This is a genomic window from Aeromonas sp. R7-2, from assembly GCF_040908105.1.
Classification (GTDB): domain Bacteria; phylum Pseudomonadota; class Gammaproteobacteria; order Enterobacterales; family Aeromonadaceae; genus Aeromonas; species Aeromonas caviae.
Window position 1 is genome coordinate 57,672 of record NZ_JBFODC010000012.1, and the last position, 223,987, is coordinate 281,658.

197 protein-coding genes, 5 tRNA genes, 2 other RNA genes, 1 pseudogene and 1 riboswitch (1 of these 206 running past the window's edge) are annotated in these 223,987 nt (G+C 61.2%); of the genes and pseudogenes, 121 read left to right on the top strand and 84 right to left on the bottom strand.

The features are described from left to right. On the bottom strand, nt 1-118 hold the 5' end (the start) of the coding sequence (locus tag AB5Y47_RS01660; RefSeq protein ID WP_041201640.1) for a helix-turn-helix transcriptional regulator. The gene continues 821 nt to the left of window position 1, outside the view; the window shows 118 of its 939 coding nt (coding positions 1-118); its start codon is at nt 116-118; its stop codon lies off the left edge, out of view. Between the two features lie 130 nt (nt 119-248). Between AB5Y47_RS01660 and AB5Y47_RS01665 the strand changes: the two genes are divergently transcribed. The 3 genes from AB5Y47_RS01665 to AB5Y47_RS01675 all read left to right on the top strand — a co-directional run bounded on the left by AB5Y47_RS01665 (nt 249) and on the right by AB5Y47_RS01675 (nt 3,946). Further along, on the top strand, nt 249-2,405 hold the full coding sequence (locus AB5Y47_RS01665; RefSeq protein ID WP_139737026.1) for a TonB-dependent siderophore receptor: 2,157 nt from the start codon (nt 249-251) through the stop codon (nt 2,403-2,405). A gap of 97 nt (nt 2,406-2,502) precedes the next feature. Beyond that, nucleotides 2,503-3,549 (top strand): alpha/beta hydrolase, encoded by a 1,047-nt coding sequence (locus AB5Y47_RS01670; RefSeq protein WP_368219685.1) that lies wholly within the window; start codon nt 2,503-2,505, stop codon nt 3,547-3,549. Nucleotides 3,550-3,712: 163 nt separating this feature from the next. Further along, the gene (locus tag AB5Y47_RS01675; protein ID WP_102983837.1) at nt 3,713-3,946 is read left to right on the top strand and encodes a DUF6719 family protein; all 234 of its coding nucleotides are present in this window, start codon (nt 3,713-3,715) and stop codon (nt 3,944-3,946) included. 104 nt (nt 3,947-4,050) lie between these two features. Here AB5Y47_RS01675 and prpF read toward each other — a convergent pair whose 3' ends face one another. The 4 genes from prpF to prpB all read right to left on the bottom strand — a co-directional run bounded on the left by prpF (nt 4,051) and on the right by prpB (nt 10,147). Continuing rightward, the gene (prpF, locus tag AB5Y47_RS01680) at nt 4,051-5,250 is read right to left on the bottom strand and encodes a 2-methylaconitate cis-trans isomerase PrpF (protein WP_368219687.1); all 1,200 of its coding nucleotides are present in this window, start codon (nt 5,248-5,250) and stop codon (nt 4,051-4,053) included. A 157-nt stretch (nt 5,251-5,407) separates the two neighbouring features. Further along, on the bottom strand, nt 5,408-8,026 hold the full coding sequence (gene acnD, locus AB5Y47_RS01685; protein ID WP_368219690.1) for a Fe/S-dependent 2-methylisocitrate dehydratase AcnD: 2,619 nt from the start codon (nt 8,024-8,026) through the stop codon (nt 5,408-5,410). Beyond that, nucleotides 8,026-9,183, bottom strand: a complete 1,158-nt coding sequence (gene prpC, locus AB5Y47_RS01690; protein WP_216944382.1) for a 2-methylcitrate synthase — start codon at nt 9,181-9,183, stop codon at nt 8,026-8,028. The genes acnD and prpC overlap by 1 nt, the downstream gene beginning before the upstream one ends. Nucleotides 9,184-9,247: 64 nt before the next feature. Then, nucleotides 9,248-10,147 carry a methylisocitrate lyase gene (prpB, locus tag AB5Y47_RS01695; RefSeq protein ID WP_319884685.1) on the bottom strand — a complete coding sequence of 300 codons (900 nt, stop codon included), beginning with the start codon at nt 10,145-10,147 and terminating at the stop codon, nt 9,248-9,250. A 382-nt stretch (nt 10,148-10,529) separates the two neighbouring features. Here prpB and AB5Y47_RS01700 point away from each other — a divergent pair, with 382 nt between their 5' ends. Further along, nucleotides 10,530-12,083: a methyl-accepting chemotaxis protein gene (locus AB5Y47_RS01700; RefSeq protein WP_368219693.1), complete on the top strand. Its 1,554-nt coding sequence runs from the start codon at nt 10,530-10,532 to the stop codon at nt 12,081-12,083. A 102-nt stretch (nt 12,084-12,185) separates the two neighbouring features. On the opposite strand, the gene AB5Y47_RS01705 is transcribed toward AB5Y47_RS01700, so the two are convergent. Next, nucleotides 12,186-13,778: a GGDEF domain-containing protein gene (locus AB5Y47_RS01705; RefSeq protein WP_039038778.1), complete on the bottom strand. Its 1,593-nt coding sequence runs from the start codon at nt 13,776-13,778 to the stop codon at nt 12,186-12,188. A gap of 88 nt (nt 13,779-13,866) precedes the next feature. Here AB5Y47_RS01705 and AB5Y47_RS01710 point away from each other — a divergent pair, with 88 nt between their 5' ends. From AB5Y47_RS01710 to AB5Y47_RS01740, 7 genes are all read left to right on the top strand, one after another. After that, complete coding sequence (locus tag AB5Y47_RS01710) at nt 13,867-14,511, top strand: TIGR01621 family pseudouridine synthase (protein ID WP_029314720.1); 645 nt, start codon at nt 13,867-13,869, stop codon at nt 14,509-14,511. Then, nucleotides 14,508-15,161 (top strand): HAD family hydrolase, encoded by a 654-nt coding sequence (locus AB5Y47_RS01715; protein WP_368219695.1) that lies wholly within the window; start codon nt 14,508-14,510, stop codon nt 15,159-15,161. The genes AB5Y47_RS01710 and AB5Y47_RS01715 overlap by 4 nt, the downstream gene beginning before the upstream one ends. Before the next feature lie 239 nt (nt 15,162-15,400). Continuing rightward, nucleotides 15,401-16,555, top strand: coding sequence for a 4-hydroxyphenylpyruvate dioxygenase (gene hppD, locus AB5Y47_RS01720; RefSeq protein ID WP_041214989.1), 1,155 nt, complete (start codon nt 15,401-15,403; stop codon nt 16,553-16,555). Next, entirely contained in the window at nt 16,548-17,696 is a 1,149-nt protein-coding gene (locus tag AB5Y47_RS01725; RefSeq protein WP_368219696.1) for a homogentisate 1,2-dioxygenase, read from the top strand. The genes hppD and AB5Y47_RS01725 overlap by 8 nt, the downstream gene beginning before the upstream one ends. 10 nt (nt 17,697-17,706) lie before the next feature. Then, nucleotides 17,707-18,705, top strand: a complete 999-nt coding sequence (locus AB5Y47_RS01730) for a fumarylacetoacetate hydrolase family protein (RefSeq protein ID WP_161653692.1) — start codon at nt 17,707-17,709, stop codon at nt 18,703-18,705. Between the two features lie 69 nt (nt 18,706-18,774). Continuing rightward, nucleotides 18,775-19,413, top strand: coding sequence for a maleylacetoacetate isomerase (gene maiA, locus AB5Y47_RS01735; RefSeq protein WP_201890112.1), 639 nt, complete (start codon nt 18,775-18,777; stop codon nt 19,411-19,413). A 41-nt stretch (nt 19,414-19,454) separates the two neighbouring features. Then, nucleotides 19,455-19,583 carry a hypothetical protein gene (locus tag AB5Y47_RS01740; RefSeq protein ID WP_267970196.1) on the top strand — a complete coding sequence of 43 codons (129 nt, stop codon included), beginning with the start codon at nt 19,455-19,457 and terminating at the stop codon, nt 19,581-19,583. Between the two features lie 56 nt (nt 19,584-19,639). Here the strand turns inward: AB5Y47_RS01740 and AB5Y47_RS01745 are convergent, their stop codons facing one another. The 4 genes from AB5Y47_RS01745 to AB5Y47_RS01760 all read right to left on the bottom strand — a co-directional run bounded on the left by AB5Y47_RS01745 (nt 19,640) and on the right by AB5Y47_RS01760 (nt 23,793). Beyond that, entirely contained in the window at nt 19,640-20,449 is an 810-nt protein-coding gene (locus AB5Y47_RS01745) for an NYN domain-containing protein (RefSeq protein WP_139744624.1), read from the bottom strand. Nucleotides 20,450-20,662: 213 nt separating this feature from the next. After that, nucleotides 20,663-22,327, bottom strand: coding sequence for an asparagine synthase B (gene asnB / locus AB5Y47_RS01750; RefSeq protein ID WP_010675117.1), 1,665 nt, complete (start codon nt 22,325-22,327; stop codon nt 20,663-20,665). 206 nt (nt 22,328-22,533) lie between these two features. Then, nucleotides 22,534-22,902 (bottom strand): cupin domain-containing protein, encoded by a 369-nt coding sequence (locus AB5Y47_RS01755; RefSeq protein WP_039038770.1) that lies wholly within the window; start codon nt 22,900-22,902, stop codon nt 22,534-22,536. A 141-nt stretch (nt 22,903-23,043) separates the two neighbouring features. Next, nucleotides 23,044-23,793, bottom strand: coding sequence for an HAD-IIA family hydrolase (locus tag AB5Y47_RS01760; RefSeq protein ID WP_010675115.1), 750 nt, complete (start codon nt 23,791-23,793; stop codon nt 23,044-23,046). Between the two features lie 201 nt (nt 23,794-23,994). Here AB5Y47_RS01760 and AB5Y47_RS01765 point away from each other — a divergent pair, with 201 nt between their 5' ends. Continuing rightward, nucleotides 23,995-25,014, top strand: a complete 1,020-nt coding sequence (locus AB5Y47_RS01765; RefSeq protein WP_309563540.1) for an adenosine deaminase — start codon at nt 23,995-23,997, stop codon at nt 25,012-25,014. A gap of 74 nt (nt 25,015-25,088) precedes the next feature. Here AB5Y47_RS01765 and AB5Y47_RS01770 read toward each other — a convergent pair whose 3' ends face one another. From AB5Y47_RS01770 to AB5Y47_RS01790, 5 genes are all read right to left on the bottom strand, one after another. After that, a complete protein-coding gene (locus AB5Y47_RS01770) occupies nt 25,089-26,075 on the bottom strand; it encodes a zinc-binding dehydrogenase (protein ID WP_368219699.1) in 987 nt (328 codons plus the stop codon). Nucleotides 26,076-26,218: 143 nt separating this feature from the next. Then, nucleotides 26,219-27,328, bottom strand: a complete 1,110-nt coding sequence (locus AB5Y47_RS01775; RefSeq protein ID WP_368219701.1) for an alkene reductase — start codon at nt 27,326-27,328, stop codon at nt 26,219-26,221. Nucleotides 27,329-27,503: 175 nt separating this feature from the next. Next, the gene (locus AB5Y47_RS01780; protein WP_045524375.1) at nt 27,504-29,045 is read right to left on the bottom strand and encodes a TerC family protein; all 1,542 of its coding nucleotides are present in this window, start codon (nt 29,043-29,045) and stop codon (nt 27,504-27,506) included. A gap of 638 nt (nt 29,046-29,683) precedes the next feature. Then, entirely contained in the window at nt 29,684-30,211 is a 528-nt protein-coding gene (locus tag AB5Y47_RS01785) for a hypothetical protein (RefSeq protein ID WP_041201638.1), read from the bottom strand. A gap of 346 nt (nt 30,212-30,557) precedes the next feature. Further along, nucleotides 30,558-31,484 carry a cation diffusion facilitator family transporter gene (locus tag AB5Y47_RS01790; RefSeq protein WP_010675108.1) on the bottom strand — a complete coding sequence of 309 codons (927 nt, stop codon included), beginning with the start codon at nt 31,482-31,484 and terminating at the stop codon, nt 30,558-30,560. Between the two features lie 169 nt (nt 31,485-31,653). On the opposite strand from AB5Y47_RS01790, the gene AB5Y47_RS01795 reads away from it, so the two are divergent. The 8 genes from AB5Y47_RS01795 to AB5Y47_RS01830 all read left to right on the top strand — a co-directional run bounded on the left by AB5Y47_RS01795 (nt 31,654) and on the right by AB5Y47_RS01830 (nt 43,007). Beyond that, nucleotides 31,654-34,710 carry an FAD-binding and (Fe-S)-binding domain-containing protein gene (locus AB5Y47_RS01795; RefSeq protein ID WP_069651417.1) on the top strand — a complete coding sequence of 1,019 codons (3,057 nt, stop codon included), beginning with the start codon at nt 31,654-31,656 and terminating at the stop codon, nt 34,708-34,710. Further along, entirely contained in the window at nt 34,710-35,198 is a 489-nt protein-coding gene (locus tag AB5Y47_RS01800) for a hypothetical protein (protein WP_069651416.1), read from the top strand. Before AB5Y47_RS01795 ends, AB5Y47_RS01800 begins: the two co-directional genes overlap by 1 nt. Before the next feature lie 126 nt (nt 35,199-35,324). Beyond that, nucleotides 35,325-35,786: a hotdog fold thioesterase gene (locus AB5Y47_RS01805; protein ID WP_052816363.1), complete on the top strand. Its 462-nt coding sequence runs from the start codon at nt 35,325-35,327 to the stop codon at nt 35,784-35,786. 180 nt (nt 35,787-35,966) lie between these two features. Further along, complete coding sequence (locus AB5Y47_RS01810; protein WP_029314717.1) at nt 35,967-37,865, top strand: DEAD/DEAH box helicase; 1,899 nt, start codon at nt 35,967-35,969, stop codon at nt 37,863-37,865. A 329-nt stretch (nt 37,866-38,194) separates the two neighbouring features. Then, a complete protein-coding gene (locus tag AB5Y47_RS01815; RefSeq protein ID WP_010675103.1) occupies nt 38,195-38,677 on the top strand; it encodes a molybdopterin-binding oxidoreductase in 483 nt (160 codons plus the stop codon). Nucleotide 38,678: 1 nt separating this feature from the next. Then, the gene (locus AB5Y47_RS01820) at nt 38,679-40,595 is read left to right on the top strand and encodes a putative bifunctional diguanylate cyclase/phosphodiesterase (RefSeq protein ID WP_368219703.1); all 1,917 of its coding nucleotides are present in this window, start codon (nt 38,679-38,681) and stop codon (nt 40,593-40,595) included. A gap of 208 nt (nt 40,596-40,803) precedes the next feature. After that, nucleotides 40,804-41,709: a LysR family transcriptional regulator gene (locus tag AB5Y47_RS01825; protein WP_368219705.1), complete on the top strand. Its 906-nt coding sequence runs from the start codon at nt 40,804-40,806 to the stop codon at nt 41,707-41,709. Between the two features lie 104 nt (nt 41,710-41,813). Continuing rightward, the gene (locus AB5Y47_RS01830) at nt 41,814-43,007 is read left to right on the top strand and encodes an MFS transporter (RefSeq protein ID WP_319921602.1); all 1,194 of its coding nucleotides are present in this window, start codon (nt 41,814-41,816) and stop codon (nt 43,005-43,007) included. A gap of 63 nt (nt 43,008-43,070) precedes the next feature. Here the strand turns inward: AB5Y47_RS01830 and AB5Y47_RS01835 are convergent, their stop codons facing one another. Further along, nucleotides 43,071-44,393 carry a Na+/H+ antiporter family protein gene (locus AB5Y47_RS01835; RefSeq protein ID WP_368219707.1) on the bottom strand — a complete coding sequence of 441 codons (1,323 nt, stop codon included), beginning with the start codon at nt 44,391-44,393 and terminating at the stop codon, nt 43,071-43,073. A 226-nt stretch (nt 44,394-44,619) separates the two neighbouring features. Beyond that, entirely contained in the window at nt 44,620-45,282 is a 663-nt protein-coding gene (gene rnt, locus AB5Y47_RS01840) for a ribonuclease T (RefSeq protein WP_010675098.1), read from the bottom strand. 145 nt (nt 45,283-45,427) lie between these two features. Here rnt and AB5Y47_RS01845 point away from each other — a divergent pair, with 145 nt between their 5' ends. Beyond that, nucleotides 45,428-47,401 (top strand): methyl-accepting chemotaxis protein, encoded by a 1,974-nt coding sequence (locus AB5Y47_RS01845; protein ID WP_368219709.1) that lies wholly within the window; start codon nt 45,428-45,430, stop codon nt 47,399-47,401. A gap of 68 nt (nt 47,402-47,469) precedes the next feature. Beyond that, entirely contained in the window at nt 47,470-48,345 is an 876-nt protein-coding gene (locus AB5Y47_RS01850; protein ID WP_039038755.1) for an OmpA family protein, read from the top strand. 100 nt (nt 48,346-48,445) lie between these two features. On the opposite strand, the gene suhB is transcribed toward AB5Y47_RS01850, so the two are convergent. After that, nucleotides 48,446-49,249, bottom strand: a complete 804-nt coding sequence (gene suhB, locus AB5Y47_RS01855; protein ID WP_039038754.1) for an inositol-1-monophosphatase — start codon at nt 49,247-49,249, stop codon at nt 48,446-48,448. A gap of 200 nt (nt 49,250-49,449) precedes the next feature. Here suhB and AB5Y47_RS01860 point away from each other — a divergent pair, with 200 nt between their 5' ends. From AB5Y47_RS01860 to emrD, 8 genes are all read left to right on the top strand, one after another. Then, the gene (locus AB5Y47_RS01860) at nt 49,450-49,905 is read left to right on the top strand and encodes a hypothetical protein (RefSeq protein WP_103858437.1); all 456 of its coding nucleotides are present in this window, start codon (nt 49,450-49,452) and stop codon (nt 49,903-49,905) included. A gap of 120 nt (nt 49,906-50,025) precedes the next feature. Beyond that, on the top strand, nt 50,026-50,634 hold the full coding sequence (locus AB5Y47_RS01865) for a glutathione S-transferase family protein (protein WP_052816369.1): 609 nt from the start codon (nt 50,026-50,028) through the stop codon (nt 50,632-50,634). A 31-nt stretch (nt 50,635-50,665) separates the two neighbouring features. Next, a complete protein-coding gene (locus AB5Y47_RS01870; protein ID WP_052816370.1) occupies nt 50,666-51,328 on the top strand; it encodes a glutathione S-transferase family protein in 663 nt (220 codons plus the stop codon). Between the two features lie 195 nt (nt 51,329-51,523). Continuing rightward, nucleotides 51,524-53,050 (top strand): ABC transporter substrate-binding protein, encoded by a 1,527-nt coding sequence (locus AB5Y47_RS01875; RefSeq protein WP_368219711.1) that lies wholly within the window; start codon nt 51,524-51,526, stop codon nt 53,048-53,050. Continuing rightward, nucleotides 53,047-54,009 carry an ABC transporter permease gene (locus AB5Y47_RS01880; protein ID WP_039038749.1) on the top strand — a complete coding sequence of 321 codons (963 nt, stop codon included), beginning with the start codon at nt 53,047-53,049 and terminating at the stop codon, nt 54,007-54,009. The genes AB5Y47_RS01875 and AB5Y47_RS01880 overlap by 4 nt, the downstream gene beginning before the upstream one ends. A gap of 2 nt (nt 54,010-54,011) precedes the next feature. Then, the gene (locus AB5Y47_RS01885; RefSeq protein WP_010675089.1) at nt 54,012-54,818 is read left to right on the top strand and encodes an ABC transporter permease; all 807 of its coding nucleotides are present in this window, start codon (nt 54,012-54,014) and stop codon (nt 54,816-54,818) included. Further along, the gene (locus AB5Y47_RS01890; RefSeq protein ID WP_368219712.1) at nt 54,815-56,245 is read left to right on the top strand and encodes an ABC transporter ATP-binding protein; all 1,431 of its coding nucleotides are present in this window, start codon (nt 54,815-54,817) and stop codon (nt 56,243-56,245) included. The genes AB5Y47_RS01885 and AB5Y47_RS01890 overlap by 4 nt, the downstream gene beginning before the upstream one ends. A gap of 271 nt (nt 56,246-56,516) precedes the next feature. Next, the gene (gene emrD / locus AB5Y47_RS01895) at nt 56,517-57,716 is read left to right on the top strand and encodes a multidrug efflux MFS transporter EmrD (protein ID WP_010675087.1); all 1,200 of its coding nucleotides are present in this window, start codon (nt 56,517-56,519) and stop codon (nt 57,714-57,716) included. Between the two features lie 133 nt (nt 57,717-57,849). Here emrD and ssrS read toward each other — a convergent pair. Continuing rightward, nucleotides 57,850-58,032: non-coding RNA, 6S RNA (ssrS, locus tag AB5Y47_RS01900), on the bottom strand. Nucleotides 58,033-58,048: 16 nt separating this feature from the next. Further along, entirely contained in the window at nt 58,049-58,381 is a 333-nt protein-coding gene (zapA, locus tag AB5Y47_RS01905) for a cell division protein ZapA (protein WP_010675086.1), read from the bottom strand. Between the two features lie 173 nt (nt 58,382-58,554). On the opposite strand from zapA, the gene AB5Y47_RS01910 reads away from it, so the two are divergent. The 20 genes from AB5Y47_RS01910 (at nt 58,555) to AB5Y47_RS02005 (ending at nt 85,993) form a co-directional block, all read left to right on the top strand. Next, nucleotides 58,555-59,124 carry a UPF0149 family protein gene (locus tag AB5Y47_RS01910; protein WP_200163623.1) on the top strand — a complete coding sequence of 190 codons (570 nt, stop codon included), beginning with the start codon at nt 58,555-58,557 and terminating at the stop codon, nt 59,122-59,124. 187 nt (nt 59,125-59,311) lie between these two features. Next, complete coding sequence (ubiH, locus tag AB5Y47_RS01915) at nt 59,312-60,535, top strand: 2-octaprenyl-6-methoxyphenyl hydroxylase (RefSeq protein WP_069651409.1); 1,224 nt, start codon at nt 59,312-59,314, stop codon at nt 60,533-60,535. Between the two features lie 100 nt (nt 60,536-60,635). After that, on the top strand, nt 60,636-61,856 hold the full coding sequence (locus AB5Y47_RS01920; protein WP_010675083.1) for an FAD-dependent 2-octaprenylphenol hydroxylase: 1,221 nt from the start codon (nt 60,636-60,638) through the stop codon (nt 61,854-61,856). Nucleotides 61,857-62,237: 381 nt separating this feature from the next. After that, on the top strand, nt 62,238-63,335 hold the full coding sequence (gcvT, locus tag AB5Y47_RS01925) for a glycine cleavage system aminomethyltransferase GcvT (protein ID WP_010675082.1): 1,098 nt from the start codon (nt 62,238-62,240) through the stop codon (nt 63,333-63,335). Between the two features lie 76 nt (nt 63,336-63,411). After that, nucleotides 63,412-63,801 carry a glycine cleavage system protein GcvH gene (gene gcvH, locus AB5Y47_RS01930; RefSeq protein WP_010675081.1) on the top strand — a complete coding sequence of 130 codons (390 nt, stop codon included), beginning with the start codon at nt 63,412-63,414 and terminating at the stop codon, nt 63,799-63,801. A gap of 232 nt (nt 63,802-64,033) precedes the next feature. Continuing rightward, on the top strand, nt 64,034-66,910 hold the full coding sequence (gene gcvP, locus AB5Y47_RS01935) for an aminomethyl-transferring glycine dehydrogenase (protein ID WP_319863073.1): 2,877 nt from the start codon (nt 64,034-64,036) through the stop codon (nt 66,908-66,910). A gap of 550 nt (nt 66,911-67,460) precedes the next feature. Then, nucleotides 67,461-68,984 carry a type I restriction-modification system subunit M gene (locus AB5Y47_RS01940; protein WP_368219714.1) on the top strand — a complete coding sequence of 508 codons (1,524 nt, stop codon included), beginning with the start codon at nt 67,461-67,463 and terminating at the stop codon, nt 68,982-68,984. Further along, on the top strand, nt 68,974-70,245 hold the full coding sequence (locus AB5Y47_RS01945) for a restriction endonuclease subunit S (protein WP_368219716.1): 1,272 nt from the start codon (nt 68,974-68,976) through the stop codon (nt 70,243-70,245). Before AB5Y47_RS01940 ends, AB5Y47_RS01945 begins: the two co-directional genes overlap by 11 nt. Beyond that, the gene (locus AB5Y47_RS01950) at nt 70,242-70,943 is read left to right on the top strand and encodes a UPF0149 family protein (RefSeq protein ID WP_368219718.1); all 702 of its coding nucleotides are present in this window, start codon (nt 70,242-70,244) and stop codon (nt 70,941-70,943) included. Before AB5Y47_RS01945 ends, AB5Y47_RS01950 begins: the two co-directional genes overlap by 4 nt. Nucleotides 70,944-71,060: 117 nt before the next feature. Beyond that, a complete protein-coding gene (locus AB5Y47_RS01955; RefSeq protein ID WP_368219719.1) occupies nt 71,061-72,590 on the top strand; it encodes an AAA family ATPase in 1,530 nt (509 codons plus the stop codon). Continuing rightward, a complete protein-coding gene (locus AB5Y47_RS01960; protein ID WP_368219720.1) occupies nt 72,581-74,074 on the top strand; it encodes a VWA domain-containing protein in 1,494 nt (497 codons plus the stop codon). The genes AB5Y47_RS01955 and AB5Y47_RS01960 overlap by 10 nt, the downstream gene beginning before the upstream one ends. Beyond that, a complete protein-coding gene (locus AB5Y47_RS01965; RefSeq protein ID WP_368219722.1) occupies nt 74,071-77,364 on the top strand; it encodes a type I restriction endonuclease subunit R in 3,294 nt (1,097 codons plus the stop codon). The genes AB5Y47_RS01960 and AB5Y47_RS01965 overlap by 4 nt, the downstream gene beginning before the upstream one ends. 4 nt (nt 77,365-77,368) lie before the next feature. Beyond that, complete coding sequence (locus AB5Y47_RS01970) at nt 77,369-78,142, top strand: M48 family metallopeptidase (protein WP_368219723.1); 774 nt, start codon at nt 77,369-77,371, stop codon at nt 78,140-78,142. Between the two features lie 440 nt (nt 78,143-78,582). Beyond that, nucleotides 78,583-79,455, top strand: a complete 873-nt coding sequence (locus tag AB5Y47_RS01975; protein WP_042082322.1) for a TnsA endonuclease N-terminal domain-containing protein — start codon at nt 78,583-78,585, stop codon at nt 79,453-79,455. Then, complete coding sequence (locus AB5Y47_RS01980; RefSeq protein WP_043154897.1) at nt 79,445-81,601, top strand: hypothetical protein; 2,157 nt, start codon at nt 79,445-79,447, stop codon at nt 81,599-81,601. The genes AB5Y47_RS01975 and AB5Y47_RS01980 overlap by 11 nt, the downstream gene beginning before the upstream one ends. Before the next feature lie 2 nt (nt 81,602-81,603). Next, nucleotides 81,604-83,043: an AAA family ATPase gene (locus tag AB5Y47_RS01985; RefSeq protein ID WP_042082326.1), complete on the top strand. Its 1,440-nt coding sequence runs from the start codon at nt 81,604-81,606 to the stop codon at nt 83,041-83,043. Further along, entirely contained in the window at nt 83,040-83,999 is a 960-nt protein-coding gene (locus AB5Y47_RS01990) for a TniQ family protein (protein ID WP_080768656.1), read from the top strand. Before AB5Y47_RS01985 ends, AB5Y47_RS01990 begins: the two co-directional genes overlap by 4 nt. A gap of 15 nt (nt 84,000-84,014) precedes the next feature. After that, nucleotides 84,015-84,530, top strand: coding sequence for a TniQ family protein (locus tag AB5Y47_RS01995; protein ID WP_368219779.1), 516 nt, complete (start codon nt 84,015-84,017; stop codon nt 84,528-84,530). After that, entirely contained in the window at nt 84,482-85,633 is a 1,152-nt protein-coding gene (locus AB5Y47_RS02000; protein WP_368219725.1) for a TnsD family Tn7-like transposition protein, read from the top strand. The genes AB5Y47_RS01995 and AB5Y47_RS02000 overlap by 49 nt, the downstream gene beginning before the upstream one ends. Nucleotides 85,634-85,693: 60 nt before the next feature. After that, nucleotides 85,694-85,993: a hypothetical protein gene (locus AB5Y47_RS02005; RefSeq protein WP_024941359.1), complete on the top strand. Its 300-nt coding sequence runs from the start codon at nt 85,694-85,696 to the stop codon at nt 85,991-85,993. A 148-nt stretch (nt 85,994-86,141) separates the two neighbouring features. Here AB5Y47_RS02005 and AB5Y47_RS02010 read toward each other — a convergent pair whose 3' ends face one another. Together AB5Y47_RS02010 and AB5Y47_RS02015 are read right to left on the bottom strand one after the other, a co-directional pair. Beyond that, nucleotides 86,142-86,639: an antitoxin Xre/MbcA/ParS toxin-binding domain-containing protein gene (locus AB5Y47_RS02010; RefSeq protein WP_320615031.1), complete on the bottom strand. Its 498-nt coding sequence runs from the start codon at nt 86,637-86,639 to the stop codon at nt 86,142-86,144. Between the two features lie 541 nt (nt 86,640-87,180). Further along, a complete protein-coding gene (locus AB5Y47_RS02015) occupies nt 87,181-87,426 on the bottom strand; it encodes an IS1 family transposase (RefSeq protein ID WP_181269005.1) in 246 nt (81 codons plus the stop codon). A gap of 183 nt (nt 87,427-87,609) precedes the next feature. Between AB5Y47_RS02015 and AB5Y47_RS02020 the strand changes: the two genes are divergently transcribed. From AB5Y47_RS02020 to AB5Y47_RS02030, 3 genes are all read left to right on the top strand, one after another. Next, nucleotides 87,610-88,362, top strand: a complete 753-nt coding sequence (locus tag AB5Y47_RS02020) for a hypothetical protein (RefSeq protein ID WP_263086052.1) — start codon at nt 87,610-87,612, stop codon at nt 88,360-88,362. Between the two features lie 156 nt (nt 88,363-88,518). Further along, nucleotides 88,519-88,797 carry a hypothetical protein gene (locus AB5Y47_RS02025; RefSeq protein WP_263086053.1) on the top strand — a complete coding sequence of 93 codons (279 nt, stop codon included), beginning with the start codon at nt 88,519-88,521 and terminating at the stop codon, nt 88,795-88,797. A gap of 335 nt (nt 88,798-89,132) precedes the next feature. Next, entirely contained in the window at nt 89,133-89,531 is a 399-nt protein-coding gene (locus tag AB5Y47_RS02030; protein ID WP_045524404.1) for a glyoxalase/bleomycin resistance/dioxygenase family protein, read from the top strand. A 117-nt stretch (nt 89,532-89,648) separates the two neighbouring features. Here the strand turns inward: AB5Y47_RS02030 and AB5Y47_RS02035 are convergent, their stop codons facing one another. Next, nucleotides 89,649-90,134, bottom strand: coding sequence for a VOC family protein (locus AB5Y47_RS02035; RefSeq protein ID WP_368219727.1), 486 nt, complete (start codon nt 90,132-90,134; stop codon nt 89,649-89,651). Between the two features lie 228 nt (nt 90,135-90,362). On the opposite strand from AB5Y47_RS02035, the gene AB5Y47_RS02040 reads away from it, so the two are divergent. After that, nucleotides 90,363-91,112 (top strand): class I SAM-dependent methyltransferase, encoded by a 750-nt coding sequence (locus AB5Y47_RS02040; RefSeq protein WP_010675078.1) that lies wholly within the window; start codon nt 90,363-90,365, stop codon nt 91,110-91,112. A gap of 124 nt (nt 91,113-91,236) precedes the next feature. On the opposite strand, the gene AB5Y47_RS02045 is transcribed toward AB5Y47_RS02040, so the two are convergent. Beyond that, on the bottom strand, nt 91,237-91,482 hold the full coding sequence (locus AB5Y47_RS02045) for a hypothetical protein (RefSeq protein ID WP_041215012.1): 246 nt from the start codon (nt 91,480-91,482) through the stop codon (nt 91,237-91,239). A gap of 116 nt (nt 91,483-91,598) precedes the next feature. Between AB5Y47_RS02045 and AB5Y47_RS02050 the strand changes: the two genes are divergently transcribed. After that, nucleotides 91,599-92,918: an MFS transporter gene (locus tag AB5Y47_RS02050; RefSeq protein WP_143237664.1), complete on the top strand. Its 1,320-nt coding sequence runs from the start codon at nt 91,599-91,601 to the stop codon at nt 92,916-92,918. A 71-nt stretch (nt 92,919-92,989) separates the two neighbouring features. Here the strand turns inward: AB5Y47_RS02050 and ahpF are convergent, their stop codons facing one another. The 3 genes from ahpF to AB5Y47_RS02065 all read right to left on the bottom strand — a co-directional run bounded on the left by ahpF (nt 92,990) and on the right by AB5Y47_RS02065 (nt 96,361). After that, nucleotides 92,990-94,576: an alkyl hydroperoxide reductase subunit F gene (ahpF, locus tag AB5Y47_RS02055; protein WP_039038739.1), complete on the bottom strand. Its 1,587-nt coding sequence runs from the start codon at nt 94,574-94,576 to the stop codon at nt 92,990-92,992. Nucleotides 94,577-94,718: 142 nt separating this feature from the next. Next, nucleotides 94,719-95,285 carry an alkyl hydroperoxide reductase subunit C gene (ahpC, locus tag AB5Y47_RS02060; RefSeq protein ID WP_010675074.1) on the bottom strand — a complete coding sequence of 189 codons (567 nt, stop codon included), beginning with the start codon at nt 95,283-95,285 and terminating at the stop codon, nt 94,719-94,721. Nucleotides 95,286-95,914: 629 nt separating this feature from the next. Then, nucleotides 95,915-96,361 (bottom strand): CBS domain-containing protein, encoded by a 447-nt coding sequence (locus tag AB5Y47_RS02065; RefSeq protein WP_010675073.1) that lies wholly within the window; start codon nt 96,359-96,361, stop codon nt 95,915-95,917. Between the two features lie 211 nt (nt 96,362-96,572). Between AB5Y47_RS02065 and queA the strand changes: the two genes are divergently transcribed. From queA to nlpI, 7 genes are all read left to right on the top strand, one after another. Further along, entirely contained in the window at nt 96,573-97,640 is a 1,068-nt protein-coding gene (queA, locus tag AB5Y47_RS02070) for a tRNA preQ1(34) S-adenosylmethionine ribosyltransferase-isomerase QueA (protein WP_010675072.1), read from the top strand. A gap of 118 nt (nt 97,641-97,758) precedes the next feature. Continuing rightward, nucleotides 97,759-98,895, top strand: a complete 1,137-nt coding sequence (gene tgt, locus AB5Y47_RS02075) for a tRNA guanosine(34) transglycosylase Tgt (protein ID WP_010675071.1) — start codon at nt 97,759-97,761, stop codon at nt 98,893-98,895. A gap of 50 nt (nt 98,896-98,945) precedes the next feature. Beyond that, entirely contained in the window at nt 98,946-99,281 is a 336-nt protein-coding gene (gene yajC, locus AB5Y47_RS02080; protein WP_010675070.1) for a preprotein translocase subunit YajC, read from the top strand. An 18-nt stretch (nt 99,282-99,299) separates the two neighbouring features. Further along, on the top strand, nt 99,300-101,153 hold the full coding sequence (secD, locus tag AB5Y47_RS02085; protein WP_029314697.1) for a protein translocase subunit SecD: 1,854 nt from the start codon (nt 99,300-99,302) through the stop codon (nt 101,151-101,153). Between the two features lie 9 nt (nt 101,154-101,162). Beyond that, on the top strand, nt 101,163-102,110 hold the full coding sequence (gene secF / locus AB5Y47_RS02090; protein WP_010675068.1) for a protein translocase subunit SecF: 948 nt from the start codon (nt 101,163-101,165) through the stop codon (nt 102,108-102,110). Between the two features lie 100 nt (nt 102,111-102,210). Further along, nucleotides 102,211-102,579 carry a rhodanese-like domain-containing protein gene (locus AB5Y47_RS02095; protein WP_010675067.1) on the top strand — a complete coding sequence of 123 codons (369 nt, stop codon included), beginning with the start codon at nt 102,211-102,213 and terminating at the stop codon, nt 102,577-102,579. A gap of 90 nt (nt 102,580-102,669) precedes the next feature. Further along, entirely contained in the window at nt 102,670-103,602 is a 933-nt protein-coding gene (nlpI, locus tag AB5Y47_RS02100) for a lipoprotein NlpI (protein WP_280520777.1), read from the top strand. 75 nt (nt 103,603-103,677) lie between these two features. On the opposite strand, the gene AB5Y47_RS02105 is transcribed toward nlpI, so the two are convergent. Together AB5Y47_RS02105 and AB5Y47_RS02110 are read right to left on the bottom strand one after the other, a co-directional pair. After that, complete coding sequence (locus tag AB5Y47_RS02105) at nt 103,678-104,550, bottom strand: U32 family peptidase (protein WP_010675065.1); 873 nt, start codon at nt 104,548-104,550, stop codon at nt 103,678-103,680. A gap of 12 nt (nt 104,551-104,562) precedes the next feature. Beyond that, complete coding sequence (locus tag AB5Y47_RS02110; RefSeq protein ID WP_128271750.1) at nt 104,563-105,558, bottom strand: peptidase U32 family protein; 996 nt, start codon at nt 105,556-105,558, stop codon at nt 104,563-104,565. Nucleotides 105,559-105,746: 188 nt separating this feature from the next. On the opposite strand from AB5Y47_RS02110, the gene AB5Y47_RS02115 reads away from it, so the two are divergent. The 21 genes from AB5Y47_RS02115 (at nt 105,747) to AB5Y47_RS02215 (ending at nt 125,492) form a co-directional block, all read left to right on the top strand. Next, nucleotides 105,747-106,259 carry an SCP2 domain-containing protein gene (locus tag AB5Y47_RS02115; RefSeq protein ID WP_029314693.1) on the top strand — a complete coding sequence of 171 codons (513 nt, stop codon included), beginning with the start codon at nt 105,747-105,749 and terminating at the stop codon, nt 106,257-106,259. 190 nt (nt 106,260-106,449) lie between these two features. After that, nucleotides 106,450-107,184, top strand: coding sequence for a tRNA (cytosine(32)/uridine(32)-2'-O)-methyltransferase TrmJ (gene trmJ / locus AB5Y47_RS02120; protein ID WP_010675062.1), 735 nt, complete (start codon nt 106,450-106,452; stop codon nt 107,182-107,184). A gap of 93 nt (nt 107,185-107,277) precedes the next feature. Beyond that, nucleotides 107,278-107,781: a Fe-S cluster assembly transcriptional regulator IscR gene (gene iscR, locus AB5Y47_RS02125; protein WP_025327241.1), complete on the top strand. Its 504-nt coding sequence runs from the start codon at nt 107,278-107,280 to the stop codon at nt 107,779-107,781. A gap of 52 nt (nt 107,782-107,833) precedes the next feature. Further along, on the top strand, nt 107,834-109,048 hold the full coding sequence (locus AB5Y47_RS02130; RefSeq protein ID WP_010675060.1) for an IscS subfamily cysteine desulfurase: 1,215 nt from the start codon (nt 107,834-107,836) through the stop codon (nt 109,046-109,048). Between the two features lie 54 nt (nt 109,049-109,102). After that, on the top strand, nt 109,103-109,486 hold the full coding sequence (gene iscU, locus AB5Y47_RS02135; protein WP_010675059.1) for a Fe-S cluster assembly scaffold IscU: 384 nt from the start codon (nt 109,103-109,105) through the stop codon (nt 109,484-109,486). 15 nt (nt 109,487-109,501) lie between these two features. Then, nucleotides 109,502-109,825 carry an iron-sulfur cluster assembly protein IscA gene (iscA, locus tag AB5Y47_RS02140; RefSeq protein ID WP_010675058.1) on the top strand — a complete coding sequence of 108 codons (324 nt, stop codon included), beginning with the start codon at nt 109,502-109,504 and terminating at the stop codon, nt 109,823-109,825. Nucleotides 109,826-110,015: 190 nt separating this feature from the next. After that, nucleotides 110,016-110,534 carry a co-chaperone HscB gene (gene hscB, locus AB5Y47_RS02145; RefSeq protein WP_010675057.1) on the top strand — a complete coding sequence of 173 codons (519 nt, stop codon included), beginning with the start codon at nt 110,016-110,018 and terminating at the stop codon, nt 110,532-110,534. Nucleotides 110,535-110,562: 28 nt separating this feature from the next. Beyond that, nucleotides 110,563-112,410 carry a Fe-S protein assembly chaperone HscA gene (hscA, locus tag AB5Y47_RS02150; protein ID WP_010675056.1) on the top strand — a complete coding sequence of 616 codons (1,848 nt, stop codon included), beginning with the start codon at nt 110,563-110,565 and terminating at the stop codon, nt 112,408-112,410. Between the two features lies 1 nt (nt 112,411). Further along, the gene (fdx, locus tag AB5Y47_RS02155; RefSeq protein WP_005299781.1) at nt 112,412-112,750 is read left to right on the top strand and encodes an ISC system 2Fe-2S type ferredoxin; all 339 of its coding nucleotides are present in this window, start codon (nt 112,412-112,414) and stop codon (nt 112,748-112,750) included. Nucleotides 112,751-112,907: 157 nt separating this feature from the next. Continuing rightward, nucleotides 112,908-114,209 (top strand): aminopeptidase PepB, encoded by a 1,302-nt coding sequence (gene pepB / locus AB5Y47_RS02160; RefSeq protein ID WP_368219729.1) that lies wholly within the window; start codon nt 112,908-112,910, stop codon nt 114,207-114,209. Beyond that, nucleotides 114,206-115,489 (top strand): aminopeptidase PepB, encoded by a 1,284-nt coding sequence (pepB, locus tag AB5Y47_RS02165; protein ID WP_041213015.1) that lies wholly within the window; start codon nt 114,206-114,208, stop codon nt 115,487-115,489. The genes pepB (AB5Y47_RS02160) and pepB (AB5Y47_RS02165) overlap by 4 nt, the downstream gene beginning before the upstream one ends. A gap of 277 nt (nt 115,490-115,766) precedes the next feature. Next, on the top strand, nt 115,767-116,195 hold the full coding sequence (gene ndk, locus AB5Y47_RS02170) for a nucleoside-diphosphate kinase (RefSeq protein ID WP_368219731.1): 429 nt from the start codon (nt 115,767-115,769) through the stop codon (nt 116,193-116,195). Nucleotides 116,196-116,362: 167 nt separating this feature from the next. Beyond that, nucleotides 116,363-117,466, top strand: coding sequence for a bifunctional tRNA (adenosine(37)-C2)-methyltransferase TrmG/ribosomal RNA large subunit methyltransferase RlmN (locus AB5Y47_RS02175; RefSeq protein WP_010675052.1), 1,104 nt, complete (start codon nt 116,363-116,365; stop codon nt 117,464-117,466). Between the two features lie 11 nt (nt 117,467-117,477). Beyond that, on the top strand, nt 117,478-118,269 hold the full coding sequence (tapF, locus tag AB5Y47_RS02180) for a PilW family type IVa pilus biogenesis/stability lipoprotein TapF (protein ID WP_080560523.1): 792 nt from the start codon (nt 117,478-117,480) through the stop codon (nt 118,267-118,269). Continuing rightward, entirely contained in the window at nt 118,259-119,179 is a 921-nt protein-coding gene (locus tag AB5Y47_RS02185; RefSeq protein WP_368219733.1) for a RodZ domain-containing protein, read from the top strand. Before tapF ends, AB5Y47_RS02185 begins: the two co-directional genes overlap by 11 nt. A 10-nt stretch (nt 119,180-119,189) precedes the next feature. Next, nucleotides 119,190-120,320 carry a flavodoxin-dependent (E)-4-hydroxy-3-methylbut-2-enyl-diphosphate synthase gene (gene ispG / locus AB5Y47_RS02190; protein ID WP_010675049.1) on the top strand — a complete coding sequence of 377 codons (1,131 nt, stop codon included), beginning with the start codon at nt 119,190-119,192 and terminating at the stop codon, nt 120,318-120,320. Between the two features lie 138 nt (nt 120,321-120,458). Then, the gene (gene hisS, locus AB5Y47_RS02195; protein ID WP_039038721.1) at nt 120,459-121,736 is read left to right on the top strand and encodes a histidine--tRNA ligase; all 1,278 of its coding nucleotides are present in this window, start codon (nt 120,459-120,461) and stop codon (nt 121,734-121,736) included. 3 nt (nt 121,737-121,739) lie between these two features. Continuing rightward, nucleotides 121,740-122,390, top strand: coding sequence for a tetratricopeptide repeat protein (locus AB5Y47_RS02200; RefSeq protein ID WP_103242994.1), 651 nt, complete (start codon nt 121,740-121,742; stop codon nt 122,388-122,390). Then, the gene (gene bamB, locus AB5Y47_RS02205) at nt 122,383-123,567 is read left to right on the top strand and encodes an outer membrane protein assembly factor BamB (RefSeq protein WP_029314685.1); all 1,185 of its coding nucleotides are present in this window, start codon (nt 122,383-122,385) and stop codon (nt 123,565-123,567) included. Before AB5Y47_RS02200 ends, bamB begins: the two co-directional genes overlap by 8 nt. Before the next feature lie 74 nt (nt 123,568-123,641). Beyond that, nucleotides 123,642-125,138, top strand: a complete 1,497-nt coding sequence (gene der, locus AB5Y47_RS02210; RefSeq protein ID WP_368219735.1) for a ribosome biogenesis GTPase Der — start codon at nt 123,642-123,644, stop codon at nt 125,136-125,138. Between the two features lie 123 nt (nt 125,139-125,261). Then, complete coding sequence (locus tag AB5Y47_RS02215; protein ID WP_010675044.1) at nt 125,262-125,492, top strand: zinc ribbon domain-containing protein; 231 nt, start codon at nt 125,262-125,264, stop codon at nt 125,490-125,492. Between the two features lie 322 nt (nt 125,493-125,814). Here AB5Y47_RS02215 and mltF read toward each other — a convergent pair whose 3' ends face one another. Then, the gene (mltF, locus tag AB5Y47_RS02220; RefSeq protein ID WP_319891492.1) at nt 125,815-127,308 is read right to left on the bottom strand and encodes a membrane-bound lytic murein transglycosylase MltF; all 1,494 of its coding nucleotides are present in this window, start codon (nt 127,306-127,308) and stop codon (nt 125,815-125,817) included. Between the two features lie 149 nt (nt 127,309-127,457). Between mltF and purL the strand changes: the two genes are divergently transcribed. Next, a complete protein-coding gene (gene purL / locus AB5Y47_RS02225) occupies nt 127,458-131,351 on the top strand; it encodes a phosphoribosylformylglycinamidine synthase (protein WP_368219736.1) in 3,894 nt (1,297 codons plus the stop codon). 267 nt (nt 131,352-131,618) lie between these two features. On the opposite strand, the gene nuoN is transcribed toward purL, so the two are convergent. The 21 genes from nuoN to mepA form a co-directional block, all read right to left on the bottom strand. Next, on the bottom strand, nt 131,619-133,082 hold the full coding sequence (gene nuoN, locus AB5Y47_RS02230; RefSeq protein WP_010675039.1) for an NADH-quinone oxidoreductase subunit NuoN: 1,464 nt from the start codon (nt 133,080-133,082) through the stop codon (nt 131,619-131,621). Between the two features lie 43 nt (nt 133,083-133,125). Continuing rightward, nucleotides 133,126-134,643: an NADH-quinone oxidoreductase subunit M gene (gene nuoM, locus AB5Y47_RS02235; protein ID WP_219603701.1), complete on the bottom strand. Its 1,518-nt coding sequence runs from the start codon at nt 134,641-134,643 to the stop codon at nt 133,126-133,128. 69 nt (nt 134,644-134,712) lie between these two features. Beyond that, nucleotides 134,713-136,560 (bottom strand): NADH-quinone oxidoreductase subunit L, encoded by a 1,848-nt coding sequence (gene nuoL / locus AB5Y47_RS02240; RefSeq protein WP_239053701.1) that lies wholly within the window; start codon nt 136,558-136,560, stop codon nt 134,713-134,715. Next, nucleotides 136,557-136,865 carry an NADH-quinone oxidoreductase subunit NuoK gene (gene nuoK, locus AB5Y47_RS02245; protein ID WP_010675036.1) on the bottom strand — a complete coding sequence of 103 codons (309 nt, stop codon included), beginning with the start codon at nt 136,863-136,865 and terminating at the stop codon, nt 136,557-136,559. Before nuoK ends, nuoL begins: the two co-directional genes overlap by 4 nt. 79 nt (nt 136,866-136,944) lie before the next feature. Then, a complete protein-coding gene (gene nuoJ, locus AB5Y47_RS02250; RefSeq protein ID WP_010675035.1) occupies nt 136,945-137,484 on the bottom strand; it encodes an NADH-quinone oxidoreductase subunit J in 540 nt (179 codons plus the stop codon). A gap of 9 nt (nt 137,485-137,493) precedes the next feature. Next, nucleotides 137,494-138,036 carry an NADH-quinone oxidoreductase subunit NuoI gene (gene nuoI, locus AB5Y47_RS02255; RefSeq protein ID WP_010675034.1) on the bottom strand — a complete coding sequence of 181 codons (543 nt, stop codon included), beginning with the start codon at nt 138,034-138,036 and terminating at the stop codon, nt 137,494-137,496. 90 nt (nt 138,037-138,126) lie between these two features. Further along, the gene (gene nuoH, locus AB5Y47_RS02260; RefSeq protein WP_010675033.1) at nt 138,127-139,092 is read right to left on the bottom strand and encodes an NADH-quinone oxidoreductase subunit NuoH; all 966 of its coding nucleotides are present in this window, start codon (nt 139,090-139,092) and stop codon (nt 138,127-138,129) included. Next, the gene (gene nuoG, locus AB5Y47_RS02265; RefSeq protein WP_368219739.1) at nt 139,089-141,818 is read right to left on the bottom strand and encodes an NADH-quinone oxidoreductase subunit NuoG; all 2,730 of its coding nucleotides are present in this window, start codon (nt 141,816-141,818) and stop codon (nt 139,089-139,091) included. The genes nuoH and nuoG overlap by 4 nt, the downstream gene beginning before the upstream one ends. Before the next feature lie 57 nt (nt 141,819-141,875). Next, complete coding sequence (nuoF, locus tag AB5Y47_RS02270) at nt 141,876-143,261, bottom strand: NADH-quinone oxidoreductase subunit NuoF (protein ID WP_368219741.1); 1,386 nt, start codon at nt 143,259-143,261, stop codon at nt 141,876-141,878. Continuing rightward, complete coding sequence (gene nuoE / locus AB5Y47_RS02275; protein WP_010675030.1) at nt 143,258-143,797, bottom strand: NADH-quinone oxidoreductase subunit NuoE; 540 nt, start codon at nt 143,795-143,797, stop codon at nt 143,258-143,260. Before nuoE ends, nuoF begins: the two co-directional genes overlap by 4 nt. 72 nt (nt 143,798-143,869) lie before the next feature. After that, complete coding sequence (gene nuoC, locus AB5Y47_RS02280; RefSeq protein WP_341769819.1) at nt 143,870-145,639, bottom strand: NADH-quinone oxidoreductase subunit C/D; 1,770 nt, start codon at nt 145,637-145,639, stop codon at nt 143,870-143,872. Nucleotides 145,640-145,677: 38 nt separating this feature from the next. Beyond that, nucleotides 145,678-146,352: an NADH-quinone oxidoreductase subunit B family protein gene (locus AB5Y47_RS02285; RefSeq protein WP_010675028.1), complete on the bottom strand. Its 675-nt coding sequence runs from the start codon at nt 146,350-146,352 to the stop codon at nt 145,678-145,680. A gap of 29 nt (nt 146,353-146,381) precedes the next feature. Beyond that, nucleotides 146,382-146,786 carry an NADH-quinone oxidoreductase subunit A gene (locus AB5Y47_RS02290; protein WP_010675027.1) on the bottom strand — a complete coding sequence of 135 codons (405 nt, stop codon included), beginning with the start codon at nt 146,784-146,786 and terminating at the stop codon, nt 146,382-146,384. 256 nt (nt 146,787-147,042) lie between these two features. Further along, nucleotides 147,043-147,918, bottom strand: coding sequence for a flagellar motor protein MotB (locus AB5Y47_RS02295; protein ID WP_010675026.1), 876 nt, complete (start codon nt 147,916-147,918; stop codon nt 147,043-147,045). Beyond that, entirely contained in the window at nt 147,896-148,654 is a 759-nt protein-coding gene (locus AB5Y47_RS02300) for a flagellar motor protein (protein ID WP_029314677.1), read from the bottom strand. The genes AB5Y47_RS02295 and AB5Y47_RS02300 overlap by 23 nt, the downstream gene beginning before the upstream one ends. Nucleotides 148,655-149,309: 655 nt before the next feature. After that, a non-coding RNA gene (locus tag AB5Y47_RS02305) (RtT sRNA) lies at nt 149,310-149,438 on the bottom strand. Nucleotides 149,439-149,493: 55 nt separating this feature from the next. Next, nucleotides 149,494-149,581 (bottom strand) — tRNA-Ser (locus AB5Y47_RS02310). Between the two features lie 177 nt (nt 149,582-149,758). Continuing rightward, the gene (locus AB5Y47_RS02315; protein WP_010675024.1) at nt 149,759-150,376 is read right to left on the bottom strand and encodes a TPM domain-containing protein; all 618 of its coding nucleotides are present in this window, start codon (nt 150,374-150,376) and stop codon (nt 149,759-149,761) included. 22 nt (nt 150,377-150,398) lie between these two features. Beyond that, nucleotides 150,399-151,133, bottom strand: coding sequence for a YgcG family protein (locus AB5Y47_RS02320; RefSeq protein ID WP_043154789.1), 735 nt, complete (start codon nt 151,131-151,133; stop codon nt 150,399-150,401). After that, on the bottom strand, nt 151,130-151,735 hold the full coding sequence (locus AB5Y47_RS02325; protein WP_010675022.1) for a LemA family protein: 606 nt from the start codon (nt 151,733-151,735) through the stop codon (nt 151,130-151,132). The genes AB5Y47_RS02320 and AB5Y47_RS02325 overlap by 4 nt, the downstream gene beginning before the upstream one ends. A 42-nt stretch (nt 151,736-151,777) precedes the next feature. Next, on the bottom strand, nt 151,778-152,521 hold the full coding sequence (gene mepA / locus AB5Y47_RS02330) for a penicillin-insensitive murein endopeptidase (protein ID WP_069785143.1): 744 nt from the start codon (nt 152,519-152,521) through the stop codon (nt 151,778-151,780). A 174-nt stretch (nt 152,522-152,695) separates the two neighbouring features. On the opposite strand from mepA, the gene AB5Y47_RS02335 reads away from it, so the two are divergent. Beyond that, on the top strand, nt 152,696-153,238 hold the full coding sequence (locus AB5Y47_RS02335) for a hypothetical protein (RefSeq protein ID WP_010675020.1): 543 nt from the start codon (nt 152,696-152,698) through the stop codon (nt 153,236-153,238). 212 nt (nt 153,239-153,450) lie between these two features. Continuing rightward, entirely contained in the window at nt 153,451-153,729 is a 279-nt protein-coding gene (locus AB5Y47_RS02340) for an RNA-binding protein (RefSeq protein WP_029314670.1), read from the top strand. A gap of 69 nt (nt 153,730-153,798) precedes the next feature. Here the strand turns inward: AB5Y47_RS02340 and AB5Y47_RS02345 are convergent, their stop codons facing one another. Next, on the bottom strand, nt 153,799-154,698 hold the full coding sequence (locus AB5Y47_RS02345) for an aldo/keto reductase family oxidoreductase (RefSeq protein WP_010675018.1): 900 nt from the start codon (nt 154,696-154,698) through the stop codon (nt 153,799-153,801). Between the two features lie 165 nt (nt 154,699-154,863). Here AB5Y47_RS02345 and AB5Y47_RS02350 point away from each other — a divergent pair, with 165 nt between their 5' ends. The 3 genes from AB5Y47_RS02350 (at nt 154,864) to ltaE (ending at nt 157,157) form a co-directional block, all read left to right on the top strand. Continuing rightward, nucleotides 154,864-155,271 carry a transcriptional regulator gene (locus tag AB5Y47_RS02350; RefSeq protein ID WP_039038703.1) on the top strand — a complete coding sequence of 136 codons (408 nt, stop codon included), beginning with the start codon at nt 154,864-154,866 and terminating at the stop codon, nt 155,269-155,271. A gap of 75 nt (nt 155,272-155,346) precedes the next feature. Next, nucleotides 155,347-156,054, top strand: a complete 708-nt coding sequence (locus tag AB5Y47_RS02355) for a short-chain dehydrogenase (protein WP_368219743.1) — start codon at nt 155,347-155,349, stop codon at nt 156,052-156,054. Between the two features lie 86 nt (nt 156,055-156,140). Next, nucleotides 156,141-157,157: a low-specificity L-threonine aldolase gene (gene ltaE, locus AB5Y47_RS02360; protein ID WP_319860042.1), complete on the top strand. Its 1,017-nt coding sequence runs from the start codon at nt 156,141-156,143 to the stop codon at nt 157,155-157,157. 63 nt (nt 157,158-157,220) lie between these two features. Here the strand turns inward: ltaE and AB5Y47_RS02365 are convergent, their stop codons facing one another. The 4 genes from AB5Y47_RS02365 to AB5Y47_RS02380 form a co-directional block, all read right to left on the bottom strand. Next, on the bottom strand, nt 157,221-157,652 hold the full coding sequence (locus AB5Y47_RS02365) for a PAS domain-containing protein (protein ID WP_069651378.1): 432 nt from the start codon (nt 157,650-157,652) through the stop codon (nt 157,221-157,223). A gap of 32 nt (nt 157,653-157,684) precedes the next feature. Continuing rightward, complete coding sequence (locus AB5Y47_RS02370) at nt 157,685-158,707, bottom strand: response regulator (protein WP_368219744.1); 1,023 nt, start codon at nt 158,705-158,707, stop codon at nt 157,685-157,687. 46 nt (nt 158,708-158,753) lie between these two features. After that, a complete protein-coding gene (locus AB5Y47_RS02375; protein ID WP_319907911.1) occupies nt 158,754-159,698 on the bottom strand; it encodes a LysR family transcriptional regulator in 945 nt (314 codons plus the stop codon). Nucleotides 159,699-159,781: 83 nt separating this feature from the next. Then, complete coding sequence (locus AB5Y47_RS02380) at nt 159,782-160,504, bottom strand: DUF2982 domain-containing protein (protein WP_275058586.1); 723 nt, start codon at nt 160,502-160,504, stop codon at nt 159,782-159,784. A 148-nt stretch (nt 160,505-160,652) separates the two neighbouring features. Between AB5Y47_RS02380 and AB5Y47_RS02385 the strand changes: the two genes are divergently transcribed. The 5 genes from AB5Y47_RS02385 to AB5Y47_RS02405 all read left to right on the top strand — a co-directional run bounded on the left by AB5Y47_RS02385 (nt 160,653) and on the right by AB5Y47_RS02405 (nt 166,569). Next, the gene (locus AB5Y47_RS02385; protein WP_029314665.1) at nt 160,653-162,593 is read left to right on the top strand and encodes a bifunctional diguanylate cyclase/phosphodiesterase; all 1,941 of its coding nucleotides are present in this window, start codon (nt 160,653-160,655) and stop codon (nt 162,591-162,593) included. A gap of 154 nt (nt 162,594-162,747) precedes the next feature. Next, the gene (locus AB5Y47_RS02390) at nt 162,748-164,310 is read left to right on the top strand and encodes an AbgT family transporter (protein WP_010675009.1); all 1,563 of its coding nucleotides are present in this window, start codon (nt 162,748-162,750) and stop codon (nt 164,308-164,310) included. 67 nt (nt 164,311-164,377) lie between these two features. Continuing rightward, a complete protein-coding gene (gene nfsA / locus AB5Y47_RS02395) occupies nt 164,378-165,103 on the top strand; it encodes an oxygen-insensitive NADPH nitroreductase (protein WP_368219746.1) in 726 nt (241 codons plus the stop codon). Nucleotides 165,104-165,256: 153 nt separating this feature from the next. Further along, nucleotides 165,257-166,021 (top strand): hypothetical protein, encoded by a 765-nt coding sequence (locus AB5Y47_RS02400; RefSeq protein ID WP_010675007.1) that lies wholly within the window; start codon nt 165,257-165,259, stop codon nt 166,019-166,021. Continuing rightward, the gene (locus AB5Y47_RS02405) at nt 166,015-166,569 is read left to right on the top strand and encodes a VOC family protein (RefSeq protein ID WP_368219748.1); all 555 of its coding nucleotides are present in this window, start codon (nt 166,015-166,017) and stop codon (nt 166,567-166,569) included. The genes AB5Y47_RS02400 and AB5Y47_RS02405 overlap by 7 nt, the downstream gene beginning before the upstream one ends. On the opposite strand, the gene AB5Y47_RS02410 is transcribed toward AB5Y47_RS02405, so the two are convergent. Further along, nucleotides 166,554-167,807, bottom strand: a complete 1,254-nt coding sequence (locus AB5Y47_RS02410) for an MFS transporter (RefSeq protein WP_368219750.1) — start codon at nt 167,805-167,807, stop codon at nt 166,554-166,556. The genes AB5Y47_RS02405 and AB5Y47_RS02410 overlap by 16 nt on opposite strands. Nucleotides 167,808-167,900: 93 nt before the next feature. Here AB5Y47_RS02410 and AB5Y47_RS02415 point away from each other — a divergent pair, with 93 nt between their 5' ends. Then, complete coding sequence (locus AB5Y47_RS02415) at nt 167,901-168,803, top strand: LysR family transcriptional regulator (protein WP_010675004.1); 903 nt, start codon at nt 167,901-167,903, stop codon at nt 168,801-168,803. A gap of 66 nt (nt 168,804-168,869) precedes the next feature. Here AB5Y47_RS02415 and ribA read toward each other — a convergent pair whose 3' ends face one another. Then, a complete protein-coding gene (gene ribA / locus AB5Y47_RS02420; RefSeq protein ID WP_010675003.1) occupies nt 168,870-169,463 on the bottom strand; it encodes a GTP cyclohydrolase II in 594 nt (197 codons plus the stop codon). A gap of 263 nt (nt 169,464-169,726) precedes the next feature. Here ribA and cmk point away from each other — a divergent pair, with 263 nt between their 5' ends. From cmk to pyrF, 6 genes are all read left to right on the top strand, one after another. Further along, a complete protein-coding gene (gene cmk, locus AB5Y47_RS02425; RefSeq protein WP_010675002.1) occupies nt 169,727-170,419 on the top strand; it encodes a (d)CMP kinase in 693 nt (230 codons plus the stop codon). A 93-nt stretch (nt 170,420-170,512) separates the two neighbouring features. After that, on the top strand, nt 170,513-172,183 hold the full coding sequence (gene rpsA / locus AB5Y47_RS02430; protein WP_010675001.1) for a 30S ribosomal protein S1: 1,671 nt from the start codon (nt 170,513-170,515) through the stop codon (nt 172,181-172,183). A gap of 92 nt (nt 172,184-172,275) precedes the next feature. Continuing rightward, complete coding sequence (gene ihfB, locus AB5Y47_RS02435; protein ID WP_005299934.1) at nt 172,276-172,560, top strand: integration host factor subunit beta; 285 nt, start codon at nt 172,276-172,278, stop codon at nt 172,558-172,560. Nucleotides 172,561-172,716: 156 nt separating this feature from the next. Further along, nucleotides 172,717-173,001, top strand: a complete 285-nt coding sequence (locus AB5Y47_RS02440) for a LapA family protein (RefSeq protein WP_010675000.1) — start codon at nt 172,717-172,719, stop codon at nt 172,999-173,001. Nucleotides 173,002-173,010: 9 nt separating this feature from the next. Beyond that, the gene (gene lapB / locus AB5Y47_RS02445; RefSeq protein WP_010674999.1) at nt 173,011-174,177 is read left to right on the top strand and encodes a lipopolysaccharide assembly protein LapB; all 1,167 of its coding nucleotides are present in this window, start codon (nt 173,011-173,013) and stop codon (nt 174,175-174,177) included. Nucleotides 174,178-174,298: 121 nt separating this feature from the next. Continuing rightward, nucleotides 174,299-174,997: an orotidine-5'-phosphate decarboxylase gene (gene pyrF, locus AB5Y47_RS02450; RefSeq protein WP_010674998.1), complete on the top strand. Its 699-nt coding sequence runs from the start codon at nt 174,299-174,301 to the stop codon at nt 174,995-174,997. An 86-nt stretch (nt 174,998-175,083) separates the two neighbouring features. Here the strand turns inward: pyrF and rrtA are convergent, their stop codons facing one another. Then, entirely contained in the window at nt 175,084-175,662 is a 579-nt protein-coding gene (rrtA, locus tag AB5Y47_RS02455; protein ID WP_223915160.1) for a rhombosortase, read from the bottom strand. Between rrtA and AB5Y47_RS02460 the strand changes: the two genes are divergently transcribed. From AB5Y47_RS02460 to AB5Y47_RS02480, 5 genes are all read left to right on the top strand, one after another. After that, nucleotides 175,628-176,281, top strand: a complete 654-nt coding sequence (locus AB5Y47_RS02460) for a tRNA-uridine aminocarboxypropyltransferase (RefSeq protein WP_174722086.1) — start codon at nt 175,628-175,630, stop codon at nt 176,279-176,281. The genes rrtA and AB5Y47_RS02460 overlap by 35 nt on opposite strands. Nucleotides 176,282-176,303: 22 nt before the next feature. After that, nucleotides 176,304-177,011: a 7-cyano-7-deazaguanine synthase QueC gene (queC, locus tag AB5Y47_RS02465; protein ID WP_277855966.1), complete on the top strand. Its 708-nt coding sequence runs from the start codon at nt 176,304-176,306 to the stop codon at nt 177,009-177,011. Between the two features lie 61 nt (nt 177,012-177,072). Next, nucleotides 177,073-177,744, top strand: coding sequence for a 7-carboxy-7-deazaguanine synthase QueE (gene queE, locus AB5Y47_RS02470; RefSeq protein WP_010674994.1), 672 nt, complete (start codon nt 177,073-177,075; stop codon nt 177,742-177,744). A gap of 1 nt (nt 177,745) precedes the next feature. Then, on the top strand, nt 177,746-177,976 hold the full coding sequence (locus tag AB5Y47_RS02475) for a DUF3820 family protein (RefSeq protein WP_039038687.1): 231 nt from the start codon (nt 177,746-177,748) through the stop codon (nt 177,974-177,976). After that, a complete protein-coding gene (locus AB5Y47_RS02480) occupies nt 177,973-178,536 on the top strand; it encodes a cob(I)yrinic acid a,c-diamide adenosyltransferase (protein WP_041211547.1) in 564 nt (187 codons plus the stop codon). The genes AB5Y47_RS02475 and AB5Y47_RS02480 overlap by 4 nt, the downstream gene beginning before the upstream one ends. Before the next feature lie 77 nt (nt 178,537-178,613). Here AB5Y47_RS02480 and AB5Y47_RS02485 read toward each other — a convergent pair whose 3' ends face one another. Continuing rightward, a complete protein-coding gene (locus AB5Y47_RS02485) occupies nt 178,614-179,012 on the bottom strand; it encodes an H-NS family nucleoid-associated regulatory protein (RefSeq protein WP_041215041.1) in 399 nt (132 codons plus the stop codon). Between the two features lie 317 nt (nt 179,013-179,329). After that, nucleotides 179,330-179,501, top strand: a riboswitch (Lysine riboswitch). A gap of 87 nt (nt 179,502-179,588) precedes the next feature. Here AB5Y47_RS02485 and AB5Y47_RS02490 point away from each other — a divergent pair. Continuing rightward, nucleotides 179,589-181,169, top strand: coding sequence for a Na+/H+ antiporter NhaC family protein (locus AB5Y47_RS02490; protein ID WP_041211545.1), 1,581 nt, complete (start codon nt 179,589-179,591; stop codon nt 181,167-181,169). An 85-nt stretch (nt 181,170-181,254) separates the two neighbouring features. Continuing rightward, a complete protein-coding gene (locus AB5Y47_RS02495) occupies nt 181,255-181,836 on the top strand; it encodes a thymidine kinase (protein WP_010674989.1) in 582 nt (193 codons plus the stop codon). A gap of 70 nt (nt 181,837-181,906) precedes the next feature. On the opposite strand, the gene AB5Y47_RS02500 is transcribed toward AB5Y47_RS02495, so the two are convergent. After that, the gene (locus AB5Y47_RS02500; protein ID WP_368219752.1) at nt 181,907-183,244 is read right to left on the bottom strand and encodes a flavohemoglobin expression-modulating QEGLA motif protein; all 1,338 of its coding nucleotides are present in this window, start codon (nt 183,242-183,244) and stop codon (nt 181,907-181,909) included. Nucleotides 183,245-183,399: 155 nt separating this feature from the next. On the opposite strand from AB5Y47_RS02500, the gene AB5Y47_RS02505 reads away from it, so the two are divergent. Continuing rightward, nucleotides 183,400-183,855 carry a YbjN domain-containing protein gene (locus AB5Y47_RS02505; protein ID WP_160839247.1) on the top strand — a complete coding sequence of 152 codons (456 nt, stop codon included), beginning with the start codon at nt 183,400-183,402 and terminating at the stop codon, nt 183,853-183,855. Between the two features lie 247 nt (nt 183,856-184,102). Beyond that, a tRNA-Ser gene (locus AB5Y47_RS02510) sits at nt 184,103-184,190 on the top strand. A gap of 216 nt (nt 184,191-184,406) precedes the next feature. Here AB5Y47_RS02510 and AB5Y47_RS02515 read toward each other — a convergent pair. Then, entirely contained in the window at nt 184,407-184,922 is a 516-nt protein-coding gene (locus tag AB5Y47_RS02515; RefSeq protein WP_368219754.1) for a phosphoribosyltransferase, read from the bottom strand. A gap of 596 nt (nt 184,923-185,518) precedes the next feature. Between AB5Y47_RS02515 and AB5Y47_RS02520 the strand changes: the two genes are divergently transcribed. The 3 genes and pseudogenes from AB5Y47_RS02520 (at nt 185,519) to AB5Y47_RS02530 (ending at nt 186,955) form a co-directional block, all read left to right on the top strand. After that, nucleotides 185,519-185,911: a hypothetical protein gene (locus AB5Y47_RS02520; protein WP_368219755.1), complete on the top strand. Its 393-nt coding sequence runs from the start codon at nt 185,519-185,521 to the stop codon at nt 185,909-185,911. 9 nt (nt 185,912-185,920) lie between these two features. Next, nucleotides 185,921-186,034: pseudogene (locus tag AB5Y47_RS02525) on the top strand (HAD hydrolase family protein); the annotation flags it as partial. 156 nt (nt 186,035-186,190) lie between these two features. Further along, nucleotides 186,191-186,955, top strand: a complete 765-nt coding sequence (locus AB5Y47_RS02530; RefSeq protein ID WP_368219782.1) for a DeoR/GlpR family DNA-binding transcription regulator — start codon at nt 186,191-186,193, stop codon at nt 186,953-186,955. A 100-nt stretch (nt 186,956-187,055) separates the two neighbouring features. Here the strand turns inward: AB5Y47_RS02530 and katG are convergent, their stop codons facing one another. From katG to AB5Y47_RS02550, 4 genes are all read right to left on the bottom strand, one after another. Next, complete coding sequence (gene katG / locus AB5Y47_RS02535; protein WP_368219756.1) at nt 187,056-189,230, bottom strand: catalase/peroxidase HPI; 2,175 nt, start codon at nt 189,228-189,230, stop codon at nt 187,056-187,058. 520 nt (nt 189,231-189,750) lie between these two features. Next, a tRNA-His gene (locus AB5Y47_RS02540) sits at nt 189,751-189,826 on the bottom strand. Nucleotides 189,827-189,872: 46 nt separating this feature from the next. Beyond that, nucleotides 189,873-189,949, bottom strand: a tRNA-Arg gene (locus AB5Y47_RS02545). A gap of 36 nt (nt 189,950-189,985) precedes the next feature. After that, nucleotides 189,986-190,062: transfer RNA gene (locus AB5Y47_RS02550), tRNA-Pro, on the bottom strand. 203 nt (nt 190,063-190,265) lie between these two features. Here AB5Y47_RS02550 and folD point away from each other — a divergent pair. After that, the gene (gene folD / locus AB5Y47_RS02555) at nt 190,266-191,123 is read left to right on the top strand and encodes a bifunctional methylenetetrahydrofolate dehydrogenase/methenyltetrahydrofolate cyclohydrolase FolD (protein WP_010674955.1); all 858 of its coding nucleotides are present in this window, start codon (nt 190,266-190,268) and stop codon (nt 191,121-191,123) included. Between the two features lie 84 nt (nt 191,124-191,207). Here the strand turns inward: folD and AB5Y47_RS02560 are convergent, their stop codons facing one another. From AB5Y47_RS02560 to AB5Y47_RS02570, 3 genes are all read right to left on the bottom strand, one after another. Further along, nucleotides 191,208-192,371, bottom strand: coding sequence for a PLP-dependent aspartate aminotransferase family protein (locus AB5Y47_RS02560; protein WP_039041267.1), 1,164 nt, complete (start codon nt 192,369-192,371; stop codon nt 191,208-191,210). A gap of 93 nt (nt 192,372-192,464) precedes the next feature. Further along, nucleotides 192,465-193,487: an isopenicillin N synthase family oxygenase gene (locus AB5Y47_RS02565; protein WP_139737991.1), complete on the bottom strand. Its 1,023-nt coding sequence runs from the start codon at nt 193,485-193,487 to the stop codon at nt 192,465-192,467. Between the two features lie 347 nt (nt 193,488-193,834). Then, nucleotides 193,835-194,473, bottom strand: coding sequence for an NAD(P)-dependent oxidoreductase (locus AB5Y47_RS02570; RefSeq protein ID WP_128274060.1), 639 nt, complete (start codon nt 194,471-194,473; stop codon nt 193,835-193,837). A 100-nt stretch (nt 194,474-194,573) separates the two neighbouring features. Here AB5Y47_RS02570 and AB5Y47_RS02575 point away from each other — a divergent pair, with 100 nt between their 5' ends. Together AB5Y47_RS02575 and AB5Y47_RS02580 are read left to right on the top strand one after the other, a co-directional pair. Beyond that, a complete protein-coding gene (locus AB5Y47_RS02575) occupies nt 194,574-195,473 on the top strand; it encodes a LysR family transcriptional regulator (protein ID WP_319860033.1) in 900 nt (299 codons plus the stop codon). 116 nt (nt 195,474-195,589) lie between these two features. Next, nucleotides 195,590-196,489 (top strand): AraC family transcriptional regulator, encoded by a 900-nt coding sequence (locus tag AB5Y47_RS02580; RefSeq protein ID WP_202015025.1) that lies wholly within the window; start codon nt 195,590-195,592, stop codon nt 196,487-196,489. Here AB5Y47_RS02580 and AB5Y47_RS02585 read toward each other — a convergent pair. Continuing rightward, nucleotides 196,486-198,054 (bottom strand): EAL domain-containing protein, encoded by a 1,569-nt coding sequence (locus tag AB5Y47_RS02585; protein ID WP_368219757.1) that lies wholly within the window; start codon nt 198,052-198,054, stop codon nt 196,486-196,488. The two genes, AB5Y47_RS02580 and AB5Y47_RS02585, sit on opposite strands and share 4 nt — an antisense overlap. Beyond that, complete coding sequence (locus AB5Y47_RS02590; RefSeq protein WP_368219759.1) at nt 198,044-198,697, bottom strand: GGDEF domain-containing protein; 654 nt, start codon at nt 198,695-198,697, stop codon at nt 198,044-198,046. The genes AB5Y47_RS02585 and AB5Y47_RS02590 overlap by 11 nt, the downstream gene beginning before the upstream one ends. A gap of 426 nt (nt 198,698-199,123) precedes the next feature. Between AB5Y47_RS02590 and AB5Y47_RS02595 the strand changes: the two genes are divergently transcribed. Further along, nucleotides 199,124-201,268 carry a TonB-dependent siderophore receptor gene (locus AB5Y47_RS02595; protein ID WP_045524500.1) on the top strand — a complete coding sequence of 715 codons (2,145 nt, stop codon included), beginning with the start codon at nt 199,124-199,126 and terminating at the stop codon, nt 201,266-201,268. Nucleotides 201,269-201,306: 38 nt separating this feature from the next. After that, a complete protein-coding gene (locus AB5Y47_RS02600; protein WP_199766830.1) occupies nt 201,307-202,119 on the top strand; it encodes a siderophore ferric iron reductase in 813 nt (270 codons plus the stop codon). A 73-nt stretch (nt 202,120-202,192) separates the two neighbouring features. Here AB5Y47_RS02600 and AB5Y47_RS02605 read toward each other — a convergent pair whose 3' ends face one another. Beyond that, nucleotides 202,193-203,128 carry a LysR substrate-binding domain-containing protein gene (locus tag AB5Y47_RS02605; RefSeq protein ID WP_039041273.1) on the bottom strand — a complete coding sequence of 312 codons (936 nt, stop codon included), beginning with the start codon at nt 203,126-203,128 and terminating at the stop codon, nt 202,193-202,195. Nucleotides 203,129-203,289: 161 nt separating this feature from the next. Between AB5Y47_RS02605 and metE the strand changes: the two genes are divergently transcribed. Next, on the top strand, nt 203,290-205,554 hold the full coding sequence (gene metE, locus AB5Y47_RS02610) for a 5-methyltetrahydropteroyltriglutamate--homocysteine S-methyltransferase (protein ID WP_368219761.1): 2,265 nt from the start codon (nt 203,290-203,292) through the stop codon (nt 205,552-205,554). Between the two features lie 94 nt (nt 205,555-205,648). Here the strand turns inward: metE and AB5Y47_RS02615 are convergent, their stop codons facing one another. After that, a complete protein-coding gene (locus tag AB5Y47_RS02615) occupies nt 205,649-206,761 on the bottom strand; it encodes a glycosyltransferase family 9 protein (RefSeq protein ID WP_368219763.1) in 1,113 nt (370 codons plus the stop codon). A 176-nt stretch (nt 206,762-206,937) separates the two neighbouring features. Between AB5Y47_RS02615 and AB5Y47_RS02620 the strand changes: the two genes are divergently transcribed. Further along, the gene (locus tag AB5Y47_RS02620) at nt 206,938-208,062 is read left to right on the top strand and encodes an HPP family protein (protein WP_368219765.1); all 1,125 of its coding nucleotides are present in this window, start codon (nt 206,938-206,940) and stop codon (nt 208,060-208,062) included. Nucleotides 208,063-208,139: 77 nt separating this feature from the next. Here AB5Y47_RS02620 and AB5Y47_RS02625 read toward each other — a convergent pair whose 3' ends face one another. From AB5Y47_RS02625 to nrfA, 11 genes are all read right to left on the bottom strand, one after another. Beyond that, nucleotides 208,140-209,393: a D-amino acid dehydrogenase gene (locus AB5Y47_RS02625; RefSeq protein WP_368219767.1), complete on the bottom strand. Its 1,254-nt coding sequence runs from the start codon at nt 209,391-209,393 to the stop codon at nt 208,140-208,142. A gap of 153 nt (nt 209,394-209,546) precedes the next feature. Beyond that, the gene (locus AB5Y47_RS02630; RefSeq protein WP_368219768.1) at nt 209,547-211,067 is read right to left on the bottom strand and encodes a cryptochrome/photolyase family protein; all 1,521 of its coding nucleotides are present in this window, start codon (nt 211,065-211,067) and stop codon (nt 209,547-209,549) included. Next, the gene (locus AB5Y47_RS02635; protein WP_080944260.1) at nt 211,067-211,207 is read right to left on the bottom strand and encodes a DUF2256 domain-containing protein; all 141 of its coding nucleotides are present in this window, start codon (nt 211,205-211,207) and stop codon (nt 211,067-211,069) included. Before AB5Y47_RS02635 ends, AB5Y47_RS02630 begins: the two co-directional genes overlap by 1 nt. A gap of 161 nt (nt 211,208-211,368) precedes the next feature. Then, nucleotides 211,369-212,289 carry a serine hydrolase gene (locus AB5Y47_RS02640; RefSeq protein ID WP_029314613.1) on the bottom strand — a complete coding sequence of 307 codons (921 nt, stop codon included), beginning with the start codon at nt 212,287-212,289 and terminating at the stop codon, nt 211,369-211,371. A gap of 350 nt (nt 212,290-212,639) precedes the next feature. Continuing rightward, nucleotides 212,640-213,830, bottom strand: a complete 1,191-nt coding sequence (gene nrfF / locus AB5Y47_RS02645) for a heme lyase NrfEFG subunit NrfF (protein ID WP_216987305.1) — start codon at nt 213,828-213,830, stop codon at nt 212,640-212,642. After that, nucleotides 213,827-214,414 (bottom strand): DsbE family thiol:disulfide interchange protein, encoded by a 588-nt coding sequence (locus tag AB5Y47_RS02650; protein ID WP_216987306.1) that lies wholly within the window; start codon nt 214,412-214,414, stop codon nt 213,827-213,829. The genes nrfF and AB5Y47_RS02650 overlap by 4 nt, the downstream gene beginning before the upstream one ends. Next, complete coding sequence (nrfE, locus tag AB5Y47_RS02655; RefSeq protein ID WP_368219770.1) at nt 214,411-216,372, bottom strand: heme lyase NrfEFG subunit NrfE; 1,962 nt, start codon at nt 216,370-216,372, stop codon at nt 214,411-214,413. Before nrfE ends, AB5Y47_RS02650 begins: the two co-directional genes overlap by 4 nt. Nucleotides 216,373-216,546: 174 nt before the next feature. Beyond that, nucleotides 216,547-217,500, bottom strand: a complete 954-nt coding sequence (gene nrfD, locus AB5Y47_RS02660) for a cytochrome c nitrite reductase subunit NrfD (protein ID WP_052815439.1) — start codon at nt 217,498-217,500, stop codon at nt 216,547-216,549. 87 nt (nt 217,501-217,587) lie between these two features. Next, nucleotides 217,588-218,268 (bottom strand): 4Fe-4S dicluster domain-containing protein, encoded by a 681-nt coding sequence (locus AB5Y47_RS02665; RefSeq protein ID WP_103243039.1) that lies wholly within the window; start codon nt 218,266-218,268, stop codon nt 217,588-217,590. Then, the gene (gene nrfB, locus AB5Y47_RS02670) at nt 218,265-218,858 is read right to left on the bottom strand and encodes a cytochrome c nitrite reductase pentaheme subunit (RefSeq protein ID WP_319896093.1); all 594 of its coding nucleotides are present in this window, start codon (nt 218,856-218,858) and stop codon (nt 218,265-218,267) included. The genes AB5Y47_RS02665 and nrfB overlap by 4 nt, the downstream gene beginning before the upstream one ends. 51 nt (nt 218,859-218,909) lie before the next feature. Next, nucleotides 218,910-220,352: an ammonia-forming nitrite reductase cytochrome c552 subunit gene (gene nrfA / locus AB5Y47_RS02675; RefSeq protein ID WP_368219773.1), complete on the bottom strand. Its 1,443-nt coding sequence runs from the start codon at nt 220,350-220,352 to the stop codon at nt 218,910-218,912. Between the two features lie 738 nt (nt 220,353-221,090). Here nrfA and AB5Y47_RS02680 point away from each other — a divergent pair. Continuing rightward, nucleotides 221,091-223,987, top strand: a 2,897-nt coding sequence (locus AB5Y47_RS02680; protein WP_368219775.1) for a retention module-containing protein, incomplete at its 3' end; no start/stop codon positions are given.

The following is a 223,987-nucleotide window of genomic DNA, read 5'->3' on the forward strand; positions in this document are numbered from 1 at the left end:
TGTGAACGATGTCCTTGTTGTGAAAGCGAAGACCCTCCTGGATCACCAGGTTCTCCACCCTGCCGGTGAAGCGCCCCCGTTGGCGTGCGCTGGTGTCCCTTGCCACTGTGTCAGTCATGTGCAATTTGACCATGTCGAAGAGTGAAATGACCACACCGCAAAACTGCGGCGGAAGATGGAGTGATATATTAGCCCCCGGAAAATCAAATGAAAATGATTATCATCTCTATCTTGGGGTCACTCTTACTATGGTTGTCTTGAAGGATAAAGCGCGAAGCCCGCTGGCTCTGGCCATCTCTGCCGCTCTGGCCGTCACCGTTGCCGCCCCAGCAGGGGCACACACACCGGACATCAAGCCGGACGAAACCCTGGTCGTCTATGGCAATCCACTCTACGGGATGTCGCCGTCGGAGGAGACGGGAGGCTATGGGGTCGACTCGGCCACCGTCGGTACCAAGACGCCGGCGGCCCTCAAAGACATCCCCCAGTCGATCACCGTGTTGACCAACGACTACATCGAGGAGCGCAACTTCGTGGCGGTGGACGATCTGGCCAAGTTCACGCCGGGTCTGCGCACCCTGGTCAACGACAGCGGTCGCTCCTCCATCTTCTCCCGTGGCTATGAGTACGACGAAGTGAACCTCAACGGCCTGCCATCGCCCATGCAGAGCAAGTACGGCACCCTGCCGTCGCTGGCGGCGGTGGATCGGGTGGAGATCATGCGGGGCCCCTCCGGCCTCTTCAACAGCACCAGCGAGCTGGGGGGCGTGATCAACATGGTGCTCAAGCGTCCGACCGACGCCTTCAAGGGCTCGGTCACGGCGCGCTATGGTAGCTGGGACAGGCATTACCTGGAGGCGGACATGGGGGGCGCACTCAACGACGAGGGTTCCCTGCGCGGCCGCGTCGTGGTGGCCAACGCCGACATCAAGAACCAGGTGGACTACAACAACAACGACAACGGTACCTACTACGGCACCCTGGAGTTCGATCTCTCGGATCGCACCCGCCTCTCCGTCTACGCCCTGCACCAGACCAAGGACATCCTGCCCACCAACGGCCTGCCGGCGTACAAGGACGGCTCCCTGCTCGACATCGGCCGCAGCACCTACCTGGGGTCGGCTGAAGACTTCTTCGACGCCGACACCACGGATGTGGGGGCCTCGCTGCAACACGCCTTTGCCAACGGCGGGGTGGGTCAGGTCTCGGCCCGCTACATGGATCACGACATGCGGCTGGAGCAGACCTTCACCAACGGCCCCGTGGACGTGGCGGGCAACACCGGGCTGATGTTCAACGGCCAGGGGAACCAGCAGAAGAACATGGCCTTCGATGCCAACTACAGTCAGATGTTCGATCTGTTGGGGCACAAGAGCGAGTTTGTGCTGGGCTCCGACTACAAGCGCTACGAGTCGGACATTCAGACCTACACCAACCGCAACCTCGGCAAGATCAATGTGTTCGATTTCGACCCGACCCGGGTCGCCAAGCCGGACTACAGCTACACCAAGAATGACCATGAGGAGCAGTCGGAGCTCGGTCTGTATGGCAAGGTGACCTGGCGGCTGATGGAGCCGCTGGCGGTGATCACCGGGGCCCGCGTCTCCTGGTACGATCTGGATGCCGTCAGCACGACCCTGAGTTCCGGAGCCCAGAGCGGCGAGTCCAGTGAGTTCAACGGCAAGCTCACCCCCTACGCGGGGGCCGTCTATGACCTGAGCGACGCACACGCCTGGTATGCCAGCTACTCCAAGGTGTTCAAGCCCCAGACCAGCCAGGACGAGAGCGGCAACCTGCTCAAGCCCCGGGAGGGCAGCCAGTGGGAAACCGGCATCAAGTCCTCGCTGCGTGACGGCCTGCTCAACACCCGGGCGACCCTCTTCCTGATGAAGGACGACAACATCGCGGCCCAGGCCTACGACGATCAGGGCATTGCCATCACCAACACCTACTGGGCTACCGGCAAGGTGGAGACGCAAGGGGTGGAGCTGGAGGCGAGCGGCTATCTCAGCCAGAACTGGATGGTGATGGCCGGCTATACCTTCACCGACATCGAGGAGAAGGCCGGGGATCACAACCCGAAATTCGACACCATCCCCCGTCACACCCTCTCGCTCTGGACCGACTACCACCTGGCCGACTGGGTGCAGGGGCTGCACCTCGGGGCAGGAATGACGGCGGTGAGCGACTACGGCTTCAACCAGAAGGGGGTCGAGACCCATCAGGGGGGCTATGCCCTGTTCGATGCGGCGGTGCGTTACGAGATCAACGACAGAATGCAGGCGACCCTGAACCTCTACAACCTGCTCGACCGGGAGTACTTCTACCGGGTCGGCTCCACCAGCACCTTCAACATGTACGGCGAGCCGGCGAACCTGATGGCAGGCTTCACCTACAAGCTGTAACGACCGACGACAGCAGGGCCTGCGGGCCCTGTTGTCGTCTCTGTGCGCCGCCCTACGGGGGATCCCCAAGGCTGGCGACACAATCCTGGTTCATCTCATGACAAGACTCATCACCCTGCTGCTCACCATGATCACACTCTCTTCTGCCCAGGCAGACATGCGCCACTACGCCCAGCGCTTCACCCACCATTCGGCCCTGCTGGGGGAGACGCGGCAATACAGCGTCTCCCTGCCCCAGGAATATGAACGCGAGCCCGGGGCTCGGTTCCCCGTGCTCTATCTGCTCGACGGGGAGAAGAGCCTGCTGGAGGTTGTCGGCATCACCCGGGCCCTGCGGGCCGGGCTCAATCCGGCGATTCCCCCCCTCATCATCGTCGCGGTCCACAACACCGACCGGATGCGGGATTACACCCCGAGCCACACCATGACCTTGCCCAATGGGGCACCGGCGGGGCCCGGCTATGCCGTGACGGGGGGCGGGCCCCGGTTCCTGCGCTATCTGAGTGAGGAGCTGCGCCCCCTCATCGAGGAGAGGTTTCGGACCCGGGCGCCGGCCCTGCTGGTGGGCCACTCCCTCGGCGGCCTGCTGGCGCTCGATGCACAGGCGCAAGATAGCGGCCAGTTCCAGGGAGTGATCGCCATCGACGCCAGCCTCTGGTTCGATTACCCCCGCAATTACGAGCGCATCGCGTCGGAATTGACCGGGCCGCTCAAGCACGCCTCCTCGCTGTTCATGGCGGTGGCCAACAACCCCTTCACCCCGGGATTCGGGCGTTCGGCGTTTCACCGGGATCGCCTGCAGCAGTTTGCGCGGCAGGTAGTGGGGGCACCCGGCGCAAACCTGCACGTCACCAGCCGCTACTTCGAGGAGGAGGATCACCACAGCGTCTACCACCCCGCCGTCTATCAGGGACTCCAGTGGCTGTTTCAGGGCTACCGGATGGATCTGGCGCCCGGGCACTTCAGCCGACAGGGGGTGATCGCCCGCTTTGATGCCTTGAACCGCCACCTCGGCAGCGCACTGCGCCCGGAGCTGGGGAGCCTGCGGGACATCAGGGAGAAGGCCGCGCGCTGGCCGCAGATGGCGATCCCCGTGGACGAGGCCGATGCCCTGCTGACCCACTACTACGGGTCGAAGCCGTGAAAAGCCGATATTTTTGCCTGTGTCTGGAATCGTCACAACGGCGCCGGAGACGGGTGTCGGTCCGGCGCCATCCCTGGGTAGACTGCCGAAACGAGGGGCGCCGGGTCGGTGCCCCGACAGAGGCAGGGAGTGAGCGATGGCGGTTGCAGGAAAGAGGGGAGGCATGCTGGCTCTGTGGTGCGGCGCACTCCTGATGTCGGGGTGCAGTGGGTTTGCGCCTGCGCCCATTCCCGTCACCTATCTGAGTCAGGATCCGCCCCCAGGCAGGCTGCCCCTTGGGGAGACCGCCTATGTGGATGACGGTCGCTGCCCACCAGGGCAGGTCAAGCGGCTCATCGGCGGGGACGCGAAGCACAATGTGCCAAGAAAGGTGGAGTGTGTGGCAAGACCGCAATGATGATGTGATTTTCACAGCCTGAAACATCCAAAAAAGAGCCCTGAGGCAGTCGCCTTGGGGCTCTTTTCGTCTGGCTGGCCTGGTCGGTGTGATGCCGCAGCGGGCTAGAAGGCATCTCCAGGGACCCGCACCCAGCCTTCCATCAGGATGCGGGCGGAGCGGGACATCACCGCCTTGGTGACCGTCCACTGTCCCGCGACCTGCTCTGCCTGGGCACCGACTCTCAGGGTGCCGGAGGGGTGACCAAAGCGCACCGCTTCGCGCTCGCCGCCCCCGGCGGCCAGATTGACGAGGGTGCCGGGAATGGCCGCCGCCGTGCCGATGGCCACGGCGCAGGTGCCCATCATGGCGTGGTGCAGCTTGCCCATGGAGAGGGCCCGCACCAGCAGATCGATCTCGCCGGCAATAATCTCCTTGCCGCTGGCGGTGCGGTAATCCTTGGCGGGTGCGACGAAGGCAATTTTCGGGGTGTGCTGGCGAGTGGCCGCCTCTTCGGGGCGCTTGATGAGCCCCATGCGCAGGGCACCGGCAACCCGGATCGCCTCGAAACGGGCGAGCGCTTGCGGATCTGTGTTGATCGCCTCGCGCAGCTCGGTGCCCTCATAACCGATCTCCTCGGCGTTGACGAACACCGTGGGGATGCCGGCGCTGATCAGGGTGGCTTTCAGTACGCCGCTCTTTACAACAGAATCCGGCACCTCCAGATCGTCCACCAGATTGCCGGTGGGGAAGAGGGCGCCGCCGTCTTCACCCTCGTCGGACGGGTCGAGAAACTCCAGCACGATCTCGGCGGCGGGGAAGGTCACCCCGTCCAGCTCGAACGCGCCTGTCTCCTGCACCTGGCCGTTCGTCACCGGCACGTGGGCGATGATGGTCTTGCCGATATTGGCCTGCCAGATCCGCACCTCACAGGTGCCGTGCTCCGGGATGCGGGACGGGTCCACCAAGCCGGCGTGGATGGCGAAGGCGCCGGCGGCGGTGGAGAGGTTGCCGCAGTTACCGCTCCAGTCCACGAACGCCTTGTCGATGGCGACCTGGCCGTAGAGGTAGTCCACGTCGTGATCGGGCTGGCTGCTTTTGGAGAGGATCACGCACTTGGCTGTGGAGGAGGTGGCCCCCCCCATGCCGTCCATGTGGGCGCCGTAGGGGTCGGGGCTGCCGATGACCCGCAGGAAGAAGGCATCCCGTGCCGGGCCCGGCTGCTGGCAGCGCTCGGGCAGGTCAGATAAGCGAAAGAAGACCCCCTTGCTGGTGCCACCGCGAAGGTAGGTGGCCGGGATTTTTACTTGTGGTATGTGGGCCATAGAGAGTGTCCTGAAAAGAGTCATAGATCCTGCTCCCTCTGGGAGAAGGTACCCGAAGGGCGGATGAGGAGACTTTCCCCTCATCCCAACCCTCTCCCAAAGAGAGAGGGTGCTTTATGCCTCCCCCTTTTTCAAAGGGGCGGAGCGGGGTTGAGATTTAGCTCACGGCCTTTTGCGCGGTTGACGCCAGGAAATCCTGGGCGAAGCGTTGCAGCACGCCGCCCGCCTCATAGACCGAGACCTCCTCGGCGGTGTCGAGGCGGCAGGTCATGGGCACCTGGATCACTTCGCCGCTGCGACGGCGGATCACCAGAGTGAGATCGGTGCGCGGCTGGCGTGCTCCCACCACGTCATAGGTCTCGGTGCCATCGAGGCCCAGCGTGAGGCGGGTGGTGCCCGGTTTGAACTCGAGCGGCAGCACCCCCATGCCGATGAGGTTGGTGCGGTGAATGCGCTCGAAGCCTTCCGCCGCGATCACCTCCACCCCGGCAAGGCGCACCCCCTTGGCCGCCCAGTCCCGGGACGAGCCCTGACCGTAGTCGGCACCGGCCACGATGATGAGGGGCTGCTTGCGTGCCATGTAGGTCTCGATGGCTTCCCACATCCGCATTACTTTGCCGTCCGGCTCGACGCGGGCGAGGGACCCCTTCTGCACCACGCCGTTCACCACCGCCATCTCGTTGACCAGCTGGGGGTTGGCGAAGGTGGCGCGCTGGGCGGTCAGATGATCGCCGCGGTGGGTGGCGTAGGAGTTGAAGTCCTCCTCCGGCAGGCCCATCTTCGCCAGGTATTCCCCCGCCGCGCTGCCGGGCAGGATGGCGTTGGAAGGGGAGAGGTGGTCTGTGGTGATGTTGTCCGGCAACAGCGCCAGGGGCCGCATGCCGCGCAGGGTGCGCTCGCCCGCCAGTGCCCCCTCCCAGTAAGGCGGGCGACGGATATAGGTGCTTTGCGCACGCCAGTCGTACAGGGGCGTCACCTTGGGACCCTGATCCTCTTCCTGGGTGAACATGGGGATATAAACCTGGCGGAACTGGGACGGCTTGACCGACGCCTTGACCACGGCGTCGATCTCTTCATCAGACGGCCAGATATCCTTGAGGCGAATCTCCTGACCGTCCACTACCCCCAGCACATCTTTCTCGATGTCGAAGCGGATGGTGCCGGCGATGGCGTAGGCCACCACCAGGGGGGGCGAGGCGAGAAACGCCTGCTTGGCATAGGGATGGATGCGGCCGTCGAAGTTGCGGTTGCCCGAGAGCACCGCCGTGGCGTAGAGGTCCCGCTCGATGATCTCCTGCTGGATGGCGGGATCCAGGGCACCGGACATGCCGTTGCAGGTGGTGCAGGCAAAGGCCACGACGCCGAAGCCGAGCCGCTCAAGTTCCTCGTCCAGTCCCGCCTCTTTCAAGTAGAGGGCGACTGTCTTGGAGCCGGGGGCGAGGGAGGATTTGACCCAGGGCTTGCGCATCAGGCCGAGCCGGTTGGCGTTGCGGGCCAACAGGCCTGCGGCGATCACGTTGCGCGGGTTGCTGGTGTTGGTGCAACTGGTGATGGCGGCGATGATGACGGCGCCATCGGGCAAGAGGCCATCCGCCTCCTGGGCGCGGGCCTTGTCCAAATCCACGGCGATTCCGCGCTCCGCCAGGGCGGAGATCGGCAGGCGACGGTGGGGATTGGAGGGGCCAGCCAGGGTGCGCACCACGGTGGACAAGTCAAAGTGCAGCACCCGCTCGTACTGGGCGCTCGCCAGGGCATCGGCCCAGAGGCCGGCCTCCCTGGCGTAGGTCTCCACCAGTTTCACCTGGTCGTCGTCACGGCCGGTGAGCCGCAAATAGTCGAGGGTCTGCTGGTCGATGAAGAACATGGCCGCGGTGGCGCCGTATTCCGGCGCCATGTTGGAGATGGTGGCGCGATCCCCCAGGGTCAGTGCGGCGGCCCCCTCGCCACGAAACTCCAGGTAGGCGCCGACCACCTTCTGCTGGCGCAGGAATTCGGTGAGCGACAGCACCAGATCGGTGGCGGTGATGCCGGGTTGCGGCTTGCCGGAGAGCTCCACGCCGACGATCGAAGGCAGCCGCATCCAGGAGGCGCGCCCCAGCATCACGTTCTCCGCTTCCAGCCCGCCCACACCCACCGCGATGACGCCGAGGGCATCCACGTGGGGGGTGTGGCTGTCGGTGCCGACGCAGGTATCCGGGTAGGCGAGGCCGCGATCGGCGTGGATGACAGGGGACATCTTCTCCAGGTTGATCTGGTGCATGATGCCGTTGCCCGGCGGGATCACCTCGATGTTCTTGAACGCCTGCTTGGTCCAGTCGATGAAGTGGAAGCGATCCTCGTTGCGCCGATCCTCGATGGCGCGGTTCTTCTCGAATGCCTGGGGGTCAAAGCCGCCACATTCAACGGCCAGGGAATGGTCGACGATGAGCTGCACCGGCACGACCGGGTTCACCTGGGCGGGATCCCCCCCCTGATCGGCGATGGCGTCGCGAAGGCCAGCGAGGTCCACCAGGGCGGTCTGCCCCAGGATGTCGTGGCACACCACCCGTGCCGGGAACCAGGGGAAGTCGCGATCGCGCTTGTTGTGCACTATCTGGCCGAGGCACTCGCCGAGGATGGTCGGATCGCATTTGCGAACCAGGTTCTCGGCGTGGACGCGGGCGGTGTAGGAGAGCCTGTCCCAGGCGCCGGGGGCGATGGCGTTCACCGCCTCCCGGGCGTCGAAGTAGTCAAGCTGTGTGCCGGGCAGGGGCTTGCGATATTGCGTGTTGATCATCACTTGCGCTCCTTGAGCGGCACGAACTGGAGATCCTCCGGGCCGACGTAGTTGGCGCTCGGGCGAATGATCTTGCCGTCGATGCGCTGCTCGATGACGTGGGCCGACCAGCCTGAGGTGCGGGCGATGACGAACAGCGGGGTGAACATGGCGGTGGGCACCCCCATCATGTGGTAGCTGACGGCACTGAACCAGTCGAGGTTCGGGAACATCTTCTTGGCCTTCCACATGGTGGACTCCAGCCGCTCGGCGATGTCGAACATCTTGGTGTTGTGCTGCTCCTGGCTGAGCTCGCGCGCCACCTCCTTGATCACCTTGTTGCGGGGATCTGAGACGGTGTAGACCGGGTGGCCGAAGCCGATGACCACCTCCTTCTTCTCGATGCGGGCGCGAATGTCGGCCTCCGCCTCGTCCGGGTTCTCGTAGCGCTTCTGGATCTCGAAGGCCACCTCGTTGGCGCCCCCGTGCTTGGGCCCGCGCAGGGCACCGATGGCTCCCGTGATGCAGGAGTACATGTCCGAGCCGGTGCCGGCGATGACGCGGCCGGTGAAGGTGGAGGCGTTGAACTCGTGCTCGGCGTAGAGGATGAGAGAGGTGTGCATGGCGCGAACCCAGGAGTCGCGTGGCTTGTGCCCGTGCAGCAGGTGGAGGAAGTGGCCGCCGATGGAGTCGTCGTCGGTCTCCACATGGATGCGTTTACCGTTGTGACTGAAGTGGTACCAGTAGAGCAACACGGAGCCGAGACAGGCCATCAGCTTGTCGGCGATATCCCGGGCGCCCGGGTGGTTGTGATCGTCCTTCTCAGGCGACAGGCACCCCAGCACGGAGACGGCGGTGCGCATCACGTCCATGGGGTGGGCGGAGGGAGGCAACTGCTCCAAGGCGGTCCTCACCCCGGTGGGCAGGCCGCGCAGGGCCTTGAGCTTGGCCTTGTAGGCTGCGAGCTCCGCCACATTGGGCAGATGGCCGTGCACCAGCAGGTGGGCTATCTCTTCAAACTCGCAGCTGGTGGCCACGTCCAGGATGTCGTAGCCACGGTAGTGCAGATCGTTGCCGCTGAGGCCCACGGTGCACAGGGCGGTATTGCCGGCGGCGGTGCCGGAAAGGGCGACGGATTTCTTCGGCTTGAAGCCGGTGGTTTCGGGCAGGGCGCTCATCACATGTTTCCTCATTCAGTCCGTTGATGCGCCAGCCGCCAGCATAAGGCGGCCGGTCGCCGTCTTATTCCTTGGTCGAAAGATCCTGGGTGAACAGCCTGTCCAGGGTCTGCTCGTAGTGGTGGTAACCGAGAAAATCGTAGAGGGACTCCCGGGTCTGCATGGTGTCGACCACGGCGCGCTGGTGGCCGTCGCGGCGAAGCGTCTGATAGACGTTGAGGGCGGCCTGGTTGGCGGCGCGGGCGGCGCTCAGGGGGTAGAGCACCATGTCCACGCCGTGGGCGGCGAGCGCCTCCTTGTCAAACAGCTCGGTCTTGCCGAACTCGGTCATGTTGGCGAGGATCGGCACCCCGGCCGCCTGCCTGAAACGGTCGTACTGCTCGAGCTCGGTGACCGCTTCGGCGAAGATCATGTCGGCGCCCGCCTCCACATAGGCGGCGGCGCGCTCCAGGGCCGAGCCCAGCCCTTCCACCGCCAGGGCGTCGGTGCGGGCCATGATGACGAAACTCTCGTCCTGGCGGGCATCCACCGCCGCCTTGATCCTGTCCACCATCTCGGTGACGCTGACCACGGCCTTGTTGGGCCTGTGGCCGCAACGCTTCTGGGCCACCTGATCTTCCATGTGGACGGCGGCCACCCCGCCGCGCTCGAAGGCGCGGATGGTGCGGGCGATGTTGAAGGCGCCCCCCCAGCCGGTGTCGATGTCCACCAAGAGTGGCACCTGGGTGGCAGCCGTGATGCGTTCGGCATCGATGAGCACGTCATTCATGGAAGTCATGCCGAGGTCCGGCAGGCCATAGGAGGCGTTCGCTACCCCGGCGCCGGAGAGATAGAGGGCCTGGAAGCCGCTGCGCTCTGCCATCAGCGCCATGTAGGCATTGATGGTGCCGACAATCTGCAGGGGCTTTTCGTTGGCCAGGGCCGTGCGAAAACGCTTGCCGGCCGAGGGGGAGAGGTGGGACATGGTGACTCCTTTCATGGGGTGCGTGTCTGCTGGATGTGTAGGGTGAACGGTATCATCTCACACTACGTTTACGTTAACGTCAATTATGCTTAGGTCCAAGGTCGTATCAAGTGTGCTCTCCCCTGACGGCCTCCTGGCAACGCCAGTGCCACAGACTCGTTGGAACCATTTTTTGGTGTGATGCATCGTGTGGGAGAGAGGTGAACCTGGGAAAATGCCGAGTGTTTTTTGGCCAAACCTGGGCTTTTGGGGTCAAAATCTTGCGCGGCGTCAAACAGGATGCAAATTGTGTCTCAGCCATCCTCCCCGACTGGGTCTCTGCGTTGCTTGCCCGTAGGCGTTTGGCTACGCTCAGTGGGTGATCAAACAAGGGGTGTGCGCCATGAAGAAAAGCCAGGTTCATCTCATCGACGAAGAGGTGGATTTTCCTGCCAATGAACAGCTGGTCTCCACTACGGACCTGCAGGGTGTGATCACCTACGCCAATGATCACTTCTGCCGGGTAGCGGGGTACAGCCGGGCCGAGCTCATCGGCCAGCACCACAACATGGTTCGCCACCCGGACATGCCCAAGGCTGCCTTTGCTGACCTCTGGGGCAAGCTCAAGCAGGGCAAACCCTGGCGCGGCATGGTGAAAAACCGCTGCAAGGATGGGCGTTACTATTGGGTGGATGCCTATGTCACCCCTATCTTCGAGCAGGGGCGGATCAATGGCTACCAGTCGGTCCGCAGTCGCGCCGCGCCGGAGATGAAAGCCGTGGCCGGGCGCACCTATGCCAGATTGAAGAGCGTGGAGCGGGGGGAGCGAAAGGGCGGATTGAGCCTGCGCCCGATGCGCCACGGGCTGGCCATCATCGGTGTCTTGCTGATGCTGGCGGGGGGGGGCTATCTGATGGGGCCCTGGGGGCCGTTGTTCACCCTGTTGCCTCTCTTGTGGCTGGCCCTGATCTATCGTGACACCCTCATCACTACCCCCCGTTATCTGCGACAGCTCGCGGACGAATATGACAGCCTGACCCGGCTCATCTATTCGGGGGAGGATGCCAGTGCCATTGCAGACTTCCACATCAAGCTGTTGCAGGCCAGGATCCGCACCGTCCTTGGACGAGTGGACGATGCGACCCTCTCCCTGCAGGATCTCGCGGTGCATCTGAAAACAGCCTCCAGCGAGGCAAGCGCCGACATCGCCGAACAGGATGTCCAGACCCAGCAGGTGGCGACGGCCATCACCGAGATGGCGGCGACAGCCCACGAGATTGCCCGCAATATCCTAGAGACGGACAACCAGATAGCCCAGGCCAAGGCGCACTGCCAACACACCGATCAGCAGCTGGAAGATACCCAGCACAGGGTGACGGAGCTGGCCACCCAGGCAGAGCATGCCTTCACGGCCGCCGTGGCACTGGCGGAGGAGTCGGACCGCATCGGTGTGCTGATGAGCGAGATCCAGGGCATTGCGGATCAGACCAATCTGCTGGCGCTCAACGCCGCCATCGAGGCGGCGCGGGCAGGGGAGCAGGGGCGAGGCTTTGCGGTGGTGGCGGACGAGGTGCGAACCCTCTCCACGCGCACCCACAAGGCGACCGAGCAGATCCAGAGCAGCATAGGCCAGATCCAGCGTACCCTGAACGGCTGGAAGGGAATGATGCAGCAGAACCTGCAACAGACCCAATCCTGCGTGACCCTGACCCGCCAGGGATCAGAGAGCCTGCATCAGGTGCTGGCGGAAATAGAACGGGTGGTGGACCTCTCGGCCCAGATCTCGACGGCGGCAGAGGAGCAGCAGGCGGTGGTGGAGGACATCAGCCGCAACGTCAACGCCATCTCCCAGCACTCCCACACCAACAGCAACAAGATGCAGGACATGGACGCTTCGAGCGACATCCTGCTCACCAAGGCTCGCCAGCTCAAATCCCTGGGGCAGACCTTCGGGTAAGAGCGGTCAGACTCATGCAATGCAGGAAGGCCACCCCTGGGGTGGCCTTCCTGTTTATGGTTTCATGGGGGTATCGGCTCTGTGTGCCGGGAGATGAACCAGTCAGCCGGACTGCTCCGCCAGCGTGATGACGCGGCCACCCTTGTCACAATACATGGCCCTGTCGGCCTGGATGAGCCACTGCTCCGGGCTCCAGTCATGCTGGTAGTGGCTGACGCCGATGCTGATGCCCACCTGCATCGGCTGGTCATTGACCACGAAGGGGGCCTGCATGGCCTGGCGGATCACGGCGGTGACCTCCTCTGCCTGACGGATATCGTAGCCCGGCAGCAGCAGGATGAACTCGTCCCCCGCCAAGCGGGCAAAATAGCACTGGTGGCCGATGGCGTCGTGGATCCGTCGGGCCAGCTGGCAGAGGATGGCATCCCCCTGGCTGTGGCCGAAGTTGTCGTTGATGCGCTTGAAGTCATTGAGATCGCAAAACAGCAGGCAGCCCGGATTGTCGCTTTGCACCTGGTGTTTCAACTGCTCCATCAGGCTCAGGCGATTGGGCAGCCCGGTAAGGGGATCGAGGCGGGCCAGTTGCAGTATCTCCTGCTCTCGCTGCTTGCGCAGGGCCACTTCCTGGTTGAGCCGCTTGTTGCTCATCAGAAGATAGAGGGAGAGCAGCAGGATGAGACCACCAACACCCAGGCTCAGCAGGAACCAGGGACGCCAGAAGATCCACTGTTCTGAGGGAACCTGATAGAGAAAACGGGTCAGGGAGACCGGTTTGGCAAGGAGGCCTATCTCCACCAGCTGCTGCATGATGTGAGCGAAGCGATCCGGATTCATATACCCGATCTCCACATAGAGCGGCTGGATCATCTCCTTGCTCATCTGCAACTCGTATTCCATGTGGGCCTGGCTGCGGTTGACGCCATACTCCGTGCGCAGCAGGGCGATGGCTTCCTCGGGGTGGGTGAGGGCATAGCGCCATCCCTTGAGGCTGGCTGCACGAAAACGTGCCACCCGCTCCGGATTGAGCCGCTCCTGTGCCTGGGTGGTGAAGAGAATGTCGCTGTAGAAATCGATGCCGTAGTTGCGAGGGTTGATGACGGACACCGAGATGCCGCGCTCTTCCAGATAAAAGGGCTCATTGCTCAGATAGGCGTTGAAGATGTCTATCCGGCCGGCGATCAGATCGTCGATGTTGACCGAGGTGGGTACCGGGATGAGCTGGCGCTCGTGAAGCCCCTGATAGTAGAGGGTGGCCAGCAGTTCGGCATCCTGATGACCCGGAAACATCATGATCCGTTTGCCACGCATGTCCGCAACGGTGAGAATGCCGCTGTCGCGGCGTGCCAGGAAGATGGAGGGAGAGTGCTGGTAGACGCTGGCCAGCGCCAGCAGCGGCTTGCCCTGGGCGTAGTGGGTCAGCACCTCGGTGTTGCCGACGCCAAAGTCGGCGCGTCCGGCCAGCACCTCCTGAACCGGACTTATTCCCTTGCCACCTGGCCTTATCTCGACATCCAGACCGGCGTCGGCGTAATACCCCTTGGCCTTGGCCATGTGATAGCCCACAAACTGGGGCTGATGCAGCCAGCGCAACTGCAATACCACCTTCTCCGGCAGATCACGTGTCCGTTCACTGGCCTGGAGGGGCGAGAAGCAAGTGATGCCAAGCAACAACAGCCAAAACAGGCATTTTTTCATTCGTGCGATTCTTGTGCTGAGGGTCCATGAAGATGGCCTGCAGGCCTGCATTCAAGTTGTTAACAAGTAACATTCTAAAGGGTTATACATGTACCGGATACAATTGCAGCACAAAGATTTCATGGTGATCAACAAGCGTCCGGGCATTGGCATGCACGATGATGCCGGCGAGCCGGGTCTCGTCAATCGGGTCAGAATGGATACCGGTCTTGACCTCTATCCGGTCCATCGACTGGACAAGATGACCTCTGGGTTGGTGCTGCTGGCCCGCACCGCCGAAGCGAATCGCGCCCTCAGCATGGCTTTCGCGGCGCGGGAAGTGAGCAAGCAGTATCTGGCCCTCTCCGATCGCAAGCCGAAGAAGAAGCAGGGCTGGGTGAAGGGGGACATGGAGAAAGGGCGAGGCGGCAGCTGGATGCTGAGCCGCACCCAGGATAACCCGGCCATCAGCTGGTTCGACTCCGTTTCGGTGCGCGAGGGGCTGCGCCTTTATCGCATCAAGCCCCGGACCGGCAAGACCCACCAGATCCGGGTGGCCTTGAAGAGCGTGGGAGCCCCCATCCTCGGAGATGAGCGTTACGGCGGCACGGCGGCGGATCGCGGTTATCTGCACGCCTGGCGCCTCGCCTTCACCCTGGCAGGTGAGAGCTTCGATCTCGTTTGTCCGCCCGATGAAGGAGCGCTGTTCCTCCTGCCCGAGTTGCATGCCGCCATCGCAGAGATCACCGAATGAGCGCTGCAACCGCGAGAGTCCCAGCCCGCGGCTGGATCCTGGCCGACTTCGATGACACCCTGGCGCCGGATGACAGCCATGCGGGGTTGCTGCGTTTCATCTTGCGCCGCCGTCTCTGGCCGCTGCTGCTGTGGCCACTGATGGCGTTCGGTGCCGTGATCTATCTGCTGCCAGGTCAGCGCAGTCGCGGCATTGCACTCATCTGGTGGGCCATCACCTTCGGGCTATCCCCCCTGGCCTGGCGCGCCCTGGTACGGCAGTACAGCCTGACCCGGCCCGGCCTGTATCGGGAGGCGCGAGCCCTCCTCACGGGGGAGGGGTACCGCTGCTGGGTCATCTCCGCCAGTCCCCGCGCCCTGGTCCGTGCCCAGCTCCATCGTCAACTGCCAAGGCTCCCTCACCGCATCATCGGCTCGCGGATGGGTTACCGTTTCGGCGGCCTGGTGCCGCGCTTCTATTGCCATGGCAGGCACAAGCTGCTGCCTGAGCTCCTGACCCTGGAGGCCGCACTCACCCTGAGTGACAGCCTGCACGATCTGCCCCTGCTGGCGTTGGGGGTGCAGGCCTGGCTCATCAACCCGCAAAGGACTCGATTGCTAAAGGCGAGGGCGGTGCTGCCCCATATCGAACCCCGTTATTGGTCGCTGTAAGGCAAAGCTGACAGCCTTGCGGGACGCTAACGAGCGCAGTGCAAGGTTGGGGCTTCTATGTCACATTTAATTTACATTTTTTGGCGCGGATCCCCGCCAAACTATCTGAACGCCGCCCCTTCTCATTCCCTGCGCTCGCCACTCTAATGAAACAAGTTGTTAACAATGCCGTGCGGGCTGCCTGTCGAGCCCTTGCGGCGTGAACCGTTTCGTTATCAGTTCATCGCAAGGAGCGCATCATGACCACCCCCTCTTCCCGTACTCACACCATCAACCCCCTTGGCACCGACGGGTTTGAGTTCGTCGAGTACACGGCGCCGGATCTCAAGGGCATTGCGGCCCTCAAGGCGCTGTTCGTCTCACTGGGCTTTGCCGAAGTGGCCAAGCACAGGCACAAGCAGTGCTGGCTCTATCGCCAGGGAGACATCAACTTCGTGGTCAATGCCGAGCCCCACTCCCAGGCGGAGGAGTTTGCGCGGGCCCATGGTCCGAGCGTGTGCGGCATGGCGTTTCGGGTGAGCGATGCCGGCCGTGCCCAGCAGTACGCCATTGGCCAGGGGGCCAAGCCGTTTGTGGGCAAAATCGGCCCCATGGAGCTCAACATCCCCGCCATCTACGGCATCGGCGAGAGTACCCTCTCCTTTGTCGATCGCTATGGCGAGCGGGGCTCCATCTATGACGTGGACTTTATCTTCTACCCCGACTGGCAGGCCCGCATGGCCGAGGTGGACGCGGGGCTCTATGAGATCGACCACCTGACCCACAACGTCCATCGCGGCAACATGAACCTCTGGTCGAATTTCTACGAGCGGATCGGCAACTTCCGGGAAATCCGCTACTTCGACATCGAGGGCAAGCTGACCGGACTGCACTCGCGCGCCATGACGGCCCCTTGCGGCAAAATTCGCATCCCCATCAACGAGTCGGCGGACGACAAGTCCCAGATAGAGGAGTACCTGCGCCAGTACAAGGGGGAGGGGATCCAGCACATCGCGCTCGCCTCTGCCGACATCTATCACACCATCCGCACGCTCAGAGGGCGGGGAACCGGCTTCATGCCGACGCCGGACACCTACTACGAGAAGGTGGACAGCCGGGTCGCGGGTCATCAGGAGGATCTGGCCGCGCTGAAAGAGCTGCGCATCCTCATCGACGGCTCGCCGACGAAGGACGGCATCCTGCTGCAGATCTTCACCGACACCGTCATCGGTCCCGTGTTCTTCGAGATCATCCAGCGCAAGGGCAACGAGGGCTTTGGTGAGGGCAACTTCCAGGCATTGTTCGAATCCATCGAGCTGGATCAGATCCGCCGTGGCGTGCTGGACGGATCCACGCAAGGGGAGGTGAACAGTGCCGCGCAGGGCCAGAAAAACGGAGAACCGAGCGATGCGTAACTGGATAAGCTTCCCCCATCGGGAGGGAACCCACTCCCGCCAGGCCCATGCCGATCTGCCGGAGCAGGCCATCTATGAGCGCGAGCTGGGGCGCTCGGGCTTCTTCGGTCCGGCCACCCACATGCACCACAAGCATGCTCCCACCGACTGGGTCAACTGGGAAGGGCCGCTTCGGCCACGGGCGTTTGACTTGAACGATCTGCAGGAGGAGGTGAGCTCCCTCTCCCCCTGGGTGATGCCGGATATTCTCAGCAACCCCCACTGCCGCTACCGCATCTGGCGCCTGCATGAGCCCATGCCGTTTCTGGTGCGCAACGCCGATGGCGACGAGCTCCTGTTCATTCACGAGGGGAGCGGAGAGTTCTACTGCGACTACGGCCATCTGACCCTGCGGGAGGGGGACTACGTGGTGATCCCCCGTGGCACCATGTGGCGCATCGAGCCCACCGCGCCCCTCTTCATCCTGATGATCGAGGCGACGGAAGACAGTTATCAGCTGCCGGACAAGGGACTGGTGGGCAATCACGCCATCTTCGATCCGGCGGCCCTGGACGTGCCCGCCATCAACGAGCGCTTCCTGGCCCAGCAGGATGAAAACCCCTGGTCGCTGCAGATCAAGCGCCACGATCAGGTCTCGGTCGTCACCTGGCCGTTCAACCCGCTGGATGCACAAGGGTGGCACGGGGACTTGTGCGTGGTGCGCCTCAACTGGCGGGATATCCGCCCGCTGATGAGCCACCGCTACCACCTGCCTCCCTCGGCCCACACCACCTTCGTGGCGAGCCGTTTTGTCATCTGCACCTTCGTGCCGCGTCCCATCGAGAGTGACCCAGGTGCCCTGCGGGTGCCCTTCTACCACAGCAACGACGACTTCGACGAGGTGCTCTTCTACCACGCCGGGGACTTCTTCAGCCGGGACAACATCAAGCGGGGCATGGTCACCTTCCACCCTGCCGGCTTCACCCATGGTCCCCATCCCAAGGCCTTTGCGGCGGGGCTGGCTCATGCCAAGACCTTCACCGACGAGGTGGCGGTGATGCTCGACACCCGTGATGCCCTGGCCGTCGGCCCGATCTGCGAAGGGGTCGAACACCCCGGTTATGTCACCAGCTGGCAGCGTCCAGAGACGCTCGGCAAATAAGGAATTCGATATGAAATTGGCAACCCTGAACAATGGCAAGCGCGACGGCGCTCTGGTGGTGGTGAGCCGCGATCTGGCGCGCGCCGTCCACGTGACGACCATTGCCCCGACCCTGCAGTCGGCCCTCGACCAGTGGGGCGAAGTGGCGCCGCAATTGGCGAACGTCTATCAGCGACTCAACGAGGACGCCTGCCCCGACGCCTTCCCCTTCGATGAGGAGGCGTGCCTCTCCCCGCTGCCCCGCGCCTACCAGTGGATTGACGGCAGTGCCTACGTCAACCACGTGGAGCTGGTGCGCAAGGCGCGCGGCGCCGAGATGCCTGAGAGCTTCTGGCACGATCCCCTGATGTATCAGGGAGGCTCTGACAGCTTCCTGCCGCCCCGTGGCCCCATCGTGATGGGCTCCGAGGAGTGGGGGATCGACTTCGAGTCGGAAGTCGCCGTCATCACCGACGACGTGCCCATGGGTACCCGTTCGCAGGGGGCGGCGAGCCACATCAAGCTCTTGATGCTGGTCAACGACGTGAGCCTGCGCAACCTCATTCCCGGGGAGCTTGCCAAGGGCTTCGGCTTCTTCCAGTCCAAGCCCTCCAGCAGCTTCTCGCCGGTGGCCATCACCCCGGACGAGCTGGGGGATGACTGGCGCGATGGCAAGGTCCACCTGCCCCTGGTGACCCACCTCAACGGCGCCCTGTTCGGGCAGCCCGACGCCGGGGTGGACATGACCTTCACCTTCCATGAGCTGATTGCCCATGCCGCCAAGACAAGGCCGCTCGGGGCGGGTTGCATCATCGGCTCGGGCACCGTCTCCAACTACGACAGAAGCCGGGGATCCTCCTGCCTTGCCGAGCGGCGGATGCTGGAAATTATCGAGTCAGGTCAAGCCACTACACCCTTTCTGCGCTTTGGTGATACAGTGTCCATCGCGATGCAGGATCGCAACGGGATGAGTCTGTTTGGCACCATTTTGCAGCGGGTCACGCAAGCAACGGCCGAGCGGGCGAGCTAGGAGAGCCCGACCCCGGGAGGGGCGGGCGACACGGCAGGTGGCAGACACCTGCCACCACAGGGACACACTATGCTGCAGTTGTTTGGATATTGGCGCTCATCGGCCAGCTTTCGCGTGCGTTTGGTACTGCAACTCAAGGGGCTCGATTATGAGCAGCACCCGGTCAACTTGCGGCAGGGTGAGCAGAAGGAGAAGGCCTACCGCCGGGTCAATCCCCAGGGGCTGGTGCCGTTTCTCGTGGACGATGACGTGCATCTGGGTCAGTCGGTGGCCATCATGGAGTACCTCGACGAGACCTATCCCGCCTACCCCCTGATGCCCTCTGCCCCCATCGAACGTGCCCGGGTGCGCCAGATCGTCAACATGATCGCCTGTGACACCCATCCCCTTAACAACCTGCGCGTGCTGCACTACCTGGAGCAGGAGTTGGGGCAGAGCAAGATGGCGCGGGATGCCTGGTATCGCCACTGGATAGACGAGACCTTCACCGCGCTGGAGCAGCTTCTCATGACCACCGCCGGCATCTATTGCGTGGGCAACGAGGTCACCCTGGCGGACTGCATGCTGGTGCCCCAGGTCTACAACGCGCGCCGCTTTGACATGACCCTGGATGACTACCCCACCATTGCGCGCATCGTCGCCAACTGCGAGCAGTTGCAGGCCTTTATCAAGGCCGCCCCCGCCAATCAGCCGGATGCGCAGGGGTAAGCATTATTTTGCATTCAAACCGACATTAGAAGGAATTAATGATGGGAATTAAACCCGGTCCAAAAAGAAAAAATGAAGATGGGACGCCAGATAAACGGCAACGGGTTACGCCTGAAAAGCAGAAAGAACATCCAGATCTGAAACCTCACAAGCACAAACCGGGTCATTGAAAAAAAGCAGCTTTAATAAGCTGCTTTTTTATCTAGAAATATTACTCCAATATGCTTCACTGCTTTGCACGAAGATATAGAACCTTTAACGTCGAACCTGGGGCCAATCTTTCTTCAGTTAAGAAGAGTTCTGTTTTTGCTTTGACAAGATCTGATAACTTCTTGTAGCCATATAGCCTCGAGTCAAAGTCAGGTTGTAGTTTAGTTAGGTAGCTACCAAAAGTTCCTAATTGTGCCCACCCTGCATCATCACTTGATTGCTCTAATGCGGCCAATAGGAAGTTTGCAGGAAATAGTGGTTTAGTATCTGTGGTATTAGAGGGAGCGGGAGTGTGGGCCAACCTCTGACCACTTTCAACCTTTTTATCGGGCACACTTATCTCGGTTGTGGCTCCTGGACGAAGAAATTCAGTAAATATAAATTTATGACAGGCATTGCGGAAGGCATCTGGTGTCTTTTTCTCACCAAAGCCAAGGACAGTAAGCCCCTCTTCACGCAATCGCATTGCGAGCCCAGTAAAATCAGAGTCACTCGTAATCAGACAAAAGCCATCGAACTTTCGTGTATAGAGCAAATCCATTGCATCAATAATCAGGGTGCTGTCCGTGGCATTTTTACCGGTCGTATATGCGAATTGTTGGATAGGTTTTATGGCATATTGCTGTAGCACCTTTTTCCACGACGCACTTGTTGGCGCAGTGAAGTCACCGTATATACGTTTTACAGTGGCCTCTCCAAACCGTGCAATTTCTGCCAGCAACCCCTCAATAACTGCTGCTTGGGCATTGTCTGCATCAATGAGCACAGCCAAACGTAGGGTTGGTTCTTCAGCTTCAATTTTTGCAACCAGTCGTGGTGATACCAAGGTAGCTCCTATTCTCTGATGATGTCAGCCTATGTGTCATAAACACGTTAATCATCTTACCCAGCCTGAGCAACATCATCCATCACATTAATAGGTAAACGATCAGAGAGAGTTGGTTTTTTTCATTGATGTGTTTTGATTGCGAACTTAGAAAAACAAAAGCCCCTCGAAAGGGGCTTGGTTATCTCGCAGTGAAACTGTCCGCTGGGATTATCAGTAACCCTGCTGGTGGACGTCCATCACGGCGCGACCGGAGGGGTCGGCCATCTCCTTGAACTTGGCATCCCATTCGAGCGCGGTCGGGGTGGAGCAGGCGACCGACTTGCCGTAGGGCACGGTGCGGGCGGCGGACTCCAGCGGGAAGTGCTCGTCAAAGATGGCGCGGTAGTAGTACGCCTCCTTGGTGAGCGGGGTGTTGACGGGGAAGCGGAACGCCGCGGCCTCAAACATCTGATCCGTCACCTCTTCCTCGACCATGGCTTTCAGGCTGTCAATCCACGAATAGCCCACGCCGTCGGAGAACTGCTCCTTCTGGCGCCACGCCACTTCGTGGGGCAGCAGATCCTCGAAGGCTTCGCGCAGGATGTGCTTCTCGATCTTGCCCTTGCCGCACATCTTGTCGGCGGGGTTGAGGCGCATCGCCACGTCCATGAACTCCTTGTCGAGGAAGGGCACGCGGCCTTCCACGCCCCAGGCGGCCATGGACTTGTTGGCCCGCAGGCAGTCATAGAGGTGCAGGGAGGCGAGCTTGCGCACGTTCTCCTCGTGGAACTCACGGGCGTTGGGGGCCTTGTGGAAGTAGAGGTAGCCGCCGAACAGCTCGTCGGAGCCCTCTCCCGACAGCACCATCTTGATGCCCATCGCCTTGATGTAGCGGGCCATCAGATACATGGGCGTGGAGGCGCGGATGGTGGTGACGTCATAGGTCTCGAGGTGATAGATGACGTCCCGCAGGGCATCCAGCCCTTCCTGCACGGTGAAGTGGATCTGGTGGTGGATGGTGCCGAGGTGATCGGCCACCTTGCGGGCGGCAGCGAGATCCGGCGACCCTTCCAGGCCGACGGCGAAGGAGTGCAGCTGGGGCCACCAGGCTTCACTCTTGCCATCGTCTTCCACCCGGCGGGCGGCATAGAGCTTGGTGATGGCGGAGATGACGGACGAATCCAGACCACCGGAGAGCAGCACGCCATAGGGCACGTCGCACATCAGCTGGCGCTTGACCGCCGCTTCCAGGGCCGCTTTGAGCTCGGCCTTGTCGCTGACGTTGTGCTCGACCGGCGCGTATTCCATCCAGTCCCGCTTGTACCACTGTTTGAGCTCGCCATCCTTGCTCCACAGGTAGTGTCCCGGCGGGAAGGTCTCGACGCTCTTGCACACGGGCACCAGGGCCTTCATCTCGGAGGCGACGTAGAAGTTGCCGTGCTCGTCGCGGCCGGTATAGAGGGGGATGATCCCCATGTGGTCGCGACCAATCAGGTAGGCATCCTGCTCGGCGTCATAGAGGATGAAGGCGAAGATGCCGTTCAGATCGTCCAGGAACGCCGGGCCCTTCTCCTTGTAGAGGGCCAGCAGCACTTCACAGTCGGAGTGGGTCTGGAACTGGAAGTCGACCTTGAGGTTCTTCTCCAGCTCCTTGTGGTTGTAGATCTCGCCGTTGACGGCCAATACGTGCGTGCGCTCGGGGTTGTAGAGAGGCTGTGCGCCGTTGCCCGGATCGACGATGGCCAGGCGCTCGTGCACCAGGATGGCCTTGTCGGAGCTGTAGACGCCGGACCAGTCAGGCCCGCGGTGACGCAGTCGCTTGGACATCTCCAGGGCCGATTTGCGCAGGGCAGTGGCGTCGGTCTTGATGTCCAGAATGCCGAAAATAGAACACATTGGCGGTAATCCTCTTGATTTTTATATGAGCCCCCCACGTTTGGGCTCGAAATTCCATTTACATTCCTCGCCAATCACAATGCCTAGCGGAAAACCCTTTTGCAAGCGGGAAAACCGCAGAAAATCATGCCGTAAGCGTCAAGTTGCACCAGGGGATGGCGGCCGTCCGGCCGCCTGAAGAGAGAGGGTCAGGGTTGACGTGCGCGTCAAGTCGCGGCGGGTTCGAAGATCACATAGAGCTTGCGACAAGGGGTGAGGGTCTCCCACTGCCCGACAAAACCGGCGGGAATGACGAACTGATCCCCCGGTTTGAGGTGCAGCCGGCCGCCCTGCTCGTCGTGGATCACCGCCTCCCCTTCCAGCATCTGGCAGTATTCGTGTTCGGTATAGTGAACGGCCCAGCAGCCCGGCTCGCAAGCCCAGAAGCCCACGTGAAACTGCTGGCTCGGGTCGGAGTAGTGGTTCCATGCCGTCTGGCTCGGCGTTCCGGCCCTGATGCGCTCGGGGGCTGGCATCATCGGGGTGGGGGAGACAGTGTGCTTGTCCAGCAGGATCCAGTCGTTCAGGCTCTTCATGGTGCGTCCTTGAGTGGCGAAGGAGCATCCTGCTCCCGTTTAGTTTGTTTAACGATATTGCGCTTACGTTAAACGAAACGGGCCCCCTTTGCCAAGGGGGCCCGTGCAGGCTGAAGGCTACCGGAAGGGCGGCACCCGGGATCAGACGATGTCGATGTCCACCACGGAGTCGAAGATGTGGTTCGGTCGAAACGGCATGCGGTCGATGTCCGCCACCTTGCTCACCCCGGAGAGCACCAGCACCGTCTCGAGACCGGCCTGGAAGCCTGCCAGGATGTCGGTGCGCAGGTTGTCGCCGATGATGATGGTGTCGTCGGAGTGGGCCTCCATCCGGTTGAGGGCCGCGCGAATGATCCAGGCGCTCGGCTTGCCGACATAGAAGGGCTTCTTGCCGGTCATCCGCTCGATGGGGGCACACAGGGCGCCGCAGGCCGGGTACATCAGGGGGCCGTGGGTATCGGGGTTGGTGGCGATGAAGCGGGCCCCCTGATCCACGAACTTGGCGCCCTGCTGCATCATGGTCCAGTTGTAGTTGCGGGTCTCCCCCACCACCACGAAGTCCGGGTCGATATCGGTGATGGTGAAGCCGGCCTTGTAGAGCTCGTGGGTCAGGGCCCCTTCGCCAATCACATAGGCCTTCTTGCCATCCTGGCGCTTGAGAAAGTCGGCGGTGCCCATGGCGGAGGTGTAGAAGCACTCCTCGGGCACCTCTATTCCGGCGGAGCGGAAGCGGTTTTGCAGATCTTTCTGGGTCTGGGCCGGGTAGTTGGTGAGGAACAGGAGCTTGCTGCCCTGCTCCAGCAGGCGGTGGACGAAGCGGTCGGCGCCGGGAATGAGATCGTTGTTGTGCAGGATGACGCCGTCAATGTCACAGATGACGTTTTTCTTCATGAATTCTCCTTGTAGGGCGCAAGAGCGGGGACAGGGCATCCCTCTGTTCGTCTCTTCAATCGGTTATGGTTTTTGTGCCGCCATTATAAGGCCCTTTGATGACAAGTCTCCTCCGGCGGGCCAGATGGGTGCACAATGAAGGCGAAGGGAGGGCGCCGCCCCGGTGGTGTCCGCACGGAGTCTGACGATGGAGCCGTCATCATGGAGCACTTTATTGCCGGCTTGCCCAAGCTGGAACTGCACCTGCATATCGAGGGGACCCTCGAACCCGAGCTGATGTTCGCCCTCGGCCAGCGCAACGGGGTGGCGCTGCCCTGGCCCGATGTCGACAGCCTGCGCGCTGCCTATGAGTTCGACGGCCTGCAATCCTTCCTCGATCTCTACTACCTCGGCGCCAGCGTGCTCATCCACGAACAGGATTTCTTCGACCTCACCTGGGCCTATCTCGAGCGCTGCGTTGCCGATCACGTGGTGCACGTGGAGATCTTTTTCGACCCCCAGACCCACACCGCCCGCGGCGTGCCCTTCGCCACCGTGCTGGGGGGCATCGAGCGGGCGCTGCAGGCTGGCGAAGCAGCCTTTGGCATCAGCTGGCGGCTCATCATGAGCTTCCTGCGCCACCTGAGTGAAGAGGCGGCATTCGCCACCCTGGCAGAGGCCACGCCGCACCTGGCGCGCCTGCACGGGGTCGGCCTCGATTCGGGGGAGCAGGGCAACCCGCCCAGCAAGTTCGCCCGGGTCTTCGCTCGCTGCCGCGAGCTGGGGTTGCCGCTGGTGGCCCACGCGGGGGAGGAGGGGCCGGCTGACTACATCTGGCAGGCGATCCGGGAGCTCGGAGTGCAACGCATCGATCACGGGGTGCGCTGCGTCGAGGATCCCGCGCTGCTGAGCTATCTTGCCGACACCCGGCTGCCCCTCACCGTCTGCCCCCTCTCCAACGTGCGGCTCAGGGTGTTTGACCAGATGGCCCACCACAATGTGCTGAGGCTGCTGGAGCAGGGGCTCTGCGTCACCGTGAACTCCGACGATCCCGCCTATTTCGGGGGATACCTGGGGGCCAACTTCCAGGCCCTGGCCGACGGGCTTGGCGCCAGCCAGGAGCAGTTGTGCCGCCTCAGTCTCAATGCCGTGGAGGCGAGCTGGTTGAGCCTCGCGGACAAGGTGCGTCTGACCCGGGACATTCGCCTCCATGCCGCCCTGCACGGGGTGAGCCTGCACTGAGCAGGCCGCCTTGCACACCTTGAATGGAGGAGGCCCGCCATGGCGGGCCTCTTTGTGCCATCGTTGGGCGGGTATCAACCCACCCTCACCAGATACTTTTCCCCTTGTCCCTCCTGCTTGACGCGGGTGAGCAGGGCGGGCAGGGCGTCGAAGTCGCCCACCACCAGCGGCGGCAGGGTCAGCTCGCCGCTCGCCATCTGCGCCATCATGGCGACACCGGCCGCTACCAGACGGCTCCACTGTTTGTCCGAGCCAAAGGCGTGCTGGGCGCCGAGGGCAATCTCGTGCAACGAGTGGCAATGGCTAAAGGCGGGCAGCGGGTTGCGCGCGATGCGCCCGAGCACCGTCACCATGTGGCCGTAATAGCCAAGGGCAGGCAGCAAGGCTTCTGCCTGCTGGCTGGAGACCAGATCGATGATCCCCTCGAAGGGTTCACCGCCGTTGGCGGCCTGCAACTGGGCCAGCCAGTCGGGATCCCGATAGTCCGCCACCCCCTGCACGCCTAGCTGTTTGAGCCACTGGTGATGGCGCGGGCTGGCGCTGGCAAAGACGCGGGCCCCCTTCTGGAGGGCAAGTTGCACCGCGAAGCGGCCGACACTGCTGCCAGCCCCCGTGATGAGCAGGGCCTCCCCGTGCAGGTGAGGCAGCTTGGCCAGTGCCTGCCAGGCGGTGAGGCCGGGGCAGGGGAGCGCGGCGGCCGCCTCGTCGCTCAGGGCATCGGGCACCGGCATCAGGGCGCGAGCCGGCACCAGGGTGTGGCGGGCAAAGCTGCCGCCGTGGCGCAGGTCGGTGTGATAGGTGACCCGGGTGCCGGGGCGCAGGTGGGTGACGTTGGCCCCCAGCGCCACCAGGGTGCCCATGCCATCGACGCCAGGCACATGGCCTGGCTGCCAGTGGGGATGACCCTGTTCGATGAGTTTCCAGTCCACCGGATTGAAGGCGATGATCCGGTTGGCGACGAGGACCTCGTCGGGGCCGGGGGTGGGGAGCGCTTGCCGGGTGAGGGTGAGCTGGTCCGGTTCGCCGGGGGCGTGCCAGCACCAGGCCTGGGTATGGGTCATGGTGACTCCTTGGATGAGAGGGGTGGGGCTCGGATTGAATCACATGGCGTAACAATGCCTTGAACTGCTGTTGCACTGGCAAGACAACAAGGCGAGCCCCCTGTTGGAGGGCCCGCCCTAGAAGAGGTTCGGCGCCAACCGCCTTATGCCCGCTCTGCCCCATAGACGGGGTAGTCCGTCAGCCCTTTCTCGCCGCCGCCAAACAGGGTGGCGGGATCATGGGGGGCGAACGGATGGCCGTGGCGCAGGCGGTTCGGCAAGTCGGGGTTGGCCACGAAGGGGCGACCGAAGCCAATCATGTCGGCCCAGCCCGCCTCGATGGCGGCGCGGGCGCGTTCCCCATCGTACTTGCCGGCGTAGATGAGGGTGTTGGGGAAGGCGTCGCGCAGCCCCTGCTTGAAGCTCTCCGCCATCAGGGGGGCGTCGTCCCAGTCCGCTTCGGCGACGTGCAGATAGACCACGCCGAGCTGGCCCAGCAGGCGCGCGGCGGCCAGATAGGTCTCCTGGGGGTTGGCATCCACGGTGCCGTTGAGGGTGGTGAGCGGCGCAAGGCGTACCCCGACCCGTTCGGGACCGATCTCGTCACAGACCGCCTCGGTCACCTCTTTGAGGAAACGCAGCCGGTTTTCGAGCGAACCGCCATAGCCGTCGGTGCGGGTATTGGACTCGGAGTCGAGGAACTGGTTGATGAGGTAGCCGTTGGCGGCGTGCAACTCGATGCCGTCAAAGCCCGCTTCCATGGCGTTGCGGGCGGCCCGGCGAAACTGCCCCACCACGGCGTCGATGTCGGCCTGGGTCATGGCGCGCGGGGTGACGGTCTCCACAAACCCCGGGGCATCGCTGCCGTTGTCGACGAATACCTTCACTCCCTTGGCCTGGATGGCGGAGGAGGAGAGGGGCTGGGCGCCGCCGATGTTGTCAGGATGGGTGACCCGGCCCACGTGCCAGAGCTGGGCGAACATAATGCCCCCCTCGGCGTGGACCGCGTCTGTTACCTGCTTCCAGCCTGCCACCTGCTCGGCGCTGTGGATGCCCGGCGTCCAGGCGTAGCCCTTGCCCAGGGGATCTATCTGGGTGCCTTCGCTGATGATGAGGCCGGCCCCGGCACGCTGGGCGTAGTAGGTCGCCATCATGGCGTTGGCCACGTCCCCGGGCTGGCTGGCGCGGGAGCGGGTCATGGGGGGCATGACGATGCGGTTGGCAAGGTGCAGCTGGCCGAGGCGAAGGGGGCAGAACAGGGGATCGTGGTGCATGATGGATTCCTCAATCTTTGGGAGTGAGGTGACTCTAGAGGGGATTGTTATTGTGAAAAAGAGGGGGTATTGCAGAAGAGAATTGCCGTTATCGCAGCAATGGCGCGGGAGGGGCCGGGCTCGGGCCAGAAAAAAGAGGGCCAAAGGCCCTCTTTTGCTGCATTGCCACCGATGATCAGGGGGAGAGTGGGGTGACCCGTACTCGCTCGATGCGCCGCTCGCTCACGGCCATGACCTCGAAGCGGAACTGGCCGAGGTGCAACTGCTGACCGACGTCGGGCAGGCTGCCGAAGTGGGAGAGCAGCATGCCCGCCAGGGTCACGTACTCGTCGCTCTCGCTCACCAGACCGTCGCAGTTCAGGGCCTGCTCCACCTGATGGATGTTGGTGGTGCCGTGGATGAGCCAGTGTTCGCCCTCGCGCACCACATCGGGGGTCTCGTCCTCGTCCGGCAGCTCGCCGACGATGGCCTCCAGCAGATCGTGGTTGGTGACCAGCCCCTGGATGACGCCAAACTCGTCCGCCACCAGGATGAGGCTGCCCCTGGCCTGGCGCAGCTCCGCCAGCAGCCGGATCACGTTGATGGTCTGGGGCACGATGACGGGCTCGTTCTGTCTGGCAAGTGCTGCCAGGGATTGCCCCTCGTTGAGGGCAAACAGCAGATCCCGTGCCTTGACCACCCCGATGATCTCGTCCAGCTCCCCGTCACAGACCGGAAACAGGCTGTGGGGGGCCCGTTGCAGCAGGGCGCGGATCTCGTCCTCGCTGTCGCTCACGTCGATCCACTCCATCTCGGAGCGCGGGGTCATGATGGTGCGAATGGAACGCTCGGCCAGCGACAGCACGCCGCTCACCATGTAACGCTCCTCTTCACCGAAACCGGGGGGCAGGGGCTGAGCCTGCACCTCTTCTTCGTCCTCCTGCGGGTGGGCTGAGCGTTTGTTCCCCCCCATCAGCTTGAAGATGGCGGCGGTGGTGCGCTCGCGCAGGGGCTGGCGCGCCTCATGGCGCAGGGCACTGCGCTGGGCGAGCTGGTTGAAGAACTCGATGAGCACCGAGAAGCCGATGGCCGCGTAGAGGTAGCCCTTCGGAATGTGGAAGCCGAAGCCCTCCGCCACCAGGCTGAAGCCGATCATCAAGAGGAAGCTCAGGCAGAGCACCACCACAGTGGGGTGGGCGTTGACGAAGCGGGTCAGGGGCTTGGAGGCGAGCACCATCACCACCATGGCGATGGTCACGGCCGCCATCATGACGCCGAGGTGATCCACCATGCCGACGGCGGTGATGATGGAGTCCAGGGAGAAGACCGCATCCAGCACCAGGATCTGGGCGATCACCACCCCGAACCCGGCATAGACGCCGGTGCCGCCTTGCTCCTCGGGCTTGGCCTCGAGTCGCTCATGCAGCTCGGAGGTGGCCTTGAACAGCAGGAAGAGGCCGCCTCCCATCAGGATGAGATCCCGACCGGAGAAGGGGTGATCCCAGATGTGCAGCAGAGGAGCCGTGAGGGTGACCAGCCATGACATGATGGTGAGCAGTCCCAGGCGCATCAGCAGGGCCAGGGAGAGACCGATGATGCGCGCCTTGTCCCGCTGGGCGGGGGGCAGTTTTTTCACCAGGATGGCGATGAAGACCAGGTTGTCGATCCCGAGAACGATTTCCAGGATGATCAGGGTAAGCAGACCGACCCAGATTGACGGGTCCAGCAAGAATTCCATGTGATTGACCTCAATGAAGACAGATGCAGTGAATCGTGGTCACGGCGTGGCCGTGGTGACGGAGACGATCGCTTCAGAGGCGTTGGTTGAGCAGGTACAGATAGGCTTTGATGGGAAAAGACGAAGGGCTACTTCGGGGATTGTCCATGATGGGCAATAAAACCTCGGGTCAAAAGTGAGCCCTGATGATAACGACTCGCCGCCATTTGGCAAGGGGGCTGTCAGGGGGACGCGACGAGGGGATTGCCGACGGGGGAGGCAAGGGAAAGGGGCATTGATGCGCAGCCAAGTTTGACTGGAGATAAAAGAGCGACACATTGACACGATCACAAATATAGGTGCTGAACAAGGAAAATAAACGTTCTGATACCAACAACCGGATTCATCAGGCTCATATATATCCATTATTTTTGTAATAATTTGTTTCAGGGGGAAATATTGCGGCTGTGTCATGGGAGAAAGAAGGAATAGAGGGGGTTATGGTGTTTGATATGGAGTTATTATTCTAAATTTAACTTGTTCGCCACCAACTAATTCACATTAATCATATATTCAGCGTATAAAAAGCAAGGAGGCCCAGGCCTCCTCGTTTGCGCTCACACGGGTTGTTTCAGGGGACGTTAACCCTGGTCGTCAGGTCAATTGCCGGTATAGGCCGCGCCCTGAACATGCCCCTTCTTGTCGCTTAGACAGGACCAGGGGGCATCGGCACCCGGCACCTTGATGGTCACGCCCACCCCTGCCTCGGAGTCCATCACATCGGTCACCTGCAACTTGCTCTGGGCCACCTTGGTCTTGGCGGAGACCGCTTGCAGGCAGGCTTTCTCGGCGAGGCTGCCCTTGTGGGCAGGGGCTGAGGCAGTGGCTGCAGCAGGGGCCGCAGAGGAGCCTGGCTGGCAGGTACCCGAGCCTTTCTTGCTGGTGTAGGAGACATCGTACTGGCCCCCGGTGTTGCTGATGGAGAGGGTGACGCCGGCGCCCTTGGCCTCGTAGAACTCCTCGCTGTACTTCTTGAGTTTGGCCTCCTTGCCATTGATATAGACGGGGCCACCTTCATCGCTGTGCATCTGGATTTGACCCGGGCACTCATAATTCAACTGGGGAATGGCGGCGCTCGCCGCACCCGCCATGGCCAGGGTTATGGCAGCGATCAGTACTTTCTTCATGGACATTACCTCAACTGTTTAATGATACGAGATTTATTATTTTATTTTTCCGGTTAACAACAATTCCATTGCCAGGCAGGAAATAGCCTTCATCCCTGATCGGAATAAATAGCGGCGGTACTTTATTTTAGCAACGAATTTTTATTATTTTTCCCTGGGATGAAAGTGAATATTGATCCGGAAGGGGTGGCAAACGTTTTCTCCTGACAGGTTGAACGGGACAGGGGGAAGGCGCGAGGAGTGAGGGGGTAAGCAGGATAGAGGAGGGAACTTGGCGGCGGTTGCGCCGGGAGTCATGACGCGGGGCGACTGGGCCCCGCGTTGCAGCGCAATGACGAGCGCCGGATCAGAGCCAGCGTTTCTCGCGGGTGAAGCAGACCGAGAGCCAAGCGTCTCCCAGGGTGTCGCCGAGGCGGGACCAGAGCTCCTGGCGCAGGGCATCCTGGCGCTCGACGGGCCACTCCTGGCCGGGGGCCACCAGGATGTTGAGCTCGAGATCGAAGCGGCGGCCGCTTTTCGCCAGGTGGCTGTAGCATTCGATGCCATGGCGCTGGCGCAGAGCCTCGATCTCGTGTTCGACTCGCTGCTTGACCTCTCCCTTAGGGGCGATCTTCAGCACCTCCCGCAGGTTGCGACCGAGCACCTTGATGGGAATGAGGGTGGCGCACAGGGCCAGCAGGGAGACCAGCATCGGGTCTATGTAGCGGTTGTAGTGGCCGTAACCCAGGGTATCGAGCCCGATGGCGACCAGAAAGCCGATGAGCAGGGTGGCGCTGAGCAGGGTATCCACCAGCCACTCCTTGGAGTCCACCCGCACCAGCTCGGAGTTGACCCGCTCGGCCACGTCGGCCTCGATGAGATAGAGGATGCTGCAGAAGAAGGTGGAGACGACGGCATAAATGAGGGCGTGGCCGAGATCGATCTCCCGTCCGCCCGCCAGCAGGGAGGTGATGCCGCCATAGAGGGCACCGAGGCAGAGCAGCAGAATGATGGCGCCGTTGATGACGTTGGCGATGGGTTCGAAGTGGGCGTAGCCGTATTGGAAACGGGCGTCGGAGGGGCGGGTAACCAGGTAGGCGGTGATGAGCCCAAGGCCCGTCATGCCCATGCTGAACAGGGTGAAGATGCCGTCCAGCATGATGGCGTTGGAACCGACGAACAGACCATAGCCGATCCCGAAAATGGCAAAGGTGATGCAACCAAACAGCGACAGGGTCAGCGCCTGTTTTTCGGTGCGAATAAGCGTACTGATAACATGGCTGTAGTGAGCCATAAAAGTCCTCCTTTCAAATGGTGAAGATTGCGCGCGCAAGCGGTTTTCTAGCTGATATACTGCCCGCTCACATGTGAGCGGACTGGTTCGGACACCCGCAAAGAGGCAGGTCCGAACGGTCGTTGTCGCCGGAATGCCGGCATCAAGCAAAGGATGGGAACAAGGATTCATGATCCCGAGACTCGATTACCAGGACAGTTTGTCACCTACAACCCTGCAGTTTCTTGAGTTGCTGGCGCGATCAGCATTTCGTGGTGATATCGAAAAGTCTTATGCAAGCCGGTTGGCGATGGCGACGGATAACAGCGTCTATCAGGTCGTACCTCAGGCGGTTCTCTATCCGCGCAGCGCGGATGACATAGCGGTGATGCTCAAGCTGGCCCAGGGGCCCGAGTACGCAACCTTGAGTTTCTTCCCTCGCGGCGGCGGTACCGGCACCAATGGCCAATCCTTGGGCGGCGGCATTATCGTCGATCTCTCGCGCCATATGAACCAGATCATGGAAATTAATCTGGAAGAGGGCTGGGTACGGGCCCAGGCCGGGGTGGTCAAAGACCAGCTCAACGCCTATTTGAAGCCCCACGGCTACTTCTTCTCGCCGGATCTCTCCACCTCCAACCGCGCCACCTTAGGCGGCATGGTCAACACCGACGCCTCGGGGCAGGGGTCGCTGGTGTACGGCAAGACCTCGGATCATGTGCTCGGCCTCAAGGCCGTGCTGGAGAACGGCGATCTCATGGCCACCGAGCCGGTGACCGGCCAGCGTCTGGCGGACAAGCTGGCCCTCGAGACCCGTGAAGGGGAGATCTATCGCACCCTCTATCGCATCGGCCGCGAGCGGCGCGCCGACATCGAAGCCACCTTCCCCAAGCTCAACCGCTTTCTGACCGGTTACGATCTCAAGCACCTCTATCAGCCCGATACCGACACTCTGGATGTGAGCCGGGTGCTGTGCGGCTCGGAAGGCTCCTTGGGCTTCATCACCGAAGCCCGGCTCAACATCACCCCCATCCCGCGCTACCGCACACTCGTCAACGTCAAGTACGACAGCTTCCCCTCCGCGCTCAGAAACGCCCCCTTTATGGTACAGGCCCACGCCCTGTCGGTGGAGACGGTGGACTCCCGGGTGCTGGGACTGGCTCGCGCCGACATCATCTGGCACTCGGTGAAGGATCTCATCCAGGATGTGCCCGGCAAGGATCTGCAGGGGCTCAACATCGTCGAGTTTGCCGACACCGACGAGGATGCGCACAAGGCCAAGGTGGCGGAGCTGTGCCGGCGCATCGACGGCCTGCTGGCGCGTGGTGAAGCCGGGGTCATTGGCTATCAGGTGTGCGACCACCTGCCGAGCATCGAGACCATCTATGGCATGCGCAAGAAGTCGGTGGGGCTGCTCGGCAACGCCGAGGGGCGCAAGAAGCCGGTGGCCTTCACCGAAGACACCGCCGTGCCGCCGGAATCCCTGGCGGACTTCATCATGGAGTTTCGCGCCCTGCTGGACGCTCACGGCCTTGACTACGGCATGTTCGGCCACGTCGATGCCGGGGTGCTGCACGTGCGCCCGGCGCTGGACTTGTGCGATCCCGAGCAGGAGGTGCTGCTGCGGCGCATCTCCGATCAGGTGGTGGCGCTCACCGCCAAATACGGCGGCCTGATGTGGGGGGAGCACGGCAAGGGCTTTCGCTCCGAATACAGCCCCGCCTTCTTCGGCGAGCTGTGGGAAGAGCTGCAACGGGTCAAGGGGGCGTTCGACCCGGCCAACCGCATCAACCCGGGCAAGATCTGCATGCCTTATGGCAGCGGCGCTTCGCTTGTCTCGGTGGACGGGCCCAAGCGCGGCAAGTTCGACCGCCAGATCCCGATTGCCGTGCGCGAGAGCTATACACGGGCGCTGGATTGCAACGGCAACGGTCTGTGTTTCACCTTCGAGACCGACTCCCCCATGTGCCCCTCGGTCAAGATCAGCCGCGACCGCCGTCACTCCCCCAAGGGGCGGGCTGGCCTGATGCGTGAATGGCTGCGCCAGTTGTCGGAGCAGGGCTTCGATCCCCTTGCCGAAGAGGTGGCGCTGCAAAGCGGGGGTCTGCGCTTCAAGCAGATCGTCGACAAGTTCCGCAATACGGTGGCCCGCGCCCGGGGCGAGTATGACTTCTCCCACGAGGTGATGGAGGCGATGGAGGGGTGCCTTGCGTGCAAGGCATGCACCAGCCAGTGCCCCATCAAGGTGGATGTGCCCACCTTCCGCGCCCGCTTCATGCAGCTCTATCACAGCCGATATCTGCGCGGCCCCAAGGATTACTTCGTGGGCACGGTAGAAAGCTATGCGCCCCTGCTGGCCAAGGCCCCCAAGCTGGTCAACTTCTTCCTCGAAAAAGAGTGGGCCCAGAAGGCGACCGAGAAGAGCATCGGCATGGTGGATGTGCCGCTGCTCTCCGTGCCGACCCTGGCCGAGGAGCTGCGGGATCACCGCGCCCGCTATTTCGATCTGCCGGGCCTCGAGGCAATGAGCCCCGAGCAGCGCCAAAAAGTGGTGCTCATCGTGCAGGATCCCTTCACCAGCTACTACGACGCCCCCGTGGTGCGTGACCTGGTGAAGCTGGCCAGCAAGCTGGGTTATCAGCCCTACCTGCTGCCGTTCAAACCCAACGGCAAGCCTCAGCACGTGAAGGGATTCCTGCGCGCCTTCGCCCGCACTGCTGCCAGCAGCGCCCAGTTCCTCAACAAGGTGGCGGCCCTCGGCATCCCCATGGTGGGGGTCGACCCCTCTCTGGTGCTCTGCTACCGGGACGAGTACGTGAAGGCGCTCGGCCCCGCCCGCGGCGATTTCCAGGTGCTGCTGCCCCAGGAGTGGCTGCTCTCCCTGCCTGCCGAGGCGCTGCCGCTGCGGGAAGAGGCTGGCACCGACCCCTGGTATCTGTTTGCCCACTGCACCGAGAAGACCGCCAAGCCCACCACCCACGGTGACTGGAGCACCCTGTTTGGCCGCTTCGGTGCGCGTTTGCAGCCGGTGTCGGTGGGTTGCTGCGGCATGGCGGGCACCTATGGTCACGACGCCAAACAGGTGGAGAACTCCAAGGGGATCTACGGTCTGAGCTGGGCCGAGCCCCTGGCTCACCTGCCGCAAGCCCGTTGTCTGGCCACCGGTTATTCGTGCCGCAGCCAGGTCAAGCGGATGGAGGGGGAGAAGCTCAAGCATCCGCTGCAGGCCCTGCTGGAACTGCTCTGATGCTCCACTTTCCCAAGGGATTCCGGGTGCCAAAGGCCTATCGGCACCCGCATTTTCTGTTGCTCCCTACCACGCCGTCCCAGGCCGTGGTGGAGTTTGTCGCCATCCTGCGCGAGCGGGATCAGCTCCATCAGCTGTTTCGCCCGGACGATGTGTGGCCCTCCGCCAATTTCAGCCTGAGTCAGCACGAGGCCGACTTGGAGTGGCAGCACGCCGAGTTTCTGGCCAAGCGCTCCTTTGCCTATGGCCTCTGGAGCCCGGACAGGGAGCCCCGCTTCTGGGGCGGGGTTTACCTCTATCCGTCGGTGCTGCCGGAGGTGCAGGTGGAGCTCTTCTTCTGGAAGGTGGCCGAGGCGCCGCTCATGGACAGCGAACTCGAAGCCGAACTGCGCGCCTGGCTCGGCAAGGTATGGCGCTGGTCCGAGCCGCGTCTGCCGGGGCGGGACGGCCCCTGGGCCGAGTGGCCAGGGGTGACCTATCCCTGGTGAGGGTCAATCTCGATGCAAGATGCCCCGGCGTGGGCATCTTTTTTTTTGCTCCTTTTTCGCCGACACTGCTGGTTTGCCGCTACAGCGCAGCGATAACCCGTTGATCACGCAAGGAGTCCGCTCACCATGAGTCAAGAAAGCAGCCCCATCTGGCGCAAACCCATGAGCCTAGAGGGGCTCAACGCCAGCTCCCGCAACACCCTGATGGCCCACCTCGACATCGTCTACACCGCCTTTGGCCCCGACTGGCTGGAGGCCACCATGCCGGTGGATCACCGCACCCATCAACCACTCGGCATGCTGCACGGCGGCGCCTCCGTGGTGCTGGCGGAAACGCTGGGATCGCTTGCGGCCAACATGGCGGTGGGGGAGGAGAATTATTGCGTGGGGCTGGAGGTCAATGCCAATCACCTACGGGCCAAGCGGGAAGGGGTGGTGACGGGGCGCTGCGCGCCGCTGCATCTGGGGGCGACGACTCAGGTGTGGCAGATCGAGATGCGCGATGAACGTGGTCGTTTATTGTGCACCAGCCGATTGACCATGGCGGTGCTCAAGCACAAGCGGGACAAGGACTCTGGCGAAGCGTGATCGGCAATAACGCATCATGAGTGAAAAATAAGCAAGCCATAGTCGCGAGATCCCTCTATAATTGCCAACGTCTTGAGACACCTATCACATTTTTCAAGACAGCAGAACAAAGTGGCGCTATAATCGCCGCCTTTTTGCTATTCCGCGGTGTTAGCCGCCTGCCTTAATCTGGAAGAATCTATGTCTGATACCGAACAACTGCCCCTTTTTAGTGAGCTTGGACTGGCCGCGCCTGTATTGAAAGCGCTGCAGGACGTGGGCTATGAGCGCCCGTCTCCCATCCAGGCCGCAGCAATTCCCCACCTGATGGCGGGACACGATCTGCTGGGGCAGGCACAAACCGGTACAGGGAAGACCGCTGCTTTTGCCTTGCCTCTGTTGTCTCGTCTGGAAGCTGGTAACCGCAACACTCAGATCCTGGTGCTGGCCCCGACCCGCGAGCTGGCCCTGCAGGTGGCAGAGGCGTGTCAACGCTATGCCCACCACATGCCCGATTTCCACGTGCTGCCCATCTACGGCGGCGCTTCCTACGAAACCCAGACCCGCGCCCTGCGCCGCGGTGCCCAGGTTGTCGTGGGTACCCCGGGCCGCGTGATGGACCTGATCCGTCGCAAGAACCTGGACCTCTCCGGTCTGAAAGCCCTGGTGCTGGACGAAGCGGACGAAATGCTGCGCATGGGCTTCATCGACGACGTGGACTGGATCATGGATCAGTGCCCGGCCGGTCGTCAGGTTGCCCTGTTCTCCGCCACCATGCCGGAGCAGATCCGTCGCGTGGCCCAGAAGCACCTGAAGCAGCCCAAAGAGATCAAGATCGCCTCCAAGACCGCGACCGCCACCACCATTCGCCAGCGCTACTGGCAGGTGACCGGTCTGCACAAGCTGGACGCCATGACCCGTCTGCTGGAAGTGGAATCCTACGAAGCCCTGCTGGTGTTCGTGCGTACCAAGAACGCCGCCGAAGAGCTGGCAGGCAAGCTGGCCGCCCGTGGTCACGCCTGTGAAGCGCTGCACGGTGACATCCCGCAGAAGCTGCGTGAGCGTACCGTTGACAAGCTGCGTCAGGGCCAGCTGGATATCCTGATCGCCACCGACGTGGTCGCCCGCGGTCTGGACGTTGAGCGCATCACCCACGTAGTGAACTACGACATTCCCTACGACACCGAATCCTACGTTCACCGTATCGGCCGTACCGGCCGTGCCGGTCGCAAGGGTGAAGCCATTCTGTTCGTGGCGCCGCGCGAGCGTCGCATGCTGCGTGCCATCGAGCACGCCACTCGTCAAGCCATCGAGCCGATGAAGATGCCGAGCACCGAGGACATCAACCAGCACCGTCTGGCCAAGTTCAAGGAGCGCATCCGCGAAACCATGATGGGTGAAGAGCTCGAGATCTACCACAACCTGGTGAACGAGCTGATCGAAGAAGATTCTGCCGATCCGCTGGAGCTGGCTGCCGCACTGGCCAAGCTGGTACAGGGCGATCAACCGCTGCTGCTGGATGACTCCATCCCGGATCCGGTGTTCAACGCCGGCAACGATCGCGGTGGCTTCGAGCGTCGTGAGTTCAACGACCGTGGCGGTCGTGACTTCGGTGACCGTGGCGATCGTCCGGCCCGTCGCATGCCGTCCCTCGAACCGCGTCCGCTGAAAGACAACCCGGACGTGGAGATGGAGCGCTACCGCGTCGATGTGGGTGCCCATCACGGCGTCAAGCCGGGCCAGATCGTGGGTGCCATCGCCAACGAAGCGAACATCGAGAGCCGCTTCATCGGCAACATCGACATCGCCGATGACTTCTCCACCGTCGATCTGCCCAAGGGCATGAGCGCCGAGGTGCTGGAAGTGATCAAGAAGGCCCGTGTCTGCCAGCGTCCGCTGCAGATCACCCGTTACACCGAAGTGCCGGCCGGTGGCAACACTGCTCCCCGTCCGCCCCGTGGTGATCGTCCGTTCCGTGGCGACCGTCCTTTCAACAAGGATCGCCGTCCCCAGGGTGACCGTCCCTTCAACAAGGATCGCCGTGAAGGCGGTTTCGACAAGGGTCGCAAATTCGGTGGCAACAAGCGCCGCGACAGCTAAACCCTGACTGCACTGATGAGAAGGCCGCTCCATGGAGCGGCCTTTTTTGTGTCTGTTTTTCAGATGCGTAGCGAAGATTGTCACCTTTTTCCGGCCGTGGTGGGCATCCGGCTTTATGAGGAGCCAGTGAAAAGAAAATGGTGCAATCCATTTGCCTGGGGGTGGCGCCTGGTGTCATTCTTTGGGAAGCGATTGGATACTTTGGGAAGACGCAGAATCGTTGCTGGTTGCAAACGACTGCGACTTTGGTCTGAAGGTGCATTCTGTTGTTTGCATATGAGTCAGCAGAGTGAGATGAATAAATAAACCGTATGACAGAGAGGTGCGTGATGGGCAAGTGGCTTGGCAAGGTGTTGCTGATATCTGGATGGCTCGTGTCGGGTATGGTGTTGGCGGAGGAGCCCTTCTTCAGAATTGCGGGGGCGGGGTGCTGCAATGGCAAGGGGGAGGTGGTGCTGACCCGTACCGAGTTTGAGGCCTTGCCGCAGACGGAGGTTAAGACGGGGACGCCCTGGACCGAGGGGGAGCACCTCTATCGCGGGGTGTTGCTGCGGGACCTGGTCAGGATCTACGGTCTCAAGAGCCAGGAGGTCAAGGCCCTCGCGGTCAATGAATACTGGGCCGCACTGCCGCTGGAAGACGGGGAGAAGTACCCGGTGCTGGTGGCCGAGAAGCAGGATGGCAAGGCTCTGACCCTGCGCAACAAGGGGCCGCTCTGGGTCATTTATCCCCTCACCGACCATCCCGAACTCAACAAGGAGCTCTATCACAGCCGGATGGTGTGGCAGCTGACGGCGCTGGAGAGCAAATAAGATGCTGCGCGGCAAGTTCTTGAGCCTGATCCTGATGGTGACCACCTTTTTGGGGGTGACCCTCTGGTCGGTCTGGAACTATGACCGCGCGTTCAATGCGGTGACGCGTTACACCCAGCTCTCCGCCTGGGCATTGGCCCAGCTCGAGCTGGAGATCCACGCCTTCGAAGAAGGTTTGAAGCTCTATCGTGCTGGTGCCGCCAGCCGGGAGGAGATGAACAAGCGCTTTGACATTGCCTGGAACCGGCTCGATGTCTTCCTGCACGGGGAGGAGGCAAAGTCGGTCAGGGCCCGATTCGGCGCGGACAAGGCGGTCGGCAAGATCCTCGCCCTCTTCGAACGCTATGAGCAGGATGTGGTGCAAGGGGAGCCGGATTCCCCCGCACTCAAGATGTTCACGGCCGCACTCGATGACGAGATGCGCGGGGTGCGGGACGTGATGGTGAAAAACTTCACCGGGCCCTCTGCCATCGCCCAGCGTGAGCTGCTCAACGAATCGAGAACCCAGAACTTCTTCATCCTGGGATTTCTGATGCTGGCGACCATGGTGATGTTGATGGTGCTGTTTCGCGAAGTGCGCCGCCAGCATTTTCTGGCGTGGAACGATCCCCTCACCCGTCTCCCCAACCGGGCGGCGCTCATCAAGCACCTCCAGCAGTGGACCAGCCACCCCGGGCGGCGCAGCAGCATCACCGTCTGCCTCATGGATCTGGGGCATTTCAGGGAGGTCAATGACAGTCTGGGTTACGAAGTGGGGGACGCCTTGCTCAAACGGCTTGCGGAGCGGATCCGCGCCGCCTCTGGCCAGGGGATCTTCGTTGCCCGAACCGGCAGTGACGAGTTCACCCTCATCATCACCGGCACCATGCCCACCTATCTGCGCTTCCCGTTTCTGGAGCAACTGCGCAGCGAGCTGGCGGATCTGGTGTTTGCCGCCGATCCGGCGCACCGGGTGCGGGTCTTCATGGGCACCAGCCAGTACGTGAAACCGGATCATTCACCGGAAGAGATGCTGCTGTTTGCCGATATCGCCCTCGACAGCGCCAAGCGCAAACGGCTGAATCGCAATGTGCTCTTCTCCAGCAGCATGTATCAGCACTATCAGCGCAAACGCCGGCTGTCGACCGAGCTGCGGGAGCTTATCCATTGCCCGCAATGCCCGCAACTGGCCCTTTACTATCAGCCCATCGTGCGCGGCCAGAGTGTGGTGAGGCTGGGGGCCGAGGCGCTGATCCGCTGGCATCATCCGGAATATGGCTTTATTGCCCCCCTCGACATTATCTCGCTGGCAGAAGAGAACGGGTTGGGCGAGGCGCTCGGGGGCTGGATCATCCGGCGCATGCAGCTCGACCTGTCCGGCTTCCCGGAGGAGGTGCTAGCACCGCTCGAGATCTCCATCAACCTCTCCAACTCCATGTTCAACATGGGGTTGGCCAGGGAGATTGAAGAGAAGATGGAATATGGACCGTTGGGGCTGCACCAGTTGATAGTGGAGCTGACCGAAACCATCGCCCTCGATGACATCGCCCTCAGCAAGCAGATCATTCACTCCCTGCGCCAGATAGGGGTGCGGGTGGCCCTCGATGACTTCGGGACCGGCTGGTCCTCGTTCTCTTACCTGCGTGAACTCTATTTCGACAAGCTCAAGATAGACAGATCCTTTATCACCGCGATCGACAGTGACACCCGGCAGGCGCTCTTCGTCGAGACCATCACCACCCTCTCTCATCAGTTGGGGGTGCGTGTCGTGGCAGAAGGGGTGGAAAACAGCGATGAGCTCAAGGCGGTGCTCACCATAGGGGTGGATGAGATCCAGGGTTATTTCTACTCGCGTCCCTTGCCGCTGCCGGAGTTCATGCAGTTCTGTCACCGCTATTTCGCCCACAGCGCCGCCATTCAGGAAGTGGCACTGGGGTAGCCTTGGGGCAATCGAGCCCCTGTAGCCTTGTCTTCGAGTCCCTCTGTTCGATCGTTCCTGGTTGATATTTCATCCCGACACCTTTCTTCCATGGCAGGACCGCCCTTGACGCGGTTTTCTTGTGCCTCCAGCCAGAACGAGGGTGCGAGAGGGCAGGCCCGGTGCTACCTTGTGCCACGAACAGTGCCACAGGGCAGAGGAGCCATAAATGGATCGCTTGGGGGTGATGGAGGTGTTCGTGCTGGCGGTGGAGACCGGCTCGTTTTCGGCGGTGGCCCGCCGACTGGGGATGGGGCAACCCACGGTTTCCAGATTGATTGCCCAGCTTGAGGCGCACCTTGGCAGCCGCCTGTTGCTGCGTTCGACCCGGGGGCTGGCGCCCACCGAGGCCGGAGAGGCCTACTATCTGCGGGCGAGAGAGATCCTGGCCCAGGTCCACGAGGCCGATGCCATGGTGCAGCAATGCCGGGCGGGCCTGAGCGGGCGTCTGCGGGTGAGCGCTCCCGTCACCTTCGCCCGCCTGCATATCATTCCCCATCTTGCCGGTTTTCTGGCGGCTCACCCGGGACTGGATCTGGAGATCCTGCTGGATGACGGCAATGTGGATCTCATTTCGGCGGGCATCGAGGTGGCTCTGCGGATCGGCAAACAGGCCGACTCGTCGCTGGTCGCCCGCTGTCTCGCCCGAAGCGACATGCGGGTGCTGGCGACGCCGGCCTATCTGGCCGCCAAAGGAGAGCCTGAGACCCCTCAGGCCCTGCAACAGCATGACCTGGTGCTTTACAGTCCACGGCCCGGAGTGGGGCAGCAGTGGAGATTTCGCCGTGGCGTCGAGGAGAGGGTGGTTTCCGGAGAAGGCAGGCTGATGGTCTCGGCGGCCGAAGGCATGCGCGCCGCCGTGCTGGCAGGACTGGGGCTCGGTATCGCCTCGGAGTGGATGTTTGCCCCCGAGCTTGCCCGCGGCGAGGTGGTGGCGGTGCTGCCCGAGTGGCAACTGCCCATGCAGGAGCTCTGGACCCTGCTACCGGCAGGTCGCCAGCCTGGTGCCAAGGCGAGCGCCTTTCTGGCATTCGTGACCGGCCTGCCCGGCGTGGGGCATACGCCAGCGGAATAACTGTTATGGTCCCCACCGCTCTACTGGTGGCGACGCTCCCCGGGTAGGCTGTGCGCATGGGGCCCGTATCCTGGCGGGAGCCCTTCTACCACGAGGAGAAGATCATGAGTACATCGCCTTCTGCCGGAGGGGCCGCAACCCCCGGCCCCTCCCTGCTCTTCGCCATGGCCCTGTCATGCGGCCTGGCAGTTGCCAACATCTACTACAACCAGCCCATGCTGGCGGTGATGGCGCAGGACTTTCCCGGGCACTCGGGCATGCCATTGATCGCCATGCTGACCCAGCTCGGCTATGCCATGGGTCTGCTTTTGCTGGTGCCGCTTGGCGATGTGGTCGAGCGCCGCTGGCTCATTCCGGGGCAGTTTGCACTGATCGCGCTGGCTTCCCTGCTGGCGGCCACGGCCACGAGTGCCACCACCTTGATGCTGGCCTCCGTCCTGCTCGGCATCGGGGCCACGGCGGCCCAGCAGATAGTTCCGGTGGCGGCGACCCTGGCAGATCCCGCCCGCCGTGGTGCCGTGGTCGGCAGCGTGATGAGTGGCCTACTGGCCGGGATACTGCTCAGCCGAACGGTCGCCGGCCTGGTCACCGCCTATGGCAGTTGGCGCGCCATGTTCTGGCTGGCCATTCCCCTGGCCCTGTCGGGGGCCCTGCTGATGGCCAGGATGATACCGTCCGGATTGCCGCGCTCTCCCCTCGGTTATGGCCGTCTGCTTCATTCTCTGGTCGGTCTGTGGCGCGAGGAGCCCGCCTTGCGCCGCGCGACCCTGACCCAGGCCTTGCTGTTTGCCTCCTTCAGCGCCTTCTGGACCGTGCTGGCGTTCTACCTGGCCGAACCTGCCTATGGGTTGGGGGCCGACATGGCGGGTCTGTTCGGCGTCATCGGGGTGGCTGGGGTGGTGGCGGCCCCTCTGGCAGGCCGGATGGCGGATCGGTTGGGGGCCAGACCAGTGGTATTGGCCGGTGCCGTGCTGGTGGTGCTTGCCTGGATCTGCTTCGAGCTGTGGCTCTCTCTGGCCGGGCTGGCGTGCGGGGTCATCTTGCTGGATCTCGGAGTGCAGAGCGCACTCATCGCCCATCAGCAGCGCATCTATGGTCTGAGACCTGAGGCCAGGGGGCGCATCAATACCCTCTTCATGACCGGCATGTTCCTGGGGGGAACCCTCGGCTCCAGCCTGGGGATGCTGGTCTGGCAACAGGGACACTGGATCGGGGTGGGAGCAGCCGGCATGGGGTTGGCCCTGGTGGCCTGTCTCTGCGCCCTGGCCGGCAGGCGGGGACTGCAACCGGCCATCTGAGGCATGTGCAAGACAAGAAAGGCGACCCCGGGGTCGCCTTTTGTCTGTCTGCTCGGGATGGACTCAGAGCACCATGGCGGCAATCCAGCCGAAGATCACCAGAGGGATGTTGTAGTGGATGAAGGTTGGCACCACGCTGTCCCAGATGTGGTCGTGCTGACCGTCCGCATTGAGGCCCGATGTGGGGCCGAGCGTCGAGTCGGAGGCGGGGGAACCCGCGTCCCCCAGCGCGCCCGCGGTGCCCACCAGGGCGATGGTCGCCATGGGCGAGAAGCCGAGGTGGATGCACAGGGGCACATAGATGGTGGCGATGATGGGCACGGTGGAGAAGGAGGAGCCGATCCCCATGGTGATGAGCAGGCCCACCAGCAGCATCAGGAAGGCCGCCAGTCCCTTGTGACCGGCCATCATGGTGGAGACGGACTGCACCAGACTCTCCACCCCGTGGGTCTCCTTCATGACGGCGGCGAAGCCTGCGGCCGAGATCATGATGAAGCCGATGAGGGACATCATGCGCACACCCTGGGTGAAGGCATCCTGGCTCTCGCGGAATTTGATGACGCCGCCGCAGGTGAAGATGATGAAGCCTGCGAGCGCCCCCAGCACGATGCTGTTGGTCATCAGTTGCAGGCCGAGTGCCACGGCGATGGCCAGCAGGGCGACCCAGATGTGGTTGAGATTGAGCTCGACCGTCTCGGGTTCGGCGGCCAGGATCTTCTCCAGATCATACTGACGAGGCTTGCGGTAGCTGAAGAAGACGGCGATGAGCAGGCCGAGGAACATGCCGAATACCGGGATGGCCATCGCCAGGGGCAGTTGGCTGAATTCCACCGGTACGCCGTTGTCGACGAGATTCTTGGCCAGGATGTTGTTCAGGAAGATGCCGCCAAAGCCCACCGGCAGCAGCATGTAGGTTGCGGTCAGGCCGAAGGTGATGACGCAGGCCACCTGACGGCGGTCTATCTGCATCTGGGCCATGACATGCAGCAGCGGCGGGATCAGGATGGGAATGAAGGCGATGTGCACCGGGATCAGGTTCTGGGAGGAGATGGAGACCGCGAGCACCGAGGTGAGCAGCAGGCTCTTGACCCAGAGAATGCGGGTGCTGCTGGCATCCTTGCCGAGCTGGTTGATGACCTTGCGGGCCAGCAGATCGGTGATGCCGGAGCGGGAGATGGCCACCGCGAAAGCCCCCAGCATGGCGTAGGAGAGGGCGATTTCTGCACCGCCGCCCAGGCCGCCGGTGAAGGTGCTGAGGGTCTGCTCGAGGGAGAGTCCGCCGAGCAGGCCACCCACGATGGCACTGATGGCGAGGGAGACCACCACATTGATCCGCAGCAGGCTGAGCACCAGCATCAGCGCCACCGCGATAACAACAGGATTCATTTGATTTCCTTATGGATTGTGTTGCTGTCAGTCGTGTGAAAGCCAGCTAGTTTGCGAAAAACAGGCTAAATGTCGAGAAAAAAATCGGCAGATCCCGGCCAAGGGACGCATCTTCTGCTGGAGGTGAACGGGAACCGGGAAAATGGCCCTTCTTCGTTGCCCAGACAGGTCCCCTCATGCAGACAGGCTGCCATGGGCAGCCTGTCTGGGCAGGGGCTGGGAGTGTTCAGCCCTCGTCTTCGGTGTCCGTCGTTTCATCCGGGTTGGCCAGAGGCCAGCCTCCCAGGCTCTTCCAGCGATTGACGATGTGGCAGAAGAGCTCTGTGGTGCGCTCGGTGTCGTAGAGGGCCGAGTGGGCCTCTTTGTTGTCAAAGGGGATATTGGCGCTCTGACAGGCCTTGGCCAGCACCGTCTGCCCCAGGGCAAGACCCGAGAGGGCGGCGGTGTCGAAGGTGGCGAAGGGGTGGAACGGATTGCGCTTGAGGCCGGCCCGCTCGGCGGCGGCCATCACGAAGCCGTGGTCGAAGGTGGCGTTGTGGGCCACTATGATGGCGCGACCACAATCCTGCTCCTTCATGCCCTTGCGCACCCCCTTGAAGATCTCGGTGAGTGCTTCCTTCTCGTCCACCGCGCCCCGCAGCGGGTTGAAGGGGTCGATGCCGGTGAACTCCAGCGCCGCTTTCTCCAGATTGGCGCCCTCAAAGGGCTGGACATGAAAATGGAAGATCTGGTCAGGGACGAGCCAGCCCTGCTCATCCATCTTGAGGGTGTGGGCGGCTATTTCCAGCAGGGCATCGGTCTTGGCATTGAATCCGGCGGTTTCAACATCGATGACGACGGGGTAAAAGCCGCGAAAACGGCCCTTGAGGGTGTGAACGGCGTCGGTCATGGTATCTCGGTCGGCGTGAAAGGAGGCGGCATTATGGCAAAAAAGCGTGCCCTTGTCCCTTATCTGCCGCCATGGGACGGCAAGAGGACCATTTTGAAACACCTGTGCTTATAATGGGCGACGTCAACCATGGAGGGAGAGGACGATGAAGAAGCTGGGATTGGCACACAAGATGATGTTGGTGGTCTGTCTGCCGCTGTTGGCCCTGCTGTTTTTCTCCGGCCGGTACGTCTATGAACGTTATCGGGTCGAACAGGAGATGAGCGGCGCCCTGGTCGCGCTGGCGGTGGTGAAGGAGGCGGCGCAGCTGGCCCATGAGCTGCAACGGGAGCGTGGCATGTCGGCCGGCTTCCTCGGCTCTGGCGGCAACAAGTTTCGCGATGCGCTGCCTGCCCAGCGCAAGGTGGTGGACAGCCTGTTGCAGCGTTTTCATCAGGATCCTGCCTTGCTGGCGCTGACCGAGGTGCAGCAGGGAGTGGCGGGACTCACCGCCATGCGTGAGCGGGTCAGCGCCCTGGGGGTCGAGGTGGCGGAACAGGTCGGCTTCTATACCCGCCTCGTGACCGCCTTGCTGGCGGTAGTGGACAAGATAAGCGTCGACAGCATGGATGCCACCATCGCCCTGCAGACCAATGCCTACGCTGCCTTCCTGCAGAGCAAGGAGCGTGCGGGGCTGGAGCGGGCGACGCTCAGCAACGTCTTTGGCCGTGACAGCTTCACGCCTGCGCTGTTGCAGCAGTTCATCTCCCTGCTGGCGGCCCAGAACACCTATCTCGAACGTTTCCAGGCGGTGGCGAGTCCAGCCCAGCGTCAGTTGCTGAACGACAGCCTCGCCTCACCCGTGGTGGCCAAGGTGGCCGCCATGGAGAAACTGGCCCTGGACAAGGCGGCCAGCGGCGGTTTTGGTGTCGATGCGGAGGCCTGGTTTGCCTTGAGTACCGACAAGATAGGCCTGCTCAAGGAGATAGAAGACAGCCTCTATCAGCAGCTCTTCGAGCGGGTTGAACAGATGCGGGTCGGGAGTGCCAGTGACTTCTGGTGGGGGGCGGCTGGCGTGTTGCTGTGCATCGTCCTGACCACCTTCGTCTGCTGGCGGGTGGTGCGGGATCTGCATCTGGGCTTCATGGCCCTGCACCAGACCTTCAAGCGCCTGGTGCAGGAGAACGACCTGACCGTGCGGGTCGACTGGCGATCCGGGGATGAGCTGGGGGCCCTGGCGCGGGATCTGAACCATTTCCTCGGGCACCTGGAGAGTTTGCTGCTGGCTGTGCGCCACTCCTGTGACGTGCTGATACGCAGCGCCGCCAGCTCGGCCGAGGTCATTGCCGAGGTAAATGCCGGCGTAGTCAGGGGATGCGGGCAGGTGGATCTGGTGGCGACTGCCGCCACCGAGATGGCATCGACTGTCGCGGAAATTGCCCGCAACGCAACCCAGACCTCCCAGGCGACTCAGCAGGCCATCGGCCGGGCGAAGCAGGGTGACAAGGAGGTGGATCAGACCATCCACACCATCCAGCAGGTGGCGGGCACGCTGGTGGATACCCGGCACCTGGTGGACAGCCTGCATCGGGATACCGAGTCGGTGGGGGAGGCCTTGAGCCTCATCAAGCAGATCTCGGACAGAACCAACCTGCTGGCCCTCAATGCCGCCATCGAGGCGGCCCGTGCCGGTGAATCCGGGCGCGGCTTTGCGGTGGTGGCCGACGAAGTGAGAGCGCTTGCCTCCCGTACCCAGCAGGCGGCGGACGACATAGAGCGGATGCTGGGCCGTTTGCGCCAGGGGGCCAACGAGGCGGTGGCTGCCATGCACACGGGGACCGAACAGGCCGGCCTTAGCGTGACGGAGGCCAAGCGGGCGGGGAGCGAGCTGACCGACATCGTCAACGAGGTGCGCAAGGTGAGCGACATGACGGCCCAGGTGGCCACCGCCACCGAGGAGCAGCGTTACGTGACCGACGACATCCAGCAAAACGTGATGACCATCCGTGACGTGTATGAAGCCCATCGCCAGCACTCCCATACCCTGCAACAACACAGTGCCGAACTGGATGCCCTGGCCCGGGATCTGGCGGGACGCATCGCCAGCTTCAAGCTGATGGCCCCTTCTTCCTCCCATTGAGCGTTTTGACCTAAAGCTTGTCCTGCCGCTGCCGATAGATAATTCGAGATAGTGTGGAGGACAAGCCGTTGAATGCTTGGGTGTTGGGGTTGATCAGCATATCAGTGAGTATGCAGTTGCAGGCGGGCGTGACCGAATTTGGCGCCGGTCTGGATCAATCCGTCTGGCGCCTGACCTCTGATACCCAGGTGGAGTGCAGGCTGGAGCATCCTATTCCCCGCTGGGGAACCGGGGCCTTTGTCAGCCGGGCCGGGCGCAAGATCAATCTGGATTTCGAGCTCAAGGGGCAGCGACCCCAGGCGCGTACCCAGACAGTGAGCCTCGGGATCATGCCCCCCAGCTGGCGTCCCGGGGTGGCCGGGCGTCAGATCAGCCAGTTGCAGTTCTATCAGCAGTTTGACGGCCTGGTGGCGGGGCAGACCGCCTGGACCATGCTGGACGAGCTGGAAGGAGGGCGTATGCCTACTTTCCAGTATCGCGACTGGTATCGTCAGGACAGGCCGGTGCGGGTATCGCTCTCGTCGGTCAATTTCAGGGTCAAGTACCAGGCGTTCATGGACTGCCTGAGTGGCTTGCTGCCCTACAGCTTCAACGACATCGCCTTCAGCGTGCTCTCCTATGACAAGAACAGCGATCAGTTGTCACCGGCCTCCAAGCGGCGGCTGGCGATGATCGGTGATTATGTGAAGGCAGACAAGAGCATTGATGTGGTGGTGATCGACGCCTACAGCGACAGCTATGGCGGCCGCTGGCCAAACCAGAAGCTCTCCGAGAAGCGGGCGGATGCCATCAAGCAGGTGTTTGTGGATCTCGGCATCGAGGAGGGCAAGATCTCGGTGGAAGGGCACGGTGAGAAACAGCACGTGGCCTCCAACGAAACGGAAGCTGGCCGAGCCAAGAACCGTCGGGTGGTGATCAACATGGGACGCAACGGCACTATCTGATCCAGTTGAGTCATCGAGAGGGGCGGTATTTTCGCTGTAGTCAGGAATAAAAAATGCCAGTCGGCGAACCGACTGGCATTTTTTTCGCGGGTATCCGGGATTACTTGGCCAGGGATTCCGGCAGGTTTTCACGGATCTTGCCGAGCATCTCTTTCAGCACGCGGGGGTTGGCTACCACGATGTTGCCGGAGTTTTCGTAGTTGTGACCACCGACGAAGTCGGTGACGATGGCGCCGGCTTCTTTGGCCAGCAGCTCACCGGCGGCGGTGTCCCAGGGTTTCAGGCCGATTTCCCAGAAACCGTCGACGCGGCCAGCGGCCACATAGGCGAGATCCAGCGCGGCGGAGCCAGCACGACGAATATCGGCACACTCGATGAACATGCTCTGGAACATCTTCAGGTAGGGTTCGATGTGGTGCTTCTGCTTGAACGGGAACCCGGTGGCCAGGATGGTGCCGGAGAGCTCTTTGGCCTTGCCGACACGGATACGGTAGCCGTTCAGCTGGGCGCCGCTGCCACGGGTGGCAGTGAACAGCTCGTCACGGATGGGATCGTAGACAACGGCTTGTTCGGTCTTGCCCTTGACGCGCAGAGCGATGGAAACGGCAAAGTGCGGAATGCCTTTGACCAGGTTGGTCGTGCCATCCAGTGGGTCGATGATCCATTGGTAGTCCGGATTGGTACCGGCAATCTCGCCAGACTCTTCAGCAACGATGCTGTGCTCTGGGTAAGATTTTTTGATGGTGTGAATGATGGCCGCTTCGGCGTCACGGTCAACGTTGGTCACGAAGTCATTGCTGCCTTTCTGGATAACCTCGATGTTCTCGGGTTGAGAAAAGGCTTTTACTACTACTTGACCGGCGTTGCGCGCAGCGCGCACGGCGATATTCAGCATCGGATGCATAGGTTCACCACTGGATGTTAAAGAACGGGGGATAAAAGGACGCGACATCTTACCAAGATATTCGGGAATAGCAACTGCTATGCCCTCATTCGGTCAGGGGGGGGACTGACAGATCTGACGGCTCCAATAAAGACCTGTAATCAACTAGTCTTATCGCGACAGCCGGATAACAGGCTGTGGTGAGCATAGGGATATGAGCCATGAATCTGTCATTAATCAGTCAGAAACCGTCGTCGCCGACGACTCTGGGTGTGTTGGCCGCACTGCGTGCCGCCAGCGAAGAGAGCGATTATGTCACCGAGGTCCGGGTGGCGCAGCCCCAGCAGTGGCAACCGTCGAAGGACGAAGCGGCGATCCTGCTGCTGGAAGAAGAGGGCGCTGCCTGGCCTGTTCCGCTCTGGCCAGCAGGAGGCAGTGCACTGGGATTGCCGGTGCTTCCCCTGTTGGTGCATCGACAGTATGAACATCCTCCACAGGGGCCGGATGTCCGGGATCCGCATTTTTATTTCGTCTCCAACGGTATTCTGCTGGATGAGGCCGAACTGGCGGATCCTGCCTGCAGCCTGGTGCTGCAAAGCAAGTTTGAATCCTATTTTCCGCTGCTTTCCCGTCTTATCTTGCTGCGCCAGCGCCAACCAGGGGTACTGAGCAGCTAATCATCTCCCCCTCGATGCGGGCTGTTCAAGCGGCACAATATTTGTCATAACTGACCGACATTGTGCCGCTTTGCTATGGCCTGTGCAGCGGCTCACTGTGTGTTCGTCGACGGAGGTGACATGAAGGTTTATGAGCTGAGACGAGCCCCCAATGCCCGTCGGGTCAGAATGTTTCTGGCGGAGAAGGGGATCGAGATGGAATATCAACAGGTCGATCTGGGGGCGGGGGAAAACCTGGCGCCCGCCTTTTTGACCAAGAACCCGGCCGGGCGCATTCCTGTGCTGGAACTCGATGACGGAACCTGTCTGAGTGAAACCCTGGCCATCTGCCGCTATTTTGAAGAGCTCCACCCCGAGCCGAACCTGTTTGGCAGCACCGCGCTGGAGCGCGCCACCATAGAGATGTGGAGTCGCTTCATCGAGTTCAACCTCTGGTTGCCGACCGGTATGGCGTTTCGTCATATCACCGGTTTTTACAAAGACCGGGAGCGGGTCTTCCCCGAATGGGGGGAGGAGTGCAAGCAACAGGCTCAGATCTGGTTTGACAAGCTCGATGCCCGTCTTGCCGAGGTGCCCTATATTGCGGGGGAGCGCTTCACCATCGCCGACATTCTTGCCCTCTGTACCATTGATTTTGGCAAGGTGGTTGGCCTGCGTATCACCCCCGAACAGCCCCGTTTGCAGGACTGGCATGACCGGGTGAGTGCCCGGCCCAGCGCCCAGGCCTGATCCTTTCCCCTGAACGTTCAAGGAGTCCAAGATGATAGAGTTGTACACTGCCGCCACGCCCAACGGGTTCAAGGTGTCGATCGCCCTCGAAGAGCTGGGGCTGCCCTACAAGGTCATTCCCCTTGATTTCGCGACCATGGAGCAGAAGAAGCCCGAGTTCCTGGCCATCAACCCCAATGGCCGCATCCCGGCCATCATCGATCGGGACAATGGTGACTTCGCGGTGTTCGAGTCCGGCGCCATCCTTATCTATCTGGCGGAAAAAACCGGCAAGTTGCTGCCGCAGGATCCCAAGCGCCGCTCCCAGGCCATCCAGTGGCTGATGTTCCAGATGGGAGGCGTCGGTCCCATGATGGGGCAGGCCAACGTCTTCTATCGCTATTTCCCCGAGAAGATCCCGGCCGCCATCGAGCGTTACCAGAAGGAAGGGCGACGCCTGTTCGAGGTGCTCGACGGCCATCTGGCACACCATGAGTATCTGGCAGACGAGTACAGCATCGCCGACATCGCTACCTGGCCCTGGGTGCGCATCCACGACTGGAGTGGTATCTCCATCGAGGGGTTGGTGCATTTGCAGGCATGGATGGCACGCATGGAAGCCAGGCCCGCCTGCCAGAAGGGCATCACCATTCCACCGCGCAATGAGAGCCCCGAGGATCAGGTCAAGCGGGCGCAGCAGATGGTGACTCGCTGACGCCATCATGATGGCCCTGACGGGCCATCTTTTTTATTCCCCTTTGACTCCCCGTTGTTTGACGATCTGCATCGCAGTCGCTTTTTGTCTTTCAAATAAGCCATTTATCAAAAATCAAAAGTCATTCTCCCTGATTAATTGTTATGTTATAACGCAACCTCTTTGGTTGATGAACATGAAGCTTGGATGGAAAGGATGACAAAAAAATGCACCGCAGCCGGGTGGTTCGCCCTGGCTCTGATGGCAGGAACGACTGCAGCCGACGGCAAACCGCTTGCCATGGTGGGGCCCTGGGAGATCCACAGTGTCGACCCCGCCAGCAACGGGGTCTTCTTTACTCGCATGCAGGTGGCGGAGACCCTGGTGGATGTCGATGGGAAAGGCAATCTGCAACCCGGGCTTGCCAGTGAGTGGTCGCGTAGCGATGACGGTCTGCAGTGGCGATTCACGTTGCGTCCCGGGGCCCGTTTTCACGATGGCAGCGAGGTGAGCGCTGAGCAGGCCGCTTTTGCCCTGCAACAGGCCTGGCGCAAGCCCGGCGTGATGACCAGTGCTCCCATTGCGTCCATCGGATCTGGAGATGGCGTCTTGAAGGTCACCCTGAGCGAACCCTTCGCCTCCCTGCCGGCCGTGCTGGCCCACCCCAGCACCCAGATCCTGGCGAAGGCCGCCTACGATGCCAAGGGGGAGGTAACCCAGGTGATAGGCTCTGGCCCCTACCGCATCACCCGCCTGCAACAACCCCAGCGGATAGAGACTGTGCGTTTCGACGGCTGGCAGGGGGCCAGGCCCGCAATCGAGGAGGTCAGCTACCTGACGGTGGGGCGTGCAGAGAGCCGCACCCTGATGGCCGAGAGCGGTCAGGCCGACATCGCCTGGGGGCTGGATCCGGTCAGCATCCGCCGCTTGCAGCAGGCGTCACGGGTCTCCATCGCCTCGGTTACCCTGCCACGGACCATCCAGCTCAAGCTCAATGGCGCCGATCCTCGTCTGAGCGATCCGGTGGTGCGCCGTGCCCTGAGTCTAGCCATCGATCGTCGTGGTATGGCAGCCGCCCTGCTGCGGGATCCCGAGATGGCGGCAACCCAGCTCTTTCCTCCCACTCTGGGGGAGTGGCACCAGCTCGGGTTGACGCCGCTTGCCTATGACGTCAAGGCGGCCCGGGCGGCCTTCGCGGCGGCAGGCTGGCAGCCGGGGGAGGACGGTGTGCTGCGCAAGGGGGAAGAGCGCTTCGCCCTGACCCTACGTACCTTCCCTGACCGTCCGGAGCTGCCGCTCCTCGCCACGGCACTGCAGGCGCAGTGGAAGGCGGTGGGGGTGGCTCTCAAGGTGGCGGTGGGCAACTCGAGCGAGATCCCGGCGGGCCATCAGGACGGCTCCCTCCAGCTTGGTCTCTACGCCCGCAATTATGCCCTGGTACCGGATCCCCTGGTCACTTTGCTGGGGGACTTGGCCCCTGCCGGTGCGGACTGGGGGGTGATGAACTGGCACTCCCCGGCCATGACGCAAACACTGACCCGCCTTGCCACGCAAGCCTTGTCGCCCACAGACGCCGCCGCGGCTCGCCGGGAGATAGCCACAACACTGCAACAGGAGTTGCCGCTCCTGCCCATCGCCTGGTACCGCCAGAGCGCGGCGGTCAGTCGGGGGCTGGAGGGGTTTGAACTCGATCCCCAGGAGCGCAGCTATGGCCTGGACAAGTTGACATGGAGCGCACGATGACAGCGACACCCTTGTCTCGCGTCATGGGGATACTGGGTCAGCGTCTGGTGCAGGCGCTGGTGGTTGCCCTGCTGGTGGCCGGACTCTGTTTTCTGATGGTGCAGTCCCTGCCCGGAGACATCGCCTTTCGCATCGCGGCGGGTCGTTATGGCTATGACTATGTCACCGCCGAGGCGGCCAACGCGGTGCGCAGCGAGCTGGGGCTGGCCGGCTCGGCCCTTGCCCGTTTTGGCGACTGGCTGTGGGCCTTGCTGCAAGGGGATCTCGGCAGCTCTCTGGTGACGGGCGCACCGGTCGCCACCGACGTGGGTCATCACCTGGGCGCCACCCTGACGCTCGCGAGCGCCTCCGTGGTGCTGGCGCTGGTGGTGGCGCTGCCGCTTGGGAGCCTGAGTGCGCTGCGCCCGGGGGGATGGTGTGATCGCCTGACCCTGGGCTGGAGCGTGTTGATGCGTGCGTTGCCCCCCTTCTTGCTCGGCCTGGTGCTCATGGTGATGCTCTCGGTGGAGCTGGGCTGGGTCAGTGCGGCAGGGCACGGGGAGGGGAGCAACCTGCTGCTGCCCGCCCTGACCCTGGGATTGGGGCTCTCCGGCGTGCTCTCCCGGGTGGTGCGTGAAAGCGTGCTCACCGTGGTGCAGTCCGGTTATTACCGATTTGCCCTCACCAAGGGGCTTTCGCCGGCCCGGGTTTTCTGGCGCCACGGTCTGCGCAACACCGGGGTCAGCATCATCGCCTACACCAGCGTGCAGCTGGTGCTGCTCATCGAGGGGGTCGTGGTGGTCGAGAGCCTGTTTGCCTGGCCCGGGATCGGCCATGCGCTGGTGCACGCCATCTTCTGGCGCGACATCCCCATGGTTCAGGGGACAGTGCTGGTGCTGGCGGTGCTCTTCGTGCTGCTCAATACCCTCACCGATCTGCTTTGTCTTGCCATTGACCCCCGTGGTCCCAAGGAGTCCTGATCATGTCGTTGTCTGTCAAAACGGGGCTGGGCCTGCTCCTGCTGGTGGTGCTGTTTGCCCTGCTGGGCCCCGTGCTCTGGCCCGATCCGGCGGCTCAGGATCTGGCACAGTTTCTGGCTGATCCCTCCTGGCAGGAGCCTCTCGGGCGGGATCAGATGGGGCGCAGCCTGATGGCGCGCCTCGCGGCTGCGACCCGGCTCTCCCTGCTGCTGGGACTGCTGTGCGTCATCACGGCGGCGCTGTTGGGGTCATTGCTGGGCTGGCTCTCGGCCTGGCGCGGCGGCTGGGTCGACGGTCTGCTGCGCAGCCTGGCCGACGGCGTGCTGGCCCTGCCAGGCCTGTTGCTGGTGCTGCTCTTCTCCGCCATGGCCCAGGGTGGCTTTGCCATCCTCTATCTCGGGTTGGCCATGGCCCAGTGGGTGGAGTATTACCGGGTGGTGCGTGCCCGCAGCCGGGGGCTGCTCGCCTCGCCCCAGGTGGAGGCGTCCCGTCTGCTGGGATTCGGCCATGCCCATGTGGTGCGGCGCCATCTCTGGCCCGAGCTCGCCCCCCAGTTGCTCACCATGATGGCCTTCGGCCTAGCGGGTGCCATTCTAACCCTCTCTACCCTGGGCTTTGTCGGAGTGGGCATTCAGCCGCCCACGCCCGAGCTGGGGCTGATGATGACGGAGGCGCTGCCCCACTATCAGGAGGCTCCCCGTCTGCTACTGGCCCCCATTCTTGTCATGGGGCTGATGTTGCTGGCTCTGGTGCTGCTTCATCAGACGCGCGGCCTTGACATGCCATCTTCACAAGGAGCCACCTCATGACGGCCATTCATATCAAGGGGTTGCAGGTCGATGATGGCCAGAAAACCCTGTTGCAGGCGCTGAATTTCACCATTCATCCCGGCAGCGCCCTGACCCTGATCGGGGAGAGCGGCTCGGGCAAATCCCTGTTGGCTCATGCCCTGATGGGGACGTTGCCAGCCCCCCTGACAGGCCGGGGCGAGATGGTGTCGGGTGGCCGCCATCACAACCTGGCCGACACGCCTCGCCTGCGCACTCTCTGGGGGCGGGAGCTGGCGATGCTGCCCCAGGAGCCGGTGCTGGCGCTGGATCCCACCATGGGGTTGCTTGCCCAGGTGGAGGAAGGGTGGCTGCCAGGGGGCAAGGAGGCCCGATCGCGGGCCCGCGCCGCCCTCGAGCGGCTTGGACTGGCCGGGCGGGAGGGCGCCTTTGTACACCAGCTCTCGGGAGGCATGGCCCAGCGCGCGGCCTTTGCCGCCGCCACCCTGGGGGAGGCCCGTCTGCTGGTGGCCGACGAGCCCACCAAGGGGCTCGACAGCCGGGCCGCAGCCAGGCTGGGTGCCTTGTTGCTGGGCTACCTGGCCCGTGGACGCCATCTGCTGACCATCACCCATGATCTCTCCCTGGCTCGCGCATTGGGGGGCTGGGTGCTGGTGGTCAAGGGAGGAGAGATCGTGGAACAGGGGCCCGCCGAGCGTGTGCTGCACACGCCATCCCATGCCTATACCCGGGCCCTGCTGGCGGCGGAGCCCTCCGCCTGGCCCGAGGCGGCCGTCCCTCCTACCGGTGACTGGCTCATCCGCGGAAAGGGGCTTGCCATGGGATATGGGGCTCAACCCCTGTTCACGGGGCTGGACCTTGCCCTGGCGCAAGGGGAGCGAATGGCCATCATGGCGCCGAGCGGCGCGGGCAAGAGCACCCTCGGCAACGTGCTGCTGGGTCTGCAACGCCCCCTGCAAGGGGAGGTGCTGCGACGGGAAGGGGTAGCCCCCTGCCGCTGGCAGAAGCTCTATCAGGATCCGGTGCAGGCCTTTGCCAGCCGGGTGCGCCTCGCCACCCAGTTCGATGATGTGCTGCGTCTGCACAGGCTGCCCCGCCATCGGCTTGTCGACTATCTGGCCCGGTTGGGGCTGGATGAACGGCTGCTGACGCGTCTGCCAAACCAGGTCTCGGGAGGGGAGCTGCAGCGGCTGTCGCTTATCCGGGCCCTGCTGCTGCGCCCCGTGCTGCTGTTCGCCGATGAGCCCACGTCCCGGCTCGATCCCTTGAGCCAGCAACAGACCATCGCCTGTCTGCTGGAGGAACTGGAAGAGATAGGCTGCGCCTTGCTGTTGGTGACCCATGACGAGGGGCTGGCCGGCAAGGTTGCTCCTCGTTGTCTGAGACTCGGGGAGGCAGGTACCCCCATGTTCGAAGGCGCGTCGGCCGAGGTGAGAAGAGTGGGGTAAAGAGGGGACAGGATGAACCCTTCCCCCATGATGAGATGACAGTGACGGGGCCTTGGGCCCCGTCGCATTAGAAAAACTTGGGTAAGCAGATTATAAAGTTTCGTTCGTTTTTTGTGATATGAATCACTAAGATTGTCGCAAGCCAGAGAGCGTCCTGCTGCTGGCGGGTGCGGGTCCTCCGCCTTGTTCCTCTTCAACGACCTTTGTCAGACACCTCCTGCAGATCCCTGCCCGGAGGGTGGCGGCTTTTTGATTTTTTTCGGACGACAGTATGTATCGGCACAGCTTCTATCCCCTGTTTTTCCTGACCATTCTGATGGTCGCCGTGGGTCAGATGACCCAGACCCTTTATGTGCCCTCCATTCCCATGATGGCGGGGGACTTCCATGTGGCCTCCGGCCAACTGCAGGCGGTGATGGCCTGCTACCTCATTCCCTACGGCCTCTCCCAGTTCGTTTATGGCCCCTTGTCGGATCGCATCGGTCGTCGCCCTGTGCTCATCATCGGCATGATGATCTTCCTGGTCGGCACCCTCACCATCCAGCTGATCCCGAGCTTCACCGCCTTGCTGGCGGGCAGCCTGATCCAAGGGCTGGGCACCGGGGCAGGGGGCGCCATGAGCCGGACCGTGATGCGCGACCGTTACAGTGGCGCCGAGCTCAACCGTGCCAACAGCCTGGTGAGCATGGGGGTCATCTTCTCCCCTCTGCTGGCACCTGTGCTGGGCGGCTGGCTCACCGAGCTGTTCAACTGGCGTGCCGGCTACTGGTTCCTGTTCGGTTTTGGTGCCCTGACCACCCTGGCGCTGCTGGCCTGGTTTGGGGAGACGCTGCCAGCATCCGCCCGCCAGCATTCGCTGCGGGTGGGCGCCGCCTATCGTCATGTGCTCGGCAACCCGCGCTTTCAGGGCAACCTGCTCTGTCTGATGGCCACCTTTGCCGGCCTCGCGGTGTTCGAGGCGGCGGCCGGGGTGTTGCTGGGGGACGTGCTCAAGCTGAGTGCCCGCACCGTCAGCGTGCTGTTCGTGCTGCCGCTGCCCGGTTATCTGTTCGGCGCCTGGCTCTCCGCGAGACTGAGTTTTCGCCTGAGCCAGGGCAAGCTGATGCGCCTTGGCATCGCCTTCCTGGCCCTGGGGTCGCTCATCATCCTGGTACCCGGGCTGCTCGGCATGGTGAGCGCTGCCTCCCTCGTGGGCGGGGCTGCGGTCTACTTCATTGGCAGCGGCATTCTCTATCCGACCGCCACCTCCTGTGCCATCGAGCCCTTCCCGGGCCAGGCGGGTACCGCGGGAGCCGTGCTCGGGGGCATGCAGAATCTGGGGGCTGGCGTGGTAACCCTGCTGGCCGCCAGCTTCCCGATGACGGGGCAGGTGACCCTGGGGGCCATCATGACGGTGATGGTGCTGATCGTGGCCTTGAGCTTTGTGTGGCTGCGCCACAACGGCGCGCCCCACGAGCAGATGGCCGTCTGACACGGCCAAGAGCCCGCCCCGTTGGCGGGCTTTTTACTGCCTCCTGCCGGGTGGCGAGACGCCGCAGGCGAGTGGAAGGGGGTTGCCGCGCAGGCAAAGAAAAAGCCCGTCATGATGACGGGCTTTTTTGGGTAGGTACCCCGGAGATGCCGTTGCCGGTTTGGGCCCTTGAACCGTCGGTTCAAGGCGGAGATCTAATCTGGCCGCAGGCTTCTCGGTCGGGCCGAGCATGCTCAATAGCCAGAAGGCAGACCCCCTGTTTGGTATGAATATCGGCTCGGGGACTTGAACCGGCTGACAAACACTCCAGGGAATTTCAAAACTCGGTGCGATTAGGGCTGTTGCGCCTCTTCGCTGGATTCACCGTATTGTCCGTGCTCGATCAAGGCGGCTTCGATGGTGCGTTGCAGCATCTTGATCCGCTTGTCCATGGTCTCAGAGTATTGGTGGTTTTTCTCTTTTTCAAGGCAGAGCTCGTGACAGAAATTGAGCGCTGCCATGACGGCCAGCTGTTCGTTGCTGGAGACCTTGGAACGTTGACGAAGCTCGATGAGCTTGTCGGTCAGCTGGTCGGCGGCCTGGCGCAGGGCATCTTGTTGTCCCAAGGGACAGGACACCTTGTAGGGACGTCCCAGAATGACGATTTCTACGGCCTCTATGCTCATGCCTTCCTCAATACGGCGGGGCTGATTTCCGCCTTTATCCACGTGGACAACTGGGCGGGACTATATAGCGCAGATGCAGAAGTTTCAAGGCCTTGCTGGCTCTGGCAGGGGGAGAATGCTAGGATCTCGGCCATAAATTCTGCATATTTGCCTGAACTTTGAGCGGATCCTAGATGAGCAAAACAAACCCCCTGAAATACGCCGTCGTGGCGGACCTGATGGCACAGCACGACCTCATGGCGACGGCCGTCGAGGCCCATGGCGTGATCTGCGGCCTGGTGTGCGGTGGCGTGGCCCTGGACGACAAAAGCTGGCAGCCCCATTTCAATGATCTGATCAACGACGGTTTCGGTCTGCCGGCACCGGTGCGCCAGGTGATGACCGACCTCTATCACGAGGTGATCGAGAGCCTGATGGCACAAAAGGGCGTCGAGTTGCTGCTGCCAAGCGACGAGGCGCCGCTCGATGAGCGCATCGACTCGCTGGTGGACTGGTCCCAGGCCTTCCTGGCCGGCTTTGGCGTGGTCCAACAGGAGCTCTCCAAGGCATCCGAAGAGCTGCAGGAGATGATTCAGGACATCGCCAGCATCACCCAGGTCTCTGCCGAGTTCGATCAGGAAGATGAAGAGAACGAAGCCTCCTTCCTGGTGCTCTACGAACATGTGCGCCTCGGGGTCATGATGGCGTTCGAGGAGTTTGGCAAGCGCCCGGCCGCACCGAGCACGCCGCCGACCCTGCACTGATCTGCCCGCCCACCGGGTCAATGAAAGAGCGCATCACGGCGCTCTTTCTGTTTTACAAGGGGCGAGAGCAGGGGAGGCACTCTGCTAACCCATGGTGCCAAAGCGGTTTTTTGCCCGTGGCTTCGCATCCCGTCCGCCACCTTTGTGGTAGGATTGGCCCACGTTTTTTCGCCTATGCCCTCTTCTCATGTCTCAATCTGATCTGGTTCACGTCGACGTGGCTATCGTCGGCGGTGGTATGAGCGGTGCCGTGCTGGCCCTCTCCCTTGCCGCCCTGAAAGGACAGGATGGCGCCCCCCTGCAGATCCTGCTGCTGGAGGCGAGTGCGCCCGAGCTCAATGCTCATCCCGGTTTCGATGCCCGTGCCATCGCGCTTTCCGCCGGTACCTGCGAGGCGCTGGCCCGTCACGGCCTCTGGCCGCACCTGGCGCCCCACTGCTCCCCCATCACCCATATCCATGTGTCGGATCGGGGCCACTGCGGCCAGACCCGGCTGTCGGCGGCGGAGTATGGCCTGCCCGCCCTCGGTCAGGTGATCGAGCTGTCGGCGGCGGGCATCGTGCTGCAAGAGGCGATCGCCGCCTGCCCGCAGATCCGTATGTTGTGCCCGGCTAGGCTTGAGGCCATCGACCCCGACGAGGGGGGAGTGACGCTCGCCCTGGAGGGCGGTGCGCGCTACCGCACCCGGCTGCTGGTGGCGGCCGACGGGGGCCACTCCTTCGTGCGCCAGCATTTCAATATGCCGGTCAGTCGCCACGATTATGGTCATAGCGCCATCATCGCCACCGTCAAGACCGCCGAGGACCCCGCCGGACGGGCCTTCGAGCGCTTTACCGACGGAGGGCCGCTGGCCCTGTTGCCCATGCAAGACGGCCTCTCCTCCCTGGTGTGGAGCGTCCCGCGGGACGAGGCACAGGGGCTGCTTGCACTGGATGACGCCGCCTTTCTCGCCCGTCTGCAGCAGGCTTTTGGCTGGCGCCTCGGGCGCATCGAGCGTACCGGCGTGCGCCACCTCTATCCGCTGGTGCTGACGGTGGCCGACTACCCGCTGGCCCAGCGCACCGTGCTGGTGGGTAACGCCGCCCACCTGCTGCACCCCATCGCCGGTCAGGGGTTCAACCTCGGCATGCGGGATCTGGACGTGCTGACCCGGACCCTGGCCCGTGCGCTCGCGGCGGGGGAAGACATCGGCGGCTTTGAGGTGCTAAGCGGCTACTGGCAGCAGCGGCGGGACGATCAGGCCCAGACCGTCTGGCTCACGTCCTCCCTGGCCCAGCTCTTCTCAAACCATCACGCTCCCCTGGTGGTGGGCCGCAATCTGGCGCTCTCCCTGATGGGCAGAGTGCCCTGGCTCAAGGCACCGCTCGCCTCCCGCACCCTGGGATTCGTGGACGAGGTGTGCGGCCAATAAGCGCTGTCGCCCCGGCGGCAAAGACGATTTCGAGCAAGAGGCACGCCTGTGGGCGTCGCCTCGCAGATCCTGGCGACCCGCCCGGAAAGGACACAAGAGAATGCAGATGCAAGATGTGGATGTGGTGATCGTGGGGGGGGGCATGGTGGGCCTGGGGCTCGCTGCCGCCCTCAAGAACCGGGCGATCAAGGTGGCCATCGTGGAAGGCCGGCTGCCCGATGCAACGCTCGGTGAGACGCCGGACAACAGGGTCAGTGCCCTGAGCCTCGCGAGTCAGCACATCCTGCAAGGGGTCGGCGCCTGGGACGGCATAGTGGCGCGCCGCCTGCAGCCCTACGAGAAGATGCAGGTGTGGGAGCAGGACAGTTTCGGCCACATCGATTTCGATGCTGCCAGCCTGCGTCAGGGGGCCCTTGGCCACATCGTCGAGAACCGGGTGATCCAGCTTGCGCTGCTGGACGCCATCGCGGGGGCCAGCAATATCCAGATGCTGACCCCGGCCCGGGCCACCAGCCTGCAGTGCGGGCCAGCGGGCGCCCTGCTGCTGCTGGAAGATGGCCAGGCCCTCTCGGCCAAGCTGGTGGTGGCCGCCGACGGCGCCCACTCCTGGGTGCGCCGTCAGGCCGATATCCCGCTCACCAGCTGGGATTACGGTCATCACGCCCTGGTGGCGACGGTGCGTTGTGCCGAGCCCCATGAGGCGGTGGCGCGCCAGATCTTCACCCCCCAGGGGCCGCTCGCCTTCCTGCCCCTGTGGCAGCCCGACCTCTGCTCTATCGTGTGGTCTGTGCCCGCGGCCCGCGCCGAGGCGCTCTGCGCCCTGGATGACGACGGCTTCAACCGCCAGCTCACCGCCGCCTTTGATGGGCGCCTCGGGCTGTGCAAGGTGGAGGGGGCTCGCAGCGCCATTCCGCTCACCGCCCGCTACGCCCGCGACTTTGCCCGCGAGCGCCTGGTGCTGGTGGGGGATGCGGCCCACACCATCCACCCGCTGGCGGGGCAGGGGGTGAATCTGGGCTTGCTGGATGCCGCCGCCCTGGCGGAGCAGATCCTCATTCATCACGGCAAGGGCGCGGACATCGGCCTGCTCGCCAACCTGCGGGGCTACGAGCGCTGGCGCAAGAGCGAGGCGGCGCGCATGCTGGCGGCCATGGAGGGGCTCAAGCGACTGTTTGCGGGCAGCAACCCCCTCAAGAAGCTGGTGCGCGGGGTGGGGCTTCGCGCCGTCGACGGTCTTGGCCCCCTCAAGCAGGGCATGATCCGGGCCGCCATGGGGCTGGATGGGGAGCTGCCCACCCTGGCCAAAGGTGAAAAAATCTAATCTTACCCCGGGGTTTTAACAAAAAAACTAATCTGACAGGGCGAGATGACCCTTCGGGGTGTCAGCCTTTAATGTTGGCGAGAAGCGAAACGTTTTTCTGTAAATTGTGACGGGACGGTAAAAATCAACATTAAATCCCGCAATGGCGCGTTTTTGGCTGTTTTTATCACTGTTTTTGCCTTAGTGTCTGGTGTCAGTGAGTCGGGTGAGGATTAGTTTTTTTTGAGCGGTGCCCCGGCACGCTTGTCATATAATCCGCTCCGTTCAAGGAATCACTCCTGCCCGCCCGGGCGGGAACGAGCACAGAGCTTGTGGTCCGTAGTTCCCGACGAGCCGGGGCGGATTGCGAGTGTTGTCGCGAACGCTTAAGGAAACACAGCGATGATCCAGACTACTGTATTGCATCCGAAACACCTGGAAGCGGGTGCCAAGATGGTGGACTTCCACGGTTGGGAGATGCCCATCAACTACGGTTCCCAGTTGGAAGAGCACCATGTGGTGCGCACCGATGCAGGCATGTTCGATGTCTCCCACATGACCATCGTCGATTTGACCGGCGAGCGGGTCAAAGCCTTCCTGCAACACCTGCTGGCCAACGACGTGGCCAAACTCACCGTCCCCGGCAAGGCCCTCTACAGCGGCATGCTCAATCCGGAAGGCGGCGTCATCGATGACCTCATCACCTATTTCCTGACCGATACCTTCTACCGCCTGGTGGTGAACTCCGCCACCCGCGAGAAGGATCTGGCCTGGATCCGCCATCACGCCATCGACTTTGCCGTGAGCGTGACCGAGCGCCCCGAGCTTGCCATGATCGCTGTGCAGGGCCCCCACGCCAAGGCCAAGGCGGCCAAGGTGTTCACCCCCGAGCAGAATGCGGCGGTCGAAGGCATGAAGCCCTTCTTCGGTGTGCAGGCCGGGGATCTCTTCATCGCCACCACCGGCTACACCGGCGAAGATGGCTACGAGATCGTGGTCCCCCAAGAGAAGGCATGCGATCTGTGGCAGGCCCTGCTGGACAACGGCGTGGCCCCTTGTGGCCTGGGTGCCCGTGATACCCTGCGCCTGGAAGCGGGCATGAACCTCTACGGTCAGGACATGGACGAGTCAATCTCTCCGCTGGCCGCCAACATGGCCTGGACTCTGGCCTGGGAGCCTGCCTCCCGCCAATTCATCGGCCGCGCCGCCCTGGAAGCCCAGAAGGCCGCCGGCAACCAGCCCAAGCTGGTGGGTCTGGTGATGGAAGAAAAGGGCGTGCTGCGTGCCGGCATGCCGGTCACCTTCACCAGCGAGAGCGGCGAGACACGGGAGGGGGTGATCACCTCCGGCTCCTTCTCGCCCACCCTGGGTTACAGCATTGCCCTGGCGCGGGTGCCCCGTGATATCGGCGAACAGGCCCAGGTGGAGATCCGCAAGAAGCAGGTCACCGTGAAAGTCACCAAGCCGGCCTTCGTGCGCAACGGCCAGCCGCTGGTGTAATCATTGATTGCGGCGAGGGTTGACCTTCGCCGCCCCATTTTTGTTGAAGCGATCCAAGAGCATAAAGGAAGCACAAATGAGCCATATCCCGAGCGAACTGAAATATGCCACCTCCCACGAGTGGGTCCGTGTTGAAGCCAACGGCGAAGCCGTGGTCGGCATCACCGAGCACGCCCAGGATCTGCTGGGGGACATGGTGTTCGTCGATCTGCCGGAAGTGGGCAAGCAGGTGAGCGCCGGTGAAGATTGCGCCGTGGCGGAGTCCGTCAAGGCCGCCTCCGACATCTACAGCCCGGTGAGCGGCGAGATCCTGGCCGTCAACGAAGAGCTGGAAGGCAGCCCCGAGCTGGTCAACTCCGACCCCTACGGCGCCGGCTGGCTGTTCCGCATCAAGCTGGACGACGCGGGCGAGCTCGCCAACCTGCTGGATGCCGAAGGCTACCAGAACGTGGTGGACGAAGAGTAATGCCTCCGGGCCCTGCCAACACAGCAGGGCCCTCTTGTATGACTGCCATCCTGCGGCCATGGCGGTTGCAGGAAGGGCGCAGCCTTTGCGCCTTCGGGATGCCCTTGCCGCATTCCCCGTCTGCCCGCGGCGGACACAGAACATGAGTGGAGCCGGTATCGACCGGCTACAGGAACATCAGGTCTTGGTTATCAGGATGTCATGCCAGGACCTATTACCAGGAAATAGGGAAATGACCCAGTCACTGTTTGAACTCGAGCAAAAAACCGATTTCATCCGCCGTCACATCGGCCCGGGTGAGGAAGAACTGCGGGCCCTGCTCGCCACCGTGGGTGCCGAGAGCCTGGACGATCTGATTGAGCAGACGGTCCCCGCCGCCATCCGTCGTCCGGGGCCGCTTGGTATCGGCGCCCCCATGACCGAAGTGGAGGCCCTGGCCAAGCTCAAGGGCTATGCGGCCAAGAACCAGATCGCCAAGAGCTACATCGGCATGGGCTACCACGACACCCACGTGCCCCACGTCATCCTGCGCAACGTGCTGGAAAACCCGGGCTGGTACACCGCCTACACCCCCTATCAGCCCGAGCTGGCCCAGGGCCGTCTCGAAGCCCTGCTCAACTTCCAGCAGCTCACCCTGGATCTCACCGGCATGGATCTGGCGAGCGCCTCCCTGCTCGATGAAGCCACCGCCGCCGCCGAAGCCATGGCGCTGGCCAAGCGCATGGCCAAATCCAAATCCAACCTCTTCTTCGTGGCCGACGACGTTCACCCCCAGGTGATCGACGTGGTCAAGGAGCGCGCGGTCCACTTCGGTTTCGATGTGGTGGTCGGCCCTGCGGGCGAGGCCGTGAGCGAAGAGGTATTCGGTGCCATGTTCCAGTACCCGGGCACCACCGGCAATGTGACCGATCTGCGTTCCCTCATTGCCGCCGTCCAGGCCCAGAAGGGGCTGGCCTGCGTCGGGACCGACATGCTCTCCCTGCTGCTGCTCAAATCCCCGGGTGAACTGGGTGCCGACGTGGTGTTCGGCAGTGCCCAGCGCTTCGGTGTGCCCATGGGTTACGGTGGCCCCCACGCCGCCTTCTTCGCCACCCGCGATGCCTACAAGCGCTCCATGCCGGGTCGCATCATCGGCGTCTCCAAGGATGCCCGTGGCAAGAGCGCCCTGCGCATGGCCATGCAGACCCGCGAGCAGCACATCCGCCGCGAGAAGGCCAACTCCAACATCTGTACCGCCCAGGTGTTGCTGGCCAACATGGCGAGCTTCTACGCCGTCTACCACGGCCCGGTGGGGCTCAAGACTATCGCCTCCCGCGTGCACCGTCTGACCACCATCCTGGCGCTCGGCCTCACCGCCAAGGGTGTGGCCCTCAAGCACGAAAGCTGGTTCGATACCCTCACAGTACTGACGTCGGACAAGGCTGCACTCATTGCCAAGGCCGAAGGGCTCGGCATCAACCTGCGTGCGGATCTCGATGGTGCGGTCGGTGTGTCCCTCTCTGAAACCACCACCCGAGGCGATGTGGCCGAGCTGTTCGACCTGTTCCTTGGGGCGGGTCACGGCCTCGATGTGGAGGCCCTCGACCAGGCCGCCCAGACGCATCAGGCGATCCCGCAGGATCTGCTGCGCACCGACGCCGTGCTGACCCACGAGGTATTCAACAAGTACCACTCCGAGACCGAGATGCTGCGCTACATCCACCGTCTCGAAGCGAAAGATCTGGCCCTGAACTACGCCATGATCTCCTTGGGCTCCTGCACCATGAAGCTCAACGCCACCGCCGAGATGATCCCGGTGACCTGGCCTGAATTCGGCAAGCTGCACCCCTTCGCGCCGCTCAAGCAGACCCAGGGTTACCAGCTGCTGCTGGCAGATCTGGAAGACTGGCTGGTGAAGGTGACCGGCTACGATGCGGTCTGCATGCAGCCCAACTCCGGCGCTCAGGGCGAATACGCGGGCCTCTTGGCCATCAAGAAGTACCACGAGTCTCGCGGCGAGGGGCATCGCGATGTCTGCCTCATCCCGGCCTCTGCCCACGGCACCAACCCGGCTTCCGCCCAGATGGCGGGCCTCAAAGTCATCGTCACCGCCTGTGACAAGGCCGGCAACGTGGATCTGGACGACCTGCGGGCCAAGGCCGCCGAGGTCGGAGACCAGCTCTCCTGCCTGATGGTGACCTACCCCTCCACCCACGGGGTGTACGAGGAGACCATCAAGGAGGTGTGCGACATCGTTCACCAGTATGGTGGTCAGGTGTACCTGGACGGCGCCAACATGAACGCGCAGGTCGGGCTGACGGCGCCAGGCTTTATCGGCGCGGACGTCTCTCACCTCAACCTGCACAAGACCTTCGCCATTCCTCATGGCGGTGGCGGTCCGGGCATGGGCCCCATCGGCGTGAAGAAACACCTGGCACCGTTTGTGGCCGGTCACGCCGTGGTCAAGACCGACAAGGAGAGCCGTGACAACGGCGCCGTGTCTGCCGCCCCGTTCGGCTCGGCCAGCATCCTGCCCATCAGCTGGATGTACATCGCCATGCTGGGGGACGAGGGGCTCAAGAAATCCACCCAGGTGGCCATCCTCAACGCCAACTACCTGGCCAAGAAGCTCGGCGAGTCCTTCCCCGTGCTCTATACAGGTCGCAACGGCCGGGTGGCCCACGAGTGCATCCTGGACATCCGTCCGCTCAAAGAAGCCAGTGGCATCAGCGAGATGGACGTGGCCAAGCGCCTGATGGACTACGGCTTCCACGCGCCGACCATGAGCTTCCCGGTAGCGGGCACCCTGATGGTCGAGCCGACCGAATCCGAATCCAAGCGCGAGCTGGATCGCTTCGTGGAAGCAATGACCGCCATCCGCGCCGAGATTGCCCGGGTACAGGACGGTCACTGGAGCCTTGCCGACAACCCCCTGGTCCATGCGCCGCACACCCAGGACGACGTGATGGATGCAGAGTGGAACCGTGGCTACAGCCGCGCCGAGGCGGTCTTCCCGTCCGACGCGGTGCGCGCCAGCAAGCTGTGGCCGTCGGTCAACCGTATCGACGACGTCTATGGCGATCGCAACCTGTTCTGCTCCTGCGTGCCGACCGAGGATTACGCCAAGTAATCGCGGCGCTGATCACGGACATTTAAGTTGGAAACCGTGACATTGAAGTTGGAAACCGACCATTTAAGTTGGAAACTCAAAGGCCCTGCAACAGCAGGGCCCTTTTATTTTTTGCGGTGATTAACTGTAATTAAATTACAAAAATGATCTCGGTTAGTGAGCTCGGACATTTAAGTTGGAAACTGAAAGACCCTGCATCGCAGGGTCTTTCTATTTGCGCGGTGCATGAATTGCGCAACTGCCGGGCGTTGATTGGGCAATATAAGTGGCTTGATTTGCGTCGATGGTTCGCTCGCGGCGGATCTTTATGGCGATCATAACGATAGAGGCAAAATGCGAGCTGGCACGCTTGACGCACCTGCGCCAGTTGCGACAGACTGCCGCCGCATCATTGGCGATAACGCGAAATGTTGTGAACGTGCCGCCGCTTGCCACCCTCAGTGCCGGGCCTCTCCCGCGCGGCCCGCTGGCTTGAACGATGAATCCTGCATCCCGCTCAAGCGTCCGCGCCTTCCCGTTTATCCGGCCACTGCCCAAGGAATTGTGACTTATGACTACCTCGATAAACCAGGACGATATCAACAAGGCCCTCTGGTCTGCCTGCGATACCTTCCGGGGCACCATCAGTGCCGATACCTATAAAGATTTCGTGCTCACCATGCTGTTCCTGAAATACATCTCCGATGTCTGGCAGGATCACTACGATGGCTACAAGGCCGAATATGGCGATGAGCCGGAGCTCATTGAAGAGATGCTCAAAAACGAGCGCTTCGTGTTGCCCAAACAGGCCAGCTTCTACAGCCTGTTCGAGCGTCGTCACGAGCCGGGCAACGGCGAGCGGATCGATCAGGCGCTGCACGCCATCGAAGAGGCCAACGGCACCAAGCTCAAAGACGCGGGTAAGAGCGTGTTTCAGGACATCAGCTTCAACACCGACCGCCTCGGCGAAGAGAAGCAGAAGAACACCATACTGCGCCACCTGATGGAAGACTTTGCCAAGGATGAGCTCAACCTCAAACCGAGTCGGGTCGGCACCCTGGATGTGATCGGCAACGCCTATGAGTATCTCATCAAGAACTTCGCCGCCAGCGGCGGCCAGAAGGCGGGGGAGTTCTATACCCCGCCCGAAGTTTCCGATCTTATCGCCGAGCTGCTGGAGCCGATGCCGGGCGACACCATCTGCGATCCGGCCTGTGGCTCGGGGTCGCTGTTGATGAAGTGCGGCCGCAAGGTGGTGGCAAACCATGGCGAGAAGCACTACGCCCTCTACGGGCAGGAGGCTATTGGCTCTACCTGGTCGCTGGCCAAGATGAACATGTTCCTGCACGGGGAAGACAACCACAAGATCGAGTGGGGCGACACCATCCGCAACCCCAAGCTGCTGGATAAAAACGGCGATCTGATGCGCTTTGATATCGTGACCGCCAACCCGCCCTTTTCGCTGGATAAATGGGGTTATGAGGAAGCGGGGAACGATAAGTTCGGTCGCTTCAAGCGCGGGCTCCCGCCCAAAACCAAGGGGGATTACGCCTTTATCCTCCATATGATTGAGACCCTCAAACCCAAGACTGGTCGCATGGGGGTCGTGGTGCCCCACGGCGTGCTATTCCGGGGTTCCAGCGAGGGCAAGATCCGTCAGCTGCTGATCGACGAGAACCTGCTCGATGCGGTGATCGGCCTGCCAGAGAAGCTCTTCTACGGCACCGGCATCCCCGCCGCCATCCTGATCTTTAAAAAGCAGAAAGTGGATGACAATGTGCTGTTTATCGACGCCAGCCGCGAGTTCAAGGCGGGTAAAAACCAGAACCTGCTAAGTGCGGACAATATCGCCAAGATCGTTGCCACCTATCGCAACGGCGGCAATGTCGATAAATACGCCTATCTCGCCTCGCTTAAAGAGATCAAGGAGAACGACTACAACCTCAATATCCCCCGTTATGTGGATACCTTCGAGGAGGAAGAGGAGATCGATCTGCTGGCGGTGCGCGCCGAGCGGGAGCAACTGAAAGCCCAACTGACCGAGCTGGAAACTGAGATGGCCAAGTATCTGGAGGAGCTCGGCTATGGTGCCTAAAGGGTGGATTGATGGGCGAGTCGGCGATCTTCTTGAAGGTTTAGAATCGGGAGTCAGTGTTAATGGTGAAGATCGAGATTTTGTTGGTGACGTAAACGCTGTATTAAAGATTAGTGCTGTTACATATGGAACGTTTGATCCTACTGCCGCTAAAGTTATTGATGGGTTAGAGTTAGATAGAGCTAAGACAAACCCAAAACGTGGGCAGATAATTATCAGTAGAAGTAACACTGAGGAACTAGTTGGGGCAAGCGCATACATAGATAGGGACTATCCGCATTTATTTTTACCAGACAAGCTCTGGCAGACTATCCCCAAACAAGACTCGGATATGAAATGGCTAAGTTATATCTTAGCGTCAAGCCCTGTTCGCTATGCCCTGTCTAATTTGGCTACTGGTACAAGTGGCTCGATGAAGAACATCACAAAAGGCGAGTTACTAAGCCTCAAGGTGTTGATCCCTCCGCCACTGGAACAAAAGCAAATCGCCCAAATCCTCTCCATTTGGGATAAGGCCATCACCACCACTGAACAACTGCTGGCCAACAGTCAGCAGCAGAAAAAAGCCCTGATGCAGCAACTGCTCACCGGCACAAAACGCCTGCTAGATAACAATGGAGTAAGGTTTAGTGGGGAGTGGAAGCGATCAACGTTAACCGATATTATTAGATCTTTGGATTCTGGCATTTCTGTCAATAGTGTCGATGATGCATTAAATTCTGAGCACTTTGTCTTAAAGACAAGTTGTGTAGCAGATGGAATATTCAATCCAATAGAAAAAAAGAATGTAATAGACGTCAATGAAATAGGACGTTTGAAAGAACCCCTGCTTAATAACTCAATACTGATAAGTCGCATGAATACACCACAATTAGTTGGTGCAAATGCATATGTAGAATTAGCTCCAGTTAATACTTACCTTCCTGATAGATTATGGCAAGTTAAGGTAAAGCAAGATCAGGTTTCAATGCAGTGGCTTGGATTTTGGTTTTCCTCGCCAAAAACGAGAACAACTCTGTGTGATCTGGCATCAGGAACGAGTGGAAGTATGAAAAACATTTCCAAACAATCCGTCCTTGGTATGCATATAAGATTACCGCCAATCAACGAGCAACAGAAGATTGCAACAGTGCTGTCCACCGCCGCCCAGGAAATTAGCGTCCTGCAACAGAAACTCGATGCCCTAAAGCAAGAGAAAAAAGCCCTGATGCAGCAACTGTTAACCGGCAAGCGGCGAGTCAAAGTGGAGGTGGCAGCATGAAGGAAATCACCATCCATCCCCTGACCGAGAGCGAGACCGAGTGGCTGGAGCAACGGTTGCTGGATTATGGCGACGATGATTCGGTGCTGAGCTTGTCGGAACTGGACGGCTTTCTGGCCGCCATCGTCACCGGCCCCGAGCTGGTGCCGATTAGCCGTTGGTGGCCGATGTTGTGGGGCTGCGCGGTTGAGCCAAAGTGGCGATCGGAGCGGGAGATGAAGCGGGCCATGGAGCTGATCCTCGGTCATATGAATCTGCTGGCCCACACTCTCTGCTATCAGCCTGAACACTTCGAGCCGGTGCTGATGGTCAATTCCTATGCCGAGCCCCCGGTCGTGATCGCCGAGGAGTGGTGCATTGGCTATCTGCGTGGGGTGGCGCTCGGCAACTGGCCGTTATCGTCAAAAGATTGGCCCGCAGAGTTGGATACCTGGCTCGACGTTATTCGCCTGCATGGCAGCGATGACCAATTGCCACTGCTTGCCAGCCTCTCGCTGCCGGAACATCAACAGAGCGTGGCCGAAGTGGGGCCTGCCGCGTTGAAATTGCACGCCTATTTTCTCGCCCAACGGGGGCCAAACAGGGCGCCTGTCGCGGTACCATCGGTGAAACCGGTCAACGCCCCCGCCAAGGTCGGGCGCAATGATCCTTGCCCCTGTGGCAGCGGCAAGAAATACAAGCAGTGCTGTCTGCACTGATTTAGCTCTCGCCCGTGGCCGTCACCTCAGGGAGCATGACGGCCAAGGCGAATGGAGAGCATTGTCAGCATCCGCATTGCCAAAAAAATTCAAATAAACAGTCAGTTAGGGATAAACATGAAATTACAACAACGGATGGAACTGCTGGTTAAAGCGGTATGTGAAGGGATGTTCGAGCGGGAAGAGGTGATCTCGGTGGCGCTGCTTGGTGCTTTATGTGGGCAGAATATCTTTCTTTACGGCCCCCCTGGCACGGCCAAAAGCCTAATCTCCCGACGCATCGCCTGTGCATTTGCCAATCCTACCTACTTCGAGTATCTGATGAATCGGTTCAGTACTCCTGAGGAGGTCTTTGGTCCCATCTCGATCAAGGCGCTCAAAGAGGATCGATATGTTCGCAAAACCGAGAACTATCTTCCTCAAGCCGATTTCGCTTTTCTGGATGAGATATGGAAATCGAGCCCAGCGATCCTCAATACCCTGCTGACACTTATCAATGAGCACACCTTTCGCAACGGCGAACAGATCGAGCAGGCCCCACTGAAAGCCTTGGTGGCTGCGTCGAATGAAACGCCCGATGCCAATCAGGGACTGGATGCGCTGTATGATCGCTTTATCATCCGCCTGATGGTCGGGCCCATTGAGCAGTCTGATAATTTTGAACGATTGCTGGCGTGCAAACCGACCGAGGCGGCTATCAGGGTTGATGACTCGCTTATTGTGAAGGCCGATGAGTGGGCTAAATGGCGAGAGCAACTGCATGAGGTGAGTTTGTCACCGGAAACCCTGACCATTATTCGCCTGATCCGCAGTGAACTCGCCACCAAATATGACAAACTGAAGGTCTATGTTTCCGACCGCCGCTGGCAGCGGGCTACCCAACTGCTCAAGGCCGCTGCCCTCTTTAATGGCCGCAGCGAAACCAATCACAGTGATGCCTTGCTATTGCGGCACTGCTTGTGGACCCATGAAGATAACCGTGTTGCCGTTAACGATATCGTCGAGCAAGCCGTCAAGGATAGCGGTTTTGACAGTGGTATTAATCTGGCAGAGATCGATCTCAAAAAAGACTCTCTGGATAAGGAGATTCATAATGAGCTTTTTTGTTCAGATGATATTTATGATGTGGTCTCATTGAATCGTTTTGTTAAAGGTGAACAATATTTCAAAGTTAAGAATGTATTAAATAGATATGCCGGTTCACCAGCGCATATATATTTTTCAACAAAACGTATGTACAAGTCGGGGGAATTTCATCCAATTGACGAGGCTGGCAATGAAATTGACGAGCTGAATTGCGAGTTTGATAAGCAGGGAACATGTAAAATATCTTATTCTCAATATGTTTACCATAGTGGTTCATTTGAATTCAAACCAAAAGTGTTGTTTCATAAGGGCGATAAAAAACCGGATATCAACCAACGTCTGATTGACTCACTCTCATCTTCAGTGACAGAGGTCAGATCGCAGCTGAGTGCCATTTTGGACAAGGTGGAGACCTTGCAGCAGGGATATGAACAGCGTCTTGCATCCATATTTGTCCCGGTAGAAAAAGTAGCCATTGCGCTCGATGGGATTACGGAGCAGATAGGCCAACTCAAGCTGCGTATCAAAGATTGCGAACGGCTGGAAGCCTTATGCAAATAAGTCAGGTGGAGAGTGCATCGCTTCTCGCTCAAAGAGAATTCCGCGACAGCTATGGTGGATTGCTGGCTCACTCCAGCTCGCTGACCAGCCAGGTCACGCAGCACATCGAGGAGTGGAAGAGAGATACTGAGGCCGCGTTGACCAGCGAGTGTCCATTCGCCGGGCATGCCCACAAGCTGAACCATTGGCGAAGAGAGAGTGCGCTTGGCGATATATCCAAAACCTCTTTTCAAGGGGCTGTGAAGGATTATCTCGCGCTCTGTAAAGCCTGCCAGCACCCGGCGGATCCGCCATTTTGGCAAAAACAGGTTGCCGATAGTTTCGCTCAGGAGGCGGAGCTGCCGAGTGCGGATAAGGCCGTCAGTTGCCAACTGCTGGCTACTGAATGGCAAAAGGTGCTGGATAAAGCCCGCAATGGATGGGAGCTGACCCGGATCGAGCAGCTGCGTCTCCAGTTAATGGAACGATTGGAGAGCATGCTCAAGCTGTTGCAGCAGTTGCAACCTTTGCTTGAAGCGTTGGGGCTGGATCCGGGGCGGCTGGTTGATCTCTCCAGTGGCCAGCTCTCTGCCCAAGATCTGGCCCAGTTCCAGAAGTGGGCAAGCTATCTGGCAAACGACATGGGGTTGCATGCGTTATGCGACTTGCTCGGCAAGATCCGGCAGATTGAACTCTCCGAAAAGATTGAGCGGGTGAAGGTCAACCACGTTCTGGATCTCTGTCTGCCCGATATCAACTCCCGAGAGGAGATAGTGGGTATTCGGTTGGGGCGAGATCTGGAGCATGTATTACCCAGCGAGAAAGCCCTGTTGGCTGATGACGAGACCGCATTGCTGTTTGATTTGAAGTTCGTCGAGTCACGACTGATGAGCTTTGATATGGCTGGTATACAGACTCAACATCAGCATGTTGAACGAGAAGAGGAGAGGCAGGTCAACGAAGAGGAGAAGCGCGGCCCCATGATCCTCTGCGTTGATACCAGTGGCTCGATGAGCGGTGCGCCCGAGACGATCGCCAAAGCCATGACGCTATTTCTGGCAACCAAAGCGAGAGAGGAGCAACGTCCCTGTTACCTGATTAACTTCTCTACGGGTATCAAGACGTTGGAGTTGAGTGGAACATGGGGCCTTGCGTCGATAATCGACTTTCTGAAAATGTCGTTTCATGGTGGTACTGATGCGGCACCAGCCCTTGGCCATGCGTTGAAAACCATGGCCGCAGAAACCTACCAAAAGGCTGACCTGCTGATGATTTCTGACTTCATCATGGCGGATCTGCCACCGGAGACCCTGGCAAATATCGAGCAACAGCGTGGCAAGGGTAACCGCTTTTACTCTCTGGTGGTCGGCTCTGCTTATATGGTTCAGCGGCTAAAGAGTCTCTTTGATCATGAGTGGGTGTATAACCCGACGACGAGTACCGTTCATGAGTTGATCGGCTTTCAGCAAAAAATTGACAACCAGTTTGAGGCATCCCCGCTATGAAGGCCTTGCCGAAATTTCAAGAAGAATACAGCGCCAAGATCCCCGCCCTGACCCTGCTGACCCAGCTGGGCTGGTCTTTCCTCTCCCCTGAACAGGCGTTGGCGGCGCGGGATGGCAAGGCCGATCAGGTGGTGCAGCGTCAACAGCTACGCAGCGTACTGGCCGAGCGCACCTTTATGTTTGCGGGCAAAACCTATCCGCTTTCCCCTAAGTCAGTGGACAATCTGGTGAGCGAGCTGTGCAGCCCGGCCCTGAATGAAGGGTTGCAGGCGGCCAACGAGCGGCTCTATAACCACCTTCTCTATGGCATGTCGGTGACCGAATTTGTCGATGGCAAGAAGGTGAGCCCCACCATCCCCCTCATTGACTGGCACAACCCGCAAAATAACCGCTTTACCTTTACCGAAGAGTTTCGGGTTACCCGCGCAGGGGGCATCGGCTCTTCGTTTCAAGAGCATCGTCGCCCGGATATCGTCTGTTTCGTCAATGGCTTGCCCCTGGTGGTGATCGAGGCCAAGCGCCCGGATGGCAACGCCAAAAAAGGGCCGACCATCAAGGAGGGGATCTCCCAGAGCCTACGCAACCAGCGCCCCGACGAGATCCCGCTGCTGTTTGCCTACAGCCAGTTGTTGCTCTCCATCAATGGCATCGAGGGGCGATATGGCACTTGCGGTACGCCAGAGAAGTTCTGGGCCGCCTGGCGTGAGGAGGACATCGGTGATGGCGAGATGACGGCCATCAAGAATCAGCCGCTCTCATCCGAACAACGCTCTGCCCTGTTTAGCCACCGTTCCGCCGCCGATCTGGGCTGGTATCAGTCTCTGGTTGCGGCGGGCGAGCTGGCGGTCAGCGATCAGGATCGGCTGCTCATCAGCCTGCTCTCGCCGGAGCGGCTGCTGGAGATGACCCGGCTGTTCACCCTGTTTGACAAGAAGGCGGGCAAGATAGTCGCCCGCTACCAGCAGGTGTTTGGCATCAAGCGGTTGATCGAGCGTATCAACCAGAAACGCCCAGATGGCGGGAGAGAAGGTGGGGTGATCTGGCACACCACTGGTTCGGGCAAGTCGTTCACCATGGTGTTCCTCAGCAAGGCACTGATCCTGCACGACAGTTTGAAACAGTGTCGCCTGTTGGTGGTGACCGACCGGGTGGATCTGGAGAGCCAGCTCAGCAAGACCTTTGCCTCCAGCGGTGAACTCGCGGGCAAGAAAGATAAAGAGGCGGCCATGGCCACGTCGGGCAAGCGGTTAGCCGAGCAGATCGGTAAGGGCAGCGAGCGGATCATCTTCTCGCTTATTCAGAAGTTCAATTCAGCCACCAAGTTGCCGGAGTGCATCAACAAGAGCCCGGATCTCATCGTGTTGATCGATGAGGGCCACCGCAGCCAGGGGGGCGAGAACCACATACGCATGAAGCAGGCGCTGCCCAATGCCGCCTTTGTCGCCTTCACCGGCACACCGCTGCTCAAGGATGACAAGACCACCAACAAGTTTGGCCCCATCGTCCATGCCTACACCATGCAACGGGCGGTCGAGGACAAAACGGTGACGCCGCTGCTCTATGAGGAGCGCATCCCCGATCTGGAGGTCAACGAGCGGGCCATCGACAGCTGGTTTGAGCGCATTACCCAGGGGTTAAACGAGCAGCAGCAGGCCGATCTGAAACGCAAATTTGCCCGCAAGGGCGAGATCTACAGCGCGGAAGATCGCATCAAGCTGATTGCGTTCGATATCGCCAGTCACTTTTCAAACCACATCGTCGAGGGGCTCAAGGGCCAGCTGGCCTGCGATAGCAAGGCCTCGGCGGTGCTCTATAAAAAGTATCTCGATGAGGCGGGATTGTTCGAGTCGGCGGTGGTGATGAGTCCGCCCGACAGCCGGGAAGGCAACACCGAGGTCGATGAATCGACCACCCCGCTGGTCACCCAGTGGTGGAAGGAGAATGTCGGTACTCAGGATGAGCAGGTCTATTCCAAGGCGCTTATCGAGCGTTTTGCCGATGAGAATGATCCCCTCAAGTTGCTGGTCGTGGTGGACAAGTTGCTGACCGGCTTCGATGAACCAAAGAACACAGTGCTCTATATCGACAAGCCACTCAAAGAGCACAACCTGATCCAGGCGATTGCACGGGTCAACCGGCTGCACCCGAAGAAGCAGTTCGGTCTGCTTATCGACTATCGCGGCATCTTATCCGAGCTGGATACCACCATCGGCAAGTATCAGGATCTCGCTTCCCGCACCCAGGGCGGCTATGACGTTGACGACCTCAAAGGTCTCTACAACCAGATGGGCACCGAATATAAGCGGCTGCCTCAGCTCTACCAGACCCTGTGGAACATTTTCGCCGGGGTGAAGAACAAGCAGGATATCGAGCAACTGCGTCAAGTGCTGGTGCCCAAGATGGAGGAACTGGACGGCGAACTGGTGGATGTGAACCTCAAGGTGCGAGAAGACTTCTACGAGGCGCTCACGGCGTTTGCCAGTTGCCTGAAAGTGGCGTTGCAGTCGGCCTCTTTCTTCGAGGACAGTGCCTTTAGCGAGGCGGATCGCCGTCACTACAAGGAGACGGTGAAACAACTCTCCAGCCTGCGCCAACTGGTGCAGCAGGATGCAGGCGAGAAGGTGGACTACGACGAATATGCCGAGCAGGTGAAGAAGCTGCTGGATAAGCATGTGGTCGGTGTAGAGGTTAAAGAGCCTGGTGGCGTCTACGAAGTCGGCAAGATGGGCCAAAAGCAGCCAGAAGAGTGGAGCGAGAACAAGACCCGCAACGAGACCGACATCATCAAGACTCGCGTCACCCGCATGATCGAACAGGAGCTACGCGACGACCCCTACGCTCAGGAAACCTTCTCCAAGCTGCTGCGACAAGCTATCGAGGAGGCAGAGAAGCTGTTCGAGCACCCGCTCAAGCAGTACATGCTGTTTCGGGAGTTCGAAGAGCAGGTACAGGAGCGCCGCCTGAGTGACATTCCTGACGCCTTTGCTGGGCATCGCCACGCTCAGGCCTACTTTGGCGTGTTCAAGAAGGTGCTGCCTGAGGTGTTTGCCATCGCCGACAGCCAGGTACAGGACAAATGGATAAAGCTGGCCTTCGAGATCGATACGGTCGTAGATGCGTCTGTGGCCGAGCACTCCATCAACCCGCAGAACATCGAGGCGGGTATTCGCAAGCAGTTGCTGCCGCGTATGTTCCAAGAGTGCAAAACAATCGGCAGTGGTATGGAGCAGGCCAAGAAGATCGTCGAGATGGTGGTGCAGATCACCCGAGTCGGCTTGAGCGGAGTCTGATCAGATGAATGTGCCTATTCGGGTCAAGGGCGATGCTCAGCCCCAGGCTCCAGCTCCATCCTTTAGCTTTCGCTACGGCGATGAGCGGATCGCCTTCGAGCGGGTGCAACGGAGACAGGCTAGCGGAAAGGTGCTTATCAAGGTGCATCCCGATTGCCGCGTCGTGGTCTCGGCCCCGCGTGAGACGGCTGATGATGCGGTTCTCGCAGCGGTCAAGCAGCGCGGACGCTGGATCTACGAACAGTTACGCGACTTTCGCCAGCAGTTGGAGCACGTCACCCCACGCCAGTACATCAGCGGTGAGAGCCACTATTACCTCGGCAAGCAGTACCTGCTCAAGATGATCGAAGCCCCTGATTCGGTGCCGGGGGTCAAAATGCTGCGTGGCAAGTTGGAGGTGTCGGTTCGACAACGTAGCGCCGAGAAAGTTCGTGAGCTGCTGGCAGACTGGTACAAGGCCCGTGCCAAAGAGGTGTTTGCCAGACGCCTCAACGCCATGCTGGATCAAGCCATCTGGGTCACGGGCAGACCAGCACTGCGCATCCTGACTATGCAGACACAGTGGGGCAGTTGTTCCCCCCATGGCCGGATCACGCTCAACCCACATTTGGTCAAAGCACCCCGCGATTGTATCGATTACGTGATCCTGCACGAGCTCTGCCATATCGCCGAGCACAACCACAGCGAGCACTTTTACCGGCTGATGAGTCAGGTGATGCCCGGTTGGGAAAAGACCAAAGCGAAGCTGGATGGCATGGCTAATCGCTTGTTGACCTGAGTTATCTGCTCGTCAGTCACCCGCAGCCCGGCAGGCCCCCTTGCCGGGCTGAATTTTTTGGTGTGGATGCATTGATTGCTCTTCGCATGGAGCCTTTTGTAGCCAAAAACGGACATTTTTTCTGAGCGGAATCATCAATCGCTTCAGAATAATGTTCTATATCCGCCACCCGCTTATGTCAAAAAAGGAATAAAAAACTTTTACTTATTATTTATAAAAATAAATATTCGTGATTATGTATGCTTATGTGATTTTTTATAACCATATGTTTTTTAAGATAAAAAATTAAATTTTGTTGAGTGTAGTATTTTTGCCATGATAGCGTCGATAGTTATTATTTATAAAAATAAATAAGTAAAAACAACGTCTTACGTGCACTATTGCGGTTGACGACCCCCTGCCCAGTTACTAGGTTGTATGCAGGTCAGGTAGGAGTAGTCATGCAGCAAAAAACGGTTCAGCAGCCCATCGTCACCGATGCGGAGATCGCAAAAACAGCACGGTACAACCGAGACATCAAAGCTTCGGGGTATCGCCCCTGGGTCACGGTGCGGCAGTCCCACACCTACGGCCAGGGGCAGATTGTATTTAGCCACAAAACGGGTCGTGAGCATCATCTTCTCAGCCGTGGCGAGAGGGCACCATTTTTCTATTTCGAACGCGATCCAACTGTTATCGACATTCTCGAACAGTATCCGTTACCACTGCATGAAACGCTCAAAATTGCGGCATCTCTGCACATTGTCCATCCTGGTAATTACAAAGAGCGGGCGAATTATGGTGGCCGTATCCCAGCCAAAACTATGACTCAGGATTTTGTCATTATTCGGAAAACGGAGGCAGGGAAGCATATATTGGCTCCATATAGCTTCAAATATTCGGATGCGCTGGATCCGGAAATAACATCCCCCCGTGTTGTTAATCGTACAAGGGCAAAGGAGAAAATTGCCATTGAATATTGGCGTACTCAAAATATTGATCATGTGCTGTTAACGGAAAAAAGCTTCAATAAAGTACATATATATAATCTGGAATTCCTACGTGAGTGTTTTGATACGCCTGAGTATATTCAGGTATCTGAGACCATATACCTCATTATATTGGGACGTATCAAACATCACCTGATTGCCCATCCCTCAAATACCTTGTTAGTGTTGATCAAGCAGGTGGCTAAGGAGTTGAATATTTCTGACGTGCAGGTGAAATGTGTATTTCAATATGCAGTCTATCATGGTGTTATAATCGTTGATCTTACACAACGTTTAGAGTTATATAGGCCTGTGCCATTCAACGAGGTGGTTCATGCGAGTTAACCAGAAACTGATCACTAATACAAATGGTGGTTCAGAGTTTCTGATTGTCTCTATTTGTTATGACATGGGGTTGTTAGCTGTAAGTGAATTATTAGATGGGCCACCAAAACGGCCGACTAATCTATTAATCGAGAATGTCGAGTCTAATATTGAAAGTGGTGAGTGGACTCTGGCTGAACATCAATTTCCACAAGTTTTGTTTTTCTCTGATAGTGAGCTAGAACCTCAATGGATCAAGATTCGCAATGAGAGACTGGCTGTAATTAGTCCGCTGCTTAGTCAGCCTGAATTGTTACATCGCTATTTATATGGTGATGCAAGTGGTATATTGAAAACGTTGATTGAAAATTCCGGTCGAAGTAGGAAATACATTTGTGCTCAATTGAACAGTTATTTCATTTTTGGATCATTTCCAAATTCATTGCTCCCACACTATTTTAATTGTGGCAGCAACTTTCAACTGCCAGATGTGCCCTTAGGTCAGAGAGCAACCAAGAGCGGCCCAATTACGCGATATGGTACACCATATCGTGGCATTACTCGGCGAGATATTATACAGATTGAGCGCTTTTCAAAATCTATTAAATCTGGCTCGGAAGTGAGGTTGTCAGAGCTATACTTTGACTATTGTTTGAAATATGAATGTGTCAATGTTTTACCGAAGGGTGTTGAGGATTGTGACATAGCAGAACCAATTAAAATGTTACTTCATAGGGAAGATTTAATATCACCAAGAATATTTAAATATCATCTAAAAAAATTCGTCAGTAATCTCACGTTCCTGAAAAAACGAGTAGGCAGTATTAATTATTCTCGTGACCATGCAGGAAAGCCTGGTCTTGCCCGTGCGGGCCTGAGGGGGCCAACGTCACGATATGAAATAGACAGTACTATTGCCGATGTTTACATCCGTTACCCGTACAGTAACGATGAGCTACTGAGTACTGGAAGACCGGTTATATATTTTGTCGTTGATACCGCGAGCAGTATGATTGTTGGATTGCATGTCGGTTTCGACTCGCCTTGTTGGCATGGAGCAAGTCAGGCTCTATTCAATGCGATGAGCAGTAAGCAAGCGTTTTGTAGGCAGTATGGTGTGGAGATCGAAGAGGCTGACTGGCCCTGCAATTTACCATGTCGTGAATTAACGTTCGACCGGGGCTCTGAGAATACTGATACCAATATTTGCAGCCTGCTGCGCGGACTCATTGGTATCACAGTCGGTAATTTTAATGCCTATCATCGCGGGGATATGAAAGGCCAAGTGGAGAAAACTTTCGACATTATTCAGACTCTAGCGATCCCGTTCGAGGCAGGCAAGGTGGTTAAGTATCCACATAAGGAGGATCAGCACGCATCTCGTCGCCCCCTGCTGACGTATGAACAGTTCATGTATCGGCTTATTAATATCATTATCTATTCAAATAATCATCGTCAGCGCGTGACCTCGCACAACCTAGAAATGTCACGTGATGGGGTTGGTTTTACTCCTCGTGATGTATGGAACTGGGGTCTGAAAAATTCAGTGATGGTGAGGCCTGTTCCCATAGACCGCCTGCGATTTGCGCTGTTGCCAGAGGATGAGGCTACGGTGCGTGCTGAGGGGATATTTTTTCGAGGCCTTTACTATAGCAGTAATGAAATTGTTCGAATGCAGTGGCTGGATCAGGCGAAAAATCTCGGACGTTTCAAAATCAGAGTCAGGTACATAGATACATGTACTAATTATCTTTGGTTTAAAACTGAGGAGAGTGATGAGGTCTATCAGGTTGAGCTGACAGATCGCAGTGAGGCATATCGGAATCAGGTTTGGGCAAATGTCATGCATCGCCTGTATATTGTTAAACAACAATTGGCTGCGTTGGATGAGAAGAGATTCAATGCTCGCGCAGTGTTAGAAATGGACTTTCGCGAATGTGATGAGGTAATTCGAAAAACTAATCGTGGACTGAAAAAATCCACTGCAAAAAATATACAGTCAGGAATGAAAATCCATAAACAGGTCGAAGGGAACTTGCAACGTCATCATGAGGAAATGGCTATTGCTGCTGATTTAAGAAATACATGTCAGCAAGATAATTATATTAAAAAAACACCCAGTCAGAACCTTGCTGATCCGACAATATTTACAGTTCAGGAGAAATAATCATGGCCGCACCTCAATATTACCCACATCCCAATTCAAAATATCGGGGAAACCCCTATATCGAGGGGCTTGGCTTGCCGCTCTCAACGGCACAATTTTATGCGAACTGTGAGATCCCTTTTCAGTGTGATCTGGATCTTGCAGGGGTGGATGAATCGCTGCATTCATATTTTATCCGCACTGCCATTGATCAACTGGCGGAGGTTTATACCTCTCCAGATGAGGCGTACCGTTTATATGACCAGATACGACGGATGATCGAGGCTGGGTATGCTCGACGCAATCCAATTGGGGCCGATGTACGCCGAATATTAGCTGCGATTGATCGTGACAAGGCCGAGCCATGGAAAGCTTCACATGTATTGGAACTAGAATTGTCTGTTCAGTATAGCCTGTTACTGCTAGGGCTCAGTGGACGTGGGAAGAGCACGATGGTTAGGCAAATTTGCCAACAGATACCACAAACGATAGAGCATGATCGCTATACGGACCTGCATGGTCACGAAATTATTGTGAGTCGAGTGCAGGTGACCTATCTGTACATTGAAATTCATGATCGCCGTGGCCAAAAAGCACTTTTGCTGAACTTGTTAGAATCACTCGACGCTGTCACTGGTGAGAGTTATAGCCACGCCCATAGGAACCGCTCTGTTAATGAGTTGATTTCGGTAGTGCAAAAATCGTTTATCGGCCATGGGGTTGGTTTGCTGATCCTTGATGAAGCGCAGAACCTGGCCAGGTCTGCCAAGAATGAAGTGATCAGTAACAACGAGAAAACGACCATGAAATTTCTAGAGGAACTATTAAATCGAGTGGGGATCCCGTTGATGTTTGTCGGAACATTGGCCACGATGAAATTGTTTGATAGCGAAATGACGCTAACCCGCCGAGCAACTAAAAATGGATTTATGCAGTTGGTGAGCTGCGATATACATAGCTCATTTTGGCTGCGTTTTATCCGCCTGATATGTCAAACCAGATTTCTGAAAAACCAGAAAACATCAGAGGATGTATTACGCCAACATATACATTATTTGAGTGCCGGTATCCCGGCTATTGCAACCAGTCTAGTTCGCGCCACGCTATCATATCTAACCCTGCTGAAACCAACAGATCAAGATCTCTCGATCGCTGCATTGGACTTATGTTTCAATCGCGAATTTAAAATCCTCCAGCCTGCGTTGAGTGCTCTGCGTAAGGGTGATTACTACCAATTTGAGGACCTATCGCCGATGTTACTGCTCGAATCAGTGGGAAATAGTCAGGTTGTTGATGGAGACACATATTCAGCAGAGGGAGAAATCCTGCTGCAAGGTGAGGTTAAAATCACCAAAAAGCTGCCAAAAACAGAGGAAAAGAAGCTAAAAACTTTAGAGCAATTATCCCCGGATTCATTGCTGGGGCAACTCGGTTACTCTGTAGATAAGGGGCCGTGCAAATGATCCTCCATCGGTTGGAGTTGCTACCTGGTGAGCATTTAGGGGCGGTAGTTGGCCGGATGCATGTGCTGAGCACGCACGGGACGTTTACTGCAACGGCCCAGATGCTGGGGCTGAGCAGCCCACAAATCCGTCCCCATCGTTTATGTCATCCCGACGATCCTGTCCTCGATACCCAATTTCGGGCCCGACACGTTCAACGTGCGTGGCAGGATCACTCTGTCGGCAATTATTTAGCTTCTTTTTTGACTCCGGATGAGCAGAGGATAGTGGCATCAGCACTGGCGGGCCGTTCCCAGCTTCGGTTACGGGTGACTGGCCTGCACAATGTACAACACCAATATTGGCGCTGGTGCGCAGACTGTATTGCCGAGGATTATGAGCTCTATGGTATGCCCTACTACCACCGAGATCATCAACTACCAGGAGTGTTCCATTGTCATCGGCATCAACGCGGTTTGTCTGGTCACTGCGCAGGCTGTGGTTTTTCCGCCAAATTGTTGTCGGAGCAACTGATCCCGCCCTACGACAGCCTCTGTTCCCATTGTGGACACTGGATGGGGGGATACGATGGTCATTTTTCCGAGCGGATGCACGAGATTGAGTTGGCGTCGCTGGCATTGGCCCAGTCCACGAGCACTCTCACCCTGTGTGCACTAACTCAGCTGGTGACTGATTCGATGGGCATCTCGGGCGAGGCGATGCGCACGGTCAAAAGTATCAAAACGATCAATGCGTGGTTTCAGCAGATGGACTCGCAATGTGATCCCCTGGCACTTACTGCGTATTTCACCAATAGTGGGGGGCCAGGTCAGGTATGGCAATTACCCCCACAGCTGCGCAATGCACGGGGCTACCATGAGAAGTCAGCCCGAGATCCGTTGCACCCTCTGGCCCACCTAATGATGTTGCAGCATGCAGGCGTCGATCTGGTGAGGCTCTTGGGATCTGAGGGGTGATCGGTGTTGACCTCGGTGATCCCCACCTATATCCCTGGCGAGTCGGCCTACAGCTGGGTCAGCCAGTATTTTGTTCATTCGGCATACAGTGATCGAAACCATTTTTGTAACCAGCTATTCCACTGTCCTGCTGTTCGGTTGCATCCGGCATTACCAGGCCATATTGAGGCGGCTGCCCAAGCGGCGGGGGTGGATCCGCAATACCTGCTGCACCACGGCTCGGCCTTCCCATTGTTCGCCCTGACGCTGAACAATAAGCACCAAGTCCACGCCCTGGCTGCCGCTATGCTGGGTGAGGGGAGGGGAATAATGGCCCTGTCAGGACAAGCCGCCAGTAAACTGAGCAAACTGAGGGTCGGTGGCGCTTGCCTGAAATGGTGTCCGGCCTGTCTTCTAGAAGATGAAAAGCAGTTCGGTGTGGGTATTGGCATACGGTACACCAGTTGTATGGGGTCACGGCCTGTGCCAAGCATGAGCTACGATTGCAAACCCTGGCGGCCAGTGCGGGAGGTATTGATCGGCGACTGCTAATACCGGATCCCGAGATACCCTGTGGACCATCGCGTCCATCTGAACAGGAAATCAACATTTCTACATATATCACCGCTATGCATCGGTATCTGTGCGTCCAGTCGCCAACGGAGTCGCTAGCGGAGCTGTACCAGCGATGGCTCGGGCAACAGGGCTATCTGACGGCCAGAGGCCATCTGCGTAGCCAGCCCCTGTTGCAGGCCATGACGGAGTTCTGGCAGGGGTTGTTTGCCGATATAACGCCAACAGTGCCACCGGGGCTGGCCAACTATCGATACGTCTCGGGGCTGGTGCATGGCAACCGCAATCACCACTACCTAAAGCATGCGATGTTGATGGCGTTTGTAAGCCGTAGCCCAGCGGAATTTTTTTCTATCAGTAGCCCACCTACGGTGCAGATACAATCCACTACGCCTAGCGACGGGCAGCTATCAGAAACAGCAATACTGACATTGTTGGTGAAGCGGGTTCCCATGCGACAGATTGCCTGCCAGACCGGATACAGCATCGGCTATATCAAACAACTCGCCCTGAGACACAATCAACCGGTTGATCACCGTGCCAAGCGCATTACAGCTGAAGTTGAGCGGGGAATATGGCGTCAGGCGTTCATGGGGGGAGCACGGCAGCAGATCGCGTACAGTCATGGCGTTTCTGTCGGGGCGGTCGAAGCCATTATTCAGAGCCACCAGGGGCTGTCTGACTGGCGACGGCATTTGAGAAGGGTTAACCGTCTACGTGAGCACCGTGTAACGGTGGCTGCATATTTGGCACAGCATGCCGATGTCAGTCGAGGCTGTGTCGAACAGGTGTGTAGAACCGCATTTACTTGGCTCTATAAACATGATCGTGCCTGGTTGTATCAACAGTTACCTGCCGCCAAGCGAGCAGTTCACCATCCCAGTGTGGATTGGGAAGAACGGGATAGGAAACTGGCTGAGCAACTGGGGCTGCTGGCCGAGCAGGCAAGTTCTCTATCTGCATTGGAACGGGCAGTCGATAGGCCAGACTGCCTGAGGAAATACAAAACACGTCTACCGCTCAGTTACGCATTGGCTGTGCGGCTGGTTGCGGCGTATGCCGCTCAACATCCTATGCCCTGATGCTCGCCGTCGATACCTATACAGGTTCTGATATCAGGCATCACAACGAGGAGTATTGCCATGAAGGTCGAAGCAATCGTTCCTACCACACAGGTCGTCGATATTTTGTGCGATGTCTGTGGTGCTAGTACTACTAAATCGCTCGGTACGCAGGAATTCGGCACGCTGGAGGCTTGCTGGGGTTATGGTTCGCAGCACGATGGTGAACGATATCAGGTACACCTATGTGAAGGCTGCTTTTTTGGGGCGCTGGCCAACCTGAGACAGGAGCATCGGTTGATGAATATGTTTTCGGATGATTATCAACCCGCAGACCCTGATCAATTTGGGAAAATTGAAGGCAATCGAGAGCTTATCTAACCACGATTTGAGTGGTTGTGTTGATCGGCTCATCAAGTGAGCCGATTGGTCGAGGTGATCGGCTCATCAAATGAGCCGATTGATCGGGGTGATCGGCTCACCAAATGAGCCTATTGTTGGTGCTTTATGGTCACGTATGAACTGTTAATCAACAGGGGATGCCATGCCTAATCCGGCCGACAAGATCGATAACTGCCTGCGCTCCCATAGGCGTAGTAATCACATCGGCCGGTTTTTCACCACCTAATCCCCACGCAGAGCGGGTGAGCCATCTCATCGTTTTAGCAGTATCTCCCCGGTGTAGGGATATGGCTGCGTCCACTGCTAAGGCTGCCCAGTAAACGCGATCTCCCTGAGCTGTCGATAAGCGATTGCCCCGTTTTATTTGGCGATTCAGTGTGTCTCGGCTAATGCCAATCATCTGGCAAATTGTTCGGGTATTAGACCCCAATAGCTTGCTCAGTTTGACGACGATCTCAGGAGATACACCAGACACTATGTGCTGATGTGCGGCTAGCCAGTTACGTGGTAGACCGAGCGACTCCAGAACAGATAGATTGCTGGTTGGGGGAGATTGCTCTACATGAGTCATTATGAGTCTGCGCCTCCGTCTGGGGGTTGTTGATGGCAGCCCAATGCGAATCATCACTCAGGAGTTCATTGGGTCATCATCTAGTTTGGGGCATTTCGCAAGCCGTTGGCTACAAAATTGACATCATGATGTAATTATATATAAATCAATACTTTAAGTTAGCCAACCCCGATTGGCTCAGTTATCGTTCAACACAAGTGTGCACCAATCAGTTGATGGTATCCATATGGCAGCCATCGTGCGCTCAATCTGTTCCCTTTCTGGCGACTATTGCTGCGAATAGAATCAGTCTATGCGCGGCCCTACAACCTATAAACATTCAATCCTCCAGAGCTGCCATGGCCCCAGGGGTAGAGAGGCCGCACAGGCGTGTGCCAACCTATGAGAGGTGTCATCTGATGACGAAAGTTTTCGTCTAGTTTCCGCTTTGCCGCCTGGCATCTCGCCCGAGCAGGACTATCGTCTGCCGGTGGCGAGTGGGTCATTGCGCTAAACCGATCAAAATGCCCGCTTGGCGGCCTTTCTTGTGGCAAACCAGAGCGGCCACCTCGCTGAGTCAAACTCACCAGCGATTTGTCTTAAACTTTCATCCCGATCAGGCCCTACCGAGCTTCGACAGAGGGTGTAAAAGTGGCGCTACATTACTATTTGGCTGCAAAGCGACCATTTTGCTAAGCGAACTCTGCCATTCAACATAATGGGCATTAGATGCGGCGATTTGGGAGAGGCGAACGGCATATCGGCCTGACTGATAGCGAGCATGACCCACTAGAGTCTTTCTGCGACGGTACACTCGGTCAGATTGGCAGCGAGGGCATTGAACAGTGATAGTGGCTATGATTCAGCAATCGGTTTCAAAAGCCGCCATAACACACAGAAATCAACTCATTGGCGGCACCACTGCGTTCTGGTTAGCATTTTGGATCAGGATGAAATATTGCTTCATGGTGGAAAAATTTATGCAGATGCCCTCAAAAATAGAGCATAAAGCACGCAAGTGCTCTGTGTATTAAGGAGACAGACTATGACAGGGAAAATAGATGGATTGACAGTTTTGAAAGAAGGTGTGCGCTATCACCAATGGATTAGTGGGATACAGCCACCGCTTGAAGGTGTCTCGTTACCTATACTTGCGGATATCGCGCTTCGTAGCAATAAGTACCTACACTTCCTACGCCGAACTCAGGGAATCGAACTTTATAAAGGCGGTGATAACGAAGGATTTCCTATTGTTCAGAGTACCAATCTCAGATACTTCAATAAGGAGAAGGTAGACAAGCCATTGGCTGTGACAGGCATGCGCAACTTTAATCTGACGGAATTATTACCCAGAAATCCTGTTGCAGAGATCTTAATTTATTTCCACGACACGGATGGAGATGATTACGATTACATAGCACAGGAATACAAAGTTCAGCGTGGAACGGATTATAAAAGTGGGCCTGCATCAGGGCCGTTTGATATGAAATTCAAGATCTATCAAGTGAACATAAAACGACCAGAAGGTGATGTGGCCGAATGGCTACAAGGTGAAGTTGTTCGACTGAAAAACACTTTGGATGGCCTAGATCACGATACGCAAAGCCTTCGCTCGTGGGCAGAAGCTGGTATCAATATGAGGGTCATCTGCGGTGGTTCCCAATGCTGCCCTGTTGGCCTCGTTGAAAGTCGAGAACTACTTGTCCTAGCAAACAAAGGACTGTCTCTCGATGACGTCAGGCAAAAGCTCAAATGCAAAGCCTGCGGAGCACGATGCCGAGACATTCTTCCAGTGTAGAGATCAGACGCATGGTGAATAAGGGGCGATGGGGAAATACACTATTATTTATTATATATTCGATAGGGATGAAACTGTTACGATATTATGTTGAGTGTTATTTTCAATTAAGACGGTGTGCCGTGGTGTTTTTGATTGTGTTGATTGGAGGTAAATATGAAATTTGAATTTAAGGTTATGCCTGCCAATAATCTATGGATGAATGTTGAAGATGCTAAGTCATCGGATGATGAAATCTATGAAAGGTATTTAAATGCTCTATATGAAGATCTTGTACGTATTGATGATCTTGTGGTTGAGCGGATAAGTAAAGATGTGTTTTGGATTGAGACTAAATGCTCATATGAGATGGTAAAAGAGTTGATTAGACCTGTGTTGGGCTCCAGTCTCATAGATGTCTTGCGTTATGACCACCTAAAGGAACTGCCTGTATGATTGTGTATAAGGGGCGGTTACGTTAATTGGCCGCCTTTTGTAATTAAGTTACATTTGCCTGTCACGTCGAGAAGAGCTTGGTTTCCAACTTCAATGTCCTGTTTGCTTGTGGAGCGGGTGGAAAATCTCTTTTAAGTTTCCAACTTAATTGTCACTTTGGATGTCGCTAAGATATTGAAATTTTTGACTCACAAGTTTCCAACTTAGTTGTCCGTGATCATGCGGGCAGTGCAATTAACCGAAATGGACTTGGGTCATACCAGGTCCATTTTTTTATCGGGTGGATATGACAGGGGATAACCTCTTTTTAGCCTTCGTACTTATAAGGAACAGAGATGGAAATATCACGGAATGGCATCATTCTGAATGTCGAGCGTTATGAGGAGTGTGTCGCCTTCTACCGCGATCTGTTTGACTTACCGTTAATGTTTAGCAGGAACGAGGGAGAGTTTAGGCTGAGCTGTTTGGCGCTAGGTAGCAGTTACCTGATGATTGAAACCGGTGGAACGGCAATAGATGAAGGTAAATCAATTTTGGTTTGCCCAACGAAGATCAGATTCAATGTGCCGGATATGGCGGCTGCACTTTTGCGGGTACGTGAGTTCGGTCTAACAGCTGAGATTATTGAGAACGATTGGGGAGTGACCATCAATATTCATGATCCGGATGGTAACAGGGTAGGCATCCGGGATGAGGTTGGCTTTGTCCGTCAGTTATGTGGATCAGATGTCTAGTACTCAATGACCGCCTAATCAAGAGTCCGGATTTAGTGGACAACTACACTGACAGCCAATACGCACAAGGCCACCCCCAGGGGTGGCCTTGTTGTGTGTGGCGCCCGTGCGAACGGGCTACTCGCCCCGGCGCACCGCCTCGATGGTGGCAATGTCAATCTTGCCCATCTGCATCATGGCCTCGAAGGCGCGTCTCGCTGCCTCGGGGTCGGGATCGCTTATCGCCTCGGTGAGGACCTGAGGGGTGATCTGCCAGGAGATGCCCCACTTGTCCTGACACCAGCCGCACTCGCTCGCCTGACCGCCATGGTCGATGATGGCGTACCAGTAGCGATCCGTCTCGGCCTGGTCCTGGGTGGCCACCTGAAACGAGAACGCCCAGTTGTGGCGGACCCCGGACCCGCCGTTGAGGCCGAGGCAGGGGATCCCCATCACCCTGAACTCGACCGTCAGCACATCCCCTTCCTTGCCGGCGGGATAGTCGGCCGGGGCCCGGTGTACGGCACCGACGGCGGAGTCGGGGAAGAGGCTGGCGTAAAACCGTGCCGCCTCCTCGGCATCCCCGTCATACCAGAGGCAAATCCTGTTCTTGACTGGTCTCATTGTGTCGCAGCTCCATCCTGGTGTTTGTCCTTCGACGCCCGTGAGCGGGCGCCCCGATGGGTATCCTGCCGCCCGCAGCGCCTGCTGCTTCGCTGGGTGGCAAGCCAGCCTGTACGCCGTTTGCCACCCGCTTGGGGCTTGCATGATGGGGTCAAGTGTAGTGGCATGGGGATCCTGGTCACCAGGCCGGGAGCTGGCATGAAGGCCGCATCAAGAGAGGAGTCTGCCATGGACAGTACCCAGCGATTCTCGACCCGGGTCGAAGCCTATGTGAAATATCGACCCGGTTATCCCGCCGCCATGCTGGATTTTCTGGCAAGGGAGCTGGCCATGGGGCCAGAGGCCCAGGTGGCGGACATCGGTGCGGGCACCGGCATCCTGACCGCCCTGCTGGCCCCCCGGGTCGCGCGGGTCTGGGCGGTGGAGCCCAACGACGATATGCGGGCAGCCGCCAAACGGCTGCTCGCCCAGGTGGGGAACATCGGCTGGCTGCACGGCAGTGCGGAAGCCACGGGCCTGCCCACGGGGGCGATGGATCTGGTGACGGTCGCCCAGGCGTTTCACTGGTTCGATCGCGCGGCTTTTCGGCAGGAGTGCCAGCGGCTGCTCAAGCCCGGTGGCCAGGTCGCCCTCATCTGGAATGACAGGCTGACGAATACCCCGTTTCTCAAGGCCTATGAAGAGGGGCTGCACGCCTACTCGGGGGATTACGAGGAGGTCAATCATCGCAACCTCGGCGAGGCGGATTTTCGCGCCTTCTTCACCGGGGAGTACCGGCTCGATCGCTTCGAGAACAGCCAGCTGTTCGATCTTGACGGGGTGCTTGGACGGCTCAACTCCTCCTCCTATGCGCCTGTGGCGGGCACGCCGGCCCACGATCAGATGACGGCGCTCGTTCGCCGCGAGTTTGCTCGCCATGCCGTTGACGGCAAGATAGCCTTCAACTATTGCACCCTGGTCTACAGTGGCCGGGTGTAGCACCGTTCAGCGCTGACATCCGCAGTGAAAAGGCCCCCGCCAGTGATGGCGAGGGCCTTGTTTCATTTTGGCGGTCTGTATCCGGGCGATGCGAAAGAGACCGTCGCGCGGCGAAGGGGCGGTATCAGCCCTGATCGATGCCGAGAATGGCCATGGCCTTGGCCAGTGTATCGACCGATTCCTGATGCTTGCCCGCGTTGTGCAAGGTCTCTCCGTCCGCTCTCAACTGTTTTACCTCGGCCAGTTGCTCGGCACTGAGGGCGGGGCCTGCGGCCAGGGCGTCGTCTATCTTCTTCATGTCCATGGGGCAGTGGAAGGCGAGGGCGCTGCCGCAAAAGAGCAGGGCGGCCAACAACAGCATGAGTCTCATCTTTCGGATCTCCATGTGGGGTTCCCGTCAAGCATAGCCCCGCAGGGGGAGGGCATTCGGGTTGAAGGGGGCGGGAGGCAGGGGCTACCATGACCCTTTTGCTGCGAGGAGGCTCCATGGCACTGACAAGGTTGCTGTCCCCCCTGACCAGTCTGGTGATCTTCATTCTGGGTCACGGTCTGTTCAATACCCTGCTGACGGTGCGTCTCTCCGCCGAGCAGGTGTCCGCCCAGGCCATCGGTCTGGTGTCGGCTGCCTATTTCGGCGGCCTGGTGCTGGGGACCTTCATCAATGCCCGCCTCATCATCCGGGTGGGCCATATCCGGGCCTATGCGGCTTACGCCTCCCTGCTCTGTTTTCTGTTTCTGCTGCACGGCATGGTGGTGGAGCCTGTCACCTGGGCGGCGCTGCGGCTGATCGGGGGGTTTGCCACCGGCGGTCTGTTCGTGGTGCTGGAGTCCTGGATGCTGGTCTCAAGCACCCCTGCGAACCGGGGGCGGTTGATGTCCCTCTACATGATCCTGCTGTACGGCTCACTCGCCCTGGGCCAGCTGCTGCTCAAGCAGGTGGACCCCATGGTGCTGACGCCGTTCGCCCTGTGCGCCATGGCGGCGACCCTCTCCGTGGTGCCTTTGGCTCTCTCCCGGGTGGCGACGCCGGCCATGGTGGCACCCCAGCCGGTGGGAGTGCTGGAGCTGGTGCGCCTCACTCCGGCGGGAATGGGCAGCAGCTTTACCTCGGGCCTCATCCTCGGGGCCATCTATGGGCTGTTGCCGCTCTATTTCACCGACAGCGGCGCCTCCCTCTCCCAGGTGGCGGACATGATGGCGCTGGTGATCCTGGGGGGGATGTGTCTGCAATATCCCATCGGGCGTGCATCTGATCGTTACGACAGACGGTTGGTGATCCTGCTGCTCTGCGCCCTGCTGACCCTGATCGCGTTGCTGATGGTGCTGCTGCCGGAGCCCTGGCGCGAGCCAATCGAGGGGACTCTTGTCTTCCTGCTGGGGGGCATGGCGTTCTCCATCTATCCCTTGAGCCTCAGCCATGCTTGCGATGAACTGCGCCCGGATCAGGTGCTGGGGGCAAACCAGGGGCTGCTGCTTGCCTACAGCCTGGGAGCCATGACGGGTCCGCTGCTGGCCCCCTTTACCATGGCGACGTTCGGACCACAGGGGCTGTTCGTCTACTTTGCCCTGTGCGGTCTGCTGCTGTCGGCCTATCTCGGCTGGCGCAGGCGTAAGCGAGCCCCCATTCCGCTGACGGAGCATCAGGTCTTCATGCCGGTGCCCCCCAACACCCCCATGACGGCGGAGCTGGAGCCAAGAACGGATCTGGAAGGGGAGGCAGTGCCGGCGAGCTATGCCGCGCCTGATGCAGAAGAGAGAGCGGTGAGTGAAGAGGGGCAGGAGAGGGACGCGCCGCAAGGGCGTTGAAGGCTGCCGACCCAACGACAGGGATAAAAAAACCGACTCCAGGGAGTCGGTTTTTTGTTGAGCGGCGGTTATCAGGCGGTCACGGCATCGGCCTGGGTAGCTTGTGCTTCCGGCGCCGGGTTGCGAATGAGGTAATCAAACGCACCCAGGGCGGCGGTGGCACCTGCCCCCATGGAGATGATGATCTGCTTGAACGGTACCGTGGTGGCATCCCCTGCGGCATAGACGCCGGGCAGGGAGGTGGCACCCTTGGTGTCGATCTCGATTTCGCCAAAGCGGGTCAGGGCCACTTCGCTCCCCTTGAGGAACTCGGTGTTCGGCACCAGACCGATCTGGACGAAGATGCCGGCCACCGCCAGATGCTTGATCTCGCCGGTGGTGCGATCTTCGTAATCCATGCCCACCACCTTGCTGCCGTCGCCGATCACTTCGGTGGTGCGGGCGCTCATGATGATGTCGATATTGCCCATGGAACGGGCCTTCTTCTGCAGCACGTCGTCGGCACGCAGGGTATCGGCGAACTCCACCACGGTGACGTGCTCGACGATGCCGGCCAGATCGATGGCCGCCTCGATGCCGGAGTTGCCGCCCCCGATCACCGCCACCCGCTTGCCCTTGAAGAAGGGGCCATCACAGTGCGGGCAGTAGGCCACGCCCTTGGTACGGTACTCGAGTTCACCCGGCACGTTCAGGTCGCGCCAGCGGGCACCGGTTGCCAGGATCACGGCGCGGCTCTTCAAGGTGGCGCCGGAGGCGAGATCCACGTTGACGTAACCATCCTTGCTGATGGCGGCGGCACGCTGCTCGGTGATCACTTCCACGCCGTACTGCTTGACGTGCTGCTCCAGGCTGGCTGCCAGCTTGGGGCCCTCGGTGTAGGGCACGGAGATGAAGTTTTCGATGCCGACGGTGTCCATCACCTGGCCACCGAAACGTTCGGCGACAATGGCGGTGCGAATGCCTTTGCGGGCGGCATAGATGGCCGCGGCGGCACCGGCCGGGCCACCGCCCACCACCAGCACGTCATAAGGCGCTTTTTCGCTCAGCTCTTGCGCCTTGCGCTCGGCAGCGCCGGTGTCGAGTTTGGCAACGATCTCTTCCAGCGAAATGCGGCCCTGGCTGAACGGCTGACCGTTCAGGTAGACGTTCGGGACCGCCATGATTTGACGCTCGTTCACCTCATCCTGGAACAGGGCACCGTCGATCATGGTGTGGGTGATGCCGGGATTCAGGGTGGACATCAGGTTCAGGGCCTGTACCACGTCCGGACAGTTGTGGCAGGAGAGGGAAATATAGGTCTCGAAGTGGAACTCGCCCTTGAGGTTCTTCACCTGCTCCAGCACGGCCGGATCGGCCTTGGAGGGGTGACCGCCGCTTTGCAGCAAGGCGAGCACCAGGGAGGTGAATTCATGACCCATGGGAATGCCGGCAAAGTGCACGCGCGGGGCCTGGCCCTGGGGCGCGATGCTCATGGAAGGCTTGCGGGCATTGGTGCCATCGGTCAGGGAAATTTTGGGGGACATCTCGGCGATCTCGCTGGCCAATGCCAGGAGTTCGGCGGATTTGTCGCTGTCATTGCCGGACACGCTGATCTCGATGGGATTGACGATGTACTGCAAGTAACCGTTGAGTTGTTGTTTGAGGTTGGTATCTAACATGGTCGAATTCCTTCTTGCTGAATGCGGGTCGGCACGATGACCGGATACAGAAAACAGAGGTCCACACAGCAGACCGGCGCATTTTCTGAGGGCCGTAAACAAGACCGGCCCTTGAACGGGCCGGTCTTCAGAGCGGGGAGGCTTAGATTTTGCCTACCAGATCCAGGGACGGGGCCAGGGTGGCGTCGCCTTCTTTCCACTTGGCCGGGCACACTTCACCCGGGTGGGAAGCAACGTACTGGGCAGCCTTGACCTTGCGCAGCAGTTCCAGTGCGTCACGGCCGATGCCGCCAGCGTTGATTTCAACGATCTGGATGACGCCTTGCGGGTCGATGACGAAGGTACCGCGGTCAGCCAGGCCTGCTTCTTCGATCATCACGCCGAAGTTGCGGGTGATGGTGCCGGTGGGGTCGCCGATCATCGGGTACTGGATCTTCTGGATGGTGTCAGAAGTGTCGTGCCAGGCCTTGTGGGTGAAGTGGGTGTCGGTGGAGACAGCGTAGATCTCGACGCCCAGCTTCTGGAATTCGGCGTAGTTGTCGGCCAGGTCGCCCAGCTCGGTCGGGCAGACGAAGGTGAAATCAGCCGGGTAGAAGAACACCACGGACCACTTGCCTTTCAGGTCAGCGTCAGACACCTGAACGAATTTGCCATTGTGGTAGGCGGTGGCGTTGAACGGCTTGATTTCAGTGTTGATGTAGGTAGACATGTATTTGCTCCTTGGTGATGTACATATGCCTGTCTGGTGTTGAAGAGTCGTGCCAGACGAGGCGCTTAACTTTCGATGGAGTCATCATAGTGACTTTTTCTAATCGGTCAAAGCCACAATTTTGAATCACATAAATCTATTTATTAGATAGACCATCACAACTGTACCTAACATGAATATCTCAGGCCTTCGGAGATAACTCATTGTCGAAGTTCAATTTCTGTCCTGCATGTCACATTTTCAAGGGCTGGGCCGGATTTGTTTTCATTGCGTGAGCAGAGAAGGGGGCAGACGAGGCGGCGCAGTAGAAAAAAGAGGGATAAAAAAATCCCGGCGCCGTCGCACAGACAGGGCCGGGTCATCAAACAAGGAATGGCGATAAATATGCTTTACAGCAAAGACTAACTACGGGGTGTGCAAACTTGCAGACATATGAAGAGAAGATGGCGGGTGCACAATCCTCATCTCCTCTTCGGCAACCATTGCATGGTGAGCATCATAGTGTGATGAATGTCACAACGCAAGTTTTGTGGTGTAATTTTACAGTCAAATTGAAAGTGTTTCACTTAAATAGCCGTTAAATTAGGCTGAAAACGCTTTTATTGTAATTTTATTACGGTTCTTTAAGATCAAAAGTCGGTTGGGGGCTCCTGCTCCTCCATCAGCTCCAGCAGATTGATGGCCACGGCGATGAAGTCCGACTCGGTGACGATGCCAACCAGCTTGCGCCCCTTGAGTACCGGCAGACAGCCATATTTGTGGCGCTGCAGATACAGGGCCGCCTCCTTGATGCCGGCGTGGGGATCCACGCTCGCCACCTGACGAGTCATGATCTCGTCGAGCTGGACGCTGTCGGTGAACTCCGCCTCCCGCTCGGGGTTGATCAGCAGCAGCTTGGATTCACGGGTGGCCAGGATGTCCGAGAGGGTGACCAGACCAAGCAGATGCTGGTGTTCATCGACGATGGGAACGTGACGGATCCGCTCCTGCTGCATCAGCTCCATCGCCTGCTTGACGCTGTTTTCCGGACCCAGGGTAAAGGGGTGTTCAGTCATGATCTCGGAGAGGGTCATCATGGTGGGCCTCCTTGTGTGTCTGCTTCCACCCTAGCCCAGCCCCCGTCGCCAGAACATGATCGGGGTCAATACAAAACCTTAAAGGTTTTTTAACGGGCCCAGCCTCACAAAATGGCCCGCTATCCCTTGTCTTCCTTGGGTTTTTAGTCTTTTGGGTTGCCTTGGAAGAGGGGGATAACTAGACTAGCCGCCGATTCCCCCGAGGTGAAAGATGCAAGTATCCGATTTTCATTTTGATCTGCCAGACGAGCTGATTGCCCGCTATCCCATGGCGGAGCGTACCGCTAGCCGCCTGCTGCAGCTCGATGGTCAAACCGGCGCCCTGCGCCACGGTCATTTTGTCGATGTGCTTGACCAGCTCAACCCCGGCGATCTGCTGGTGTTCAACAATACCCGTGTCATTCCGGCCCGCATGTTTGGCCAGAAGGCCAGCGGCGGCAAGCTGGAGGTGTTGGTGGAGCGCATTCTGGACGAGCACAGCGTGCTGGCGCACGTCCGCTCGTCCAAGTCCCCCAAGCCAGGTACCCGCCTCCTTCTGGATGGCGGTGCCGACGGCGTGCCCGTCGAGGCCGAGATGCGTGCCCGTCACGACGCTCTGTTCGAGATCCACTTCCTGGACCCGCGCCCTGTGCTGACCATTCTGGATGCCATCGGCCATATGCCGCTGCCTCCCTATATCGACCGTCCCGACGAGGATGCCGACAAGGAGCGCTACCAGACCGTCTACAACCAGAAGCCGGGTGCCGTGGCGGCGCCGACCGCCGGTCTGCACTTCGACGAGCCGCTGCTCGAGCAGATCCGTGCCAAGGGCGTGGAGATGGCCTTCGTGACCCTGCACGTGGGGGCGGGCACCTTCCAGCCGGTGCGCGTCGACAAGATTGAAGATCACCACATGCACTCGGAATACGCCGAAGTGCCCCAGGAGGTGGTGGATGCCATCGCGGCGACCCGCGCCCGCGGCGGTCGTGTGGTTGCGGTGGGGACCACGTCGGTGCGATCCCTCGAGAGTGCGGCCAAGGCGACCCTGGCCCAGGGCAAGCCGCTGGCGCCCTTCTTCAATGACACCGACATCTTCATCTTCCCCGGTTACGAGTTCCAGGTGGTCGATGCCATGATCACCAACTTCCACCTGCCCGAATCCACCCTGATCATGCTGGTCAGCGCCTTTGCCGGCTATGACAACGTGATGGCCGCCTATCAGGCCGCCGTGGCGGGACAGTACCGTTTCTTCAGCTACGGGGACGCCATGTTCGTCACCCGTCGCCGGGTGCAGGGTTAAGCCTTGCCCTTCAGAAGTCGTTCAGGCTCTGCTTGTCAGTATGCCGGCCGGCTTCATATTACCGGGCCCCTCGGGCCCTTTGTTGTCAGACTGTTTCTCTGACTGAATAGAGGTAGCAATGAAATTTGAATTGAAAACCACCGATGGGCGTGCCCGTCGCGGTCAACTGGTGTTCGAGCGTGGCGTGGTCCAGACCCCGGCCTTCATGCCGGTCGGCACCTACGGCACCGTCAAGGGGATGACACCGGAAGAGGTGCGTGAGACCGGTGCCCAGATCCTGCTTGGCAACACCTTCCACCTCTGGCTGCGCCCGGGTCAGGAAGTGATGCGCGCCCACGGCGATCTGCACGACTTCATGAACTGGCAGGGGCCCATCCTGACCGACTCCGGTGGTTTCCAGGTGTTCAGTCTGGGGCACATCCGCAAGATCACCGAGGAGGGGGTGCACTTCCGTCATCCCATCAACGGCGAGAAGATCTTCCTCGACCCCGAGAAGTCCATGGAGATCCAGTACGATCTGGGTTCCGACATCGTGATGATCTTCGACGAGTGCACCCCGTACCCGGCCACTTACGAGGAAGCGCGCAAGTCCATGGAGATGTCCCTGCGCTGGGCCAAGCGTTCCCGTGACAAGTTCGATGCACTCGGCAACAAGAACGCCCTGTTCGGCATCATCCAGGGTTCTGTCTACGAACCGCTGCGGGATGTGTCGCTGGACGGTCTCCTTGAGATCGGCTTCGACGGTTACGCGGTCGGCGGTCTTGCCGTGGGTGAGCCCAAAGAGGACATGCATCGCATCCTTGACCATGTCTGCCCGAAAATTCCGGCCGACAAGCCGCGCTACCTGATGGGGGTGGGCAAGCCGGAGGATCTGGTGGAAGGGGTGCGCCGCGGTATCGACATGTTCGACTGCGTGATGCCGACCCGCAACGCCCGCAACGGTCATCTCTTTACCACCGATGGCGTGGTCAAGATCCGCAACGCCAAGTACCGGGAAGACACCAGCACCCTGGATGCGGACTGCGATTGCTACACCTGCAAGAACTACACCCGTAGCTATCTGTACCATCTGGACAAGTGCAACGAGATCCTCGGTGCCCGTCTGAATACCATCCACAACCTGCGTTATTACCAGCGCGTGATGCAGGGTTTGCGGGACGCGATCGAGCAGGGTAAATTAGACGACTTTGTAACTGAGTTTTACCGTCGGCAAGGGAAGCCTGTGCCTCCACTGGCTGAAAATGACGTGAAATAACAACGACATATAAGTTAGTATTCAAATCTACATCAATAAGAGGTTGTTAAATGAGCATTATCTCCAAGGCGTATGCAGAAGGCGCGGCTCCGGCAGCACAGGGTGGTGGCATGGAAATGATCATCATGCTGGCCGTGTTCGGTCTCATCTTCTACTTCATGATCTACCGTCCCCAGGCCAAGCGTGCCAAGGAGCATCGCAATCTGATGAGCTCCCTCTCCAAGGGCGACGAAGTGCTCACTTCCGGTGGCCTGGTCGGCAAGATCGCCAAGGTTTCCGCCGACAGCGACTACATTGTGCTGGCCCTGAACGATCAGACCCAGGTCACCATCAAGCGTGACTTCGTCTCTGCCGTTCTGCCCAAGGGTTCTATCCAGTCCCTCTAATCTCCCGAGGAGCACAGCGTGTTAAATCGCTATCCGCTGTGGAAATACCTGATGGTGATCGTCGTGATCGCCATCGGTTTTCTATATGCAGCCCCCAATCTTTACGGCGAAGACCCGGCCTTGCAGGTCTCTGCCAGCCGTGGTGCCGAAGTCAAACTAGAAACCCTCGATCAGGTGAAGGAAACCCTCGACGAGGCGAAGATCCCGGTCAAGCATGCGGCGTTCGAGCACGGCTTCATCCTGATCCGTTTCAACAACACCGAAGACCAGCTCAAGGCGCGCGACATCGTGGCCAACAAGCTGGGCGACAATTTCATCACCGCCCTCAACCTGGCACCGTCGACCCCCGCCTGGCTTGAGGCCATCGGCGCGGCGCCCCTGAAGCTCGGTCTTGACCTGCGGGGCGGTGTGCACTTCCTGATGGAAGTGGACATGGCCGAAGCGCTGGCCAAGCAGCAGGAACAGATGGTGCAGGATTTCCGCGCCGAGCTGCGCACCCAGAAGATCCGCTACTCCGGTGTACGCCGGGTCGGGGATCAGGTGCAGGTGGTCTTCCGTGACGAGGCCGATCAGGCCAAGGCACTCTCCTTCCTGCGTCGCCAGAATGCGGATCTTGTCTTCACCACCGACCAGAAAGGGGATGACTTCATCCTGCTGGCCAGTCTGAGCGAAGCCAAGGTCAAAGAGGTGAAGAAGTATGCCCTCGAGCAGAACATCACCATCATCCGCAACCGGGTGAACGAACTGGGTGTGGCCGAGCCGTTGGTCCAGCAGCAGGGCGGCGAGCGTATCATCGTCGAGCTGCCGGGGATCCAGGACACCGCCCGTGCCAAGGAGATCCTGGGGGCCACCGCGACCCTGGAGTTCCACATGGTCGATGAGGCTGCCGATATCCAGGCCGCTGCCGCAGGCCGCGTGCCGCCGAGCTCCAAGGTCTACAACGATCGCAACGGTCGTCCCGTGGTACTGCAAAAGCGCGTGATCCTGACTGGTGACCACATTGTGGGTGCCCAGTCCGGTTTCGATGAATACAGCCGTCCCCAGGTCAACATCAAGCTCGATGGTCAGGGTGGCAACAAGATGGCCAACTTTACCAAGGACAACGTTGGCAAGGGCATGGCGACCGTCTTCATCGAGTACAAGCCGGTGGGGCAGCCTGGTCCGGACGGCAAGCGCAAGTTCCGCAAGCAGGAGGAGGTGATCAACGTCGCCACCATCCAGTCTCGCCTGGGTAGCCAGTTCCGCATCACCGGGATCGACAACGCCAACGAAGCCCACAACCTGGCGCTGCTGCTGCGTGCCGGTGCCCTGATTGCCCCCATCCAGATCGTCGAAGAGCGCACCATAGGCCCGAGCCTGGGTCAGCAGAACATCGACAGCGGGATGGAAGCCATCGGCTGGGCCATGCTGGTGATCGTGCTCTTCATGGGGATCTACTACCGTGCCTTCGGCTGGGTGGCCAATCTGGCGCTGACCATGAACCTGGTGCTCATCGTCGGTATCATGTCGATGATCCCGGGGGCCACCATGACCCTGCCGGGCATCGCCGGTATCGTGTTGACGCTGGGGATGGCGGTGGATGCGAACGTGCTGATCTACGAGCGTATTCGTGAAGAGATCCGCAATGGTCGCGGGGTGCAGCAAGCCATTCACCTGGGCTTTGATCGCGCCTTCTCCACCATCGCCGACTCCAACATCACCTCGCTCATCACCTGCGTGATCCTGTTCGGTATCGGTACCGGTGCCATCAAGGGCTTCGCCCTGACCCTCGGGATCGGCCTGACGGCGTCCATGTTCACTGCCATCACGGTATCCCGCGCCATCATCAACCTGGCCTGGGGTGGACGGCGCATCGACAAGCTGCCGATCTAAGGAAGAGACATGTTTCAAATTCTACATTTTGAAAAGCCCATCCCCTTCATGCGTTTCGCCAAGCTGGGTATGGTCCTCTCTGCTCTGGTAACGGTGCTCGCCCTCTACGTTCTGTACGATCGTGGCCTGAACTGGGGGCTGGACTTCACCGGCGGTACCACCATCGAGGTGGGGTTCCAGCAGTCGGTGAGCCTGGACAAGATGCACGAGGCGCTGGATCAGCAGAAGATTGACGGGGCGACCCTGCAGTTCTTCGGCTCCAGCCGTGATGTGCTGGTGCGCATGGCCCCCCAAGAGGGCGTCAAGGTCGAGCAGCAGGGCAACGAGGTCCTGGCGGCCGCCAAGCTGGTCGACGAGAGCGCCGTGCTCAAGCGTGTCGAGTTCGTCGGTCCCTCCGTGGGTGACGAGCTGGCCACCGACGGTGCCCTGGCCATGCTGGCCTCCATCATCTGTATCCTGATCTACGTGGCGGTGCGCTTCGAGTGGCGTCTGGCCACGGGGGGCATCCTCTCCCTGGCTCACGACGTGATCATCACCCTCGGCATCTTCGCCTACTTCCAGTACGAGTTCGACCTGACCGTGCTGGCGGCGCTGATGACGCTGGTGGGGTACTCCCTGAACGACACCATCGTCGTGTTCGACCGGGTGCGGGAGAATTTCCGCAAGGTACGCCGTGGGGACACCGCGGAGATCATGGATCTCTCCATGACCGAGACCCTGAGCCGGACCATCATCACCTCGGGGTTGACCTTCGTGGTGGTGGTGGCGCTGCTGCTCAAAGGCGGGCCTCTGATCCACGGTTTCTCCATCGCCATGGTGATCGGGGTGGCCTTCGGGACCTACTCCTCCATCTATGTGGCGAGCGCCTCAGCCATGTTCCTCGGGATCAAGCGGGAGCACATGCTGCCGACCCAGGTGGAAAAAGAGGGCGCGGATCAGCAAGAGATCCTGCCGTAACAGACAAGGGCGCCGCAAGGCGCCCTTTCTCTTGTGGCCGGGGTGAGTCATGATGCTCCCCACAACCCAGCATCCATTACCCAAAGCAAGGAGCAAGCCCATGCAACACAATCCCCGTTTTCTGGCCCTGGTAGAGGTCATCCGCCCGCAGGTGCAGGAAACCGATGTGCACCAGATCAAGCGCTGGCAGGATGAGGGCCGAGCATTTCATCTGATCGACGTGCGCGAAGAGAGCGAGTGGGCCAGGGGCCATCTGCCGGGGGCCACCTATCTCGGGCGCGGGGTGATAGAGCGTGACATCGAGACCCGGTATCCGGATCCCGACACCGAACTCTACCTCTATTGTGGTGGGGGATTTCGCTCCATCCTGGTGGCGGATAACCTGCAGAAGATGGGTTATTCCCGGGTCGTCAGCGTCGATGGAGGCTTTCGCGGCTGGAGCGATGCCGGATACCCTGTCGAATCCTGATTTATTTGAGGGAGAGGGGCTGCGCCACATGACAAACGGCCCCGTGATCTTTACCATATGCGGGGTCAAGCGTAAGCGTCGGAGTGTTCATTGAACGTCAGGATAGGGATTGGATACCTCACGGGTATCCTGTTGTTGCTCCCCTTGTGGGGTTGCAGCAGTAGCAGTCAGGTAAAAGCGCCTCAAGTTCCCAAGCCGCAACCCGCTTCACTGGTATTGGCGACCCCCTTGCAGGTCTCCTACCAGAGCGAGTTGGCGTTGGCGCGACTCGGGCAGATGCTCAGTGAAATGGAATTGACGACCGAACAGCGGGCAGAACTCTTCTATGAGCGTGCCGTGGTGTTTGACCGGGTGGGCTTGCGTTCCCTGGCGCGACTCGACTTCAACCGCGCCCTGCGGGAGAAGCCGGATTTTGCCGAGGCCTACAACTTCATCGGTGTCTATCTGGTTCAACAGCAGAACTACGACGAGGCCTATGAGGCGTTCGACTCCGCTCTGGAGCTCGCCCCGGATTACGACTACGCCTATCTCAACCGGGGAATCGCGCTCTATTACGGCAATCGCCCCGAGCTTGCCGCGGCGGATATGAAGCGCTTCTACGAGGCGCAACCAGAAGACCCTTATCGGGTGATCTGGCTCTATCTGGCCGAGCAGAAGCTCAACGGACCGGCGGCCATGAGCCGGATGCGCGAGCGGCTCAACAAATATGACGACGACGCCTGGAACTGGGATCTGGTGCGCCTCTATACGGGCGACATCAATGCCACCCAGTTGATGAGCAACGTGGTGAAAGGGGTCAAGGACAACAGGGAGCTCGCCGAGCGCCTGTGCGAGACCTACTTCTACCTCGGCAAGTTCGAGCTGGCCAAGGGTAACCGCAAGGAAGCCATCAGCTACTTCAAGCTGGCGCTGGCCAACAACGTCTATGACTTCATCGAGCATCGCTATGCCTTGCTGGAGCTGGAACTGATGGCGCGCAAGCCCCAGCCACCCGGAGCCCAGGGCAAGAGCGGCAAAGCGTGACTAAACGGGTTTGAACCCCATGAAAAAGGCCTCTTGACGAGGCCTTTTTGCTGTCTGGTGACACGGGTTGTACCGCTACTCCACCAGGCTCATGCCGGGGATCTGGCGCCAGTAACCGTTGCAGTCCCGCTCCTGCTGCAGGGGCAGGGGGGCCATCCCCTGTTCGTTGGCCTTGAAGCGCTCCAGCATCGTCAGGGTCTCCATGCCTTCGGGCGAGAGGCGCACCACATCCACCAGCCCCTCCATCCCCTTGAGCTCGTTGCCCAGGTTGTAGCAGTAACCGGACTGAGTCTGGATGCCGTTGAGGTTGAACACCTTCTGCCCCTCGCGGCTGCTGGCAAGTCGGCCGGTGGGGTAGTGGATGCAGGCCAGTTCGCAGTTGTCCTTGGGCCGGTCGAGGGAGCGGGCGGTGAAGCAGCGTGCCGAGTAGGCGAGCGGCAGATGACCATAGGCGAACACCTCCACCTCGAACTGCTGGCGCTCCCTGCCCAGATCCTGATTGAGCTGCATCAGCCAGTCGCGGGAGAGCTCCACCGGCATCACCCAGCGCTGCATTCCCTGTTTGAGCAGCATGCGCAGCACGTCGGCGTTGTAGGCGTTGATGGCGGGGCCGCAGACGAACGGCAGCCCGGCTTCACTGGCGAGCTGGACGGCCCCCAGATCGTTGGCCTCGATCATCAGCGCGCCGTTGTCGACCAGCCGCTTGACCTCCTTGAGCTCGGAGGGGGCAGAGATCAGCGCCAGCGTGGAGAGCACCGCCTGCCTGCCGGAGCCCGCCACCTGACGGGCGAGGGCAATCCAGTCATCCACTTTCAGTTCGCGCCGCTTGCTGCAGACGGTTTCCCCCAGATAGACGATGTCGGCCTGGCTGGCGGCGGCCGCCTGATAGAAGGCCTGGGTGTCGGCCTTGGGCCAGTAGAAGAGCAGGGGGCCGAGAGAGAATTTCATGAACAGGGCTCCTTATTGCCACTGGCGATGATAGGCACCGAGGGTGGTCTGGCTCCCCTCGGAGACGCGGGCGAGCTGGGCATCCCACTCAGCCTTGACTTGATAGGCCTCGGGGTTGGCCTGATAGGCGTCGATGGCGGCGCGCCAGACCCGGGTCACCTGCTCCACATAGGCGGGGCTGCGCTGGCGCCCCTCGATCTTGACCGACTGGATGCCGGTCTGGAACAGCTCGGGCAACAGGCCGAGGGTGTTGAGGCTGGTGGGCTCCTCCAGCGCGTGATAGGTCTGGCCATCCACCTCGAAGCGGCCCTTGCACAGGGTCGGGTAGCCGGCATTTTCCCCCGGGCCGTAACGATCGATCAGCACCTCGTTGAGGCGGGATTCGAGGCCGCTCGGGGTCTCCTCCCAGCGTACGAACTTGGCCGGTGAGCAGGCGCCGACGGTGTTGGGGCTCTCGCCGGTCATGTAGGAGGAGAGGTAGCAGCGCCCCTCCGCCATGATGCAGAGGCTGCCGAAGGCGAACACCTCAAGGCCGACGTCGGTCTCGCGGGCAAGCTGCTTCACCTGATGCATGGAGAGCACCCTCGGCAGCACCACCCGGCCGACGTTGAAGTGCTGCTGGTAGAAGCGGATGGCAGCGGCGTTGGTGGCGCTGGCCTGGACCGAGACATGCAGCTCCATGTCGGGATGGCGGCGGCTGGCATAATCGAGCACGGCGAGATCGGCGATGATCAGGGCATCGGCACCGAGCGCCACCCCTTTGTCCACGGCCTGCTTCCAACGGGCATCGGAGCCCGGGTGGGCAAAGGTATTGATGGCGATGTGCAGCTTGCGGCCATGCTGGTGGACATAGTCAACCGCTCTTTCCAGCTTGCTGTCGGTGAAGTTGAGCCCGGCGAAATGGCGGGCGTTGGTGTCATCCTTGAAGCCGATGTAGACCGCATCGGCCCCGTTATCCACGGCTGTCTTCAGTGCCGGCAGGCTGCCTGCCGGGCAGAGTAATTCCATCGGGTACGCTCCGAGAGGGCAAAAATGCAAAGTGGCCCGATTGTATTCATGCTTGCCCTCCCGCTTTTTGACCTGAGGCAGCTTTAGGTGGCTTTACCCTTCTTGAGGTAAGTGGACACAAGTTTGATTTTCAACAGGATCTTGCCGAAGGGGCTGTGCTTGAATGCGCAAAAAACTGGGAGTTTATCGTGTTTCAACATCTGCAACGTCGCCTGGTCGAACAGGCACCCCGTCTCTTGCGCCACCCCCTCAAGCTGGTGCCCTTCCCTTTGCAACAAAACCTGATGGAGGCCCTGCTGGGCAGGGTGTTCCGGGAGGCCATCGAAGAGGGGGAATTTGCGTTTCTTGCGGGCAAGTGGCTGAAAGTGGAAGTCAGCGATCTGGGGCTATGCTGGTTTATCAGCGAGCGGGAGGGAAAACTGGTGGTGGCAAGGAAGTGTGAGCACGCCGATGTCTGTTTCAGCGGCAATAGCCAGGATCTTGTTCTGATCGCCGGGCGCCGTGAAGACCCGGATTCCCTCTTCTTCCAGCGCCGGCTGAAGATAGAGGGGGATACCGAGTTGGGCCTGGAGGTGAAAAATCTGATGGACAGCCTGGATCTGGACGGGCTGGGATTGATGAAATACCCCTTGATGGATCTGGCGACCTTTATCGAGCGGGCCCGCGAGACGCACGTGCCCACTGCCGCGACAATGAGCTGAGCCGTTTTCTTGCCCGAGTGCTGCGGAACAGGTGAACTTGAGCCGCAGTACCCCACTGTCAGCGTGACCACGCAGGGTGGGGATGTATCATCTGCCTGTTTGTGCAGAAATGCCTGGTCGGAAGCGGTGCCAAAATAGCGATTGGTTATGTTACAATTGCGCGCCATTTTTGACTGAAGATTGACTGGGCATGTTGGATCAGATTCGTATCGTGTTGGTAAACACCTCTCACACCGGCAACATGGGATCCGCGGCGCGGGCCATGAAGACCATGGGGCTGACTCAACTGGTGCTGGTCGATCCCCAGGCCCAGCCTGATGAGGAGGCCGTCGCCCTGGCGGCGGGGGCCAGCGATATCCTGGCTCGCGCCCGAATCGTGCCGACCCTGGACGAGGCCATTGCCGACTGTGGTCTGGTCATCGGCACCAGTGCCCGTTCCCGGACCTTGAGCTGGCCCATGCTGGATCCCCGTGAAGCGGGCGAGAAGCTGGTTGCCGAGGGCATGGAGCACCCGGTCGCGCTGGTGTTTGGCCGTGAACGCGCCGGCCTCACCAATGACGAACTGCAAAAATGCCACTTCCATGTGGCCATTCCCGCCAATCCAGAATACAGCTCCCTCAATCTGGCCATGGCAGTGCAGACCCTTTGTTACGAGGTGCGGATGCGCTGGCTGGAAGTACAGAACCAGGAGCATTCGGCCCCGGAGGATGAGCGGGTCGAGTACCCCAGCGCCCAGCAACTGGAAGGGTTTTATCAGCATCTGGAGCAGACGCTGCAAAAGACGGGGTTCATTGCCGATGACCATCCAGGCCATGTGATGAGCAAACTGCGTCGTCTGTTCAATCGGGCCAGACCCGAAGCGGTGGAGTTGAACATCCTGCGGGGCATTCTCACCTCTGTCCAGAAGTCCAGGGCACAGGATTAATCCCGACTGATTTACTCAAGCATATACTTGACTGATTTAGTCGGGTATGTGACCATATGCCACATATTGATTGGTTCGCAAACGGTAAGGCATATGAGACTGACCTCAAAAGGACGTTACGCGGTGACAGCCATGCTCGACGTGGCGTTGCATGCAGAGCAGGGGCCTGTGCCCCTGGCTGATATTTCAGAGCGCCAGGGCATCTCCTTGTCCTATCTGGAACAACTGTTTGCCCGTCTGCGCAAGCATGGTCTGGTGAGCAGCGTACGTGGTCCCGGTGGCGGCTATCGCCTCGGTCTGGCCCCTGGCGAGATCTCGGTCGGTCAGGTGATCACCGCGGTCGATGAATCGGTCGATGCGACCAAGTGCCTCGGCAAAGGGGGCTGCCACGGTGGTACCCAGTGCCTGACCCACTCTTTGTGGCGGGATCTGAGCGAGCGCATCTCCAGCTTCTTGGGGGATATCACCCTGGCCGAGCTGGTTGGTCAGGCCGATGTGCGCCGTATCGCCGGCAAGCAAGATGAACAAATGAAGACCGTGTTGTCCCTGGTTGATCGGGCCGAACGCGGTGATGTGAGCTTGAAAGTCCAACTATAAACGTGCTTTCCACGACGAGTCGCTGTGTGACCCCGTCGTAACGGAGAAAAAGATGAAACTGCCTATTTACCTTGATTATTCGGCAACCTGTCCGGTGGACCCGCGTGTCGCAGAAAAAATGATGCAGTGCCTCACCATGGACGGCCTGTTCGGCAACCCAGCCTCCCGTTCCCACCGTTTCGGCTGGCAGGCCGAAGAGGCGGTGGATCTGGCCCGTAATCAAGTGGCAGAGCTGATCGGCGCGGACCCGCGCGAGATCGTCTTTACCTCCGGTGCGACCGAGTCCAACAACCTGGCCATCAAGGGCATCGCCCATTTCTACGCCGGCAAGGGCAAGCACATCGTCACCTCCAAGACCGAGCACAAAGCCGTGCTGGATACCTGCCGCCAACTTGAGCGGGAAGGCTATGAGGTGACCTACCTCGAGCCCATGCCCAATGGCCTGTTCACTCTAGAGCAGATCGAAGGCGCCCTGCGTGATGACACCATCCTGGTCAGCATCATGCACGCCAACAACGAGATCGGGGTGGTGCAAGACATTGCTGCCATCGGCGAGCTGTGCCGTTCCCGCAAGATCCTGCTGCACGTGGACGCCGTCCAGAGCGTGGGCAAGATCCCGGTCGACGTGGAAGCGCTCAAGGTTGATCTGCTCTCCATGTCCGCCCACAAGGTATACGGCCCGAAAGGCATTGGCGCCCTGTATGTGCGCCGCAAGCCCCGTGTTCGTCTGGAAGCCCAAATGCACGGCGGTGGCCACGAGCGCGGCATGCGCTCCGGTACCCTGGCAACCCACCAGATCGTCGGCATGGGGGAAGCCTTCCGCATCGCCAAGGAAGAGATGGCGAGCGAGAGCCAGCACATCATGGCCCTGCGCCAGCGTCTGTGGGATGGCATCAAGAACATCGAAGAAGTCTATATCAACGGGGATCTGGATCAGCGTGTACCGGGTAACCTGAACGTCAGCTTCGCCTATGTGGAAGGGGAGTCCCTCATCATGGCACTGAAGGATCTGGCGGTCTCTTCCGGTTCTGCCTGTACCTCGGCCAGCCTGGAACCTTCCTACGTGCTGCGCGCCCTGGGTCTGAACGACGAGCTGGCACACAGCTCCATCCGTTTCAGCATCGGTCGCTTCACCACCGAAGAAGAGATCGACTACGCAATCAAGCTCATCTGCGACTCCATCGGTCGTCTGCGCGAGATGTCCCCCCTGTGGGAGATGTTCAAGGATGGCGTCGATCTGAACACGGTCGAATGGGCACATCACTGATCCTTGCCAGCATGGCAAGGGTCTGGTGAACAACGGAATTAGCAGGAGTTAGATATGGCTTACAGTGAAAAAGTAATCGACCACTACGAGAATCCCCGCAACGTCGGTGGTTTTGACAAGAACGATCCCAGCGTCGCCACCGGCATGGTCGGTGCACCGGCCTGTGGTGACGTCATGAAGCTGCAACTGAAGATCAGCGACGATGGCATCATCGAAGATGCCAAGTTCAAGACCTACGGCTGTGGTTCCGCCATCGCCTCCAGCTCCCTGGTGACCGAGTGGGTCAAGGGCAAGACCCTGGACGAAGCGGCCGGTATCAAGAACACCGACATCGCCGAAGAGCTGGCGCTGCCGCCGGTGAAGATCCACTGCTCCATTCTGGCGGAGGATGCCATCAAGGCCGCCATCGCCGATTACAAGCAGAAGAAAGGTCTTTAAGGTCCGGAGAGCAGTATGGCCATAACCATGACAGATGCCGCAGCGGCGCGGGTTTCCTCCTTCATGATCAACCGGGGCAAGGGTATCGGCCTGCGCCTCGGCGTCAAGACGACCGGCTGTTCTGGCCTTGCCTATGTGCTCGAGTTCGTGGATGAGCTGGCTGCCGAGGATCAGGTGTTCGAGCAGAAAGGCGTCAAGATCATCGTGGATGCCAAGAGCCTGATCCACCTGGATGGCACCGAGCTGGACTTCGTGAAGGAAGGCCTCAACGAGGGCTTCCAGTTCAACAACCCGAATGCCAAGGGCGAATGTGGTTGTGGCGAAAGCTTCAGCGTGTAAGTGGTTCGATTGACCGATCGCCCATGTTTGCAACGCCTCGCAGCCACAAGGGTGAGCCCTGTTGCGGCGAGTCTCTTGTGATCAACACCTTGCTCATCAACACAGTGGTGTGGACGCCAGTCCATGCCACTGCTTTCAAGTTCAAGACGAGTGTGGTTGCACTCCCAGCGCTATTGTCTGAGGACGAAGGATGAATCATTTCGAGCTGTTCGGGCTGGCTGAGGGCTTCGAGCTCGATACTCGCCAACTGGCTGACACCTATCGTCAGCTGCAGACCCAGTTCCATCCCGATCGTTTTGCGACTGCCCCCGAGCGGGAGCAGCTTGCTGCCGTGCAGCGTGCTGCCCAGATCAACGATGCGTTTACTACCCTCAAGGCCCCCTTGCGCCGAGCCGAGTACCTGCTCTCCTTGCGGGGCACCGATATTCGCGGCGAGCAGCAGACACTGCAAGATCCTGCCTTTCTGATGCAACAGCTGGAGTGGCGAGAGCGGCTGGCTGATCTCAAGGGCGATGCCGACCCTGAGGGGGCCATCAAGGATTTTCGCCAGGAGATCAGGCATGATCACCAGGCGTTGATGCAACGGCTGACCGACTCTCTCACCAGGGGTGAGGATCTGCAGGCGGCGGATTGCGTTCGCAAGCTCAAATTTGTCGACAAGCTCCTCGAGGAGCTGGAACGATTCGAAGACTCGCTGTTCGAGTCTTGACCCTCTAACGCAGGAATTGTGATTACCCATGGCATTACTGCAAATTGCCGAGCCAGGCCAGAGCGCCGCACCTCACCAGCATAAACGTGCCGTCGGCATCGATCTTGGCACCACCAACTCCTTGGTCGCCGCCGTGCGCAGCGGCCAGGCCGACACCCTCTGTGACGAGCAGGGGCGTGATCTGCTGCCTTCCGTGGTCCATTACCAGGCCGATACCATCCGGGTTGGCTTCGATGCCAAGCGTGAGGCGGCCCTCGATCCCCACAACACCATCGTCTCGGTCAAGCGGATGATGGGCAAGGCGCTGGCCGACATCGATACCCGCCAGCAGCCTTACGAGTTCGTGGCTACCGAGACGGGCATGCCCCAGTTGCGGACCCGCCAGGGGCTGGTCAATCCGGTGCAGGTCTCGGCCGAGATCCTGAAAAAACTGGCCGAGCGCGGTGCCGCGTCCCTCGGGGGAGATCTCGACGGCGTGGTCATCACGGTGCCCGCCTATTTTGACGATGCCCAGCGTCAGGGTACCAAGGACGCGGCCAGACTGGCCGGTCTGCACGTACTGCGGTTGCTCAACGAACCCACGGCGGCCGCCATCGCCTATGGCCTCGACTCAGGCCAGGAAGGGGTGATCGCCGTCTATGACCTGGGTGGCGGAACCTTCGATATCTCCATCCTGCGCCTGCATCGCGGGGTGTTTGAGGTGATGGCCACCGGTGGCGACTCGGCACTCGGTGGTGACGATTTCGACCATCTGCTGGCGGACTGGCTCAAAGAGCAAGCCGGGTTGTCCGGTCAGCTCGATGCCCGTACCCAGCGCGAGTTGCTGGATGCGGCGGCCAGCATCAAGCACGGCCTCACCGATGCCGATGCCGTTGTCTGCGCCTTTGCCGGCTGGCAGGGTACCGTCACCCGCAGCCAGTTTGACGAGCTGATCCAGCCCCTGGTCAAACGCACCCTGCAGGCCTGTCGGCGCGCCCTGCGCGATGCGGGTCTCGAGCAGGAAGAGGTACTGGAAGTGGTGATGGTCGGCGGCTCGACCCGGGTGCCGCTGGTGCGCGAGCGGGTGGGCGAGTTCTTCGGCCGCACGCCATTGACCAGCATCGACCCCGACAAGGTGGTGGCCATCGGTGCCGCCATCCAGGCCGACATCCTGGTGGGCAACAAGCCTGATGCCGAGATGCTGCTGCTGGACGTCATCCCGCTTTCCTTAGGGTTAGAGACCATGGGCGGCCTTGCCGAGAAGGTGATCCCGCGCAATACCACCATTCCGGTGGCCCGCGCCCAGGAGTTCACCACCTTCAAGGATGGCCAGACCGCGATGGCGATCCACGTGGTGCAGGGGGAGCGCGAGCTGGTGGCGGATTGCCGCTCCCTGGCCCGCTTCACCCTGACCGGCATTCCGCCCATGGCGGCCGGCGCCGCCCATATTCGCGTCACCTTCCAGGTGGATGCGGACGGTCTGCTGTCGGTCAGCGCCATGGAGAAATCCTCCGGCGTGCAGGCCGAGATCCAGGTCAAGCCCTCCTACGGGCTGGGTGAGGATGACATCCTCAACATGCTGAGCGCCTCCATCGCCAATGCCCAGCAGGACATGGACGCCCGCATGCTGGCGGAGCAGCAGGTCGAGGCCGACCGGGTGGTTGAGAGCCTCAACGCCGCCCTGGCCGCCGATGGCGAGGCGTTGCTGAGCCCCACCGAGCGGGCCGAGCTGGATGCCGCCATCGCCCATCTGCTGACTATGCGCAGCACGGGCACCACCAATCAGATCAAAGAGGCCATCGAGGCTGCGGACGCTGCCAGTGGCGAATTTGCAGCCCGCCGGATGGATGCCTCCATCCGCAAGGTACTGACCGGACAAAACGTCAACAAGGTGTGATATGCCAAAACTGATTATTCTGCCCCATCCCGAGCTCTGTCCGGACGGCGCGGCCCTCGAAGGTGCGACCGGTGAAACCATTCTGGATATCGCGCTGCGCAACGGCATCGAGATCGAGCACGCTTGCGAGAAGTCCTGTGCTTGTACTACCTGCCATTGCGTGGTGCGGGAAGGGTTCGACTCCCTCGAGCCGAGCGACGAGCTGGAAGACGACATGCTGGACAAGGCGTGGGGGCTGGAGCCGGAATCCCGTCTCAGCTGCCAGGCCAGACTGGCGGATGAGGATCTGGTGGTGGAACTGCCCAAGTACACCCTGAATCTGGCGTCCGAGCGCCACTGATGACCCCTTAATTACACATGAGTGAATTGCGCGTGCAGCATCTCATGGTGCAGTAATGATATGGTGAAGGCCGTGACCCTTGAGGGAGCGGCCTTTTTTGTGCCCGTGATTTCCCTATTCGTTGATGAAAGTGCCAATAAAAAGGAAGCAAGAGAACATGGCTGACATGATGAACGTAAGGTTGTCGTCCCAGGCTGCCGCCGCCCACTGGGGCGAGGGTGCCCTGCTCAGTTTCAACGGGGACGAGGCCCATCTCCATCTGGCCGCTGGCCAGGAGAAGGAGGCGCTGCGCGCCATCCAGCGGGGGGCCAGACGCCTCGAGTCGAGCGGCATCAAGCGCATCAAGCTGGTGGGCGAGGGGTGGAATGGGGAGCGTCGTTACGCCTTTGCCCAGGGCTTCTATACCGCCAAGGGGGTTCGCGAGCTCGACTTCGGCGAGCAGAGCGACCAGGAGGCTGCCGAGCTGGCGGCTTTGCTGAAAGCGACCCACTGGGTGCGCGAGGTGACCAACGGCTGCCCGGAAGCTATCTACCCCATGAGCCTGGCGGAGTCCGCTCTGCTGCTCATTCGCAGCCTCGGCGGCGACAAGGTGACCGCCCGCATCACCGCTGGCGAAGCCTTGCGTGAATCGGGTCATATCGGGGTCTGGTCGGTGGGCCGTGGCAGCGAGCGCGAGCCGGTGCTGCTGGAGCTCGACTACAACCCGACCGGGGATGCCAACGCCCCTGTGGTCGCGGCGCTGGTGGGCAAGGGGATCACCTTCGATTCCGGCGGCTACTCCATGAAGTCCTCCGACAACATGCTGCCGATGAAGTCCGACATGGGCGGCGCCGCCATGGTGACCGGCGCCCTGGCGCTGGCCATCAGCCGTGGCCTGAACAAGCGGGTCAAGCTCATCCTCTGCTGCGCCGAGAACCTGGTCTCCGGCCACGCCTTCAAGCTCGGCGACATCCTCACTTATCGCAACGGCATCTCGGTCGAGATCCAGAATACCGACGCGGAAGGTCGCCTGGTGCTGGCAGACGGCCTGCTGGCCGCGAGCGAAAGCGGGGCTGCCTACATCCTCGACGCTGCCACCCTGACCGGCGCCGCCAAGACCGCGCTGGGCCGCGACTACAATGCCGTGTTTGCCCTCGATGAGGCGGAGCAGGTGCGCGCGCTGGCGGCCGCCAACGCCGAAAACGAGAAGGCCTGGCCGCTGCCGCTCGAACCCTGGCACGCAGGCCAGCTCACCTCGGCCTTTGCCGAGCTGGGCAACGTGGCGTCCGCAGAAGGTACTGCCGGCGCCACCACGGCAGCGGCGTTCCTGTCGCGCTTCGTCCGTGACGAAGGCAAGGGCTGGGTGCACCTGGACCTGGCCGCTTCCTATCAGAAGTCGGGCAATGAGCTCTGGGCGACCGGGGCCAAGGGCCATGGTCTTCGCACGATTGCCCGCTGGCTGCAGGAGGTGTGCGCATGAACGTCTGGTTGAGCCGAGAGTTTGCACCGGCCGAGTGGGGGGAGGGGGCACTGCTCTCCCACCGTGCCGACGGCATGGTGATCCATCTGGTGAGCGCCACTCCCTTGCTGGATATCCAGCAGGCGGCGCGGCGCCTGTGCAGCCAGGGGATCCAGCAGGTTGTCCTGGCTGGCCACTGGGAGCGGGAGCAGCAGTGGGCCTTTGCCCAGGGGCTGCAGACGCCCAAGGCGGAAGTGGGGTTGCAGTGGGCCACTTCGTCCGAGGAGGACAGGGAGGAGCTGGAGGCTCGCTGGCTGTGCGGGCGCTGGGTGCGGGAGATGACCAACGCCACCCCGGAGCAGCTGGGGCCGCTGGAGCTGGCGGTCGAAGCCGCCGCCTTCCTCACCGAGCTGGCACCGGACCGGATCAGCCATCGCATCCTCAAGGGAGAGGCGCTGCAACAGGCGGGCTGGGTCGGTCTCTATCAAGTGGGTCGTGGCAGTGACCGCGAGCCCGTGATGCTGGAGCTGGATTTCAATCCGGGCAAGGATCCCAAGGCGCCGGTAGCGGCCGCCCTGGTGGGCAAGGGGATCACCTTCGATTCCGGCGGCTACTCCATGAAAACCTCCCAGGGCATGCTGACCATGAAACACGACATGGGCGGTGCCGCCATCGTCACCGGCGCGCTGGCGCTGGCCATTCTGCGTGGCCTCGACAAGCGGGTGAAGCTCATCCTCTGCTGCGCCGAGAACCTGGTATCCGGCCATGCCTACAAGCTGGGTGACATCCTCACCTACAAGAACGGCACCACGGTGGAGGTGGTCAACACCGACGCCGAAGGGCGTCTGATCCTGGCCGACGGCTTGCAACTGGCCGGCGAGTCTGGTGCGCCGCTCATCATCGACGCCGCCACCCTCACCGGGGCGGCCGTGATGGCGCTGGGGGGGCGTTACAACGCCCTGTTTGGACTGGACAAGGGGCTGGTGAGCCGCGCCATGGCCTATTCGGATGCAGAGCAGGAGCCAGCATGGCCGCTGCCGCTGGAGCCCTGGCATCGCCAGCAGTGCCCGTCCCACTATGCCGACACCGCCAACAGTCGCCCCGTGCCGGGCGGCGGACCGGGGGGGGCCTCCAATGCGGCAGGCTTCCTCTCCCGCTTTGTCCCTGATGAGGGAAGAGGCTGGCTGCATGTCGATCTCGCCGCCTGTTTCAGTGAGAACGGCGACAGTCTGTGGGCGCCCGGGGCCAATACCCTGGGGATGCGCACCATCGCCCATACCCTGCTGGCGGAGACGCGCTGAGTCAGTGAACGGCATCACAAGGGCACCTCAGGGTGCCCTTTCCAGCGCTGCTTTGCTGAGCAATTGATACGGTTTTGAGGCATTAGCATGCCGATCGTGCGCAAGCGCACATTTTTTCTCTCTGCCCTGGCACAAGATGAGTCACCATGTTGTTTCAAGGATTCTTTTGTTTAACAAAAAGTTGATTTTTTGTGTGTTATTTCGTTTTTTGTTTACGTATAATCGCCGCCGAACATGGATTCCTACAATAAAACTCTGTAGTTAAGGAAAGAACTCAATGGCTATCGAACGTACCTTCTCCATCGTCAAGCCGGATGCGGTCAGCAAGAACCTGATTGGTGCCATTTACAGCCGCTTCGAAAGCGCCGGCCTGAAAGTCATCGCCGCCAAGATGCTGCACCTGACCAGCGAACAGGCCGCCGGTTTCTACGCCGAGCACCAGGGCAAGCCGTTTTATGATGGTCTGGTCGGCTTCATGACCTCTGGCCCCGTCATGGTACAGGTGCTGGAAGGTGAAGACGCCATCCGCCGTCACCGTGAAATCATGGGCGCCACCAACCCGAAAGAGGCACTGGCCGGCACCCTGCGCGCCTGCTACGCCGAGAGCATCGATCGCAACGCCGTCCACGGCTCCGATGCCCCGGCCTCTGCCGCCCGTGAAATCGCCTACTTCTTCTCCGACGACGAGATCTGCCCGCGCAGCTGATGTTGTCTGCTGGTGACCAAGGGAGCTTCGGCTCCCTTTTGTTTTTTGGTCATCCTGCCAATATCCACTTATTCTCCAGGTGGAAAGCCAGACCCATTATTTGTACAATGCCGCCCCCTGACGTAGGTCAGCCGATAATTTATGAAGTGTGTGAGCTGAGGCCCCTGATGAGCGAAACAAAAACCAACCTGCTGGATCTCGACCGGGATGCCATGCGTGCCTTCTTCGTCGAGTTGGGCGAGAAGCCGTTCCGGGCAGACCAGATAATGAAGTGGATCTATCACTTCGGTTGTGATGATTTCGATCAGATGAGCAACGTCAACAAGGCGCTGCGCGAGCGGCTCAAGGCCATTGCCGAGATCCGAGCCCCCGAGATCAGCCGTGAACAGCGCTCCGCCGATGGCACCATCAAATGGGCGCTGCAGGTGGGTGATCAGGAGGTGGAGACTGTCTACATTCCGGAAGCGGACCGCGCTACCCTGTGCGTCTCCTCCCAGGTGGGCTGCGCCCTGGCGTGCACCTTTTGCTCCACCGCCCAGCAAGGGTTCAACCGCAACCTGAAAGTCTCCGAGATCATCGGCCAGGTGTGGCGTGCCGCCAAAGTGGTGGGTGGCAAGCGCCCCATCACCAACGTGGTGATGATGGGCATGGGTGAGCCGCTGCTCAACCTCGCCAACGTGGTACCGGCCATGAAGCTGATGATGGATGACTTCGGCTTCAGCATCTCCAAGCGCCGCGTCACTCTCTCCACCTCCGGTGTGGTGCCGGCGCTGGACATGCTGGGGGACCAGATCGACGTAGCCCTGGCCATCTCCCTGCATGCGCCGAACGATGCGCTTCGCTCCGAGATCATGCCGATCAACGACAAGTACAACATCGAAGCCTTCCTTGCCGGGGTACGTCGCTATCTGGCCAAGTCCAACGCCAACGGCGGCCGGGTGACCGTGGAGTATGTGCTGCTCGATCACATCAACGACGACATGCAGCATGCCCATGAGCTGGCCAAGGTCCTCAAGGAAACCCCTTGCAAGATCAACCTGATCCCGTTCAACCCCTTCCCGGGCAACCCGTTTGGCAAGCCGAGCAACAGCCGTATCGACCGTTTCTCCAAGGTGCTGATGGAATACGGCCTGACCGTCATCGTGCGCAAAACCCGTGGTGACGACATTGACGCCGCCTGTGGGCAGTTGGTGGGGGAGGTGATCGACCGCACCAAGCGCACCATGAAAAATCGGATGCAACAGGATGGGATTTCCGTCAAAATGGTTTAACTCCTAAGCCATTGTATAGACAGGAAATGGATATCCGTACATTGATCGTAGTGGCAGCGCTCTGTGCGCTGCCAGGCTGTGTCACAGAGACCACTTACGCTGGCCAGAATTCGACCCAGCGTGAAGTGGGTCCCGACCTCAAGGCCGCCGCCCAGACTCGTCTCGATCTGGGTATCCAGTATCTGCGCCAGGGCAATGCCGAGCAGGCCAAATTCAATCTCGACCGCGCCCTTCAGTACGATCCCAACAATCCTCAGGTCTACATCGGTTTTGCCTATTTCTATCAGCAGGTGTCGGATTTCAAGGCCGCCGAGGCGAGCTACAAGAAAGCGCTGGCCATGGATCCGTCCAATGCTGACGCGATGAACAACTATGGCGCCTTCCTCTGCAACCGTGGCCGCTTCGACGAAGCGGAAAAGGCGTTCTTGCAGGCCGTCAGCCAGCCCGATTACGTGAAGATCGCCGATACCTACGAGAATGCGGCGCTCTGCTCGATGCAAAATCACAGAAATGACAAGGCTGGCGAGTATTATCGTCTGGCCTTGGGGTATAATCCCCGCAATCCTAGGTTATTGCTGGACATGGCCGAGCTTTCCATGAAAGATGGCAAGCTTCCTGATGTCCAGTCTTACCTCGTGCGCTTTGCCGACGTGGCAGAGGAGAACGAGGAGAGCCTCTGGCTCCGGCTGCGGCTGGCCCAGGCCATGGACAAACCGGCATTACTTCACCAATTCGGGACTGAGCTGGTAAGGCAATATCCCACTTCGCAACAAGCCAAGCGTTACTTAGCCAATGACTACTGAACAGCCACACGATTTCCAAGACGACTCCCAGGCAGTTGGCCCAGGCCAGCTGCTGCGCAATGCCCGTGAACAGCTCGGCTGGACCCGGGAACAGGTTGCGTCCCGCATTCACCTTCGTCTGACCCTGATCGCCGCCATCGAAGCGGATACCTATGACAAGCACACGTCCCATACCTTCATTCGTGGCTATCTGCGGGCCTATGCCAAGCTCGTGGGCATCCCCGAGGAGACCATCCTCGCCGCCTACGAAAAGCTGGGACTGACTCCCCCCGACAACATCGACATGCAGAGCTTCTCCCGTCGCTCCCGCCAGCAGGCCAATGACAGCCGGCTCAAGGTGGTGACCTGGTTGGTGATTCTGGTGCTGATCGGGCTCTCCGTCGCCTGGTGGTGGCAGAGCACGGCGCGCCGCTCTGCCGGTGACGACGCCTTGGCGGCGACCGAGATGAGCGCGACCGTCAATACGCCGGAAGCGAATGTTGCCCCCGCCGTGGAGGTCGCCGAGCCCGTGCTGCCCTCCGCGTCCGATGCCGTGTCCACCCAGGTTGTGGTGAGCGGTGCCACCGCGACCCTGCCTGTGGTCGCTACGGATGCCAGCGCAGCCGTCCCGACGGACGTTTCCGGTGCGGTCTCGACTGCCGAGAGCACGACCACCGAGCCCGCCAAGGCGCCCCAGCTCAAGATGAGCTTCACCGCCGATTGCTGGCTGGACGTCAAGGATGCCAACGGCAAGACCCTGTTCAGCGGTCTGAAGAAGGCGAACGACGAACTGGTACTGGAAGGACCCGAGCCACTCAGATTCATCATTGGCGCGCCCATGGCGGTCAATCTCGAATATCAGGGCAAGTCCTTCGACATGAGCCGTTACAACAACGGCCGGACTGCCCGCTTCTCACTGCCGCAGGAGTAATCAGTCCGCCATGTCTGTTCACGAAAAGCCCGCACACGAATCACCCATCGTTCGTCGCAAATCCAGACAGATCATGGTCGGCAACGTGCCGGTTGGGGGCGATGCCCCCATCACGGTACAGACCATGACCAACACCAAGACCACGGACGTGGCCGCTACCGTCGAGCAGATCCAGCGGATCGAGCGGGTCGGCGCCGACATCGTCCGGGTCTCCGTCCCCACCATGGAGGCGGCGGAAGCGTTCAAGCTCATCAAGCAGCAGACCCGCATCCCCATCGTGGCCGACATCCACTTCGACTACCGCATCGCCCTCAAAGTGGCCGAATACGGGGCCGACTGCCTGCGCATCAACCCGGGCAACATCGGCAACGAAGAGCGGGTGCGTGCGGTGGTGGATTGTGCCCGTCACTACAACATCCCCATCCGCATCGGCGTCAACGGCGGTTCCCTTGAGCGTGATCTCCAGGAGAAATACGGCGAGCCGACCCCGGAGGCGCTGCTGGAGTCCGCCATGCGCCACGTGGATTACCTGGATCGCCTCGACTTCCAGAACTTCAAGGTGAGCGTCAAGGCGTCCGATGTCTTCCTGGCGGTCGGTGCCTATCGCCTGCTGGCAAAGCAGATCGATCAACCCCTGCATCTGGGCATCACGGAAGCGGGCGGTTTTCGCGCCGGCGCGGTCAAGTCCGCCATCGGCCTTGGCATGTTGCTGAGCGAAGGGATTGGCGACACCCTGCGCATCTCTCTGGCCGCCGATCCGGTGGAAGAGGTGAAGGTGGGCTTCGACATCCTCAAATCCCTGCGCATCCGTTCCCGCGGCATCAACTTCATTGCCTGTCCCTCCTGCTCCCGTCAGGAGTTCGACGTCATCGGCACGGTCAATGCCCTGGAAGAGCGGCTCGAAGACATCATCACCCCGATGGATGTCTCCATCATCGGCTGTGTGGTGAACGGTCCGGGGGAGGCGCTGGTTTCCGATCTCGGCCTTGCGGGCGCCGCCAACAAGAGTGCCTTCTACGAGGGGGGCCAGCGGGTCGACCGGCTCGACAACAAGGATTTGATCCCGACCCTGGAGCGTCGCATCCGTGCCCGGGCTGCCATGCTGGATCCGGCCAACCAGATCCAGGTGGACAAAGGTTGAACCATGACGGGGCCACCTGGGGTGGCCCCGGCTTTAGGTTGTTGATTTTACATCCCGCATCCGGGCACCCGATTTTACCTCGGGGTCGAAAATCCCTATAATGCGGCCAAATTTTACCTCTTTTTCTCGAGTATCAACGTGGCAAAACAGATCCAAGCTATTCGCGGTATGAATGATTGCCTGCCGGAGCAGAGCCCGGTATGGCAGAAAGTAGAACAGATCCTGCGCCAGGTCGTGGCCAGCTATGGCTACAGCGAAGTGCGCATGCCCATCGTCGAGCAGACCCATCTGTTCAAGCGTGCCATCGGTGAAGTGACCGACGTGGTCGAAAAAGAGATGTACACCTTTGAAGACCGCAACGGCGACAGCCTGAGCCTGCGTCCGGAAGGGACCGCCAGTTGCGTGCGTGCCGGCATCGAGCACGGTCTGCTTTACAACCAGGAACGCCGGATGTGGTACATGGGCCCCATGTTCCGTCACGAGCGTCCCCAGAAAGGTCGTTATCGCCAGTTCCACCAGTTCGGGGTCGAGCTGTTCGGCATCAACGGGCCGGACATCGATGCCGAGCTCATCATGCTGACTCACCGCCTGTGGCGTCTGTTCGGCATCAGCGATCACGTGACTCTGCAGCTCAACACCCTTGGCCAGAGCAGCGAACGTGCCGCCTATCGCGATGCCCTGGTCGCCTATCTGGAACAGTACAAGAGCGAGCTGGACGAAGAGAGCCAGCGCCGCATGTACAGCAACCCCCTGCGGGTGCTCGACTCCAAAGACGAGAAAGTACAGGCCATCCTGGCAGGTGCCCCCCGTCTGTTCGACCACCTGGGCGAAGAGAGTCTGGCTCACTTCGAAGGGCTCAAGCGCCTGCTCACGGCGGCCGGCATCCAGTTCGAGGTGAACGAGCGTCTGGTGCGCGGCCTCGACTACTACAACCTGACCGTGTTCGAGTGGGTGACCAACAGCCTGGGGGCCCAGGGCACCGTCTGTGCCGGTGGTCGCTACGACGGCCTGGTGGAGCAGCTCGGTGGCCAGCCGACCCCGGCGGTGGGCTTTGCCATGGGCATGGAGCGTCTGGTACTGATGCTCGAAACCCTCGAGCTCAATGCTGACATCCGCCCGGCTGTGGATGTCTATCTCTGCATGGTGGGTGAGGGGACCGAGCAGGCTGGCTTTGCCCTGGCCGAGCGCCTGCGCGATGCCCTGCCGGACTTGCGCCTCATGAGCCACTGCGGCGGCGGCAACTTCAAGAAACAACTCAAGCGTGCCGACAAGAGCGGCGCGGCCATTGCCCTGATCCTTGGGGAGACCGAGGTGCAAAGCGGGGAGATCACCATCAAATATCTGCGTGGCCAGGCCGAGCAACAGACCGTCTCGGTCGATGCCGCCATTGCCCTGCTGGCAGCGAAAGGAGAGTAAGCTGTGGAAGTGTATACCACTGAAGAACAACAGGTTGAGGTCATCAAGAGCTGGTGGAAAGAGAACGGCACCTCGGTGATCGCAGGAACTGTTATCGGTCTGGTCGGCCTCTTTGGCTGGCGCTACTACAACGAGATGCAGCAGAACAACCAGGAAGCCGCCTCCCAGGCTTACAACGAGATGACCGCCCAGCTCGCCAAGGGGGATGACGCCGCCCTGGAGCAGGCAAAGAGCTTCATTACCGCCCACAAGGGGGACGCCTATGCCGAGCTGGCCGCCTTGCAACTGGCCGCGGCCGCCGTCAAGGCGGGCAAGCTGGATCTGGCTGCCGAGCAGCTGACCCTGGTGGCCGCCAGTGGCGATGACAGCATCAAGCCCATCGCCGCCCTGCGTCTGGCACGGGTCCTGAGCGATCAGGGCAAGGCTGACGAGGCCCTGGCCCAGCTTGGCAAGATCAACAACGACGCCTTCAAGGCCCAGGTGGCGGAAGTGCGCGGCGACATCCTGCAAAAGCAGGGCAAGGCCGAAGAAGCGCGCGATGCCTATCAGGCGGCGGCGGATGCCGGCGGCCTGCAGAGCAGCGCCGAACTCAAGCTGAAGATGGATGATCTGGCGCTGCCAGCCGTCACTGCGGGCGAGGCTCCGGATGCGTAATCTGTACAAGCGAATGGCGCTGGGGGTGGCTGTCTCCTTCGCCTTGCAGGGCTGCTCCCTGTTCAGTTCGGAAGAAGATCTCAACCCCATGGCACCCCTGCCCAAGGTCGAGTCCGCGTTCACTGCCGATACCGCATGGTCCTCCTCGGTCGGGGATGGCATCGGCGACTTCTACTCCCAGCTCAAGCCTGTGGTGGAAGAGGACCGCATCTATGCAGCGGCCCGCGATGGCGATGTGACCGCCTTCGAGCGCGAAAGCGGCAAGGAGCTGTGGAGCGTGGATCTGGCAGATCTGCCCATCAACGCCGACAAGCGCAGTGCCCGTCTCTCCGGTGGTCTGGTCTCTCGCTACGGCAAGCTGTTCCTTGGGTCCGAAAACGGGGTGGTCTACGCCCTGAACGAGGCCAACGGCGAAGTGCTGTGGCAGACCACGGTTCCTGGGGAAGTGGTGGCGAGCCCCGCCGTCGAGGATGGCCGCGTGGTGGTGCTGACCACCTCCGGTCGCCTGGTGGCGCTCGATACCGACGAAGGCAAGCTGCAGTGGACCCTGTCCGAAGAGCAGCCGCCCCTGACCCTGCGCAGTGCCGGCGCCCCCATCATCACCAACGGTGCCGTCATCTATGGCCGCGCCGATGGCAAGGTGGGCATCGCCCTGCTGAGCAACGGCCAGCCGGTGCGTCAATCCAAGGTGGCTGACCCGCGCGGCGCCACCGAACTGGATCGGATGGTGGACGTCGATGCCAGCCCGCTGATTGCCGGTGATGAGCTCTACGCCATCGCCTACAACGGCCAGTTGATGGCGCGCAAGCTGATGAGCGGCGACGAAGTGTGGAAGCGCAAGTATTCCGGTTATCGCGACATGGCGGTGACCGGCAATGCCATCGTGCTGACCGACAGCCGCAGCCATCTGTTTGCGGTCGATCGTCGCAACGGTCTCGAGCTGTGGTCCAACACCCAGCTGGAAAACCGCACCGTGACCGCCCCCGTCATCCTGGGTGACTATGTGGTGGTCGGCGATGTGGAAGGTTACCTGTATTGGCTGGACCGTACCGACGGGACCATCAAGGCCATGCAGCAGCTCGACAGCAGTGGTCTCTATGCCGCTCCGCTGGTGGAGGGTGACACCCTGTATGTGCAGAGCCGTGACGGCAAATTGTACGCCCTCAAGCGTCCTTGATCGTCCGATAATGTGAATATCCGGCTCCTGGTCTTCGGACCCGGAGCCTTTGTCGTCTTGAGAATGAGGCTTTTATGACTCCTGTAGTTGCCCTGGTGGGCCGCCCCAACGTGGGGAAATCCACCCTGTTTAACCGCCTGACCCGTACCCGGGATGCCCTGGTTGCCGACTTCCCCGGCTTGACCCGGGACCGCAAATATGGCCAGGCGAAGCTGGGCGAGCTGGAATTTATCGTGGTCGATACCGGCGGTATCGATGGCACCGAGGAGGGGATCGAGCTGAAGATGGCCGAGCAGTCCCTGCTGGCCATCGAAGAGGCCGATGTGGTGCTCTTCATGGTGGATGCCCGTGCCGGTCTCACCGCGGCGGATCAGGCCATCGCCGAGCACCTGCGCAAGACCCACAAGAAGGTGTTTCTGGTGGCCAACAAGACCGACGGCATCGACGGTGACTCCGCGGTGTCCGAGTTCTACGGTCTGGCCCTGGGCGAGGTCTACCAGATGGCGGCCGCCCACGGCCGTGGCGTACTGAGCCTGCTGGAGCTGGCCCTAGCCCCTCACCTCGAGACCCTGGTCGGCTCTGCCACCGAGGCACAAGAGGAAGAGGAGCTGGAGGAGTTCGACGAAGAGGCCCTGCTGCGCATGGTGGCCGCCGGTGAGCTCGACACCCGGGAAGACACCAAGGAGACGCCGTTCGCCGACCTGCCCATCAAGTTCGCCATCGTCGGTCGTCCCAACGTCGGCAAGTCGACCCTGACCAACCGCATGCTGGGTGAAGATCGGGTCATCGTCTACGACATGCCGGGGACCACCCGCGACTCCGTCTACATCCCCATGGAGCGCGACGATCAGAAATACGTGGTCATCGACACCGCCGGCGTGCGTCGCCGTGGCAAGGTGCACGAGACGGTGGAGAAGTTCTCCGTCATCAAGACGCTCAAGGCGATTGAAGATGCCAACGTCTGCCTGCTGGTCATTGAAGCCCGGGAGACCATCACGGATCAGGACTTGAGCATCCTCGGCTTCGTGCTCAACAGCGGCCGCTCCGTGGTACTGGTGGTCAACAAGTGGGACGGCCTGGATCAGAAGGTGAAAGAGGACGTCAAGAACGAGCTGGACAGACGTCTGGGCTTCATCGACTTCGCCCGGGTGCACTTCATCTCCGCCCTGCACGGCAGTGGCGTCGGTCACCTGTTCGAATCCATCAACGAGGCTTACGAGTCCGCGACTCGCCGCACCAGCACCGCCATGCTGACCCGCATCATGCAGATGGCCCAGGAAGATCACCAGCCGCCCATGGTGAACGGTCGCCGGGTCAAGCTGAAGTATGCCCACGCCGGTGGCTACAACCCGCCGCGCATCGTGATCCACGGCAACCAGTTGAATGACCTGCCGGACTCCTACAAGCGCTACCTCATCAACTACTTCCGCAAGTCGTTGAAGATCATGGGAACGCCGATCCGGGTGGAGTTCCAGGAGTCGGTCAACCCGTTCGAGGGCAAGAAGAACACCCTGACCCTGAGCCAGGAACGCCAGCGCAAGCGCCTGCTCAAGGCCAAAGCGAAGAAATAAAGCCCTGCGGCTGCCCTTACCGGCAGCCGTTTTTCTTGGTGGCCCTCCTCAGGGCAGACAAACCGGGGGAGGAGCTGCGAGTGATGCCGGTGCACAGTGACGTAAAGAGGAGTCGAGAAGAGAATGAACACGCTGACCTGCCCTGCCTGTCAGGGCGAACTGGACAGCCGCAGCCAGGAGACGACGTGTGGCCAGTGTCAGGCCCGTTATCGCATCCGGACCCTGTGTCCTGCCTGCGGGCAGGAGCTGGAGCGGCTTCGGGCTTGCGGCGCGGTGGATTATTTTTGCAACCACTGCAACACCCTGGTCTCCAAGCGCACCGTTCTGTTTGAAGCGCAGCCTGACAAGGCATAAAAAAACCCGGCTGATGCCGGGTTTATACTGTGTGCTCCGCTATCAGCAGCGTGAAGGAGCGGTTTCTGTGCCAGATCTTGCGTTTCATGTCGGCCAGCTTGAGCTTGCGTCTCGGGCTCCAGGCACATTTGGTTTTTCGGGCCAACATGGCTCTTCTGCGTGCTCGCATCCTGTTCTCCTCCCTGGTCTTGCGTGGGGCCGAAAGGGCCCTTGGCAGGAACTGCAACGCAATGAATACATTGCAATAAGTTCGCTCCAGCGCCCCTCGTATACCCAAGGATGGTAACAGAGAACAGGGCAGGAAAACACACCCCCGGCGAGGCTAGGGGGTGATGATCTGTTTGACCACTTCGGCGATGATGGCCGGACGCTGCGCCGGCATGTCCGGCTCGCTGCTGTCGTCCTCGTCCAGCTCCTCCCGACGATGGGCCTTCTGCTGTTCGTTGTCGAGCCAGAGCAGGCTCTGGTAGTACTGGCGCACGTTGTTGACATAGTTGCGCGCCTCGCCGCCACGGGCATAGCCATAGCGCACCTTGCGATGCCAGCGTGACTGCTGCAACAGGGGCAGCACCTCTTTCACGTCGCTCCAGGCGTCCGGGTTCTTGCCCAGCTCCTTGGTCAGGCGGCGGGCATCCATCATGTGGCCGTAGCCGATGTTGTAGGCGGTGAGGGCAAACCACACTTTCTCGTCCGCCGGGACCGAGTCGGGCACCTTCGCCATCATCTCCTGCAGGTAGCGGGCGCCCCCCTTGATGCTCTCTTCCGGGTGGGTGCGATCGTTTACCCCCATCGCCTTGGCGGTCGGGCCGGTGAGCATCATCATGCCGCGCACCCCGGTGTAGGAGCGAGCCTGGGGATCCCAGTGGGATTCCTGATAGCTGATGGCGGCCAGCAGCCGCCAGTCGATATCCTTGGCGTGGGTCTGGAACAGCGCCTGGTACTTGGGCAGCAGGCTCTTGGCCCGTTGCAGGAAGGTACGGGTGTCGACGAAGTCGAAGTTCTGCACGTGGCCGAAGTACTTCTCGTCGAGCTTGGCGATGGCGCCATCCATGAAGCGTTGACCGAAGAAGTCGATGATGCTGGCATAGAGGCTGTCGTCCGGCAGCTTGGTCATGGCCCAGGCCACGGTCTGCTTGCTGGCGAGGGTCAAGCCTTCGGTGAGTTCGGGGTAGTAGCGCTGGGTACGGGCCAGTATGGTGTCCTGCACCACCGTGTAGTCCACCTTGCCGTCGGCGACCTGCTTGAGCAGCTCCTCCACGTCCGCATCCCGATTGGTGCTCCACTTCAGGTTGGGGTACTGCTTGGCCAGCTCCTTCATCAGGTCCTCGCCGGTGGAACCCGCCGGCACCACTATGTTGCCCTTGATGTCACCGAGGTTCTTGGGCCTGGAGGAGCCGTTGCGATAGACCAGCTTGGGGGAGACCTGGTAGAAGCCTGGGCCGAAGCGGAACAGCTTGCGCCGCTCCGGGGTCACGACGATGGCGGCGGCGGCGAGATCCAGCTTGCCCTTTTGCAGTTGCTCGACCAGCTCGGCGGTGCTGTAGGCCGGTACTATGGTCAGCTTGACCCCCAGCCAGTCGGCGTAAAGCTGCGCCAGCTCGTAGTCGAACCCCAGTGCGGTGTCGTCACGCTGGTAATAGGAAGTGGGGCCATAGAGGGTGCCAACCCGGATCTCGCCTCGCTGGCGGATCTGCTCCAGTTGGCTGGAGGGGTGGTAGAAGTCGCAACCGGCCAGGGCCAGCGTCAACATCATCCCGATGAACAGTCGAAAAATGCAGCGCAAGTAGGTGAGTACCCTTGTTGAAAAAATCGGCATTTGTCAAAAAAGAGGCACCTTTATACCAGAGAGTATGAAGGGAGTCACACCGCGCGAGATGAGAAAAACGTTTGTTCAGGATGGGCCTGATCCCTATAATACGCGCGTCTCAAATCCCCCCACACTCTAAAACTTGGTGAGAAAGGTATATGGAAATCTTGCGTGGTGCCCCAGCACTGTCTGAGTTTCGTGTCCACAAGCTGCTGCAGAGCTGCGCACAGAGAGGAGTAGAGATAGCAAGCGTCTATGCGGAATACGTGCATTTTGCCGAGCTGACGAGCCCGCTGTCGCCCCCCGAGCGAGCGACCTTGGGCCAGCTTCTGCGCTACGGCCCGACCATCCCGGAACACACCCCCAGCGGTCAGCTGTTCCTCGTTACCCCCCGCCCCGGCACTATCTCCCCCTGGTCTTCCAAAGCAACCGACATCGCCCACAACTGCGGCCTGAAACAGGTCAAGCGGCTGGAGCGCGGCATTGCCTATTATGTGCAGGCCAAGGGTGAGCTGAGCGTGGCCCAGCGTAGCGAGATCGCGGCCCTGCTGCACGATCGCATGATGGAAGTGGTCTTTGCCGAGATGAACGAGGCCGCCGCCCTGTTTGCTCACCACGAGCCGCGCCCCTTTACCCAGGTAGATGTGCTGGGTGGTGGTCGCGCCGCCCTGGCCGAAGCCAACGTGGTGCTCGGTCTGGCGCTGGCCGACGATGAAATCGACTATCTGGTGGAGAACTTCACCAAGTTGGGTCGCAATCCCAACGACATCGAGCTCTACATGTTTGCCCAGGCGAACTCCGAGCACTGCCGTCACAAGATCTTCAACGCCGACTGGACCATCGACGGCGAACAGCAGCCCAAGTCGCTGTTCAAGATGATCAAGAACACCTTCGAGCAGACGCCGGACCATGTCCTGTCTGCCTACAAAGACAACGCCGCGGTGATGGAAGGCAGCCAGGGTGGCCGCTTCTTCCCGAGCCCCGCCAACGGTGAGTACCAGTATCACCAGGAGCGCGTCGACATCCTGATGAAGGTGGAGACCCACAACCACCCGACCGCCATCTCTCCCTTCCCGGGTGCCGCCACCGGCTCCGGCGGCGAAATCCGCGACGAGGGTGCGACAGGGCGTGGCGCCAAACCCAAGGCGGGCCTGGTGGGCTTCTCCGTCTCCAACCTGCGCATCCCCGGCTTCGAGCAGCCCTGGGAGCAGGACTTCGGCAAGCCGAGCCGCATCGTCAGCGCCTTTGACATCATGCAGGAAGGGCCCCTTGGCGGCGCCGCCTTCAACAACGAATTCGGTCGCCCTGCCATCCTGGGTTACTTCCGTACCTTCGAAGAGCAGGTGCCGAGCCACAACGGCGTCGAGGTGCGCGGCTACCACAAGCCCATCATGCTGGCGGGTGGCATCGGCAACATCCGCAGCGAGCACGTCCAGAAAGGGGAGATCCCGGTGGGGGCGGCCCTCATCGTGCTGGGTGGTCCGGCCATGAACATCGGCCTGGGTGGCGGCGCAGCCTCCTCCATGGCGTCCGGTCAGTCTGCCGAAGATCTCGACTTCGCCTCCGTGCAGCGTGACAACCCCGAGATGGAGCGTCGCTGCCAGGAAGTGATCGACCGCTGCTGGCAACTAGGGGACGACAACCCCATCGTCTTCATCCACGACGTGGGCGCCGGTGGTCTCTCCAACGCCATGCCGGAGCTGGTGAGCGACGGGGAGCGTGGTGGTCGCTTCGACTTGCGTGCCATTCCGAACGACGAGCCGGGCATGAGCCCGCTGGAAGTCTGGTGCAACGAATCCCAGGAGCGCTATGTGCTGGCTGTGGCCCAGGACAAGCTGCCTCTGTTCAAGGCCCTGTGCGAGCGCGAACGCGCCCCCTATGCCGTCATCGGCACCGCCACCGAAGAGAAGCATCTCACTCTCTCTGATGATCACTTTGACAACCAGCCCATCGATCTGCCGCTGGACGTGCTGCTTGGCAAGGCGCCCAAGATGCACCGCGACGTGCAGAGCCTGCCCGCCCAGGGCAAGGCGCTGCAACTGGACGGCATCACCCTCAGCGACGCCGCCGAGCGCGTGCTGCGCCTGCCGACCGTGGCGGAGAAGTCCTTCCTCATCACCATCGGCGATCGCACCGTAACGGGCCTCGTCAACCGCGACCAGATGGTCGGCCCCTGGCAGATCCCGGTGGCTGACTGCGCCGTCACCGCCGCGACCTACGACAGCTACCACGGTGAAGCCATGTCCATGGGCGAGCGCACCCCGGTGGCGCTGCTCTCTCATGCCGCCTCCGCCCGCATGGCGGTGGCCGAGGCCTTGACCAACCTGGCACCGGCCAATATCGGCTCCCTCAAGCGGGTCAAGCTCTCCGCCAACTGGATGTCCGCAGCCGGCCACCCGGGGGAAGATGCGGGTCTCTACGAAGCCGTGAAAGCGGTGGGCGAAGAGCTCTGCCCGGCCCTTGGCATCACCATCCCGGTGGGCAAGGACTCCATGTCCATGAAGACCCGCTGGCAGCAGGACGGGGAAGAGCGCAGCGTCACCTCGCCGCTCTCCCTGCTCATCTCGGCGTTTGCCCGGGTCGAGGACGTGCGCAATACCGTGACCCCGCAACTGCGCACCGATCTCGGTGAGACCGACCTTATCCTCATCGACCTTGGCAACGGCAAGCAGCGCCTCGGCGCCTCGGCCCTGGCCCAGGTTTACCGCCAGCTTGGGCAAAGTGCCCCGGATCTGGACAACCCGGTCCAGCTCAAGGGCTTCTTCAACGCCATCCAGGCGCTGGTGGCGGATCGCAAGCTGATTGCCTACCACGACCGCTCCGACGGCGGCCTCTTCGTCACCCTGACCGAGATGGCGTTTGCCGGTCACTGCGGCCTCGACATACAGCTCGATCGCGTGGGTGGCGACCTGCTGCCGGCCCTGTTCAACGAGGAGCTGGGGGCCGTCATCCAGGTTCGTCGCGAAGACAAGGAAGCGGTGCTGACCCTGCTGGCCGGTCACGGTCTGGCAGCCTGCTCCCATGTGCTGGGCACGGTGCGCGAAGACGACCTCATCCTGTTCCAGCGTGCCGGCAGCGAGGTGTATCGCGCCAGCCGCACCGCCCTTCGCACCATCTGGGGCGAGACCAGCTGGCAGATGCAGCGCCTGCGTGACAACCCGGAGTGCGCCGATCAGGAGCATGCCGCCCGCCAGGACGCCACCGACCCGGGTCTGCAGGCCAGGCTCACCTACAACCCGTCCGACGACGTGGCCGCGCCCTATATCGCTCGCGGGGTTTCTCCCCGTCTGGCGGTGCTGCGCGAGCAGGGGGTCAACTCCCACGTGGAGATGGCGGCCGCCTTTGACCGCGCCGGCTTCACCGCTGTCGACGTGCACATGAGCGACATCCTCGAGGGGCGCATCAAGCTGGAAGATTTCCAGACCCTGGTGGCCTGTGGCGGCTTCTCCTACGGCGACGTGCTGGGTGCTGGGGAAGGCTGGGCCAAGTCCATCCTGTTCAACGACAACGCCCGTGAGCAGTTCCAGCGCTTCTTCGAGCGCGGCGATACCCTCTCCCTGGGGGTGTGCAACGGTTGCCAGATGATGTCCAACCTGCGCGACCTCATCCCGGGGGCCGATCTCTGGCCGCGCTTCGTGCGCAACCGCTCCGAGCGCTTCGAGGCGCGCTTCAGCCTGGTGGAAGTGCAGGACTCCCCGTCCGCCTTCTTCGCCGGGATGGCGGGTTCCGTGATGCCGATTGCCGTCTCCCACGGGGAAGGGCGAGTGGAAGTGCGCGATGCCGCTCACCTGGCTGCGCTGCAACAGAGCGGTCTGGTGGGGCTGCGTTTCGTGGACAACCGCGGCAACGTCACCGTGCAATACCCGGCCAACCCCAACGGCTCCCCTGACGGTATCACCGCGGTGACCAGTGCGGACGGCCGCGCCACCATCATGATGCCGCACCCGGAGCGGGTGTTCCGCACCGTGGCCAACTCCTGGCACCCGGACAACTGGGGAGAGGATGGCGCCTGGATGCGCATGTTCCGCAATGCTCGGGTTCGCCTGGGTTAAGCGCCAGCAAGAAACCAAAAACCGGCCCCAGTGGCCGGTTTTTTTATGGGCATGTGTCTGAGAATGGGGAGGGCAGGAGGAGGCGAGCACGATGGGGGCAAGGCCATCTTCAGCTCGCTGCTCCGCCAGCTGCTTGCTGGAGGATATGGCATGGATTGAGAGGACCGATCTGGTATCGCCTGCCAGACGGGCAAGCCGGACCGGGCCTTGGCGGACATAAAAAACCGGCCACGGAGGCCGGTTTTGCTGTGTGAACTGAACCTGAGGCTAGCGCAGCACCACGTGCTGGAAGCCCTGCACCAGGCTGATGACGGGCTGGGGGTAGATGCCGAGCAATACCACCAGAATGGCTGAGAGCAGCACCACCAGGCCCCCGGAGGAGAAGGCCCAGTCGGCCCTGGCATCGCGCAGTTGCATGCCGGGTTCACGCAGGTAGAGGGTGACCATGACCCGCAGGTAGTAGTAGAGCCCCAGGGCACTGCCGAGCACGATGGCGCCACTGAGCCACCACAGCTTGGCATCGACGGTGACGCCGATGAGGTAGAACTTGCCGATGAAGCCCAGCGTCATGGGGATACCCGCGAGGGAGAGCATCATCACCGTCATCACCGCCGTCAGATAGGGGCGCTTCCAGAACAGACCGCGATAGCTGTGCAGGGAGTCCGCATCCTTGCCGCGATAGGGGCTGGACATCATGCTGATGACGCCGAAGGCCCCCAGGCTGGTGAACAGGTACATCAGCAGGTAGACACCCGCCGCTTCCACCGGCATCTCGCCGAGGCGGCTTGCCACCACCACCGCCAGCAGATAGCCGAAGTGGGAGATGGAGGAGTAACCCATCATCCGCTTGATGTTGGTCTGGATCAGCGCCAGGAGGTTGCCGACCACGATGGAGACGACCGCCATGGCCGCCAGCAGCCAGTGGATCATGGGATCCGAGGTGGCGGGTACTGCCAGGTAGAAGCGCAGCAGCACGCAGAACACGGCTATCTTGCTGACGGTGGCGAGGAAGGTGGCCACCGGTGCCGGCGCCCCTTCATAGACGTCCGGGGTCCAGAGGTGGAAGGGGGCGAGGGACAGCTTGAACGCAAAGCCGACCAGCATCAGGCCAAAGCCCCCCATCAGCAGCGGATGGTGAGCCGGGCTCTGGGCCAGGGTCACACCGAGATCGCTGAAGCTCAGGCTTCCGGCCTGGGCGTAGAGCAGTGCCATGCCGAACAGCAGGAAGGCGGTGGCACTGGCGGAGAGCACCATGTACTTGATGCTGGCTTCCAGCGAGCGCCGCTCGCGATAGGCATACCCCACCAGACCGAACATGGGCAGGGTCAGCATCTCGATCCCGATGAAGAGCGAGGCGAGGTGACGGGAGGCCGCCAGCACCAGACCACCGGCGGTGGCGATAAGCAGCAGCAGGTAGAACTCTTCCCGGTTGTCCGGATAGCCCTTGAGCCAGGTGCGACCGAAGGTGCAGGTGGCCAGGGCCCCGATGAGCACCAGCCCCATGTAGAAGACCGCGTAAGCGTCCACTTGCAGCAGGGGAGTGACCCCCTGATCCCCTTGGGCCATCACGATGGGCAGGGAGAAGAGCGCGAGGTTGAGGCCGATGATGGTGACCACGAAGGCGGTGTCGTCACAGCGCTTCCAGGCGATGGCCAGCATCAGGGCCACCATGGCCCCCGTGGTCAGCAACAGGGGCAGCAGGGCCAGCAGTTGAGAAACAGTAAACGTCATGACAGTGCTCCCGACATGGACAAGGAAGGCGAAAGAGAAAGCATCATTGCAGCGCCCCCGTGCCCGGCAGCGCGTACCAGTGCAGCACGCTCAGGAGGCTGCTGCTGGCGGTGTCGAGCACCGGCTGGGGATAAAGACCGAGCAGCACCAAGAGGCCGGCGATGGTCAGCATCATGGTCAGCTCCCGGGTATCCAGCCCCTTGAGCATGCTCTCCTCCCGGGGCGTCCCGAAGCAGGCACGCTGCAGCATGATGAGGGAGTAGACCGAGGCCAGCACCAGCCCGAAGGTGGCGATGATGGTGATGATGGGGGCCACCTGGAAGCTGCCGATGAGGATCAGGAACTCGCCGACGAAGTTGCCGGTCCCCGGCATCCCGAGGGATGCAACGGAGAAGAACAGCATCACGCCGGGCAGGTAGCGCAGCCGTCCCCAGAGACCGCCCATCTGGCGCAGATCCCGGGTGTGCAGACGCTCGTAGAGCTGGCCGCACAGAATGAAGAGGCCGGCGGCCGAGAGCCCGTGGGCAATCATCTGTACCACGGCACCCTGTAGGGCGAGCTCGCTGCCGGAGTAAATGGCGATCATCACGAAGCCCATGTGGGAGATGCTGGTGTAGGCAACCAGCCGCTTGATGTCGGTCTGGGCAAAGGCCAACAGGGCGCCATAGACGATGCCGATGAGGCCGAGCACCATGGCGTAGGGGGCAAACTCGGCGGACGCCTCGGGGAAGAGCGGCAGGGTAAAGCGCAGCAGGCCGTAGGCCGCGGTTTTCAGCAAGATGCCCGCGAGATCCACGGAGCCTGCGGTGGGCGCCTGGCTGTGGGCATCAGGGAGCCAGCCATGGAGCGGCACCAGGGGCATCTTGACCGCGAAGGCGATGAAGAAGCCCAGCATCAGCAGCCACTGTACCGTGCTGCTCATGGGGGTGTTGAGCAGTTCCTGATAGTTGAAGGTGAAGACACCGGTGGCGGCGTGGTGGGTCAGTACCAGGCCCAGGATGGCCACCAGCATGATGAGGCCGCTCGCCTGGGTGTAGATGAAGAACTTGGTGGCGGCGTTGATGCGCGACTTGCCATCGGTGACCGAGTGGCCCCAGAGCGCGATCAGGAAGTACATCGGCACCAGCATCATCTCCCAGAAGAAGAAGAAGAGGAACAGATCCACCGCCATGAAGACGCCGAGCACGCCCCCCAGGATCCACAGCAGGTTGAGGTGGAAGAAGCCGATGCGCTGGACGATCTCCTTCCAGGAACAGAGGATGGCCAGCACGCCGATGAAGCTGGTGAGGATCACCATCAGGAGCGACAGCCCGTCCACGGCGAGGTGCAGGGAGATGCCGAAGCGGGGGATCCAGGGTTGTTGCCACTCGGCTGCCCAGACGGGGAGGCCAGGGTTGGCGAGGGTGAAGTCACCACCGAGCCAGATGGCGCTGGAGAGCACCAGACAGGCGCTCATGGAGGCGAGGGCCACCCAGCGGACAAACTGTCCGCCGAGCCGCTCCATCTGCCAGCAGAGCAAGCCGCCGATGAAGGGAATTAGCAAGATCCAGAGTAAGGTCACGATATCAGCTCTCATCTAGGTTCTAGTCGGGCAGGCGCTGAGCCTGCCACACAATATTGGGCTCATGGATCAGCCGAGCAGCAGCAGGGCCAGGATCAGGGCGGCGCCCATCCCCATGGAGGCTGCGTACCAGCGCAACTTGCCGGAGACGGTCCAGGCCAGCAGCTGATGCCCCCCCTGGGCCAGTACGGCGGGCAGGTTCATCATCCTGTCCAGCGGATCCTTGCCGAGCAGGCGAGTCGCCAGCAGGTAGGGCTTGACCCAAATCAGGTCATAAAGCCAGTCAAAGCCCCAGGCATTGAACCAGAGGGTGGACAGAGCCCGCCCCGGTGCGCTCTGTGCGATCCCCTTCGCCAGGCGACGTTCGCCGAGGAAGAGGAAGGCGGCCAGCGCTATGCCTGCCACGGCGATGACGCCGGAGAGGATCTCGAGGCCATGGCGTCCCTCCTCGATGTGATCTCCCGGGCCGGCCGGCAGCACTCCTGCCAGCGGCGGCACGATGAGGGCGCCGACTCCGGTGGAGAGCACCAGCAGCACCAGCAGTGGCAGATGGTGGGCAAGGCCCTGTCCGGCGTGAGCCTGGGTCTGCTCCTTGCCGTGGAAGGCGATGAAGATGAGGCGGAAGGTGTAGAGGGAGGTGAGGAAGGCACCACCCAGACCGGCCCACAGCAGGGCGCTCTGGCCACTGGCCTGCACCTGCCAGAGGATGGCGTCTTTACTGTAGAAACCGGCGGTCACCAGCGGCAGCGCGGCCAGGGCCGAGCCCCCCACCAGGAAGCAGGCGTAGACCAGCGGCAGCGATTTGCGCAGGCCCCCCATCTTGAAGATGTTCTGCTCGTGGTGGGTCGCAACGATGACGGCCCCTGCGGAGAGGAACAGCAGCGCCTTGAAGAAGGCGTGGGTCATCAGGTGGAAGATGGCCCCTTCCCAGGCACCGACCCCCAGGGCCAGGAACATGTAGCCTATCTGGCTCATGGTGGAGTAGGCCAGGATCCGCTTGATGTCGGTCTGTACCAGGGCGGCGAAGCCCGCCAGTACCAGGGTAATGGCACCAACCAGGGCCACCAGATGGAGGATCTCGGGAGCCAGCAGGAAGAGGCCGTGGGTGCGGGCGATGAGATAGACACCAGCGGTCACCATGGTGGCCGCGTGGATCAGCGCCGAGACCGGGGTCGGGCCCGCCATGGCGTCCGCCAGCCAGGTCTGCAGCGGCAGCTGGGCGGATTTGCCGACCGCGCCGCCGAGCAGCATCAGGCAGGCGAACGACAGGGCAGGGGAGCCTTCTGCGAACATCGCGGGGGCGCGCACCAGCAGCTCGTGAATGTTGAGGGTGCCGAGCTCGCGATAGAGCACGAAGAGCCCGATGGCGAGGAAGACGTCGCCGACCCGGGTCACCACGAACGCCTTGAGGGCGGCGGCGCCGTTGTTGCGATCCTTGTAGTAGAAGCCGATCAGCAGGTAGCTGCACAGCCCCACTCCTTCCCAGCCCAGATAGACGAACAGCAGGTCATCGGCCAGCACCAGGAACAGCATGCTGGCGATGAAGAGGTTGGTGTAGGTGAAGAAGCGTGAATACCCCTCTTCCCCACGCATGTACCAGGAGGCGAACAGGTGGATGAAGAAGCCCACCCCGGTCACGACCCCCAGCATGGTCAGTGACAGCCCGTCCAGGGAGAGACGGAAGGCGGGCTGGAACTCGCCCACCGTCATCCACTGCCACAGGGTCTGGGTATAGACGCCGCCTTCCGGCATGGTATTGAGAAAATCGATGCCGACCCACAGGGTAGTGAGGGCCGAGAGACCGATGCTGCCGACACCGATGAGCGCCGAGGTGCGCTCGCCGAGGCGGCCGAGGGAGAAGGCCAACAGCAGCCATCCCAGCAGCGGGAACAGGAAAGTCAGATATAGGAGGCTCATCCGCGCATCTCGCTCACAGTGTCCACGTTCAGGGTGTGGTAACGACGATAGAGCAGCAGTAACAGGGCGAGGCCGATACTGGCCTCCGCTGCCGCCAGAGAAATCACCAGTATGTACATGATCTGGCCGTCGGCCTGGGCCCAGCGGCTACCCGCCACCACGAACGCCAGGGCGGACGCGTTCATCATGATTTCGATACTCATGAGGATAAACAACAGGTTGCGGCGTATCAGCAGGCCGCACAGGCCGATGGCAAACAAAATGGCCGCCAGCAGGAGGCCGTGCTCCATGGGAATTCCACTCATCGCCATGCTCCTTGTGCTTGCTGGATGGAAAGGGGGCGGGCTGCCGGCAGCGAGCCATGCATCACCACGGGGATGTCGCTCATTGCTGACCTCCTTCCTGTGTGGTGCGAGGCACGGAGAGCACTTCCCCGCTCTTGTCCTCGCGGCCCAGGTGATAGGCGGTGACCAGACCCGCCAGCAACAGGATGGAGGCGAGCTCCACCGCCAGCACATAGGGGCCGAACAGGGCGATACCGACTTCCTTGGCGCTGACCTCGGTCAGACCCAGTTCACCGCCGGTCACGCCGAGAATGCCGTGGGCCAGAAAGCCCAGCAAAATGAGGGAGAGCAGGGCCGGGCCACCCCAGGTCATGGGGGTGAGCCACTTCTTCTCCTGATCCTGGGCGCTCCCCAAGTTCAGCATCATCACCACGAACACGAACAGCACCATGATGGCGCCGGCGTAGACGATCACCTGCAGGGCCCCCGCAAAGGCCGCGCCCAGGCAAAAGAAGATCATGGCCACGGCGATGAGGGAGATGATGAGATTGAGCAGCGCATGCATGGGGTTGCTGGTGCTGATCACCCGCAGCGTGCTGTAAACGGCGACCAGGGCCGCGGCATAGAATGCCAGTTCCATGATTGACTCCTAGGGCAGCAGGCTCTTGACATCGATGGGCTTGGCTTCGTTCTCGGCATCCCCTTTGGGTTTGCCGTCGATGGCCATCCCGCTCATGCGGTAGAAGTTGTAGTCCGGGTATTTGCCGGGGCCGCTTATCAGCAGATCTTCCTTCTCGTACACCAGATCCTGGCGACGATACTCCCCCATCTCGAAATCCGGCGTCAGCTGGATGGCGGTGGTGGGGCAGGCCTCCTCGCACAGGCCGCAGAAGATGCAACGGGAGAAGTTGATGCGAAAGAACTCCGGGTACCAGCGGCCATCTTCCCGCTCCGACTTCTGCAAGGAGATGCAACCGACCGGGCAGGCGACCGCACACAGGTTGCACGCCACGCAGCGTTCGTCCCCATCGGGATCCCGGGTCAGTACGATGCGACCGCGAAAACGGGGGGCGGCGTAGACCGGCTGCTCCGGGTAGCTCAGGGTTTCACGGGGGCGCCAGGCATGGGAGAAGACCATCCCAAGACTGCGCAACTGGGTGCCAACACCCTTGATAATGCTCGTAATTTTCATAGGTGCCTCACTGCACATTTATCAGCACTGGCGTCTGGGCGTTTCCTTGCCGCAGACGGCCGAATCATCGTCATGTCCATCTCGTTTTGCTCACGCATTCATCAGCACCACGGCAGCGGTGACCAGCATGTTGAGCAGGGTCAGGGGCAGGCACACTTTCCAGCCAAAGGACATCACCTGGTCGAAGCGCGGGCGGGGCAGGGAGGCCCGCAGCAGGATGAAGAACACCATGAAACAGGCTGTCTTCAGGGCGAACCAGATGAAGGGCGGCAGCCAGGGGCCGTGCCAGCCACCGAAGAAGAGGGTCACGATGAGCGAAGAGATCAGCACGATGCCGATGTACTCCCCCACGAAGAAGAGACCCCACTTCATGCCCGCGTACTCGATGTGATAGCCGTCGGCGAGCTCCTGCTCGGCCTCCGGCTGGTCAAACGGGTGGCGGTGGGTGACGGCGACCCCGGCAAACAGGAAGGTGACGAAGCCCAGGATCTGGGGGATCACGTTCCACATGCCGGCCTGGGCCTCGACGATGTCACGCAGGTTGAAGCTGCCGGTCTGGATGACGATGCCCATGAGCGAGAGGCCAAGGAACACCTCGTAGGAGAGGGTCTGGGCCGAGGCGCGCAGGCTGCCGAGCAGGGAGTACTTGTTGTTGCTCGACCAGCCTGCGAAGAGCACGGCATAGACCGCCAGCCCGGCGATCGCCAGGATATAGAGCAGCCCCACGTTGAGATCCGCCACACCCCAGGTGGGGGTGATGGGCACCACCGCAAACGCCAGGATGAAGGCGGTGAAGGCGATGATGGGGGCCAGCACGAAGATCCGGCGATCCGCAAAGGGCGGGATCCAGTCCTCCTTGAAGAACATCTTGACCATGTCGGCGGCCAGTTGCAGCAGGCCGAAGGGGCCAACCCGGTTGGGGCCGTAACGGTCCTGCCACAGTGCCAGCAGGCGGCGCTCGATGAAGCTCATGAAGGCGCCAGCCCCCACGATCCCCACGAGCACGACCAGGGCCTTGCCGACCTCGATCAGCAGATCCATCAGAGAGTCGCTCATGCGATGACCTCCTGCAGGTTATCGATCAGGGCGTGGTGCAGGGCGGTCGGCAGGCCGTTCACCCCGAGTGGCAACCCTGCCAGGCCCGGAGCCAGCGCATCGCTCAGGCGCAGACGCAGGCGCCAGTGGTTGCCACCCCAGGAGAAGGCCACCAGCGCGTCAGGGGACAGTGCCAGGCGCGCGGCATCCGCCGGGTTCAGTACCAGGGTGGGTTCCCCCATGCGAGCCTGGATGACCGGGCTTCTGGCGGAGAGCTCCTCGCCACCGAACAGCTGGTCATAGCTCACCACCTGCAGGGATGCGGCGGGCTGGAAGGGGGCCGGGATGGCACCAAACCAGCCCAGGTTGCCTTCGCCCGGCTCCAGCAGGCGGCGACCGGGATCCCCGGCACGCAGGTTGCCACCCACCTCGTCCTGGAACTTGTTCCAGGCGGAGGGGGAGTTCCAGCCCGGCGCCCAGGCAAACGGTACCTGGGAGAGGGGCTGGCGGGCACCGGCGTAGCCTTCCATGGAGAAGGCGAACGGTGAATCGGGATCCTGGGCGACTCTGGGCTCGCTCACGTTTTGGTTCGCCAGCATGGAGGTGCGACCACTGTAGCGGTGCGGCTCCCGGGCGAGCTTCATGCCGCGAATGCGCAGGCCGGCGTTGGGGGCAGCTTCCCCCATGGTGGTGAGCAGCGGGGCGCTGGCGGCGCAATCGCGACTCACATCGTCGAAGGTGTTCCAGCGAACCGAACGCGGTTGCTGGCTCCCTTGCAGGGCATCCAGCCAGCGCCAGCTCTCGCGCACCTGGATATCGGCGTTGTAGAAGGCGGGAGCATAGACCTGGAAGAAGCGCTGGGCGCGGCCTTCCATGTTGACCAGGGTGCCATCGCCTTCGGCAAAACTGGCGGCAGGCAGCACCAGACCCGCCTTCTTCGCGGTGGCCGTCTCCTGATGGTCGATGACCAGCAGGTGTTGCAGGCGATCCAGGGCGGTGTCCACCCGGCTGCGGGGGGCTCGGCGGTAGAGGTCGTTCTCAAGAACGACCAGGGCAAGTCTCTCTTCCCCTTCCATGCGCTCGAGGGCTGCCTCCAGCGGGGCGGCATGCCGGGCCAGCATGGCCAGCCCCAGGCTGTTGGCTTCCTGAGCCACCAGGGCAAGCTCCGCGGCCTGGCCACGGTCCTTGAGGGCGCGGGCGATGTTGCTGGCCGCTTCGATCAGCGCCTCGTTGCGGGCACCATTGCCTGCGATGATGAGGGGCTTTTTGGCGTTGCCAAGCAGGTCGGCCCATTGGGCGGCGAGGGCCTGCTGTTCGGGGGAGAGATCCGTTGGTGCAGGTGCACTGGCGTCCAGCAGGTGGGCGATGGCAAACCCGAGGCGCGCCTGATCCGCGTGGGGGGCGTGCAGGGTGCTGCTCGCCACGTCATCCAGGCGGGTGGCATCCAGACTGGTGATGAGCAAGGGGTAGCGCTGGTTCTGGGCCAGGGTCTGCACGGCAGCGACCTGCCAGAGATCCACCTTCAGCTTGCGGGCAATTTCGCGCCCCTTGCCTTTCACCGCCTGGCGCAGGGCCAGGGCGATGCGGGCGGCGGTCTGGGTGACATCTTCCCCGAGCACCAGCACGGCGTCGGCCTCTTCCATGTCGCGCAGGCTGGGAGTGCGCACGCCGCCGTGCTCCAGAATGTCCAGCATCTTCTGCAGGCATTTCCATTCGCTCTGCTCGACCCCGGAGTAGAAGTTGGCGGCCCCCACCAGTTCGCGCAGGGCGAAGTTGCTCTCCAAGGAGGCGCGGGGTGAGCCGATGCCGATGATGCCGCTGGCGGTGCGCAGCGCATCCGCCGCCCGGTTCAGGGCACCATCCACCGTGATGGCCAGCTTGTCACTGCCATCCTGCAGCAGGGGCTGGCGCGGGCGGTCGGTCAGATTGACGTGACCGTAGCCGAAGCGGCCGCGATCGCAGAGGAAATAGTGGTTCAGGGCACCGTGGAAACGGTTCTCGATGCGGCGCAGTTCGCCGTAGCGCTCACCCGGGCTGATGTTGCAGCCGACCGAGCACCCCTGGCAGATGCTGGGGGCGAACTGCATGTCCCACTTGCGGTTGTAACGCTCGGAGTGGGTCTTGTCGGTGAAGACGCCGGTGGGACAGACCTCCACCAGGTTGCCGGAGAATTCGCTCTCCAGGGTGCCATCCTCGACCCGGCCGAAGTAGACGTTGTCATGGGCGCCATAGACCCCGAGATCCTCGCCACCGGCGTAATCCTTGTAATAGCGCACGCAGCGGTAGCAGGCGATGCAGCGGTTCATCTCGTGGTTGATGAAGGGGCCCAGATCCTGATTCTGGTGGGTGCGCTTGGTGAAACGGTAGCGGCGGCTGTTGTGGCCCGTCATTACCGTCATGTCCTGCAGGTGGCAGGCGCCACCTTCTTCGCACACCGGGCAGTCGTGGGGATGGTTGGTCATCTGCCACTCCACCACCGTCTTGCGAAACTCCTTCGCCTCTTCATCCTCGATGGAGATATAGGTGCCATCGGTGGAGGGGGTCATGCAGGACATGACCAGGCGGCCGCGCTTGTCGTCGGCATTCTGATACTGTTTGACCGCGCACTGGCGGCAGGCACCGACGCTACCCAGCGCCGGGTGCCAGCAAAAATAGGGGACGTCCAGCCCCAGCGACAGACAGGCTTGCAGCAGGTTGTCTGCCCCGTCTACCTCGTACTCTTTACCGTCTACATGAATGGTTGCCATACAACTTCCCTGAAACCTGTTTTATGAAATCGGCTATTGCCCGATGCGTCCTGGCGCTTACCAGCGCTCGCCCAGCAGGTTGGGCTGGATACCCTTGAACAGCTTGTGATTGTCATGGGGGGCCTTGACCCCGGCCTCGAACTCGGACCGGAAATACTTCATCGCACTGCCAAGGGGCTCGACGGCGCCGGGGGCATGGGCACAGAAGGTCTTGCCCGGGCCCAGGAAACTGACGAGCTGTTCCAGGGTCGCGAGATCCTCGGGTTGGCCCTCGCCCCGCTCCAGCGCCCGCAGGATCTTGACGCTCCAGGGCAGGCCGTCGCGGCAGGGGGTGCACCAGCCGCAGGATTCGCGGGCAAAGAACTCCTCCATGTTGCGCAGCAGTGAGACCATGTTGATGCTGTCATCCACCGCCATGGCAAGGCCCGTACCCATGCGGGTGCCCACCTTGCCGATGCCGCCAGCGTACATCTGGGCATCCAGGTGCTCGGGCAGCAGGAAGCCGGTGCCGGCGCCGCCCGGTTGCCAGGTTTTCAGGCGATAGCCGGGCTTCATGCCGCCGGCGTAGTTTTCGAACAGCTCGCGGGCGGTGATGCCAAAGGGCAGCTCCCACAGGCCGGGATTGTTGACCTTGCCGGAAAAGCCCATCAGCTTGGTGCCGTGATCTTCCGAACCCGGCAGTGCCAACCCCTGATACCAGGCCACACCGTTGCCGATGATGGCGGGCACGTTGCACAGGGTTTCGACGTTGTTGACGCAGGTCGGCTTGCCCCAGACGCCGGAGACGGCGGGGAAGGGGGGTTTGGCCCGCGGGTTGGCGCGCCGTCCTTCCAGGGAGTTGATGAGGGCCGTCTCTTCGCCGCAGATGTAGCGACCTGCGCCGGTGTGGACGAACAGCTCGAAGTCAAAGCCCGAGCCCAGGATGTTCTTGCCAAGGAGCCCCGCGGCCTTGGCCTCTTCCACGGCGCGGCGCAGGTGGATGGCGGCATCCACGTACTCGCCGCGCAGGAAGATGTAGCCGCGATAGGCTTTGAGAGCCCGGGCACTGATGATCATCCCCTCGATCAGCAGGTGGGGCAGCTGCTCCATCAGCATGCGGTCTTTGTAGGTATTGGGTTCCATCTCGTCGGCGTTGCAGAGCAGGTAACGGATGTTCATGCTCTCGTCTTTGGGCATCAGGCCCCACTTCACGCCGGTGGAGAAACCGGCGCCGCCGCGTCCCTTGAGGCCGGCATCCTTGACGGTGCTGACGATATCATCCGGGCTCATCTGGCCAAGGGCCTTGCGGGCGGCCTCATAGCCCTGTTTTGCCTGATACTCCTCGAGCCAGACCGGCTGGCCGTCGTCCCGCAGGCGCCAGGTGAGAGGGTGAGTCTCGGCGGTGCGGGGGATGTGGTTGGCGGTGCCGAGGGAGGCAAGCGTCTTGCCTGGCTGAATGCTCATGGGTAAGCCTCCAGGGTTTTCAGCAGGCTGACGGCATCGAGTCCGCCATAGGTATCGTCATCGATCATGATGGCCGGCCCCTTGTCGCAGTTGCCGAGGCAGCAGACGGGCAACAGGGTGAAGCGGCCATCCGGGGAGGTCTGACCAGGGGCCAGATTGACGACCTCTTTCAGACCGGCAAGCAACTGCTCGTGGCCGTTGATGTAGCAGACCATGCTGTCGCAGACGCGGATGATGTGACGACCCACCGGCTGGCGGAAGATCTGGCTGTAGAAGGTGGCGACCCCTTCCACATCGCTGGCGGGGATGCCGAGCTCGGCGCCGATGGCGTGAATGGCGCCGTCAGGCACCCAGCCACGGGCCTGTTGCACTATCTTGAGCGCTTCGATGCTGGCTGCACGGGGATCTTCGTAGTGGTGTTTCTCGTGTTCGATGGCATCGCGCTCAGCCTGGCTCAGGACGAAATCTCCCTGCTGGCTGCTGCATGCCCCTTGCCCTTGTGGGGTCTGGTTATTGTGACACTGACATTGGCTCATGACTTGACCTTTTGTGGCTTGTCCCTTTACTGCGCGTCTTGCCCTTCGCCCCGGCTGCCGGGGCGAGAGGACTCAACGATCCACATCTGACATAACGAAATCGATACTGCCCAGGTAGACGATAAGATCCGACACCATCTGGCCGCGGATCACCGAGGGGATCTGCTGCAGGTGGGCGAAGCTCGGGGTGCGGATCCGGGTCCGGTAACTCATGGTGGATCCGTCGCTGGTCAGGTAATAGCTGTTGACCCCCTTGGTCGCCTCTATCATCTGGAAGGACTCGGCGGCCGGCATGACAGGCCCCCAGGAGACTTGCAGGAAGTGGGTGATCAGGGTTTCGATGTCCTGCAGGGTGCGCTCTTTGGGCGGTGGCGTGGTGAGTGGGTGATCCGCCTTGAAGGGGCCCTCAGGCATGTTTTTCATGCACTGCTCGATAATGGACAGGCTCTGGCGGATCTCCTCGATGCGCACGGTGGCGCGGTCGTAGGCGTCCCCGTTGCTGCCCACCGGCACCTCGAACTCGAACTGATCGTAACCGGAATAGGGGCGCCATTTGCGCACGTCAAAGTTGAGCCCCGTGGCCCGCAGACCGCCCCCCGTGGTGCCCCAGGCCAGGGCCTGGGCCGTGTTGTAGGCGGCGACGCCTATGGTGCGGCCCCGCAGTATGCTGTTGCGCATGGCCGCCTTTTCATACTCCATCAACCGCTTGGGCAGCCAGCTCAACAGGTTGTCCTGGATGAGGCGGGTCCAGCCGGCAGGCAGATCGTGGGCCACGCCGCCGATGCGGAACCAGGCCGGGTGCATGCGGGCTCCGGTGATGGCCTCGATGATGGTGTAGATCTTCTGGCGGTCCGTGAAGGTGAAGAAGACCGGGGTCATGGCCCCCACGTCCTGAATGTAGGTGCCAAGGAACAGCAGGTGGCTCTGGATGCGGAACAGCTCCGCCATCATCACCCGGATCATGTCGACCCGCGCCGGCACTTTGATGCCGGCCAGCTTCTCGACCGCCAGCACATAGGGCAGGTTGTTCATCACGCCGCCCAGGTATTCGACCCGGTCGGTGTAGGGGATGTAGCTGTGCCAGGACTGGCGCTCGCCCATCTTCTCGGCGCCGCGGTGGTGATAGCCGATGTCGGGCACGCAGTCGCGGATCTCTTCCCCGTCGAGTTGCAGCACCAGGCGGAAGGCGCCGTGGGCGGAGGGGTGGTTCGGCCCGAGGTTCAGGAACATGTAGTCCTCGTTCTCGTTGCCGCGGGCCATGCCCCACTCTTCCGGCTTGAACAGCAGGTTGTCCTGCTCCTGATCCTGCTTGACCGCATCGAGCATGAAGGGATCAAACTCGGTGGCGCGCGCCGGGTAGTCCTTGCGCAGGGGGTGCCCTTGCCAGCTCTTGGGCATCATGATGCGGGTCAGATGGGGGTGGCCATCGAAGGTGATCCCCATCAGATCCCACACTTCCCGCTCGTACCAGTTGGCGTTGGGGAAGTGGCGGCTGACGGTGGGCAGATGGAGATCGCTCTCCTTGAGCGCCACTTTCAGCATCACGTCGGCGTTACGGTCGATGGAGATGAGGTGATAGAAGACGGTAAAGTCGCTCTCCGGCAGGCCGTGGCGATGGCTGCGCATCCGTTCGTCGGTGGCGCTGAGATCGAACAGCATCACGAAGGGGGAGGGCAGCTTTTGCAAGAAGCCCATCACGTCCAGCAGCAGATCCCGGGAGAGCCAGATGACCGGCACGCCGGTACGGGTGCTCTGCACGGTGAAGCGCTCGGCACCGAAGTGGGCGAACAGCTCGCCGACCACCTGGGCATCGGAGTGATCGGCGGTTTGCCACTGGGCCATGGTGTAATTGCTTGGGAATTCTCGAGTCAGTTTCATGATCAGATCTCATCCGGCGTGCGCAGGTTGGTCACGTTGATCCGCTCGCCGCGCTTGCGTTCCTTCTCGGATTGCATCTGGGGACGGTAGATCCCCTGATCCCCCACCACCCAGGAGAGGGGGCGGCGTTCCTTGCCGATGGACTCCTGCAGCAGCATCAGGGCTTGCAGGAAGGCCTCGGGGCGGGGCGGGCAGCCCGGAATGTAGACATCGACCGGCAGGAACTTGTCCACCCCCTGTACCACGGAGTAGATGTCATACATGCCGCCGGAGTTGGCACAGGCCCCCATGGAGATGACCCACTTGGGCTCGAGCAACTGCTCATAGAGCCGCTGGATGACAGGGGCCATCTTGATGAAGGGGGTGCCAGCAATCACCATGAAGTCGGCCTGACGGGGGGAGGCTCGTATGACCTCAGCGCCGAAGCGAGCCACGTCGTGGGGAGAGGTGAAGGCGGTACACATCTCCACGTAGCAGCAGGAGATGCCGAAGTTGTAGGGCCAGAGGGAGTTCTTGCGGCCCCAGTTGACGGTGTCTTGCAGCACCTCTTCGAGGCGCCCGATCATGATGCCGCGGGTCGCTTGCTGCGCCAGTGGATCATCGACGGTCTGGCGCTGTTCCTGGGGGTAGCGCTCAACGGGCGCATCCGGGTCAATCCGGGTCAGGGTGTACTTCATGGTGCAACCTCAAAGAGATAATCGGTAGTTCAGTCTGGTTTCTTGTCAGTCAGGACACGCTTTTTCGGGGCCCAGTCGAGGGCACCAATGCGCCACAGGTAGAGGAGGCCTACCAGCAGCAGGGTGATGAAGATGGTGGCTTCGATGAAGCCGACCCAGCCGCTCTCCCGAACGGAGACGGACCAGGCAAAGAGATAGAGGGCTTCGACATCGAAGATGACGAAGAACATGGCGACCAGGTAGAACTTGGCGGAGAAGCGCAGGCGGGCGTTGCCGACGGAATCCACCCCGGATTCGAAGGGTTTGTTCTTGGCACGGCCATAGGCGCGTCCCCCCAGCAAGGCCGCCAGGCCTATCATGGTCAAGCAGATACAGATGGCGCCAATGACATAGGCAGCAAAAGCCCAGTGCTGGACGGCAATATCAGCAAACATATAGGTTTTTCCCTAACCAAATTAATCATGTGACTTAACAATGATGTTACGTAGTATGCCACTTTCGTACTGATTTACATGTCATTTCAAAGGATTAATTATTAATCAACGGGATGAAAATTGTGTTTTGCTAGCGGGGTCAACTTTCTCGTTTGAGAATTGTTTTCAATCGTTTTTATGTAGCAGAAAAAAACCGGATAGTTTGAAAATCCGGGGGATGGCAGGAAACAAAAGACCCCGCATGGCGGGGTCTGTTTCAGGGTTGGAGAACGGGGAGGCTCTGCTCTGCCGCCTTGCCCTGGGAGAGCACGATCTCCACCCGGCGGTTGGCCTGGCGGTGAGCCGGGGTATCGTTTGGATAACGGGGTTGGGTATCAGCCACCCCCTGGGCGATCAGCCGTCGTGAATCCAGCTTGGGGTTGGTCAGCAGGGTGTGGGTGATGGTGGCCGCCCGCAGCACCGACAGCTCCCAGTTGTTGCGATAGAGCTCCACCGGCGCCTGGGAGTTGTCGGTGTGACCGGTGACCACCACCATGCCGGGGATGTCCGCCAGCACGTCCGAGACCTTGTTGACCAGCGGAATGAACTGGGGCTGCAAGAAGGCGGAGTCGGCCGGAAACAAGGTCTTTTCGCCGATGCGGATGACCAGTTGGCTGCCAAGCTGCTCCACCTCGATCTCTTTGGACTCGATTTGGCTCTTGAGCTGCTGATCCAGCTTCTGCTTGGTGACTGTGACCCAATCCTGCTCCTTGGTCTTGTGGGGCCAGGACTCCGTGGCCGTAGGTTTCTCCGAGGAGCCGATGGTCTCGTTGAAAGGGTCGGCCGCCGCTGCGGGCGTCTGGGTATCCAGCACCTGCTCTTTCTGGGAGGTATTGGGGGTGGTCTTGGACTCGGGTTCCAGTATGCCTGTGCCCCCCTGCATCACGGGGGAGCCGGCGGGAAGGGAGACCAGCCCTATCTTGCCAAGAGATTCGATAAAGCCCTGAATGAGCACGCGAGTCTCCGACTGCTTGGCCATGGCGAAGGAGTAGAGCACCACGAACAGGGCGAACAGCAGTGTCATGAAGTCGGCGTAGGAGACCAGCCAGCGTTCGTGGTTCTCCGGCGCCTCAGCCTTTTTCTTTTTCGCCACCGTGGCCTCCGAGGTAAGGCTCAAGGGTCACTTGCAGCCGTTGCTGTGACTCGCCGTCCACGATACAGAGGATGCCGGTGAGGGTCATCTCTTTGTAGTGGCGGATCTGGTGGGCAAACGACTTGTAGCGGTTGCCGAAGGGAAGGAAGATGAGGTTGGCGGCCGACACCCCGTAGATGGTGGCGATAAATGCCACCGCGATGGCGCCCCCCAGCTTGTCGGGGGCATCCAGCAGGCCCATGGCGTGAATGAGGCCAAATACGGCCCCGACGATCCCCATGGTCGGGCAGTAGCCCCCCATGGCCTCGTAGAATTTGACGGTCTGTTCGATATCTTCCTGCTCGAACTCGATCTCGTTTTCCAGTACCTCGTGGATTTTGGTCTTCTCGTAGCCATCGACCATCATCTGTACCCCTTTTTGCAGGAAGGGATCCTTGATGTCGTCGATCATGCCCTCCAGTGCCAGCATGCCGCTGCGCCGTGCATTGCCCGCCAGGGTTTCAAGCAGTTGGGCCTGCTCCAGCATGTCGAGGCGCAGGGGAGTAATGAGCCACTTGAAGCGTTTGAGGGTTTTACCAACCACGGAGAAGGGAAACTGGGTCAGTGCGGCACCGACGGTACCGCCGATCACGATGAGAAAGGCGGGCAGATCGAGCAGGGCGCTGGGGTGCCCCCCTTCTATCATGTTGCCACCCAGAATGGCTGCCAGGGCCAGCAGCAAGCCAATAAGACTCATTTGTCCATATCCCTATGCGATGTGTGAGGCTAGTGTAGCCATTTAACTATCAGTTTTTCAAAACGATATCCAATCGGTGAGCAATATCCGAGAGGTTGCGCAGACCCGGTAGTGTCCGGTGGCATCGGCCTGTGCCGCTTGGTCAGCAGAGCAGGTTGACGGTGCCGACCTGGCAGGACGAGGCGGTTATCCAGGTGATATCACAATATACTGTGCTATCTGTGAGAGTATGTTGGTTATTTATATCGCCACTTTCTCTTATATTGGCGTAATGCGCTGCCAACGAGAGAGGGCTGGCTGCCCTCGGGGCATATCCCCTGTCGGCAGAGAGCAGAGAGGCGGAAGGGATGGGATTGGCTGGGCGGCACTCGGCCAGGTATCGCGGCAAGCCGTTTTTTCTGGCCCCGCCAATGACGGGTTTCTCCTGCCAGGGGGTTGGCAGACACCTTGAAGAAAAAACCGACCCTGAGGTCGGTTCTTCAATCTGTACGCTGGGTCGGGATTGACTCGCGCCATCCCTGGCGCTCGACCTGCGGGCGGCCTCTGGCCGTCCAGTCGGGCTATCCTGCCCGCCTGTCGACAGGGTTCGAACCGAGCCGCCCATCATCGGATAAAGTAAAAGGCCCCGTCTTGCGACGGGGCCTTTTACTTTATTTGGCGGTGAGGGAGGAATGATTCACCACTGCGTGGCACACCCCTTCGGGGCGGCCTGCGGTCGTTCATCGCAGCAAGCTGCTCTGCTCGAACCCGACGAGGCTTCTCACCTTCTCTCCATCGGCATCGGATGTTGCCATGTCACCAGATGCAAAAAACCGACCCTTAGGTCGGTTTTTACAATTTGGCGGTGAGGGAGGGATTCGAACCCTCGATACGTTGCCGTATACACACTTTCCAGGCGTGCTCCTTCAGCCACTCGGACACCTCACCAAATTTTGGTCTGTGGTTTAACGTGTTCAGCCAACACGGTGTCCGCTGCGCCGTTGCGCTGGAACGGGGCGTAATCTAGGGGAAAGGGCTGCCTGGGTCAACCACTTTTCCCCTTATTTTTCATAATCTTTATCGAGTGCCTATCCCTTGAACAGAATGCCGATTTTTTAATCCCGTTCAAGGCTTGTCGAGAATGATCAGGCTGTCAGGCAGCTCGTTCTGATCCCGGGTTGCGGGGAAGGCGTCGGTCAGAATGGCGCTGGTGCGCTCCACGCACTCCAGAAACCCCTGCTCGACCTCCTTGTTGCGTACCCGAACCACGAAGTCGTCGATGATCTGCTGCCACTGGGTGTTGTCGATGTGCTGGGCGATCCCGTCGTCTACCAGGATCTCCACATAGTGCTCCGCCACCGAGACGAAGATGAGCACACCGAGCCGGTCCCGGGTGCGGTGAAGTCCCTGCTCGACAAACTGCAGGCGGGCCATCAGGGCGGCCCGGTGACGGCGTACCTTGTTGGGAATGAGCCGCATCTTGATGGGCGTCCAGTGGAACAGCAGGCTCAGTAGCAACCAGACCGACCACTGCACCAGCAGGATCTCGTACCAGCCAAGCCAGAAGCCGAGCTGGAAGACCAGCAGGGGGGTGAGCATGGCCAGCAGGGCGGCCCACAGGGTCGGGATATAGCGATAGCCATCGCTGGCCGGGGCCAGCACGGTGACCAGTTCGGCATCCGTGGCCTGCTCGGCCTGTCGAACCCTGGCCTGCAAGGTGTGGAAAAACTGTTTAGAAATCATCTTGTTGTCTCTTTTTCCCTGATTACCAACCGCCAGATGCACCGCCGCCGCCAAAGCTGCCGCCGCCACCACTGAAACCGCCACCACCACCGCCAGTGCGGCCGCCAAAGGAGCCGGCACCGAATCCACCGGCCATGTAGGCGGCCCGGCGACGTCCTCCCGGCCCACCGCCGCCGCTGCGCAGGTTGTGCAGCACGATCATCGCAATCACCACCAGGATGAAGAGCCAGGGACCTCCCTGCTTGTCGGCCTTGCTGGCGTGGTCCACGGGCTGATACTCCCCGGCCAGGGCCTGCATGATGCCCTGGCTGCCGGCGAGGATGCCGGCCACCATGTCACCGCGCTTGAAGGCGGGCAGGATCCGGGTCTGGATGATATTGGCGGCGATGGCGTCGGGCAGGGCACCTTCCAGGCCATAACCCACCTCGATGCGCACCTTGCGCTCGTCCTGGGCGATGATCAGCAGAACGCCGTTGTTCTTGCCTTTTTGGCCGATGCCCCAGTGGCGACCGAGCTGGTAGCCGTACTCTTCGATGGTATCCCCCGCCAGTGTGTCGATGGAGACCACCACCAGCTGGACGCCGCTGCGCTTCTCGAAGACGGCCAGTTGCTGTGCGAGTTGGTGGGCCTGCTTGCGGGACATCAGATTGGCCTCGTCCACCACCCGCCCGGTCAGGGCCGGGAAATCGGGGGCGGCATGCAGTGCCGTGGCACAGAGCAGCAGACAGAGCGCCAGCCAGCGTCTCATCACGTTCATTGGAAGCTGACCTTGGGCGCCTCATCGGCACCGGGCTTGGCGCTGAAGGTGGGTTTGGCTTCCAGATCGGAGTAAAGCAGCTTGGACCAGATGACCCCGGGGAAGGTACGGATCTCGGTATTGAACTGGCGTACTGCTTCGATGTAATCCCGTCTGGCCACCGCGATGCGATTCTCGGTGCCTTCCAGCTGGGCCTGCAGGGTCAGGAACTGCTGGTCGGCCTTCAGATCCGGGTAGCGCTCGACCACTACCATCAGCCGGGAGAGGGCGCTGGAGAGCTGCTCCTGAGCCGCCTCGAACGCCTTGAGCTGGGAGGGGTCACTCACCTGCACGCTGCCGACTCGGGCACGGGCATCGGTGACAGCCTTGAGGGTCTCCTGCTCGTGGCTGGCGTACCCCTTGACGGTGGCCACCAGGTTGGGAATGAGATCGGCCCTGCGCTGGTATTGGTTCTCGACCTGTCCCCAGCTCGCCTTGACCTGCTCATCCAGGGTCGGAATGGTGTTCATGCCGCAGCCGGTCAAACCCAGCAGCAGGGTCAGGGTCAGCAGGGCACGGGTACCACGCTGCCAGAGTGAAGTGGCCATCTTGTTGTTCTCCATTGATATTTCTCTCGGAAATAGGTTCACCATAACAGCTTGTGGTCAGCCCTCACAACGCCTGGGTAAGAGGGGGGCGCGGTAGCTCATCGACACCTTGGGCAACTGGGGTTTGTCCTTGAGCCAGGAGGCCAGCTCCTCCCCACAGCCATTGCCGGGGGGAATGGGAGCCTGGGACTGGCAGTCCGGACTGTTTGCCGGGCAGCGCAGGCGCACGTGAAAGTGGCTGAAGTGGCCGACCCAGGGGCGCAGCTTGCCGACCCAGGCTTCACCGGGTGCCTGTTTGCACACCTCGGCCTTGATGACGGGGTTGACGAAGATACGCGCCACCTCGGGGCGATCAGCCGCAAGGCGCAGCAGATTGAGCTGCCTGGGACCGAATCGGCCGGGTAGCATCCGGTAGCTGGGTTCGTCGATCAGCGCCCACTCCCTGGGGGCATCCTGCTCCCAGCGGCTGATGGGTCTGTCAGCCATCCTGAACCAGATGTCGGCATCCAGGCCGGTCTGGTGGCTGCGATGACCTGAGGTAAAGGGCCCCCCGTGCATCATGGCGAGGTCGGCGATATAGAGATCCGGCATGCCGGCCAGTCTGGTCTGGTTGGCCAGATGCTGCAGGTAATGGATGAGGTCGGGGTGACCGTAATAGCGAAGCCGTTTGGTGCGGATCACCTGATAACCTGGGCCTTCGAGGGGCAGGGCCACGGCATTTTTCAGGCAGCCGGCGGAGTAGCCGCCGATGGCCTCGGCATAGAGTGTGCTCGCGGACAAGAGCAGGGCGGTGGCGAACATGGGACTCCCGGGATGGCGCCCAGTGCGGGCTCAGACAGCCCCAAGCATACCAAGAGTGGCGGCTGGCCGTCATCCGTGTCGCGGTGGCGGTTGCATCGCGGCGCGTCGCTCGCGCACAATGCGCGGCAACGCAGCGACGGCAAGGCCGTTCGCATCACAGAAGGAGAAGAGAAGATGAGAGTCAGTGAGCTGGCAGCGCAAGAGAACGTGAGCTGGCTGATGCCCCCGGCCCGGCGGTTTTACGGGGTGATGATCTGCCTGTTGCTGGCGAGTCTCGCCACTGTGGTGGCCGCCCTCTGGCTGGGATATCCCGACATGGGCCTGCTGCCCTGGGTCGGGGTGGTCTTTGGCGGTATCGTGCTGGTGATGATGGTGTTGCCGCGCAACTGGCAGCGCTGGCGTCTGGCGGAGCTTGCCTGGGATGAACGCCATCTCTATCTGCTCAATGGCGGCGAAGACCGGGCCTTGGCGCTGCCCAGGGCCGTGCTGGTGGGCATGGAGCGGGATCGCAAGGTGGGACACGATGGCCAGTGGCTCGATTTCAGCCTGGATCTCGGGCTGGATGAGGTGACCCTGGCGACGGCCACCAGCCTGCTCGGGTTGTCCCGGGAAGGGACTCACGAAGTGGCCCCCGGGGTCTATCGATTCGGGTTCAAACGTGCCTGGCATGGGCGTCGTGCCCTCGGCACATTGCTGGCCGAGCTGCACCCGATCTGACTATTTTCTCGACAATTCATCCCAATGCTCAGATACTGCCTCTGATTCGATTTGATCTTTCCTGCTCTGATAACCCAAGAGATCAAGGACTTGGGATACGAAGCTGGAAGTGCCATGGCATGATGCCGTGGCTGGTCCGGCAGGGGGGTTGTGCCCTTACTCCCAGGTCGGTGGATGCATAGATAAGGCACCTTGAATCGAGAGTGGATGGCATGAAGATTTACGTAGGTAATCTGTCGTACCGGATGACGGCCGACGAACTGACAACCGTGTTCAGCCAATTTGGGCAGGTAGACAAGGTCGATATCATCATCGACCGCGATACCGGTCAGTCCAAGGGGTTTGGTTTCATTGAAATGCCGGTCAATGGTGAGGCCGAGAAGGCCATCGCCGAGTTGCACGGCACCGAGGTCGGCGGCCGCACCATCACGGTCAATCAGGCCAAACCGAAGACGGATGCACCCCGTGGTCGCCCCCAGCGCCATCGTTGAATCGTCTCGATAACGGAAAACGGCATGGAATCCTCCATGCCGTTTTTGTTTTCAGGGTCTGGTGCAGACTCAGGGAACGTCATAACCCAGAGCGGCCTTGCGGATGCGGAACCACTGCTGGCGAGTGAGCTCAATGGACTCGGCTGCCACGGCGGCGGCGATCCGCTCCCGTTTGCCGGAGCCGATGAGGGGCAGCGGCTGACTCGGTAGCATCATCACCCAGGCGTAGACCACCTGCTCCAGACAGTCGGCGCCCACCTCCTGGCGGATCTGCTCGAGTTCCGCCCGCAGCGGGGCATATTCGGGGGCATGGAACAGCCGCCCGCCGCCAAGGCAGGACCAGGCCATGGGCTTGATGCGCTGTTGCTGGCATTGATCCAGGGCACCATCCAGCGTCCCCTCCTGATGGAGCGGGGAGATCTCCAGCTGGTTGGTGACCAGGGGGAAGGGCAGGCGGGATTGCAGCAGGGCGAACTGGTGGGGCGTGAAGTTGGAGACCCCAGCGTGCTTTATCTTGCCTGCCTGCTTGAGGGTGATGAAGGCGTCGGCCACCTCGTCGGCGTTCATCAAGGGGTCGGGGCGATGGATCAGCAACAGATCCAGATGATCGGTGCCGAGCTTTTGCAAGGAGGCTTCGGCACTGGCGACGATGTGTCCCTTGCCGGTGTTGTAGTGATTCAGGGCGTGGGCCGGATTGGCGGTGAGGGCGATGCCGCACTTGCTGACGATCTCCATGCGATCGCGCAGGGAGGGCTCCAGGCGCAGGGCATGGCCGAAGGCCTCCTCGCACTGGTAGCCGCCGTAGATGTCGGCGTGATCGATGGTGGTGACCCCGAGATCAAGGTGATATTTCATCAGGTCCAGCAGGGCGGCGGGGGAGAGCTGCCACTCCATCAGGCGCCAGTAGCCCATGATGAGGCGGGAGAAGGTGGGGCCTTGCTCATGCAGGGCCAGACGGGATACGGACATGGTGACTCCTCTGGAGATAAAAATGCGAAAAGAAAGGGGCAAAATCATGTGCCAGCATCTTGGTCTCTTCCGGCGGACAAGGCAATAATGCCCCCTTCGCGAATTCGAACTATGGTTCTGACTCCGACGGGTCAAGATCCCGGTGTCAGTGAGAGGAGAAGGGTGATGGAAGGATTTGCCGCCAGGCTGCAAAGCCTGATCGGGGAGGGGAGTGTGAGCGCTTTTGCCCGCAAGGTGGGGTTGAGTGAAGCCCTGATCCGCAAGTATCTGAAAGGGGCCGAGCCCGGCCTTGGCAAGGCGAACCAGATTGCCATGGGGGCCAACTGCTCGCTGGAGTGGCTCGCCACCGGTTGCGGGTATCTCTATCGTCAGGCCGAGGTGGTGGACAGGGACGCGCTGGCGGCGGCGGGGGCGCTGGTGCAGGAGACCCGTCCGGGAAAGCCCATGCCGGACGAGGAGCAACTGGTGACCCTGCTCGCCTATTACCAGTTCCTGCGCAGCCACAAGCAGGCGGACGGTTTTCTGGACCTGGCCCGGGCGCGGGAGTTTGGGCGCCATCTGGCCGAGGCCTGAGTCTGACGGGTGCTCCCGGCAGTCCGCCATTCTTCTGATACCCTCTAAGCAGTGATCAAATCCAAGGACACGCAGATGAGCTATCTGATCCTGGGCAGTGGCGGGTTGGGCAGTGCGCTGGCACGGGAGCTGGCCAGACGGGGCGAAGAGTGGTTGCTGGCGGGCAGGCAACTGCCCAGGGGGCTGGATCCCGCCTGCTACTTTCCGCTGCAGGAGGTGGACCCGCTCTCCTTCGAGGCCCTCTTCACCCTCTATGACAGCACCACCCTGCCGACGGTGGTGATCAACACCATAGGCCTGCTTCATGATCTTGCCCACATGCCGGAGCGGCGGGTGGAGGAGGTGACCCCCCAATGGCTCGAAGAGAGTCTGCTGGCCAATGCCTGGCCCCACCTGGCCCTTGGTGCCAACCTCAGCCGGCGCATGATGCCCCAGAGCACGCTTTGGCTCTGCACCCTCTCGGATCGGGCGGGATGCCTGGAGGAGGGGGGCCAGGAGGCCATGTGCCACTACAGCTACCGCATGAGCAAGGCCGCCCTCAACATGGGATCCCGGATCCTGGCGGGTGAGTGGGCCGGACGTTTTCCCGGCGCCGGTGTCATCACCGTGCATCCCGGCCTCATGAATACCCCCATGCAGCAACCTTTTCTTCAGGAGATGGATCCCACCTTGCTGCAGGACCCCGCCGAGGTCGCCGTCCGCCTGCTGGATCTGATGGCCACACTGACGCCGGCGCACTCGGGCCGTTTCGTGGATCTGCAGGGTCAGTGGCTGCCCTGGTGAGCCGCCGGGCTCACATTCCCGCTTGCCGTTTCTTGCCAGCCGGGTGTCGGCTGGTTAATGTCATCGTCCTGCATCAGGAGGATGACATGCGCTATATCGATTTACGAAGTGATACCGTGACCCAACCCACGGAAGCCATGCGCCAGAGCATGCTGCATGCCGAGGTGGGAGACGATGTCTATGGGGAAGATCCCAGCATCAATGCGCTGGAGCGCCGCGGCGCCGAACTGCTTGGCAAGGAGGCGGCCCTGTTCGTGCCCTCCGGCACCATGTCCAACCTGCTGGCCATGATGAGTCACTGCCAGCGTGGGGAAGGAGCCGTGCTGGGGGCAGCCTCCCACATCTATCGCTACGAGGCCCAGGGCTCTGCCGTGCTGGGCTCGGTAGCCCTGCAATCCGTCCCCATGCAGGCGGACGGCACCCTGGCCATCGAGGATGTGCGGGGGGCCATCGCTCCCGATGATCCCCATTTCGTCCAGACGCGCCTCGTCTGCCTGGAAAATACCCATAACGGCAAGGTGCTGCCATTGACCTACCTGCGCGCCATGCGCGAATTCGTCGACGAGAAGGGGCTGAAGCTTCACCTGGACGGGGCTCGCCTCTTCAATGCGGTGGTGGCGAGCGGGGAACCGGTGGCCGCCATCGCGGCGCCTTTTGACAGCATCTCCGTCTGCCTCTCCAAGGGACTGGGAGCACCGGTGGGTTCCCTGCTGGTGGGATCGGCTGCGTTCATCGCCCGCGCCAGACGGCTGCGCAAGATGCTGGGGGGCGGCATGCGCCAGGGAGGGATCCTGGCCCAGGCCGCCCTGTTCGCGCTGGATCAGCACGTTGCCCGGCTGGCGGATGATCATCGCCGCGCCAGGCGTCTGGCAGAGGGGCTGGCCGCGTTGCCAGGCATCACACTCAACATGGGTGAGGTGCAGACCAACATGGTATTCCTGCGCCTGACTCAGGGGGATCCTACCACCTTGCTGGGTTTCATGAAGGAGCGCGGTATTCTCTTCTCCGGCTACGGGGAGCTCAGGTTGGTGACCCACCTGCAGATCACCGACGATGACATCGACGAGGTGATCGACGCCTTCACCGAGTACCTGAGTGGCTGACGCCATTCCCTATCGCAACAACAAGGGCGCCATCGGGCGCCCTTGTTGTCATGGCAGGGTCGGTCATCCCTGGCGCTGGCCGGTGAGCAGCATGGCCTCGTCGGTGGCGTCATAGATCATGATGGCCAGGTGGGTGACCTCTCCGGCGAAGTCGGCCAGCGGCACCAGGGTCAGGTTCTGGTACATGTAGGGGGCCGATCCCGTGATGGGGCGGTAGTTGGAGAAGCGCAACAGGTAGGGGCGCTGCTCCCAGGTGCTGAAGGCACGGTTGTTGAGTTTGAACACCATGTTGGCCTTGCGCTCGAACCAGGCCTTGTCCACATCGGGGAAGAGCGAGAACAGCCCTTGATCGCGCACCTCGCCTGCCAGCCGGCCGCTGTGACTCTCCATGAAGCCGTTCCACACCTGGATCCGGTACTCCCTGTCGAGCACGACCAGCCCCACGTCCAGATTCTGGACGATGTTCATCAGCCAATGAAATTCCCGAATGTCCATGGTCACTCCTGGTGGTTGCTGCCGCGGGGCGGTCACAGCATGTGCATGATCTTGTTGTTCATGGTAGCGATGGCATCTTCGGTAAACAGCAGCAAGAGATCGCACTGCACCGCATAGCCCTGCACCCGATAGTTGATCTCGATGGCCAGAGTGCGGCGCCAGCGGCTCTGGTTGGTCCGAATGAGATCCTGAATGGGCCTGTGCTGGCCCAGCACCACGGGGTGACCCTGGCTAAAAGGGGTGTCGAGCTGGTTGGCGTAGCCGCGCAGGAAGGCGCCGATCAGCACGTTGGCGGTGTCCATCAGCAGTTCCAGCTCGGCGCCGTGATCCAGCTCCCCCTGATGGTTCATCAGGCGGGCCAGGTCCTGGAAGCTGGCATCGTGGAACAGCAGCAGGGCCTCCCCGGCGATCCCGGCCCCGATGAAGCCCTGGCAGACCGCAGAGAGCGTCTCCGACTCGGCGGCGGCCGAGAGCGCCATGTGCAGCTCGGAGACCTCCAGCACGTTGACGTTGGGGATGGGGAGCAGCACGAAGGCGCCGAGCAGGCGGGCCAGAAGATCCGCCCCCTGGCCCATGGCGACGTTGGCCAGCTCCTGATAGACATCCCGCAGCTCGGGGGTGAACTGGATGCTGCTCTGGGCAGCCTGGTGGCTGGCGACGGGCTGGTGCTGGATGGCCGTCACCTGGGTGGCTGATTGCCACAGACCGTGGCGCTTGAGTAAGGCAAGGAGGGTGTCCGGGGAAGCCGGCTTCTTGATGAAATCGAGGGCGCCAAGAGCCATGACACGCTCATGGGCTTCCGGCTGGATGTCGCCGGAGACCACGATCACCTTGCTGCGCACCCCCTCTCGCTTGAGGGTCTCGAGCACGCCATAACCGTCCATCTCCGGCATGGTGAGATCGAGAAAGATCAGGTCCCCGTGCCCCATCAGGATCTGCTCGACCCCTTCCAGTCCGTCCGCGGCCTGGTGCAAGGTGACACCCCAATCGGCGGGCAGGGCGCGCACCAGCTGTTTGCGCGCGAACCCGGAGTCATCACATATCAATACATTCATAGTGTTAGCCGACCTGTGCAACGAGGATTGCGCTAAGTGTGGGTCATCAGCCGTCAGATGCAACGGGCAGCGGCTGCGCCGGTGAAAATTGATCGTTCTGCTGGCGGGTACGATAGCGCTCGGAGTGCTTCTCGACGAAATCGGCGAACATCTTAACACGCAACGGGGTGAACCGGGGCTGACAATGGAGCATGTAGAAGGGACGTTTTCCTGACTGCCAGTCAGGCAGGACGGGGACGAGCTGACCATCTTGCAGGAAGGGGTGCACATAGTGCTGCGGGGCGTTGACGATGCCGAGGTGGCGCTGGGCTGCCCGTACGGCGGCCTGGGTCTGGTCGATGCAAAGGCGGGGAGTGCGCTTGATGCAGATCGCCTGTTTGTCCCGCCCGCTCAGTTGCCAGTGCTGGTGGGGCCAGCAGTAGATGAGATCGTGCTCTTCCAGCTGGGTCGGGTGGGAGGGCACACCCATCTTCTCCAGATAGAGGGGGGAGGCGAACAGACCGTACTGGATGTGACCCAGACAGAGGGCGTTGGGCAGGGTCTGGGGGAGCTCGCCGTTGAAAAAGACCAGGTCCCTGTCCTGATCCGCCTGGAGGGCATGGTCGTTGGACTGGCGGATGTCGAATTGTACCCCGGGATAGCGCAGGCCGAAGTCCACCAGCATGTCGACCAGGATGGTGTTGGAGAGGGCGATGGGGGCCGCGAGGCGGATGAGGCCGCTGATGTCCGTCTCCTCACCCCGAATTTCGCCGGTGGCCTGCTCTATTTCCGCAAGGGGGGTACAGAGGCGCTCGTAATAGCGCAGCCCTTCGTCCGTGAGACGCAGCTTGCGGGTGGATCTGTGCAGCAGGCTGCATCCGAGCTGCTCTTCCAGTTGGGAGATACGTCGACTGATGGTGCCGGTCGGCATGCCCAGCGCAGCGGCGGCGTGGGAGAAACCGCCCTCTTGCACCACCTTGACGAACAGATAGAACTCTTCGATGTACTTCATAAGCGGTTTTAGGGGGTGTTCTGGCTGTAACAAGCCAGTGACCTTATGAAGAGTCACCGGGCTTGGCAAGCGCAATCCGGCGTTTAATTGATCTGGATTAGATTCGACTCGCGCTGGTATTGCTGGAGCAGATGGACGAAATCTTCCGGGGATCTGTCCAGGCTGTTGTCGGGCACCAGCAGATCGTACCCCAACAGATCACGCAGCCGTGCCATCCGGTTGCCGAGCATGGCGATCACCCCCTCATAGCGCTGGCCGGAGGGTGAGCAGAAGCGGCTCTCCTCCAGCAGTCCCTCTCCCAGGAGCCCACTGCCGCACCCTCCGGTCGGGCAGTCGGAGCGCTCGCTTCGCATGGCCTGCATCAGCACGGCGCGCTGCTCGGTCAGCAGACGGACGGCGAGCCGGGGTGTGATCAGCGTCAAAAAAGCGTCGTAATCCTTTATTTTCAAGCCGATGTAGGGCAGCTCCACCAGATCCCACCCCAAATGGATACGTGGTTGGTCAATTCGCTGAATATTTCTCCATTTCAGGATCCAGCCGCCGTACTTGTGATGGTATTGCAGGCAGTCCTGACACAAAGAGAGACTAAAATGAGGCTCACCCAGTTTCCAAACCCCGACAAGAATTGTCATCAGGCCCGCCAAGAGGAGGGAAATGGCGGGGATTAGTAGTTGTTCACGAAGAAAAAAAAGTATAAAAATCATAGCAATGGTTATCACCATGCCCAACAATACCAGTGTGAGTCCATTTCTTCGTACCATGGGGATCACATGTAGCGTTTTCATATGATTTCGGCCTTTTTTCATCCGTTTGTTATCCGATTATGGGCCGGAACGGATTTTGTACCAGCGTGAATACTCCTGTCAGGGGGCGCAAGCGACTGGTTCGACCATGAGCTTTCAGCATGAATCATCACTCAACATGAATACGCTAGACGAACGCCTGCTCACCGTGATGGATGTCCTCCACACGCCTGTCTGGGTCTATGACATCCAGCGTCATCATATTTACTGGGCCAACGATGCTGCCCTCGGGCTCTGGGAGGCGAGCTCCCTGGCCGAGCTGAAGTCCCGGGATTTCTCCGCCGACATGGCCGCCGCCATCGATCTGCTGCTGCAGCGCTATCTCGGTGATTTCCAGCAGGAGCGCAGTTACAACGAGTGGTGGACCCTCTCGCCCAAGGGGGTCAAGAAGCAGGTCTATCTGCGTCTTTCCGGGATCCAGCTTGCCGGAAGGCAGATGATGATGGCGGAAGCGGTCATCGATGCCGACACCCTCTATCAGGAGTCCTCCCTCGCCACCGGCGACACCCTGGCCTGTCTCTTTGACAACGAGGGGCGCCTCGAGAGCGGCAACCATCACTTCGACATGTGCTTTGGCACCGGCATTCTGACGCTGCCCCAGATCTTCTCCGGTGCGGACGAGGCCTTCTATCGTCGCCTCTCCCGTCTGGACGAAGTAGTGGCCGAAGGGGAGTGCCGCACCCAGAAGGGGATGCGCTGGTTCCAGTACCAGTTTCGCCATATCCAGCAGGGGGCACGGATCCTGCTGACCATGCGGGACATCACGGATCGCAAGCTCGAAGAGCTGGAGCATCGCCACCTGGCCTGGCACGACTCCCTCACCGGGCTGCTCAACCGCTACGGCCTGATGAAATCCCTGGAAGCCTATTGCGGCCTCGGGGGGCGCTTTGCCCTGGTGTTCATGGATCTGGACAACTTCAAGCTGGTCAATGACAACTACGGCCACAAGGCAGGGGATCGCCTGCTGGAGCGGGTCGCCGGACGGCTCAAGCAGATCTGCCCGCGGGACGTGGAGCTGGCGCGCCTTGGCGGGGACGAGTTCACCGCCCTGGTGCCCCTCAACCAGGCGAGCGATCGGGCCCAGGAGGTGGCGGATCTCATGCTCTCCCAGATGAGCAAGCCACTGCAGCTGAGCGGTGTCCCCGAGGTCACCATCGGCGGCAGCATCGGCATCGCCATCTACCCGGACGACGCCGATGATGGCGACAACCTCATCACCCGTGCCGACATGGCCATGTATCAGGCCAAGCAGATGGGGCGGCTTCGCTGGCAACGCTTCACCCCCAGCATGCAGCAGAGCCTGCATCGCAAGCTGACCCTGAAGCAGTTCCTGGCCAAGGCCGTCGGTCGGGGAGAGCTCAGCCTGCGCTATCAGCCCCAGGTGGATGTGGCGCAAGGTCGGGTCATCGGTTTCGAGGCCCTGGTACGCTGGTACAATCCCGTGCTCGGCCATGTGTCGCCGGCGGAGTTCATTCCGCTGGCCGAAGAGATGGGGCTCATCCGGGAAATCGGAAGCTGGGTGCTTTCCACCGCATTGGCCCAGATGGGGGAGTGGCAGCGACAGGACGGGGTGAGGGTGCCGGTGTCAGTCAATCTCTCGGGCTTCCAGCTCTCTGCCAGTTTGCCGGAGCTGGTGGCCCAACTGCTCGAGGTATTCTCGGTGGAGGCGGCGCTGCTGACCCTGGAGCTGACCGAGACGGTGCTGATGCTCGACATGAAGGGGTGCATCGAGATCCTCGACGCCCTGAGCGAGCAGGGGATCAAGATCGCCATCGACGACTTCGGGACGGGCTACTCCTCCCTGGCCTACCTCAACCGGTTGCCCATCGACACCATCAAGCTGGACCGCTCCTTCGTGGTGGGACTCAACCTGCCGGTGATCCGGGCGACGGTGGCCATGGCCACCAGTCTGGGGCTCGGGATCCTGGCGGAAGGGGTGGAGGAGGAGCACGAGCTCGCGGCCCTGCAGACCCAGGGTTGCCATGTCTTCCAGGGGTTCCTGTTCAGCCGTCCCATGACCCCGGAAGAGGTGGCGGCGGCGGGGTTTGCTGTACAGTGCCGACTGGGTCGCTACCCCCTCGCAAACCATTGAGCAAGTTGTCGATAAATGTGCGGCATCTCCCATTTATGAAGTGCGAGATGCCAAATTAAACATAATTAATCGAATTTTTGTCTCATATCATGGGATCCATTAGACGTTATCGCTAGTATGCGCGCTCATTCCTTGGTAATGGAGTATCACCATAATGAGTCAAGCTGCAGTGAACGAGCGTCCGGCCCCTCCCAACGGCTGGTTGAACCGCTTTCTGAACGGGGTGGAGAAGGCGGGCAACAAGCTGCCGGATCCCGCCATGCTCTTCCTCTATGCCTTGCTGATCGTCTGGGTCGGCTCTTGGATAGGCTCCCAGTTCTCCTTCGATCTGGTCAATCCCCGCACCGGAGAGGCCGTGGTCATCAACAACCTGTTGACCGGGGCAGGGCTGGCGGACTTTCTCGCCAGCATGGTCACCACGTTCACCGGGTTTGCTCCCCTTGGCATCGTGCTGGTGGCCATGCTGGGGGTCGGGGTGGCTGAACAGTCCGGTTTCATCAACACCGGGCTCAAGAAGCTGCTCAAGGTGACGCCGGCGCGCTTTCTGACCCCCATGCTGATCCTGGTGGCCATCGTCAGCCATACCGCCGCCGATGCGGGCTATGTGCTGGTGATCCCCATTGGCGGCATCATCTTCCATGCGGCGGGTCGCCACCCGCTGGCGGGGATTGCCGCAGCCTTTGCCGGGGTTTCCGGCGGGTTTGCCGCCAACTTCCTGCCCTCCGGCGGGGATGCGCTGCTTCAGGGTTTCACCCAGTCTGCAGCCCAGTTGTTCGACCCTGACTACATGGTCAACACCCTGTGCAATATCATCTTCACCGGCGCTTCTTCCTTGCTGATCATCTGCGTGGGCTGGTTTGTCACCGAGAAGATTGTCGAGCCGCGCCTCAAGCAGGTGCCTCTCAACGAGGATCTGGAGAGCGCCGACGAGATGGGCCGTTACAGCGCCCAGGAAAGCCGGGCCTTCAACTGGGCCGGGTTCGCCATGCTGGCGGCCGTGGTGCTGCTGGGGCTGGCGCTGGCCCCCGGCGACTCGCCGATGCGGGCACCGGACGGTTCCCTCACCACCTTCGCCGCGCCGGTGATGAAGTCCATCGTGCCCCTCATTTTCCTGCTCTTCATCCTGCCCGGGATCGTCTATGGCTTTGTCGCCGGCAGCTTCAAGAGCGGCAAGGATGTGATCGACGCCATGTCGGCCACCATGAACAAGATGGGCTCCTACATGGTGATGGCCTTCTTCTGCGCCCTCTTCATCAAGGCGTTCGGGGATTCCAACCTCGGTACCCTGCTGGCGCTCTCCGGTGCCGAGGTGCTTCACGCCCTGGCGCTGCCGGGAGAGGTGACCATCGTCGGCATCATACTGCTGACGGCCACCGTCAACCTGGTGGTGGGCTCGGCCTCCGCCAAGTGGGCCCTCATCAGCCCCATCCTGGTGCCCATGCTGATGGCGGTGGGGATCTCGCCCGAGCTGACTCAGGCCGCGTATCGGGTGGGGGATTCCGCCTCCAACATCATCACCCCGCTGATGGTCTTCTTCCCCCTGGTGGTGGTTTATTGCCAGCAGTATGTGAAGAGCACAGGCATCGGCACCCTGGTCTCCATGATGCTGCCTTACTCCCTGGCCTTCCTGGTGAGCTGGACGGGCTTCCTGCTGCTCTACTGGGCGCTGGGGTTCCCGCTTGGGTTGCAGGCCCCCTATGTCTATCCTGCCCCTTGAGGGTGACGGGGGGCCTTGGGCCCCCCGCTTTTTTTGGGTAGAGTGTGACCTTCATCCCGGAGGTACCATGAACCCGACCATCGATCTCATTCTTTCCCATCGCTCCATTCGCCAGTTCACCCCAGAGCCCGTCAGCGCAGAGCAGCTGGATCAGATCCTGAGCGCCGCCCAGAGCGCCGCGAGCTCCAGCTTCCTCCAGGCCAACAGCATCATCCGGGTCACCGACAAGGGGCTGCGGGCCACCCTGGCGGAGCTGGCCGGTCATCAGGCCTATGTGGTTGAGGCGGCGGAGTTTCTGGTGTTTTGCGCCGACTACCATCGTCACAGCCAGATAGTGCCGGAGGCCCGCACCGGCTTTGTGGAGCAGCTCATGATCGGGGCCATCGACGGCGCCCTGATGGCGCAAAATGCCTTGCTGGCGGCCCAGTCACTTGGGTTGGGCGGGGTCTATATCGGCGGCATTCGCAACAATCCGGCCGAGGTGAGCGAGGTGCTGGGTCTGCCCCATCAGGTGATCCCGCTGTTTGGCCTCTGCCTGGGTCATCCCGCCCAGCGGCCGGAGCAAAAACCGCGGCTGCCCCGGGCGCTGGTGGTGCACGAGAACCGCTATCCTGCCACCCTGGACCGCGCCCTGCTGACCCGGTATGACGGGCAGATCCACGACTACTACCAGGCCCGCAGCAGCAACAACAAGGATCAGACCTGGAGCGGGCAGATCAGGGGGATCCTGGGCAAGGAGGCGAGGCCCTTCATGCTGGGATTCCTGCAGTCGAAGGGTTTTTGCCTCAAGTAATGGGGGCGGCGGGCGATATGGAGCATGACGCACCGGATGCGGTCACCGCCTGCAAGCGTTCTTGTGAGGCAATACGGGATCTGGGCGCTACCCTATGAGGCTAAGCTGTTGTAGGATCTCGCAATTGGATTGGGACTGGAGTGTGAACACCCTATGATTTTAACCCTGATATTGCTGTCAATCGGCGCACTCCTGTTTCTGGTCATCGCCTATAACGTGGTGCAGCAATACAAGCAGAAGGCCGAATCGGACAAGCGCCAGGCCATTGCCCGTCACAAGGCGGTGGCAGACGAGACCGAAGAGGTGTTGCTGAACGTCAACCTGGTGCCCTTTTCCAAAAACATGGTGCTGCTGTTGCAACATCGCATCCTGGATGCCTACCGCGCCATCGCGCTGGTGATGCCCAATGCGCAGGTCAAGCAGCGCATCGCCGACGTCCAGCTCCAGATCAAGAACGTGCAGGAGAACTACAGCAGCCAGGACGAGGGGCATTTCAAGACGCCGGAGTCCGACCGCCAGGCCATCCAGATGCTGCAACTGGCCAAGAAGATGCGGGCCGTGCTGCGGGTCGAGCACAACAAGGGCAAGATAGATCCCCAGGGCTTTGCCCAGGAGGATCGCCGCCTCGAGCTGATGCAGCTCAAGATCAACATCGCCAACCTGCTCAAGCGGGCCATGGATGCCCAGATCCAGGGGCAGTACGGCACCTGCCGGCAGCTCTACACCAAGGGGCTGGGGGCGCTGGCCAATGTCACCGACAAGGATCCCTACCTGCTGGCGCGGGAAGAGGACATGCGTCAGGGGATGCGCCAGCTGGAAGAACACCTGCAGCAGCACAGCGAGAAGGAGCTGCAAAACATCAAGGACAAAGAGACGGACGAACTGGACGTCCTGTTCCAACCCAAGAAGAAATGGTGATCATGTCACATCCCCTGGATTCCACACTGGGGCCCATGGCCCCATTTGTTTGCCAACTGCTCACGGAAATGCATGCCGTCATGGGAGTCAATGACTCCCCCGTGGTGGATCACCTCTGCTACCGCGCCGCCACCCTGCCGGAATATCTGGAGTTGAAAGCGGTGCTGGCCGCCCACGGAGTCTTGCTGGTGGAGGGGATGATAGGCGGTCGTCCCATCGCCACCTATCGCTTGCACCAGCCCGTCTGCTGGGAGCAGGTGACCGTCCCCTGCATCGAACTGGCCGCCCCCAAGGCGGGTCGAAGCCATCAGGCCGGGCTCGAACATATCGAGCTGGTGGTGCCCTCGCTCACGACCTTGGTGACGACGCATCCGGATGTCCCCTTCAAGACCGGCAACATCGATGACGGACGCAATCCGGATATAGGATTGATGCTGCCCTCCGGGCAGATCAAGTTTCATCTGCGCCCGCTTGAGGAGGTGATCGACGAAGAGCTCTGCACCGGCGCCGTGGTGCCGGTACCGGCGGACTATTATGACGGTCTGTGAGGGAAGGGCCCGTTGACGGGAGCCTGACCCTGTGGCGTCAACGCACAAGCGGGCGCCACACGTCCTTTCAAGTGACCGAGCCAGAGGCTCAACCCGGCGGTGATCATCAACACCAGCTCGATGCCGAGCACCAGACCCCATAGCCCCCCTTGCTCCCAGAAGGGATGCAGATAAAGCCCGCCCAGACTGGCCCCCAGGTAATACCCCACCAGATAGAGCGACGAGGCGAGCGCCCGGTTGTGCTCCACGTGCTGGCCGACCCAGGCGCTGGCACAGGCGTGGGCGAGGAAGAAGCCGAAGCTCGAGACAAGCAATCCCCCGATGATGGCGACAAGGCTCCCCTGCAACAGGGCCAGGCTGCCGAGTGCCATCAAGGTTATTCCCGCCAGCAGCAGACGTTGTGCTCCCCAGCGATGGGCCCCGCGGCCGCTCAGTGAAGAGGCGACGGTGCCGGTGAGGTAGGTCAGAAACAGCATGCCGAGCCACTGGGTCGGCAGGGAGAAGGGGGCCTTGGCCAGCAGGAAGGTGAGATAGCTGTACTGGTTCAGGAAGACCATGAAGTTGAGGCCGCCGATGAGATAGGCCCCCACCAGCAAGGGGTTGCCAAGGTGGCTCTGGATGGCGCGGCGCAGTTGCCCAGGCGCTGCCTCCACGGCCACGAAGCAGCGCTGGGCGGGCAGCAGCCAGATAACCAGTGGCAGCAGGGCGAGGCTGATGATCCCGATGCCGAGGAAGGTGTGCTGCCAGTCACCAAACCAGCCAGCCAGCAGACCGCCGACCACCCGGCCCGCGATGCCTCCCAGGGAGTTGGCCGCGATATAGACGCCGACGGCTACGATGAGGGCACGTTTGTTGAACTCTTCCCCCATGTAGGCAATGGCGGTGGCGGGGAGACCTGCCAGCAGGACGCCTTGCAGGATGCGCAGGCTCACCAGCACATCAAAGTGGGTGACCCAGGGGATGCACAGGGAGAGCAGGATGGCGGCCGCCAGGGTCCACAGCATGATCCGCCGCCGTCCGAACCGATCAGCCAGACGGGCACAGACGAGCAGGGAGCCTGCAAGCCCTGCGGTGCAGCCTGCCAGCGTCCAGCTGGCGGACAGGGCGCTGACGGAGAAGACCTCTGCCAGGAGCGGCAGCAGGGGATGGGTCTGGTAGAGGTTGAGGAATACCAGGAAGGAGCCCAGGCTGAGGGCCAGGGTGGCGCGTATCCATTCGCGACTGCCTACTTCGATCATATGGAGTTGTCCCGACGACTTTTGTGCAGGGTAGTGCGACGAAACGTATAAATATAATATATTTAAGTTATCACCCTGATAAATGAAATTGATATGGATCTGAAACAGCTCGGATACCTGCTGGCGGTGCGCGATGCCGGCTCCTTCACCAGGGCGGCCCAGGGGCTGAACGTGGCCCAGCCTGCCGTCAGCATGGCCATCGCCAAGCTGGAGCAGCAGCTCGATCTGCGGCTGTTTGACCGGCAGGACCGCAGCGTGCGCCTCACCCCGGAGGGAGAGGTCCTCTGTCGCCACGCCGAACGGCTGCTGCGCCAGATGCACCAGGCCGAGGCCGAGATGGCCGAGCTCAAGGGGCTGGAGCGGGGGGAGGTGCGCATCGGCATCCCCTACATGATGGGCTCCTATTACTTCCCGCCAATCCTGATGGCGTTCAAGCATCGCTACCCCGGCTTGAAGATCCGGGTGGAGGAGGCGGGCACCCGGGAGCTGCTCAGCCGCATGGTGGATGGCAGTCTGGATCTCGCCATTCTCATCACCAGCGATCTGCCACCGGCCCTCGAGGGGGCGCAACTGCTGCGGGAAGAGATGCTGATGGTGGTGGGGGAGGAGCACCCCCTGCGCGGCGCTGAGTCGGTCTCGTTGCCACAGTTCTTCGGCCAGGAGCTCGCCATGTTCCGGCGAGGCTTCTACCACAGGGAACACATGGAGGTGTTGGCGCAGGGGTTGGGGGTAGAGCCTGACATCGCGTTCGAAAGCAATCTCATCCCGCTGCTCAAGGCGGTGGTGCGTCAGGGATTCGCCGTGACCACCTTCCTGCGCATGGCGCTGGAAGAGGAGCCGGCCCTCACCGGCATCCCTTTTTCACCCCCTATCTTCCTGGATCTCTGCGTAGCCTGGCGACGGGGGGATCCGCTCTCCATGGCGAACCGGGCATTGCGGGATTTTTTGCTGGCACAAGGGGATGTTTCTCACCATTGCGCTACAGATACTCAATGATTGAGTGGTATCACCAATAAAAACGCCTCCAATCTGGAGGCGTATGCTGACAAGGTGGATGCAACCTTATTTCTTGAACAGGTGATCCAGCTTGTTTGCCTTGGTGGAGAGATAAAACTCGTTGTGGGGATTGCGACCTTCCTGAAGGGGCACGCGCTCCGCCACCGGGATGCCAAAGGATTCCATCGCCTTCAACTTGCGCGGGTTGTTGGTCATCAGGCGCAGGGACTTGACCTCGAGCGCCTTGAGCATGTCGGCGCAGATGGTGTAGTCACGCATGTCGGCGGCAAAGCCAAGCGCCACGTTGGCCTCCACGGTATCGGCCCCCTGATCCTGCAGATGATAGGCCCGGATCTTGTTGAGCAAGCCGATGCCTCGCCCTTCTTGACGGACATACAGCAGGACGCCGCGGCCCGCCTTGGCGATGTTTTCCAGAGCGGCCTGCAATTGGAAGCCGCAGTCACAACGCAGACTGAACAGGGCATCCCCGGTCAGACACTCGGAATGAATGCGTCCCAGCACGGGTTCGCCGTCTGCGATATCGCCCATCACCAGCGCGGCATGATCCTTGCCTGTGCCGGTTTCCTGAAAACCAACCAGCGTGAAAGTGCCCCAGGGGGTCGGCAACTTGGATTTGGCCACGAGGGTAACGCTGCTCATATGGTTGCTCCTGACTACAGCTGCTTAAAAAAGGGCGGCCAGTTTAGCGCGCATTGTCCGGAACAACCATAAGAACAAAACCTTGCGTGAGAAGTGGGTTAACCCGATTGGTCAGAATAGGTGCAATCACGACGACTTTTGCGCAATTGTGTGCCCTGACAACTGCCAGAGACGGCGCATTCGGGTATAATCGGCGCCCATTAACCCATCCCGACAGGGATGTGTGCAACCAGTCAAGATGCCGAGTGCGCAGGAGAAACGTTATGGCTCAGATGGCCCCCGTGATGACTATTGATGGCCCAAGTGGAGCAGGAAAAGGCACCTTGTGCCAGTTGCTGGCTGAAAAACTGGGCTGGCACCTGCTCGATTCCGGTGCCATCTACCGGGTGCTCTCCCTGGCAGCCCTGCATCACGATGTGGAGCTCGATTCCGAAGCCGCATTGGTTCCCCTGGCCGCCAATCTGGATGTGCAATTCCAGGTAGAAGGGGCGCTGGTCAAGGTGATCCTCGAAGGGGAGGATGTTTCCCGTACCATTCGTACTGAAGAAGTGGGCAACGCGGCCAGCAAAATCGCGGCGTTTCCCCGGGTACGTGAAGCCCTGCTGCGCCGTCAGCGTGCATTCCGCCAAGCCCCCGGTCTCATCGCCGACGGTCGCGACATGGGTACAGTGGTTTTCCCCGAGGCGGATGTGAAGATTTTCCTCGACGCCAGCGCCGAGGAGCGGGCCCAGCGCCGCTATAAGCAGTTGCAAGATAAGGGCTTTGATGTTAACTTTGAGCGTCTTTTAACCGAGATTCGGGAACGTGACGATCGCGACAGAAATCGCGCCGTCGCTCCCCTGAAACCCGCGGAAGATGCTCTTGTTGTAGACTCAACGTCCATGACCATAGATGAAGTGCTGGCAACGGTGCTTGCCTATGCAGAGCAACAACTTGGTGATGTCAGCGCAAACTGATGTCAGTCGTCTGCACCAAGGATGGCGCAGATAATTTAAAACAACCCCGCTTGTGCCGGATTGCAAGTGGATGTTTCATTTGTGACATAAACAATGATCGAATCTTTTGCTCAACTCTTTGAAGAGTCCCTGAATGCCGTTGAAACCCGTCAAGGTTCCATCGTCAAGGGCACTGTCGTTGCTATCGAGAACGGTTTCGTACTGGTTGATGCCGGTCTGAAATCCGAGTCTGCTATCCCGGCTGAAGAATTCAAGAACGCCATGGGCGAGCTGGAAATCAACGTAGGTGACTCCGTTGACGTGGCTCTGGACTCTATCGAAGATGGTTTCGGCGAAACCAAGCTGTCCCGCGAAAAAGCCAAGCGCCACGAAGCCTGGCTGCAGCTTGAAAAAGCTTACGAAGAGCAAGCTACCGTTATCGGTATCATCAACGGCAAGGTCAAGGGTGGTTTCACCGTTGAGCTGAACGGCATCCGTGCCTTCCTGCCGGGTTCTCTGGTTGACGTGCGTCCGATCCGTGACACCGCTCACCTGGAAAACAAAGAACTCGAGTTCAAAGTCATCAAGCTGGACCAGAAGCGCAACAACGTTGTTGTTTCCCGTCGTGCCGTGATCGAGACCGAGAACACCTCCGAGCGTGAAAGCCTGCTGGCCAACCTGCAAGAAGGTCAAGAAGTTAAGGGTATCGTCAAGAACCTGACCGACTACGGTGCATTCGTAGATCTGGGCGGTGTTGACGGCCTGCTGCACATCACCGACATGGCGTGGAAGCGCGTTAAGCATCCTTCCGAAATCGTCAACGTTGGCGACGAGATCGCTGTCAAGGTTCTGAAGTTCGACCGCGAGCGTACCCGTGTATCCCTGGGCCTGAAGCAGCTGGGCGAAGATCCCTGGGTTGCTATCGCCAAGCGTTACCCGGAGACCACCCGTCTGTCTGGCCGCGTGACCAACCTGACCGACTACGGCTGCTTCGTTGAAATCGAAGAAGGCGTGGAAGGCTTGGTACACGTATCCGAGATGGATTGGACCAACAAGAACATCCACCCGTCCAAGGTTGTCAACGTTGGCGACGTGGTTGACGTGATGGTTCTGGACATCGACGAAGAGCGTCGTCGTATCTCCCTGGGTCTGAAGCAGTGCAAATCCAACCCGTGGCAGCTGTTTGCCGAAACTCACGCCAAGGGCGACCGTGTTTCCGGCAAGATCAAGTCCATCACTGACTTCGGTATCTTCATCGGTCTGGATGGCGGCATCGACGGCCTGGTTCACCTGTCTGACATCTCCTGGAACAACCAGGGCGAAGAAGCCGTGCGTGAATTCAAGAAGGGCGACGAGATCGAAGCCGTTGTTCTGCAAGTGGACCCGGAGCGTGAGCGCATCTCCCTGGGCGTCAAGCAGATCGAAGAAGACCCGTTCAATAAGTACCTGTCTGACAACAAGAAAGGTGCTATTGTGAAGGGCAAGGTTACCGAGGTTGATGCCAAGGGTGCCGTGATCGAACTGGCTGACGGCGTAGAAGGCTACCTGCGTGCCTCCGACGCTGCTCGTGACCGCGTAGAAGACGCCACTCTGGTGCTGTCTGTTGGTGACGAAGTTGAAGCCAAATTCATGGGCGTTGATCGCAAGAACCGTACCGTAAGCCTGTCTGTCCGTGCCAAGGACGAGGCTGACGAGCGTGTTGCCATCGACAGCCTGAACCAACAAGAAGAAGTTGTGTTCAGCAATGCCATGATGGAAGCGTTCAAAGCCGCCAAGGGTGAGTAATCCTTGATGCAAGAAAAGGGCGGCATTGCGCCGCCCTTTTTTATCTTGGCAAAATGATTATTGCATGTGATCGGGGAAGGAGATTTAACCTTATGACCAAATCAGATCTCATCGAACAACTGGCAGCCAGCCGCATGCATATGCCGGCCAAGGATGTCGAAGCCGCTATCAAGGAGATCCTTGAGCAGATGGCATCGACCTTGCAAAACGGCGACCGGATTGAAATCCGAGGATTTGGCAGTTTCTCGCTGCACTATCGTGCGCCCCGCGTGGGTCGCAACCCCAAGACCGGGGACAAGGTTGAACTGACCGGGAAATATGTCCCGCACTTCAAACCTGGCAAAGAGTTGCGCGAACGCGTCAACATCATCGAATAATGCAGAAAACGGCATACCTGAGTATGCCTTTTTCATTTTTATGTTCTGGAGTCTGCCCGTTGTCGGGTTTCTCACACTCTTTTCCCATTCGCGCTAGAGTCTGCCTGTGATTTTAAGGATAATCAGTCACTCATTCGCTACAGACAGGGAGCTCCCATGAAGCGTATCTTGGCCCTCATTCCACTGGTGCTGGTGTTTGTCCTGACCCTTGCCATCGGTTCTCAAAATGGTCAGCTGGTGCAGTTCAACTACTTGATCGCCCAGGGGGAGTTCTCGCTCTCCATGTTGCTGGGGTTCTTCTTCGCCGGCGGTTTTCTGCTGGGCTGGCTGGTATTTGGTCTGCTGTTCCTGCGTCTCAAACTGCAAAATCGCACCCTGAACCGAACCATGCGTCGTCAATCTCGCGAGTTGGAGCTTGCCCGGTCGACAACCAAGGAATAATGTCCCTCGATGCTTGAACTGCTTTTCCTGCTGTTGCCCATCGCCGCCGGTTATGGCTGGTACATGGGCCGCAGGAGTGTTCGCCAGGACACCCAGCAACAGAGTAACCAGTTTTCCCGCCAGTACGTGGCGGGCCTCAACTATTTGCTCTCTGACGAGTCGGACAAGGCGGTGGATCTCTTTATCCAGCTGCTGGAAGTCGACAGCGAAACCATCGAAACCCACCTCTCCCTCGGCAACCTGTTCCGTCAACGGGGCGAGGTCGATCGCGCCATCAAGATCCACCAGAACCTGGTCGCCCGTCAGCTGACCCGTGAGCAGCGTCAGCTTGCCTTGCAGGAGCTGGCCCGTGACTTTCTGGCTGCCGGATTGCTCGATCGGGCCGAAGCACTCTGGAAAGAGCTGTGTGATGACAGCGATTTCGAAGAGACGGCTCTGGCACAGCTCCTGATCATTCATCAGCAGTTGCGTGACTGGGACAATGCCATCGCCGTGGCGGTGCGTCTGCAGAAATTCCAGGGCAAGAAACTGGCCGAGCCCATTTCCCACTTCTATTGCGAACAGGCGGAGAGTGCCTTGCGCGATGGCGACAAGCCTGCGGGCATCGCCAAGCTCAAGCGTGCGCTCGGTGCCCACCCGGCCTGTGCCCGCGCCAGCCTGCGGCTGGCCGATCTGGCGATGGAGGAGGGCAGGTTCGAGGATGCGGCCAAGGAGCTCCTGCGGGTGTTCGAGCAGGACATCGACTTTGCCTCCGAAGCCATGCCAAAACTGCTCGAATGCTATCGCCAGCTTGGTCGCAGCCAGGAGCTGATCCCGCTGCTTGAAAAAGCGGTAGAGGATCATGCGGGGGTCAGCGTGACCCTGGCGCTGGCCAATCTGGTGGAGGCCCGCGATGGGTTGAGTCAGGCCCGTGCGCTGGTGCTGCGCCAACTGCGTCGCCACCCCTCCATGAAGGGGTTTTATCAGCTGGTCGGTTTCCAGTTGGCCAGTGCCGAGGAGGGGCCTGCCAAGGAGAGCCTGGAGCTGCTGCAACAGTTGGTCGGTGAGCAGATCAAGATCAAGTCGACCCACAAGTGCCGTCAGTGCGGCTTTGCCACCCATTCGCTGTTCTGGCAATGCCCTTCCTGCCGGCAGTGGGGCACCATCAAGCCGATCCGAGGGCTGGATGGGGAGTAAACGCCAGCGAGGCCAACACGCCCGGGCGAGCACGGATACCCAAGAATTTCAGATGCCAGCGTGCAACCGGGCCCCGGCTCTGCTGCGCCTGGCTGTGGCATAACAATCCATAGGAAGTGACATGCAAGACCCCAAAGTACTGGTCGCGCTGGATTATCAGCACGAAGCCGACGCCTTTGCCTTCATTGAGCAGATCTCACCGGCCCAGTGCCGCCTCAAAGTAGGCAAGGAGATGTTTACCCTGTTTGGTCCCCAGTTCGTTCGTCAACTGGTGGCCAAGGGGTTCGACGTCTTCCTGGATCTGAAATTTCACGACATTCCCAACACCGTCGCCAAGGCGGTGGCGGCCAGTGCGGAGCTGGGCGTCTGGATGGTGAATGTCCATGCCAGCGGTGGCGAACGCATGATGCGTGCCGCCAGAGAGGCGTTGCTGCCATACGGGGACAAGGCGCCCCTGCTCATCGGGGTAACCGTGCTGACCAGCATGGAGCAGTCCGACATGGCGCCCCTGGGTCTGGATGTGACGCCGGCAGAACAGGTGATCCGCCTGGCCACCCTTGCCAAGGCGGCCGGGCTGGATGGTGTGGTCTGCTCCGCGGAAGAGGCGAGTGTGCTGAAGGGGCTGCTGGGAGCCGAATTCAAGCTGGTGACGCCGGGCATTCGTCCGAGCGGATCGGCTGCCGGTGATCAGCGCCGCGTCATGACGCCGCTGGCAGCGGTGGAGGCGGGGGCGGATTATCTGGTGATCGGCCGTCCTATCACCCAGTCCTCGGATCCCGCCGCCGTGCTTGGGGCGATCAATGCCGAGCTTTGCCGGTAACGGCGTAATGGGCGAATGAGCGCAGGCCGGATCCCAGATCCGGCCTGCTGCATTTTGGCCGTGGGCTGGCCTTGCCTATGGGGAGCTCAGGAGTGGACGGCCTGGGCGTCCAGACGAATGGGGAAGAGGCCGAGCAGCAGGCCGGCGAGTGCGCCGATGAAGTGTGACTCGATGTGTACCCTGGCACCGATCAAGGCGGAGACAGGGCTCTCGCCGGCACTGTAAAAGTCCACACCGAGCTTGATGGCGACGCCCGCCAGCATCAGCCAGCCGGAGTGACGGCGAAAGCGGATGTCCTGCATGGCACCCCATACGAACAAGCCGTGCAGCAGGCCGGAGAGTCCCATGTACCACTGGGTTTGCGGGCAGCCCCACCAGATGCCGAGTCCGACCGCCGTCCCCAGCAGCAGCAGCAGCACGGGCAGGCGCCATCCCGTCAGGTACTCCTGAAACAGGCTGTAGAGCACGGCCAGACCGCTCAGGTTGAGCAGCAGATGCCATCCATTGGTGTGTGCCAGATTGCCTGTTATGATGCGCCACCCTTCGCCCTGGGCGATCAGGTCGCGATCGAAGGCGAGCTGATGATTTGGCACGGTGAAAAAGAGCAAGGCAGTGACGAGCGAAAGCGCGATGACCCAGAGCAGACCCGATTTTCCTGACAACATGAAGCAGCCCAACGACAAAGAGAGCCGATACTGTACACGCTGTACCCGGGCCCTCAAAGCGTGCCTGTGCGATTATATTCAGCGGGTGCCGAACCTGGCTGCGCTCCATATCCTGCAACACCCTGCCGAAGTAGGTCACCCCAAGGGGACGGCTGCGTTGCTGGCGGCGTCCCTGACCGATGTGCGCATCCATGTGGGGGAGGACTTTTCCGACGATGAAGGGCTCAATGCCCTGCTTGCCGACCCCGCTGTCCAGTGCTATGTGCTGTGGCCCGATGAGGAGGCCCTGACCCTGATAGAGGCAAGGGAGCATCTCCTGAGGCGTGGGCGCACCGTGCGAGCCCACTTCATCCTCCTCGATGGCACCTGGCGCAAAGCCTATCGCATGTTGCACAGCTCACCTGCACTGCTCGGGTTGCCGCGGATCACCCTCGGCGCCATTGCTGGGCAATATTCCATTCGCAAGAAGCCCTTTGAGGAGGCACTGTCCACCCTGGAAGCGGGCTACCATCTGTTGTCCCGGTGGGAAGGAGAGCCTGAGCGCTTCGCCCCGCTGATGACCCTGTTTACCCATTTGAACCGGCAGTGGCATGACTTTGCACAAGGCCGCCGCCGTTGAGTTGCCCAGAGGAGTGAAAAACATGAAAAAAGCCGTCGTGGTCTTCAGTGGCGGGCAGGACAGCACCACCTGTCTGGTGCAGGCACAGGCCCGCTATGACGAAGTGCATGCCATCACCTTCGATTACGGCCAGCGCCATCGGGCGGAGATTGACACCGCCCGCCATCTGGCGACGGCGCTCGGGATCGCCGCCCACAAGGTAATGGATGTGACCATGCTCGGGGAGCTGGCCATTTCGGCGCTGACCCGGGACGACATACCGGTGAGCTTCGAGCTTCAGGAGAACGGCCTGCCCAACACCTTCGTGCCGGGACGCAACATCCTGTTCCTGACCCTGGCGGCCATCTATGCCTATCAGGTGGGCGCCGAAGCGGTGATCACCGGGGTGTGCGAGACCGACTTTTCCGGTTATCCCGATTGCCGCGACGAATTCGTCAAGGCGCTCAATCAGGCGGTCTCCCTGGGGCTGGATCGCCCCATCCGCTTCGAAACCCCCCTGATGTGGCTCGACAAGGCCGAAACCTGGGCGCTGGCGGATCATTACGGTCACCTCGATACCGTGCGTCACCAGACGCTTACTTGCTACAACGGTGTCCAGGGAGATGGTTGCGGGGCCTGTCCGGCCTGCGAGCTGCGTCGCCGTGGCCTGGATCACTATCTGGCTGACAAGAGCGGCATCCGTGCCAGACTTTACGAGAAGAGCGGACTGGGCGAGAAAAGCGGATCCTGAGCCTGTGCCTAGCCCGGGTTTGGGGTATAATCCGCCCCTTTTGCAGCAAGTCGTGACCAAGATGCACTACCCAATCAACGAGATCTTCCAGACCATCCAGGGGGAGGGGGTATTTACCGGCCTGCCCGCCATCTTCGTTCGCCTTCAGGGCTGCCCGGTGGGCTGCCCCTGGTGCGATACCCGCCACACCTGGGTGGTGGACCCCGAGCGTGAGGTGGCCCCTGGCGAGGTACTCGATCGTTCCAATGAGTCCGACGGCTGGAGCAAGATGAGCACGGAAGATATTCTGGCCAGCTTTACCCGGCTCGGTTACCGGGCCCGTCACGTGGTGTTGACCGGTGGTGAGCCCTGCCTCTACGACTTGCGCGAGCTCTCTTCGGCCCTGGTGGCATCGGGTTATCAGGTGCAGATCGAAACCAGCGGGACCAGCGAGGTGCTGACCCATGAGCAGACCTGGGTGACTGTTTCCCCCAAGATCGGCATGAAGGGTGGGTTGCCGGTGCTGGTCTCTGCACTGGAGCGGGCCAACGAGATCAAGCACCCGGTGGCCACCGAGCACCATATCGAGGAGCTGGATGCCCTGCTGGCCACCGCCCGGCTGCGCCCCGATGTGATGATTGCGCTGCAACCCATCAGCCAGAAAGCCAGGGCCACGGAGCTGGCCATGGCGACCTGCATCGCCCGTAACTGGCGACTCTCCATCCAGACCCATAAATACCTGAATATCGATTGATATGGATGGACTCAGCGATGAGCGCATCTTGCTGACGCTGGCCAGCAAGATGCCTTACGGGAAATACAAGGGGCGGCGCATCATCGATATTCCCGAGCCCTATCTGGTATGGATGGCGCGAAGCGGTTTTCCAGCCGGTACCCTGGGCCAGTCTCTGGCACTGGCCTACGAGATAAAGCTCAATGGACTCGAGTCCATGATTATTCCCATTATTAACAGGATGTCAGAATGAGAATATATACAAGGCAAGGGGACAAGGGGCTCACGCGACTGGCCGATGGCACTTCCCTGGCCAAAGACGATAAACGTGTCGAGACCTATGGCGCCATCGACGAGCTGAATTCCCAAATAGGCTTGTTGATGGCTGAAATACCCGCCGGGGAGACGACTCTCCTGGCCGATCTCATATTGTTGCAGCAGGAGCTGTTTGATCTGGGGGGGGAGCTGGCATTTTCCAGTGAATCACAAACGGATACGCTGTGGCAGGTGAACGAGGCTTGGACGAACAGGCTCGAGCAACAGATCGATGCCTACAGTGCCGGGTTGCCGGTGCTGCGCAATTTTATTTTGCCGAGCGGTTCGCGGGCGGCGGCCCAGGCACATGTGGTGCGTACCCTGACCCGTCGCTGCGAGCGTCTGCTGCTTGGGTTGAGCCGCGTAGAGCGGGTGAATCCGGCCGTTTTGCCCTACCTCAACCGGCTGAGCGACTGGTTTTTCACCATCGCCCGATACCTGCTGGTATCGTCGGGTACCCCGGAGATCCTCTGGGTCAAGGCGGCTGACAGAGGCTGACAATCGCTCGAAGCGGCAATAAAAAACCTCGCCTTGCGAGGTTTTTTATTGCTGTGGAAAGGGGCCTGATATTGCTGTCAGATGGCAAAGGCTTCCACGGATTTGCCCTCGGCAACGGCCTTGGCAATGACCGAGGGCATGCGGCCCTGACCGGTCCAGGTTTTTTCCACGCCATTGTCCAGATAACGATATTTGGCGGGGCGGGGCGCACGTTTGCTGACCTTGGTATTCTCGGGCACCACGGTGTTGACCAATTCGGCAGGATCGATCCCTGCGGCCTTCAGCATTTCGGCATATTCGGCAATTTTCTTTTGATGCTCTTCACGGGCCTGGCGTTCGGCGGATTCATCTTGCCGACGTTCATCGACGATGGCGGAGAGCTTTTCCAAGCCTTCTTCCAGTTGTTCCAGCGTCAAATCGCGGCAAGCTGCACGCAGGCTACGGATATTCAACAGCACTTTCAGAAATTCGTTCATATTGGCTACCACGCGAGCAAAATATTAAGGGAAGAACTGGTTTTTCGATAATTTATAGGGGTATTTGGCACCAAGTCAAGCCTGCCAAAATAATTAATTAGGCTGATAAATTAAGTCTCGAAATAGATATGAAGGATATTTTTATCCGTTTGACGGGACAACATCTTCGAATGGGCTCGTGTCAGATGAAAATATCGCCATCGGAGTTTTTGGTGAACCATTTGACTACCTTTGCAGGTATGGGGGCCACAGAAACCTTGAAATTTAATCAAAAAACTTGCTATCACCCGGTGGCTCGATAAAATGTGCCGCGAATACCTTTAAGTAGAGGCGCGCTGCCTATGAGTAACCGAGCGGAGGGTGATGCCTGCGATGCTCGATGAAAGGAGTCGGCGCCGAAGTGACCAGGCCATCATACCGGGTTGCTGGTTCTGCATCTAATAGGTGCAGGACTGCCATAGTCATCCACTATGGAGCGCTACCTGAAGGGGCTGAGGAGTATACCCTCCCCATGGGTTTTGTTTCTTTGATCCTCTCGGTAGATCTCCACCTGTTGTCTTTAGGTGCAAAGAGATCATGGACATCGTTCATTACGCCGACTCCGGTTGGTCCGTCGTTCCCCCCCTGCTGGCCGTTGCGCTGGCGATCATCACTCGCCGCGTCCTGGTGTCGCTGGGGGTGGGCATAGTCGCAGGCAGCTTGCTGCTCAACCAGTTTTCTCCCCTTGCGTCCCTTCATTACATGCTCGATACCGTGCTCAGGATCTTCTGGGTCGACGGTGCGCTCAATCGTGACAACGTCAACATGATCCTCTTCATGTTGCTGCTGGGCGGCCTCATCAGCCTGATGAGCGTCTCCGGTGCGACCCGGGCGTTTGCCGAGTGGGCGGAGCGCCGCGCCAAGACCCGCAAGGGTGCCAAGTCCCTGACCGGTCTGATGGTGTTTGCCTTCTTCATCGACGACTTCTTCCACAGCCTGTCGGTGGGGGCCATCTGCCGTCCGGTGACCGATCGCTTCCAGATCTCCCGCGCCAAGCTGGCCTATCTGCTGGACTCCACCGCCGCGCCGGTCTGCGTGCTGATGCCGATCTCCTCCTGGGGGGCCTACATCATCGCCCTCGTCGGCGGCATCATGGCGGCTCATGGTCTGACCGACCAGAGCCCCATCTCCGCCTTCGTCGAAATGATCCCCATGAACCTCTATGCGGTGTTCACCCTGATCATGGTGCTGGTGGTGATCGCCTTCCAGCTCGACATCGGCCCCATGCGCCAGCATGAGCAGTGGGCACTGGAGGGCAAGCTGTGGGACGAGTCCAAGGGGCGCCCCATCGGGCTCGACATGGAGAGCCCGGAGGAGAGCAATGGCGGCATGATTGACATGGTGCTGCCCATCCTGACCCTCACCCTGGCCACCGTCTATTTCATGATTGACTCCGGGGCTGCGGTGCTGGCCGACAAGGGGCTGCCGTTCAGCGTGCTCGGCTCCTTCGAAAACACCAATGTCGGCTCCTCCCTGGTCTATGGTGCTCTGTGCAGCCTGGTGGTCTCCATCGGTCTGGCCATGCGCCTCAAGCTCGGGGCAAGCAACTGGATGAAGGCGGCTCCGCAGGGGATCATGGCCATGCTGCCCGCCATCAACATCTTGCTGTTCGCCTGGACCATCGGCGCCGTGGTGCGCGATGTGGAAACCGGTAAATACCTGGCCTCCCTGGCCAATGGCAATCTGCCGGTGGAAGTGCTGCCCGCCGTGGTCTTCGTGCTCTCCTGCGCCATGGCGTTTGCCACCGGCACCAGCTGGGGTACCTTCGGCATCATGCTGCCGCTCGCCGGCGACATGGCGGCCGCCAGCGACATCAGTCTGATGCTGCCCATGCTGGCCGCCGTACTGGCAGGGTCCGTGTTCGGGGATCACAGCTCCCCCATCTCCAGCACCAGCATCCTGTCTGCCACCGGGGCCGGTTGCCATCACATCGATCACGTGATGACCCAGCTGCCCTATGCCCTGGCCATCGCCTTTGGCGCGGCGCTCGGCTACCTGGTGATGGGGCTGATGCACTCCGCGCTGGCCGGTTTCACCGTGAGCGGGCTCTGGTTCCTGATCTTCTCCGGTTACCATTTGCGCAAAGCCCGGGCGTATAGCGCCGTGGCAGTCGCATAAGAGAACAAGGGGCCTGCGGGCCCCTTGGTTTTGGCAGGGGCTTTGGTTAGCATGCGCCCCATCACTCCCGTTTCGGAACCCCATCATGGCTTCACTGCACTACAAATTTGCCACCATGAACTCAGGCAAATCGACCCAGCTCATCCAGGCCCACTTCAACTATCTGGAGCGTGGCATGTATCCGCTGGCCATGACGCCCGCCATCGACGATCGCTTCGGTGCCGGCGTCATCAGTGCCAGGGTCGGTCTTGAGCTGAAAGTGGAGGTGTTCAGCGACAGCTGCGATCTCTTCGAGATGGTCAAGGCGCGCCACGCAAAGCGGCACATCGATGTCTTCATCGTTGACGAGGCGCAGTTCCTGACCCGTGAGCAGGTCTACCAGCTCGCCCGCATCGTCGATGAGCAGGACATTCCGGTGATCGCCTATGGTCTCAAGACCGATTTTCGCGGCGAACTGTTCCCCGGCTCCTACCACCTGCTCTGTCTGGCGGACAAGTTCGAGGAGCTCAAAAGCATCTGCTGGTGCGGCAACAAGGCCCACATGAACTCGCGGGTCAACGAGGCGGGGCAGGTGATGCGCGACGGTGAGCAGGTGGAGATCGGCGGCAACGATCGCTATGTGTCGCTCTGCCGCAAGCACTATCTGGAAGGACGGGCCTTCAAGTAACCCGTGGCTGGCTCGTGCAGCCTGGACACCAAAGAGGGCGCCTATCTGGCGCCCTCTTTGTCTGTGGGAGTCAGTCGATCTCGATGTCCACAGGGGCGATGATGGGGTCTGCCGCCGGCAGGCGGTGGAAGAGCTGGCGAAAATGCTGCTGTACCCGGCCTATGTCCACCAGGGACATACCGGAGGCGAAGCCGAACCAGACGTAGAGCCCGGTGAGGTCGCGAAACATGGGAGGGAGGTAGCGGGGGGCGTCGATGAGCCCCTCCAGATAGTGCTGATAGAGCACGGGGATGTCGTCCAGGGTCACCTTGCCGACGAACAGCATGGGCAGGATCTCCGGCACCCCCTCCAGCACGGCGCTGCGAATGAAGTTCACCGTCTCCACATAGCCCTTCACATAGGAGAGATCCTTGGTAAAGCAGGCGCCCCCCTCGACCATGCCTCCGCGAAACACCCGCTGGGTGATCTTGTAGGCGTCGTGCTCGCTGGCCCCCTTGGCCACGAAGTGGCGGAACACCTCGATGAAATCGGCGCCACGCTCCGCCATGTCGATGGCCATGACCCGATCCGAGATGCGTTTGGCCCTGTCCGGGAAGGAGCTGAACGTGAGGGTCTCGATGAGCACTGCCAACCCCTCCTGACAGGCGGTGATGCGGGGCGAGCCGGCGCCGAGCCAGGTGGCGTAAGATTGCTGGCGGCCGTTGAGGGTGGTGCCGACGTGAACCCAGCCTTCGTGTACCTCTAGCACCTGCAGATCGAGCTCCGAGAAACGGGCGTGGGAGTTGAGCTTGATGTAATCCCCCCCGGCGGCGGCATCGGAGACGATGCCATCGCTGAGCTTGACCTGGACTGTGCCATCGCTGAAGTAGCTCGACAGCTTGCCCTGCAACCTCGCCACCGCGGCTTCCCCCTCGAACTCCTTGGGGTAGGGACGCACCAGGTGGCGGGCGCCGGGCAGGGAGAAGATGTCGCACAATCTGGCCCCCAGCTCCTTCAGGGTCTTGCGATCCCCGCGCAGGTGATCGCTTGCCGAGCCGTAGAGCCGCTGACTGTAGCGCTGAAAGTCCGGCTGTCCGCGCTGGCGCAGCATCTCGATGACCACCATGTACTGATCCACCGTCTCTTGCAGGATCCGGCCGAGATCGTCCTGGGGGCCGAGGCGTCGGCGGATCCTGTCCCTCAGCTCCTTGAGCTCAAGGTACTTGTTGCGGGGATCGAACTCCAGAGGGAGGGATTCATAGAAGTGCCTGTCGATGGCGGGCAGTGCCTTGCCGCCACTTACCAGAAAGTCGCTTTGCAGGTGACGGGGCCATTTGATGGCATCCAGGATGCGGATGGGTTTTTGCAGGGCGAGCAGTTCATCCGAGAGGGATTTGAGGTGCAGGCGATACTTTTCTTGGATGGTCATCGGGCTCTTTGGAGGCGAGTGCGCTACGAGAATGGCTGAGTATAGGCACAGGGCCTGTCAAAAAGAAGCGAGACGACGGGGATCCGGCCTGTGTGCTTTTGGTTGTCTGAAAATTGGTTTAGACTGCGCCCCTTGATCTCTACCGTGTCGTGAAAATGATGAATATCCCCAGCTCTGAAATGATAATGCGTTGGTTGCAACAGGCCCGGATCGAGCACTATGTGTGCGATCAGTGTCATGGCATCCACATGGTCTCCCTGCAGTCCGTCGAGGGCATCCAGGAGAGCCGGATCTTCGTGGAAGAGGAAGGGCTGCTGTTCTCATCCGAGCTGGAGGTGCGCCCCTCATCGCTGCTGCCCCTGGTGGCCGAACTGGGTCGTCTCAACATGCAATATCCGTCCCTCAAGGTGTTCCTCGACATCATCGATGACAACCTGCCACGCCTCGTTGTGGGTCACACCGTCTTTACCAAGGCGGGTCTCACCGTCGAGCAATTCCTGCTGTTCGTTGAAAGCACCACGGCAGCCACCCATGAAGTGGTTTCCGAATGTGAACGCCTTGGCTTCCTCAACCTGCCGGAAATCCAGGTCGCACCGGAATCCGTTCACTGACCTCAGCACCTGAACTGTGCGTTTAATGTGCGAACGGTTCGCTGCGGCTAAAAAGCCGTTGACGGCGGCGGGGCTTTCCCCTAAATTACGCCCCGTTCCAGCGCAACGGCGCAGCGAACACCGTGTTGGCTGAACACGTTAAACCACAGACAAAATTTGGTGCGGTATCCGAGAGGCTGCCCACCGACGAAGTCGGCAAGATGCACGCGCAGCGCGCTCCGAAAGCCACTTCAAGCAGTAAAAATTTGGTGAGGTGTCCGAGTGGCTGAAGGAGCACGCCTGGAAAGTGTGTATACGGCAACGTATCGAGGGTTCGAATCCCTCCCTCACCGCCAAATAAAACAAAAGGCCCCGTCGCAAGACGGGGCCTTTTGTTTTTCCGGTAACCGGCAATCTGGTCTCTACCCGGTATCGACAGGCGGGTGGACTAGCCCTGCTGGAGTGGCATAGGCCGTACACCGGGCGACACCGGGATGTAGTCTGGTCAATGCCTCCCTTGCTGTCAGGTTTATCCTGATCGGTTTATCGCTCCCTAACCTTGTCCCGTCCCGTTATCTCTTCAACCTGGAGACATAGGGGATATTCCGGTACTTGTGCTCCCAGGGCAGGCCGTAGCCCACCAGCAGGTCATCGCTCGTCATTTCATAGGCATAAAACTGCTCGGCGGGGATAGCCACGCGCCCTGGTTTGACAAACAGGGTCGCGATGGACAGGGAACGTGGCGCGAACGCCTGCAGGTGCGCGACCAGCCGCCTCATGGTACCCCCCGATTCGATGGCGTCGTCCATCAGGATGACGTCTCTGCCCCGGATGCCGACATTGTTGTGAAAGACGATGGGAGAGGCATTGTGGCGCTCCCCCGGAGTGTGGGGGCAGGAGATGTAGTCCATGGCGATATCAAAGCGCAGCGCCCTGACGACATCGGCGGTAAACAGCATGCCGCCCGGCACCACGGTGATCACCACCGCCTCCGTGAATCGCTCGTTGAGCCGTTTGGCGATGACCTCGACGCCGAGCGCAATGTCCTCGGTATTTAATACCACGTCGCCGAAAACAGGGTTTCTCATGGCAGCTCCTGACAGGTTGTAGAAAGAGGGGTGGCCCGGGGTGCCAGCCCCACGCCTCTGCTGAGGAGCAGGGCCAGCACCATCAGCAAGACGACGCCGTGGAGGGCAGCCGGCAGACCGAATGCGTCGGCGACAAAGCCGACCAGTGAGGGGCTGGAGAGCACGCCGACATAGTCCTGGGTGGCGTCGCTTATCTGGGCGTTCAGTCTGACGAAGGGGATGATGGAGGCCCAGGCCGCCGTGGCAAAGCCCGAGCAGAAGAAGGTGGCTCGGGTGGCGAGCCGCTCACCTTCCGGGGCCGCCGGCTGGAGAGTGTGGACAACATGGGGTCTCCTTGGATGACAATCGAAGGAGGGGCTGTGCCTGGGATCCTCCGAGCGAGGAGGTCATGTTATGATCATTTCGAGTTCATATGAACAAAAATGTTCTTGTATTTGTTTGTGTGTGTTCATTGTGGCGATATGATGACCGCGATCAGAATGCATACATCCGAGGTAACAGCATGATCACGCTCATCATCACGGAGATGGACGGCACCTTCCTCATATAGCAGGGGGGATGACAACCGAGCCCTGTTCGCCGAGGTGGTTGCTGCCATGGCGCAGCAGGGGATACATTTTGCGCCCTGCACGGGAAAACAGGTCGACCGGGTCGAGGCGCTGCTGGGCAACGCCCTGGGCCTGGCCATCATCCGTCGGTTGGAGCGTCTGCCGGGCGAGCATATCGTCATCGCCTGCACGGCGGCCTGCGCGGCGATCCGGGAGGAGGTGCCGGATCATCTGAAAGCCTTGGTGCGTCGCTCCTACACCCAGGTGCAGACGGTCGCCGATTTTGGCGACATCACCACGGACTTTGTGAAGATCACCCTCTATGACAAGCAGAGCCGCTGCCTGGATCTGCGGGGCCAGCTTGGCGAGTGTGATGACGAGGCCTACATAGTGGCGTCCGACAAGCAGTGGATAGACATCGCCAATGCCGGCGTGCACTAGGGGACAACGGTGGCCAGGTTGCAGCAGCTGGTCGGCGCCGGTCGCCATGAGACCCTGGTCTTTGGCGACGGGCTCAATGACATCGAGCTGATGGCGTGCGCCGACTTCAGTTTCGCCATGCGCAATGGCCACGACGGACCAAGGATGCCGCCCATTTCATCACCCGCTCGAACGATGAGGACGCCGTCATGCACACCATCTTGCAACTGTTCGCACTGCAGCTGCAGGGGGCGTGAGACGGGCCAGGCGATGATCGCCCGGCCATTACAAGGGAACACCATGGACAAGTATTCACCGGAGGAGCGACGGCTCCTCATTCTGGATCTGCTGGCCGCGCACCACAAGGTGATGGCGGCGGAGCTGGCGGAGCCGCTGGGCACCACGGAGGCGACCATCAGGCGGGATCTGCGCTATCTGGCCGATGAGGGGCGCTGCAAGCGCATCCACGGTGGCGCCATCTCCCTGTCGCCCCAGACGGGGACCCTGACCGAGCGCAGTACCCAGCATGTGGCGCAGAAGCAGGCCCTGGCCATGGCCGCCCTGAGCCTGGTCAAACCGAACCAGCTGATCTTCCTGGATGCCAGCAGCACCCACCTGCTACTGGCCTCCCTCATGCCGGAACACCAGGGTCTGACGGTGGTGACCAACAGCCCGGCCATCGCCTGCCGGCTGCTGGAGAGACCCGGCATCAGGACCATCCTCATCGGTGGCGAGCAGGATCCGCTGGTCGGCGGGGCCGTCGACATCACGGCGGCCGAGGGCATCAACAAGTTCCGCTTCGACCTCGGCTTTCTGGGGGTCTGCGCCTGGTCCTCGGATCTTGGCTTCAGCGCCGTGCATTACCAGGACAGCGAGTTCAAGCGCCGGGTCGCGGAGCGTTCCGGCTCGCTGGCGGTGCTGTGCAATGACGACAAGCTGGAGTCCCTGGCCTCCTACCCCTTCCTGAACGCTGCGGATCTCGACTACCTGATCTGCACCCGGCAGGATCCGGTCCTGGTCAAGACGCTCGAAGGGGAGGGCTGCACCGTCATCACCGCCGGCTGATGCCGCCGCGAGAAGAGCGGGGAGAGGCCGGGGGTTGGAAGCGGCCCATAAAAAACGCCCCGTTCCCGGGGCGTCGGGAACGGGGCGCCTGCCTGCGTCCTCAGGCGAGGTCGAAGCGATCCAGGTTCATCACCTTGGTCCAGGCCGCCACAAAGTCCTTCACGAACTTCTCCTTGGCATCCGCACTGGCGTAGACCTCTGCCAGGGCGCGCAGCTGGGAGTTGGAACCGAACACCAGATCGACCCGGGTTCCGGTCCACTTCACCTTGCCGCTCTGGCGATCACGGCCTTCATAGACTCCCTGGCTGCCAGCCGCCGGCTTCCACTCCGTGCCCATGTCGAGCAGGTTGACGAAGAAGTCGTTGGAGAGGGTACCCGGGGCGGCGGTAAAGACCCCGTGGCAGTTGCCCGCGTTGGTGCCGAGCACCCGCATGCCGCCCACCAGTACCGTCATCTCGGGGGCACTCAGGGTGAGCAGCTGCGCCTTGTCGATCAGCATGGTCTCCGCGAAGCCCGCGCACTCGCCCGCGTAGTTGCGAAATCCATCGGCGAGGGGCTCGAGCACCGCGAAGGAGTCCACATCTGTCTGGGCCTGGGAGGCATCCATCCGGCCCGGAGTGAGGGGCACGGTCACGGCGACACCGGCTCTCTTCGCGGCCTGCTCGACCCCCACGCCGCCCGCCAGCACGATGAGGTCGGCGAGGGAGACCCGCTTGCCACCGGTGGCCGAGGCGTTGAAGGCCTGCTGGATCCCGTCGAGGGCCTGAAGCACTTTCGCAAGCTGGGCAGGCTGGTTGACGGCCCACTCCTTTTGCGGGGCGAGGCGGATGCGGGCACCGTTGGCGCCACCGCGTTTGTCAGAGCCACGGAAGGTGGACGCGGAGGCCCAGGCGGTCGACACCAGCTCGGCCACGGACAGGGAGGCCGCCAGGATCTGCTCCTTGAGCAGGGCCACGTCCTTGTCATCGATCAGGGGATGATTGACGGCGGGGATGGGGTCTTGCCAGATCAGCTCCTCTTTGGGCACTTCCGGCCCCAGGTAGCGGGCGATGGGGCCCATGTCGCGGTGGGTCAGCTTGAACCAGGCGCGAGCAAAGGCATCGGCGAAGGCCTGCGGATCCTCGTAGAAGTGGCGGGAGATCTTGCCAAACTCGGGGTCAAAGCGCAGGGTCAGGTCGGTGGTGAGCATGGTCGGCTTGTGGAACTTGCCGGGGATGTGCGCATCGGGAATGATCTCCGGCGCATCCTTGGCCACCCACTGCTTGGCGCCGGCTGGCGATTTGGTCAGCTCCCACTCGTAGTTGAACAGGTTTTCAAAGAAGTTGTTGCTCCACAGGGCCGGTGTCTTGGTCCAGGTTACTTCGAGCCCGCTCGAGACGGTATCCTTGCCATGGCCGCTGCCGAAGTCACTCATCCAGCCGAGGCCCTGGGCCTCCAGAGGGGCGGCTTCCGGCTCTGGCCCCTTGTGGGATTCGGGCGCTGCGCCGTGGGCCTTGCCGAAGGTGTGGCCGCCCGCGATAAGGGCGACCGTCTCTTCATCGTTCATGGCCATGCGACCGAAGGTGGAGCGGATGTCCTTGGCAGCCTCCATGTAGTCACCGCTGGCGTTGGGTCCTTCCGGGTTGACGTAGATGAGGCCCATGTGGGTGGCGCCGAAGGGGGCCGTGAGCTCGCGATCGCCCTTGACCCGATCGGGATCGACCCCGAGCCAGGCAATTTCATCCCCCCAGTTGACGTCCTGATCCGGCTCCCACACGTCGGGCCGCCCACCGCCAAAGCCGAAGGTGCGAAAACCCATGGTCTCCAGGGCGACGTTGCCGGCGAGGATCAGCAGATCGGCCCAGGAGATCTTGTTGCCGTATTTCTGCTTGATGGGCCAGAGCAGGCGACGGGACTTGTCGATGTTGACGTTGTCAGGCCAGCTGTTGAGGGGGGCGAAGCGCTGTTGACCACGGCCGCCGCCACCGCGACCGTCGGTGGTGCGATAGGTGCCCGCAGCATGCCAGGTCATGCGGATGAACTGGGGGCCGTAGTGACCGAAGTCCGCCGGCCACCACTCCTGGGAATCCGTCATCAGCTTGACCAGATCTTTCTTGAGTGCCTTGTAATCCAGGCTCGCGAAGGCCTTGGCGTAGTCAAAGTCCTTGTCCATGGGATCGGCGCCGGGGGAATGCTGATGCAGCAGATCCAGCCGCAACTGGTTCGGCCACCAATCTCGATTGGTTCTGCCGACGCCGGCGGTGTGGTTGAAGGGGCATTTGCTTTCTTCACTCATCTCTGTCTCTCCTTGGCAGTCATGTGCAATGCAGACAACTCAGTATGGGAACTTTTCCTGCAACCGGCGGGGTATGTGACAGGCTGGGCCTTGGACCGGCATCGGGGGGTTATCAATAACTCCTTATATTTCAGCTAATTGATTAAGGATGGGATGACCGTATTACGAAAAGATGAATCGGTGCCATCGAATTTGGCTCTCCTGGACAAGGGGTAAGAGAAGGAAGGAGCGCCCTGGCAGCCGTGTTATCAATCTTTTTATCCATAACACGAGGGATCAGACCTGGACTTGCGCTGGGTCATGGCATGAGGAGGGCTTGTCTTGAGCGGGGCAGAAAACCCCATTTTTGTGACGGCGGTCCGGACTGCGTCCTGAGCAGGGCACCGAGCGCCAGAGGATGGGGTGGGGGCGTTGCGCCAAAAAGCGGACGGCGCAGAAACAAAAAGACCGGCCAGTGGCCGGTCCAAACAGACAGCGTGCTGCTGTCTCATCAGGCTGATCCCAGCCTGGAGGGGAATAATGGGGTGGCTGATGGGGCTCGAACCCACGACAACCGGAATCACAATCCGGGACTCTACCAACTGAGCTACAGCCACCACTGAAATCTGCCTTCGATACAGCAATCAAACTCATCTGTATCGATGGCGCGCCCTGCAGGATTCGAACCTGCGACCCACGGCTTAGAAGGCCGTTGCTCTATCCGACTGAGCTAAGGGCGCGTTGTATCAAGAAATCCGGGGATTTCCCGATGAACCTGGTCGGTGATAAAGGATTCGAACCTTTGACCCTCTGGTCCCAAACCAGATGCGCTACCGGGCTGCGCTAATCACCGAAAATTCGCCATCCAGCATACCTTCGGCGGCACCACTGGGCAACGGGCGGGCATCATACCCAAGCGCCAAAGTCAGCGTCAACGACTTTTTCCACCAGTAAATTCAAGTGCCTACTTATTGCCCTCCCTGCGAGAGCCGCTAACACCCGCGCCAAAAAAATGCGACAATGCGCCGCAGTTGAACACATGGTGAGTGAAGAACGATGTCTGCCAAAATCATTGATGGAAAACAGGTTGCGCAAACGATTCGCAATCAGGTCGCCGCGCAAGTCCAACAGCGGTTGGCGCAGGGGAAACGGGCACCGGGTCTGGCGGTGATCCTGGTGGGGCTGGATCCGGCCTCCCAAGTCTATGTGGGCAGCAAACGTCGCGCTTGTGAAGAGGTGGGATTTGTCTCCCGCTCCTATGACCTCAGCGCCACGGCGACACAAGCGGAGCTGCTGTCCCTGATCGACCAGCTCAACGAGGATCCGGAAGTAGACGGCATCCTGGTGCAGTTGCCCTTGCCGGCCCACTGCGATACCACCCAGGTGCTGGAGCGCATTCGTCCCGACAAGGACGTTGATGGCTTCCATCCCTACAACGTGGGTCGTCTGGCCCAGCGGATCCCGGCGCTGCGACCCTGCACCCCCAAGGGGATCATGACCCTGATCGAGACCACCGGCGTCAAGACCCATGGTCTGCATGCGGTGGTGGTCGGGGCTTCCAACATCGTGGGGCGCCCCATGACGTTGGAGCTGCTGCTGGCCGGTTGCACCACCACCACCTGTCACCGCTTCACCCAGGATCTGGAGACCCAGGTGCGCCGGGCCGACTTGCTGGTCGTGGCGGTGGGCAAGCCCAACTTCATTCCGGGGGAGTGGGTCAAACCCGGTGCCCTGGTGATCGACGTGGGCATCAACCGCCTTGCGGACGGCTCCCTGGTGGGAGATGTGGAGTATGAGACCGCGCGCAATCACGCCGCCTTCATCACGCCGGTACCGGGGGGAGTAGGCCCCATGACGGTCGCCAGCCTGATGGAGAACACCCTGAGCGCCTGCCAGGATTACCACGACGCCTGATGAGGGCGCCGGGCAGAAAAGAGAAAGGGAAGCCATTGCCTTCCCTTTTTTTATTGCGTCACTCCCCCGGATCGCTACTGGATATCAGAGGAGGGCCAGGGCAGCGGCCAGATCGGCAATCAGATCGTCGGCGTCTTCCACCCCGATGCTGAAGCGGATGAGATCGTCATTGACTCCGGCGGCGAGGCGGCTCGCCTCGTCCATGGCGGCGTGGGTGGTGCTGGCCGGATGGCAGGCGAGACTCTCGAGATCGCCGAGGCTCACCGCCTGCACGAAGAGTTGCAGGTTGTCGAGCAGGGTGGCGCAGCGCTCAAACCCGCCTTCCAGCTCAATGCTCACCATGCCGCCAAAGCCGCTGGCGAAGGCGCCGAGGGCATCGTGGCCCGGATGGCTGGCAAGGCCCGGGTAGATCACCTTCTTCACCGCCGGGTGGGCATCCAGGAACTCGGCCACCTTCTGGGCGTTGTGCAGGTGGGCATCCATGCGCAGGGGAAGGGTCTTGACCCCCCGTTGCAGCAGGTAGGCCTCCTGCGGGCCGATGGGGGAGCCGATGTGCTTGAGGGCCACGGTGCGAATCGACTTCATCAGCGCGTGAGAGCCCGCCACCACCCCGGCGATGATGTCGCCGTGACCGCCCAGGTACTTGGTGCCGCTGTGCATGACGATGTCGATGCCAAGCTCGAGCGGGCGCAGCAGATAGGGGGTGAGGAAGGTGTTGTCACACACCGTGATGGCACCCACCTTGCGGGCCGCCTCCACCACCACCCGCGGATCCACCACCTTGAGGGTGGGGTTGGTCAGGGTTTCAAAGAGTACCACCTTGGTGGCGGGGCGGATGTTGGCCAACAGCGCCTGATCGCTCTCGTAGGCGGTGATCTTGATGCCGGCGCGGCTGAAGGTCTGCTTGAGGAAGGCATCGGTGCCGCCGTAGAGGGGGCCGATATAGGCCACTTCATCACCGCTGTCGGCCAGGGCATACATGATGGCACTCACCGCCGCCATGCCGCTGGCCACCACCAGTGCCTCATCTGCACCTTCGAGGGCTGCCAGCTTCTGCTCCAGCTCGGCGGTGGTGGGGTTGCCAAAGCGGCTGTAGATGAAGCCGGGGGCTTGACCTGCGAAGCGCTCCTTGCCCGCCTGGGCGTTGAAGTAGCTGAAGGTGCTGCTCTGGTAGAGCGGGGTGGTGAGGGCGCCGGTCTGGGGATCGATCCGCTGGCCGCTGTGCACGCTCATGGTCTTGAATTTCATTTTTGTACTCCGTCATTGCCAGGCTGTTGCCCGACTGCTTGTGTTATCCGGGGCGCCGTCGCGCCCCTTTTCTAATGTGGTGTGGCGGCGTTGTCAGGCTAGCGCTGGCTCGCGCTGCGGCTCGCCTGCATAGTGGCGGGCCGCCACATCCGGGTGGGAGCGCAGCCTCCCCTTGAGCACGTTTTCCCCCACCTGATAAAAGAGCGGGTTGGCGGGATCGCTCTGGGGCCCTTCGGCCAGTGCCGCCAGCTCGGGGGAGAGGCTAAGCAGTGGCACAGTCGCATCCAGCCTTGCCGCCATGAAGAAGGCGCAGGAGAGGCGCGATACCCCGGGAGGCGGGCTCACCACCCGGTGCAGGGTGGCCTTGAGGTAGCCGTCGGACGCGAGCTCCAGCAGCTCGCCGATGTTGACCACCAGGGCGCCCGGCAGGGGGGGCGCGGGGATCCAGCCATCTGCCGTCTCCACCTCGAGCCCGGAGTGATCGTCCTGCATCACCAGGGTCAGGTAGCCGGGATCCTTGTGGGCACCTACCCCCTGACCACTGCTGCCTTCAGGTTGTCCGGGGTAGTGAATGAGCTTCATGTGCTGGTAGGGGGCACCGCGAATGCTCTCGTCAAATACCCCGGCGGGCTGCCCCAGCACCTCTGCGAAGGCATCCAGCAGGGTGAGGGTGATGTCGCTCAGTCGATCCTGCCATGCCAGCAGCCGTGTTTTCATCTCGGGCAGGGCGGCGGGCCACTGATTGGGGCCGATGAGGCGCTGCCAGGGTTCACGAATATGCGCCACAGGCAGGGCCTGGGCCTCGTTCATGATATCGAACTGCTCCCGCAGATCCGGCCGTGCCCGGGTGAGCTCTGCCCCCACCTGGTTGTAGCCGCGAAAGTGCGGGGAGTGAACCATCTGCACCGCCCGTTTTTCTTCAAGTGGCAGGGCGAAGAAGCGGGCGGCGAGCGCCAGGGTCTCCTGGCGCGCCGATTCGCTCAGATCATGGCCCACCAGATAGAAAAAGCCCACTTCGCGGGCGGCCTGGCCAAGCTGCGCCAGCATCTGGCTGCGTGCAGCCGGGGTGCCCTTGAGGGCGGCGAGATCGATGATCGGCAATGATGGGGTGGTCATGGGCATCTCCTCACTTTCCGTGAACGGGGTCTGCGTGCCCCGGCGTGCGGGGTGTTGCGAAACCGGGGCGCACTCTTCTTGAGTGGCGCCGTTTGGGTTGAGGGTGATGCTACTGTTCGAGGTTATAAGGTGGAAGCAACAAAATATTCTTAGTTATATACAAAATTCGAAATGGAATTCGGACTTGAGCGAATGGAACGAGCATCGGGCGGCTCCGGCGGCGATCTGCCGTACCGGGCGAGAGCGACATTGGCGTGACGGGATAGACGCGGGAGAGAAAAGACGGAGGGAGGCATCCGCCTCCCTCCGTGTGACTGTCATGGGAAGGGTTGCTGGCGCGCCTTTCCTCAGTAACCCAGGGTGAAACGCTGGCGCAGGTGAGCCGGTGCTTGCACCTCGTTCAGCACCCCGTCCGCCAGATCGCCGACCGTGATCCCGGCGGGCTGCTCGCCGCTGAACAGCACCTGATCCGTGCCAAGGCGGTAACCGCCGCGCTTCTCGCCGGGTTCGAGGAACACCGGTGGGGAGACGAAACGCCAGTCGAGGGTGGTTTCCCGGCGAAGGGCGGTGAGGCCGTCCCGGGCCGCGAGGGCCCCTTGCTTCCACTCTGCCGGGAACTCCGGGGTATCCACCAGCTGCACGCCCGGGGCGATTTCCAGACTGCCGGCACCGCCGACCACCAGCAACCAGCTCCCGGCGTCGTTGGCGGCGGCCACGATAGCGCTGGCCCCCTTGAGGTACTGATCGTAGATGTCCGGGGCACTCCAGCCCGGGTTGTAGGCACTGATCACCCGATCGTGCCCCTTGAGCACCTTGGCCAGTGCCTGGCTGTCCTGGGCGTCCACCGCCACGGCGGTGACTTGCGGGTGAGCGGCGACCTTGCTCACGTCACGCACGATGGCGGTGACCTGATGACCGCGGCTGACGGCCTCCTGGAGGATGGCTGAACCGACAAAACCGCTGGCACCGATGAGGGCAATCTTCATGGGAATTCTCCTTCACTGTGGGAATGGGGCTATCCTACGCCCCCGAGTGTGATTTAATAATCCACTTAAAATTGCATTCACTTGTAAGCAGGGCTTCATAATGGATCAGCTCAGACGCTACGCCATCTTCGCCGCCGTGGTGGAGGCGGGCAGCATGACCGGCGCCGCCAAGGCCCTCGGCATGACCCCGTCTGCCGTCAGCCAGCATATCAGTCAACTGGAGAGCCAGCTCGGCCTGCCCCTGCTGCACCGCTCCACCCGCCGCCTCAGCCTGACCGAGGCGGGGGAAGTGGTGTGGCAGGGTTGCCAGTCGTTGCAGCAGACCCTGAACGACACCGAGCTGCGCCTCTCGGAGGTGCGCGACAGCCTGCTCGGAGAAGTGCGGATCACCGCGCCGGTGGGGATGGCGGGCCAGCCCCTGGCGCGGGCGCTCTCGCCGCTGCTGCAGGCGCACCCGGGCCTGGGCATCCAGATCATTGCCGACGACGAGAAGCGGGATCTCATCAAGGATCGCATCGACGTGGCGCTGCGGGTCGGCACGCTTGAAGATTCCACCCTGGTGGCGCGCAGACTGGGTCAGACCCGGATGCTGCTGTGTGCCTCGCCCGCCTATCTGGCACGCAAGGGCACGCCGCGCAGCCCGGCGGATCTGCTGGCCCACGACTGGTTGGCCTCGGACATGCTGGGGGGGGGGATACTGCTGTTGGACGAGAAGGGGGAGACCCACAAGATCAAGCCCAAGCCCAGGGTGCTGTGCAACAACGTCTTGCCCCTGCGCCAGTTCACCCTGGCAGGGCAGGGGATTTCGCTGCAACCGGAAGGTGAAATAGAAGAAGATCTCGCCACCGGTCGGTTGCTCGTGCTGCTGCCGGGCTTTTTGGCCCCTCCCATGGAGATCCATGCCATCACCCCCCAGCGGGAGATCCCGGAGAAGGTGCGGCGGGTGATCAGCGCCCTTCGCAGCCACTTTGCCGAGCATGGCCAGAGCCGTCTACCCTGAGCGAGGCGGGATGAATAGCCAGGCGGTGCGCCGGCCTTGCGGTCGGCGCGACACCCCTGTTTAATGTGGCCCTCCCGGGCCAGAGCGCCCTCTGCTGGCGTGGTCTCAAGCGCATCATGACACCGACTTCTCCCCACCCACTCCGTGAGCCGGCACCCGAGGCGCGCGCCCACCTCACCCGCATCGAGCGAGTGCTCGACTACATCCATGCCAATCTGGATCAGCCGCTCTCCCTGGAGGCGCTGGCCCGGCAGAGCTGCTGGTCCCGCTGGCAGTTGCAACGGGTATTCCTGCATGAGACGGGCCAGACGGTGGCTCACTATGTGCGCGAGCTGAAGCTGAGCATGGCGGCGGAGGCGCTGCTCTCCACCCGGCTGCGGGTGCTGGATGTGGCGCTGGATCACGGGTTTGGCTCCGAAGTGAGTTTCAGCCGCGCCTTCAAGCAGCAATTTGGCTGCTCGCCGCTGGCGTATCGCAAGCGGGGCCTGCGGCTGGGGCTGCGCACGCCCCTGGTGCGGGCGGCGGTCCCCCGCTCTGCCTCTCCCAACCTGGTGCAGGTGCGCATAGAGAGCCTGCCGGCGTTCACCTTGCAGGGAGTCAGTGGCACGATCCGGGGGTTGTTCGATGCCTCACCGGATTTTCAGCAGACGGTGCCCGCCATCTGGCGAGCGCTGCGCGAGACGGGGGCGCTGGACCTGTCGAGGGAATGGCTGGGGGTGGTGGATGTGTCGGGGGCAGGGGAGCGGCTGCCTTACTGGGCCGGAGTGGCCACGACGGCGCCTACGCCCCCCGGCCTGTCGAGTCTCAACGTGCCTGTTCAGGAGTATGCCGTGCTCACCCACAAAGGACCCATTGCCCAGCTGGGGGAGAGCCTGCACTGGTTCATCCTGCACTGGCTGCCGGAGTCGGCATACCGGGGGCTGGACGGTTTCGAACTGGAGCGCTATGCCCCCGGCTTTGACGGCCAGCAGCCCGACGCCACCATGGAGTACTGGCTGCCCGTCGCCCCCCGTTAGGGAAGGAGGCTCACCCCGGCATGGAGCCGCGATGGCTCCGGGCGTGTGGCGCTGGTCAGGAGATCAGTGAACTGGGCCGGTGGCAGCGGCTTGGCGAAGTAGAAGCCCTGCAGGTAGTCGATGCCATAGTGGCGTGCCATCTCGACCTGTTCCTGGGTCTCCACCCCCTCGGCGACCAGAGCCAGCTCCATGCGATGGGCGAGATCCAGGATGTTTTCGACGATATGGCGGGAGGGGCCTTCCTCTTTCATTCCCTTGATAAAGCTGCGATCGATTTTGATGATGTCCACATGGAACATCTGCAGATAGCAGAGGCTGGAGTGGCCGGTGCCAAAGTCATCGATGGCGATGAGCACGCCCAGCTCGTCCAGGGCATCGAAGATGGCGCGGGTCTGCTCGTCCGCATCCACCATCTCCCGCTCCGTCACCTCGAGCACCAGGCGCAGATCCTGGCCCGGGAAGGCGTGAAGAAAGTCGCGGCACTCGGCGACGATGTCCTGGTTTTTGAAGTGCTGGGCGCAGACATTGACGGCGACGTGAAAGCCGGGGGGCAGCCTGTCGGCCACCCCGAGCAGATAATCCCGGGTCTGGGCCATCAACTGGCGGGTCATCGGTACTATGTAGCCGCACTCCTCCGCGAGGGGAATGAAGTGGTTGGGGGCAATCATCCCTTGTGTGGGATGACGCCAGCGCATCAGCACTTCACAACCGCGCAGGCGCCCCTGCCTGTCCATCACGGGTTGCAGATGGGGGATGAACTCCCGGGCCGCCATGGCTCTGGCAAGCTCGCTGCGAGGGGAGCCGCTGCGCCCCCTCAGATAGAAGGTGAGCAGCCCCAGCAACAGCGCCAGCACAGGGGCGGCAAGCAGGTTCTCCTGGTTGTACGCCCAGGCAAACGCCAGCACTTCCTTGTAACCGTTGAGCGCCACCAGGCGATAGGGATGAGCGGTGGGATCGCTTTGTTGCAGACGCTGTCCCCCTTCCAGCAGGCGGGCTGCGGGCAGGGTCCTGCCGTGGCCATCGAGGGCCTGGTCCCCGAGGAGGAAGAAGAGGTTGTCCTCCCCCATCACGGCCTGCAAGGCGCCGAAGATGTGGAAGCCGTCCAGCTCCACCAGCAGGGTGCGATCGCCGGATGGCTGACGGTAGAGGATGGCGGTCTGCCCGGTGATGGGGCTGTGTCTGGCGAGGAGCAGCGTCTGGTTGCCCGCCGGGCCACGGGGAATATCCCGGGTGAGGATGGGCCTGTGCAGGGTGGTACAGCGCAGTTGCTGCCCCTCCAGCACATAGAGTGCCCGCGCATAGGGGGAGGCGGTGATGAGGTCGCGCAGGGCCAGTTGCTCATCCTGGCAGCGGCCCATGGCGAGGGGGCGGGCGGCCTCGACCAGGGACTGACTGTCGTTGATGGCACTCTCTATCATGGCCCGGGCATGGTTCAGGCTGCGCGCGTTGTCCTTGCGAAGGCCGCTGGCCGCCTGCAGGAGGTTGAGGGCGGTGAGGCCGACCAGCAAGAGGAGCCCGAGCACGATGGCCAGACGCAGACGCGGTGCCAGGGGATCAGTCGGCATGGTGCACCCGATTCTTGCCGGCATCCTTGGCCTGATAGAGCGCCTGATCGACCCGCGCCAGCAGTTGCTCGGCGGACTCCTGTCGCCACAGTCCCAACCCGGCAGAGAAGGTCACCACCAGTTCCGGTTCGCGCCATGGCCGCTGTGCCACCTGGGTGCGCCACTGCTCGAGCAGCGTCAGTGCTCTGGTGCTGTCATCCCCGGGAATGATGATGGCCAGCTCCTCGCCGCCGTAGCGGTAGAGGGTGGCCTCCTGGCCTGCAATCTGCCGCCCTTCCCGGGCCACCGCCCGCAGGACGTCGTCACCGACCGGGTGGCCGTGGGTGTCATTGATGGATTTGAAGTTGTCCAGATCGATCAACCCCAGGCAGAAAGGGCGGCCGGCGATCAACTGGTCGTCGAGTGCCTTGTCAAAGCAGCGGCGATTGAACAGGCCCGTCAGGGCATCCGTGTTGGATGCCTCCACGGCTTCCAGCATCTGGCGATGGCCGTTCTGGATCTCCTGGCGCAACTGATCCCCCGGTTTGCCCGCGTGGATGCGTCCGGCGCGCATCAGGGCGACAAGCAGGGTCAGGACGATGACTCCGAAGGTGACGTTGAGCTGGGTATCGCAGTGCAGGTTTTGGTAGGCGGTCTCATGCATAGGCGTGTGCTGATGGCTTGGTATTGTCTCAATCAGGGCTGATAAAAGGGTGGGCATGCTATCGCCTCCTTTATCAATAGCGATTGACCAGGATCAACAAGGGCAGGGAGAACGCGACCATACTTGTCTGATGAGTGTGAATATGGGGGTGAAAATGCCGCCATGTTCTGAATATGTGATGGTTACTTTCTAATTGGCTGTGCAAGTGAAGGCGGTGTCCTTCATCAGGCGGCCATGATGAGCCCTCCCTGAGAGCCTCGACGGCGTCGCCATGTTGCCTCCGATAGCAGATGGCATGCCTGCCACCCTCGCTTTCCCCGCTTCCGCGCCAACATGCCCCAAATTGTTAATATCGGGGCAAAATAGAACAATAAAATGCAAATGATATTTGTTACTATTCACATGCAGTAAGTAATCGAGGATCAGATGCAGCTTGTTCACCCCCCTTTGACCCTGGTCGCCGTGACCATCTCCACCCTGCTTGCAGGCTCTGTACAGGCCGCCGCGCCCGAAAGCCAGGATACGGCCACCGCCGACGAGACCCTGACCGTGCTCGGCCAGACCTATCGCAACACCGCGACCAAGACCCGGCTCGACCCCATCGAGACGCCCCAGGCCATCTCGGTGGTGGATGGGGAGACCCTGTCGCTGCGCGGTGTCAGTTCGGTGAGCGAGGCGCTGCGCTACGTGCCCGGCGTCAACACCGAGCTGAGGGGCGGGGCGGTCAACCGGCTGGATCTGTTCAACATCCGTGGCTTTGACAACTACCAGAACTTCTATGACGGCCTGTTGCTCCAGTACAACGACTGGAACCTGCAACCCCAGATAGATCCGGTGGCCATCGAGCAGCTGGAGGTGTTCAAGGGGCCGACATCGGTGCTCTATGGCAGCATGCCCCCCGGCGGCATGGTCAACCTCATCGCCAAGCGCCCCCAGCGGGAGAGCAAGCACAACGTGAGCGTGGCGACTGGCACGGGCACCCTGAAGGAGATGACCCTCGACAGCACCGGTGCCATCAACGAGCAGCTCGCCTATCGGCTGGTGGGACTGGCCCGGGAGAAGGATGGCCAGGCGGTGACCTCGAAGGAGGAGCGCTACGTCTTTGCGCCGTCCCTGGACTGGCAGCTCGGCGAGCGCACCCTGCTGAACCTCAACCTTTACTACCAGAAGGATCCCGAGGCCGGCATCTACACCACTGTGCCCGCCAGCGGCTCGGCCAAGTCCAACCCCCTGGGGCAGCTTGGCAGCGACACCTTCCTTGGTGACGAGAACTGGAACGAGTACAACCGGGATGTGACCCTGCTGGGCTACAAGCTGAGCCACGACTTCAACGAGCGCTGGCAGGTGCTGCAAAATGCCCGCTACATGGATGCGTCCGCCTATCAGCGCAACACCTACAACGCGGCCCTGGCGGCGGACAACCGCACCCTGGCCCGCAACGCCTATCTCACCGATGAAGACTCTCGCGGCGTAGTCATCGACAACCAGCTGGCGGGCAAGGTACAGACGGGCTCTGCCCAGCACAACCTGCTGCTCGGGGTCGATTACCAGTACCTGGATGCCCATATCCTCTACCGGGATACCCTCGACTACTCGGCGCCCAGCATCGACATTTTCAACCCGAACCATAGCCAGATAGTCCCAGAGGCACTCACTTTCAACTACCAGGATAAAAAGGTGATCCGTCAGTCCCAGACCGGCGTCTATCTGCAGGATCAGGTGCGCCTCGATCGGCTGGTGGCCATCGGCGGCGCCCGCTACGACCGCTACCGGATGGACACCGACAGCCGGACCCTCTATCAGGGGGCGGACAGCCAGTCCCTGGCCCACATCGATCAGGACAACCTCTCCTTCCGTGTCGGCGCTCTCTATGAGCTGGATGGCGGCTTCTCCCCCTATGCGAGCTATGCCGAGAGTTTCGAGCCGGTGCCGGGGGCGGACAAGCAGGGTCAGGCGTTCAAACCGGCGACCGGTCATCAGTGGGAAGGGGGCGTCAAGTTCCTCTCCGACGACATGAGCAAGACGGCGACGCTGTCGGCGTTCCACATCACCAAGAAGAATGCCCTGGTGACGGATCCGGACAATGTCTACGGGCCCAAGCTGCAGACCGGGGAGACGGTCTCTAGGGGCATCGAGCTTGAGGGGAGAGCCGATCTCACCAGCCAGCTGGATCTGGCCCTCAACTACACCCTGATGGACATGGAGATCACGCGCGATACCACCACGTTGCAGGGCAAGACGCCGGTCTGGGTCCCCAGACAGATGGCGTCGCTGTGGAGCAACTACTACCCCGGCGGCAACCTCGAGGGGATACGAGTGGGCGCCGGCCTGCGCTACGTGGGGGAGGCCGAGATGGATGCCGCCAACACCGACAAGGTACCGGACTACCTCCTGATGGACATGTCCGCCTCCTACGATCTCGCCGCCCTCAGCGCAAGCCTGAAGGGGGTAGGTGTATCGCTTGGCGCCAGCAACCTGTTCAACAAGACCTACTACTCCTGCTACGACCAGAACAACTGCTGGTTCGGGGCCGAACGAAGCGTGGAGGCGCGACTCAAATACGCATTCTGACCTTGCGCCCCGGCACGCGCCCGGGGCCCTTTCAACGAATGGGCGAGGAGAGGGCGCGCGGTGTGCCGCGCGGCCTTGGCCGGGAGAAAGCGGACGCGGAACGCGCCCTCGTCTCGGATCACCAGGCCCTGTTCGCGGCGGCGGCCAGCCTGATCCCGTCCCTCAAGGGGAACCTGGTGGCGGCCGGTGACGTGCGCCCGCCACTGACTGATGCCGCCGGAGCGACGTCGGCCGAGGTGGCCGCAGCCCTCCATGCGCACTGGCAGCAGGCACACCCGGAGGCGGGGCCCGCCTACTGGCTCACCCGCAGCTGGGGCATGCTCTGCTGGCAATCCATCTATCTCGCCATGGTGGCCGTCTATCGCCATCAGGCCATGCCTGCCCTCGACAGGTTGGGACAGGGGCATGAGGCAGGCGTGGTGTCGGGCTTTACCCTACCGGCCGAGCCCATGATCAGAGGGGAGGTCGGCGTGTTGATCAAGACGGCCGGGGAGCGACTCCAGGCGCACTGGCAGGGGCAGTTCACCCTCCTTGGGACGGCGCAGCGGCTGCGCCCCGGTTTCGTGCGCCCGCTCCTGGCGGACGATCTGCTGGCGGCCCTGGTGCGGGTACCCGATTTCTTCGGGGAAGTGAGTCGGGAGGAGGTGAGGGCCCATGCCCCCCTCTGGCTTGAATCCTGTGGTCTGCCGTCGGCGCATCTGACGGGTTGGCGCGAGGCGGGGCTGCCCCGGGACGAGGCCTTCCCGGGCTATGTGCGCCAGCGCTGCTGCCTGCACTACAAGCGCCGGGATGGGGAGCTTTGTGGCAACTGCCCACGAAGGCTGGGTGGGGCGAGGGGTGACGAGTGCTGATGCCCGACTCTTCGTCTGCGCGGGCAACCCGTGGTGAAAGCCGCCTGATCCTGGCGGCTTTTTTGTGCCCGGCTTACTGGGCCGCCATCCGGGTGCGAATGCGCTCGAACAGGCTCTGCAGGCAGGCCTGATCTTTGTCGGCGGCGCGCACGGCGCCATACATGTGGCGGCGAATGCCCTCCCCGAGAGGGCGCGCCTCAAGCAGGCCCTGGCGCACGAACTCCTCGCTGGCCCAGCGGGGCAGGGCGGCGAGCCCGAGCCCGGCGGCGGCCATCTGCAGCATGACCGAGGTGTTGTCCACCGGTTTGCAACGGGCGGGCTCCACCCCGGCCGGTTGCAGGAAACGGCTGAACACGTCCATGCGCGCCCGCTCCACCGGGTAGACCAGCAGCACCTCCGGTCGCAGATCGTCTGGTGCGATGCGCCGCTGCTGGCAGAGGGGGTGATCCGGCGCCATCACCAGGGTGAGATCGAAGGCGAACAGCGGCTCGAAATGAAGATCTCCGCGGGCCTGCACATCCGAGGTGAGCAGCAGGTCGAGCTGGCCGCCAAGCAGGGCACTGATGGCATCGAAACCCGGCACCGACTCCACCTCCAGATCCACGCCGGGCCACTGGCGGCGAAAGTCCGGCAACAGCGGGAGCAGCCACTGGATGCAGCTGTGGCAATCGAGGGCCAGATGCAGCCTGCCCGCCTCGCCGCTGTGCAGGGCGACCAGCTGGCGCTCGGTCTGGGCCAGGGCGGGCAGCACCTGACGGGCCAGGGCCAGCAGATGCTGGCCTGCCGCCGTCAGCACCAGAGGGCGGCTTTTTCGAAGAAACAGCTCCAGATTGAGGCGGGTCTCCAGCTCCTTGAGCTGGTGGGAGAGGGCGGACTGGGTGAGGTTGAGGGTGAGCGCGGCCCCGGCCAGGGACCCTTGCTCGGCCAGGGCGCTGATGGTCTTCAGGTGTTTGAGATCGATGCCCAGATTGCTGCTCTGAGGGGGGCTGGATGGGGTGGGCGCGACCATGGCACTGCTCCTTTGTGCGTCAGTTGAGAAATTCTTGAGAGCCAGTTGAAGAGGATTCAATAGCCAAGGTCACCTTATCTTGTCATTTTGGATGTGTAAACATCTGGATGGCCAAACAATCCAGATCCTCATCAGATAAACGAGCATAAGGAATGGAACCTATGACCTGCGCACACACCCTGGGCTTTCCCCGTATCGGCGCCAAGCGCGAACTGAAATTTGCCCTCGAATCCTACTGGCGTGGCGAAACCACCCAGGCCGAGCTGGTCGCCGTGGGCAAGAGCCTGCGTGAGCGCCACTGGCAGGCCCAGCGTACCGCCGGGGTCAACCTGCTGCCGGTGGGGGATTTTGCCTGGTACGATCAGGTGCTGGGTACCAGCCTGCTGGTAGACGCCGTGCCTGCCCGTCACCGCCACGGCGACACCGACCTCGACACCTTGTTCCGGGTGGCCCGTGGCCGTGCGCCGACCGGCCCGGCGGCGGCCGCTGCCGAGATGACCAAATGGTTCAACACCAACTACCACTACCTGGTGCCGGAATTTTACCGTGACCAGCGCTTCAAGCTGGGCTGGAGCCAGCTCTTTGACGAGGTGGAAGAGGCCAAGGCCCTTGGGCTGCCGGTCAAGGCGGTGTTGCTGGGCCCCGTCTCCTACCTGTGGCTTGGCAAGGAGAAAGAGAGCGGCTTCTCCCGCCTCGAACTGCTGGATCGCCTGCTGATCGTCTACCAGGAGATCCTGGCCAAACTGGCGGCCCAGGGGGTGGAGTGGGTGCAAATCGACGAGCCAGCCCTGGCGCTGGACCTGCCGGACGAGTGGCGCCTGGCCTACCTCAAGGCATATGAGCGCCTGAGCGGCCCCTGCAAGCTGCTGCTCACCACCTACTTCGGGTCCGTGGCCCATCAGCGAGACATCATCACCAGTCTGAAGGTGGACGGCCTGCACCTGGATCTGGTGGCTGCCCCCGAGCAGCTCGAGACCCTGGTCCCGCACCTGCCGGCCCAGTGGGTACTCTCGGCGGGTGTCATCAACGGCCGCAACGTCTGGCGTGCCAACCTGGCCAAGCTGGCGCCGACCCTCAAGGCCTTGAAAGAAAAGCTTGGCGAGCGCCTCTGGGTGGCCTCCTCCTGCTCCTTGCTGCACAGCCCGGTGGATTTGACCCTGGAGCACGAGCTGGATCCCCAGACCCGCAGCTGGTTCGCCTTCGCCCTGCAAAAGTGCTATGAGCTGGGGCTGCTGTCCGACTACCTGGACGGTGGCGCCCTGGACAAAATCGCGGCTTACAGCCAGCCCATCGTGGATCGGGAGTCCGACAGCCGGGTTCACAAGAAGGCGGTGCAGTCACGACTCGCCAGCTTGACCAACAGTGACTTCGATCGCCAGAGCGCCTACCCGGTGCGTGCCGACGCGCAGCGCTCGGATCTGAAGCTGCCGATCCTGCCCACCACCACCATCGGCTCCTTCCCGCAGACCTCTGAAATCCGGGTGCTGCGTCAGGATTGGCGTGCCGGGCGCATCGATGACCAGGCCTACGAGGCGGGCATCCAGGCCCAGATCAAGGATGCGATTGAGCGCCAGGAGGCCATCGGGCTCGACGTGCTGGTGCACGGTGAAGCGGAGCGCAACGACATGGTGGAGTATTTCGGGGAGCTGCTGGACGGCTTTGCCATCACCCGCTTTGGCTGGGTACAGAGCTATGGCTCCCGCTGCGTCAAGCCGCCGGTGATCACCCGTGACATCGACCGTCCGACCCCCATGACCCTTGAGTGGACGAAGTTTGCCCAGAGCCTGACCGACAAGCCGGTGAAGGGCATGCTGACCGGCCCCGTGACCATTCTCTGCTGGTCCTTCCCGCGCGAAGACGTGAGCCGCGAGCAGTCCGCCCTGCAGATTGGCCTGGCCATTCGCGACGAGGTGGCTGACCTGGAAGCCGCCGGCATCAAGATCATCCAGATCGACGAGCCGGCGATCCGCGAAGGGCTGCCCCTGCGCAAGCAGGATCACCAGGCCTATCTCGACTGGGCGGTGCGCGCCTTCCGCCTGAGCGCAAGCCCGGTGGTGGACAGCACCCAGATCCACACCCACATGTGTTACAGCGACTTCAACCTCATCATCGAGGCGGTGGCGGCGCTGGACGCGGATGTGATCACCATCGAGACGAGCCGCAGCCAGATGCAGTTGCTCGAAGCGTTCGAGCGCTTCAACTACCCCAACGAGATCGGCCCGGGCGTCTACGACATCCACTCGCCGAACGTACCGAGCCAGGGCTGGATTGAAGACCTCATCCGCAAGGCTGCGCAACAAATTCCGGCAGACCGGCTCTGGGTGAACCCGGACTGCGGCCTCAAGACCCGCGGTTGGGAAGAGACCACCGCTGCCCTGAAGGTGATGGTCGATGCAACCCGGGCGCTGCGCGCCGAGTTGGCCTGAGGGCTTCCATTCACCCGGACGAGCGCCCGGTGAGTGTCACCAAGACGAGAGAGGGAAGGCGACAGCCTTCCCTCTTTTTTTGCATGGCCGCTCCCTAGAGGGGGATCAGGGCGGGCCGGGGGACGGGCAGGTAGCGGGTGGGGGAAACCGACATCGTCACCGGGTGAGGGGCGCTTGCGAGCGCCTCGGTCAGCCACTGTTGGTCGAGGGGGATGGCATTGCGATCCTCGATCACCAGATTGAGGTGCTGGGCGCCCAGGCACCCGTAGCGGGCTGGGTCGGTCTGGGTAAAGAGGCCAAGACAGGGCACACCGCTGGCGGCAGCCAGGTGCAGGGGACCGGTGTCGGCGCTGACGAAGAGGGAGAGGCCGCCCGTGAAGCGGGCCAGCTCCCCCATGTTGCCAAGGGAAACGTGCACGTCCCCGAGCAGGTGCTCGGGGGCGGCGGGATCCGCGAGCTGGACCAGCAGGGCATCCGGGCTGTGACGGCGCAGATCCCCAAGCAACCGCTGCCACTGGGGCTGGGAGAGCCCCTTGCCCTTGCGGGCGCCGGTGAAAAAGCCGATCAGGGGACGGCCAGGATGGGCTCGTCGCAGCGCACTCAAGGCCGGGCTTGGCCCCTGCAACAGGCTGCCAAGGGGGATGGGGTCGGCCGGATTGCCCGGTATGCCGAGCAGTTGCAGGGGCTGGTGGGCGTAGTGGCACTCACTGTCCGGAGCCTGCGGACGCTGGAAGATGAGATCCCCATGGCCATCGTCGAAGCCGCATTTCTCACGGGCCTGTACCCAGGCGGCGATGAAGTGATCCGTACTGGAGGCGAAGGGGACGTAGACCCTGTCGTAGTGCTGGCGGCGCAGACGCGAGAGTGCCGAGAGGGCGCCCGGCAGGTGTCTGCCCTGCAACCGGATCTGATGAATGTGCCGCAGGGGCAGATCGGCCAGGAAGGGGAGCAGGGTGGTGGGGCTGCACACCAGCTCCAGCTCGGCGTGGGGATGGGCGCGATGAAGCTGGTGCAGGAAGGGCAGCAGGAAGAGGTTGTTGCCGATGCGGTTGGTGCTGCGAATGACCAGGATCCGGCGGGGGGCCTGCGAAGAGGGCGGCAATGCGCTGCGACTGGCAAGCCAGCCGAGCAGGGTTCGCTCCAGTCCCGCCGTCCAGACCCGGCGTTGGCCGTCGAAGCGGCGCAGGGCATCGTTGAGGTGAGTCATACCGTTGGGCTCCAGTGTTGGGATGGCGTAAAGGGTGCCAGCGGACTCTTAAGACAATGTTAAGAAGGGAAAAAGCGTGCGGATGATGGCCATGGCGGAGCGGGTGCTGGTGCGGGACGGGGGAAAGTGGCTAGAATTGCGCATTTGAAATAAATGTTATCGCCAGCGGGAGCACCATGCAGTTCAGGGATTTTTTGCCGGTATCGACCAATACCAGCGTCAAAGAGAGTTGTTACGGCGCCCTTGGCGCCTTCGTCGGCTTGTTCGGCACCGCCTTGCTGTGCCGCTGGGGGCTGGGGCTCGAGGTGCACTGGCTCATCGCCCCCATGGGGGCCTCCGCCGTGCTGCTGTTTGCCGCCCCCGCCAGCCCCCTGGCCCAGCCCTGGTCCATCCTTGTGGGCAACGGGGTATCGGCCCTGATGGGGGTATTGAGTGCGAGCCTGTTGCCGGACATGGCTATCGCTTCGGCCCTGGCGGTGATGCTGGCCATCGCCGCCATGTTCCTCACCCGCAGCCTGCACCCGCCCGGCGGCGCAGTGGCCCTGACCGCCGTCATCGGCGGCGAGGGGATCCGGGCGCTCGGGGTCGGCTACGTGCTGCTGCCGGTGCTGCTCAACTCCCTGTTGCTGCTGAGTCTGGGCTTGCTCTACAACCGCGCTCTGGGGCGTCGTTATCCCCATGGCGGCAAGGCGGCGCCCAATCGCCACCAGACGGCGGATACCCACCCGAGTGCCCGACTCGCCACCCAGGACATCGACTTTGCCCTGCAAAAACACGGGGAACTGCTGGACATCAGCCGCCAGGATCTGCAGGAGCTGCTGCAGGAGGCCCAGCTTCACGCCCTGCGGGGGCGAGTGGGGACGGTGCGTTGCCAGGATGTGATGTCGCGGGATCTCGTCGTGACGACGCCACAGGCGCTCGCCATGGAAGCGTGGCATCTGCTCTCCCACCACCAGATCAAGGCGCTGCCGGTGGTGGATGAGGGGGAGAGGCTGGTCGGCATCATCACCCTGCACGACCTGATGATCGACCGGGCGGGTCACCAGCCGAGGGCGAAGGAGACCCTTGAGCAGCAGCAGGTCGCGGATCTGATGACCCGGGAGGTGCAGACGGCGCGGCGCTACCAGCCTCTCTACGATCTGGTGGAGGCCTTCTCCGACGGGGGGCTGCACCACATGCCGGTGGTGGAGGGGGAGCAGCTGGTGGGCATCATCACCCAGTCCGACATGGTGGCGGCGCTCTTCACGCTGGCCCTGAAACCCGGACTGACGAGCGAGGAGGCGACCCCGGTGTCGTCATAGCCAGGGGGCAAGAAAAAAGAGGGCGTGCCAGGCACGCCCTCTTTTTTCGCAGACTTGCACAGACGGGTGGCCAACGCCTAGCCGTAGCGGGCCAGGGTGAGCCCCTCGTCGCTGATATCCGGGGTATTGCCCGAGATGAGATCGCTGAGCAACTGGCCCGATCCGGCCGCCATGGTCCAGCCCAGGGTACCGTGGCCGGTATTGAGCCAGAGCCCGGGAATGGGGCTTGGGCCCACCAGGGGCGTGCCGTCCGGCGTCATGGGGCGCAGCCCGGTCCAGAAGGTGGCCTGCTCCAGATTTCCCCCCTGGGGGAAGAGATCCCGCACCACCATGGCCAGGGTATCGTGGCGTCTGGGGTTGAGCGCCAGGTTGAAGCCCGAGAGTTCGGCCATGCCGCCCACCCGGATCCGTTCGTCGAAGCGGGTGATGGCGACCTTGTAGGTCTCGTCCAGCACAGTGCTGCGCGGGGCGCCCTCGGCATCCGTCATCGGCAGGGTGAGGGAGTAGCCCTTGACCGGGTAGACGGGGAGCTCTATCCCGAGGGGGCGCAGGAAGCCGGTGCCATAACTGCCGAGGGCACAGACGATGGCGTCGGCCTGGAAGCGCTGCTCGCCGGCACGGACCGCCACGGCGCGTCCCTTCGTGATCTCGACCTCGTCGATGGCGCAGTTGAAGACGAAGCTCACCCCGAGCTTGCGGGCCTCGTCCGCCAGGGCCTGGGTGAAGCGGAAGCAATCCCCCGTCTCGTCTCCCGGCAGGCGCAGGCCCCCCACCACCTTGCCACGTACCCTTGCCAGGGCGGGCTCGACCTCCTCGCAGCCGTCGGCATTCAGAGACTGATAGGGGACGCCGTACTCCTCGAGCACGGCGATGTCGCGCTGGCTGGCATCGAGCTGGGCCTGACTGCGAAACAGTTGCAGGGTGCCGAGCTGGCGCCCTTCGTAGTCGAGCGCCAGCTCGCCCCGCAACTGCTTCATGCAGTCGCGGCTGTATTCGGCCAGCCGTACCATACGCCCCTTGTTGACCGCATAGGCCGCCGGCGTGCAGTTGGCGAACATCTTCAGCATCCAGCGCAGCTGGAAGGGGTCCGAGGTGGGTCGCACCGTGAAGGGGGCGTGCTTTTGCAGCAGCCATTTGGCGGCCTTGAGGGGAATGCCGGGGGCAGCCCAGGGGGAAGCATAACCCGGGGAGATCTGACCCGCGTTGGCATGGCTGGTTTCAAGGGCCACCCCGTTACGCCGCTCCAGCAGGGTCACTTTGTGACCGGCCTTGGCCAGATACCAGGCGCTGGTCACACCGACCACGCCACCACCGAGTACCACTATGTCCATCTTGTCTCTCCTTGACTGGGGCCTCCACCTTAATCAGCCGCCACAGGATATTCAACTGGTGTCGATGTCATTGGTGGTTATCGCTATTCACATTTTGTTAACTGGCTCTCAATGTTGTCATTTGCTCACTTTCTGGCATGAAATCCGGTCGATTCAGAGCCGCTCCAGGTGAATCAGATGATGTTCTGCCGTCGTCAGGATGGCTTGCTGCTGTTCTGTGGTTTGGCCATCCCAGTTGGCGTAGGGCAGGGCGAGGCGAGGGTTGTTGCCAAGTTTGTCCCGGTTGCGCCAGAGAAAGTGCCAATAGAGGCTGTTGAAGGGGCAGCTGTCCGGCCCGCTGCGGGCCTTCACCTGATAGTGACACCCCTTGCAGTAGTGGCCCATCCGCTCGAGATAGGCGCCGCTGCTGGCGTAGGGCTTGCTGCCCATCAGACCGCCATCGGCAAACTGGCTCATGCCGCGGGTGTTGGGCAGCTCCACCCACTCGATGGCATCCACATAGATGCCCAGATACCAGGCATCCACCTCGTCAGGGTGGATCCCCGCCAGCAGGGCGAAGTTGCCGGTCACCATCAGCCGCTGGATATGGTGGGCATAGGCGTGCTCCAGAGACTGTCGAATGGCGTGACGCACGCAGGCCATGCTGGTTTCTCCATTCCAGAAAAAACCGGGCAGTGGTCGTTCGGCCCCGAGAAAGTTGGTGCACCGATACTCGGGCATCTTTTCCCAGTAGAGGGCGCGGACAAACTCGCGCCAGCCGAGGATCTGGCGGATGAACCCCTCCACCTGCGCCAGGGAAATGGTGGCCTGATTGGCCTGCCAGTGAGCTTGCGCAGCGCGGATCACCTCGAGGGGATGGAGCATCTTGCTGTTCATGGAAAACGACAAGCGGCTGTGGAACAGGCTCCAGCCCCGCTCGCTCAGGGCGTCCTGATAGCGACCGAAGTGGGGCAGGCAGTGTGCAAGGAAGTGCTCCAGCAGTGCGCGGCTCTGGCGCCGGGTGACGGGCCAGGGCAGGGCGCCCGCATCGGCACTGCCAATGGTGGCGACGCCGTGGCGGGTCAGCATGGCATCGATGTCGCTCACCTCGTTGGCAAAGGTGAGGGGCGCCGGAATGGGTTGGCTCGCCGGCAATTTGGCGCGATTCTCGGCATCGAAGTTCCAGCGCCCCCCAAGGGGCTGGCCGCGCTCATCGAGCAACACCCGGTACTGCTTTCGCAGGGCGCGGTAGAAGAACTCCATCCGGCTGTGGGGGTAGCGTCGCCAGCCATCGCGGGGGGTGAGAAAATGTTCGCTGTCCACCTCAGCGGTCGGGATGGCAAGCCCTGAGGCCCACTGGGTCAGCTGGCTTGCAAGGCGCCACTCGTCCGGGCTCTGCCAGGCGAAGCGCTCGGCCTGATGCGCTTCGAGCTGGGCCGCCAGCAAGCTCGGCAAATCGGGCCAGGGGGCGCTCTCATCGAGAGTCAGGTAGCAGACCCGGTGGCCCGCCTTGGTGAGGGCGGCGGCGAAGGCGCGCATGGCGGCAAAGAAGGCGAGCACCTTCTGGCGATGGTGGCGGCAGTAGTCCGTCTCCTGGCGCAGCTCCGCCATCAGGTAGCAGACAGCGGCATCCGGCGTGCGAAACCAGCTGTGACCTGCGTTCAGTTGATCCCCGAGAATGAGGCGCAGCTCCATCAGGGGTGCTCCTTCCGACGACGGCAGCGTTCGCTGCAATAGCGCACTTCCTGCCAGCAGCGGGCCCACTTGCGCCGCCAGGCAAAAGGACGTTGGCAGACGGGACAGATCTTCTCGGGAAGATGGGGTTTGAGGTGCATGTGGCGGCCCTGTTGATGCCCTTGGTTTCTCTCTGCCTCCTTAACGAAGCACCATACGGTCGGGATCACTGGGAGAGCAGAAAGAGGCAGCAGGGGGTGATTGCCACTCATGAAAAAGGCCCCCGCACCTGCCGGTTCGGGGGCCCTTGTTCTCGTAGCCGTTACTGGCTGCTGAAGAGCCTGGGCTGGGGAGTGGACTGCGCCGTCAGGGTCATGCGGCCCGAGGTTTCCAGCCAGCTCTTGATCTTTCTGGCATCGGCGACCCGTTCATCCGTGGTGTTGGCGTGAAGCAGCACCATGACCACGGGCTCGTTGTTGACCCGGGTTCCCATCACCAGGCAGCGCCCCGCCTCGCGGATATAACCGGTCTTGGAGACCAGAATGGGCCAGCTTCCTTCCCGTACCAGGCGGTTGGAGTTGAGGTAGTGCAGCTGGCGCTTGCCGTTGCGTACCAGACGCTGCTCGGAGGCAGTGTACTGGCGGATCAGCGGGTAGGTGGATGCGGCAGCAGCCAGTTTGGCGAGATCGTGTGCGGTGGAGACGTTGCGGGGGTTGAGCCCGGTGCTGTCGGCGAAATGGGTGCTCCACATGCCGAGCATGCGGGCCTTGGCATTCATTGCCTCGATAAAGGCTTTGCGGCCACCCGGGTAGTGCCGTCCCAAGGCGGAGGCGGCGCGGTTTTCAGAGGACATCAGTGCGATGTGCAGCATGTCGGCGCGGCTCAGGCGCGAGCCCACCGCGAGGCGCGACCCCGTGCCCTTGAGTCTGTCAACGTCATCCATGGTGACGGTGAGGGTCTCGTTGAGGCGCTGATTGCCATCCAGTACCACCAGCGCTGTCATCAGCTTGGTGATGGAGGCGATGGACATCACCCGGTTGGCGTTGCGCTCTGCCAGTGTCTCGCCGGTTTTCGGGTTGACGACCACGTAGGCATCGGATCTCAGCGGCAGGTTGCTGCGGGGTTCGAGCAGGCTGTTGGTGGAAGAAGAGGTCGCAGAAAACGGGTTGGCATGGGCGCTTTCCATGCTGGCGGGAAGGAGGAAGGCGCCGAGCAGCAAGGGAAGAAAAGGACGAAGGTTCATGATTTGACTCTACTACGACTCACAGGGACATTTGGCTAAGTTATATGACGGTAATTGACGCTTCACAACGTCTGGTGGCCGGATATTTCCATTTTATGGGCCAGCGCACCTTGAAATCCCCCGCATCGGGGCTATTAGGCCCGATAAAGGGAGTCATAGAGGCCTGTCAGGCCATGCCAGACACGCCACCACGGGGGCGCACTATATGCTGGCGAGGAGCGGGATGACGACTCTTTTTGCACCTTTCGGCGCCTTGGGATGATGAAGGGGTCGTTAATGGCGACCATGGCGATAAAAACGGCGCCCGGCAGGGAAGATGGCCCGCTGCATTATCGCCGTTTTGCCCCGCTTCATCCTCCCATCATCCTTGCGGTCTGAATGGCCTGGATCAGCGCGGCCCGATTGATGCGGGGGCGCTCTTCATCGAGCAGTTGCTGCCACAGCGCAATGGCCTGGCTGTAGCGACCATGCAGGAAGTGATCGGAGGCGAGCAGCATCAGGGCGCTCACCTCGCCCTTGTCCTGTTTGAGCGCACTATCGAGTAGGCGCTGCGCCTCCGGGGTGAGCTGCTGGCCTGCCTGGTAGTAGAGCACGGTAGCCTGGGCGGCCTGGGTCGCCGCGCTGGCCCCCCCTTCTTGCAGGGCGAGGCGCTGGTAGGCGAGCAAGGCGTTGTCGTACTCGTCCCGATAGAGATAGAGCTGACCGAGCGCCGCCCAGCCGTCGAGATCGGCAGGGTTGGCTTGCAGGCGCTGGTGCAGGGCGCCCAGCTCCTTGTCCTGCAGATCCCGCGGGCTCAATCCCGCCAGCGGATCGGGGCGCGACTGATAAGCCTGCCACGCCTGATAGCGGCCGGTGCCGGCATAAATACCGGCCATCAGCGCCAGCAGCAGGCCCCCAAGCAGTATCCAGGAGCGCAGCCAGGGCAGCGGACGGGCGGTGCGGTCCTTGGCCAGCCGCTCGCGCAGGGCCTGTTCGGCAAGTGGGGTGGCGTTGGCGAGGCGGGCCAGCTCCAGCTCCCGGTAGAGGCGGCTGTGGGGGGCAAGCCTCGCCTGCTGCTCGGCCATGATCAGCCGGTTCAGTTCGGCCCTGGGGTCGTGGGCGAGCACCCCCTCGGCTCTGTCGCCGATAAGCGGCACCCGCGCCGGTTGCCGGCGATGCAGGCTCCTGCGCAGGCGATGGAGCGCCAGCAACAGCAAGAGGGCGGGGCCGCCCCACAGCAGCGCCGTGCTGCGCTTGAAGGGGGGATCGTAGCGCACGAAGTCGCCGAATCGCTCCGTCATGCGGGCGATCACCTGCTCATCAGACTGCCCCTCGTCCACCCAGCGGTAGACCTCGAGCCGCAGATCCCGGGCAATGGGGGAGTTGGACTCCACCAGATTCTGGTTCTGGCACTGGGGGCAGCGCAGGGAGCGGGCCAGCTCCTGAGCACGGGTCTGCCGCTCGGGGTGGCGAAACTCATAGGTGTCGACCCCGCTGGCAAGGGCCCCGAGGCTCAAGGCCAGCAAGAGCTGCGCTATCAGGGCGTGGCCGAGACGGCTCATGGCTTGCTCTCCTGCACTTCTCTCTCTGCTTCTCTTTCCACTTCGGGCTGGCTAGCGGTGTTGCTGCGTACCTTTGCAAGCAGGGGGGCAAACTGGCGTTGCCAGATGTCCCGGGTGAGCTCACCCGTGTGGCGGGTCAGCAGGGTGCCGTCGCCGGCGAAGAGATAGGTCTCCGGCGTGCCGTAGACGCCGAGCTCCAGCGCGAGTCGGCCGTCGGGGTCGGTCAGCACGGCGCGATAGGGGTTGCCCGCCTCGGTGAGCCAGGCGCGGGCGGCATCGCCCTTGTCCCGGTAGTTGAGGCCATAGAGGGGCACGGCGCTGGCCAGCTCACCCAGCAGCGGATGCTCGGCGCGGCAGTTGGGGCACCAGCTGGCCCAGACGTTGAGCACGAAGGGCTCCCCCTTGAGCGCCGCGGTGTGGATGGGGGCGCCGCCAAACAGATCGTCACTCTGCCACGCGGGCAGGGTGCGCCCTGCGACGGCCTCATCCTGGCTGTAGGGGTTGTTGCCAAGGCCGAGCCAGAGCAGGGCACCGAGCCCCAGGGTGAGCACGAGTGGCACGAACAGGCGCAAACGGGCGTTCATAAGGACTCCTGTTCAAGCCGAGGGGAGGGGGCAGCAGCTGGGGCAGGATGGTTAGCCAGCAGCGGCCGGCGGGCGAGCAGGCGCAGGGTGCCACCCGCCATCATCAACAGGCCACCGAACCAGATCCAGCGCACCAGTGGCTTGTAGTGCAGCCGCATGGCATAGGCGCCGGGTCCCATCTTCTCGCCAAGCACCACGTAGAGATCGCCAAGCATTCCCCATTTGATCCCGGGTTCGTTCATGTTCATGGTGCGCACGCTGTAGTGACGCCGCTCCGGCGTCAGCCGCGCCACCTCTTTACCGTCTTTATGCGCGCTCAAGGTGATGCGCTCGGCGGTGTAGTTGGGGCCGATGAGCGGCTCGCTCCCCTCATAGCGAAACGCGAAGGCGCCGAGCCGATAGGGCTGGCCTGCGGCGAGTACCGCGCCCCCCTCCTGACTGTGGTGACTCACCTGCGCAATGCCGAGGGCGCACACCGCCACCCCGAGGTGGGCCAGCAGGCTGCCGAACCGATTGAGGGTGAGCTTGCGCCGCGACGTCGGTTGCAAGAGCGGGAGCAGCAGGCTGGCCATCAGCCAGAGGCTCAGCACGTTGGCCGCAAGCCCCAGCCAGTTTGCCCGCAGCGGTTCGGGATAGGCGAAGCTCAGCAAGGTGCCCCCCAGCAGGCCGAACAGGCATGGGAGCAGTACCTGGATGCGGCGCTGGGCTGCCAGATGCTGCCAGCGCAGGCGCGGCAGCTGGGTCATCAGCGCCATTAGGCAGAGGGCCAGCGGCACGAAGATGGTATTGAAATAGGGGGCGCCCACCGAGAGCGAGCCCAGATGGAGCGACTGGAACACCATGGGGTAGAAGGTGCCGAGCAGCACGCTGGCGCAGGCCACGCAAAGCAGCAGGATGGCGGCGCCGAGCAGTCCCTCTTTTGACAGCAAGCCAAAGCGGGCATAGGGGGCGCGAATGTCCGCCCGCAGGGCAAACAGGGTGAGGGCGAAGGTCAATAGCAAGCCGAGCAGCAACAAGAGGGTAAGGCCGCGGCTGGGGTCGACCGCAAAGGCGTGCACCGAGGTGAGCACCCCGGAGCGCACCACGAAGGTGCCGAGCAGGCTCAGCGAAAAGGTAAAGATGGAGAGCAGCAGCACGGCGTGGCTGTAAGCGCCGCGCTTCTCGCACACCACCAGGGCGTGCAGCAGGGCGGTGCCGAGCAGCCAGGGCAAGAGGGAGGCATTTTCCACCGGATCCCAGAACCACCAGCCGCCCCAGCCGAGCTCGTAGTAGGCCCACCAGGAGCCCAGCACGATGCCGGCGGTGAGAAAGACCCAGGAGCCGAGCGCCCAGGGGCGGCTCCAGTGGGCCACGGCGCCATCAAGCCGACCCGAATGCAGCGCCGCCATGGCGAAGGCGAAGTTGACCGCAAAGCCGACGTAACCGAGATAGAGCAGGGGCGGGTGGATGATGAGGCCGATATCCTGCAGCATGGGGTTGAGATCGCGCCCCTCCAGCGGCCCTGGGAACTGGCGGTCAAACGGGCTGGAGAAGATCAGGGTATAGAGGCCAAACAGCCCGACGATCAACCCCATGATGGCCAATACCCGGGCTGTGATCAGCGGATCGACCCGTTTTGAACAAATCGCCACCAGAGCGCCCCACAGCCCCAACGCAAAGACGAAAAAGAGCATGGAGCCTTCATGGCCGCCCCACACCGCCGCCAGTTTGAAGCCAAGGGGCAGGGCGCTGTTGGCGTGCTGCGCCACATAGACCAGGGTGAAGTCATCCTGGCCAAAACAGCTGGCGAGCAGCAGCAGGGCGGCCCCGAGCAGGAGCGCGACCAGGAGGGCCAGCGGCTTTGCACAGCCGAGCAGCGGGCGTGAGGCGAGCCGCAATCCCAGCCAGGGCAGGGTGCCTTGCAGCAGGGCGAGCCCGGTCGCCAGCAACAGTGAGAGATAGCCGAGCTCTGCCAGCACACAACCTCCAGGATCAATCTTTGATGTCATTCATGTCATGCGACACACGCCGCGTCGTCTCCCTTTGGGGGAAAACATTGCCAAGCAACGGGTGTGGCATCACCAGAAATTCATTGGGCCAGCAACAAACCAGCGCCAGTCACCCGAGGGTGGCTGGCGCTGGTGATCATACCTTTAAACTACCGTCATCTGGCCGGCGTAGAGCACGAAGTAGCGCAGCAGCAGGATCCCCACTAGGGTCAGGCTGCAGACCAGTACCAGATAGCCGTTTTTGGCCCGCAGCGGCGCGGGGGCCAGCAGGGCCAGCAACTGGGGCAGCAGCATGCCGATGCCCACCACCCCGAGCCAGAACACCTGAGCCCAGAAGCCGCTGCCGATGGCGGCCCACATGGCTGCCTCCTTCTGGCCGCCACCGAAGTAGAGGCCGGTAAAGAAGCAGACCAGCAGCAACACCTCCACCGCCAGCACCGGCCGCTCGAAGCGGTGGACAAAGCTCACCCCCTGGCTGTGATGGTTCTCCTTGAACAGGGTGACCGCCAGCAAGATGGTGGAAGCGATGCCGGAGCTGACGCCGGAGATGAGGAACAGCACCGGCAGCACCGGGTTGTTCAACAGCGGGTAGGTCTTGAGCGCCGACAGCAGAAAGCCGGTGTAGGCCCCCAAGAGCACGGCGAGCAGCAGCAAGAGCGGCGCCAGCAGCCGCTCGATGCGGGCGAGCCAGCCAATCAGACCATCCACAAAGGCGAACTTCTCTTGCAGCAGGTGACTGCGCAAGGTCTCGATCTCGGCCCGAAATACCACCGCCAGCCAGGCAAACAGTACCGCCATGTAGACCTGAAACAGCATGACCCCCATCGACATCACGGAGTCGAACTGGTAGTGGAACATCAGCTTCCAGAAGGTCCAGGGGCGGGCCAGGTGGAAGATGAGGATCAGTAACCCCAGCACCACGCTCACCGGCGCCAGAATGGCGGTCGCCTTGATGATGCCGCTCTCGCTGCCGGCTCCCTTGCGGCGCAGCAGCACCGAGAGGCTGGTGGCCCCGGCGGAGATGCCGAGCAGAAAGAGATAGATGGCGATTGGCCAGTCCCAGACAAGTGAAGGGAAGTGAAATGCGTCATGCAACATGATCCATTCCTCCTTCTGTTACTGCGGTAGATGGCGATCGGACAAATCCCCAGACAAGGGAGGGGAAGTGAAACGCCTCTTGCATCGTCATGACTTTATCTCCCCTTTGGGCACGCGGTACATCTTGGGCGAAGTGCCGAGTGCCTGCTTGTAGCGATAGGTGGTCTCCTTCACCAGCCGTTTGGCGATGGGGCTGTCCGGGTCATCCAGATTGCCGAACACCAGCGCCTTGGTGGGGCAGGACTCCACGCACGCCGGCTCCTTGCCCGCCGCCAGGTTGGTCTTGCGGCAAAAGTCGCACTTGTCGGCAACCTTGGTCACAGGGTTGATAAAGCGCACCTGATAGGGGCAGGCGGCCAGACAGTACATGCAGCCGACGCAGAGATCCGGGTTGACGTCGACGATGCCATCCTCCTTGCGGATATGTGAGGCACCGGTCGGGCAGACGTGCACGCAGGGAGCGTTGTCGCAGTGCTGGCAGGATTTGCGAAAGAAGTGGTACTCGGCATCGGGGAAGGTACCAATGGGGCCGGAGCGGATGATCTCGAGGCGCGAGACCCCCTCTGGCACCTGATTCACCTCCCGGCAGGCATCCATGCAGGCGGTACAGCCGATACAGGCCGTCTCGTCGTGGAGCATGCCAAAGCGCACCCCGTCGATGGTCTGGCTGTGGGCGAGGGGGGTGGCAAGGGTGCGAGTCGGCCCTGTCATCATGATGAGGGCCCCCGCACTCATCCCCGCCATGAAGTGACGGCGAGAGCAGCTCATGGTACCTCCTTGCCCGAGGTGGTGTTCGCCTTGGCCGCCTTGACGACCTCATGCTGCTTGCTGTGGCAGTCGACACAGAGCTTGATGCGGGACTTCTCCGGAATCGCCGCCATGGGCTCCTTGGCCGGGTGCAGCTGGTGGCAGCTGGTGCAGGTGAGCTTGGTGGCGTGCACGTCGTGTGCCCAGAGCGCCTCGCGCAGCGGTTTGGGCTCGTGACAGCTCATGCAGATCCCGTTCTGCTCGGCGATGGGGTAGCTCTCGGTACTCTGTTTGTCCTTGAAGCTGTCGCTAAAGCGCATCACATCCTTGACCCCTTCCCGGTGTTGGGGGGAGGGCTGACCATGACAGTTGGTGCAGGTGACCGGCGCCAGGTTGTTGGGGTTGGTCGCCTGGCCGTGCTTGCCGTGCATGCCGTATGCCTGCTCCTTGTGGCAGTCGGTACAGGCCTTGTCGGCACTGCGCAGAAATTCCACTTCATGTGTAGTCGGTGCCGGGGCGGTTGCCGCATCGGCGGCCTGGCCCTGCAGGCTGGTGAGCAGCATGGCTGCCATCAGCATCAGTCGTAAGAAATCCATTGTTAAATCACCCATAGGAAGCCTCCATCCGGCTGCGGGCCCGACACGGCGGGCCCGCATGCCTCGTCATTGTGCGAGCCGTCCGGCCGCTTTGGCCTCGGCATCCCAGGCGGGGACAGTGGTCTTGAGGAACTGGGCCTTGTCGCTGTTCATCTGCTTCATGTCCATGCCAAGAGCGGCCTGGGCCTTCTCCTTGCTGGAGATGTCAGGAATGGCGATCTCGTGGCTGATCCCCTTGGCGGCCAGCAGGCGTGCCAGCTTGGTGCGGGCGTCGGCGGCCTTGTCCAGGGCGGTTCCCAGCATGCGCAGCGCCACTTCCGGGGCGTGCATCTGCACCCCGTGGGAGGCGATGGAGAAGTCCCAGCGCCATTGGGCGTGACGGATATCCTGCAGAATGTCCTTCATCTCGGCCTCGGTGGCGCCGGCATCCCAGGCGGCCTTGGCTTCAAAGTGGGCGTGCACCAGCTGCTTCTCGACTTTGAGTTTGATCTCGGTGACGGCATCCTTGCGCTGCTTGACCACCCCTTGCAGCATCTCCTTGCTCTGGGTGTGGCAGTTGCGGCAGGTCTGATCGAAGCGATCGAAGGGGTTGCCTACCTTGTGATCGGTGTAGACCTTGCCCTGCTCGTTTTGCACCTTGGGCATGTGGCAGTCGACGCAGGCGACGTTGTTCTGGCCGTGAATGCCGGCGCGCCAGGTTTCGTACTCGGGGTGCTGGGCTTTGAGCATGGGGGTCTTGGAGAGGGCATGGGTCCAGTCGGCAAAGCCAATCTCGTCGTAATACTCTTCCATCTGCTCAACTGTGGTGCCCTTGTCCCAGGGGAATTTCACCGCCTTGGTGGGGCCGCTGAAGTAGTACTCCACGTGGCACTGGCCGCATACCTGGGACTGTTGATCGAAGCGCCCCTGCTCCTTGAACGGCTTGCCGATGGCGGTCATGGCCCGTTCGGCATAGGGACGGGAGAGGTGCAGGGCGGGTTTCCCCTCCTTGAACTCTTTCGAGGCGGTGTCGTGGCAGTCGGCGCAGCCGATGGCGTTGACGATTTCCGGTCCGCCTTTTGCCCACATCCCCTTGAAGTAGCCATCCTCACCCTTCTCGTCGATGACGCGGGCCACGTCCGGGCCTTTGCAGCTCCAGCAGGCCATGGGCAGCGGACCGTCTTCGGCGGTCTTGGGGGCGCCGGTGCGCAGGGTTTCCCGCACGTCGGTCAGCGCATAGAAGTGGCCGCGCGGCTTGTTGTAATCCTTGGAGAAGGGGTAGCCGGCCCAGAGCACCACCATCTGCGGATCTTCCGCCAGGGCGTCGGTGCGCTCGCGGCTCTCGCTGGTGCCTTTCCAACTGGTGAACTGATCGGCGTGATCCTTGGCGAACAGCTCGCTGCGCGCCTCGATCTTGCCCTTGGGGGCACTGTCGTCTGCCTGTGCCAGACTGCCTGCACCCAGCAGGGCGGTCAGCAGCAGGGCCGCCAGCCCTAGTCGAAATAGCTTGTCATATGAACCCACGGTCATCACTCCCAGATAAAAAGTCCATGTCGGGCCTGACCGTTCCATCTTGGTGTGGACATCTGTGCTCATCATCGACGGGCATGGCAGGCCGATCCATTGTTATGGCTGCATATAAATTGGTATTTATGCAATTGCTCGGGGGGATAATACCAAATGGGTAAAATGGATAATCATTTATCCCCGTGGGAGTTGCGCTAGATCAATTGAGGGGGGTGAGGGATGCAAAAAGTGCGATCCAGGTGGAATTATTGAACCTCATCCGAGGGTTATTTCCACCCGTTCTCTTTTGATGAAAATAGGTAAAAACGATGTTCATCATGCTGGCGAGGGGGGAAGGGCGAGAGGCTGCGGGCAGATACAGCGCATGACGGGAGAGAGTGAACCGATTTTATTGAATTTAAATTCAATATTAAGCTTGCGAAGGGGTGAGGGGGAGGCTTCGGTTTTCCATCCCCATGGCCCCTGTCAAGGGGCTCTGTGACAGAAGCTGTCGTAGAAATGGGTGCCAAGAGAGCCATCTATTTTTATAAAAGAGAAATTAAGGGCTTTATTCCAGCATATTCGCGTCCTGGTAGCGTCTTATTGAATTTAATAGGACGGTTTGCGGCATTTACTTTCGATATTTTCGAAAATGACGAAGGGTTATAGGGGGTGATTGACGGTAAAATAGCCGCCTGTCACGGAGACTTTCCCTTTACGCTTCATGTGCTGGGAAGTCTGTGTTTACCCGTTGGAGGATATATGGCCGAGCTGCGAATCGATAAACCGACTCTTATTGCCAAGGTGGAGGGCGCCGTGTTTGTGATGGATGCGGACGGCTCTTTGCGCCGTGCCACCCCTGGCATGCAACTGGAGCCCGGGATGCGCCTGCTCACCGAATCCGACGGACAGGTGGAGCTGGCGGAGGCTGGCAGCGAACGCCCCGAGCCCACCCAGCCCGAGGCGGCACTGCCCGCCGGTGCCGATGCCGAGCTGGCGAGCCTCCAGGAGGCGATCCGCCAGGGGGCAGACCCGACCAAATTGTTTGAAGAGACGGCGGCCGGTAACGCGGCGGCCGCTACGGTTGGCGGTGTGGCCGGCTCCAGCGCCGGCGGTTTCGTGGTGGTGGATCGTATCAATGATGCGACCCTGGCCGAGGCGGGATTTGACACCGGCCATGAGGCGCGCCAGCCGGGCGACGAGTTGCTCTATGCCGAAGATCAGGATCTGCTGGCGGCCATCACCATCACAGAACCCCAGACCGACGACAACATCATCAATGCCGACGAGGCGACCGGCGTCATCATTCGCGGCTTTGTCGAGGACGTGGAAGTCGGCCAGACCGTCACCGTCACCCTGATAGATCAGGATGGCAACCGCCTGACCACCACCACAGTGGTGCTGCCCGGCTTCGTCTGGGAGGCAAACTTCGGCGACGTCACCGGCAAACTGGTGGACGGCCCCCTGACCATCCAGGCCGATACCCAGGACGCGGCTGGCAACCGGGCCAGCGACACCGGCCAGACCCTGCTCGACACCATCACCACCATTACCCTGGATTTGGCGGACGAGAGCGACACCGGCACCAGCCAGACCGATGATCTGACCCGCGACACCACACCGCTACTGCAAGGGAAGGGGGAGCCTGGCGCTACCGTTACCCTGACCCTGGAAGGCAAGGTGATGGCCGTGCTCACCGTGGATGGCAACGGCAACTGGCAATATCAGATCCCCGATACCCTGGCCGATGGCGCCCATGATTTTCGCGTCGATGCGGTGGACATCGCGGGCAACCGGGCCAGCGACACCCTGACGGTGACGGTGGATACCCGTGCCGCCATCGACATCGACGATCTCGATACCGACAGCATTCTCGGCCATGACAAGGTCACCCTGAGCGGCAGTACCACGGACGTGGAGGCGGGGCAGCGGGTGACCATCACCCTGATTGGCCAGAATGGCCAGACCCTCTTCAACGGCAGTGCCCTGGTGGGCAGTGACGGCCGCTGGCAACTGGGAGGCCTGGATCTCTCCAGCATCCAGGGCCCCTACGAGGTTCGCGCCGAGGTGACGGATCTGGCGGGCAACCGGGTGATCGACGGGGCTCCCCTCATCGGTCAGAGCGATACCCTGACCCTCTCCGAGGCGGATCTCGCCAAGGGGCCGGTGAGCGCCACCGGATCCCTGCACACCGGAGCCGGGCTTGATGGCAACCTGCAGGTGAGTTTTGCCGCCGATCAAGGTGCCCTCAATCAGCTTGGCCTGACCAGCCACGGGACGGCGCTCGCCTACCAGGTCAGCGGCCAGACCCTCACCGCCAGCGCGGGGGGCGCGACCGTCTTCACCCTGACCCTGGCCAACGACGGCAGCTATCGCATCGTCTGGAACCAGAGCCTGGATCACGGCCAGGATAGCCTGAGCCTGCCCTTTGCCCTGGAGTACCGCGACAGCGACGGGGATCTTGTGAGCGCCAATCTCACCGTCAACCTGGTGGACAGCACACCGCCGGACTTCACCATCGCCCCCATCAGCCTCACGGAGGATGATTTCACCAATCCGGCGGCGGTGGTGGGACAGAGCCAGTTCGTGGTGGGCCATCAGTCCGATCCCTTGGTGGCAACAAGTGCCGTCTTCGCGGATCAGAGTGCAACCCTGGCCCGTCTCAACGGCAGCGGCATCAGCAGCGACGGCCACGCCTTGACCTTCGAATTCACCGGTGATCGCCTGCTGACGGGTTATTACCTGGATGGCAATGGCAAGCGGGTCGAGGTGCTGAAGGCCGAGCTGACCGCCAGCCAACATGGCAGTGATATCGATGGCAATGTCACCGTCTCCCTCAATGGGCCTCTGGACCATCAGGGCAGCGACCAGCTCTCCCTCGGGCTCACCGTTTCCGCCAAGGAGATAGACGGCGACGAGACCCGCGCCGATCTGGTTGTCTCCATCAGCGACGGTGTGGATCCCCGCCTTGGCATCGATAGCGGGGTCACCTTGCAGGAAGGGGCCTCTGGCCAGACCCTGGATGGCCAGCTGCCGGTGAGCGTGGGCAGCGATCGCCTGGTGTCGCTCAACTTCGAGGCGAACCAGCCCGGCCTGAATGGCCTCACCAGCGGCGGCCAGCCGACCCACTATCAGGTCAACGGCAACGTCATCACCCTGCTGGATGCGGGTGGCAAGACCATTCTGACCGTGACCCTGGGGCTGGATGGCAAGTACCAGGTGGTGCTCGACGGCGTGCTGGATCAACCGGTCAGCACCAACAGCGTCAACCTGGGGCTGCAGGTGCAAGGCACCGACTTTGACGGGGACAAGAGCAACCTTGGCACCCTCAATATCCATATCACCGACGGCGTACTGCCCCAGGTCGACCCCGTCTCCCTCACCCTGGTGGAGGACAGTGACTGGAGCACCGCCCAGACCCTCAGTGGGGATCTCAATATCACCGCTGGCACGGATCCCTTGGTCAGCATCGCATTCGATGCCAGCCAGCCCGGCCTGCAGGGGCTCACCAGCGGCGGTAAGCAGGTCGTTATAAACGTGAGCGGCAACAGCATCAGCGGCGCGGTCAACGGCCAGAACGTCTTCACGTTGACGCTGGATCAGAACGGTCACTACGTCTTCACCCTGAACCAGCCGCTGGATCAGGGGAGTGCAGACAG

Coding starts and splice junctions, on each gene's coding strand:
- AB5Y47_RS01970 (WP_368219723.1), top strand. CDS start 77,369: ATGAATGTGCCTATTCGGGTCAAGGGCGATGCTCAGCCCCAGGCTCCA.
- ndk (WP_368219731.1), top strand. CDS start 115,767: ATGGCTATCGAACGTACCTTCTCCATCGTCAAGCCGGATGCGGTCAGC.
- AB5Y47_RS02320 (WP_043154789.1), bottom strand. CDS start 151,133: ATGAACGTGATGAGACGCTGGCTGGCGCTCTGTCTGCTGCTCTGTGCC.
- AB5Y47_RS02495 (WP_010674989.1), top strand. CDS start 181,255: ATGGCTTCACTGCACTACAAATTTGCCACCATGAACTCAGGCAAATCG.
- AB5Y47_RS02475 (WP_039038687.1), top strand. CDS start 177,746: ATGGATGGACTCAGCGATGAGCGCATCTTGCTGACGCTGGCCAGCAAG.
- AB5Y47_RS01825 (WP_368219705.1), top strand. CDS start 40,804: ATGGATCGCTTGGGGGTGATGGAGGTGTTCGTGCTGGCGGTGGAGACC.
- ubiH (WP_069651409.1), top strand. CDS start 59,312: ATGTCTCAATCTGATCTGGTTCACGTCGACGTGGCTATCGTCGGCGGT.
- AB5Y47_RS01830 (WP_319921602.1), top strand. CDS start 41,814: ATGAGTACATCGCCTTCTGCCGGAGGGGCCGCAACCCCCGGCCCCTCC.
- AB5Y47_RS01940 (WP_368219714.1), top strand. CDS start 67,461: ATGACTACCTCGATAAACCAGGACGATATCAACAAGGCCCTCTGGTCT.
- nuoK (WP_010675036.1), bottom strand. CDS start 136,865: ATGAGTGGAATTCCCATGGAGCACGGCCTCCTGCTGGCGGCCATTTTG.
- AB5Y47_RS02095 (WP_010675067.1), top strand. CDS start 102,211: ATGCAACACAATCCCCGTTTTCTGGCCCTGGTAGAGGTCATCCGCCCG.
- AB5Y47_RS02185 (WP_368219733.1), top strand. CDS start 118,259: ATGACTACTGAACAGCCACACGATTTCCAAGACGACTCCCAGGCAGTT.
- hppD (WP_041214989.1), top strand. CDS start 15,401: ATGACCACCCCCTCTTCCCGTACTCACACCATCAACCCCCTTGGCACC.
- prpC (WP_216944382.1), bottom strand. CDS start 9,183: ATGAGCGCCCTGCCCGAAACCACCGGCTTCAAGCCGAAGAAATCCGTC.
- AB5Y47_RS02385 (WP_029314665.1), top strand. CDS start 160,653: ATGGATGTCCTCCACACGCCTGTCTGGGTCTATGACATCCAGCGTCAT.
- AB5Y47_RS02560 (WP_039041267.1), bottom strand. CDS start 192,371: ATGAAATTCAAGACCATGAGCGTGCACAGCGGCCAGCGGATCGATCCC.
- AB5Y47_RS01740 (WP_267970196.1), top strand. CDS start 19,455: ATGGGAATTAAACCCGGTCCAAAAAGAAAAAATGAAGATGGGACGCCA.
- metE (WP_368219761.1), top strand. CDS start 203,290: ATGACCTGCGCACACACCCTGGGCTTTCCCCGTATCGGCGCCAAGCGC.
- nrfA (WP_368219773.1), bottom strand. CDS start 220,352: ATGACCGTGGGTTCATATGACAAGCTATTTCGACTAGGGCTGGCGGCC.
- AB5Y47_RS01985 (WP_042082326.1), top strand. CDS start 81,604: ATGGCCGCACCTCAATATTACCCACATCCCAATTCAAAATATCGGGGA.
- bamB (WP_029314685.1), top strand. CDS start 122,383: ATGCGTAATCTGTACAAGCGAATGGCGCTGGGGGTGGCTGTCTCCTTC.
- AB5Y47_RS01775 (WP_368219701.1), bottom strand. CDS start 27,328: ATGCACCACGATCCCCTGTTCTGCCCCCTTCGCCTCGGCCAGCTGCAC.
- pepB (WP_041213015.1), top strand. CDS start 114,206: ATGAACGTCTGGTTGAGCCGAGAGTTTGCACCGGCCGAGTGGGGGGAG.
- queE (WP_010674994.1), top strand. CDS start 177,073: ATGCACTACCCAATCAACGAGATCTTCCAGACCATCCAGGGGGAGGGG.
- gcvH (WP_010675081.1), top strand. CDS start 63,412: ATGAGCCATATCCCGAGCGAACTGAAATATGCCACCTCCCACGAGTGG.
- AB5Y47_RS02615 (WP_368219763.1), bottom strand. CDS start 206,761: ATGACTCACCTCAACGATGCCCTGCGCCGCTTCGACGGCCAACGCCGG.
- nuoF (WP_368219741.1), bottom strand. CDS start 143,261: ATGAGCATTCAGCCAGGCAAGACGCTTGCCTCCCTCGGCACCGCCAAC.
- folD (WP_010674955.1), top strand. CDS start 190,266: ATGTCTGCCAAAATCATTGATGGAAAACAGGTTGCGCAAACGATTCGC.
- nuoJ (WP_010675035.1), bottom strand. CDS start 137,484: ATGGAACTGGCATTCTATGCCGCGGCCCTGGTCGCCGTTTACAGCACG.
- AB5Y47_RS01700 (WP_368219693.1), top strand. CDS start 10,530: ATGAAGAAAAGCCAGGTTCATCTCATCGACGAAGAGGTGGATTTTCCT.
- AB5Y47_RS02010 (WP_320615031.1), bottom strand. CDS start 86,639: ATGATTCGCATTGGGCTGCCATCAACAACCCCCAGACGGAGGCGCAGA.
- hscA (WP_010675056.1), top strand. CDS start 110,563: ATGGCATTACTGCAAATTGCCGAGCCAGGCCAGAGCGCCGCACCTCAC.
- secF (WP_010675068.1), top strand. CDS start 101,163: ATGTTTCAAATTCTACATTTTGAAAAGCCCATCCCCTTCATGCGTTTC.
- AB5Y47_RS02625 (WP_368219767.1), bottom strand. CDS start 209,393: ATGGACATAGTGGTACTCGGTGGTGGCGTGGTCGGTGTGACCAGCGCC.
- AB5Y47_RS02215 (WP_010675044.1), top strand. CDS start 125,262: ATGAACACGCTGACCTGCCCTGCCTGTCAGGGCGAACTGGACAGCCGC.
- AB5Y47_RS01675 (WP_102983837.1), top strand. CDS start 3,713: ATGCTGGCTCTGTGGTGCGGCGCACTCCTGATGTCGGGGTGCAGTGGG.
- AB5Y47_RS01945 (WP_368219716.1), top strand. CDS start 68,974: ATGGTGCCTAAAGGGTGGATTGATGGGCGAGTCGGCGATCTTCTTGAA.
- nrfD (WP_052815439.1), bottom strand. CDS start 217,500: ATGTTGCATGACGCATTTCACTTCCCTTCACTTGTCTGGGACTGGCCA.
- AB5Y47_RS02065 (WP_010675073.1), bottom strand. CDS start 96,361: ATGATGACCCTCTCCGAGATCATGACTGAACACCCCTTTACCCTGGGT.
- AB5Y47_RS02665 (WP_103243039.1), bottom strand. CDS start 218,268: ATGAGCTGCTCTCGCCGTCACTTCATGGCGGGGATGAGTGCGGGGGCC.
- AB5Y47_RS02600 (WP_199766830.1), top strand. CDS start 201,307: ATGGGCGAGGAGAGGGCGCGCGGTGTGCCGCGCGGCCTTGGCCGGGAG.
- AB5Y47_RS02110 (WP_128271750.1), bottom strand. CDS start 105,558: ATGGAATTACTCTGCCCGGCAGGCAGCCTGCCGGCACTGAAGACAGCC.
- queA (WP_010675072.1), top strand. CDS start 96,573: ATGCAAGTATCCGATTTTCATTTTGATCTGCCAGACGAGCTGATTGCC.
- AB5Y47_RS01865 (WP_052816369.1), top strand. CDS start 50,026: ATGAAGGTTTATGAGCTGAGACGAGCCCCCAATGCCCGTCGGGTCAGA.
- AB5Y47_RS01980 (WP_043154897.1), top strand. CDS start 79,445: ATGCGAGTTAACCAGAAACTGATCACTAATACAAATGGTGGTTCAGAG.
- nuoL (WP_239053701.1), bottom strand. CDS start 136,560: ATGAGCCTCCTATATCTGACTTTCCTGTTCCCGCTGCTGGGATGGCTG.
- AB5Y47_RS01765 (WP_309563540.1), top strand. CDS start 23,995: ATGGAGCACTTTATTGCCGGCTTGCCCAAGCTGGAACTGCACCTGCAT.
- AB5Y47_RS01845 (WP_368219709.1), top strand. CDS start 45,428: ATGAAGAAGCTGGGATTGGCACACAAGATGATGTTGGTGGTCTGTCTG.
- ahpC (WP_010675074.1), bottom strand. CDS start 95,285: ATGTCTACCTACATCAACACTGAAATCAAGCCGTTCAACGCCACCGCC.
- AB5Y47_RS01890 (WP_368219712.1), top strand. CDS start 54,815: ATGACGGCCATTCATATCAAGGGGTTGCAGGTCGATGATGGCCAGAAA.
- nrfB (WP_319896093.1), bottom strand. CDS start 218,858: ATGGGTGATTTAACAATGGATTTCTTACGACTGATGCTGATGGCAGCC.
- AB5Y47_RS02530 (WP_368219782.1), top strand. CDS start 186,191: ATGGACAAGTATTCACCGGAGGAGCGACGGCTCCTCATTCTGGATCTG.
- rnt (WP_010675098.1), bottom strand. CDS start 45,282: ATGACCGACGCCGTTCACACCCTCAAGGGCCGTTTTCGCGGCTTTTAC.
- AB5Y47_RS02325 (WP_010675022.1), bottom strand. CDS start 151,735: ATGGAGAACAACAAGATGGCCACTTCACTCTGGCAGCGTGGTACCCGT.
- prpB (WP_319884685.1), bottom strand. CDS start 10,147: ATGTCCCACCTCTCCCCCTCGGCCGGCAAGCGTTTTCGCACGGCCCTG.
- ahpF (WP_039038739.1), bottom strand. CDS start 94,576: ATGTTAGATACCAACCTCAAACAACAACTCAACGGTTACTTGCAGTAC.
- AB5Y47_RS01870 (WP_052816370.1), top strand. CDS start 50,666: ATGATAGAGTTGTACACTGCCGCCACGCCCAACGGGTTCAAGGTGTCG.
- AB5Y47_RS01785 (WP_041201638.1), bottom strand. CDS start 30,211: ATGAAGAAAGTACTGATCGCTGCCATAACCCTGGCCATGGCGGGTGCG.
- AB5Y47_RS02630 (WP_368219768.1), bottom strand. CDS start 211,067: ATGGAGCTGCGCCTCATTCTCGGGGATCAACTGAACGCAGGTCACAGC.
- AB5Y47_RS01960 (WP_368219720.1), top strand. CDS start 72,581: ATGCAAATAAGTCAGGTGGAGAGTGCATCGCTTCTCGCTCAAAGAGAA.
- pyrF (WP_010674998.1), top strand. CDS start 174,299: ATGCAAGACCCCAAAGTACTGGTCGCGCTGGATTATCAGCACGAAGCC.
- AB5Y47_RS02620 (WP_368219765.1), top strand. CDS start 206,938: ATGCAGTTCAGGGATTTTTTGCCGGTATCGACCAATACCAGCGTCAAA.
- AB5Y47_RS01760 (WP_010675115.1), bottom strand. CDS start 23,793: ATGAAGAAAAACGTCATCTGTGACATTGACGGCGTCATCCTGCACAAC.
- AB5Y47_RS02565 (WP_139737991.1), bottom strand. CDS start 193,487: ATGACCACCCCATCATTGCCGATCATCGATCTCGCCGCCCTCAAGGGC.
- mltF (WP_319891492.1), bottom strand. CDS start 127,308: ATGCCGATTTTTTCAACAAGGGTACTCACCTACTTGCGCTGCATTTTT.
- purL (WP_368219736.1), top strand. CDS start 127,458: ATGGAAATCTTGCGTGGTGCCCCAGCACTGTCTGAGTTTCGTGTCCAC.
- suhB (WP_039038754.1), bottom strand. CDS start 49,249: ATGCATCCGATGCTGAATATCGCCGTGCGCGCTGCGCGCAACGCCGGT.
- AB5Y47_RS02440 (WP_010675000.1), top strand. CDS start 172,717: ATGAAGCGTATCTTGGCCCTCATTCCACTGGTGCTGGTGTTTGTCCTG.
- AB5Y47_RS02300 (WP_029314677.1), bottom strand. CDS start 148,654: ATGAGTCTTATTGGCTTGCTGCTGGCCCTGGCAGCCATTCTGGGTGGC.
- AB5Y47_RS01990 (WP_080768656.1), top strand. CDS start 83,040: ATGATCCTCCATCGGTTGGAGTTGCTACCTGGTGAGCATTTAGGGGCG.
- ispG (WP_010675049.1), top strand. CDS start 119,190: ATGTCTGTTCACGAAAAGCCCGCACACGAATCACCCATCGTTCGTCGC.
- AB5Y47_RS01780 (WP_045524375.1), bottom strand. CDS start 29,045: ATGGAATTCTTGCTGGACCCGTCAATCTGGGTCGGTCTGCTTACCCTG.
- nrfF (WP_216987305.1), bottom strand. CDS start 213,830: ATGAGCCGTCTCGGCCACGCCCTGATAGCGCAGCTCTTGCTGGCCTTG.
- nuoC (WP_341769819.1), bottom strand. CDS start 145,639: ATGGCCCAGTGGCAAACCGCCGATCACTCCGATGCCCAGGTGGTCGGC.
- maiA (WP_201890112.1), top strand. CDS start 18,775: ATGCTGCAGTTGTTTGGATATTGGCGCTCATCGGCCAGCTTTCGCGTG.
- AB5Y47_RS02595 (WP_045524500.1), top strand. CDS start 199,124: ATGCAGCTTGTTCACCCCCCTTTGACCCTGGTCGCCGTGACCATCTCC.
- AB5Y47_RS02380 (WP_275058586.1), bottom strand. CDS start 160,504: ATGAAAAAAGGCCGAAATCATATGAAAACGCTACATGTGATCCCCATG.
- AB5Y47_RS02650 (WP_216987306.1), bottom strand. CDS start 214,414: ATGAACGCCCGTTTGCGCCTGTTCGTGCCACTCGTGCTCACCCTGGGG.
- iscR (WP_025327241.1), top strand. CDS start 107,278: ATGAGACTGACCTCAAAAGGACGTTACGCGGTGACAGCCATGCTCGAC.
- emrD (WP_010675087.1), top strand. CDS start 56,517: ATGTATCGGCACAGCTTCTATCCCCTGTTTTTCCTGACCATTCTGATG.
- AB5Y47_RS02340 (WP_029314670.1), top strand. CDS start 153,451: ATGAAGATTTACGTAGGTAATCTGTCGTACCGGATGACGGCCGACGAA.
- AB5Y47_RS01770 (WP_368219699.1), bottom strand. CDS start 26,075: ATGACCCATACCCAGGCCTGGTGCTGGCACGCCCCCGGCGAACCGGAC.
- AB5Y47_RS02345 (WP_010675018.1), bottom strand. CDS start 154,698: ATGTCCGTATCCCGTCTGGCCCTGCATGAGCAAGGCCCCACCTTCTCC.
- AB5Y47_RS02355 (WP_368219743.1), top strand. CDS start 155,347: ATGAGCTATCTGATCCTGGGCAGTGGCGGGTTGGGCAGTGCGCTGGCA.
- AB5Y47_RS02350 (WP_039038703.1), top strand. CDS start 154,864: ATGGAAGGATTTGCCGCCAGGCTGCAAAGCCTGATCGGGGAGGGGAGT.
- AB5Y47_RS01665 (WP_139737026.1), top strand. CDS start 249: ATGGTTGTCTTGAAGGATAAAGCGCGAAGCCCGCTGGCTCTGGCCATC.
- AB5Y47_RS02585 (WP_368219757.1), bottom strand. CDS start 198,054: ATGCCGACTGATCCCCTGGCACCGCGTCTGCGTCTGGCCATCGTGCTC.
- prpF (WP_368219687.1), bottom strand. CDS start 5,250: ATGGCCCACATACCACAAGTAAAAATCCCGGCCACCTACCTTCGCGGT.
- iscA (WP_010675058.1), top strand. CDS start 109,502: ATGGCCATAACCATGACAGATGCCGCAGCGGCGCGGGTTTCCTCCTTC.
- fdx (WP_005299781.1), top strand. CDS start 112,412: ATGCCAAAACTGATTATTCTGCCCCATCCCGAGCTCTGTCCGGACGGC.
- ihfB (WP_005299934.1), top strand. CDS start 172,276: ATGACCAAATCAGATCTCATCGAACAACTGGCAGCCAGCCGCATGCAT.
- AB5Y47_RS02335 (WP_010675020.1), top strand. CDS start 152,696: ATGAGAGTCAGTGAGCTGGCAGCGCAAGAGAACGTGAGCTGGCTGATG.
- AB5Y47_RS02390 (WP_010675009.1), top strand. CDS start 162,748: ATGAGTCAAGCTGCAGTGAACGAGCGTCCGGCCCCTCCCAACGGCTGG.
- gcvT (WP_010675082.1), top strand. CDS start 62,238: ATGATCCAGACTACTGTATTGCATCCGAAACACCTGGAAGCGGGTGCC.
- AB5Y47_RS01800 (WP_069651416.1), top strand. CDS start 34,710: ATGCTCCACTTTCCCAAGGGATTCCGGGTGCCAAAGGCCTATCGGCAC.
- AB5Y47_RS02175 (WP_010675052.1), top strand. CDS start 116,363: ATGAGCGAAACAAAAACCAACCTGCTGGATCTCGACCGGGATGCCATG.
- AB5Y47_RS01880 (WP_039038749.1), top strand. CDS start 53,047: ATGACAGCGACACCCTTGTCTCGCGTCATGGGGATACTGGGTCAGCGT.
- AB5Y47_RS02035 (WP_368219727.1), bottom strand. CDS start 90,134: ATGAGACCAGTCAAGAACAGGATTTGCCTCTGGTATGACGGGGATGCC.
- AB5Y47_RS02365 (WP_069651378.1), bottom strand. CDS start 157,652: ATGGACATTCGGGAATTTCATTGGCTGATGAACATCGTCCAGAATCTG.
- AB5Y47_RS02130 (WP_010675060.1), top strand. CDS start 107,834: ATGAAACTGCCTATTTACCTTGATTATTCGGCAACCTGTCCGGTGGAC.
- gcvP (WP_319863073.1), top strand. CDS start 64,034: ATGACCCAGTCACTGTTTGAACTCGAGCAAAAAACCGATTTCATCCGC.
- AB5Y47_RS02505 (WP_160839247.1), top strand. CDS start 183,400: ATGATGAATATCCCCAGCTCTGAAATGATAATGCGTTGGTTGCAACAG.
- der (WP_368219735.1), top strand. CDS start 123,642: ATGACTCCTGTAGTTGCCCTGGTGGGCCGCCCCAACGTGGGGAAATCC.
- AB5Y47_RS01725 (WP_368219696.1), top strand. CDS start 16,548: ATGCGTAACTGGATAAGCTTCCCCCATCGGGAGGGAACCCACTCCCGC.
- AB5Y47_RS01965 (WP_368219722.1), top strand. CDS start 74,071: ATGAAGGCCTTGCCGAAATTTCAAGAAGAATACAGCGCCAAGATCCCC.
- AB5Y47_RS02290 (WP_010675027.1), bottom strand. CDS start 146,786: ATGTTTGCTGATATTGCCGTCCAGCACTGGGCTTTTGCTGCCTATGTC.
- AB5Y47_RS02415 (WP_010675004.1), top strand. CDS start 167,901: ATGGATCTGAAACAGCTCGGATACCTGCTGGCGGTGCGCGATGCCGGC.
- AB5Y47_RS02400 (WP_010675007.1), top strand. CDS start 165,257: ATGATTTTAACCCTGATATTGCTGTCAATCGGCGCACTCCTGTTTCTG.
- AB5Y47_RS01950 (WP_368219718.1), top strand. CDS start 70,242: ATGAAGGAAATCACCATCCATCCCCTGACCGAGAGCGAGACCGAGTGG.
- AB5Y47_RS02605 (WP_039041273.1), bottom strand. CDS start 203,128: ATGGTCGCGCCCACCCCATCCAGCCCCCCTCAGAGCAGCAATCTGGGC.
- AB5Y47_RS01710 (WP_029314720.1), top strand. CDS start 13,867: ATGTACCGGATACAATTGCAGCACAAAGATTTCATGGTGATCAACAAG.
- AB5Y47_RS02640 (WP_029314613.1), bottom strand. CDS start 212,289: ATGAACCTTCGTCCTTTTCTTCCCTTGCTGCTCGGCGCCTTCCTCCTT.
- lapB (WP_010674999.1), top strand. CDS start 173,011: ATGCTTGAACTGCTTTTCCTGCTGTTGCCCATCGCCGCCGGTTATGGC.
- AB5Y47_RS02315 (WP_010675024.1), bottom strand. CDS start 150,376: ATGATTTCTAAACAGTTTTTCCACACCTTGCAGGCCAGGGTTCGACAG.
- AB5Y47_RS01910 (WP_200163623.1), top strand. CDS start 58,555: ATGAGCAAAACAAACCCCCTGAAATACGCCGTCGTGGCGGACCTGATG.
- AB5Y47_RS01975 (WP_042082322.1), top strand. CDS start 78,583: ATGCAGCAAAAAACGGTTCAGCAGCCCATCGTCACCGATGCGGAGATC.
- katG (WP_368219756.1), bottom strand. CDS start 189,230: ATGAGTGAAGAAAGCAAATGCCCCTTCAACCACACCGCCGGCGTCGGC.
- AB5Y47_RS02485 (WP_041215041.1), bottom strand. CDS start 179,012: ATGAACGAATTTCTGAAAGTGCTGTTGAATATCCGTAGCCTGCGTGCA.
- yajC (WP_010675070.1), top strand. CDS start 98,946: ATGAGCATTATCTCCAAGGCGTATGCAGAAGGCGCGGCTCCGGCAGCA.
- acnD (WP_368219690.1), bottom strand. CDS start 8,026: ATGATCAACACGCAATATCGCAAGCCCCTGCCCGGCACACAGCTTGAC.
- nuoH (WP_010675033.1), bottom strand. CDS start 139,092: ATGAGCGACTCTCTGATGGATCTGCTGATCGAGGTCGGCAAGGCCCTG.
- AB5Y47_RS01805 (WP_052816363.1), top strand. CDS start 35,325: ATGAGTCAAGAAAGCAGCCCCATCTGGCGCAAACCCATGAGCCTAGAG.
- nuoG (WP_368219739.1), bottom strand. CDS start 141,818: ATGGCAACCATTCATGTAGACGGTAAAGAGTACGAGGTAGACGGGGCA.
- AB5Y47_RS01670 (WP_368219685.1), top strand. CDS start 2,503: ATGACAAGACTCATCACCCTGCTGCTCACCATGATCACACTCTCTTCT.
- AB5Y47_RS01815 (WP_010675103.1), top strand. CDS start 38,195: ATGGGCAAGTGGCTTGGCAAGGTGTTGCTGATATCTGGATGGCTCGTG.
- queC (WP_277855966.1), top strand. CDS start 176,304: ATGAAAAAAGCCGTCGTGGTCTTCAGTGGCGGGCAGGACAGCACCACC.
- AB5Y47_RS02105 (WP_010675065.1), bottom strand. CDS start 104,550: ATGAAATTCTCTCTCGGCCCCCTGCTCTTCTACTGGCCCAAGGCCGAC.
- AB5Y47_RS02025 (WP_263086053.1), top strand. CDS start 88,519: ATGAAATTTGAATTTAAGGTTATGCCTGCCAATAATCTATGGATGAAT.
- AB5Y47_RS01955 (WP_368219719.1), top strand. CDS start 71,061: ATGAAATTACAACAACGGATGGAACTGCTGGTTAAAGCGGTATGTGAA.
- AB5Y47_RS02005 (WP_024941359.1), top strand. CDS start 85,694: ATGAAGGTCGAAGCAATCGTTCCTACCACACAGGTCGTCGATATTTTG.
- AB5Y47_RS01795 (WP_069651417.1), top strand. CDS start 31,654: ATGATCCCGAGACTCGATTACCAGGACAGTTTGTCACCTACAACCCTG.
- AB5Y47_RS01715 (WP_368219695.1), top strand. CDS start 14,508: ATGAGCGCTGCAACCGCGAGAGTCCCAGCCCGCGGCTGGATCCTGGCC.
- nuoN (WP_010675039.1), bottom strand. CDS start 133,082: ATGACGTTTACTGTTTCTCAACTGCTGGCCCTGCTGCCCCTGTTGCTG.
- AB5Y47_RS02520 (WP_368219755.1), top strand. CDS start 185,519: ATGGCGCAGCAGGGGATACATTTTGCGCCCTGCACGGGAAAACAGGTC.
- AB5Y47_RS02580 (WP_202015025.1), top strand. CDS start 195,590: ATGACACCGACTTCTCCCCACCCACTCCGTGAGCCGGCACCCGAGGCG.
- AB5Y47_RS02030 (WP_045524404.1), top strand. CDS start 89,133: ATGGAAATATCACGGAATGGCATCATTCTGAATGTCGAGCGTTATGAG.
- AB5Y47_RS02480 (WP_041211547.1), top strand. CDS start 177,973: ATGAGAATATATACAAGGCAAGGGGACAAGGGGCTCACGCGACTGGCC.
- AB5Y47_RS02375 (WP_319907911.1), bottom strand. CDS start 159,698: ATGAAGTACATCGAAGAGTTCTATCTGTTCGTCAAGGTGGTGCAAGAG.
- AB5Y47_RS01875 (WP_368219711.1), top strand. CDS start 51,524: ATGACAAAAAAATGCACCGCAGCCGGGTGGTTCGCCCTGGCTCTGATG.
- AB5Y47_RS02405 (WP_368219748.1), top strand. CDS start 166,015: ATGGTGATCATGTCACATCCCCTGGATTCCACACTGGGGCCCATGGCC.
- AB5Y47_RS01730 (WP_161653692.1), top strand. CDS start 17,707: ATGAAATTGGCAACCCTGAACAATGGCAAGCGCGACGGCGCTCTGGTG.
- tgt (WP_010675071.1), top strand. CDS start 97,759: ATGAAATTTGAATTGAAAACCACCGATGGGCGTGCCCGTCGCGGTCAA.
- cmk (WP_010675002.1), top strand. CDS start 169,727: ATGGCTCAGATGGCCCCCGTGATGACTATTGATGGCCCAAGTGGAGCA.
- rpsA (WP_010675001.1), top strand. CDS start 170,513: ATGATCGAATCTTTTGCTCAACTCTTTGAAGAGTCCCTGAATGCCGTT.
- trmJ (WP_010675062.1), top strand. CDS start 106,450: ATGTTGGATCAGATTCGTATCGTGTTGGTAAACACCTCTCACACCGGC.
- AB5Y47_RS01860 (WP_103858437.1), top strand. CDS start 49,450: ATGAATCTGTCATTAATCAGTCAGAAACCGTCGTCGCCGACGACTCTG.
- AB5Y47_RS01835 (WP_368219707.1), bottom strand. CDS start 44,393: ATGAATCCTGTTGTTATCGCGGTGGCGCTGATGCTGGTGCTCAGCCTG.
- ribA (WP_010675003.1), bottom strand. CDS start 169,463: ATGAGCAGCGTTACCCTCGTGGCCAAATCCAAGTTGCCGACCCCCTGG.
- AB5Y47_RS02635 (WP_080944260.1), bottom strand. CDS start 211,207: ATGCACCTCAAACCCCATCTTCCCGAGAAGATCTGTCCCGTCTGCCAA.
- rrtA (WP_223915160.1), bottom strand. CDS start 175,662: ATGTTGTCAGGAAAATCGGGTCTGCTCTGGGTCATCGCGCTTTCGCTC.
- AB5Y47_RS01820 (WP_368219703.1), top strand. CDS start 38,679: ATGCTGCGCGGCAAGTTCTTGAGCCTGATCCTGATGGTGACCACCTTT.
- hscB (WP_010675057.1), top strand. CDS start 110,016: ATGAATCATTTCGAGCTGTTCGGGCTGGCTGAGGGCTTCGAGCTCGAT.
- ltaE (WP_319860042.1), top strand. CDS start 156,141: ATGCGCTATATCGATTTACGAAGTGATACCGTGACCCAACCCACGGAA.
- AB5Y47_RS02050 (WP_143237664.1), top strand. CDS start 91,599: ATGGCACTGACAAGGTTGCTGTCCCCCCTGACCAGTCTGGTGATCTTC.
- AB5Y47_RS02460 (WP_174722086.1), top strand. CDS start 175,628: ATGACCCAGAGCAGACCCGATTTTCCTGACAACATGAAGCAGCCCAAC.
- AB5Y47_RS02285 (WP_010675028.1), bottom strand. CDS start 146,352: ATGAAGTACACCCTGACCCGGATTGACCCGGATGCGCCCGTTGAGCGC.
- AB5Y47_RS01755 (WP_039038770.1), bottom strand. CDS start 22,902: ATGAAGAGCCTGAACGACTGGATCCTGCTGGACAAGCACACTGTCTCC.
- asnB (WP_010675117.1), bottom strand. CDS start 22,327: ATGTGTTCTATTTTCGGCATTCTGGACATCAAGACCGACGCCACTGCC.
- AB5Y47_RS02045 (WP_041215012.1), bottom strand. CDS start 91,482: ATGAGACTCATGCTGTTGTTGGCCGCCCTGCTCTTTTGCGGCAGCGCC.
- AB5Y47_RS02500 (WP_368219752.1), bottom strand. CDS start 183,244: ATGACCATCCAAGAAAAGTATCGCCTGCACCTCAAATCCCTCTCGGAT.
- AB5Y47_RS02590 (WP_368219759.1), bottom strand. CDS start 198,697: ATGCATGAGACCGCCTACCAAAACCTGCACTGCGATACCCAGCTCAAC.
- AB5Y47_RS01705 (WP_039038778.1), bottom strand. CDS start 13,778: ATGAAAAAATGCCTGTTTTGGCTGTTGTTGCTTGGCATCACTTGCTTC.
- pepB (WP_368219729.1), top strand. CDS start 112,908: ATGGCTGACATGATGAACGTAAGGTTGTCGTCCCAGGCTGCCGCCGCC.
- zapA (WP_010675086.1), bottom strand. CDS start 58,381: ATGAGCATAGAGGCCGTAGAAATCGTCATTCTGGGACGTCCCTACAAG.
- AB5Y47_RS02490 (WP_041211545.1), top strand. CDS start 179,589: ATGGACATCGTTCATTACGCCGACTCCGGTTGGTCCGTCGTTCCCCCC.
- AB5Y47_RS02515 (WP_368219754.1), bottom strand. CDS start 184,922: ATGAGAAACCCTGTTTTCGGCGACGTGGTATTAAATACCGAGGACATT.
- nfsA (WP_368219746.1), top strand. CDS start 164,378: ATGAACCCGACCATCGATCTCATTCTTTCCCATCGCTCCATTCGCCAG.
- AB5Y47_RS02575 (WP_319860033.1), top strand. CDS start 194,574: ATGGATCAGCTCAGACGCTACGCCATCTTCGCCGCCGTGGTGGAGGCG.
- AB5Y47_RS01885 (WP_010675089.1), top strand. CDS start 54,012: ATGTCGTTGTCTGTCAAAACGGGGCTGGGCCTGCTCCTGCTGGTGGTG.
- AB5Y47_RS02040 (WP_010675078.1), top strand. CDS start 90,363: ATGGACAGTACCCAGCGATTCTCGACCCGGGTCGAAGCCTATGTGAAA.
- nuoI (WP_010675034.1), bottom strand. CDS start 138,036: ATGAAAATTACGAGCATTATCAAGGGTGTTGGCACCCAGTTGCGCAGT.
- AB5Y47_RS02570 (WP_128274060.1), bottom strand. CDS start 194,473: ATGAAGATTGCCCTCATCGGTGCCAGCGGTTTTGTCGGTTCAGCCATC.
- AB5Y47_RS01920 (WP_010675083.1), top strand. CDS start 60,636: ATGCAGATGCAAGATGTGGATGTGGTGATCGTGGGGGGGGGCATGGTG.
- AB5Y47_RS02410 (WP_368219750.1), bottom strand. CDS start 167,807: ATGATCGAAGTAGGCAGTCGCGAATGGATACGCGCCACCCTGGCCCTC.
- mepA (WP_069785143.1), bottom strand. CDS start 152,521: ATGTTCGCCACCGCCCTGCTCTTGTCCGCGAGCACACTCTATGCCGAG.
- AB5Y47_RS02370 (WP_368219744.1), bottom strand. CDS start 158,707: ATGAATGTATTGATATGTGATGACTCCGGGTTCGCGCGCAAACAGCTG.
- nuoE (WP_010675030.1), bottom strand. CDS start 143,797: ATGAGCCAATGTCAGTGTCACAATAACCAGACCCCACAAGGGCAAGGG.
- AB5Y47_RS01810 (WP_029314717.1), top strand. CDS start 35,967: ATGTCTGATACCGAACAACTGCCCCTTTTTAGTGAGCTTGGACTGGCC.
- iscU (WP_010675059.1), top strand. CDS start 109,103: ATGGCTTACAGTGAAAAAGTAATCGACCACTACGAGAATCCCCGCAAC.
- AB5Y47_RS02020 (WP_263086052.1), top strand. CDS start 87,610: ATGACAGGGAAAATAGATGGATTGACAGTTTTGAAAGAAGGTGTGCGC.
- AB5Y47_RS01790 (WP_010675108.1), bottom strand. CDS start 31,484: ATGGCTCACTACAGCCATGTTATCAGTACGCTTATTCGCACCGAAAAA.